Below are 227,753 nucleotides of genomic sequence, written 5' to 3'. Positions count from 1 at the left end.
GACGAGGCGGGTCGCCCCAACCACACCATGGTGGCCGCCCACGCGGCCCTGGAAAAGGTCACCGTCAACATCCCCGATGCCTACGAGGTGGAGGCCTTCGACCTCTCGGGCACCCGGGCCTTCGATACCAAGACGGGCTATCGCTCCAAGTCCTTTCTCACCGTGCCCATGGTCAACCACGAGGGCCGGGTCATCGGCGTGCTGCAGCTCATCAACGCCCGCAGCGGCGGCACCGTGGTGCCCTTCTCCGCCGAGGACCAGCAACTGGTGGAGTCCCTGTCCTCCCAGGCGGCGGTGGCGCTGACCAACAAGAGGCTCATCGACGCCCAGCGGCGCCTGTTCGAGGCCTTCATCGAACTCATCGCCGGCGCCATCGACGACAAGTCCCCCTACACCGGGGGCCACTGCCGCCGGGTGCCGGAACTCACCATGATGCTGGCGGACGCCGCCTCCCGCGCCGCCAGCGGCCCCCTGGCGGACTTCGCCATGACCGAAGAAGACCGCTACGAGTTGAAGATCGCCGGCTGGCTCCACGACTGCGGCAAGGTCACCACGCCGGAGTACGTGGTGGACAAGTCCACCAAGCTGGAGACCATCCACGACCGCATCCACGAGGTGGACGCCCGTTTCGAGGTGTTGAAGCGGGACGCCGCCATCCGCATGCTGCAACGGGTGCTGGCGGCCCAGGCCCGGGGGGAGTGGGTGGACCACGACGCCGAGCAGGCGGGCCTGCAGACGGAGATGGCGGCGCTGCAGGACGACCGGGACTTCCTGCGCACCAGCAACGTCGGCGGCGAGTTCATGTCCGACGAGGACATCGAGCGCATCCGGCGCATCGCCCGCTACCGCTGGAAGAACGCCGCCGGAAGGGAGGTCAACCTGCTTACCGAGGATGAACTCCACAACCTGTGCATACGCAAGGGCACCCTCACCGAGAAGGAGCGGGGGATCATCAACCACCACATCGTGGCCACCATCAAGATGCTGGAGGCCCTGCCCTTCCCCTCCTACCTCAAGAACGTGCCCGAGTACGCCGGCGGCCACCACGAGCGCATGGACGGTAGGGGCTACCCCAAGGGGCTGACCCGGGAGCAGATGTCGGTACAGGCCCGGGTCATGGGCATCGCCGACATCTTCGAGGCTCTCACCGCCCGGGACCGCCCCTACAAGCCGGGCATGAAGCTGTCCCGGGCCCTGGAGATCCTCTGCTGCATGCGTGAGGACCACCATATCGACCCGGATATCTTCGAGGTCTTCGTGCGCGAAGGGGTCTACCTGGACTACGCCCGGCGCTTCTTGGAGCCCGAGCAGATCGACGAGGTGGATCACGACAGGCTCCTGGGCAAGGCGGCGCCCTGAGGCGGGGCGTCCGCCCATCATCCATCCTCCTGGTCCGGCAGCGCAGAGGTGCCTTCACCGTGGCACAATAGGGCGCTTCAGACCTTAGCTTTTCTCTGGAGTGAATCCCGTGTATCCCATGGCCAATTCCCGGCGCCCGTGAACGACGCCCTGTCCCTCAGCGATGCCGCCGCCCCCCGGGTGGGCTTCGTCAGCCTGGGCTGTGCCAAGGCCACGGTGGATTCCGAGCACATCCTCACCCGGTTGCGGGCCGAGGGCTACCGCATCGTGCCGAGCTACGAAGACGCCCAGTTGGTGATCGTCAACACCTGCGGCTTCATCGATGCGGCGGTGGAGGAGTCCCTGGAGGCCATCGGCGAGGCCCTGGAAGAGAACGGGCGGGTGGTGGTCACCGGTTGCCTGGGGGCCAAGGGGGACGTGGTCAGCCGCACCCATCCCGCGGTGCTGGCGGTCACCGGGCCCCACGCCCCCGGCGCCGTGATGGACGCCGTCCACCGCCACCTGCCGGCGCCCCACCATCCCTTCACCAGCCTGGTGCCGCCCCAGGGCGTGCGCCTCACGCCGGGCCATTATGCGTATCTCAAGATCAGCGAGGGCTGCAACCACCATTGCAGCTTCTGCATCATTCCCAGCATGCGCGGCCGCCTGGTGAGCCGCCCCGCCGGCGACGTCATGGCCGAGGCCGAGGGCCTGGTGCAGGCCGGCGTGGGGGAGTTGCTGGTGATCAGCCAGGACACCAGCGCCTACGGCGTGGATCGGCGTTACCGCAGCGACATCTGGGGTGGCCGGCCCCTCAAGACCCGCATCACCGAACTGGCCGCCGCCCTCGGGGGCCTCGGCGCGTGGGTCCGCCTGCACTACGTCTACCCCTATCCCCACGTGGACGAGCTGGTGGAACTCATGGCGGCGGGCGCCATCCTGCCCTACCTGGACGTCCCCCTGCAGCACGCCAGTCCCCGGGTCCTCAAGGCCATGTGCCGCCCCGCGGACGCCGAGGACATGGCCCGGCGCATCGCTGCCTGGCGGGCCCTGTGTCCGCGCATCGCCCTGCGCAGCACCTTCATCGTCGGCTTTCCCGGCGAGACCGAGGCGGAGTTTGGGGATTTGCTGGATTTCCTCGCCGCGGCCCGCCTCGACCGCGTGGGGGCCTTCACCTACTCAGCCGTGGAGGGCGCCGCGGCCAATGCCCTCGGAGACCCCGTGCCCGAGGAGCTCAAAGAGGAGCGTCTGGCCCGCCTCATGGAAGCCCAGGGCGCCATCAGCCGGGAGCGCCTGGCCGCCCGCCACGGCGAGGTCACCGAGGTGGTGGTGGACGAAGTGGCCCCCGAGGCCGCCCTGTGTCGCAGCGACCTGGAGGCCCCGGACGTGGACGGCGTGATCATCGTCGAGGCCCCCGGCGATATGGCCGTGGGCCGGCGCTATCCGGTGCGCATCGTGGACTCGGATGAGCATGATTTGTGGGGGGAAAGGATAGGATGGTGAATGGGTCATGAGGATGGTGAATAGTTCATGAGGATAGTGAATGGTGAATGGTGAATGGTAAAAACAGAAAACAGAACGCACAAAGCGGCCATAGTGGAGCCTGCCGACGGGTACGCAAAAAAGATCCACGATCGGTTACCCGTTACGACAGCGCGGGCCTAATGGACCGGCCCACGCGGCCCCCACGCTGTTGCCATTCACTATGGGTGCGGCTCTTTTAGAACGACTCATTCCGCCCAAACCATGGCTTGTGTTTCCGGCCCGTGGAAGCGCTGAAGGTGGTTTCTTTTCCACTCCTGCTTCTTGTGGAATGCCTGATACCTATCCCAGTCGCCACTGGCGCGGATCGCACGAAGCCGAAGGATGCCCTCCGCGGTTTTTAGCGACCAACGCGCCCCCGTTATTTCGAACCGATCAGCAATCAGATGGCGGCACGCGCCTTCGATCACGCCGGTTGCTATCGGGTAACCCTGTTGCATGAACTGGTCGTAACGCAACATCGCAGTATGGTTGGTCAAGTAATTCGCCACTGTCGCGATGACCTCTTGCTTCTTCGCTGACAGCGCGCAGCGCTTGGCCTTGATCCTTATCCCGGCCGCCACTGGGCCGGAACGTCCTTCAAGGATGGCTTGCGCCTTCTCCAACACCCAGTGCTCGGCCGCCTGCGCCTGCTCCTTATCTTTGCTGTCAAAGAAGCACCAGGTCGCGCGCCACAGGTATTCCAGGACATGGATGAAGTCCAGGATCAGCGGGACCTTAATGGCGTGTCGCTTGAACACCCGCTTGATTACCTTGATTTGGTCCTTGTGCCCGTCAACCAGCATCACCCAAGGCCGCTCGCGTTTCGGATCCCGGCGCAGGGATTCCTCCACAATTTGCTCCGTGACCCGCTCCATGTCTGCTTCGATCGAGGCCCATACTCGCTTGTTCTGCGCCTTCGGCGCGTCCTTGCGTGAAGGCTTACCGTCCTCCCCCTGTCTCCCTATCACGTCCACCGCTGAGCGAACGTGGGGCGCCACATCATAGACCGTGGCTACCGTCGCCATGCGCTTGCGGTTGCGTTTCTCCCCCGTGCTCAGACGCGTACACAGCGTATGGTGCTCCTGCTGTGCCGCTTTGCGTGTGGCCTCGCGCAGATCCTCATGACGTAGCGCGATCCCCTTGCCATCCTGGCTCATCACCAGCACGGTGCCCGGCAACTGTACCGGCGTGATGGCGCGCTGGGCGTAGAATGCCTCGAAATCCGTGCTCACCTCCGACACCAGCTCTTGTGCCTGACGCTTCGGTATCTTGCCCTCTATCAAAGTGGACAGTCCTTCAAGCGAGGCATCGAATGCGTTCTGACACACGGCCAGACTGATACATGCCCTCAGACCGTAGGTGTACTTCCTCTTCGGCATATTGAGGGCTTCATCCAGCGGAAAAAGACACTCACCCTGGGGGTGGCTGTAACCCTTTCTGCGATAGATGACTTCGCCAAACATACTCTCTATCTGGCGCTCGCAGCCTTCCCGGTAATAGGTGCGCACGACGTTGTCATGGCCCGTCACGGCTTCCCGCTTCACCTCTTCATTCGAGCGCACATCAAGCCCCGCCTGATACAGCAGCCGGCACAGCTCCTGCCCTTCCTGGTGGATCATGCTTTCCAGTTCGTCATGGCGCTGATTGGACGCTTCAGGCGACCGCAAACGGCTGATCACTCGCTCTAGCTGATCCCTCGTTGCGGTGAATTCATCGAATGTGGTCGGCTCGACTTTCGTATATGCTTTTTGCACAGGGTGTCTCCAATGGGGGGAGTTGGCCTCAAACTGCTTGTCTCCCCGTTGGTTACACCCTGTATTTTCTCCATGAAATATGCAACTACTTGTTTCTATTGGCCGATCAACTCGTTCTATAAGATCTGCACCCATTCACTATTCACTATTCACTGGTTTCTAAACTATTCACCGGTTTCTAAACCCTCACCCGTTTCTCGACCCCATTCCCTTGTCTCTAGACCCCCTTCACTCACTTCCAAGCCCCCCATGACCACCGACCCCTTCCACCTCCCCGAACCCTTTCAGTCCGCCGCCCGGGAGCTCGCCACCGTCGCCGACTTCATCCGCTGGGGGGCGAGCCGGCTCAACGAGGCGGGGGTGTTCTTCGGCCACGGCACGGACAATGCCCTGGACGAGGCGGCGGCCCTCGTGCTCCATGCCCTGCATCTCGATCCCGCACCCCCCGTGGAGGTGTTCGGCGCGCGGCTCACGGAGGCGGAGAAGGGCACGGTGCTGGGGCTGTTGCGACGGCGCGTGGAGGATCGGGTGCCGCTGCCCTATCTGACCCACGAGGCCTGGTTCGCGGGCCTGCCCTTTTACGTGGACGAGCGGGTGCTGGTGCCGCGTTCACCCATCGCCGAACTCATCGAGACGGGCTTCGAGCCCTGGGTCGCCGGCGATGAAGTGAAGGCGGTGCTGGAGATCGGTACCGGCAGTGGCTGCATCGCCATCGCCTGCGCCATGGCCTTTCCCCATGCCCGGGTGGATGCCACGGACATATCGGACCAGTCCCTCGACGTGGCCCTGGAGAACGTCAAGCGCCATGGCCTGGTGGAGCGGGTGCACCTGCATCGCGCGGATGTATTCCAGGGCTTGGAGCCCGCCGCGGGCTACGACATCATCGTCAGCAACCCGCCCTATGTGGACCGTCGCGAACTGCGCCGTATGCCGGCGGAGTACCGCCGCGAGCCCCTGCTGGGCCTGGAGGCGGGGGAGGACGGGTTGGATGTGGTGCGGCGCATCCTGGAGGGCGCCCCCCGTTTCCTGGCCCCCGGTGGGATCCTGGTGGTGGAGGTGGGGGCCAGCCGCCCCGCCCTGGAGGCCGCCTATCCCAACCTGCCTTTCTACTGGCCCGATTTCGAGCGCGGTGGCGAGGGCGTGTTCATCCTCGAGGCCGCCGCTATTTCGGGGACAGTATACTAATTTTCGTCGAGTGCCTGCCCCACATCGACGGTATCGATGACGAATTGGTCATTGGTCACGGTGGCACCGGCACCGGAGGGCATCGACGACGGGCCCGCCTGCCTGTGAGAGCGGAGAGTGATGATGACTTCGTGGAGAGGCCTTCCTGCGCGGGGCCTCCGCCGGGCTCGCAGGCCCTCGTGGAGCAATGGGAATGCCTCACGGGGTGGTCCCTTGGGCCGCGCAAACGGGGGCGTAAGGTTCGAGATGGGGTTTAATTAGTATACTGTCCGTATGCCGTAACACGCTGATTAACTAGCGGGTTAGAGTCCCGCCAAAGGAGTTGCTCGTACACCTTTGTAGTGTCGCGGAGCGGCGTCCGGGTAACCGGGGGTCGTAAGTTACGTAGATGCAAAACCGCAGGCCGCAGCGCAAGCGAACCGATATGTAGCCTCGTGAACAAAGTGAAGATGCCGACCCGGTGGACAGTCGGGGAAGGCCGCTGTTGGTGGGAGGAGACGACGAGAGCGTCCCGCTGAGTCTTCCGGGGTAGTACGGGTGGCATGTGGTGGAAGTTGATTGGTCCCAGTGCGGGAGGCCCGCGGCGGTGGCAGGTGAGAACTGCCGACGGTGGCGTATAAGGCCAGTCCGAAGTCGTCATCGACCGTCGTGGGAGTCGGAGGGGTTCATAGTACCGATTGAGGGTCTGGGACAACATAACCCGACCTGAGGGAAGGGACCCTACTTTGTGCACGCAACCGAAACGCAGAGGGTCAGGAGATTGCGGCGATGTCGCTAACAACTCCGGAAAAGATCAGGACGCTGCAGAGGAAGCTCTACGTCAAGGCCAAGCAAGAGCCGGCGTTTCGCTTCTACGCCTTGTATGACAAGGTCTATCGGGCAGACACTCTCGGTCACGCCTATGATCGTGTCAGGTCCAATCGGGGCGCGCCAGGAATCGATGGTGTGACCTGTGAGGCCATCGAGGCGGGGGTCGGAAGAGACGCCTACTTGGCGGAATTGCAACGGGAACTGGAGCAGAAGACGTACGGCGCGGACGGCGTGCGTCGGGTCTGGATACCCAAGCCGGATGGCAGTGAGCGCCCATTGGGGATCCCCACAATCCGGGATCGGATCGTACAGATGGCGCTCAAGCTGGTGGTGGAGCCGATCTTCGAGGCTGATTTCTGCGAGCACTCCTATGGATTTCGCCCGCAGCGCTCGGCCCATGATGCGGTGAAGGCCGTCACCGACGGTCTGTTTCAGGGAAAGACCCAAATCATCGATGCGGATCTATCGAAGTATTTCGATACGATCCCGCACGCCAAGCTCATGGCCGTGGTTGCCGAGCGCCTTGCCGATGGAGGCGTCCTCGCCCTCATTCAGCAATGGCTCAAGGCCCCGGTCATCGAAGAGGATGGGCGAGGCAAGCAACGCCCGAGTGGCGGTAAAGGGAATCGGAAAGGGACGCCGCAAGGCGGGGTTGTTTCCCCGCTGCTGGCCAATCTTTATCTACATCTGCTGGACCGGATTTGGGAACGGCACGACTTGGAACGGCGGTTAGGGGCGCGCCTCGTGCGTTACGCTGACGATGCCGTGATTCTGTGTCGTGGGGACACCGCGCCGGCCATGGCGGTGCTTGAGACGGTGCTGACACGCCTGGAGTTGACGCTCAACCGGGAGAAAACCCACGAGGTCGATGCCCGCCGACAGGCGTTCGACTTTCTTGGCTTCAGCATCAAATGGGCACGCAGCCGACGAACCGGCAACGGCTACCCTCACGTTGAGCCGAGCCGTCGCGCCGAACGAAGGATCAAGGCGCGCATCAAGGAACTCACCGCGCGGCGCCGCACCCCGGTGCCGATGCCGCGTATGATCACGGAAGTGAACCAAGTGCTACGCGGCTGGTCGGGCTACTTCCACTACGGCAACTGCACCAAGGCTTTCGGACGCGTCCGGTGGTTCACTGAGGAACGCGTGCGTACCCAACTGCGGCGGCGTCACAAAGTGCGCACTCGCACGCGCGGTTACGAACGCTTTCCCTACGCCCACCTCCACGACGCCCTTGGATTACTCAAGCTATCCCACAAAGCAGGCTGGCGCTCAGCGCATGCCTTGGCGTGAAGCACATCGGAAAGCCGTGTACGGGAGAACCGTATGCACGGTTTGATGAGGGAGGGCTGGCCCTGGTGGCTACGGCCCGGCTATTTAGGCACCGCCAAACGAAAGGGGCGGGAACCGCTAAGCCGGACCTACGGGCGTTAGGGCCTGCTCTCTACTCTACCCGAAATTCCGAAATTCATTCGTTTGACTTAGATCATGCGGGTGGGGGCGGCGCTGGATTACGCTCCGGGCCTATATGTTACAGGGAGAGGCGTCGGTCATATTCGATCCGGACCTGATACGGCGCTATGACAAATCCGGGCCGCGCTACACCTCCTATCCCACCGCCGTGCAGTTCACCGACGGCTTCGGGGAGGAGGAGTACGTCGCGTTCGCCCGCGATAGCAACGCCGAGCCCATCCCGCGGCCCCTGTCCCTTTATTTCCACCTGCCCTTCTGCGACACCATCTGTTTCTACTGTGCCTGCAACAAGGTGGTTACCAAGAATCGTAACCGGGCCACCGACTACCTGAGTCACCTGTACCGCGAGATCGCCATTCAGGCGGCCTTGTTCGATACTGACCGAGTGGTGGACCAGCTCCACTGGGGCGGCGGCACACCCACCTTCATCAGCCACCCGCAGATGCGGGAGCTGATGGAGATCACGAGCCGTTTCTTCCGCCTGCGGGACGATGACGAGGGGGAGTATTCAATCGAGATCGACCCGCGGGAGGCGGGGAGCGACACCGTGGCCCTGCTGCGGGAACTGGGTTTCAACCGCATGAGCCTCGGGATCCAGGACTTCGACCCGGCGGTCCAGCAGGCGGTGAACCGCATTCAGTCGGTGGACGAGACTGCCACAGTGCTGGATGCCGCCCGCGCCGAGGGCTTCAAGTCGGTGAGCGTGGACCTCATCTACGGCCTGCCGTTGCAGGACGTGGTCAGCTTCGGGCGCACCCTGGACACCATCATCGATATGGATCCGGACCGCCTGTCCCTGTTCAACTATGCTCATCTGCCGGAACTGTTCAAGACCCAGCGCCAGATCGATGCCGCCCAGTTGCCGCCGCCGGAGGAGAAGCTCGCCATCCTGGATATGGCCATCCAGCGCCTCACCGACGCCGGTTATGTGTTCATCGGCATGGACCATTTCGCCAAGCCGGGGGACGAGCTGGCGGTGGCCCAGCGCAACCGCACCCTCTACCGCAACTTCCAGGGCTATTCCACCCACGCGGAATGCGACCTGGTGGCCATGGGCGTGTCCGCCATCAGCATGGTGGGCGAGAGCTACAGCCAGAACATGAAGACCCTGGATGGCTACTACGAGCGCATCGGCGGCAGCCGCCTGCCGGTGTTCAGGGGTGTGGAGTTGGAGCCCGACGACGTGTTGCGCCGCCAGGTGATTTCCACCCTCATCTGCCACTTCGAACTGCTCTTCGCCCCCATAGAGACGCGCTGGAACATTCAGTTCAACCACTACTTCGCCAGCGAGTTGGCGGAACTCGAGGCTATGGCCGCCGACGGCCTGCTGGAGGTCTCGTCCTGGGGGATCCGCGTCTCCCTTCAGGGTAAGCTGCTCATTCGTAATATTTGCATGGTGTTCGACCGCTACCTGCGGGAGGCCCGGGAAGGCCATCGTTACTCCAAGGTCATCTGAGGGCACCCAGGGCATGCCGCCGTCGGGCGGGAAGGCCCGTGTGCCTGTGGGGGAAATCATGATCGCCAGACCTTCTCTGCGCGCCCTGTGTTGGGTGTTCCTGCTCTTCATGCTGGGCCCGGTCTCTGCCGGGGCCGAGGTGGTGGTGCTGGTGCATGGCTACCTGGGGGACCGGGACAGCTGGGCCGAGGCCGAGATCCCCAAGGCCCTGACGGGCGCCGGCTGGGTCCATGGCGGCCACGTGCTCACCACGCCCCAGGGTGCGCGGCTCCAGCCTTTCACCCGCCGACCGGTAACCCCCAGCTTCTTCGCGGTGGAGCTGCCCTCCGAGGCCCCCCTGGCCTTCCAGGCCGGGCGCCTGGCCGACGCCATGGCCGAGCTTACGCGCCATTTTCCAGATCAGGAGTTCATCCTCGTGGGCCACTCCGCCGGCGGCGTGGTGGCCCGGCTCTACGTGGTCACCCAGCCGGAGGCCCCCGTGGGTGGGCTCGTCACCATCGCCAGCCCCCACCTCGGCACCAGCAAGGCGGGTCTCGGCCTCATGGCCGGCCAGAGTCCCCTGGGCATGATGGCCCCCTTCGTAGGGCTCGGCGGCCTCAACCGCTCCCAGGGCCTGTTCGCCGATCTCCTGCCGGCCCGTCCCCGCAGCACGCTTTTCTGGCTCAACCACCAGGAGCATCCCGACATACCCTACGTCTCCATCGTGCGCCGCGAGGGCGGCTGGAAGGACGGTGACCTGGTGGTGCCGGAGGCCAGCCAGCACCTCGGCAACGTCCCCGCGTTGCAGGGCCGCGCCCGCTCCGTGATGAGCGACGGCGGCCACCTCCTGACCCCCCGGGACGGCCCCCTGCTGGTGCGCATCCTGGCCGGTCTGTGATGAACCGGGATGGGCGCCCCTGGCAGTTAAACCCGAGGTCGCGACCCGGCTCCGGAGAGCCCATCGAAACCTGCGCACGAATCTGCGCGTGATCAGGATGCGGGCAGTCCGGACAGAAGAATGCTGGCAGAAAGGTGTTGATGGATGGGGGTAGCGGCTGCATCGTTAATCGCAGGAGCAGGGAATGCTAAATAAAACAGATCGTTGCGTTTTTTCGGCACGTTGGGATACCGATGATGACAAAGACCAGCGGTTGACAAAGTGCCTTGGTGACACTAAATATGGTGTCAGATGAACGCTCGAGACCGCCTGTACGGTTTAGTCGCGGATCTTGAGCGCTCGAAGGCATCGGTCCGCTGTCAGCACATGATCGATTGCCTGCAGCGGCTGGGGTTCGAGGTGCGGGAAGGCAAGAAATCGGGGCACCGGGTGTTCGTTCACCATGGTATCCAGGCATTTCGTTCCGGCGCTTTCACCTGCGGCCACGGCAAGAACCCGGAGATTAAGCCCGCCTACGTCACCCAGATCATACGGTTGATTCGGCGCTATGAATCGGAGTTTATCGAACTCCTGGAGCAAGACCATGACCATTGACGCCCACACCTACAACATCACCGTTCGTCGCGGCGACTTCGACGGGGAGACGCTGTTCGAGGCTCGGGTGCGAGAGTTGCCCGACCTAGTGGAGTATGGGGAAAGCTACGACGAGGCCTATGAACTCGCCGTCGATGCCGTCGAAACCACCGCCGAGGCCTGGGCGGAGCAGGGCCGGACGCTGCCCCGGCCCATCGAGCCCGCCGATGACTACAGCGGCCGGGTGACCCTGCGTATTGCGAAGAGCTTCCATCGCGCCCTGGTGGAGGCGGCCGAGGCCGAGGGCGTCAGCCTCAATCAGCACCTGGTCAACGTCCTGACCTATTACTCCGGCTTCGCCGCCGGCCAGCGGCACGAGGGCGGATCTCCCTGGGAGAGCGTGGGTCGTCCCGCGATGGACAGGACGAAGTCTAGGCGGCACCTCAGGCTGGTTCGTGCCACCGAACTTTCAGAGGTGGTCTAGGCAGTGGAAGCCGCTCTGAAACGGGCCATCGAGAACCTCGAGATCCACGATGTCTACCTGCGCTCGGCCAGTATCGTCCTCGCGGAGGACTTCGAGCCCAAGTACGATTCCGATGCCGAATCTCTGCTGGTCCAGTTCAAACATCGCGTGCGGCGCTCGGAGGTGATGGAACTCGAAGACGAGAACGGCTCGATGCAGCTTCTCTTTCGTGTATATATCGACCTGGGTGCGCGCTGGGTGGATGCCGAGGAGGGCGCGTCGATGCCGGCCGCACCCTCGGCCGATGCGGCGCCAGAGAGGGCGCGCATCGACGGTACCATGGTCGCGGAATACCTGATGCGGGAATTTCTGGACGACGAGTCCCAGCGCTTGTTTGCCCACAGTAACGCCAGCTATCACGTGTGGCCTTACTGGCGCGAGTATCTCTCCGCCCAGTGCCTGCGTACGAACCTGCCCAAGATTACCCTCCCGGCCGTCCGGACTGCGGTAAATCTTGGTGACACAGGTTGAGCCCCGGCATCGCCGTACTGGCGGGGGGAGGGGCGAGGCCATAGCTACGCCATCCTGCGTGGGGGCAGAACGAGTATGTCCATGCCTCCAGGAGTTCTTTGCCTTCCTGCCGGTGCGCCTCCTGGCCCTGAGTTCTGCGGGGTGTTACCCGGGCACTGAACCCTCGGGCCGCGTCGGCCTCAAAGATCCCATGAGGCTCGTCCCGGTGTACGGATCGCCTGGCGCGACGGGTCTTGTTGTCATCACATCCCATGAGGTCCCAGACCATGAAAAGATGGTGGATTACGGTGCTGGCGGTCGTCGCCGCCGCGGCCGTGTATGCCCTCGGTGATGGCGGATCCGGGGACGCGGACCGCCCCGGGGTGTCCGCGGACCTGGCCGTGGCCACCTTCGCCGGCGGTTGTTTCTGGTGCGTGGAGGCCGACTTCGAGAAGCTGCCCGGCGTGGCGGAGGCGGTGTCGGGCTACAGCGGCGGGCAGGTCAAGGACCCCACCTACAAGCAGGTGTCGGGTGGCGGCACCGGGCACGTGGAGGCGGTGCAGGTGCACTACGACCCGGAGCGGCTGGCCTACGACGAGTTGCTGGATTACTTGTGGCGCCATATCGATCCCACCGACGGCGGCGGGCAGTTCGTGGATCGGGGCCCCCAGTACCGGCCGGTGGTGTTCTACGCCGACGAGGCCCAACGGCAGGCCGCCGAGGCCTCGCGCCGCCGGCTGGAGGCATCCGGGGTGCTGGAAGAGCCCGTGGCCACGGAGATCCTGCCCCTGGAGAATTTCTACCGGGCCGAGGAGTACCATCAGGACTACTACAAGAAAAACCCCCTGAAATACCGCTTCTACCGTTTCGGATCCGGGCGCGATGATTTCCTCGACGCCACCTGGGGAGAGGACAGAGAGATGACCAGCGAAAAGACTATTGGCGACGCCCATCCTGCCTACGGCAAACCCGCGGACGAGGTGTTGCGGGAACGTCTCACGCCCCTGCAGTACGACGTCACCCAGAAAGACGCCACCGAGCGTCCCTTCGCCAACGAGTACTGGGACACCAAGGAGGAGGGGATCTACGTGGACGTGGTGTCGGGGGAGCCCCTGTTCTCGTCCCGCGACAAGTACGACTCGGGCACCGGCTGGCCCAGCTTCACCCGGCCCCTGGAGGCCGACCACGTCGTCGAGGAGAAGGACTTCAAGCTGGTGCTGCCCCGCACCGAGGTGCGCAGCCGCCACGGCGATTCCCATCTCGGCCATCTCTTCGATGACGGTCCGCGGCCCACCGGGTTGCGCTACTGCATCAACTCCGCCTCCCTGCGTTTCATTCCCAGGGACCGCCTGGAGGCGGAGGGCTACGGGGAGTATGCGGCCCTGTTCGAGTGAGGGCCTCGTAGCCGCTACCTATTCCCGCGCCCGGAACACCGGCAGGCTGAGGCCCCAGCGGATGGCGGCCATGCGGGTGGCGAAGATCCCGAGGCCCGCCACGATGGCCGCCACGGCCGCATCCATGCCGTAGCGGATGAGCAGGATGAACAGGATCCCGCCGCCCCAGGAGACGGTGGCGTAGATGGTGCTGCGGAACACGATGGGGGTCTCGTTACACATCATGTCCCGCAGGATCCCCCCCACCACCCCTGTGATCACCCCCATGAAGCTCGCCACCAGCCACGGCGCGCCGAAGGACAGGGCCTTCAGGGTGCCGGCGATGGAGAAGGTGGCCAGCCCGATGGCGTCGGGGATGAGGAACAGGCTGACGGAAAAGCGAAAGGCCCGGGCCGCGAAGAAGGTGGCGGCCCCGGCGGCCAGGGCCACCACCAGGAAGGTCTGGTTCTCCACCCAGAACACCGGCCGGTCCAGCAACAGGTCCCGGGCGGAGCCGCCCCCCAGGGCCGTGGCCAGGGCGATCATGCTCATGCCGAAGAGGTCGAAGCCGTGACGTCCCGCGATGAGCACCGCCGACGTGGCGGTCACCGCCACCGCCACCAGCATGAGCCAGAACAGGATGTCCTGGAGCTGGGTGAGGGAGTGGCCGTCCATGAGCATGGGTGCAGGGCTCCGGACGTCAGTCCGCCAGGGGGAAACGGGCCTGGAGGTAGGCGATGATGTCGTCCGACTCGTACATCCAGCGGCTGCTGCCGTCCTCCTGTTCTATGCGCAGGCAGGGCACCTTGAACTGGCCACCCTGTTCCAGGAGATCCCGGCGATGGGGCCCCGCCGCGCGGGCGTCGCGCAACTCCATGGGCAGGTTGAGGCGCCGCATCTCCCGGCGCACCTTGACGCAGAACGGGCAGGCATTGAACTGGTAGAGGGCATGACCCTTCAGCTCCTGCTCCACCCGGGCCTGCTCCTCCGGTGGACGCCTGCCCTCGGGCGGCCAGGTGACCCGGTTGACGAACAGCACGGTCCGTCCCAGCAGCCAGCGTATGATTTCCATGGGTGAATTCTCCGTCGGTCAGTGTTTCCCGCTGCGGGGGCCGCCCGTGGTGGGCCATGCCTCCGTCAGGCGGCGCCGGTGGGCGCGGTGGGTCTGGAGCGCGTCCCGGAACACAGCCAGGGCCGAGTGCAGGAACAGCAGGGCGATGGCCAGGCCGATCACCACGTCCGGCCACTGGCTGTGGAGCAGCCATACCCCCGCCGCCGCAGCCAGCACCCCGAGGTTGGCGATGATGTCGTTGCGCGAGCACAACCACACCGAGCGCATATTGACGTCGGCGGCCCGATGGCGCCATAGCAATGCGAAGCAGACAGTATTGGCGGCCAGGGCCAGCAGGCCCATGGCGCCGATGATCCCGGCCTCGGGTAGCGCCGGGTGCAGGACCTTGTACACCGCCTGACCCAGCACGAACAGGCCGAAGGCGGCCATGATGCCACTCTTCACGAAGGCGGACCCCGCCTTCCAGCCGTCGCTGCGCGCCACCACGTAGAGGCTGAAGCCGTAGACCAGGGTATCCCCCAGCATGTCGAGGGAGTCGGCCAGCAGGGCCGTGGAGCCGGCCACCAGGCCGGCCGTCAACTCCGCGGCGAACATGGCCGCGTTGATCAGGAGCACGGCCTTGAGGGTGCCGGCCTGGCTCTCCCTCAGCTTGGCCGTCTCGCAGCCGGCATTGGAGCAACAATCGGACACGGGGGTATTGGGGAATAGGGAATAGGGAATAGGGAATAGTAAAGGCGATGCCGTGCCGGCGGCCACCCCCCTGTTATGCCCCCGGGCTCTGGAAACTGTAGGTCGGATTGTAGGGCGGACTGTAGGTCGGACTTCAGTCCGACACTCCAACATAAGGAATTGCCAGCCGGCGCAGGGTGCCTGCAGCGGGGTCGGATGTCGGGATGAATCCCGACCCACAAATGGATCACGCCAGCCACGCTCCGTCATTCGCTATTCCCTATTCCCTATTCCCTTTATCCTTCGATCCCGACCGTTAACCATTCCACCGCACAAGGACCTCCCCATGACATCCATCGGCACCTCCCTTTCTCCATCGGCGACCCGCGTCATGCTGCTGGGAGGCGGCGAGCTGGGCAAGGAGGTGGTCATCGAACTCCAGCGACTGGGGGTGGAGGTCATCGTCGTGGACCGTTACCGGAATGCCCCGGCCATGCAGGTGGCCCATCGCAGCCACACCATTTCCATGCTGGACGGCGATGCCCTGCGCGGGATCGTGGAACGGGAACGACCCCACTATATCGTCCCCGAGATCGAGGCCATCGCCACGGGGACCCTGATGGAGCTGGAGGCCGAGGGGTATAACGTCATCCCCAGCGCCCGCGCTGCCCATCTGACCATGAACCGCGAGGGTATACGCCGCCTGGCGGCCGAGGAGCTGGGGCTGCCCACCTCTTCCTATCGCTTCGCCGGGGACAAGGCGGAATATCTGGCCGCGGTGGAGGCCATCGGCCTGCCTTGCGTGGTGAAGCCCGTCATGAGTTCCTCGGGCAAGGGTCAGAGCATGGTGCGCGACGCTGGCGGTGTCGCCGCGGCTTGGGAATATGCCCAGGTGGGGGGGCGGGCCGGCCAGGGGCGGGTCATCGTGGAGGGCCTGGTGGTCTTCGATTACGAGATCACCCTGCTCACCGTGCGCCACGGGGAGGACACCAGCTTCTGCGCCCCCATCGGCCACGTCCAGCAGGAGGGCGACTATCGCCAGTCCTGGCAGCCCCAGCCCATGTCCGAGGCCGCCCTGGCCGCGGCCCGGGACATGGCGGGCCGGGTGACGGCGGCCCTCGGTGGCCATGGCCTGTTCGGCGTGGAGTTTTTCGTCCGCGGCGACGAGGTGTGGTTCAGCGAGGTGTCGCCGCGGCCCCACGACACCGGCATGGTGACCCTGATCTCCCAGGACCTGTCGGAGTTCGCCCTCCACGCCCGCGCCATCCTCGGCCTGCCCATCCCCGATATCCGTTTCCACGGACCTTCCGCTTCCAGCGTCATCCTGGTGGAGGGTCAGTCCCGCAGCACCACCTTCGGCAACCTCGAGGCCGCGCTTGCGGAACCCGACACCCAGCTCAGGCTGTTCGGCAAGCCCGAGGTGGCCGGGCGTCGCCGCATGGGGGTGGTGCTGGCCCGGGCCGACTCGGTGGAGGCCGCCCGGGAACGGGCCCTGCGGGCCTCCGAGGCGGTGGATATTCGCCTCTAATTACCCAGGCCATGGTGCACCACCTTCACCGTGTGGACGGCTTCGGGCCGAACCGCCATCGTCCGTGCGAAGTATGCTTGGCCGGACTTCGCCCGTCGCCTGTGGTAGGGCACGAGCGCGGTGCTGAGGACAGCACCATCCGCAGCCATGGCCTCCAGGTGCAGATGCCCCGGGATCCAGCCGCGGAGCAGGAATGCCTTGCGAAGCTCTCCAGAGACTCGAAGCCCCTCGGGTACGGCGCCCACCCGCACTGCGCCGATATGGGCATCCCGTGAATCCACGCACTCGACCTGCACGTCGCCGTCTGCCGCCAGATTTGCGGGCAGGCTGCTGCAACCGGCGCCGGCCAGGAACGCCAATGCCGCTGCCAGCGCGCCCCTCCTCATGCCCTGACGTACCCGTCGATGGCCCTGTAGACGCTTGCAGAAACAGTGTTTCATGACGGTTCTCCCGCGTTGTTTGAAGGATCACTTCCGAGCCCAGGTCGGGGAGAAAACCAGCGGTACATGGCCGGGATGACCAGCAGAGTGAGGATCGTCGAGGTGACCAGGCCACCTATCACCACCGCCGCCAGGGGGCGTTGCACCTCGCTGCCCGTACCCGTGGCGAGCAGCAGGGGAATGAGGCCGAGGGCGGTAGTCACCGCGGTCATCAGCACCGGCCGCAGGCGCAGGGATGCGCCATCGAGGCTGGCCTCGTCGACGGGCCGCCCCTCGCGCACCAGCTGGTTGAGGTAGGTGACCAGCACCATGCCGTTTCCGAGGGCGATGCCGAACAGGGCGATGAAGCCCACCGAGGCCGGTACCGACAGGTTCTCGCCCAGCAGCCACAGGCCGAGCACGCCGCCCACCAGGGCCAGGGGAATGTTGAGCAGGATCAGCGCCGTACTCCTGACGGAGCCGAAGCTGGAGTACAGCAGCAGGAAGAGCAAACCGAGGGTGACTGGCACCACCAGGGCCAGGCGCCGGTTGGCCTGCTGTGCCAGCTCGAACTGTCCGCCCCAGGTGACGACATAGCCGGGTGGCAGCTCCACCTCGTCCTCGATGGCCGCCTGGGCCTCGGCCACGAAACCAACGATATCCCGCCCCACCACGTTGGCCTGTACGGTGATGAAACGCTGGTTGTCTTCGCGGGTTATCTGGCGTGGACCGACGAGGGTCTCGATGGCGGCCAATTCTCCAAGGGGGATGCGCTGGCCATCCGGCGCCTTGACCAGCAGCCGGCCGATGTCCTCCGGCGTGTCGCGGTAGGGCTCCTGGTAGCGGACGTTGATGTCGAAGCGGCGCACGCCGTCGAATACCTGTCCCGCGCTGACTCCACCGATGGCCGCGCGGATGGTCTCCTGCACCTCGCCCAGATTGATGCCGTAGCGCGCCAGGGCCCCGCGGTCGGGGCGGATCAGCAACTGCGGCGAGCCGATGATCTGCTCCGTCTGGACATCCGCGGCCCCGCGCAGGCCGCCGATGACGGCCGCGATCTCGTCGGCATGGCTCTTCAGTACGTCCAGGTCGTCGCCGAATAGTTTGACGGCGAGTTCCGCCTTGACACCGCCCACCAGTTCGTCGACGGTGAGCTGGATGGGCTGGGTCAGATTTACCAGAATGCCGGGCATGCCACTCAGTCTCCGGCGCAGTTCGGACTCGATGGCTACCTGGTCGACACCGGCACGCCAGGATTCCACGGGTTTGAGCACCACCAGCGAGTGGACGCTGTTGACGGGATCCGCGTGGGCGCCCACCTCACCACGGCCGATACGGCTGACCACGGATTTGATCTCGGGGATCTCCATCATGCGCTCCTCGGCGATCAGCGTCAGGCGCTTTGTCTGGGCCAGCGAGATGGACGGCGCCATGGTCATGTTGACGATGAGGTCACCCTCGTTGAGGCGCGGCGTGAATTCGCTGCCCAGGAGGGGAAAGACGCCGGCACCGGCAGCTACCATGCCTCCCGCCAGCACCACCGCCGCCCAGCGCCGCCGGATGAAGAAACGTACCAGGGGCCGGTACGCCAGCAGCAGGCCGCGGACGATGATGGGCTCGCGGGCCAGCGGTCCGCCCTCTCCTGCGGAGCCCTGCCTGCGCCACGCCCGGCGCCGGCGCATCACCAGGTCGGCGAACACCGGCGCGGCCATCACGGCGAACAGCAGCGAGCCCAGCATCGCCAAAGCCACCGTGTAGGCCAGGGGGCGGAACGTCTTGCCCTCCACGCCCTCGAGCGTGAACAGCGGCAGGAACACGATGATGACGATGGCGATGGCGAAGACGATGGGCCGGGCCACCTCGCGGCAGGCACGGGCGACGACGCGGTGCCGCGGCTCGTCCGGGCCTGCCTCGTGCAGCAGGCGGTCGACGTTCTCGGCCATCACGATGGATCCGTCCACCATCATGCCGATGGCGATGGCCAGCCCGCCGAGGGACATCAGGTTGGCCGAGATGCCGAAATACCCCATGGCCAGGGTCGCGAACAGCACCGAGAAGGGGATGGACAGGGCGACGACCATGGAGGGCCGCAGCCCTCCCATGAAGGCCAGGAGCACGATGACCACCAGGCCGATGCCCTGGAGCAGGGCGTTGCGCACGGTGGTGACCGAGGCCTGCACCAGCTCCCGTTGCTGGTAGTAGGGCACGATGCGCACGCCCTCGGGCAGGGCCTTCTGCACCTTGGCCAGCCTGGCCTCGACCCGCTCGATCACCGTGGAGGCGTTGGTGCCGTAGAGCTGCACCACCATGCCCGCCACCACCTCCTTCTCGCCGTCGAGGGTCTGGAGGCCTCGCCGTATGGCGCCGCCCGCCTCGATGTCCGCCACGTCATGGAGGTACACCGGCCGCCCATCCACGGTCTTGACCACGATGTCCGCCAGGTCATCGACGCCGCGGGCGAGGCCCTCGGAGCGCACCACGTACTCCTCGTCGTTCAGGGTCAGGAACTGGGCCCCCACACTGACGTTGTTTTCCTCGATGCGTCGGATCACGTCATGGAGCGTCAGGTCGAAACGCAGGAGGGTCGCCGGGTCGACCCGTACCTGGAACTGCTTCTCGAAGCCGCCGATGCCCAGCACCTCCGTGACCCCGGGCACGGTCTGGAGCTGGTACTTGACGATCCAATCCTGGAGGGTACGCAACTCCGTAAGGTCGTAGTGGCCGGCGGTGTCCTCCAGGTAGTAGTAGAGGATGAGCCCCATGCCGGTGGAGATAGGTCCCAGCCGGGGCTCGCCGAAGCCCGCGGGGATCTGCTCCCGGGCCTCCTGGAGTCGCTCGCCCACCAGCCGCCGGGTGAAATAGATGTCCATGGCGTCGTCGAAGTAGACGTTGACCACCGACAACCCGAAGTTGGAGATGCTGCGGATGCGCTCGATCCCCGGCAGCCCCGTCATGGCCGCCTCCACGGGATAGGTGACGTAACGCTCCACCTCCTCCGGCGCCAGGCCCTCGGTGACGGTGAACACCTGCACCAGGTTCGGCGACACGTCGGGGAAGGCGTCCACGGGGAGCTGGGTGTAGGCACGGTAGCCGGCTGCCATCACCAGCAACACTAGCACCACCACCAGCAGCCGGTTGCCCAGGGCGAAGTCGATAAGCTTCTCAATCATGGTAAGGGGCCCCCAAACCGGCTCAGTGGGCGTGGCCGGCGTGCTCGAGGGCCGCACGGTTCAGCTCGGCCTTCACGGCCAGGACATTCGTCGCCACGTAGCGCTCGCCCGCGGTAAGACCGCCGGCCACCTCCACGGTGTTCGGGCTCACCTGCCCCAGGCGGATCTCCCGCGGCTCGAGGCCGGACTCGCCCGCAACGAACACCACCGTTCTGCCGTCGAGGCGGGTAAGGGCAGATCGCGGCAGCACCACGGCCGCCGGTTTCTCACCCGTCTCGACGAGGCCGGAGACGAACAGGCCGGGCCGCCACTCCCCCCGCGGGTTGGCTAGTACCACCCGCGCCGTGGCCGTGCGGGTGGCCGCGTCAAGGGCGGGGCTGACGAAGGCGATGGTGCCGTGGGCATCGGGGATGCCGTGGCCGAAGGTGATGGTCACCGGCTGGCCCGCTTGCACCCGCACCAGGTCGCGCTGATAGACGGTGAGGTTGACCCACACCGACGACAGGTCGGCCACCACGAAGGGCGCATCGCTCACTTCCGGCCCGATGATCTCCCCGATGACGGCGTGACGGCGGGTCACGATGCCTTTGAGGGGCGCCAGCAGGTCGTAGGTGTTGAAGGCGTGTTCATCCAGATCGCCAAGCCGGCCGATCTTCCCCTTGGAATAGCCGAGGGCCTGCAGTGCACTGCGGGCCTGGTTGCGGTCGATCTGCGCTTCCCGGAAGGCCTGCTCCGCGGCCAGCACCGCCCGCTCCGTTCCCACCTTCTGCGTGAACAGCCGGCGGTCCCGCTCCAGGTTCTCCCGGGCCAGCTCGAGCCGCGCCGTGGCGGCCAGGTACGCGCTGCGCGTGGCCGCCAACTCACGGCTGTTCAGCACCGCGAGCCGTTGACCGGGCGCCACCCGGTCGCCCACAGAGGCCTCGACGCGCTGCACGATGCCGGACACCATGGGCCGGACATGGGCGATGCCATCGGCGTTGTAGACCACCTCGCCGGGGAGCGTGACGGTTTGGGCAACGGTGCCGCCCGTGGCGACCCGGACCTCGATGCCGAACTCGTCCATGACGTCAGGTGACAGGCGGATCTGACTGCCCTCATTCTCCTCCTCCTCGTGGCCCTCGTTATGGCCATGGGCGTCACCCTCGGCGGCATGAGCATCGGGTGGCCCCAGTGGCCCCGGCAGGGCGGCTACCAGCCCGAGGACGCCCACCAGGAGCGGCGTGGCGAGTCTGTGTAATGATTTCATGGTTGCTCCGGGTTGCTGCGGGTGTTCGCCCCGTGGGGCGCTGCGTCGAGCCCGGTCAGGGGCCGGCCGATGAGGCCCTCGATGTCCGCGACCGCGAGGTGATGGCTCGTCAGGGCGTCGAGGTAGGCAGAATGCAGCTCGACGAGGGTACGTTCGGCGTCGAGGAGGTCGATGAGGGCCACGTCCCCCTGTTCGAATGCCCGCCGGGTGAGTTCGAAGGCCTCGGTGGCGGGTGGCAGGGCCTCGTCGTGGATGGCCGATGCCTCGTCGTAGCCCGCAGCCAAGCGCATATAGGCATCGGACAGCGCCACCTCCACCCGCCGCTCGGCATTGCGCCGACGGTCGGCGGCGGCGGCCTCGCCCAGGCGGGCGGCCAGCACGTCGCCCTGGCGCCGGTCGATGATGGCCAGGGGCAGGGAGATACCGGCCACCAGCGCGCCGGCGTCGCCGGCGCGGTCATATCTGTAACCGGCGCGCACCGTGACATCCGGTATCGCCTCGGCCTGGGCCAGGGCGGCCTCGGCGCGCCGGGCACTGATCTCCACCGCCCAGCGTGCCACCTGCGGGTTCTCACTAACCAGCGCCACCAGCCGCTCCGGCGCGGGGGGCGGCAGCAAGCGTTCCAGCGCGCCCTCCACCCCCTGGAAGGTGACTGCCCGCGCCGCCCACGTCAGGGCCAGCCGCCGGCGGGCAGCCTCCTGCTGGCGCTCGGCGCGGCGCAGGTCGAGCCGGGCGGTGGCCATCGGCACGGCGGCGCGGGCGGCGGCGATGGGCGGCGCGTCCCCCGCCGCGATGCGCTTCTCTGTGGCGTCGCGTACCCGCTCGGCCAGGGTCAGGGCGTCGCCGGACAATGCCACCCGCCGCTGGGCCGCCAGCAGTTCCACGTAGCGGCGGGTCACCTCGGTCAACACCTCCAGCCGCGCCGCCTCGTAGTCCCAGCCGGCCTGCTGCGACCGCAGGTCCGCCAGCGCCCGCCGCCGTTCGATATCGCCGCCCAGGGGAAAAGTCTGGGCCAGGCTGAGGGTGGTCTCCAGGGACCGGGTGCCCGCCAGATCGCCGCCGCCGGCGAAGTTCTCGAACTCCGCCTCGAGTTCGGGGTTGGGGCCGAGCCCGGCCTGGAGCGCGCGGGCCCCGGCCTCGCGCACCTCCCAGGCGAAGGCCTGCAGATCCGGGTGATGGGCCAGTGCCAGCGCCATGGCCTGGCGCAGGGTAATGGTGCCTTGGGGTCGAGGGGACGGCCGGCCCTCGATGGACGCCGCGGCCGCAGGTGACGGCGGCGGCCGGTAGGACTCCACGCCTTCACCGAGGGCTCGTGGTGGAGCCCAGCGGGTATTGTTCAAGCCACGGTTCAAGCCACGGTCCAAGCCAGGGTCCAAGCCAGGGTCGAGGGTCGGGTCGAGGCCCTGCGCGGTGCAGCCGGCCAGGCCCAGCACCACGATGACCACGGCATGACGGCGGCCGCGGGACGGGGGCAACCCCGACGTGGCGCCGGGGCGACGACGGCTCAGCGGCGCGCCCATCCGGGGGCGCCGGGTACCGTCACGAGATAAGACACGGGCACGGCGCCCGTGACGACGGAAAAGCAACATGGAGACAGTCCTGTGGGTCGATTCAGGAGCGCCGCGCGCCGAGGCCCACGGCGGCCGTTCGAACGGGGATCAGGACTGGGGAGGCTTCAGGGGTGGGGCGGTGGTTCTGCTGACCAGGAGTATGGCGGATGTCGCCGGGCGCGGGACGGCCCGGGCGACCATGGAGAAGTGGCCTGGAGCGGAATCCAATCCGAACAGATGGGCACCGGCGTGGCAGACATGACCACAGCCGGAGCCGTCGTCATTCAGCGGGTTCCCGGACTCATGGGCCTCGTGGCAGTGTGCGGCATCTCCCACCCCATGCCCGTCGAACGCCCAGGCCGTCGACAATCCGAACAGCGACAGCATGACTGCGACAGCTATGAGACGTTTGAAAGCCAAGGGCGGCCGACTCCAACAGGGTACAGACGGTTGGCAGGATAGCCAGTCGACCCAGTGGGCGCAATGAGCCGATTCCAATCGAATCAGCTATTCAATATAGGCAAGGGCATATCCCCAGCGTTTGCCGAGTTGCTCCCGGTCAAGGTCTGGCCGGAGCAGGCCGGGCGCCTCAGGCCTCGAGCAGCAGGTTGCGCCCGCCCAGGAACAGCACCCAGGCCACTACCGTCGTCCAGTGGATGAGGATGGGGGCCCACAGGGAGCGGGTGCGGATATAGGCCACGGCACAGGTGATGCCGAGGAGGGCGGTGATGGCGAGAAACCCGGGATCGAAGAAGAGACCCGCGGCGCCGGGGTTGATGGTGGCCGCGTTGAGGGGATGCCAGGACACGAACAGGGTGGTGCTGAGGACAGCGTAGGCCGCCGCGGTGCCGCGACCACGGGCGAGGACATCCCGGGGGATCACCAGGCCGCGGAACAGGGCCTCCTCCAGCAGGGACGGGAATACCAGCAGAGTGAAGGGCAGGATGGCGGCGCGCCGATCATCCAGCAGCCCGAACTCCAGCAGGCCGATACCGAGGCCTAGGCCCACCGCCGCGACGGCGTAGCCCGCGATTAGCAGCCACAGCCAGGGAGGAATGTCGCGGGGCGGGGTCTTGAGGCCCGCCCATAGGTTCCTGCGCAGATAATCGCCTGGATAGGCCATGGCCATAAGGGATCCCGCCGGCTGAAAGACGATGCAATGATGCTTTCGGAGAGCGCCGGAGGGTCCTGTTCCGGACGCCGTAAAAATTGTAGTGGCGGAAGCCTTCTGCTTGGCCTATAGTAATTCACGCGACAAGGCTATTGTTAACGGCACTTCCAGTAGTTCCTACCGGTTACTTCTCGAAATCCATCTTCAGTACCTGCACGCACCAACCCCAACGATCAATATTTGAAAAGGTAACATTTTCATGGCTACAGGAACCGTCAAGTGGTTTAACGAGTCGAAAGGCTTTGGATTCATCACCCAGGACGATGGCGGCGCGGACGTCTTCGTGCATTTCAGCGCCATCCAGGGTAGCGGCTTCAAGTCCCTGGCCGATGGCCAGCCCGTCAGCTTCGACGTGGAGAACGGCCCCAAGGGTCTTCAGGCGACCAACGTCACCCCGCGTTAAACCAGCTGAAACGCCCCTTCGACCCATCCCTTCGACCCATCTAAGAGTCGAAGGGGCGAAGCCCGGCACGGCTCAAGCCGTGCCGGGACCTCCTTCCGGTCACCCGCGTCACCTACCCGGGTCGCTGGCGGGGCCAAGCCCTCCCACGGCTCTCCCGTGCCGCGTATCCGAGGCTTACAGAGCCGGCTCGCCGGCGCGATTCTCCCACTGATATACCCGCATGGGCGGGATATTGCGCAGCTCCATGGCGGCCTCGCCGCGGCCCAACCTCGGCTCGCACAGGGTCCCCACCCGCCCGCTCCACTGGTAGGCCACGAAGCGCCCCCCGGGTGCAAGGACGGAGGATACGGCCTCGATGACGCCTGTGCCGGCCTCGGCGCTCATGGTGGAGAAGGGGATCCCCGACACCACCGCATCCGGCGCCCCCAGACCATAAGAAGCGATGATCTCTTCCAGATCGCAGGCGCTGCCGAGGTGCGCGATGAGTCGTTCATCCTCGATGTGCTGCTGCAGGCGGTGCAGTCGTGGGTTCAGTTCGATGCTGAGGAGCCTGCCATCACCGGGCATGGCTCGCAACATGGCGCGGGTGGTGCCGCCGGTGCCGGGCCCGAGTTCCACCACCGTGCGGGCCATGGCAATGCCGGCGGCCGCCACGATGCGGCGCTCCAGGAATCGCGAACTGGGAATCACCGAGCCCACCTGCAGGGGGTGGCGCAGGAACTCGGTGAAAAACGCCATGCGGCCGTTCAGGCCCATAAAAGAAGAGTTGTTTTTGTCCATGCCCGGAATTTACCAGTTGGCCGCCCTGAGGTCGAAAAATTCTCCCTCCGGGGCGACGTCGCCCCGGACGAGGCCATCATAGCGGTAACGGGGCCGGTGCTCACCCGCCCTGCCGGCAGGGCGCCCGCCTCATGATGGCCCATCCTCCTCGTCCTCGTCTTCCCAGGCGTATCTCTTGCGCGGTGGTGGCGGGTCCATGCGGTACAGGGCCAGGGCCACGATGAACCCGGCGGCGAAGCCGAACAGGTGCATCTCGAAAGAAATACCTGGTTCCTGGGGAAAGATGCTGGCGATCATCCCGCCGTAGAGGAAGAAGGTGAGCATGGCCACCACGATGGAAGGCCGGTCGCGACGCAGGATGCCGGCCACGAACAGGAACATCATGAGGCCGTGGGTGAGGCCGCTGGCACCGAAGTGGTAGGCCGGCCGCGCCAGCAGCCAGGTGCCGAGACCCGAGCCCAGCACCACCAGCAGTACCACCCACGGGGCGGCGCGGGGATAGGCCCACAGCAGGGCACCCCCGAGGAGGAGGAGCGGCAGGGTATTGGCGAAGATGTGTGCGAAGTCGCCGTGGATGAAGGGGGCAGTGACCACCCCCAGCAAACCCGTGATCTCGCCGGGCCGCACGCCGAAGCGTGCCAGGTGCAGATCGAACAGTTGATCGGCCAGCCAGACGGCCCACAGCAGCGCCACCATCAGGGCCGTCTTGACGAAGGCGGGCCGCAAGGGGCGGGGGGCGTATTCCTCGTGCACGTTGGATCCTCGAGCGGGCGTCCATCAAAGGTGGCGGACCTTTGTGCCCTGTTCAACCCACCGATCCTGGATCTCTCGTCAAGGCGCAAAGCGCGCCAAGGTTCTGTGGGTCGGTACTCTTGCTACGCCACCCACCGGCGCGGTCGCCTGGCACCGTTCTTCCCATCGGGTCGGGATATTGGGGGTGCTGCTCTCCAGAAATCCTGGCGAACCTCGCGTCTTGGCGAGAGTAAAGAAATTCGGTGATGGGTTGGACAAAAACGGCCGGGGCATCCGGCCCCGGCCCCGGCCGTGGTGCTGCATCCCCTCTGGACTCAGGGACTGGGTACGCAATGAACGGAGTCTTTCCTGGCTTCGTTCGGTTGCGGTGGTGCGGCGGTCCATCCGTGGGCTCCTTGGGGAGCGCTGACTTTTCGGTGCTCCCCTTTAAATTCAGGGCGTGAAGGCCACCACGGCGGAGCCCGCCCCCCAGGTGGGCCCGTAGCCCAGGACTCGGGCGGATGCGTAGCCGTCGCCCAGGCCGCCCAGCAGCCAGGACATGTGCTTGAAACCCATGTCCGCCTTGGCGGCGCGGGCATAGGCGGGCAGGGCCGCCCGCACCGCAGCGGCGTCGCCGGCGGCTATGAGGTCCAGCATGCGCCGGTTCTCCTCGTCGTCCGCCGGCGAGGCCACGTGGTCTGCGCCGGGGTCGATGTCGTCCCGGAAGATGGTGCCGGACAGGCCCCCCACCCCCACCAGGGCGACGCGCCGGCCCAGGGCATCCGCCTGTTGGCGCACGGTGGCCGCCAGCCGTTCGGTGACGGCACCGTCGTGGTAGAGGTTGTTGGCGGCGATCACCAGGGGCAGCCGGCCTTGGGGATTGAGTTGGGGATTGAGGAAATGGGTGGCTGTGATGGTGCCGGAGTCCACCGGGAACTGGTCGTAGTCCACACCCTTGGAGCGTATGCCGAATTCATTGGTGCGTTCGATGCAGGCCGTGGTGAGTTCGGTGTCGATATGCATGTCGAAGGGCATGACGCCGTACTCGTGCCAGTTCTCGTCCACGTGCTCTCCCGCCACGCGGGGGCGGGTCTGCCACAGCTCGTCGAGCACCGCCATCCACTGGGTGGAGTAGATGGCGATGACGTCCGGTTTGGAGGCCGCCAGGATCTCGCCGGCTTCGCCATAGGCCGCCACCAGCTCCCGCCACGGGGGGTTGTCGGGTTTGAGCATCAGCAGCGGGCTGCCGGGTACCAGGAAAGCGGAGACGATGGGCATGGACTGCTCCTCAGGCCGCTGTCGGCCGGTCGCGCACCTCGAGTCGGCCGGGATGGTTGGCCAGGTTCCATTCCATCACCGCGTTGCCGGTGCCGATGACCGTGCCGTAGCCATGGAGCTCCCCCGGCATGCGGGGGTAGCCCATGGCGGCGAACATCCAGGTGAAGGCCCCGGACTTGATCTCGGCGAAGGACTCTTCGATGAACTGGGGCAGGATACCGAACACCTCGTCCGTCTCGCCCCGGCGCAGCATCTCGATGATGCGCATGTCCCACTTGTAGCCCTCGTAGTTCTGGGGGTGCTCCCGGGACATGTCCTCGGGGATGTCCGGCTCCGCCGAGAAGTGGTAGTGGCACAGGGTGTTGGAGGCCAGCAGCACGGCGCGCCGGCCCGTGCACTCGATGGCCCGGCGGGTGGCCTTGCCGAGGCGGTCCATCTCCTCCAGGCCCTCCTCCATCTGCAGGTAGTAGGGCGAATTGTTGGCCGAGATCCCCACGACCGGGATGTCCCACTGGGGCCGCATCATGTGCAGGGTGGTGATGGTGCCGTAGTCCACCCGGAACTTGGGGTTTCGCATCATCTTGGCCACCAGGCCCGCCTTTCCGGCCTCCTCGCAGCAGGCCTCGGCCAGTTCCACGTCCACATCGAGCTCGAAGCTGTAACGGAACAGGTTCGGGAAGATGGGGTCCACCGACTTGCCGGACAGGTGAGGCACTCCCAGGAAGTGGTGGCCCACCTGGGTGATCCAGTGGGGTGAGTGCACCAGCAGCACATCGGGTTTCAGGTCGTCCAGGGTCTTGCGGGCACGCTCGTAGGCCCAGCGCAGCTGTTCCCAGCCCCCCTCCGAGCGGGGCTCGTTCTGGGGCGGGTTCTCGCCGTAGACCAGGTGGGGCGGATGGGGGGCCAGATAGCCCGCGAGGATCTCACCTTTGCTCATGATTCGCTCCTCCCTATGGGTGGGCAGGTGCCGGGGGTTTGTAGGCGATGGCCTTCATCTCCACCAGCAGGTGGGGGTGGGGCAGCTGATGCACCGCCACCGTGGTGCGGGTGGGCCCGTCGACGTCGAAGAACTCGGCCCACACCTCGTTGAAGCCTCTGAAGTCGTTCATGTTCACCAGGAAGCAGGTGACCTCCGTGAGGTCCTCGAGGGTGGCGTCCATGGAGGCCAGGATATCGCCGATGTTTTGGATGACGGCCCGCGTCTGGACGCGGATGTTCAGCTCGGTGACGCCGAACTCGTCGGCGCTTGCGCCCTCGAAACCGTTGTCCGCTCGCCGGGAGCTGGTGCCGGAAATGAAGAGGAAATCCCCGGCCCGCTTCACGTGGGGAAAACGTCCCCGGGGCACGGCCTTGTGGGGCAATACCTTGGTCTGTGGGTTCTGCAACGTCTTCCGCCTCGTCGCGCCGGTTCACCCTGCCCATGGGGGCAGAGGCTTTTGGAGGAGTCTAGCGGGTAAAAATCTTATATATCAAGAAAAAAATCTAATTTATTGAGAATTTTTTCCATCCGGGCAAACCTCGGGTGTCACGGCACGGGCCGGGCCTGTGGTGTCATCCGTCATCACAGGGTCCCTCGGGAGGTGTGGGCGGGCTTGTAGGCCATGGCCTTCAACATCAGCAACTGATGGGGGTGGGGGAGTTCGCTCACCCCCACGGTGGTGCGGGTCGGGCCGCTCCGGTCGTAGAACTCGCCGTAGACCTCGTTGAAGGCATCGTAGTGCTTCATGCCCACCAGGAAGGCCTGGATTTCCACGATGTCCTCGCGGGCGGCGCCGAAACTGGCGACGATGTCGAAGAGATTGGTCAGGGTGGCTCGTGCCTGAATACGGAAGTCGAAGACAGGCACGCCGTCGGCCCCCGGAGAGACGCCGGGGAAGGTGTCGTCGGGCTGGCGGGCGCTGGTGCCGGATACCAGGATCAGGTCGCCGATGCGCTTGGCATGGGGGAAGTTTCCCCGCGGCCGGGCCTTGGTGGGCAGGACCTTGTTCTCCATGTAGAGTTCGCGGTGGATCTGGGCCGCGTGGTGGGCCAGATCTTCCCGGCAGCGCTCCATTTCCGCATCGCCCATCTCGTGCTGTGCCGCGGTCACCGCTAGTGCCGCCACCACCCGGTCATGGGCGTCCAGGATGGGCACCGCGAGGCCGCGGGTGTCGGCGGCGAACTCGGCGTCCTCCAGGGCCCAGCCGCGGGCCCTGACCGTCTCCAGTTCCGCCCGCAGGGCGACCCCGTCGGTTACCGTGCGGGGGGTGTAGGCGGTAAGCTCCAAGTCTTCGAGGATGGTCTCCAGCATGGCGGGCCGCAGGCCCGCCAGAAGCACCTTGCCGGCGGCCGTACAGTGCACCGGCAGGCGGGGGTCCGGGGGCTCCCCGGCGCCGGCCGCCGGACCGTGGCTCATGGCCATCTGGATGGCCTTGCGGCCGCTCAGGACCGCCGCCGCCACGGCCCCACCCAGGCGGGCCGTCAGGGTATCTACGTGGGACTGAGCGATGCGGGCCATGAGCTTGTCGTGCTCCACCCGGTCCCCCAGTTCCGCCAGCAGGGTGCCGAGCTGGAAGCGGTTGCCGCCGGCCCGGGACACCACTCCCAGGTGCTCCAGGGTGAGGAGGAAGCGGTGGGCGGTAGCCACCGTCATGGCGGTGCGGCTCGCCACCTCGGTGGCGGTGAGCTGACAACCGGCGGGGGCGAAGACTTCCAGGATCTGGAAGGCCTTCTGGACGGAGGCGTTCCTGGGGGTGGCCATGGCCGGGCCTCAGGCGGGTCCGGGCACCTCCGCCCCGAGCACCTCCGCGAGGAAGTCTTCCATGCTGCGCCACGAGCGGCGGTCGGCATCCGGCTGGTAGACGGTGCCGAAGTCCCGGTCATTGGCGGCGGGGTTGGTAAAGGCATGCATGGCGTGGCCATAGACATGGACCTGCCAGTCGGCGCCGGCCGCCGTGAGTTCCTGCTCCAGGGCCAGCACGTCCTGCGGCGGCGCCAGGGGGTCGTCGTGACCGTGCAGGGCCAGGACCTTGGCCTTGATGGCGGTGCCCGCCGTGTTGCCCGGGGCCTTGAGCAGGCCATGGAAACTCACTACGCCGCCGATCTCGGCCCCCGAGCGTGCCAGGTCCAGCACGCACATGCCGCCGAAGCAGAAGCCGATTGCGGCGGTGCGGGTGTCGTCCACCTGGTCCTGGGCGCGCATGACGTCGAGGGCTCTTTGCATACGCTGCTGGAGCAGGGCCCGATCATCCACGAACGGCTGCATCAGGCGGGCATTCTCGTCGATGCTGTTGCCCAGCACGCCCTTGCCATACATGTCGAGGGCGAAGCCCACATAGCCCAGGGCCGCCAGGGCCTCGGCCTTGTGGTCCGCCTGGGCGTTGCGGCCCGCCCACACCGGGGCCACCAGCACCCCGGGGCGGGGTGCGGCTGCGGCATCGTCCCAGGCCATGAGGCCCTCCAGCAGGGTGTCGTCGTGGTGGTATTCGATGGTGTGGGTCTTGATGGCCATGGTGGTCCTCCTGCGGCGGGGGAAAGGGATGACCCCACATGCTAACCCCCCGGTGCCCGTGCGGGGAACGGGCCTCGCTTGCAGGCCGGGTTGTAGGTCGGGCTGTAGGTCGGGCTTCAGCCCGACAGCCCGCGGGCGGTTCCGTCCCGGCCGAGGTGCGTGCGGCGGGGTTTAATGTCGGGATGAATCCCGACCTACAGTCGTGCCCCGGGAACGAGCGGTGGGGGGTGTTTGTAGGTCGGGCTGTAGGTCGGGCTTCAGCCCGACAGCCGACGGTGCGGATTCCGTCCCGGCCCGTGGTGCGCGCGGCGGGCTTTCATGTCGGGATGAATCCCGACCTACAGCCGTGCCACAGGAACGGACGCCTCCAGCCCGGAACCCTTGCAATTCCAATGCTGCCTTCCGGGCGCCGGGGCCGCTACAATAGCCCGATGTCTGGAAACACCACCGGTATCCTGTTCACTCTCACCACCTTTGGCGAGAGCCACGGTCCCGCCATCGGGGGCATCATCGACGGCTGCCCGCCCGGCCTCGAACTGTCGGAGGCGGACATCCAGCACGATCTCGAGCGGCGCCGGCCCGGCAAGACCCGTCATACTACCCAGCGCCGCGAGCCCGACGCGGTGCGCATCCTGTCCGGCGTGTTCGAGGGTCGTACCACCGGCACCCCCATCGGCCTCATCATCGACAACGTGGATCAGCGCTCCAAGGACTACGGCGACATCGCCGAGAAGTTCCGGCCCGGCCATGCGGATTACACTTACACCCAGAAGTATGGAGTGCGCGATTACCGCGGCGGCGGCCGCTCGTCGGCCCGTGAGACGGCCCTGCGGGTGGCGGCCGGCGCGGTGGCCAGGAAGTACTTGGCGGATCGCCACGGCATCCGCATCCGTGGCTACGTGGCCCAACTCGGCCCCATCCGCCCCCAAAGCTTCGATTGGGAGGTGGTGGAGGACAACCCCTTCTTCTTTCCCGACGCCGCCCGGGTACCCGAACTCGAGGCCTACATGGACGCCCTGCGCAAGGAGGGCAACTCCATCGGCGCCCGGGTCACGGTGGTGGCCACAGGGGTGTCGCCGGGTCTCGGCGAACCCATCTTCGACCGCCTGGATGCGGATCTCGCCAAGGCCCTCATGGCCATCAACGCCGTCAAGGGGGTGGAGATCGGTGCCGGCTTCGCGGCGGTCGAGCAGAAGGGCACGGAGCATCGCGACGAGATGACGCCCGCGGGTTTCCTGTCCAACCACGCCGGCGGCGTCCTCGGCGGCATCTCCAGTGGCCAGGATATCGTCGCCAGCATCGCCCTCAAACCCACCTCCAGTCTCCGCCTGCCGGGGCGCAGCGTGGATGTCCACGGCAACGCCGTGGAGGTGGTCACCAAGGGCCGTCACGACCCCTGCGTGGGGATCCGGGCGACCCCCATCGCCGAGGCCGCCATGGCCATGGTGATCATGGACCACCTGCTGCGCCAGCGCGGCCAGAACGCCGAGGTGCAATCGGCCACGCCGATCATCCCCGCCAGCGCCGGCTGACGGCCGCCGCACCGTGGTGTCCGGCAACGCCTTTCCGTACTGGCGGTTCTCCAATTTCTACCTGTTCTACTTCGCCGTCCTCGGCGCTCTGGTGCCCTATTGGGGCCTCTATCTGAAGTCCCTGGGGTACTCGTCGTCGGAGATCGGTGAACTGCTGGCCATCCTCATGGCCACCAAGATGGTGGCGCCCTTCATCTGGGGGTGGATTGCGGACCGCTGGGGCCGCGGCATGTTCATCGTGCGGGTGGCCTCGGCCCTGGCCGCGGTGTGCTTCGCCGGCATCTTCCTGGTGAGCGGCTACTGGCCCCTGGCCCTGGTGATGGCCACCTTCAGCTTCTTCTGGAACGCGGCCCTGCCCCAGTTCGAGGCTAACACCCTCAACCAGCTGGGTCAGGACACCCACCGCTATACCCACGTCCGGGTGTGGGGCTCGGTGGGCTTCATCGTCGCAGTGGTGTCCCTGGGGCCCCTGCTCGATCGGGTGGGCGTGGGCCTCATGCCCCAGGTGGTGCTGGGACTGCTGGTGGGGATCTGGGTGGCCGCCCTGGTGTCGCCGGAGCACCGGGCGACGGCGGAGCATCCCCCCCACGACGGCCTCTCCCGGGTGTTGCGCCGGCCCCGGGTACTGGCCCTGCTGGTGGCCTGTTTCCTCATCCAGGGCAGCCACGGGCCTTACTATTCCTTTTATTCCATCCACCTCGATGAGTTGGGATATCGCGGTGCCACCATCGGCCAGCTGTGGGCCCTGGGGGTTCTGGCGGAGGTGGTGCTGTTCATCTACATGCACCGCCTGGTGCGGCGTTACACCCTGCGCGCCCTGTTTCTGGTCACCTTCGTCCTCACCACCCTGCGCTGGGTCGTCATCGGCACCCTGGCCGCCCACTGGCCGTTCCTGGTGGCGGCCCAACTGCTCCATGCCGCCAGCTTCGGCCTCTATCACGCCGTCGGCATCCAGCTCATCCACCGCTATTTCGTGGGCCGCAACCAGGGCCGCGGCCAGGCCCTCTACAGCAGCGTCAGCTTCGGCGCCGGCGGCGCCGCGGGCAGCTATCTGGCTGGCCACGCCTGGGAGACCGTGGGCCCCACCGCCACCTACCTCACCGCCGCCGCCGCCTGCCTCATTGGCCTGCTGGTGGTGTGGGGGTGGATAGATAAAGAAGTGAGTGAATAGTGAACAGTTAACAGTGAATGGTGAATGGTTGGGCAGACACCCTGCCAACCTTTTCGCGCTCGAGTGTTAACCTTTTGCATGCCGATTGTCTCAAGGATCCACCACGGCCCCGCTTTTTCTATTCACTATTCACCATTCACTATTCACTTTATCTCATTCCCCCACCCCACCGCTGCTATAATCCCCCACCCATCCGTCTCCCCAACGCCAGCAGAGCCCCCATGCCCAAGACCCTCTACGACAAACTCTGGGACGCCCACGTGGTGCGGGAGAACGAGGACGGTACCAGCCTCATCTATATCGACCGCCAGCTCATCCACGAGGTCACCTCGCCCCAGGCCTTCGAGGGGCTGCGCCTGGCCGGTCGCCAGCCGTGGCGGGCCGCCGCCAACCTGGCCACGGCGGACCACAACGTACCCACTACCGATCGGGCCCGGGGCATCGCCGATCCGGTATCGCGCCTCCAGGTGGAGACTCTCGACGCCAACTGCCGCAGCTTTGGCATCACGGAATTCCTTATGGGGGACCCGCGCCAGGGCATCGTCCACGTCATCGGCCCCGAGCAGGGGGCGACCCTGCCGGGCATGACCGTGGTGTGCGGCGACTCCCATACCTCCACCCACGGCGCCCTGGGGGCCCTGGCCTTCGGCATCGGCACCTCGGAGGTGGAGCACGCCCTGGCCACCCAGTGCCTGGTGCAGTCCAAGTCGAAGAACATGCGGGTGGTGGTGGGCGGCCGCCTGGGGCCGGGGGTCTACGCCAAGGACATCATCCTCGCGATCATCGGCGAGATGGGCACGGCGGGCGGTACCGGCTATGCCATCGAGTTCGCCGGGACGGCCATCCAGGCCCTGTCCATGGAAGGCCGCATGACCATCTGCAACATGAGTATCGAGGCGGGGGCGCGGGCCGGCATGGTGGCGGTGGACGAGACCACCGTGGACTACGTGCGCGGGCGGCGCTATGCGCCCACGGGTGAGTCATGGGAGGCCGCCGTGGCCGCCTGGTCCAAGCTGCACAGCGACCCGGGGGCGGAGTTCGATCGCGAGATCCATCTCGACGCCACCGCCCTCAAGCCCTACGTGAGTTGGGGCACCTCGCCGGAGATGGTGCTGCCGGTGGATGGCCGTGTGCCCGATCCCGCCGCCGCGCCGGACCCGGTGAAGGCCGAGGGCTGGAGCCGGGCCCAGGCCTACATGGACCTGGCACCGGGCACGGCCCTGGCGGACATCCCCCTGGACAAGGTGTTCATCGGCTCCTGTACCAACTCCCGCATCGAGGACCTGAGGGAAGCGGCCGCGGTGATCCGGGGCCGGCGGGTGGCCCCCAACATCAAGCTGGCCATGGTGGTCCCGGGCTCCGGTCCCGTGAAGGCCGCGGCCGAGGCGGAGGGGCTGGACCAGGTATTCCTGGACGCGGGCTTCCAGTGGCGCGAGCCCGGCTGCTCCATGTGCCTGGCCATGAATGCCGATCGCCTGGAGCCCGGCGAGCGCTGCGCCTCCACCTCCAATCGCAACTTCGAGGGCCGCCAGGGCCAGGGCGGGCGCACTCACCTGGTGAGCCCCGCCATGGCCGCCGCCGCCGCCGTCGCCGGCCACTTCGTGGACGTGCGGGAACTGCTGGCGGAATAGGCCGGGAAAACCCAGAAGAATAACTACGAAAGACGCGAAATGTTTCTTGTTGCTCTCGCCAAGGCGCCAAGCTCGCCAAGAAAAGCATTGATTTCTTTCACAGGAGCACAGAGGCACGGTGTTTATCGCTAGGCTTGGCGGATCGGACCAGCGAATGGAGCCTTTACCGGTACCAGGGCGCCCTCACGGGGCCTGCGAGGTCTCCGGAACTGTGCATTCTTCTCGCCTTCTCTGAGTCTCCGTGCCGCCGTGAAAGATCCGCTTTTCCTTGGCGTTCTTGGCGCCTTGGCGAGAGAAAATTCTCCTCATCTACACCTACGAATTCTGTTGAAGCGCCTCTTTTTTCGCGTATTTCGCGCCTTTCGTAGTTGAAAAAAATGGCGGTGAACCGCAATCCGCGACCGTGGGTCAGGGAGGCCCGCACACGAAGCGCTGGTGTTGCAGGGCGGGGAAGCGCTGGCGGAGTTCGCGCAGGCGGTCCAGGTCGATGTCCGCGCTGACCACGCCGCGGCCGCGCTCCATCTCCGCCAGCACGGCGCCCCAGGGGTCCACCACCATGCTGTGGCCGTAGGTCTCGCGGCCACCCACATGGAAGCCGCCTTGGGCGGCCGCCACCACGTAGCACAGGTTCTCCACCGCCCGCGCCCGCAACAGCATGCCCCAGTGGGCCTTGCCGGTGGCCGCCGTGAAGGCCGCGGGCAGGGCGAGGATCTCCATGCCGCGGGCCACCAGGTAACGAAACAGCTCCGGGAAGCGCAGGTCGTAACACACGGCGAGGCCCAGGCGGCCGAAGGGGGTGTCCACCACCACCGCCCGCTCGCCGGGCTCGGTGGTCTCCGATTCCACGTAGACCTCGCCGCTGTCGGCATCCACCGTGACGTCGAACATGTGGATCTTGTCGTAGCGGGCCACCCGCGTGCCCTGATGGTTGTAGACCAAAGAGGCGGCGCGCACGCGCCCCGGCCTCGGGGTGGCCATGGGGATGGTGCCCCCCACCAGCCAGATGCCGTGGCGTGCCGCCTGCTCGGCGAGGAATGTCTGGATGGGGCCGTCGCCGTCGGTCTCCGCCACTGCCAGCTTGTCGGCCTCCTGCTCCCCCATGAGGGCGAAATTCTCCGGCAGCACCACCAGGCCGGCGCCGGCGGCCGCGGCCTCGGCGATGCGCCGCTTGGCCTCGTCCAGGTTGGCTGCCAGGATGGGGCCGGCGGCGATCTGTATGGCGGCGACACGAGGCATGGCTCAGGGTGTTTCCACTACCAGTTCCAGGACATCGGGGCGCCCGGCCCCGGGTACCAGGTGAATACGGGAGGAGCCGAGCCCCAGGGCCACCAGCCAGCCGCGCAGTTCCTCGGCCCACAGCAGTCCCTGCTCGCCCCCCGGGTGACGTATCCGCAGATGGCGGCCGGCGGGCCGGTCGACGGCCTGCATGGTGTCGCGCAATACCGGGATGCCGGTGACGAAGTCGCCGCTGCGGGGGCGGTCCCAGTCCGCGGCGGTGAGTTCGCGCACGGGCTCGGCGGCGCCGGCCGCGGCGGCGGCCAGGACGAAACAGATCGGCAGGGTTTTCATGTCCATCCAGAATATCACGGCAGAAGCGGGGCGCGTCCCGATTGACAGTCCGAATACCCCTTGGCTATGGTTCGACGTTTCCGGGTGTCCGCCCCGTTCCGGCCCCCTCCTCAGGATTGCTGCCTCGTGATTGAAGAATTCCCGCGTATCAAGCGTTTGCCGCCGTACGTCTTTGCGTCGGTCGATCAACTCAAGGCCGAGGCGCGGGCCCGGGGCGAGGACATCATCGATTTCGGCATGGGCAACCCCGACCGGCCCACGCCCCGCCACATCGTGGACAAGCTGGTGGAAGTGGCCCAGCGCAACGATACCCACCGTTACTCCATGTCCCGGGGGATCCCGCGCCTGCGCCGCGCCATCTGCAACTGGTACAAGGTTCGCTACGATGTGGACCTCGACATGGACGAGGAGGCCATCGTCACCATCGGCTCCAAGGAGGGGCTGGCCCACCTGGCCCTGGCTACCGTGGAGCCGGGGGATGCGGTACTGGTGCCCAACCCCTCCTATCCCATCCACCCCTGGGGCTTCGTCATCGCCGGGGCCGACATCCGCCACGTGCCCATCGGCGCCGACGTGGACTTCTTCGCCGAGATGGAGAAGGCCATCAAGGATTCCTGGCCCAAGCCCAAGCTGCTGGTGCTCAACTTCCCCAGCAACCCCACCACCCAGTGCGTGGACCTGGAGTTCTACGAAAAGGTGGTGGCCATCGCCCGCGAGCACGAGATCTGGGTGATCCAGGACCTCGCCTACGCCGACCTGGTGTTCGACGGTTACGAGGCCCCCTCCATCCTCCAGGTGCCCGGCGCCAAGGAGGTGGCGGTGGAGTTCTTCACCCTCTCCAAGAGCTACAACATGCCGGGCTGGCGGGTCGGTTTCATGGTGGGTAACCGCACCCTGGTGGGGGCCCTGCGGCGCATCAAGTCCTACCTGGACTACGGTATCTTCACCCCGGTGCAGGTGGCCGCCATCGCCGCCCTGGAGGGGCCCCAGGACTGCGTGGAGGAGATCCGCACCACCTATCGCAACCGCCGCGACGTGCTGTGCCAGGGGCTGAACGCCGCCGGCTGGCCGGTGGAGCCCCCCAAGGCCACTATGTTCGTGTGGGCTCCCATCCCGGAGCCCTACCGGGAGATGGGGTCCCTGGAGTTCTCCAAGAAGCTGCTGCGGGATGCCAAGGTGGCGGCCTCGCCGGGGGTGGGATTCGGGGCTTACGGCGACGCTCACGTGCGCTTCGCCCTCATCGAAAACGAGCACCGCACCCGCCAGGCGGTACGCGGTATCCGCAGCATGCTGCGCAAAGACGGCATTACGGGGGATTGATACCTTGGAACCGGTAAGAGTGGGTTTGATGGGGCTCGGCACCGTGGGCGGGGGCACCGCCACCGTGCTGCGCCGTAACGGTGCGGAGATCGCCCGGCGGGCCGGTCGCGGTATCGAGATCAGCCACGTGGCGGCCCTCAATCTCGATCGCGTCGCCGAGCTCGGCCTCGACGGGGTGCGCCAGAGCAGCGATGCCATGGCGGTGGTGGATGACCCCGCCGTGGAGGTGGTGGTGGAACTCATCGGCGGCTACGACCTGGCCCGCATCCTCATCCTCAAGGCCATCGAGAACGGCAAGCACGTGGTGACCGCCAACAAGGCCCTCATCGCCCACCACGGCAACGAGATTTTCCTGGCCGCCCAGCGTCGCGGCGTCATGGTGGCCTTCGAGGCGGCGGTCGCGGGGGGCATACCCATCATCAAGGCCATGCGCGAGGGGCTCGCCGCCAACCACATTCAGTGGGTGGCCGGCATTATCAACGGCACCGGCAACTTCATCCTCACCGAGATGCGGGACAAGGGCCGTGCCTTCGCCGACGTGCTGGCCGAGGCCCAGGCGCTGGGCTATGCCGAGGCCGACCCCACCTTCGACGTGGAGGGCATCGACGCCGCCCACAAGCTCACCATCCTGGCCTCCATCGCCTTCGGCGTGCCCCTGCAGTTCGACAAGTGCTATACCGAGGGTATCGCCGGCATCGCCCCGGAAGACGTGGCCTACGCCGAGGAGCTGGGCTACCGCATCAAGCACCTCGGCATCACCCGCCGTACCAACGGTGGCATCGAGCTCAGGGTGCATCCCACCCTCATTCCGGAGCGCCGCCTCATCGCCAACGTGGACGGCGTGATGAATGCCGTGCTGGTGATGGCCGATGCCGTGGGTCCCACCCTCTACTACGGCGCCGGTGCCGGGGCCGAACCCACGGCATCGGCGGTGGTGGCGGACCTGGTGGACGTCACCCGGGCCCTGACCACCGACCCCAACAACCGCGTGCCCCATCTGGCATTCCAGCCCGACGCCCTCAACACCGAGCTGGCCATGGTGGACATGGAGGAGGTGGAGACCGCCTACTATCTGCGCATGCAGGTGCGGGACCAGGCCGGCGTGCTGGCGGACATCACCCGTATCCTCGCCGACTCCGGCATCTCCATCGAGGCCGTCATCCAGAAGGAGCAGGCCATCGGCACCGAGCGGGTGCCCCTGGTGCTCCTGACCCACCGCGTGCGCGAATGCAGCATGAACGAGGCCCTGGTCCGCATCGAGGCCCTGGAGCCCGTGGCCGGCGGCGTGACGCGTATCCGGGTGGAGTATCTCAACAGCTAGTGAATAGTGATAAGGCAGTGAATAGTGAATAGTGAATGGTGAATAGTAGACACTCGCTCAGTGGTTGCTTTTACCATTCACTATTCACCATTCACTATTCACCTTCATCCATTCTCCATTCACCAAAGGGAACAAGTTCCTGCCATGACCTTCCGCCCCCGCTACACCGGCCTCATCGAGAAGTACCGCGACCGGCTGCCTATCCATGACGACACCCGCATCATCAGCCTCGGGGAGGGCAACACGCCCCTCATCCGCCTGAACAACATCCCCCGGGCCCTGGGCCGGGAGGTGGAGATATACCTCAAGTACGAGGGCCTCAATCCCACCGGCTCCTTCAAGGATCGGGGCATGACCATGGCGGTGACCAAGGCGGTGGAGGAGGGCAGCCGGGCCATCATCTGTGCCAGCACCGGCAACACCTCGGCGTCGGCGGCGGCCTACGCCGCCCGCGCCGGCATCACCGCCTTCGTGCTCATACCCGACGGCAAGATCGCCATGGGCAAGCTGGCCCAGGCCATGATGCACGGCGCCACCATCATCCAGATCAAAGGCAACTTCGATGCCGGCATGCAGCTGGTGAAGGACGTGGCGGAGGAGGCCCCGGTGACGATCGTCAACTCCATCAATCCCTATCGCCTGCAGGGCCAGAAGACGGCGGCCTTCGAGATCATCGAGGAACTGGAACGGGCCCCCGACTACCACTGCCTGCCCGTGGGCAATGCCGGCAACATCACGGCCCACTGGATCGGCTACTGCGAGGCCTCCTCCGGCTCCGGCGAGCACCTCACGGAGGCCTGCAGCTTCTGTCACGGCAACTGCACCTATGCCGGCGGCTCCCTGGTGGGTACGCGGCCCAAGATGGTGGGTTACCAGGCCGCCGGCTCCGCCCCCTTCATACGCGGCGCCATGGTGGACGATCCCGAGACCGTGGCCACCGCCATCCGCATCGGCCATCCCCAGTCCTGGGACTATGCCTGGAAGGTCTCCAAGGAGTCGGGGGGCTGGTTCGACGAGTGTACCGACGACGAGATCCTACTGGCCCAGAAGCTGCTGGCCGAGAAGGAGGGGGTGTTCTGCGAGCCGGCCTCCGCCGCCTCCGTGGCGGGCGCCCTGCGGGACTTGGAGAGCGGGCGCATCCCGGAGCACAGCACCGTCGTGTGCACCCTCACGGGACACGGCCTCAAGGATCCGGATACCGCCATCAGCCAAAGCAAGGCTCCCATGCTGGCCATCGACGCCGAGCTGGGTGCCGTGCGCCAGGCCATCCTTGATAACCTCGCCTGAGGAGACGGCGGTGTATGGTGGCCGCTGACGCGCCACGTATCACCCTGTTCCTGCCCGGACTCTTCACCCTGCCCCTGCGGGAGGCGCCCGCGGCCCTGCTTGCGGGGCTGGGGCTACCGGTACTGGCGCGCCTGCTGGGCCGTGGCGCCGCCGCCCCGGCACCGGCGCGGGGCATCGAGACGGCCCTGTTCCACCTCTTCGGTCATCCCACCCGGGAGCCACCATCGGCCGCCGCGGCCACGGCCGTGATGGACGGGGTGGCCGCGGATGGACACTGGGTGTTGCGGGCCGATCCGGTGCACCTGCACACCGACATCAGCAAGGCCATCCTCTTCGGACCCGACACCTTTCGCCTGGACGCCGCCGAGGCTACCGCGCTCGTCCGGGACATCGTGCCCCTGGCGGCGGCCCGGGATTGGCGGTTGGAGATGCCGGCCCCCGCACGCTGGTACCTGGTCGCCGACGAACCCCTGACCATCGAGGCGGGGAGCCCGAAGCGCTTGGCCGGGGCGGATGTGCGCCGGCACCTGCCGGGCGGGCCGGAGGGTGCCCAGTGGCGGGGGGTGTTGAACGAGATCCAGATGACCCTCCACGACCATCCGGTGAACCGGGCCCGGGAGGCCCGGGGGGAGCCCGTCGTGAACAGCCTGTGGATCTGGGGTGGCGGGGTGCCCGTGGCACCGGGCGCCCACCGCTGGACGGGGGTATGGGGCGGCGACGACCTGCTGCGCGCCCTCGCCGGAGAGGCTTGGCGCGGCCCCGCGCCCGCCGCCGCCCCGCCCCCCCGCGACATGGCGCCGGGGGTCCATCTCTTCATGGTGGAGGACGCCTGGCAGGCGGTCTGCTACGGCGACGTGGAGGCGTGGCGGGAGGCTCTGGGGACCGTGGAGCGGAACTGGCTCGCCCCCCTGGAGGAGGCCCTGCGCGGTGGCGCCATCGCCGAACTGGTACTCCATACGGAGAATCGCAGCCTGGCCCTCGATCGCCGCGCCGCCCGCCGCTGGTGGCGGCGGCCGGTGGCGCCCGTGGCGGTGGACCTGTGGCAAGTACTGGAACGATGACCCCGCGGCGCATCCTGCGGCGGGACCCCGGGCCGGTGCCCCCGGCCTTGGCCGGGAGCCTGCCGCCGCTGCTGGCGCGGATCTACGCCAGCCGCCGGGTGGCCTGCGGGGAAGAGCTGGACTATTCCCTCGCCCGCCTGCTGCCCTACAGCCGCCTCAAGGGCATCGAAGGGGCCGCGGCGCTGCTGGCCGAGGTGATGGCGGCGGGTGGCCGCATCCTGGTGGTGGGGGATTACGATGCCGACGGTGCCACCAGCACCGCCCTCATCATGGGGGTGTTGCAGGCCCTCGGCCACCGCAATCTGGCCTATCTGGTGCCCAACCGTTTCGAGTTCGGTTACGGCCTCAGCCCCGAGATCGTGGCGGTGGCGGCGGCCCAGGACCCGCCGCCGGACCTCATCATCACCGTGGACAACGGCATCTCCAGCGTCGCCGGCGTGGCGGCGGCCCGGCAGGCGGGGATGCGGGTCATCGTCACGGACCACCACCTGCCCGGCGCCGAGCTGCCGGCCGCCGATGCCATCGTCAACCCCAACCAGCCCGGCTGTGACTTTCCCAGCAAGGCCCTGGCCGGGGTGGGTGTCGCCTTCTACCTCATGGCGGCCCTGCGGGCGGTGCTCGCGGCCCGCGGCTGGTTCGAAGGCACGGGGGTGGCCCGACCCAACCTTGCGGACTGGCTCGACCTGGTGGCCCTCGGCACGGTGGCCGATGTGGTGGCCCTGGATGCCAACAACCGCCTCCTCGTGTCCCAGGGCCTGGCGCGCATCCGCGGCGGCCGCGGGCGCCCCGGCATCGCCGCCCTGTGCCGGGTGGGGAAGCGGGAGCCGGCGGAGCTGGTGGCCAAGGATCTCGGCTTCGCCGTCGGGCCGCGGCTCAATGCGGCGGGGCGCCTGACGGACATGGCCCTGGGCATCGAATGCCTGCTGGCCACGGATGAGGCGCAGGCCCTCGAGATGGCCCGGGAGCTGGACGCCCTCAACCAGGAGCGCCGCGCCGTGGAGGCGGACATGCAGGCCCAGGCGCTCGCCATCCTGCGGAGCATGAAGCTGGACAGCAGCCGGCTGCCTCCCGCCCTGTGCCTCTACGATCCGTCGTGGCACGAGGGGGTGGTGGGGATCCTCGCCTCCCGCATCAAGGAGCGCGTACACCGGCCGGTCATCGCCTTCGCGCCGTCGGCGCGGGGCAACGGGGAGATCAAGGGCTCGGCCCGCTCCATCCCCGGGTTGCACATCCGCGATGCCCTGGATGCCGTGGCCGCCGGCCATCCGGGGCTGGTGGATCGCTTCGGCGGCCACGCCATGGCGGCCGGCCTGTCCCTGGACACCGCTCGCCTGGAGGCCTTCACCGGCGCCTTCCAGGCCGTGGTGGGCGGGCTCGTGGACGGGGACATGCTGGAGGCGGTGGTCCATTCCGATGGCGCGGTGGGAGCGGAGGAGTTCTGCCTCGCCACCGCCGCCGCCCTGCGGGATGCGGGACCCTGGGGCCAGGGCTTCCCCGAGCCGGTATTCGATGGCGAGTTCGAGCTGCTGGACCGGCGGGTGCTGGGGGATCAGCACCTCAAGATGACGGTGCGTATACCCGGCACCGAACGGGTGGCCGATGCCATCGCCTTCAATCACACGGACGAGGAGTGGCCGGGGGGCGTGCGGCGGGTGGTGTTGGTCTACCGACTGGACGTCAACCACTACCGTGGCCGCCGCAGCCTGCAGCTCATGGTGGAGCACGTGGAGCCCGTGGCCGGCTGAGGTCCTGTCGGCGACTCATTACGGCGACACCCGCCTGAGGGCCCCGCACGCCACCAGGCGGTGGAGCAACCGCAGGGCCGCCGTGTGGCGCTCCCGTTTGCCGTCGCCCCCGCCAGGCTTTACTATTTACAAAAGGTAAAACTGCGTACGGCAGGGTCTATGCATAAAGTCAGCGCAAAGCGGCAAGTCACGCTGCCGAAGGAGTTATGTGATCTCGCGGGTATCAGCCCCGGCGACCTTGTAGAGATCTTCGAGGTTGACGGCAAGCTGACGGTGATAAAGAAGACTGCCGGCGCGAGCCGGGGCAGCCTCGAACATCTGAAGGCGTTGGAGCCGATCAGTGATGAGGCGTCACGGCAGGATGCCCTGCATGATCGCCGTTGACACCAATGTGCTGCTGCGACACGTATTGCAGGACGATCCGGACCAATCATCCCGGGCCTCTGCCGTGATGGCACGCCATTCATCCGTGCTGATCACGGACGTGGTGCTCGTGGAATGCCTGTGGACCCTCTGTGGCAGGAAATACCAGGCGAGCAGGGATGACATTGCCAAGCTGATCAATGACCTGTTGTGTGAACCCCGGGTGGTGTTCGAAAACCCTCAGGCCGTGTGGGCGGCGTTGAACGCATTCATGGCTGACTACCCACCCCAGGATGTCGATGGCCGTCGCCGCAAGTTGCCGTATTTCGCGGACGCCCTCATCGTCCATAAGTCCCGCGTGCTGGCCCACCAGGCGGGCGAAAGGCTGGATGGCGTCTATACCTTTGACAGCGGGGCGTTGCATATCGCCGGCACCGAACGACCCTGACTCTATGACAACCGGACGCGGGGCCGCGGCTGCCTGTGCCGGGCTGGCGTCCGCGCTCGGGCGCTATGTCAGGTCCTGTGCCTTGGTGTACCATGACTTGGTTTTGTCCAACCCGTTTCGGCAGGCGACTCATGTTCGAGCAAACCGCAATCCTACAGCACATCAAAGACCTCAAAGGGCGTACCGAGTCCCTGAGGGGGTATCTTTGACTACGCGGAGAAGAAGGCCCGGCTGGAGGAGGTAGAGCGGGAGCTGGAACAGCCCGACGTCTGGAGTGACCAGGAGCGCGCCCAGGCCCTGGGCCGGGAACGGGCCGCCCTCGAGAAGGTGGTGAGCACCATCGACGAGCTGGACGCCGGCATCGGCGATGCGGCGGGCCTGCTGGAGATGGCCATCGATGAGGGCGATGACGCCACCGCGTCCGCGGTGGTCGCCGATCTGGAGGCCTTCGAGGGCCGTCTGGCGGAACTCGAATTCCACCGCATGTTTTCCGGCGAGATGGACGCCGCCAATGCCTTCCTGGATATCCAGGCCGGCTCCGGCGGCACCGAGGCCCAGGACTGGGCCGAGATGCTGCTGCGCATGTATCTGCGGTGGACCGAGAAGCACGAGTTCGCCACGGAGATCATGGAAGTGACCGAGGGCGAGGTGGCGGGCATCAAATCGGCCACCGTCAAGGTCATGGGCGAATACGCCTTCGGCTGGCTGCGCACGGAAATCGGCGTCCACCGCCTGGTGCGCAAATCCCCCTTCGATTCCGGCAACCGGCGCCATACCTCCTTCGCGGCGGTGTTCGTCTCCCCCGAGGTGGACGACTCCGTGGAGGTGGAGATCAACCCCGCCGATCTGCGCATCGATGTCTACCGCGCCAGCGGCGCCGGCGGCCAGCACGTCAACCGCACCGAGTCCGCCGTGCGCATCACCCACGGCCCCTCCGGTATCGTGGTGCAGTGTCAGAACGACCGCTCCCAGCACAAGAACAAGGACCACGCCATGAACCAGCTCAAGGCCAAGCTCTACGAGCTGGAGATGCAGAAGCGCCGCGCCGCGGCCCAGCAGGTGGAGGACGACAAGTCGGACATCGGCTGGGGCAGCCAGATCCGCTCCTATGTCCTCGACCAGTCCCGCATCAAGGACCTGCGCACCGGCGTGGAGACGGGCAACACCCAGGCGGTGCTGGACGGCGGCCTGGACGAATTCATCGAGGCGAGCCTGAAGAGCGGTCTTTGACACCGCCGGCCCTGTCCGCCGCACCCGAGGGTATTCTTTAGAACCATGAGTGAAGACGAGAACCAACTCATCGCCCAGCGCCGCGACAAGCTGCGGGAGCTGCGCGAGGCGGGCAACGCCTTTCCCAACGACTTCCGCCGCGATGCCCTGGCCGGGGAAGTCCTGGCGGCCCACGGCGACAAAGACAACGAGGCCCTGGAGGCGGCGCCGGTACGGGTGGCGGTGGCCGGCCGCCTCATGAGCCGGCGGGTCATGGGCAAGGCCAGCTTCGCCCACATCCAGGACATGAGCGGACGCCTGCAGCTCTTCATTCAGCGCGACAGCCTGCCGGAAGGCGCCTACCAGTACTTCAAGAAGGACTGGGACGTGGGGGACATCGTGGCCGCCGAGGGCGTGCTGTTCCGCACCAAGACCGGGGAGTTGTCCGTCAAGGCCGACCACATCCGCCTGCTCACCAAGAGCCTGCGGCCCCTGCCCGAGAAGTTCCATGGCCTCCACGACCAGGAGACCCGCTACCGCCAGCGCTACCTGGACCTCATGGTGAACGCCGAGGTGCGGGACACCTTCCGCACCCGAACCCGCATCATCGACTACATCCGTGCTTTCCTCACGGGCCGCGGCTATCTGGAGGTGGAGACGCCCATGATGCAGGCCATCCCCGGCGGTGCCGCGGCGCGCCCCTTCGTTACCCACCACAACGCGCTGGACATGAAGCTCTACCTGCGCATCGCGCCGGAACTCTATCTTAAGCGGCTGGTGGTGGGGGGCTTCGAGAAGGTGTTCGAGATCAACCGCAATTTCCGCAACGAGGGGGTCTCCACCCAGCACAACCCCGAGTTCACCATGCTGGAGTTCTACGAGTCCTATGCCGACTACCGCGACCTCATGGACCTCACCGAGGCCATGCTGCGGGGCCTGGCCGAAGAGGTGCTGGGCACGAACCGCGTGGCCTACCAGGGGGAGACCTACGACTTCGGCCGTCCCTTCGAGCGCCTCACCCTCAAGGAGGCGGTGTTGCGCCACAACCCGCAGCTGACGGGGGCCGATGTGGAGGACCTGGCCGCGGCGCGGCGAGTGGCCGAGGGGCTCGGCGTGCCCCTGAAGGAGGGCTACGGCCTCGGCAAGATCCAGCTGGAGATCTTCGAGAAGACGGTGGAGCACCGCTTGCGGGAGCCCACCTTCATCACCGCCTATCCCACGGAGGTCTCGCCCCTGGCCCGCCGCAACGACGCCGAGCCCTTCGTTACCGACCGCTTCGAATTCTTCATCGGCGGCCGCGAGATTGCTAACGGGTTCTCAGAATTGAACGACGCCGAGGACCAGGCGGAACGCTTTCGCCAGCAGACGGCGGAGCGCGATGCCGGCGACCAGGAGGCCATGTACTACGACGCCGACTTCGTCACCGCCCTGGAATATGGATTACCGCCTACGGCGGGAGAGGGGATCGGCATCGACCGCCTGGTGATGCTGCTCACGGACTCCCCCTCCATCCGCGACGTGTTACTGTTCCCCTACATGCGCGTGAAGGGTGCCGAACCGGCCGACTGATCCTTGCTGATCCTTACTGATCCGGAACATCCTGCCCCGCGTAGGGTCTTATACTGTTCGGCGCCGGTTCCCCGTGGGGCCGCGGCCTGCCGAACTTGCGTAGCCGACGGATGAAACACAACAAGAATGAGTTATATTCAGTGAGCCCGGTGGTCTTGGCCCCCAATTATCGCTGAAATAATCGGACGGGGTGCCCGGTCTGATGCAGGGAACCGAACGCGACCATCCGAGGCCGTCGGCATCCCGTATATGTTTTTAGGTTTTAAATCACTTTCTTAGGAGAAGCACAATGAGCGACAACACCAGCAAGAAGCCCCTCGCCCTGGCCATCGGTACCGCCTTCGCGGCGTCTCTGGCGGCCGCCCCCATGGCCAACGCCGCGGAGAACCCCTTCGCCATGAACGAGCTTTCCGGCGGCTACATGCAGCTGGCCGATAGCCACGAGGGCAAGTGCGGCGAAGGCAAGTGTGGTGGCGAGAAGAAGGAGGCCAAGTCCGAGGGTAAGTGTGGCGAAGGCAAGTGTGGCGGCGAGAAGCCCGCCAAGGCCGAGGGCAAGTGCGGTGAAGGCAAGTGTGGCGGCGAGAAGCCCGCCAAGGCCGAGGGCAAGTGCGGCGAAGGCAAGTGTGGTGGCGAGAAGCCCGCCAAGGCCGAAGGTGAGGGCAAGTGCGGCGAAGGCAAGTGCGGCGGTAGCAAGTAAGACGACCGAGCCATGAACGACCCACGTTACCACGTTCATGGCGCCGGTCTGGGTCTGCGGCGGGCCCTCATGGACCCGCTCGCAGATCGCAACCCCGCCCAGGTGGGCTTCTACGAGGTGGCCCCCGACAACTGGGTGGGCGCGGGCGGGGCCCTGGGCCGCGGCCTGCGCAGATTCACCGAGCGTCATGACTTCGTGGCCCACGGTCTGTCCCTCAATCTGGGTGGCCCCGCGCCGCTCGACGAGGCCTATCTGCATCGTCTCAGGCATTTTTTGGACGACCACGGCTTCAAGGCCTTTACCGAACACCTCTCCTACTGCGCCGACGACGGCCACCTCTACGATCTGATGCCCATCCCCTTCACGGGTGATGCCGTCAGCCACGTGGTGTCCCGGATCCGTCGCACCCAGGATATCCTGGAGCGCCGCATCGCAGTGGAGAACGTCTCCTACTACGCCGCCCCCGGGCGCGAGATGGACGAGATAGAATTCATCAACGCGGTCCTCCAAGAGGCGGACTGCGACCTGCTGCTGGACGTCAACAACATCTACGTCAACAGCGTCAATCATGGTTACGATGCCGCCGCCTTTCTGGCGGCCCTGCCCGGGGAGCGGGTGTCCTACGTTCACGTGGCCGGTCACTACAAGGAGGCGGACGACCTCATCGTGGATACCCACGGCGCCGACGTCATCGACCCGGTATGGGCGCTGTTGCAGCGCGCCTACGAGTTCTTCGGCGTCATGCCCACCCTGCTGGAGCGGGACTTCAACATCCCCCCGGTGGACGAACTGCTGCGGGAGGTGGACACCATCACCCGCCTCCAGGAGGAGGCACCCCGGCTCCCCGCCGCCATCAGCCATGCCGGCTGAGCAACCCGACTTCATCCGCCGGCAGTACGCCTTCGCGGCCCACATCCGCGACCCCGAGGCCAACCCCGGCCCGGCGGACGTGGAAGACCGCCGCATGGGGATCTACCGCGAACTGTTCTTCAACAACGTGTCCGGTTTCCTGGCCGGCACCTTTCCGGTACTGCGCGACATCTACGGCGACGCGGCCTGGGCCCGGCTCATGCGCGAGTACTTCGCCACCCACCGCGCCCATACCCCCCTGTTCCTGCAGATGCCCCAGGAGTTCCTGAAATACGTGGAAGAGGAGCGCGGCGAGGTTCCCGGCGACCCGCCCTTCCTGGGGGAACTGGCGCACTACGAATGGGTGGAGCTGGCGCTGTCCGTGGACACCCGGGAGGTGGACGACACCCCAGCCCGGGCGGACGGCGACCTGCTGGACGGCCATCTTGTGCTGAGCCCCCTGGCCTGGCCCCTGGCCTATCGCTTCCCCGTGCATCGCCTCGGTACCGACTTCCAGCCCCAGGAACCCCCCGCCCAGCCCACCTACCTGGTGGTCTACCGCGACCGTGCCGACCACGTGGGTTTCCTGGAACTCAATGCCGTCACCGCCCGCCTCCTGGAACTCCTGAACGCCGATGCCCCCCCAACGGGCAGGGAGGCCCTGGCGCAGATCGCCGGAGAACTCAACCATCCCGACCCGCAGGTGGTGGTGGAGGGCGGGGTGCAGATCCTCACGGACCTCAAGGCCCGGGATATCGTCCTGGGGACGGCGCCCGCAGGGAGCCCACCGGCCGCGTGACGCGGCCCGCCCGCCGGCGGCCATCCATAGCCCCGGCCCTGATGGGTGTAATGCCGCGTTTATTCTGCCGGTCCTTGCTTTGACTTAACGTGAAAGTCGCGAAGCACGAACTCCCCCTCTCCCTCTGGGACAAATCCGTCGGGAACGGATTTGAACGCGCCTTGGCGCGGCCCGCAGGGCGAAGGGCAGGATGCCCGGAGTACAGGGATGGGGTGAGGAAACGAACATGGCGATACGCGCTCCTCTTTCATCATTTCGGGTGGCGCGTATCGCCATGAGAGTTAACATCGCACATAACGTCGGGAGCCCCCATGCAAATCATCGTCAATATGCTGAACCGCCTGCAGGATGTACTGGACGCCCTGCGGGCCGTGGATTTCCTCGGACCTCTGGCCCTGCGGCTCTATCTGGCTCCGGTGTTCTGGGTCGCGGGGACCAACAAGCTGGGGGCGGACTCCCTGGCGCCCAGCCCGGATATCGTCTCCTGGTTCGGCAACCCCGACTGGGGTCTGGGCCTGCCGGCGCCGGAATTGATGGCCTGGCTGGCCACCTACACCGAGATCATCGGCGCGGTCCTGCTGCTGCTGGGGCTGGCCGTGCGCTGGGTGAGCATCCCCCTCATGGTCCAGATGCTGGTGGCGACCTTCTCCGTGCACTGGGAGAACGGCTGGCAGGCGGTGGCCGATCCCATGAGCCCCTTTCCACCCGCCGATATCGACGGTGCCATGGAACGCCTGGATGCCGCCAAGTCCATCCTGCAGGAGCATGGCAACTACGACTGGCTGACGGGCAGCGGCAGCTTCGTCATCTCCAACAACGGCATCGAGTGGGCGGTCACCTACTTCGTCATGCTGCTGGCGTTGTTCTTCGTCGGCGCCGGCCGCTGGCTCAGCGTGGACCACTGGATCCACCGGGGCTTTCGGGACAATACCTGACCCGACGCGGGTAAAAGTTTCCTGCCATGTTGCTAGGGTGAGACTGTCGGCCGGGCCTCCGAAGCCTGGTCCGGCAACCTTTGCGGCCGTCGCCGTGTCCATGAATCCCCAGGAGCCCCCCTCATGAAAGCCGCCGAACTCTTCATCCGCTGTATCGAGAACGAAGGCACGGAATACGTCTTCGGCATCCCCGGGGAAGAGAACGTGGACGTGATGGACGCCCTGCTGGACAGCCCCCTGCGCTTCATCACCACCCGCCACGAGCAGGGGGCGGCCTTCATGGCCGATGTCTACGGCCGTCTCACCGGGCGCGCCGGGGTCTGCCTGTCCACCCTCGGGCCCGGGGCCACCAACCTCATCACGGGGGTGGCGGATGCCAACATGGATCGCGCGCCCCTGGTGGCTATCGCCGGCCAGGGGGCCACCACGCGCCTGCACAAGGAGAGCCACCAGATCCTGGACCTGGTGAACATGTTCGAGCCCATCACCAAGTACGCCACCCAGCTGCGGGAGCCGGAGATCATCCCCGAGGTGGTGCGCAAGGCCTTCAAGGTGGCCCAGGCGGAGAAGCCCGGCTGCGCCTTCATGGACTTCCCCGAGAACATCGCCAAGATGGACGTGGAGGGTGCGCCCCTCAAGGTGCAGAGCCCCGCCATGCCCCACCCGCCGCGCCAGAAGATCGCCCAGGCGGCGAGCCTCATCCGCGATGCCCGCTTCCCCATTATCATGGCCGGCAACGGCGTCATCCGCGCCGGCGCCAGCGAGCAGCTCGTGCAGTTCGCCGAGCACCTGCGCATCCCCATCGCCACCACCTTCATGGCCAAGGGAGTGATCCCCTTTTCCCATCCCCTGGCCCTGGGGGCGGTGGGGCTGGGCTCCAAGGACTACGTGAACTGCGGTTTCGACCGCGCCGACCTCATCCTGTGCGTGGGCTACGACATGGTGGAATATCATCCCAGCCGCTGGCATATGGGCAAGGACAAGCAGATCGTCCACATCGACACGGAGGCGGCGGAGGTGGACGAGCATTACATCGTCGCCAGCGGCCTGGTGGGCAGTATCTCCGCCGCCCTCACGGGGATCGTCGAGGAGATGGCGCCCCGCCCGGAACCTGCCATCAGCGGCCTGCGGCAGGTCATCGTGAGGGAGATGGAGGAGTTCGCCCATGACTCGGGCTTTCCCATCAAGCCCCAGAAGATCCTGTGGGACCTGCGCCAGGTGCTGGGGCCGCGGGACGTGCTCATCTCCGACGTCGGGGCCCACAAGATGTGGGTGGCCCGCAGCTACCAGGCCGAGGTCCCCAACACCTGCATCATCTCCAACGGCTTCGCCTCCATGGGCATCGCCGTGCCCGGCGCCCTGGCGGCCCGCCTTGCCGATCCGTCGCGGCGGGTGGTGGCCTTGACGGGCGACGCCGGCTTTCTCATGAACAGCCAGGAGATGGAGACCGCGCTGCGGGTGGGCGTCCCCTTCGTCATCCTCATCTGGAGCGACGCCAAATACGGCCTCATCGAGTGGCACCAGCTCAAGGCCTTCGGCCGCAGCAGCCACATCGACTTCGGCAATCCGGACTTCGTGAAGTACGCCGAGAGCTTCGGTGCCAAGGGCTACCGGGTGGGCTGCGTGGATGAACTCAAGCCCATCCTGGAGACGGCTCTGGCGGACGATACCGTGTCCGTCATCGACTGCCCGGTGGACTACCGCGAAAACATGAAGCTGACCCAGAGGCTGGGCGAGCTGGTGTGCCCCACCTGAGAGCCACTCGGCACCGTCAACCACATGATCCACAGGAACCTCCCATGAGTGAACACTTCGATATCCTCGTCCCCGGCGCCACCGGCAACGGCGGGCTGCTGGAAGTCACGGCGCCCTACGACGGCAGTCCCATCGGCAGCGTCACCACCGCCGGCGCCGCCGACGTGGAACGGGCCCTGGCCACCGCCCATGCCCGCTACCGGGACCGCGCCGGCTGGTTGTCCGGGGCCCGGCGCATGGCGGTGTTGGAAAAGACCGCGGCCCTCATGACCGCTGCCGCCGAGACCCTGGCCCTGGAGGCGGCCCGGGAGGGTGGCAAGCCCTTGGCGGATTCCCGGGTGGAGGTGGCGCGGGCCATCGACGGCATGAAGAACTGCACCGAGCTGTTGCGCCACGAGGGCGGCGGCGAGGTGCCCATGGGCATCGACGCCGCCTCGGCCGGGCGCCTCGCCTTCACCCATCGCGAGCCCATGGGCGTGGTGGTGGCCATCTCCGCCTTCAATCACCCCCTGAACCTCATCGTCCACCAGGTGGGGCCGGCCATCGCCGCCGGCTGCCCGGTGATCGTCAAACCCGCCGAGGACACGCCCCTGTCGTGCATGCGCCTCGTCACCCTGCTGCGGCAGGCGGGCCTGCCCGAGGCCTGGTGTCAGGCCCTGGTGGTGGACGACACCGCCCTGGCCGAGGGTCTGGCGACGGATCCGCGGGTCGGTTTCCTGTCCTTCATCGGCAGTGGCCGGGTGGGCTGGACCCTGCGCTCCCGGCTGGCCCCGGGCACCCGCTGCGCCCTCGAGCATGGCGGCGCCGCCCCCGTCATCATCGCCGCCGACGCCGATCTCGACGACGCCCTGCCCCTGGTGGCCAAGGCCGGCCTCTACCATGCCGGCCAGGTTTGCGTGTCGGTGCAGCGGGTGTATGCCCACGAGTCCATCTTCGATGGCGTCGTGGCTGGGCTGGCGGCCGAGGCGGCGGCCATGGTGGTGGGTGACCCCACCCGCGAGGACACCGATATCGGGCCCCTCATCCGTCCGGCGGAGGTGGACCGCGTGGAGGAGTGGGTCAGGGAGGCGGCGGCGGGCGGCGGTACCATCGCCACCGGCGGGGACCGATTGTCGGACACCTGCTTCGCGCCCACCATCGTCGCCGGCCCCGACCCCTCCGCCCGCCTGAGCCGCGAGGAGATCTTCGGGCCGGTGATCGCCATTTACCCCTACCGGGACCTGGAACAGGCCATGACCACGGCCAACGACCTGCCCTTCGCCTTCCAGGCTGCGGTGTTCACCCGGGACATCGATACCGCCATGGCGGCCTACGGGGGCCTCGACGCCAGCGCCGTGATGATCAACGACCATACCGCCTTCCGGGTGGACTGGATGCCCTTCGCCGGGCTGCGCCAGTCCGGCCTGGGGGTGGGCGGTATCCCCTATACCTACCGTGACATGACGGTGGAAAAGATGATGGTCATCCGGTCCCCTGCTCTTTAACGTGAAAGTCGCGAAGCACGAATGGCGAGAGGAAATCCTTCTCTCTACATTGCGTCGTTTCCATGCCCGCATCGTCCAGGACAACGGCCTCTCCCTGCCCCTGGACCAGCTCTTCCCGGAGCCCAACCCACGCTCCGCCACCACGCCGGCCGCAACCATTGCCCGGGGGGCATCCAACTGAAAGGTGCTGCCATGGGCGCCGTCCGATGCCTGGCGCGCCGCCTGGCCTTCTTTCTGCTCCTGCTGCTGGGACCCGCAAACAGCGGCGCCGCCTCCTGCTCCGCCCCCGCCGTGGCCTACGAGGTGGTGGCCCACCACGACCACGATCCCACCTTCTTCACCCAGGGCCTCGCCTTCACCGATGACGGGACCCTGCTGGAAGGCACGGGGCGCTACGGCCGCTCCCTGCTCACGGCCCGCACCTTCCCCGGGGACGAGGCGCTGGTGCGGATACCCCTCGCCCATCACCACTTCGGCGAGGGCGTCACGGCCCTGGGAGAACGGGTATACCAACTCACCTGGAAGGCGGGTGAGGCCCGGGTCTACCGCCTGCCGGAACTGGAGCCCATGGCCGTCCACGCCTACGAGGGGGAGGGCTGGGGCCTCAGCCACGACGGCGAGCACCTCATCACGAGCGACGGCTCCCACGAACTGGCCCTTCGCGACCCCGACGATTTTTCGCTGGTGCGCCGCCTGGCGGTGCACCTGGACGGCCGGCCCCTCCAGGGCCTGAACGAACTGGAATACGTCGCCGGCACCCTCTACGCCAACGTCTGGCCTACCGACTGCATCGCCCGCATCGACGCCACCAGCGGCCGCGTCACCGGGATGCTGGATCTGTCACTCCTGCGCCGTGCCATGCCGCCCCTGGCCACCGAGGCCGTGGCCAACGGTGTCGCCTTCCAACACCCCAGCGGCCACCTGCTGGTCACCGGCAAACTGTGGCCCCGCCTGTTCGAACTCCGCCTCCAAGACCCCTGAGCCCGCTATCGCCCGTATCTCCGCCCATCCCTGTTACCCCGGTCTTGTTTTTAACCACGAAACACGCGAAAGATACGAAAGTAAAAGAGACAATAGGCAAAACACCCCGGAGTCTTTCCGGGCGCCAACCCGGACCTCACCTACAATCAGCATCCTTTCGCGCCTTTCGTGGTTAATGGTTTTTTTTTACTACGAAATACGCGAAAGAAACGGAGGTCACTTTGGCCCGTCCAGGTCGACTACAAACGCCATGGAGCCCATCGGGCCTTGGTCACAACTCGTAATCAGCTGTTTTCGGTTTTTTCGTGTATTTCGTGGTTACCGCTTTTGATTTTCGCTGTCTGTTGTCATTCCGCCGCTCTGGACACCGGGTCGGGCCCGGGACGGGGGAGGGGTGGGCGCGGGGTCGGTGGGGCAGGGTGAAGACGGGAGGTCGGATCGGGTTTGCTGTGGGGGGTTGACATGGGCCAGACAGTCATATCAACTATTCAACATAGTTCTTGAATAACAATGACGGTTTGGAGGATGCCCGGCATGTCACCAGAGAGTACGGCGCCCCCCGGGGGCGTCATTGACGAGACCTTTCTCTACCTCGGGGAACTGTTGCGTTCCTGGGGCGATGTCTTCATACGTTCGGCCACGGCGGCCAGCGAGGGCGGTGTGACCCTGGATGGCCTGATCCTGGACTACGAGGTCGCCATCAGGCTGGTTTTTTTCTTCGGCATCTTCGCCGCCATCGCCCTGTGGGAGGTGTGGGCGCCGCGCCGGCCCCGGACCCTGAGCCGGGCCGTGCGCTGGACCAACAACCTGGGCCTGGTGGTGCTCAATACGGTGTTGCTGCGCCTGCTGTTCCCCGCGGCGGCGGTGGGCATGGCGGTGGCGGCCCAGGCCCAGGGCTGGGGGCTGCTGAACAGCTTCGAGATCCCCTACTGGCTGGCGGTGGTGGTGGCGGTGATCGCCCTCGATTTCGTCATCTACCTGCAGCATGTGCTGGTCCACGCAGTGCCCGCCCTGTGGCGGCTGCACCGGGTCCACCACGCGGATCCCGACTTCGACGTCACCACCGGCGCGCGCTTCCATCCCATCGAGATCATCCTCTCCATGCTCATCAAGTTCGCCACCATCGTGGTGCTGGGGCCGCCCGTGGTGGCGGTGGTGATCTTCGAGGTGCTGCTGAACGGCACGGCGATGTTCAACCACGGCAACATCCGCCTGCCCCTGGGCCTCGACCGGGCGCTGCGTTGGGTGGTGGTCACCCCCGACATGCACCGGGTCCACCACTCCACGGAGGACGACGAAACCAACTCCAACTTCGGCTTCAACCTGCCGTGGTGGGACCGCCTGTTCGGCACCTACCGTGACCAGCCCCGGGCCGGCCACCTGGACATGACCATCGGCATCCGCAGCTATCGCGAGCCCCGTCAGGTGAGCTGGCTGCCGGGTCTTTTGAGCCTGCCCTTCAAGGGCCACATCTCGGACTATGCCATCAACCGGCGCACCTGGGCCGACGGCTCGCACCAGGACGGGTCTACCCATGGGGTTTGATATCCGGAACAAGAGGCACCTGCGGTGGCTGGTGCTGGCGGTGCTGGCCCTCGGCATCGGCCTCGTCCTCACTTTCCGGGACAGCCTCAACGCGGCGGCCCTGACGGGCTTCATCGACGGCATGGGGGCCCTGGCGCCCGTGGTTTTCATCCTGGTCTACGTCCTGGCCACGGTGTTCTTCGCCCCCGGTTCCGTGCTCACCCTGGCGGGAGGGGCCCTGTTCGGCCCCGTGTTGGGCACCGTGTACAACATCACGGGGGCCACCCTGGGGGCGGCCGTGGCCTTCTACGTGGCCCGCTACCTGGCCTCGGACTGGGTGGAGCAGAAAACCGGCGGGCGCCTGAAGCAGCTCAAGGACGGCGTGGAGCAGGAGGGCTGGCGCTTCGTGGCCTTCGTGCGCCTGGTGCCGCTGTTTCCCTTCAACCTCCTGAACTACGCCCTCGGTCTCACCCGTATCGATTTCATCGCCTTCCTGTGGGCCACCTACGTGTTCATGCTGCCCGGGGCCATCGCCTACACCTATCTCGGCTATGCCGGCAAGGAGGCCATCGCCGGCGGCGAGGGGCTGATCCAGAAGGGCCTGCTGGCCCTCGCCCTGCTGGCCCTGGTGGCCTTCATTCCGCGCATCGTCGCCCATATCCGCCAGGGGCGCATGGTGGACGTGGAGACTCTCAGGCACAGCCTGGAGGCGGAGGAGGGCACGGTGCTGGACGTGCGCACGGCTGCCGACTTTGACGGCGAGCAGGGCCACATCGAGGGGGCCCTCAACCTGCCCCTGGAGGAGCTGCCGTCACGCCTCGATGAGCTGGGGGACTACAAGGGCGCGCCCCTGTTCCTCGTCTGCCGCACCGACCGCCGCTCGGCCAAGGCGGCGACCATTCTTGCCGGCAACGGCTTCACCGACGTCCACGTGGTGCGGGGGGGCATGACCGCCTGGCACCGGCAGGGCTGGCCGGTGGAGGAAGCCGCGACGGCCTGAACCATGGAGAACGCACCGATGAAGACCCTGCTGATACTCAACGACCCGCCCTACGGCACGGAGCGTAGCTACAACGCGCTGCGCCTGGCCAAGGCCCTGGCGGGCAAGGAGGCCACCGTCCATGTCTTCCTGATGGCGGACGCCGTGGCCTGCGCCAAGGCCGGCCAGAAGGTGCCCCAGGGCTTCTACAACATGGAGCTGATGGCGAAGGCGGTGGCCCGCAAGGGCGAGTTGATGTTGTGCGGCACCTGCATGGACGCCCGCGGCCTGACCGATGAGGAACTGGTGGCAGGGGCGCGGCGCAGCACCATGGCCGAGCTGGCGGACCATACCCTGGCGGCGGACCGGGTGCTGGTGTTTTGACTTCGCTGCCACCGGCCTGGAAGCGGGGGACACTGGGATGAACGTGCTTATCCTGGGGGCGTCCTTCGGCGGTCTCACGGCGGCCTACCGGTTGCGCCGGCTCCTCACCCCGGCCCAGTGTCGCATCACCGTCATCGACCGCCAGCCCCGCTTCACCTTCATCCCGTCCCTGCCGTGGGTGGCTACGGGCACCCGGGCGCTGGCGGATATCGGCTTCGACCTGGCGCCGGCCCTGGCGCGGCGCGACATCGATTTCGTGCATGCCGACGTCAGCGCCGTCGATGCGGTGGCGCGACGGGTGGAGACCACCGCCGGGCCCCATGCTGGCGACGCCCTTGTCATCGCCACCGGCCACCGCAGTGCCAACGAGGCGGTGCCGGGCCTCGGGCCCTTCGACGGCCCCGGCCATTCGGTGATGTCGCCGCCGGAGACGGAGGAGGCGCGGGATGCGCTGCGGGCCTTCCTGGCGGAGCCGGGGCCGCTGGTGGTGGGCTGTGCCCCGGGGGCGAGCTGCATCGGCCCCGCCTACGAGTTCGCCTTCCAGGTGGACCATCTGCTGCGGCGCCGCCGCCAGCGCCACCGCGTGCCCATGACGCTGGTGACCCCCGAGCCCTTCCTCGGTCACTTCGGCGTCGGTGGGGTGGGGCGGGCGCGCCAGTTCCTGGAAGGGGAGCTGGAGGCCCGGGACATCCATTACCTCACCTCGGCGGCGGTGGCGGATATCACCGATTCGGAGGTGGCCCTGGCCGACGGCACCCGCCTGGAGTCGGCCTATTCCCTCATCATCCCACCCCTGGCCGGAGTGAGTGCGGTGGCGGCCGCCCCGGGCCTTGCCAACCCCAAGGGTTTCATCCCCGTGGACGAGCACTATCGTCATGCCGATTTCCCCGGCGTCTACGCCATAGGTGTGGCGGTGGCGCTGCCGCCGGTGGGGGAGACGCCGGTGCCCGTCAACTTCCCCAAGACCGCCCACATGACCGAACAGATGGCCGTCATCGCCGCTCAGGCAATCGCCGCCGGGGTGACCGGCCGGGCCGCAAGGGGCCACCCGCTGCGCGCCGAGTGCATCCTGGACATGGGCGACGGCGCCGTGAGGATGGCCGCCGATCCCTTCCGGCCGCCGCGCAACCACGTCCACTTCAGCGCCGGCCGTCACTGGGCGTGGGCGAAGCAGGCCTTCGAGCGCTATTACCTGTGGCGGGCCCGTCACGGTCGCGAGGTGGCGGGCCAGTGGGGCTGGTAGCCGCGGTCACGGGGCGGGGCGACTGGGGCCGGCGAATAGGGCCGGAGAATGGGGCCGCCGCACGGGCCGTGGAGATAAACAGGGCGTCATGCGGCTGCCGGCCGGGGCCGTCATCGGGGGGATAGCGGTATGTTGAAACGACTCATCGGCATTTCCATGGACTACCCGCGGACGGTGCTCACCGTGGCGTTTATCGTCACCGTGCTGTTCGGCCTCCAGATCCCGAAGATCCACATCGACACCGATCCGGAGAACATGCTGCCGGAGGACCAGGCCGACCGGGTGCTTTACAACCAGGCCAAGGCGGACTTCGGCATCCACGACCTCATCGTGCTGGGTATCGCCGACGACGCGGGCATGTTCACGCCCGACGCCCTGGCCCGGGTGGATCGGGTGATAGGACGGTTGCTCGGGATCCGCGGCGTCATCACCGCCGACGTCATCAGCCTCACCACCAGCGACGACGTCCAGGCGCAGGATGGACTGCTGGACGTGCGGCCCTTGATGTCGCGGGTGCCGGAAACGGTGGCCGAGGCCGAGGCCCTGCGGGCGGCCATCGCCGATAACCCGCTTTTCACGGACAAGCTGGCCTCCCGGGACGGCACCCTGGTGGCGATCTATATCCCCATCGAGGCCAAGGACCAGGCGGCGCGCATCGGCGACGAGCTGCGGGCCATCCTGGCGGAGGAACTCGCTCCCTCCCAGCGCCATCACCTGGCGGGCCTGCCCATCGTCGAGGACAGCTTCGGCATCGAGATGTTCCGCCAGATGGCCATCGTATCGCCGGCCAGCGGCGCCATGCTGTGCGTGCTGTTGTGGCTCATCTTTCGCAAGGTGACCCTGGTGGTGCCGGTGATGGTGGTGGCCATGTTCACGGTGGTGTGGGGCATGGGGCTCATGATCGGCCTTGGTCACACGGTGCACATCATGTCCAGCATGATCCCGGTGTTCCTCATGCCCATCGCGGTGCTGGACTCGGTCCACGTGCTGAGCGACTTCCACGACCGCTATCCCGCGACGGGCGACCGGCGCCGGGCCCTGCGGGAGAGCATGGACGCCCTCTACACCCCCATGCTCTACACCTCCCTCACCTCCGCCGCCGGCTTCGCCTCCCTGATGCTGGCGGACATCCCGCCGGTGCAGGTGTTCGGGGCCTTCGTCGCCTTCGGCATCCTGGCCGCCTTCGTGCTCACCCTGGCGGTGGTGCCGGCGTCCATCGTGCTCATGAGGGAGGAGCGGCTGCAGGCGGCCATCGCCGGAGGTGACGCGGCGGCCGGACGCCTCGGCACGGGGCTGCGCCGCTTCGGCGGGTTCGCCCATGCCCGCGCGGTGCCGGTGGCCATGGCGGCGGCGGTCATCCTCGGCGCCGGACTGTGGGGGGTGTCCACCACCGTGGTCAACGACAACCCGGTGGCCTGGTTTCCCGCCGACCACCAACTCAGGGTGGCGGATCGGGTGATGAACCGCCACCTCGGCGGCACCTACATGGCCTACCTGCTGTTGCAGGGTGACGCCGACGGGGCCATCAAACGCCCGCAGGTCATGGCCTGGATGGCGCGCCTGCAGGAGGTGCTGGAGGCCGACCCCGAGGTGGGCAAGACCTCGTCCCTGGCGGATGTCGTGAAGCAGGTGAGCTACGTGGTGCACGACGCCGACGCGGCCTGGCGCCGCCTCCCCGACCGTGCCGACGAGCTGGCCCAGTATCTGTTCTTCTACCAGATGGCCGGCGACGCCGGGGATCTGGATGACTTCGTGGACTACGACTACCGCACCGCCAACATCTGGGTGCAGATGCGTGCCGGCGACAACCTGGAGATGGCACGGGTGGTGGACCGGGTGGCCGCCCACGTGGCGGCCGAGCCGCCGCCCGCCGGCATCCGTCTCCGCTGGTCCGGCCTCACCTATATCAACAAGGTATGGCAGGACGAGATGGTGACGGGGATGATGAAGGCGGTGCTGGGGGGCTTCCTGGCAGTGTTCGCCATGATGCTGCTGCTGTTCCGTTCCCCGGTCCTGGCCGCGCTCTCCATGCTGCCTTTGATATTCGCCATTACCCTCTCCTACGGCCTGGCGGCCCTGGTGGGCAAGGAGTACGACATGCCCATGGCGGTGTGCTCGGCCCTCACCCTGGGGCTGTCCATCGACTTCGCCATCCACTTCATCCAGCGTTACCGCCATGCCCTGGGGCGCATGGGCGGTGAGCCCGCCACGGCCAACGCCGCGGTGTTCGGCGAGCCGGCCCGGGCCATCGCGCGCAACGCCGTGGTCATCGCCGTGGGCTTTTCGCCCATGGTGCTGTCGCCCCTGGGCCCCTACAAGACGGTGGGGGTGTTCTTCGCCCTGCTGATGCTCTTCTCCGCCCTTACCGCCCTCGGCCTGCTGCCGGGGCTGCTCAGGCTCACCCACGGCAGGCTGTGGGGGGGCACCGCACCCATGAAGGAGATGCCGTCATGAGATTCACTCCCCTCGCCCTGGTGGCCCTGGTGGCCTTGGCGTCGAGCGGCGGGGCCGGCGCCGCGCCTGCCGCCGAGGACATCGTGGCCCGCTCCCTGGAGGCCTTCTACTACCCCGGGGATGACCAGGTCACCCGGACCACCATGCGTCTGATCAACCATCAGGGCAAGGAGCGCCGGCGGGTGATGACCCTGCTGCGCAAGGACATCGGGAGCGCCGGGGAGCAGCGCTATTACATCTATTTCCACGAACCCGCTGACATCAAAGGGACGGCCTTCATGGTGTGGAAATATCCGGCCGCCGAGGATGATCGCTGGATCTTCATCCCCGCCCTGCGCCTGGTGCGCCGCATCGCCGCCGACGACAAGCGCTCGTCCTTCGTGGGCTCCGACTTCACCTACGAGGATGTCTCGGGCCGGGAACTGGAGGACGAGACCCATACCCTGGTGGGCGAAGAGACCCTGGAGGGCCGCCCGGTCTACCGGGTGGAGAGCGTGCCCAAGGCCGATGTGGACTATGCCCGCCGCCTGTCCTGGATCGACGTGGAAAGGGGCCTGCCCCTCAAGGAGGAATACTACGACGGCCGTGGCGAACTCATGCGCACCTTTACCGCCGGCGAAGTGCGCGAGGTGGAAGGCCACTGGACCGTGACCCGGCGCACCATGCAGGACGAGCAGAGCGGCCACCGTACCGAAGTGGTCTACCACGAGGTGAAGTACGGAGTGGGGCTCGAGGAGGACCTGTTCAGCGAGCGCTATCTGCAACGGCCGCCGCGCCCCTGGGTCCGGTGACCGTGGGACCCTGGCTTCTGCTGATGGCCCTGGGGTGGCTGGCGGCTGCGCCGGCGGGTGCCGAGCCGCCGCCGATCCACGGCTTCGTGCAGGGCCACGGGGCGGCCCGCGTGGACGGCGTGGATTGCCCGCGGCCCACGGCCTGCGACCGGCCCTATAACGAGCAGCGCCTGCAGCTCAAGACGGAGGGCGCCACGAGGGGCTTCGGCTACGGCGGCAAGCTAGAGTTCATCAACGATGTTGCCGTGGACGATTTCGACTTCGACGTGCGCGAACTCTACGCTGATTACGACGCCCGCGACGTTACGGTGCGGGCCGGTCGCCAGGTGATCACCTGGGGGGTGACCGATCTGCTGTTCATCAACGATACCTTTCCCAAGGACTGGGTGGCCTTCTTCGGCGGCCTGCCCCTGGAGTACCTGAAGCGGGGCAGCGACGCCCTCAAGCTGGATTACTATGGCGCCACTGCGGATCTGGAGCTGGTGGTGGCCGATTTCCGCCGTGACCGGTTGCCCGACGGCCGGCGTTTCGTCCCCGCGCCCCCGGCGGCCGACGTAGGGGATCCGGGCACCCCCGAGGTCAGCCTGCGCCTGTCGCGCTATTTCAGCAGTTGGAACGGCGCCCTCTATCTGTCCCGCACCCATCACCGCGCCCCGGCCCTGGTGCCGGGTGGCGGCCGGGATGCCCACCGTTTTCCCCGCCTCGATGCCTACGGGATCAGCTTCTCCGGACCCCTCGGGAGTGGCGTTCTCCATGTCGAGGCGGGACTTTATCGGTCGCCGGAAGACCATGCCGGCGACGACCCCGCCGTGCCCAACGACGAGACTCGCGTATTGGTGGGCTATAGCCGCCAGATCGCCGAGGAGACCACCCTCGGCCTCCAGGCCTACGGGGAATGGATGCATGACCACGGCGCCTACCGGCGCACCCTGGCGGCCGGGCGCCCGGCGCGGGATCAGCTGCGCACCGTGGCCACCCTGCGCCTCACGCGCTTCCTGCGCCACCAGACCCTGCGCCTCGGCCTGTTCACCTTCTGGAGCCCCAGCGACGGCGACGCCTATTTCATTCCCTCGGTGCGTTACGCCTTCAGTGACGCGCTGTGGGGCGAGATGGGTGCCAACCTGTTCACCGGGGATCCCCGGGGCCGTTTCGGGGCCCTGAGGGACAACGACAACCTCTACCTGACCCTGCGCTATGCTTTCTGATGGACGACCACGGAGGCCCCCCGGGATGACGACAGATCGCTCCTGCGCCACCGCCCGCCGGGCCGTCACCCGCGAGCGCGGCCGGGAAATCGTCGCCGCGGCGCCCATCGGTGACTTCCTCGCCGCGCTGCGCGATCGTACAAACTGAGAAGGAGGACGACATGTGCGACATCGTGGTCATATCCAAGCAGTCCCCCGGTGGGCGCTGCCAGCTTTACATGCGCTATGGCGAGGCCCTGGGTTCGCGACTCGGCTGCTACTCGGCGGTGCGTGCCGACCGCGCCGGCACGCCGGTGGCCGCGCCGGCCCTGCTGGTGGACGGCGAGGCCGTCGTGCCCGCCGATGGCCGGATCCTGGCGCCGGAGGACATCGCCGGCCACCTGCAGCGGCAAGGCTTCGGAGACGCCGAGGTGGCGGCCATCGCCAAGCTGCTGCAGGAGATCCTGGACCGCTGGAGGGACGAATGGGGGGGCGGGTCGTGAGGGCCTTCGCGGAGGCCATGACCCCCCGGCCCCGGCGGTCTTGGGTACCATGGGCCTTCTCAATCCGTCTCTTCGAGGTCCTTCATGTCTGATTTTCCTGAGGGCGGTCTCGCCACCCGCTGCATCCATGCCGGCGAGGCCGCCGACCCCCACGGCAGCCCCCATACCCCCGTCTACACCACCACCACCTTCGCCTTTCCCGACACCGCGGCCATCCTGGACGTGGTGGAGGGCCGGGCCGCGGGCAGCCTCTATACCCGCTACGGCCTCAACCCCACCATCCAGGCCCTGGAGGCCAAGCTGGCCAGCCTGGAGGGGGCCGGGGCGGCGCTCGCCTTCGCCTCGGGCATGGCGGCGGAGGCGGCGGCCTTCATGGCCCACGGGCGGGGCGGCGTGGTGTGCATCGGCGATGCCTACGGCGGCAGCCTGGAACTCATCGGCGACCAGTTACCCCAGCTCGGCATCCCCACCCACCTGTTGCTGGGGGGCGAGCTGGAGCGCCTCGACCCCCTGCTGGCCGCCGGTGCCGGCCTGGTGTTCCTGGAGACCCCCACCAACCCGGCCCTGGAGGTCTTCGACATCGCGGCCCTGGCCGCGCGTGCCCATGCCCACGGGGCGTTGCTGATGGTGGACAACACCTTCGCCTCGCCGGTGAACCAGCAGCCCCTGGCCCTGGGCGCCGACCTGGTGGTGCACAGCGCCACCAAGTACCTGGGCGGCCACAGCGACCTCACCGCCGGTGCCCTCATGGGGTCCCCGGAGCTGATGGAAGGGGTATGGCCGTGGCGCAAGAACCTGGGCCAGACCCCGGCCCCCGAGACCGCGGCCCTGCTGGCCCGCAGCCTGCGCACCCTGGTGGTACGGGTGCGGGCCCAGAACGCCTCGGCCCGGGCCATCGCCCGGGCCCTGGAGGGCCACCCCGGCGTGACCCGGGTGCTCTACCCGGGGCTGGCATCCTTCCCCGGCCACGAGTTGGCGGCGCGCCAGATGACGGGCTTCGGCGGTATGCTCACCATCGAGGTGGCGGGCGACGGCGCCGCCGCCGCCGCGGTGGCGGACCGCCTGCGCCTGTTCGCCATCGCGCCGAGCCTCGGCGGGGTGGAGAGCCTGGTCACCCAGCCGGTGACCACCACCCATCATGGCCTCGGCCCGGAAGAGCGCCGGCGGCGCGGCATCAGCGACGCCATGCTGCGGCTGTCGGTGGGCCTCGAAGACGTGGAGGACCTCATCGCCGATCTCGAACAGGCGTTAGGATAGCGGCAAGGAGCCCCCCCATGAGCCGACCCATGAGCCGACCCATCTACCTCGATTACAACGCCACCACGCCCGTGGCCCTGGAAGTGGCGGACGCCATGGCGCCCTACCTCCGTTACCACTTCGGCAACCCGTCATCGGGCCATGAGTACGGCCGCTGGGCCCACGAGGCCGTGGCCCGGGCCCGCGACCAGGTGGCCGCCCTCCTGGGCGCGCGGCCGGCGGAGGTGGTGTTCACGGGCTGCGCCACCGAGGCCAACAACCTGGCCATCCTGGGGGTGGCGCGGGCCCTGGCGGGGCGGGGCAGGCATCTCGTCACCAGCGCCGTGGAGCACCCGGCGGTGGCCGCACCCATGGCCCATCTGGCGGCGGAGGGCTGGGAGGTCACGGTGTTGCCGGTGGACGGCGCCGGCCGGGTGGCCCCCGCGGCCCTGACGGCCGCGCTGCGGGACGACACGGTGCTGGTGTCGGTGATGCACGCCAACAACGAGGTCGGCACCCTCCAGCCCGTCGCCGAGCTGGCGGCCCTGGCCCGCGCCCGGGGGGTGTTGTTCCATACCGACGCCGCCCAGTCCGCCGGCAAGGTGGTGGTGGATGTGGACGGGCTGGGGGTGGACCTGCTGACCCTGGCGGGCCACAAGTTCTACGCCCCCAAGGGGGTGGGGGCCCTCTACCTGCGGGCGGGCACCCCCCTGGCCCCCATCATGTTCGGCGCCGGCCACGAGGGCGGCCTGCGGCCAGGCACCGAGAACGTCCCCCATGTCGCGGGCCTGGGGGCGGCGGCGGCCCTGGCCGCGGGCCGCCTGCCGGCCATCACCGAATCCCTCGCCGCACGCCGCGATGAACTCCACCGGCGTCTCACCGCCGCCGTCCCCGGCCTGGTACTCAATGGCCATCCCGGGGAACGCCTGCCCAACACCCTGCACCTCTCCTTCCCGGGGGTGGCGGGCCGCGAGCTGCTGGCCCGCGCCCCGCAGGTGGCGGCCTCCGTGGGCTCCGCCTGCCACGAAGAGGGCGAGGGCGTGAGCGGCGTGCTGGGGGCCATGGGGGTGGGCCCGGAGCAAGCCCTGGGGGCGGTGCGCCTGAGCATCGGCGAGCCCACTACGGAAGACGAGATCGGGGCGGCGGCGGACCACCTGGCGGCGGCGTGGCGTGCCCTGCAACCACGCCCCTGAAGGCCGCCGCCACCGCGCCCCGGGGGCACCATGACAATCATCAAGCGGGCCCTGCCGCAATCGCCGGATCGCTGATTTCGTTGACCTGAGTCAACGAGGGGGCATTCCACATCTTGTAGCTATCGACGGACTCTACTACAAGATATAGTGTTTGCTCGTCACAGCATCAGGGGGAATCCATGACCGTATCCACCGCCGCCGTGGCGCGGCTGCCGGCCCGTGTGCGGCGCCGCGACGGCACCATCGCCGCCTTCGACCAGGAGCGCATCTACTCGGCCATCGCCCGCGCCGGCGAGGCCACCGCCGAGTTCGACCACCACGAGGCCCGGCTGCTCACGGCCCAGGTGATCAAGGTGCTGGTGCACGGCCGTTTTCCGGACGGCACCCCGGACATCGAGCGCATCCAGGACGTGGTGGAGCAGACCCTCATCACCGCCAACCACCTGGAGACCGCTCGCGCCTACATCGCCTACCGCGCCCAGCACCAGCGCCTGCGCGCCGACAGCCGCACCCTCATGGACGTGGGGGCCTCGGTGAACGAGTACCTGGACCAGCTCGACTGGCGGGTCAACGCCAACGCCAACCAGGGCTATTCCCTGGGAGGGCTCATCCTCAACACCTCCGGCAAGGTCATCGCCAACTACTGGCTGAATCACGTCTACCCGCCCGAGATCGGCCAGGCCCACCGCGAGGGCGACATCCATATCCACGACCTCGACATGCTCGCCGGCTACTGCGCCGGCTGGTCCCTGCGCACCCTGCTCCACGAGGGCCTGAACGGCGTCCCCGGCAAGGTGGAGGCGGGCCCGCCCCGGCACATGTCCAGCGCCGTGGGCCAGATCGTCAACTTCCTCGGCACCCTCCAGAACGAATGGGCCGGGGCCCAGGCCTTCAGCTCCTTCGACACCTACATGGCCCCCTTCGTGCGCAAGGACGGCCTCGACTACCGCCAGGTGAAGCAGTACATCCAGGAACTCATCTACAACCTCAACGTGCCGTCGCGGTGGGGGACCCAGACGCCGTTTACCAATCTCACCTTCGACTGGGTGTGCCCGGAGGATCTCAGGGACCAGGTGCCGGTGGTGGGGGGCGAGACCATGCCCTTCACCTACGGCGACCTCCAGCCCGAGATGGACCTCATCAACCGTGCCTACATCGAGGTGATGACCGCCGGCGACGCCCGGGGGCGGGTGTTCACCTTCCCCATCCCCACCTACAACATCACGCCGGACTTCCCCTGGCACAGCGACAACGCCGAGCGCCTGTTCGCCATGACCGCCCGCTACGGCCTGCCCTACTTCCAAAACTTCCTCAACTCCGAGCTCAAGCCCAACATGATCCGCAGCATGTGCTGCCGCCTGCAGCTCGACCTCACGGAACTCCTGAAGCGCGGCAACGGCCTCTTCGGCTCCGCCGAGCAGACCGGCTCCCTGGGGGTGGTGACGCTGAACTGCGCGCGCCTGGGGTATCTCTACAAGGGCGACGAGGCGGGCCTCTTCGCCCGCGTGGACCGGCTGCTGGACCTGGCGCGCGCCAGCCTGGAGCTCAAGCGCAAGGTGATCCAGCGCCACATGGATGCCGGCCTCTTCCCCTACACTCGGCGCTACCTCGGCACCCTGCGCAACCACTTCTCCACCATCGGCGTCAACGGCATCAACGAGATGGTGCGCAACTTCAGCGGTGACGCCCACGACCTCACCACCGACTCGGGCCACGCCCTGGCCGTGCGTCTGCTGGACCATGTGCGGGCCCGCATGGTGGAGTTCCAGGAGGCCACCGGCCACATGTACAACCTGGAGGCCACCCCCGCCGAGGGCACCACCTACCGCTTCGCCAAAGAGGACAGGAAGCGCTGGCCGGACATCCTCCAGGCCGGCGGGCCCGAGGCTCCCTATTACACCAACTCGTCCCAGCTGCCCGTGGGTCTCACGGACGACCCCTTCGAGGCCCTGGAGCGTCAGGACGAACTGCAATGCAAATACACCGGCGGCACCGTGCTGCACCTGTACCTGGGGGAGCCCGTGTCCAGCACCGAGGCCTGCCGCCGTCTGGTGAAGCGGGCCCTGGAGAACTTCCGGCTGCCCTACATCACCGTCACCCCCACCTTTTCCATATGTCCCACCCACGGCTACCTCGCCGGTGAGCACGAGTTCTGCCCGCGCTGCGACGAGGAATTGATGGCCAGGAAGCGAGAGGAGTTCGAGCATGCATGACGAAACCGTTGAGCCGAGAGAAGAAGAGCGTACCCGCCGCGAGGTCCGGGTGAGCCAGGACCGTTCGTCCAGTGGACGAACGCAGCCTGATGAACGCCCGGCAGGGACGCCGGGCCGGATCGGCGCCACAGGGATGTGTAATACCCCCTCCTTGGACGACTCCGAAAGAACCCGCTGCGAGGTCTGGACGAGGGTCATGGGCTACCACCGCCCCGTGTCCTCCTGGAACCCCGGCAAGCAGTCCGAGCACCGCGAGCGCCAGTACTTCAGCGAGCCGGGCGCCGGCGCCCGCTGAACCATGGCCCCGGGCCTGCGGGTGGGCGGCCTCACGCCCCTCACCACCATCGACTACCCCGGGGAGCTGGCCGCCGTGGTGTTCTGCCAGGGCTGCCCCTGGCGCTGCCGCTACTGCCACAACAGCCACCTGCTGGAGGCCACCGGGGCAGGACGGATGGCCGGACGGATGGCCTGGCCCACAGTGATGGCCTTCCTGGAGCGCCGCCGCGGCCTGCTGGACGCCGTGGTCTTCTCCGGCGGCGAGCCCCTGGCCCAGGGCGACCTGCCCGCGGCGATGGCCTCGGTCCGCGCCCTGGGTTTCAAGGTGGGCCTGCACACCGCCGGCTGCTACCCCGCGCGCCTGGAAAGAGTCCTGCCCCTCGCGGACTGGGTGGGCCTCGACATCAAGGCCCTGCCCGAAGACTACCCCGCCACCACCGGCGTCCCCGACAGCGGCCGCCACGCCTGGCAGAGCCTCAACCACCTGGTGGCCTCCCATACCCCCCACGAGGTACGCGTCACCGTCCACAGCACCCTCCTGCCTCCCAAGCGCCTCGAGGCCCTCACCGACCGCCTCATCCAGGCCGGCGCCGCCACCGTGGTCCACCAGAAATGCAACCCCACCAATGCCCTGGATCCCGACCTCGGTACCCCAGATGAGGCCTGGGTCACCCGCCAGGCCCGGCGGCCCGAGGGGGCGGTGGTGGTGCGCGGGTGAGGGCGCCGGCGCGGGGATGCCACGACCTCAAGGCGCATATATACTCGCCTCAGACCCTTCTCCAGGTCCTTCTCCAGGTCACGGCTATGGACAGTACGCACCTCTTCAAGATCCTTCCCGAAGTCACGGCAATGCCGCCGGTGGCGCAATCGAATGAAACACTGCATTCAATGAACACAGGGCCGCTCCGTCTGTGGGCTGCAATGCCCGCGACGGAGCCGCTGCCGGACGACGGCCGGCAGCATGGACTTGTCCGACACGGTCATGTGTCCCGTTCCCGCCCTGCCGGAAAGTGGGTGGGCTCTGAAGAGAGACGGCGTCTTGTGCGGAACCGCATAAAAAACCATGAACCAAGGCCGGCTCAACAAGTCACTGGAGCAGAGCCCGATTTTCATGGCCGAATCGAAGAAATGCCGGCGGCATATGCGGACCCGCCACCGATTTCGGCCGCTTATACGGGTCCGTCGATGCATTGTTGAAAGCCATGACAGCAGATACTGACTTTCAGGTTAGCGTACAGGCGGCAGACAGCCTGTTGTCGATGTACGCCGAGTTGCGACGAGCAAGAGGGCTCGGTGCTCGTGGCAGACTGGACGCACAGAATGAAGATCTTCTCTGGCTCCCTCGGTCGGCAGTAGTAGCCGCTATCTCGGCGTTGGATTCGTACATTCACGCGGTTCTAAATGAAAAGATCCCGCATGCCTTGCAGGCGAATCCAGTTCCGGAGCCATTGTGTAAAACAATGGCCGACTTAATCCCAATCAAAAACGCTAATACGTTTTCTCTGGCTTTGCCGGTTATCGCTGGCGGAAACGTTATTCCGTATTTGAGCAACAAATACAAAGAAGAGACACTTTCGTTCTTATCCTATCAGTCCCCCGATAAGATCATCGCCGGGTATGCGCTGATTGGATATGAAGACATTTTTACCCGCGTTTCCGCAATCTGGCCAGGCCCGAATTCGACCAGTAACGATATAAAGCGGCAGCTAGCGAACTACGTCAAGCGCCGAAACCAGATAGCCCATGAAGGAGACCGAGATCAACATGGGCAGGCTCGTCACATGCAGCCGCGATATGCGCGGGACTGCAAGGAGTTCGTTGCAAATCTAGTTAGTCGGTTGAACAGGGTTGTATATGGCATTTGACACTACGCTCCCGCCGACATCGGGTCGCTGCGCGGCCCTCTGCGGCTGAGTTCGGCGTTATGTCACCAAAGATTAATCAAGCCCAATAAGGAAAAATAGTAATGGTTGATTTTAAAAAAAGATTAAAAAATAAAACGCTTCCAAAGAAAATCAATCCGCTGGAAATTTATGCTTCACTTGATCGAAGCAGTGAAACTGGCCCACTCCGCCCCTCACAGGAACGTGTGCTGTCAGAATGGTTCTCTTCCCGGAAAGATGAAAAAAATAATATTATCAAGCTGCATACTGGCGAAGGGAAAACTCTGATTGGGTTATTGCTGTTATACTCGAAAATAAATTCTAACGATGGACCTTGTTTGTATATTTGTCCGAACATATACCTCGCCGAACAGGTTCGACAGGAAGCTGTAAAATTTGGGATACCAATTTGCGAAATTGACCAAGGCAACAATCTCCCAGAAGAATTTCTTAGTGGGTCTAAAATATTAATAACTCATGTGCAAAAAGTTTTTAACGGGAAAACCATTTTTGGTTTAGGAAATCAGTCTGTCAATATCGGAGCAATTATTCTTGATGATTCTCACGCATGTATTGATTCGATAAAAGATTCGCTAACAATCAAAGTTGGAGAGGATCATGAGCTATACAAGAAGGTTATTTCTATTTTTGAGGAAGACATAAAAGGGCAAGGAGAAGGAAGTTTCCTGGAAATCGAAACCGGCGATTATAATACTATGCTTCCAATTCCTTATTGGAGCTGGTACGAAAAGCGTGACGAAATCACAAAATCAATAATTAATTGCAAAAATGATGTAGAAGTTAAATTTGTATGGCCTGTAATTAAAGATCAAGTAGCCAATTGTCAGGCTTTCATTTCAGGCCAATCACTAGAAATCTCACCTACATTAATGCCGATAGATAGTTTCGGGACATTCTCAAGGGCAAGATGTCGAGTGCTAATGTCTGCAACCACCCAAGATGATTCGTTCTTTATAAAAGGGTTGGGGTTTGACATCAAATCTGTTGAAGACCCTCTGACCAATAAGGAACTCAAATGGTCGGGTGAAAAAATGATATTAATCCCTTCTTTGATTAGTGAGGATCTTGATCGAGATTCAGTTATCCATTGGTTGGCAAAGACCAATTCCTCACGTCAATTTGGTATAGTTTCCCTCGTGCCAAGCTTCAAAAAAAAGGTTCAATATGAAAAAATCGGTGCCAGAGTTGCGACTAGTAGTAATATTTTTCAAGTAGTTAAGGCGCTAAAAGAAGGGCATTATCGCCAAACTGTCGTATTCGTGAATAGATATGATGGATTGGATTTGCCTGATAATGCATGTCGCATCTTGATTATAGATTCCAAACCATACTTTGATTCGCTTGCGGACAGATATGAGGAAGATTGTCGCCCTGATAGCGATATCGTAAACATCCGTATTGCCCAAAAGGTTGAACAAGGATTGGGGCGTAGCGTAAGAGGTGAAAAAGATTACAGTATAATTGTATTAGTGGGGGGCGACCTAGTCAAATTTGTCAAAAGCCCTCTAAGCAACAAGTATTTTTCAGATCAAACTCGAAATCAACTTGAAATTGGGATTCAAGTGGCGTCATTTGCGACTGAAGAAGCCGATGATGAAGAACCATATAAGGTGTTAGTAAATCTAATGAACCAAGTAATAGGGAGAGATGAGGGTTGGAAAGAATATTATGCAGAGTTAATGGGCAATATCTCGACAACAGAGGAACGGAAGGACATCTATGAAATATTGCAAATAGAATATGATGCTGAAAGACAATTCATTGGTGGAAACTCTGATAAAGCTTGCGAATTAATGCAGGAATTGTGTGACAAGTTTAGTGTCAATGATTTGGAGCGAGCGTGGTACCTACAGCAACTTGCTAGGTACAAGTATCGAACTAGCAAAGTTGATTCAATAAAAATACAAAAAACTGCATTTATGAATAACCTTCAACTCCTTAAACCCACTGAGGGAATCAATTACAAAAAGATTGAATTCGTTAATGAAAATAGGGTTAAGAGAATAAAAGAGTGGATGAGACAATATCAAAACTACCAGGAAATGATGATATCATTGGAGGGAATTCTTCAGAATTTATCCTTCGGTATGCCATCTGAGAAGTTCGAAGCCGCATTAAGAGAATTAGGGAAGTCTATTGGCTTTATGAGCCAGCGACCCGATAAAGAAATAAAAAAAGGGCCTGATAATCTTTGGTGCGGAGTGGAAAATCAATATATTCTGATGGAATGTAAAAACGAAGTGGAGGACACTAGATCTGAAATCTCGAAACACGAAGCAGGGCAAATGAATACCCATGCGGCGTGGTTCGAAAGTATTTATGGTGATGCGAAGTGCAAGCGAATTATTATTATCCCGACTATTAAGCTCTCGTACCATGCCGATTTCACACATCCTGTTGAGGTAATGCGAAAGAATGCTTTGAATAAACTAAAGAATAATGTGAAGAGCTTCTTCAAAGAGTTTGCTCAATATGTTTGGTTGGATGTAAGCGATCATAAAATTCAAGAACTAATAACTGCACATGAATTGGACGTGCGCAGTATAACTAACAAATATTCAGAAGCTTATAAAAAAAATTTTAAATGATATAACCGGCAGCTCAATCAGGCGCCGAACACAATGCGATTTTTTAATTGGTGCTCTTAGCGGCGCTGGATAGCCGGAACGTTAGCGAGGTAGGCTGATCCGGATGGGCAATCCCCAAGGCTCAGGCGTGATTTATAAAAGAGGGGACGACATGGAGAACATGGAATCCAATGACCACTAACACCTGGCAATCAACGACGCGCGCCATCACCTCCCTTCACCTGGACCACAAGAATCCTCGCTTGGGGCGCGAGAGCAGCGGGAAGGCTCCGCGGGAGCTGATGCAGTTTCTATTTGACCATGATAAGGCCATTGAAGTGGCACGGAGCATTGCCAAACACGGCTTCTTCGTGACCGAGCCGCTTTTGGTTGTCAGAGAGGAAGATCGGCTGATCGTGGTCGAGGGCAACCGGCGTTTGGCCGCACTAAAAGCCCTCCGAGAGCCGGGCCTTTTGGAAGGAACCCCACACCGTCAAGTTGACCGCTTGCGCCGGCAAATCGACGACATAAACACATTGGTCAAGGTCCCGGTCGTAATTGCGCCTAGCCGCCGCGCTACAGATCGGCAAGTGGCTGCCAGGCACGCGGAAACAGCAGTTCTGAGCTGGACCAAGGAGAACCGATCCAGCTTTATCCTAGACAAATTGCAGGAAGGGTACACAAACGGGCAGATCCGGGACAGACTTGGATTCACGACTGCGGATATTCAGGAGGCCCGGCAATTTCGAGCCATTGCTGATATGGCACGATCGGTTCAACTGGAAGACGAAGTTAAGGCCAAGGTGGAAAATCCACGAGCCAAGATCTTCACTACGATCGAACGGGTGTTCAATTCAAAGGCCGGTCGGGAGGCTCTTTGTATCAGGGCTGATGAAGAACACGGAGTCAAAATCAATGCCTCCAAAGCTCGTTTCGAGAAGGCGTACGCAAAGCTCGTTTCTGACATCGCATTGAGCAAGCAGTCGTCGCGCTCACTCAACAAGGACGATGAAATCAAGAGCTATTTTGATACCTGGGCCAGCGAGGAACTCCCAAAGCGGACAACGAAAACAATAGTTCCTGCCGACGTTGTCGGAAAGAGGACTGTTGCATCCAATAAGGGTGGCTCGCAGGTACAAGCTGCGCCCAAGGCGAGGTCAACAAGCAAGAAGGTGATTCCACCAGGCTTCAAGGTGCGCCATGGATCTGAACGCCTAGTCGACCTGCGAAAGGAACTCGGGAAGATTAACCGCGAGGACCTTCCGAATTCCGGTGCTCTTGGACTCCGTGTATTCCTGGAGCTTGCCATGATTGATTACCTGAAACGCAAAAATTTGTTCGAGCCACTTTGTAAGCGACTCAAGGCATCCAATAAGCTCCGTGGCACCCAGCCGGAAATGCGGCAACTGGCGTCTGAGTTCAAGCAGATTGCCGAAGCTCAACTGGCGGTGGACGAAACCCGCCAGGTTAACAAGGCGTTGTCATATGACAGAGCTGCGCCATTCAATGTGACCGATCTCCATGGATTCATTCACAGCCACGACATGCCGACCGGTCGTGACATTGAGCAGTTCTGGCTTCGCATGGAACCATTGTTTCGTCTAATGTTGACGGAGGACTGAGATAATGGCGACGCTTGCGAGTCCGCTTCGCTATCCGGGTGGTAAGGCGGCAATGGCTCCGCTTCTTCGGAAGGTTCGGTCACTCAACGGCCTCGGTCAACACTCGATCGCGGAGCCCTTCGCCGGTGGAGCGGGGGCCGCGCTCGAAATGCTGATGGGCGAAGATACTCATTATATCGTCATCAATGATTTGGACCCGTCCATTGGTGATTTTTGGTGGGCTTTGACCAATCAGTCCACGCGCTTCCTGCGCCTAATCGATGACGCGCCACTAAACATTGAGGAATGGAAGCGCCAGCGGGCGATTCTAAAAAAACCGTGGCAATATTCTCGGCTCCGAAGGGGATTTGCGACTTTTTATCTGAACCGCTGCAACCGTTCAGGCATCATCTTGAATGGAGGTCCAATCGGAGGTTATGATCAAAAGGGGCGCTGGAAAATTGATGCGCGATTCAATCGTAAGCGCTTGCGGGAACGATGTAGCCGCATTATTGAATACCGAGACCGAATCCAGCTGTCAAACCTCGATGGCATCCAACTCGTGGAAGATCACGCCGACGACAAAACATTCCTTTTCATCGATCCTCCATATTACAACAAGGGGCCCAAACTCTACCTCAACGCGTTGGACCACGAATACCACAAACGCCTGGCGGGGATACTTGGATCAAAACAGGATGCGTCTTGGGTTGTTACCTATGATGATTGCCCGGAGATTAGAGCACTATACGAAAACTGGGCTCAGGTCATATCTTTCGGGCTCCGATATTCCGCATCGGGTGCGGCGCAGGGAAAGGAGGTTTGCATCGCGCCTCAATGGCTGCAGCTTCCCGACGACCTTGAATCCCGCAGGATTTCTTGGATCAAAAATCACGGCGCCTAATGGCGTCAGATACTGGGGCATCCCCACGAATTGTTGATGTTTCGAGCAAATATTTGAGAATAATGAATAATAGTAAATAATAAGGGACAACAGCAGCGGCTTGTCAATGCCGCACATTCTAGCGGGTGGGAATCCCGCCCGGGTAACCGCTAACCCCGGGCCCGGTATCGAGCCTTGCAGTCAGTCCGATAACGGACTGGTTGATGCGTGCACAGCCGGGGTCAGGTCTTGCACAGCCGCGTGCACAGCCGGGGTCAGGTCTTGACCTTTGCATGTCTGTCCTGCCCAAGGGGCTGATGCGGATCCGCCACTACGGATTTCTGCCGAACCGGGCACCAATAGGGGACGGACCACGGTTTTTTTGTCCTATCCTTTATTCAATAAAGCCAGGATGACGAGGGACCATGCCACGGCGACCCAGAGTAGGGCGATTAATGGGGTCACGATTAATGGGGTCAGCCACCATATTGTGTTAGCCATCTAGCACCAGGTCTTCAGGTGAGAGCCACCCATGGCGCGTCTTGCCCGCTACGTCATTCTCGGTCAGCCGCAGCACATTATTCAGCGGGGGGGGAACAACCGCCAGGTGATTTGTGCGGCGGATGCGGACTACCGGTTTTTCCGGGACGCGCTGGTGGCGGCGGCCGCCAGGCACGGTCTGGCCATTCATGCCTATGTTTGGATGACCAATAACGTCCACGTCCTGGCGATGGCGGAGTTCAGTCACGGCATCAGGAGTGAGGCGCTGGCCACCCATCCCCGCCCAACACAGGCGATGCCGCTGCGCACCACGACGGTGTCGACTATCCCTGCCCGCAGTGCCGGACCGGACGGCTTACGTAATAGCGCAGATTGCGCCCCGTCGTGCATCCTGGAGGCCGCCCGACACGCGACACTAAGGCCGTAGAACAGGATAAAGACTCGCTGTCTTGACCGAGGGGGGACGGCCCCGCAGCGCGGCAGCGGTCACGCTCGTCCGGACATTGGATTTTGTGCAGAAATGGCGAGAGAATGACCACCCATCGCACGTCGCAGGGACCGAAGACATGGACGAAGAGGCCTCGCCGGCCACGACCACCGCCCCGATCAGCGCCACCCCCGGCGCACTGCGCCCACCCTGCGCGATACATTTCCCTATAGATCAGACCGCGCCGGTCGGATGAGCGGCTTAGTCCAACAGACATTTATTCGCCATGCTGCGTACGGCGGATAAATGCTTATTAGTTCGGCCAGAATAGGACAATCGTAGATGGATATTGAGGACGTTGTTGTGGCCATCCGTAACAGTCAGGTCCGCATCACAGACCATGCGGATGAAGAGGCTGTGGACGATGATCTGACATTCGACGAGATATATTTTTCAGTGATGCATGGCGAAATCATTTAAGAGTATCTGAATGATAAGCCATACCCTAGTTGTCTCGTCATGGGTATGAATTTTGCGAGCGAACCAATTCATAGCGTCTGGGCCTATAATTCAGACAATGGATGGGCTGTGATAATTACAGTGTATCGGCCAGATCCCGCGCGCTGGATTGACTGGAAAGTGAGGATGAAGAAATGATTCCATTTGAAAAATGTCCTGTATGCGGTGGCGAGCTTGAGACCAAGCAAGTAGAAAAGTTGTTACGCGGTGGGGGTAACACTGTGGCAGTGAAAGTTACTGCAGAGGTCTGTCAGCATTGCGGGGAACGGCTTTACGCGGAGGACGTTGTCAGATCGTTTGAAGAGATTCGCACCAAGCTCAAGAAGCAGGAGTTTGCCCAACTAAGACCGGTTGGTCGGTCTTTTACTGTTGACAACGATTGGCCAAACAAGGCCATCCAGCCGGCCGCTTAACCCGCCGCTTCGCATTGGGTTAAGCGCCGGCTGACTGCTGGTGGTTAGCCACAAATCCAAATCGCCAACATGAAACCAGGAAAAAAAGATATAAAGACAAATCTTCTCATCCAGGGGGATGAGTTAGATGCGTTACATGATGTTTGCTACGTATTTACAGAATGTTTTGGATTGGATTCAAGAGTCGCTAATTATAAAGGGAGGCGACCGCTTGGTTTATATCAGTGGGATTATGAGTGTCTTATATCTGGGTTAGATTACGTGGTGAATAATGAAAGAGGGCAGCAAGGAACATCAAGCGATAATCTTGAGCTTTTGAAAGAACTGCTAGAACGAATCAATAAAATATATAAAAATGCATATGACTAAGGCGCATAATACGCGGCTAACGAATAAGGATGGAGTGTAGATCTCGGAGGATAAGGGGGCAGACACGATATGGTAATAGGCTTATTACGGACCCAGTGATCCATTGGTAGCCGCTTAATTCAAAGGGTGCGGCTCTTTTGGAGCGACATCCACCAGCCCCTATGCGGCCAGGCAGCACGGCTGGCCATACCCGGTCGGATAGTTGCGCCGCCGCTCTTGGCTGCGATGGAATGCAAAGTAGTCCTGTAAGTCTCCGCTGGCATGCAGGGCGCGCAGCTTGAGGATGGCCTCAGCACCCTTCAAACTCCATCGGGCGCCGGTGATTTCCAGGCGGTCCTTGACCAGGTAGCGACAGGCACCCTCGATGACGCCGGTGGCGATGGGCCATCCGTGGGCCAGTGCCTCGGCATAATCCAGGCGCGCCTTGTTCTTGAGCAGGTAGCGGGCACAGGTGTCCACGGCCTTGCGCCGCGCTGGCGTCAATCCCTGGCGTGTCGCGCTGCGGCGCATGCCGGCAGCCACGCTGCTGGCCTCGCTGTGCAGGACGCGCAGAGCCCGCTCCATGACCCACTGCTCGGCGCCCTGCGAGCCCGCGGGATGGAAGCAGTAAGCGGCCTTCCACAGATACTCCAGCACATGGATGAAGTCCTGGATGACCACCACGTCGCCCCCGTAACGCGCGATGCACCCGTTCACGATGTCCAGCTGCTTCTCGTGCCCGTCTACGAGCACCAGCCAGCGCCGCCGGCGCTCTGTATCACGCCGGGCAGCCTCCTGAAACAGGCGCTCGATGACCATCTCCGGGGGCTCCTCCAGGCTGGCCCATACCCGTTTCCCTTCAGGCCGGGGCCGGGCATCGCTCGAGCGCTCCTCCACACCCATGATCTGCTCGGCACTGCGCCAGTGCGGCGCCACGTCGTAGATAGCCGCCACGGTGGCCATCCGCTTGCGGTTGCGCTTCTCACCCTGGCTCAGCCGGGTCTTGAGCTTGTGACACGTGCTCTGGGCCGCCTTGCGGGTCGCCGGACGCAAGTCCTCGGTCCGCACCACGATACCCTTGCCGTCCGCGCTCATCACCAACAGATCGGTGTCCTCGGCCTGTGTGCCCGCGCGGGACTGATAATAGGCATCAAAGTCCTCCACCACGACCGTGGACAGCTGCTCGGCTTGGCGCTTGGGCACATGGCCTCCTGTGTTCTGGCGCACCGCGCTGACCGTCTCGTCGAAGGACTCCTTCACCACGGCCTTGACCACCCGCTCACGCAGACCGTGCGAGTACTTCTCCCGCGGCAGGTTCAGCGACTCATCCAGCGGAAAGACGCTCGCCAATCCCCGCTCGCTGTAGCCCTTGCGCCGGACCTCGACGGTCCCGAACACGGTCTCAAGCTGCCGGCTACGGTCGCCGCGACACTGCTCCCGCTCCTGGCCATCGGCACCTGTCACCGCGCTCACACGCACCTCGTTATGCGTGCGCAAATCCACGTAACCCTGCATCAAGCGCCGCAGAACTTCCCGTCCTTCCTCCTCAATGAGTCGTTCCACCTGGCCGTGCTCCAATGCCTCGTTGTCCGCGCTGCAAAGCGCACCCACCAAGTGCTCAAACCCCTCTCGGGCCGCCGTAAACTCGTCAAATCCATCCACCTTGGTATACGCTGTCATCGTCGGAAGGGCCTCCCAGTGGTACATAACGGTTTCGTAGCTTGTTACATACCATCGGCTGGCCCTTTCGGCTACCCCCAATCACGCTATCTCATTGATTTCATTGCGTCCTAAAAGATCTGCACCCTAATTCAAACCGCAGCAGAAAACTTGTCGCACTACGAGCATTCCCTTGACGGCATGATTCCATCTGTGGAATCATACTCGCATGAGCTGGGATGTTGAATTCACGGACGAGTTCGCGGAATGGTGGCGGACCTTGTCCGAGGAAGAACAGATCTCCGTCGATGCGACGGTCCGTTTGCTTGAGGAGCGTGGGCCGCAACTTCCGTTTCCTTATAGCAGTGGGATCAACGGATCAAGGCACAGCCACATGCGCGAGCTTCGCACCCCGCATGACGGAAGGCCTTACAGAACACTGTATGCCTTCGATCCACGACGCACCGCGATCCTGCTCATTGGTGGCGAAAAAACCGGCGATGATCAGTGGTACGAGCGGACAGTGCCAGTGGCCGATCGGCTTTACGACCAGCACTTGGACGAGTTGAAACGAGAGGGTTTGATAGGTGGCTAAGAAATTTTCCAATCTTCGAGCCGGCATGTCGACTGAAGCCCAGGCAAAATCTCAGGCCAAAGCGGATGCTTTGCTGAAGGGCATGCCTTTACACGAACTTCGAAAAGCCCGTGGTCTGTCGCAACAGACTCTCGCTGAAGTACTTCACGTTCAACAGCCCGCCGTGGCCAAGTTGGAACGCCGCACCGACATGTACCTGTCCACGCTGCGTAACCATATTCGGGCAATGGGCGGCGAACTCGATGTCATTGCACGATTCCCGGACGGAGAGGTTCGCATTGAGAGCTTTGCCGGCCCAGATGAAGAGTCAGTGGTACGTTCCGCTTGAAGGCAGAGCGCCTAATGGAACAATTGCTAATAGCTAATCGGGTCAAGCTAATGGCGGCAGACACGATATTGTAGCAACCGAGGCCGGTTTCTGACCTTTGCACTCCAATCGCGTTGGGCATTTTTGTCCTAATCAGAACAGGAGGGCCCCCTCCTGATACTGCGCCAGCACGGGGTCATGGGTCACCAGCCGGAGCGGCTCTGTTAGGGCCTGGGCGGCGAGCAGTCGGTCGAAGGGGTCGCGGTGGTGGTCCGGCAGCCCCTCTACCGCGGCGGCGTGGCCCGGACCCACGGACAGCAACATATAGCCGGATTCCTGGAAGTACCGCAGCGCTGTCTCACCCGAAAGGGGCATGTCCCTGCGGCGCAGGCTGTGCTTGATGGCAATTTCCCATACAGATGCGGCACTTACCACCAGCGTGTTCTCCGATGCCAGCAGGAGCGACCGGATGGATTGTGGTAGGCGCGGGCTGTCCACAATGGCCCATAGGGCCACGTGGGTGTCGAGTAACAGCCTCATTGACTGAATAACGCCGCGATCTCTTCGTTGCCGGCATCGATGTCGTCGGGGATCTCCACCCGCCCCTTGGCAACCCCGAGACGCCGTTGGGCGGGCGCCCTCTCGTACCGCACCAGCCTGGCCACCGGACGCCCGTTGCGAGCAATGATGATCTCCGTTTCCTCGCCGCTCTCCACTTCGGCGACCAGGCGTGACAGCGAACTCTTTGCCTGAAGCATGTTGACGGTGGTCACTTAAAAATCTCCGCAAGTGAGGTCTGGTCTAGTCTAGCTAGCGTCATGGATAAGGACAAGCTCAGACGGGGTAGTTTTTCAGAATAAGGGTAGAAAAAGGGGACGAGAAAAAGGGGACGCGAGAAAAAGGGGACTGAGCCATCCAGACCATAGGACTTGGCCGGGTGACATGGAATGCGCGCTCGATTTCCATATCGCGTTTTATGTCGGTTAACCAATCTTCTCCATGGTTAACGAAACTGCAGCTTTTGTCGAAACCGTCGCGACGCGCGCCGAATGCGTCGGGATAAGATGAGGAAGACTTTTGCCCACCAGGGATCGTAGTCTGCCTCAGGGTATTCGGCGAAATAACGGCTGAAATTCTCCTCCAGAAAGAGGTTGTATAGCTCGAAATCAGCCAGGCAGCTTTCGTAGACGCCCCGCAACTCGATAAGGGCCCTGTCATAGTCGGCCTGCCTTTGGCGTATATCGGAAAAGCTGTCCAACAACTGGCGCGGTTCGGTGTCATTCAAGAGCTTTTTCTGCAAAGACAGATCAATCTGCAGAGCGACACGTACAGCACGTAAATCCCCAAGATCTTGCACGACGACCTTGTCGGGATCGTTTGTGGCGAGGAATTCCAACAGTCGGCCGGTTAAAGTCCGTGCGTCATTGGCTCTATGGTGGAGATCGTCAAAGTCGATCCGGCATTTTTTTTCGACCGGGCCGTATTTATCCACCAGGTCGGTCAATTCCGAAATCATGCCACCGAAGACGCGCGTAGAGGCAAACTGGCCCTGTTCATCCACAATGAAAAACTCGCCGGTAAGATACATGGGATCAGCCAGTACGATCTCCTTGACGACGTTGCCCAGCCCGTCCTCCAGCACGCGCCAGACGGCATCCCTTGGATTTCCAGTGCGTGGAAGGATCTTGCGTGCGGTAAATGCGCGAATCTTGTCTCGATCCACCTGGCATTCTTCGCCAATGAAATCGGGGCGGGACGTGCCCAGTACGTCTTCAAGACGCACGTCGGAGGCGGACTTCTTCAGTCCCCGGGAAATCATGGTGACCATGTCTCGGCGAAAACCGATCAGCAGGTAATTCTCGAACGGAGAGGATTGTGTGAGGTCCATCAGGTATCGCCGGGGGCCAAGATGGCGGTCCCGTATATCCCTGTACCATGAAAACCGCAGGTCGTTGACGGAATTCTTGTGCGTACTGAACGGTGGTGACGCAAACAGTTTCTGCGCCTGACGAAAAGGAATGCGGGAAGGCTGCCCTGCGGCGTTGTGGTCTTCCAGTAGTGGCAGGTCGGCCTCCAGTGCGTGTCGGGCCAGGCGCAGAAACGATTCCCGGTCGTCGTACGGGGGCTTGATATCCCTGGCGCTGAGAGCAAGCTCGTAAGGGCGCCAGAACCGGTCCCTAAGTATGCGCTCCTGAATTTCAGGTTGCCGTTTCCAGGCCCGTCCCGCCGTGTCGTAATTGGTGTCGACGAAGGAATAGGCGCGTTGCGCTCTGGCCTTCAGTTTGTCGTAGATGACTGACAACAGCAGGATCAGGCCCATGCCCACAAAGGCGCCGCCCATACTGAGATGGCGCAGATTGCGGGACTGCCTGAAGGCATTGCGGGTGGTGGCTTGAGAAAACTGCGATAGTTTGCGAACGACGAGGCTTTTTAGTTTTCCACCGCGGAATTTCAGCACCACTTTTGTTAGCGTCTTTCCTATGTCCATAAGAGCGATTCCGGCTTAACAGGTGGGTTGAGAGCGATATAATGGTTGCAGATATCCTAATTGTGCTAGGTTTCTGGCGCCAAGTCGTCCGATGGGAGCCACCCGTGGCCCGTGCTGCTCGCTGCGTCATTCCCGGCCAGCGGCGGCACATTATTTAGCGGGGTAACTCCCAGTGATCGTGAGAAGTCGAACATTAATGCTCAGATCAGTAGGTTGCAGGTCATTGTTGGTACTGCAAATGAGCGGATAGCTGAGTGTCTGGTCCCTTTTGTGTGGCCCCGTTTCGGTGCAGGCGAAACGTCATGTGCTTTGACACCTGATACGTTACGGGGCACACTCAAGGAGTGATTCGAAGCTTCAAACACAAGGGCTTAGCCAAATTCTTCAAGTCCGGCAGCACCGCAGGGATTCGGGCCGCTCATGCAAAGAGGCTTCGGCTTATTCTCGGTAGATTGAATGCAGCATCAGACACCAAAGATATGGACTTGCCGGGACTTCGGCTGCACGAACTCTCAGGGAATCGCGCCGGAATCTGGTCCGTGACGGTCGGCGGTAACTGGCGAGTGACGTTCAGATTTGAGGACGGGGATGCCGTGATAGTGAATTACGAAGATTACCACTGAGGTGCCGCTCATGTTGATGCACAACCCTCCCCACCCTGGTGAAGTATTGCGAGAGCTTTGCTTGGAACCCCTTGGCCTCTCTGTAACGGCAGCGGCAGAAGCGTTGGGCGTCAGCCGCAAGACTCTGAGCGCTGTGTTGAACGGCAAGGCCGGCATTAGTCCCGAAATGGCTATCCGTCTTTCGATCGCCTTTGATACCTCGGCAGAAAGCTGGCTGAACCAGCAGTCCCAGTATGAGCTTTGGCGTGCTGAACGACATCGCAAAGAACTCAAGGTAAAAAGGCTTGTTGCGGTCTAAAGCCTGTGGAGTCACTACGAATGATGCGCGAAGAACGTTTCGTTGCATAATCAACAACGGTGAAAACCAAATACTTGGAGGAATGATGGATCCTGAGAAAATAATGGACGGAATTTCAAAGGAAATCGAAGCCGCTCTGAGGGCAATGGCAAAGGCCAAGACGCCGGAGGAAAAACTGACGCATAGCGAAACAGTAAAAAATCTGTGCGAGTCACTCGGGGTGTTTCTTAACTTGGCCAGGGATATCGCGCCATATGACGATGATGATCCAATCCCGTTCTAGAGAGGAAATGGCGCACGGAATCGAGGGTGTTAAAGTCTCGTCCGGCAGGGGGCCAATGAGGCCGGCGCCCGTCTCCCTCGGGGTGTATCGCCCATGACCTATTCCATCGTCGCCTTCGATCTGGACAGTGGGGACCTGGGCGTGGCCGTGCAGTCCAAGTTCCCCAACGCCGGGGTGACCATCCCGTTCGCCCGGGCCGGGGTGGGGGCCATCGCCTCCCAGGCCTACCTGAACCCGGGCTTCGGCCATCGCGGTCTGGCCCTGCTGGAGCAGGGGGCGAGCCCCGAGCAGGCCCTGGACATCCTGGTGGGGGGCGACCCCGAGCGGGCCGTGCGCCAGGTGGGCATCGTGGACGCCCGCGGACGCAGCGCGGCCTACACCGGGGCGGAGTGCTTTCCCTGGTGCGGCGCGCTCCAGGGGGAGCACTTCACCGCCCAGGGCAACGTGCTCGCCGGCCCGGCGGTGGTGGAGGCCATGGCCGAGACCTTCGCCGGCACACGCGGCCCCCTGGCCGAGCGCCTGCTGGCGGCCCTGGCCGCGGGCCAAGGCGCGGGGGGGGAGGTGCGCGGCCAGCAGTCCGCGGGCCTGCTGGTGGTGCGGGCCGGGGGCGGTTACGGGGGCCATGACGATCGCCTGGTGCCCATTTCCGTGTACGACCACCCCACGCCCATCGCCGAACTCGAGCGCCTCTATGCCATCCACCGCCTGACCTACTTCCGCAGCCATCCCGATGACCTGGTGCCCGTTGCCGGAGCAACGGCCCGGGAACTCCAGGCCCTGTTGCGGGAGCGCGGGTTCTACCGGGGCGCGATGGACGGGGAGTGCGGCCCGCTCATGCGCCGGGCCCTGCACGACTTCATGGGCTGGGAGAACTACGACGAACGCATTCGCGACGACGGCCTCATCGACCGGGAAGTGTTGGAGGACATCCGCCGCAAACACGGTGTGGCAGGGGCACAAAGTGAAGCGCCTTGATTGCCTATTGGCATCCGCCTTTCTTCGTCATGCCGGGCCCGACCCGGCATCCAGGGCGGCGCGTACCGGCGCTGCGAGGAGCCACGGCCTCAACGATTGAATGCCGGGACCCATCCCGGGCTGCGGGCGGGCCGATGGCACGGGCGGCCGGTTGAATCCGCGGACAGATGCGCCTAATGGGGTCACGCCTAATGGGGTCAGACACGATATTGTGCTTGGCTTCAGCACCAAGTCTTCAGGTGAGAGCCACCCATGGCCCGTCTTGCCCGCTACGTGATTCCCGGTCAGCCGCAGCACATTATTCAGCGGGGGAACAACCGCCAGGTGATTTGTGCGGCGGATGCGGACTACCGGTTTTTCCGGGACGCGCTGGTGGCGGCGGCCGCCAGGCACGGTCTGGCCATTCATGCGTATGTTTGGATGACCAATAACGTCCACGTCCTGGTGATGGCGGAGTTCAGTCACGGCATCAGGAGTGAGGCGCTGGCCAGCCATCCCCGCCCAACACAGGCGATGCCGCTGCGCACCACGACGGTGTCGACTATCCCTGCCCGCAGTGCCGGACCGGACGGCTGTACATCATCGCGCAGATTGCGCCCCGTCGTGCATCCTGGAGGCCGCCCGACACGCGACACTAAGTCCGTAGAACAGGATAAAGACTCGCTGTCTTGACCGAGGGGGGACGGCCCCGCAGCGCGGCAGCGGTCACGCTCGTCCGGACATTGGATTTTGCGCAGAAATGGCGAGAGAATGACCACCCATCGCACGTCGCAGGGACCGAAGACATGGACGAAGAGGCCTCGCCGGCCACGACCACCGCCCCGATCAGCGCCACCCCCGGCGCACTGCGCCCACCCTGCGCGATACATTTCCCTATAAATCAGGGTTCGTCAGCAGAATTCGTGGGTGTAGAAAGAAGAATATTCTCTCGCTGAGACCAAGGAAATCGGGTTGTAGGTCGGGTTGTAGGTCGGGCTTCAGCCCGACACCCCACGCTGGCGGGTGGTACCGACCCGGCACGCGGTATGCGCGGGGGTTGAATGTCGGGATGAATCCCGACATTCGTGCCAAAGGAATGGGCGGTGGGGGTGCTGTGTAGGTCGGGCTTCAGCCCGACAGGCGGGGCCTATAGTTGGGTGAGCTTGCGAACCCCGACGAGTTAATGAATTTGCACCGTAGTATCAACCATCGGCCTCCCCATCGCGTCTTCCGTCATCTCCCCCTATCCCTTGTCTTGGCGAGAACCTATGGTTCGTTGCGGAAAAACCAACCCGAAGGTGCGCCGCGCCGCTACTATTTGTCCATGGACATCATCTACTTGGCGTTCGCCGTAGGGGCAACATTTACCCACAGATTCTGCGGACGAACCAAAAAGATCTTGGGTGCGGAAGGTCGCGGGTCCAACCCGGCATGGGTGCATGAAGCGAGGCCGGGACGTCGGGAGGAAGCAAGACCTTGTGTCTATGGAACGGGTAGTGTTTCGTCCGGAAGTCAGGTCCCAAGGGATGCGTATGTTTTGGTGGGCATCGGGTGGCTCATAACAGCCCCAGGGGGGTGACGATATGGCCGGGTAGGATGGCGTCGAGGCCGGTGGCGCCGAGGTGGGCGGCCAGCAATTCCCCGTAGACGTCACGGTAGTCGATGGTGCCGGCCAGGTAGCGGCCGCCCTCCAGGTAAGCCGGGTCGAGCCCCGGCCAGCCGCTGTTGAGGTAGAGGCCACCACGCACGCCGCCCCCCACCACCATCCAGGTGGCGGCGCGGCCGTGATCGGTACCGCCGCTGGCGTTTTCCTCCACGGTACGTCCGAACTCGGTTTGAACCAGCACGGCCACATCGTTGCGGCGCGGGCCCAGATGGGCGAGGAAGGCGTCCAGACCCGTTGCCAGGACTGCCATCCGGCGCGCCTGGGTTCCTTCGTCGCCCCCCTGGTGGCGGTGGGTGTCCCAGCCCCCGAGATCCAGGGTGATGACGGCGAGGTCGGGATCCGTCAGCAGCAGTTCGGCGGCACCCGACAGGCCGACTCCGAAGGGGCCCGCCGGATAGGCGCCGGCTACCGGCGCAGGGGCGCGGGCACGATTGCGGTCCGCGAGCAGTACCGTGGCGGCCTCGTACCAGGGGGCATGACGATGGCCGGGGATGTCGCCGTCCGGGTAGGCCTCCTCGAGCACCCGCTGGAGCAACGTGTCTTTGGCCTCGTTGGCGGCCAGGGTCAGGTCGAAGGGATCCGCGTAGGCGGCCACGGGTCGCGGGCCACGCAGGGATAGGGGGGGCGCCGGCGCCAAGGCCAGGGCGGCCGTCGCCACAGGCGTGGTCGCCAGGTAGCGGCCCAGCCAGCCTTCGCCGCCGCCGCCATACTCCATATCGGCCTGACTCTCGAAATGGGACAGCGCGCCTCCGGGCAGGTGCACGGTGGGCAACAGGGCCACCTGTCCTTCCTGATAGTGCCGGTGCAGCGGCTGCAGCGCCGGGTGGAGGCCGAAGAAGCCGTCGATGTCCAGCGCCGAGGCGGGATCGCCAGGGCTGGGCGGGGCGATGCGCAGGGTGGGGCGGGCGTTGTGGTAGGCATCCTCGCCATAGGGCACCACCATGTTGAGGCCGTCACAGCCCCCGCGCAGGAAGACCACCACCAGGGCGCGGCCGTTGCGGGTGGCAGGACTGCCCCAGGCCAGGCGCATGCCGGCGGCGGGCGCCAGGGCTGCCACCAGGCCTGTGCCCAAGCCGCGCAGGAGGGTTCTTCTGTGCATGTGGCGGCTCCTATTGGAAATGAAAGGCGGGTAGCGCCAGGGCGACGAGGAGCAGTTCCCGCAGCCGGCGCCCTGCCTGGGGTCCGCTCGGTTCGAAGGGGCGGGCGCCGTCGTTGGTGAGGATGGCCCGTCCCAGTTCCCAGTCGGCGCGGGTGAAGTCGGGCCCGTGGACCCAGGCGAGCACGGTGCCCACGATACCGTCCGTAGTAGTGATGCCTTCCCACTGGAGTTCGGGTCCAGGATCGGCAATGGCGCCCTGGAATGGGCCGCGGTCCGAGGCCACGCGGTCGAGGAAACTCAACCGCGCCCGCAGGCCGTGGGTGGAGACCCAATGCTCGCCCGCCTCGGGGTAGCCGGTGGGGATGGGGTTGTGGAACAAGGGCATTCCGAGTTTATGCAACCACCAGCGCGGCATGGTCGCCTCGGGGGCGGGCCCCAGCACCCGCAGTGCCGCAAGGACATACTCCAGCGGCGTGCGCACACTCGAGCGCTCCTGAGCGGCCGCCAACATGGCCGGTGAGCGTACGATCACGCCCACCACCCGGGCCATCTGGTCGGGGGCATTCACGCCGGCCATGAAGGCGGCGACACAGTCGGCGTGCAGGGCGGCATCATCGGCCCTGCCCAGCAACAGGACGAGCAGCTTGCCGCAGATATGGTCCGCCGTCGCCGGGTGGGCTGCCAGGATGTCGAGCACCTGCTCGCCATCCTCCATGCCGCGACCCGCTGCCAGATGGGTGCCCAGCACGGTCTTTGGGCCCGTGTCATGGATGTCGTCGTTAAAGTGGAACGCATCGTCGTCGATGGTCCAGCCGGTGAATGCCCGGGCCACCGCCGCCACGTCGGCCTCGGTGTAGCCGCCATCCAGGCCGAGGGTATGCAACTCCAGCAGTTCTCGGGCGTAGTTCTCATTGGGTTTGCGGGCGCGGTTGGCAACGCCGTCGAGGAAACGGAGCATCGCCGGGCTGCGCGCACTCACCTCCAGCAGATCCCGGAACCGGCCGAGGGCGTTGGCGCGGAAGGCGTCGTTCTCGGCAATCTCCCACTGGGGATGGCCATGGCCCTGGAGGGCGGTATTGAAGTGGTTGTCCCAAAACCACGTCATCACCTCGCGCAACTGGCGGCGACTGTGGAGGGCGTGGGCCAGCAGGTGATCGGCAGGGTGCTCGAAGGTTTGGGTTGCTCGCCAAGCCTCGAAGGTAGTGTCGTCGATGCGGGCGGGGTCCAGTTGATTATCCAGGTAAGCGGCGATGCCCAAACGCTCGACTTCGGCGAGGCCCGCGGGCGTCGCGCCGAAGCCGATGCGGTCGAGCAGGCCTCGCCGTTGCCGCGCCGCCGGGTTAGTGTGGAGGGCCAGCTCGCGGGCCGTGGTATTGCCGGCGGTATCGGTGGCGATGAGGCGCAGGGTTAAATCCCCTGCGGCGCCGGCTGCCCCGGCGAAGGCGGTATAGGCCCAGGCCCCGGTTGCCGCTACTTCCGTGGCACGCCCATCCATGAGCTGGCCGTCTCCGTTCAGAAGCTCCGCGGCCATGGATGCGGGCCCGGTATCGTCCCTGACCGTGCCCGTTACCACGAACGCGCCGTCGGGCACGTGCTCGCCTGAGCGGTGCGTGCCCACATCAATGATGGGCGGGGTAACATCACGTACGAGCAGGACGTCCACCGCCGCCGTGGCGGAGTTGAAAGCCTGGTCCTGGGCGGTGGCGGTGATGGTGAGTTGGGTCGGGGTGGCGACGGTCACGGGCCCGATGGCGGCGCGCCACGTGCCGCGGTGGCGGTCCAGCTCGGCGGGCAGGACGCGCAGCAGGCCGCCGCCGTCGGTGAGGACGAGGCTCACGCTGCGTACCCGCTCGTTGTCCGTGACCATGCCTTCCACGACGAAGCCGTGGTCCCCCACCGCGGCGGCAGGTGCCGGTGCGGCGATCAGCAACTGTGGGGGCTCCTGATCGGGACGGTGGGGATCGTCCGGATCGGTGGCCACGGTCACTGGGCCGCGGTGGCGCACCAGGGGACCGAAATGGTTGGCGCCGTCGCCGTAGGGGTCGATGGCCTTCAGCACGTAGACCTTGCCGTTACCGAGTTCGGGCAGGTCGAGCCGGACCTCGCCATGGGCATCCGTGGCGGCGGCCTTCACCCGGGCCAGGGTGCCGTCCGCGGCCTTCTGCAGGGCCACCACCTCGATGCCGGCCAGGGGCTGGCCGGTGGTGGAATCCACCAGGCTGACTGGTACCGTGCCCACCCGCCAGCCGTGCCAGCCGGTCTCGGTGATGGGGGCGCTGGTGAGCCAGTGGGCATGGGGCCTGGCCTTCAGCACGTAGGTCCGGCCCTCGCCCAGCCCCGCCAAGTCGAAGCGCGCCTTGCCCTCGCCGTCCGTGTCCCGGGCCGCCGCCCACACCAGGCTGCCGTCCGGGAGTTGCTCATGGGCCGCCACCCGCACCCTCGCCAGGCCCGCACCGCTCACGTGGTCGATGAGGCGTACCGTGAGGGCCGCGTTGCCGACCACGAAACGGAACCGGCCCGGGCCCTCATAGGGCTCGCTGAGCTTCCAGCTCCCGTCCGACGGGCTCGCGGCCTGAAGCACGTAGGGCCGGCTGCCCAGGGCCGGCGGGTCCAGCCGCACCACTCCGTCGCCGTCCGTACGTACCTGGCGCACACTCCGGCGGCTGCCATCGGGCTGCACCTCCAGCACCCTCACGTCTTTCCACCGATAGGGCTGGCCGTTGGCGCCGTTCTCCAGCACCACCTCCAGGCGCCCCGCCTCCAGCCGATGCACCCCCGCCACGCCGATGTCCCCACTCGTCAGCCGCCGCCCGTAGGGCTCGGCCCGTACCACGTACTCCGTGCCGGCACCCAGGCCGTCCACGTCGAAATCCACCCGCCCCGCGGCGTCCGTCCGGCGCCGGTCCTGGAGGCTCAGGCGACCATCGTCCCGGCGCCGGTACAGCTCCACCCATTCATCGGACAGACCCGCGCCGCTGACGCCGTTGACCAGTTCCACCTCCAGGGGCATGTTGCCCACCACGAAGCGCTTCTCGCCACCGCCCCAGTAGGGGGCACTGTACTTCCACTCGCCGTCCGTCGGGCTCAGAGCCCGCAGCACCAGCGGCACCTCCCCGAGGACGTCTGGATCGAGGCGCAACCAGCCCGCTCCGTCCGTCTCCACGTTCATCACGTGGGGATAACGCCCATCCACGCCCCGCTCCCGCAGGGTCAGGGCCAGGCCCGCCAGGGGCGCGCCCGTCCGCCCGTCCAGCACCTGCACCGCCAGCCGCCCCACCCGCCAGCCGTGCCAGCCGGTCTCGGTGATGGGGGCGCTGGTCAGCCAGTGGGCATGGGGCCTGGCCTTCAGCACGTAGGTCCGGCCCTCGCCCAGCCCCGCCAGGTCGAAGCGCGCCTTGCCCTCGCCGTCCGTGTCCCGGGCCGCCGCCCACACCAGGCTGCCGTCCGGGAGTTGCTCATGGGCCGCCACCCGTACCCCCGCCAGGCCCGTACCGCTCACGTGGTCGATGAGGCGTACCGTGAGGGCCGCGTTGCCGACCACGAAACGGAACCGGCCCGGGCCCTCATAGGGCTCGCTGAGCTTCCAGCTCCCGTCCGACGGGCTCGCGGCCTGAAGCACGTAGGGCCGGCTGCCCAGGGCCGGCGGGTCCAGCCGCACCACTCCGTCGCCGTCCGTACGTACCTGGCGCACACCCCGGCGGCTGCCATCGGGCTGCACCTCCAGCACCCTCACGTCTTTCCACCGATAGGGCTGGCCGTTGGCGCCGTTCTCCAGCACCACCTCCAGGCGCCCCGCCTCCAGCCGATGCACCCCCGCCACGCCGATGTCCCCACTCGTCAGCCGCCGCCCGTAGGGCTCGGCCCGTACCACGTACTCCGTGCCGGCACCCAGGCCGTCCACGTCGAAATCCACCCGCCCCGCGGCGTCCGTCCGGCGCCGGTCCTGGAGGCTCAGGCGACCATCGTCCCGGCGCCGGTACAGCTCCACCCATTCATCGGACAGACCCGCGCCGCTGACGCCGTTGACCAGTTCCACCTCCAGGGGCATGTTGCCCACCACGAAGCGCTTCTCGCCACCGCCCCAGTAGGGGGCGCTGTACTTCCACTCGCCGTCCGTCGGGCTCAGAGCCCGCAGCACCAGCGGCACCTCCCCGAGGATGTCTGGATCGAGGCGCAACCAGCCCGCTCCGTCCGTCTCCACGTTCATCACGTGGGGATAACGCCCATCCACGCCCCGCTCCCGCAGGGTCAGGGCCAGGCCCGCCAGGGGCGCGCCCGTCCGCCCGTCCAGCACCTGCACCGCCAGCCGCCCCACCCGCCAGCCGTGCCAGCCGGTCTCGGTGATGGGGGCGCTGGTGAGCCAGTGGGCATGGGGCCTGGCCTTCAGCACGTAGGTCCGGCCCTCGCCCAGCCCCGCCAAGTCGAAGCGCGCCTTGCCCTCGCCGTCCGTGTCCCGGGCCGCCGCCCACACCAGGCTGCCGTCCGGGAGTTGCTCATGGGCCGCCACCCGTACCCCCGCCAGGCCCGCACCGCTCACGTGGTCGATGAGGCGTACCGTGAGTTGCCCCGCCGCCGCGGCGGGTGGAAGCAGAAAGAGGATCAGCAGCGCGAGAAGATATGGCATGCGGGCCTTGGGGCATACCTGCCCCCTCGATCCCGCGCATTGGCGCGCGGACATGAACGATCTCCTGGTTTGAACTGGCCCTTGGTAGGAAATGGTACGTCTGGCTTGTGAGGGTTAGCGGCAGCCTCGGAGCGCGAGCTTAACCCCGATAGGCTGCCAGAATGTGAACGGCCGCACGGTTATCGACGGCTGACATAAAAAAGGACGGGTAGTGGATGACGGGATGAATCCCGACCTTCGGCTGTGCCGATTGAATGGGCGATGTCCTGTCTTCGCAGGTCGCATTTGTGGGTGCTGTTTGTAGGTCGGGCTTCAGCCCGACGGCCAGCGGTGGTTTCCGGGCCGGCGCGGGGCATGTACGGCAGGCCGGCTTGTCGGGATGAATCCCGATCTTCATTCTGTGCCCATGGGACAGGCGGTCGGTTGCATCGACGGGTAAATGAGCTATAAAAAGAGATTCATGGAAGCGAAAAGGAGGAACGCATCATGTCTAGTGCCGATTTCACCCCACCCGACATCCACCGCAGGCGGTTTCTCAAGGCAGCAGGCGTCACCGTGGCCGCCGGCAGCATGTGGCGCCTCACGCCACTCGCCCATGCGGCAGAGGCGGGAACACCCTCCGCGGATCAGGTGGCAATGGGTAAGGACAGCCGTCTCATCGTCCATAATTCCCGCACCGTTGTCCTCGAGACCCCCACCCCGCTGCTGCGCGGCCAGGACCTGACCCCCAAGGACCGTTTCTTCGTCCGCAACAACCAGCTCCTCGATGGCGCCGCCACGGTGGAACCGCGGTCTCTGGAGGGCTGGAAGGTGCAGATCGGCGGGCTGGTGGAGCGGCCGGCGGTGATCGACGCCGCCGATCTTCGGGACATGCCACAGCACGAAGTGAAGATGGTGATGCAGTGTTCCGGCAACGGCCGGAGCTACTACGGCAAGTATTCCGTGAAGACCAAAGGTACCCAGTGGCAGAACGGTGGCATGGGCCAGGCGGTATACCGGGGGGTACCCCTGAGCGCCGTGATGGACAAGTTCGGTATCAACCCCGGGGCCAAGGCCACGTACCTCACGGCCAACGGCGTCGACGAGCCCTCCGCCACCGCCAAGCGCCCGGACTTCGAGCACTCGGTGCCCGTGGACGACGCCCTGGAGTATGGCATCCTGGCATTGGAGATGAATGGTGAGCCGTTGCCCGCCATCCACGGCGGCCCCGTGCGCTTTATCCTGCCGGGCTACTACGGCACCATGAACGTCAAGTGGATCGGCTCCCTGCGCTTCGACGCCCACGAGACCTACAACTACAACCAGATCCCCCGTTATCGCACTCCCAGCCGCCCCATCGAGGCGGGGACCCGCATCGAGTACACCTTCGAGAACAGCGTCCCCAATTGGCGCCAGAAGGTTAAAAGCATGTTCTTCGGTCCCTTGGATGGCGACAAGGTGCGCGCGGGCGAGGTGAAGGTGCACGGCGTGGCATGGAACGACGGCGTGGTGCCGGTGGAGGCCGTGCTGGTGTCCGCCGACAAGGGAGCCACCTGGCAGCAGGCCATGCTGTCCCGGCCCGACAGCCCCTATGCCTGGTATGAATGGCAGGGTACCGTCAAGCTGCCCGCGGGTAGCCACGAGCTGTGGGTGCGTGCCGTGGACACCCTGGGGCGAAGCCAGCCCATCGACGGCTCCATCCACTGGAACCCTTCGGGCTATGAGTGGTTCGGGGTGGAACGTATCGGCGTCACGGCGGCCTAGAGCGCGGGGGGCACCGCACCGTGCTGTGGCGAGGCCCGGTGGCCGGCATCCTGGCCGCCGTGTATATCATCGCGGGTATTGCGTCGGCCTGGGCCCAGGATCTGCCCCGGGGCCCGGGCCGGGATTTGGCGTACGCCAAGTGCCAGACCTGCCACGATCTGACCTATCTCCACGACTCGGCCGGCATCCCCGAGTGGATGTGGCATGACGTGATGGACAGCATGGTGGAGTACGGGCTCGAGGTGACGCCGGAGCAGCGGGAGACCCTGCTGGCGTACCTTACCACCTACCTCGGGCCGGATCCGCCACCCCCCGGCCCGCCGGAGGAGCAGTCTATGACAACGGCCGATGGCGGTGCCCTCTACCAGCGCCACTGTGTCGCCTGCCATGGTGCCGGCGGTGCCGGCAGCCCCGGCACGTTCCCACCCCTGGCCGACAACCCGGCCCTGGATGATGCCCGCTACGTGGTACAGGTGTTGCTGCACGGCCTGAGGGGCGAGATCGAGGTGGCGGGCGAGACCTACCGGGGCGTCATGCCTTCTTTCGGTCACCTCGAAGACGCCGAACTCGCCGTTCTGGCCACGCATGTGCTGGGCCGTTTCTCGGCCCTGGAATGCAGCATCGGTGCGAACGATGTGGAAGAGTTGCGCGCGCAGCCCGTGGACGCCGTCGAGATCCGCCCCCATCCGCCCGCCGCGGAGTTAAGCCCCCCTTAGTAACGCCCTTGGGCGCGCACCGCTTCGATAGCTCCCTTGATGGCTTGCCTCACAGGCATTCGTCCCTGGCGGCTTATCCGCGAGTGGGTTCCTGCCCCCTTCTGTATGGGGATGACAAATCGACCCCAAAAAGGACATCACCGGGTCAGTCCAGAGACCCAGTTCGCTTTCGGTTTTTTCGTGTTTTTCTTGGTTCCAATGATTACGGTCGCGCCGCCGGATCGAGGAGTTCGATCCAGTGCCTCACCGGCACCGCCAGGCGGCGGCCGATATCGGCCAGCCGGGCATAGCGTATGCCCGAGGGGCAGGTGGTCTCGCAGGAGCGGCAGCTGAGGCAGCGGTCCAGGTGATAGCGCATGTGCCGGCCCGAGGTCTCGCCCTCGAGGTACTGCTTCACCAAATAGATGCGGCCCCGCGGACCGTCCAGTTCGTCACCGGTGAGGCGGTAGGTGGGGCAGGTGGCGGTGCAGAAGCCGCAATGGACGCAGTTGCGCAGGATGGCCTCGGCCTCGCGGCCGTCGGGCGTACCCTGGAAACGGGGGGCGATATGGGTCTCCACTAGAAGCGGTCCAGTTCGGGGAAGGGCAACTGGCCCTTGTGGACGTGCATCGCCCCCAACTCGGCGCAACGGTGGAGGGTGGGTACGGCCTTGGGCCGTCGGGGACAGACCCCGGTTTTCCCATTGTTAAGTTCACCGACGGGGTACTCGACCTTGATCTTGGAGATGGGCCCGTTTCCCGGCTGGAGGCGTGTGCGAGCGGCATAGCGGTGCGGGCCGGGGGAGGGCAGGGTCCGGTGGGCTGTGCATTGCCGTAGTGCAGCGGGCGGCCGGTTCAGTACCTCTCGCGAGTATGAAAAGTTCATACCGTCTGCTACGCTGTACGGTGAAGGAGACCTGTGATGTCCACCACCGAAAAACGCACCGTCAGCCTGCCGGAGGAGCACGCCGCCTTCATCGACCGGATGGTGGCCTCGGGCGCCTATGCCTCCGGCAGCGAGGTTGTCCGCGCCGGACTGCGGGCGCTTCAGGAGCGCGACGCCGCGATCGACCGCTGGCTCCGGGAGAAGGTCGCCCCCGCCTACGATGCCATGCAGGCCGATCCCGAACGGGCGCGCAGCGTGGAGGACGTCTTCGCGGAGGTCCGCGAGCATCACGCGAAAAGGCGTTCGTAATTGAAAGCGCTGCCAGGGTTAAAGTCTAAAGAGGAGCATAAGACGACACTCGGGTACACCCGGGTCAGTCCTGAGACCTAGTTTCGCTTTCGGTTTTTTTGTGTTTTTCTTGGTTCCAATGACTACGGTCGCGCCGCCGGATCGAGGAGTTCGATCCAGTGCCTCACGGGTACCGTGGAGCCGCTGGCCAGGTGCAGCTGGCAGCCCACGTTGGCGGTGACGATGAGGTCGGGCTCGGGGCCCTCCAGGGCCGCGAGCTTGTCCCGTTTGAGGCGCTCGGCCATGGCGGGCTGGAGGATGGAAAAGGTGCCGGCCGAGCCGCAGCAGATGTGGCCGTCCTTGACCGCCGTGAGGCGGTAGCCGGCGGCCTCCAGGATCCTCTCCACCACGCCGCCCAGTCCCAGGCCGTGTTGCAGGCTGCAGGGGCAGTGCACCGCGACGGCACGGCCCGCACCCAGGCCGGGGTCCGCCGGGCACGCCTCATCCACCACCTCGGAGAGGTCTCGCACCCGTCCCGCCACCTCGCGGGCGCGCTCGGCGTAGTCGGGATCCCCCGCCAGTAGATCGCCGTATTCCCGCAGCACCGGGCAGCAGCCGCTGGCGGAGGCCACCACCCCTTCGGCGCCCGCCTCGAGGGCCGGCCACCAGGCGTCGATGTTGCGACGCGCGAAGGCCCTGGCCTCCGCCATGTGGCCGAGGTGCAGGCTCAGGGCCCCGCAGCAGCCCGCCCCCGGCGTGGGCTCGAGGCTGATCCCCAAGCCGTCGAGGACGCGGGCGGCGGCGGCATTGGTGGCGGGGGTGGCGGCCTCCTGGACGCAGCCCGTGAGGGCCACCATGCGGCGGGGGTGGCGGGGCACGGGCCAGGGTTCCCGGGCCTGGACCGGCGGCATCTTGCGGCGCAGCCCCGGCGGCAGTAGGGCACCGAAAAGGCGTGCCGTGCCCAGCAGGGCGCCGAAGCGCCGGGGGTGGGGGATGACGGCCCGTATGGCGGTCTCCACCAGGCGTCGCAGGGGCGGTGCGGGCAGTTCCTCCACCGCCAGGCGGCGGCCGATATCGGCCAGTCGGGCATAGCGCACACCCGAGGGGCAGGTAGTCTCGCAGGAGCGGCAGCTGAGGCAGCGGTCCAGGTGATAGCGCATGTGCCGGCCCGAGGTCTCGCCCTCGAGGTACTGCTTCACCAGGTAGATGCGGCCCCGCGGACCGTCCAGTTCGTCACCGGTGAGGCGGTAGGTGGGGCAGGTGGCGGTGCAGAAGCCGCAATGGACGCAGTTGCGCAGGATGGCCTCGGCCTCGCGGCCGTCGGGCGTACCCTGGAAACGGGGGGCGATATGGGTCTCCACTAGAAGCGGTCCAACTCGGGGAAGGGCAACTGGCCCTTGTGGACGTGCATCGCCCCCAGCTCGGCGCAACGGTGGAGGGTGGGTACGGCCTTGCCGGGATTCAGCAGCCCGTCGGGGTCGAAGGCCGCCTTGATGGCGTGGAACTGGGTCAGCTCGTCTTTCTGGAACTGGGTGCACATCTGGTCCAGCTTCTCGAAGCCCACGCCGTGCTCGCCGGTGATGGTGCCGCCCACCGCCACGCACAGCTCCAGGATGCGCCCGCCGAAGGCCTCGGCCCGCGCCAGTTCGCCCGGCTGGTTGGCGTCGTAGAGGATCAGGGGGTGGAGGTTGCCGTCACCGGCATGGAAGACGTTGGCCACGGCCAGCCCGAATTCGCCCGACAGCACGGCGATCTCCGCCAGCACCCGGGACAGGTGCTTGCGGGGTATGGTGCCGTCCATGCAGTAGTAGTCCGGCGAGATGCGGCCTACCGCCGGGAAGGCCGCCTTGCGGCCTCGCCACAGGGTCTCGGCGTCGGCCTCGTCGGCGGCCACCCGCACCTCGCTGGCGCCGCAGTCCTCGAGCAGGGCCACGGTGCGGGCGGTGAGTTCGGCCACCTCGTCTTCGGCGCCGTCCAGTTCGCACAGCAGGATGGCGGCGGCATCCACGGGATAGCCGGCGTGGACGAAATCCTCGGCGGCGCGGATGGCGGGGTTGTCCATCATCTCGAGCCCGGCGGGGATGATGCCGTCGCCGATGATGCGGGCCACGGCGGTACCGGCGTCCCCTACCCTGGCGAAGGCCCCCATGAGCACCTGGCGGGCGGTGGGCCGTGGCAGCAGTCGCACGGTGGCCTCCACCACGATAGCCAGCAGGCCCTCGGAGCCGGTCATGAGGGCCAGCAGGTCGTAACCCGGGCTGTCGGGACCCGGGCTGCCGATGGTGAGGAGGTCGCCGTCGGCGGTGACCACCTTGACCTCCAGGATGTTGTGGACCGTGAGGCCGTACTTCAGGCAGTGCACGCCGCCGGCGTTCTCCGCCACGTTGCCGCCGATGGTGCAGGCGATCTGGGAGGAGGGATCGGGGGCGTAGTAGAGGCCGTGGGGGGCCCCGGCCTCCGAGATGGCCAGGTTGCGCACTCCGGGCTGGACCCGGGCGGTGCGGTTCAGGGGATCCACCTCGAGCACCTCATCGAGGCGCGCCAGGGACAGCAGCACGGCGCCCGGGTGGGGCAGGGCGCCGCCCGACAGGCCGGTGCCGGCGCCCCGGGCCACCACGGGCACGCCGTGGCGCCGGCAGATGCGCATCACCTCCCGCACCTGGTCGGTATCCGCGGGGCGTGCCACCACCGGCGGCACCTGGCGGTAGGCCGACAGGCCGTCGCATTCGTAGGGGGCACGCGCCTCCTGTTCGGTGATGAGGGCGCCCGCGTCGAGGACGGCCGCCAGCTCCCGCAACAGGCCGCTGGCGGCGAAGTCCGGGGAGGGTTCAGGAGGAGGGGAGGTCATGGGGTGCATTCTAACCGGCCGCGCCACCGAAAAGGCCGACCGACTGCGGGCTTATTCGTGCAGGGGAACTATAAATGGATACTACGAAAGGCGCGAAAGACGCGAAAAAGACAAAGCCCTCACAGGGGCATGGCGGCGCCGGGAAGTTGGCGGGTCCTTACTCCCCATGGTAGGCGAGCACTAAAGATCATGGTGAGGGGATATCAGGGCGTCGTGATTGCGAATACCCTCTCAGCCGATTCTGTGCCTCCATGAGGGCCGTGCCGGGCGTGTCTTAAGCGTAGACGGTTATCCCGGGATGGCCTTGGATCTCCAGTCATGACCTTTTCGCGCTTTTCGCGTCTTTCGTAGTTTCCATTTTGGGCCTCAGTCGAGATCGGCGGCCAGGGCGTCTCGCACCGCGGTCGGGAGCCGGGTCTCGTGGCGGTAGTTGTCGTGGTCGATGCCCGCCATGACCCCGGTCCCGGCCTTCACCGCCGCCGCCATCTCGGGGGCCAGCTCGAAGCGCATGAAATGGACCGCCGAGGTCTTCTCCTCCCTGTCCCGCTCCAGGTCCTCGTCGGCGATGGCGTAGACGCGGTCGAAGTCCGCCACCTGCACCCAGGTGTGGTCCTCGATGCCGACGAGACGACCCAGGGCCACGCGTCGCTCCTCCGCGTCGTCGAACTCGATCATGAAGGTGGCCTTCCAGTTGCGGCCGTCGGGGATCAGGGGGTTGTAGGCGGCGAGTTCGTCCTCGATGTCCTTGACCTCGAACAGGCGCTCGATGCGCAGCATCTCCTGGACCTGGTACTGGATGGTCAGGCGGTCCTCGAAGTACAGGGTGGCGTTGGGCCCGATGGGCACCTGGCGGTTTTTCTTGTGGGCCATGACCTCGGTCCGGAACGCGGCACGCGTCTCGGCGTACTGCTCCAGGTTATAGAGGTCGTCGCGACTTAAGGCCTTCATGGGAATCTCCTTCGTTGCGTTATTCGTGGGCGATGGGCTTGTCGGTAAACAGGTAGTCCTTCAACTCGCCATCGAGCTTGGAATCGCGGCGCCGGATCCATTCCAGAACCATGGCGGCATGCTCCTTTTCCTCGTCGCGGTTGTGGGCGAGGATGGCGCGCAGCGCTGGGTCGCTGCAGGCGTCCACGCGCTGGTTGTACCAGTCCACGGCCTCCAGTTCCTCCATCAGGGAGACGAGGGCGCGATGCATGTCCTTGGTCTCTTCGGACAGTTTGTCAGCGGGTTCGTGATAGCCTTCGTTCGACATTGTTCTTCTCCGTAGTGATTTGGTAAGGCCTGAGGGCCTCGGTGCGAGTCCCGTCAGTTCGTCGTGGCCGGAAAATGCGATTCCGGCCGTGGTGTCGTCCAGCCAAGCCGGCGGCCGGGATGGCGCGGCCATGTGGCCGTTCGATCACCGTATACCGTCCCCTGCCCCTTCAGATCCCGTAGGCCTGGCGCAGCAGGCTCAGGGGATGGCGCGGTTCACTGCCGTCCTTCATGCCGTTGGCGATCTGCTGGCCCGCCATGGGGCAGTCGCTGCCGTAATGGTCGGCCTCGGCCTGTTTGACGCGGTTGACCACGGGCCTCGCGATTTTCATGGAAATCTCATGGAACTCGCTCTTCACGGCGTAGGTGCCGTCGTGCCCCGAGCAACGCTCGATGGCCTGGACGGTGGTGTCGGGCACCAGCTCCAGCACGTCCTTGGTCTTGAGGCCGAAGTTCTGCACCCGCTGGTGGCAGGCGACATGGTAGGCCACGGTGCCGAGGCCGCTCTTGAAGTCGGTGCTCAGCTTGCCTTCCTTGTGCCGCAGCATGAGGTATTCGAAGGGGTCGAAGATGGCCGCCTTCACCTTCTGTACCGCGTCGTCGTCCGGGAACATCAGGGGCAGCTCCTGCTTGAACATGAGGACGCAGGACGGCACCGGGGCGACGATGTCCCAGCCGGCATCCACCAGGGCGGCCAGTACCGGGATGTTGTCGTCCTTGGCCCGTTCCACGGCCTCCAGATCCCCCAGTTCCAGCTTGGGCATGCCGCAGCAGCGCTCGCGCTCGGCGATGGTGACGGGAATGCCGTTGTGCTCGAACACCGCCAGCAGATCCTCGCCCAGATGGGGCTCGTTGTAGTTGCCGTAGCAGGTGGCGAACAGGGCCACGCGGCCACGGGTGCGTCCGGCACTCTCGCCCTCGGCGTCGTTGTTCCGCCGGTCCGCGAGACGCTTGCGCAAGGTGTTGCTGTGGTATTCCGGCACCTTGGCGTCCGGGTGCACGCCGAGGGCGCTGTCCAGGAGCTTGCGCATGGCGGGGGAGCGGTTGGCGGCATTCACCACGCCGGAGATCACGGGGATCCCCGCCAGGCTGCCCACGCGGTCGGTGCTGGTGAGGACCTTGTCGCGAGTCTTGTAATCACCCTTGCGGAACTTGACCGCTTTGCCTCGCAGCATGAGATGGGGGAAGTCCACGTTCCACTCGTGGGGTGGCACGTAGGGACACTTGGTCATGTAGCACAGGTCGCACAGGTAGCAGTGGTCTACCACCTTGTAGTAGTCGGCCTTGGCGACGCCGTCCACTTCCATGGTGTCCGACTCGTCCACCAGGTCGAAGAGGGTGGGGAAGGCGTGACACAGGCTCACGCAGCGCCGGCAGCCATGACAGATGTCGTAGACCCGTTCCAACTCCTTGAACAAAGCCTCTTCGTCATAGAACTCCGGGTTTTTCCAGTCCAGTGCATGACGGGTCGGTGCCTGCAGGCTGCCTTCGCGGGTGGTGGATGACGCGGTCACGGCGTGTTCCCCTTGGTGGTGACGTGGATTCGAAATGCCCGATTCGAAATGGGCGATGCCATGGGCCCCGGCCGCAGCCGGGGCTCGTGAGGTGGCTCAGGCGTCCAGGGAATCCAGGGCCTTCTTGAAGCGGTTGGCGTGGGAGCGCTCCGCCTTGGCCAGGGTCTCGAACCAGTCGGCGATCTCGTCGAAGCCCTCGTCCCGGGCAGCCTTGGCCATGCCGGGGTACATGTCGGTGTACTCGTGGGTCTCGCCGGCGATGGCCGCCTTCAGGTTGAGATCGGTGCCGCCGATGGGCTCGCCGGTAGCCGGGTCACCCACGGCCTCCAGGTATTCCAGATGCCCGTGGGCATGGCCGGTCTCGCCCTCGGCGGTGGAACGGAACACCGCGGCCACGTCGTTGTAGCCTTCCACGTCTGCCTTGGCGGCGAAGTAGAGATAACGGCGGTTGGCCTGGGATTCCCCGGAGAATGCGTCTTTGAGGTTGTTCTCGGTCTTGCTGCCTTTGAGTTCCATGATGGTCTCGGTCTCCGTCGGTTGAAATGAAGGGCCGCGATATTGCGGACAAGGACAATATAGGGCTCGACATTCGATATATCCAATTGAAAGAAATGAACGAAACGATAGGCTGTCGCTATTGGCCTCCCTTCACCGCGAATTCTTCCACGTCTGCCGGCCCGAAGGGCCAGTTCAGCTCTTCTCCGCCGCGGCCCAACACCGGGATGCGGGTGCCGTAGCGGGCCTCGAGGCCCGCATCCCCGGAGATGTCCAGGGCTCGATAGGACAGCCCCTGGAGCCACAGGATCTCCATGGCATCGTCGCACAGGTGGCAGCCTTCCCGAATGTACAGGATCAGCTCGGGGTCATTCATGGCCGGCGGCATAGGTGGCGAGGCGCCGGCGCCAGCCGGGCAGCCAGCGCTCCTCGTGGCGGGAGGGGTCGGCGTTGGCCACCCGCCGGGTCAGAACCCGGTCGGCGGCGGCGGCGAAATCCGCCGCCGGTGTGGACGGGGCGCCGGTCATGGCGCCCAGCACCTGCAACAGGCCCCAGCCCTGGCCCTGGTAACGCTCGGTGGGGCTCAGCCCCTCGCCCTTGAAGTTCACATAGTCCACCAGGGCGTAGCGGCCCGCGGGGGTGGCCAGCAGGGACTCCAGGCGCCGGCGGATGGTGGCCCGCTGCTCCCCGGGAACCGCCGCCAGTAGCAGCGGCAGGGCCTGTTGCAGCCGCTGCACCAGGAAGCGGGACTGTGCGGCCAGGGTGCCTTCCAGCAGAGCCTGGAGGTCCAGCCTGCGGGCATCGCCGGTGGCGGCCAGGAAGGCCTCGCGAGTGGACCAGGGACAGGGCGGGGGAGGGGATTTGTCGAGCCATGAGGGCAGGGCGGTACCGCCGGCCCTCAGGTGCTCCACCAGGGCGGGGAAGGTCTCCCGGAAGGGCCCGTCGTAATGGCGCGGATACCAGATGAAGTGTCCGATGCCGAGGGAGGCGAACTCCTCGCCCCGATTCCACCACAGCAGGCGATCCATGCGCCCCCCGGTCTCGTTGTGCCAGATCCGCCGTCCCAGCTCCTCGGCCTCTTCGTCGGTCATGGGCTGCGCGCCGAGCCCCAGCGCCGGGACCGTGGCGGGCAGGCCGAGCATCAGCAACAGCAGCCATGAGGCTGGTTGGGTCATGGATAACACTCTAAGATGCGGGGTCTTCATATGGCCCATTCTGCATATCATCTGTCGTGAAATCACCGCTGAAGCCCAAACCGAAGGTCACCCCATGCGACCCGCCCACCTGTTTTCCATTCTAGACCGGGAGTTTCAGAGTACCGAACAGGGCCACCATACGCCCGTCATGTTGTGGGGCCCACCGGGGGTGGGCAAGTCCCAGATCGTCGCCGAGGTGGCCGGGCGCCACGGCGTGCCCGTCATCGATGTGCGGCTGTCCCAGATGGAGCCCAGCGATCTGCGGGGCATTCCGTTCCGCACCGGCGATCTGGTGGAGTGGGCCGTGCCTGCCATGCTGCCGGATGTCACGCGTCATGGCCGCCGGGGAGTCCTGTTCCTCGACGAGATCACCTCGGCTGCTCCCACCGTCTCGGCCGCCGCCTACCAGCTGATCCTGGACCGCCGCCTGGGGGCTTACGAGGTGCCCGCGGGCTGGGCCATCTTCGCCGCCGGCAACCGCCAGGGCGACCGCGGTGTCACCTACACCATGCCCGCCCCCCTGGCCAACCGCTTTTCCCACTTCGAGTTTGAGGTGAACCTGGACGACTGGGTGGCCTGGGCCTATGCCAACGGCATCGACGAGCGGGTCATCGCCTTCCTGCGTTTCCGTCCGGAGCTGCTGTTCGATTTCGACCCCGCCCACAATCCCGTGGCCTTCCCGTCCCCGCGCTCGTGGGAGTTCGCCCACCGCGCCCTGCAGAAGTTCGGCGCGCGCCCCGACCTGCTGGTGGGCAGCCTCCAGGCCTGCGTGGGGCCGGCCGCCGGCATCGAACTCCACGCCTTCGTGGAGAACCTGGATAACCTCCCCGACCTCGACGCCATCCTGCGGGGCGACGAGGTGCCGGTGCCCGAGCCCATCGATCTCCAGTACGCCGTGGCGTCCTCCCTGGTGGGCCGCGCCATTCGGGCCCGGGAGACCGCCGACGGCAACGCCGTGATGGGCTGTATCCTCGACTACGCCCGGCGTTTTCCCCAGCGCGAGATGGGTGTGATGCTGGTGTCGGATATGCACCGCGCCGTGGGCGAGGAACTGTTCGCCGTGCCCCAGTTCTCCGACTGGGCCAACCAGGTGGCGGACGTCATGCTCTACGACGGCTGAGCCATGGCCGGCGGCGTGGAGGACAAGCTGGCGGCGGCACGCACCCGCCTGATTCTGGACAAGCCCTTCCTGGGGGCCCTGGCGCTGCGCCTGCCCATGGTGCAGGCCAAGGCGTCGTGGTGTCCCACCACCGCCACCGACGCCCGGAAATTCTATTTCAACCACGACTACATCGATGCCCTGAGCCTGTCCCAGGTGCAGTTCGTGCTGGCCCACGAGGCCCTGCACTGCGCCCTGTCTCACTTCCGCCGCCGCGAGCATCGCGACAAGCGGCGCTGGGACGTGGCCTGCGACTACGCGGTGAGTCCGCTGTTGATGGGGGACGGCCTGGAGGCGCCCCCCGGCACCCTGTACGAGCGCAAGTTCGAGGGCATGACGGCGGAGGAGATCTATCCCTGCATCCGCGATACGGACTCCGAGGAGCCCATGGACCGGCATATCTATGACGAGCCAGCGGATGATAACCCGCCACCACCGCCGGCCGACGAGCCCCCCGCCGAGCCGCCGCCGGCGGGGGACGGCGAGGAGGGGGGTGCCGGCGACGGCCAGGGCGAGGGCGGGGAGTCCCGCGAGGAGGAGCAGGGGGCGGGCGGCGGCGGTGCCCCTCAGCCGCCGCCCCTGGATGCCCAGGAGCGGGACGCCCTCGCCGTCCAGTGGCAGCAGCGCCTGGCCGGCGCCGCTCAGCAGGCCATGCAGGCGGGCAAGCTGGGGGGCGACATGGCCCGCCTGGTGGACCATCTGCTGCAGCCCCAACTGCCCTGGCGCATGCTGCTGGCGCGCTATGTCACGGCCTCGGCGCGGGACGATTACAGCTATTCCCGGCCGTCGAGCCGGCGCGGCGGCGATGCCATCATGCCCAGCCTGCGCAGTGCCCAGGTGGACATGGTGGTGGCGGTGGATACCAGCGGCTCCATCAGCGACGAGGAGATCGCCCAGTTCATGTCGGAGGTGGATGCCATCAAGGGCCAAGTGCGCGCGCGGCTGACCCTGCTGCCCTGTGATACGGTCCTCGCCGAGGGGGCGCCGTGGTGCTTCGAGCCCTGGGAACCGGCCGACATGCCGGAGTCGGTGAGCGGCCGCGGCGGCACGGACTTCAAGCCGGTATTCGAGTGGGTGGAACAGGCCGGCCGCCGGCCCGACCTGCTGGTGTACTTCACCGACGCCAGGGGCCTGTTCCCCCGCGCGGCCCCCGATTATCCGACCATCTGGCTGGTCAAGGGGCGCGAGAAGGTGCCGTGGGGGCAGAGGGTGCAGTTGAACTAGAGGCGAGTGAATAGGAAATAGGAAAAAGTGAATAGTAGAAGCGAGTGAATAGTGAATAGTGAATGGTGAATAGTAAAAGCGGTGCTTTCGAACGGCGCCTTCGTATACTGGGGGGCTTCCAAACCATTCACCATTCACCATTCACCATTCACTAAAACCCCCATGGACCTCTCCACCGAAGACACCCTCAAACTCAATGTCCTGCTGGCCAGCAGGCCCCTGGCGGTGCGTATCGACGAGTCCGCCATGACGGTTCATGGGCTGTCGTCCCAGGGGGAGACCCGGGTGGCGCTCAACCCCAATTGTCGTGATGATCTCTACATCCGGCGGGTCAAGGAACTCATTTCGGGTCATGTGCTGGGGTCCCCGGGGGGGTACCCGATCTACCTGCGGCGCTGGACCCGCATGGGCCAGACCCGGGACGAGAGCCTGGCGCAGTTGCTGTTGCTGGGGGAGCCCGAGGCGGTGGTGGCGGTGGTCCATGCCCCGGGGCTCACCCACGAGTTCGCGCGCCGTGCCTGGTGGGCCATGCCGACGGCGGAAAACGCCCGCCGTATGCTGGAGCGGGACGTGGTGGTGCAGAGCCCCCTGGGGCCGGAACTCGCCGCCTACCTGCTGGAATACCTGCCCTTCGAAACCGAGCCGGCGGACATGATCGATACCGTGCGGTTGGTGCTCCAGCCCGGCCTCATCGACGAGAAGACCCGCCTCTCCCTGTGGCAGCGTTCGCGCCAGAAGACCGCGTTCATCGTGGGCTTCCTCCTGGGGGCCCCCCATGATCTGCCCGAACCCGTGGCCGAGCGGGCCGATCGGGGGCTCCACGGTCCCGCCCTGGAGGCCCTTGCGGGGCAGGGTAACCCCGTGGCCGGCTTGCTCCTCAGGGTCCTGGGGGCGGCGGGTCAGAGCTATCTTCAAGCCTGCCTGCAGGTAATGAAGAAGCCCCCGAACCAGGATGTGGTGAACCTCTTTCTCGATGCCGTGGCCTGGTATTTCGGGGCGCTGCGGCCGGCCGGCGAGGTGGAGGGTGATCTCGAGGTCTTTCAGGCCCGGGCCGCCGAACTGGTGGGGGAACCAGGCGCGGATCCTCACCTGGCGGCGGTGCTGGAGCGGGTGCCGGCACTCAGGGACGACCTACAGGCGGCCCTGGTGTTGGGCCGGTTGGGATATCCCGTGGTGCGCCCCGTGTTCTCCCGTACCACGGCCATCGGCTCCCTCATGCGCCGCAAGCTGGAGCCCGTCTTCGCGCCCCTGGCGCGAGAGTTCGAGCAACTGATGCGCCCCAACGGATCCTGACGGGCGTCACAGTCGGGCCCGGGGCGGTTCAAGGATCGTCCCCCCTCTCCGCTAATCATCATTGAAGGAGGCACCGTCGTACCCGGTGCCCCCGGCGCGGTCCGGGGAGGGCTTGCCCCTCCCCGATGGCCCCATGGGATGGTTGACAGGGGAACGCACGATGGCGGAATCGCAGGTGGTGAGTGTGGCCGTAGGGGTGGTGCTGACGGTGCCCATGGAGGTGCTGGAGCGCCACACGGCGGCCTCTCCCGAGGTCGTGGGGGAAGAACTCGCCTGGGCCGTGGACGCCTTCGCCCGGCGACAGCGCCTCGGCTACTATCCGCCCCTGGATTTCTGTGAGGACATGGAGGCCGTATCCGAGGATCTGGTGGACGCCGCCCATAATATCGCCTGGCTGTCTCGGGAACTGGTGCGCGAAGAGGTCCAGCAGCGACTGTCCCAGGTATTCACCCGGGTCGGGCTCGAGATGATGCAATGTACGGCCTTCACCATGCCCGCGGTCCGCTGGAACGCCCCCAACGCCATGACCGCCCTGGCCCGTCATTTCACCCCCGACAGCGTACGAGTCGGTCTCACGGTGGGGCTCAAGGCCGAGGCGCCACCGCCGGCGGAGTTGCGGGATCATATCCGGCAGCTGCTGTGGCGCTGGCTCGGTGACAGCTTCGCCACGGTGGACGTCACCAGTTCCCAGGTAGTTTGAGCCGCCACCACATAACCGAGGCGGAAAACCCTTGCCATCCACCGGTCGCCGGAGACGCGGGGGACTGGTAGATTAGGTCCATGCCCTATCCTCATCCCGTATTTCGTCCCGTCCCGTGAGCCACGACGTCCGCCTGCTGCCCAGCGGCAAGACCTTCACGGCGCAAGCCCGGGAGACCCTGTTGGAGGCCGGCCTGCGCGCCGGGGCCTCCCTGCCCTATCGCTGCGACAACGGCAGTTGCGGCGAGTGCCGGGGGCGCATCGTCGCAGGGCAGATCCGCGAAGTGCGCCCCCACGACTACGTGGTGAGTGAGGCGGAACGGGCTCAGGGGGTGCAACTGCTGTGCTGTGTCGCCGCCGCCAGCGACGTGGAGGTGGAGGTGAGGGAGATCGGGAGCGTGGAGGAGATCCCGCGCCAGACCATCGCCACCAAGGTATTCAAGCTCCAGCTGCTGGACGGGGAGGTGATGGAGGTGCATCTGCGCACCCCGCGCAGCCAGGCCATGCAGTTCCTGCCCGGGCAACACGCCCTGCTCACCCTGCCGGGGTTGCTGCCCCGCTATCGTTCCCTGGCCAACTGCCCGTGCAACGGCACCCACCTGCTGTTCTACGTGCGTCGGGCCCCGGGGGACGCCTTTTCGGAGTATGTGTTCGCCAGCCTGGCACGTGGCGACCAGGTGATGGTGGAGGGCCCCGAGGGACGTTTCACCTTGGACGAGGCCTCCACTCGTCCCATCATCTTCTTTGCCTACGACGTGGGGTTCGCGCCCTTGAGGAGCCTCATCGAGCACACCATGGCCCTCGACGAACTGCGCGTCATGTGGTGTTACTGGATGACCCTGCGGCCGCAGGACCATTTCCTCGACAACCTCTGTCGCTCCTGGGCCGATGCCCTCGAGGAGTTCCACTACGTGCCGCTTGCCAGCCTTCGAACGGAGGCGGAGGGAGGCCCGGAGTGGCGGGAACTCACGGCGGTGGAACGCATCGTGGAGGACCATCCGGACCTGTCGGGCTGCGATGTCTACATGACCGGGCCCCGGGGCATGGTGGACTTCGCGCGCCGCCGTTTCATGGCCGCCGGCCTGCCCCCGGAGCGGTTCTTCCAGGAGGTGCTGCGGACGTTTTAGCGGCCTTTAGGCCATGACGTTGGGCAGGTTCTTCTGGAGGTGCTTGAAGGCATCCGGTGCGGCCTGTTCCATAATCTGGTCGATGACCCACTTGTTGGTCTGGTCGCTGCCGAGGATGCGCAGGACGCGGTCGCCGAAGAAGCGCAGCATGTCGTAGCCCGGCTCGCCGGCCCGGAAGGTCAGGCTGGCGTAGCTCGTCAGACGCTCGTTCAGGGTGGCGATGAAGGAGGGGCGGTAATCCCCCGGGCCGAACAGGTCCACCAGATTGTCCTGCATGTGGTCGGCCAGGCGGCGGCCCAGCAGGTTCATGAATATTTCGCGTTCCTCATTGTCCACCATGTCATAGACCAGGCGGTCCGCGCAGTGGATGAGGAAGGCCACGAACTCGGCGATGACCGCGGCCCGCTGGGGGTCACTGGCGTAGTTGTAACGCTCGCGGTGCAGATCCTTGGCGCTCTCCAGGGCGATACGCCAGACGATGAAGGCCAGGGCGCTGGCGCGGTCGTCGAAGTCCTTCTCCCTGGCGGCATTGCGTTCCGTGTGATGCCAGTTACTCTTGATGCGTTTTACAGGCACGTTGGGTGGTACTCCGTGGCAGTGGGGCCCGCGGCGCGATAGCGGGGGGCGGGGGAGGCCGGAAGGGGCGGCGCATTGTGGTCGGCCGGCGCGGAATGCCTCCGGGCGGGCCTTGTATAAAGTCGGAGCATTCTGCTAAGGATTAATCCGTTAATCAAGAATACCCAACCGGGGTGACGACATGCTCGATCAGGCACGAATCAGGGAGGTGGTGCAGCACAACTGCGATATCTCCGATGCGCGCTACGCGCGCCAGCACACCATGTGTATCTACCTCCTCAAGATGCGCGAATACTATCGCTGGGAAAAGGGTTTGTCCGAGGACGCGCCTCTGCCCATGGGGCAGGTGAGTGAGTGGGTCACGGCCCGCGAGCAGTTGTGGGACGACCTCGAGGTGAGGGATTTCGATTGTCTCCCCATGAGCGACGAGGAGTGCCTCGACCCCTTCGCATCCGCGGACATCAACCACATGCTGGCGCCGTTGGGCCTTATCTACAGCGCCGGCTACGGGCGTTTCGTCAAGCCCCATTTCTTCCTGGCGCGCCTGCATCGGCGGGACCGTGAGGAGGGTTTCGAGGTCCTGGTGAGCGATGAGGAACTGGCGCGGGACCTGTCCGCCCCTCCTGCGATGTTCCTGAATGAGACCGTGTACGTGCGGCGGGATGCCATGCGGCGGCTCATCTGGGAGCGTATCGAGGAATGGCAGTGGCAGAAGACCCCCGACGGGCCCCTGGCCCGCGCCCTCGCCCTCCATGACTATCACGGTGACCGGGATCGGGCCCTGGAGCGCATGACCGAGGCCGAGGTGGATACTGCGGTGTGGCATGAACTCGGGGAAGGCCTGGTGGGGCGGGAACTCGGTGAGGCCTGGGAGCACATGGTGCTCGACCTGGCGGGCAGCCGGGCCGAGCTGCACCTGCGGGCGGTACGGGACATGTGGGCGGACGCCCTGGTCACCCTGCCGCGGCTGCTGGCCGAGGGGCGTGACGGTTCCCTGCACTTCTACTTCGCCAATCTCCGGGGCCTGCGCCGGGCCCTGGTACCCGGCTGGTTCGCGGCCTATGGTGCATGGACGGACGGGCAGGGCGCCGAGGACTTGCGGGACTGCGTGGGGCGCGGTCAGGAGCGTTGGTCCCGGGCCTGTGGGGAGATACTCGCGAGGTACCGCGAGCAGGGTACCGGCGCCGTGGATGCCATCGCCGAGACGGTGGAATCGGCCCTCGTCTGAGCCGTCTCGCGGGGTTTTGCAAAGACGGGCCAGATAGCTGTTACAAGCTGTCGATCACCGAAGGTCCAGGCGGTGTTCGCAGGTAACCGGTACTCCCTTCCGGGACATCGCTGTGAATACCTGCGGCGCTTCGCAGTCCTGCTTCGCTTGCAGGCCCGGCCCACGGCATCCCTGCCGTGGGCGCGCGCCGGGCTGCGAAAGTTCACTGGACTTTCGGTCCCGGCTTGCCCCTGTACGCTCGTTCAAATTCGTCCTTGAATTTGACGGTCCCTCCACGGAGCACCGGTTACCTGCTGCCAGCGTTTTGCGGAATTCGAAATGGCTCTATCCTTGCAATCCCGCCGGCCTTGCGTGAAGCTCACAGGCTTTGCCGCGGCACGGCCGCGTCGCCCCTTCAGGGGCATACGGGGTGCGCGCCAATCGAATTGGGGGTCGGTGTTTTATGAATGTTTTACGGTGGGTGGCAGGGGCGTTGCTGGTGGCCACGGCGGCGGGCGCGGCGGCGCTGGAGGTGGTCCGGGAACGCAATCCCGAGACCGGGCTGTGGGTCTACAAGGCGAAGGGCGAGGGTTTCAGTATCGAACTCATCCAGCTCCATGCCCGCTTCATCAGGGCCACCTACGGTTCCAAGGGCTTCACCCCCGAGATGCTGGACCAGGCGGCATCCTATTGCACCTTCGGCACCATCGCCCGGAACCTCTCGGATCACCCGGTCAGCTACCGGGTGGCGGATTGGCGGGCCATCACCCCGGACGGGACCCGTCATCCGCTGAAGACCAAGACCGAGTGGTTGCAGGACTGGCAGGCCGCCGGCGTGCCCTTCAACTGGTCCATCCTGCCGGACAGCCCCACCTTCCAGGCGGGCGATTGGGCCCAGGGCTTCACCACCGTTAAACTGCCCCGCGACAGTTCCTTCGATCTCGAAATTTCCTGGACAGTGGGAGACCAACAGCATGTGGGAGTCATCGAAGATATGGAGTGCCCGCCGGAACTCCTCGCCCGTGATTGAGCGAGTGTGCAAGACCGGACTCCAGGTTCTGGCCATGGTCCTGGCCATGGTCCTCGCCCTGGTCGTGGGACCCGCCGTCGCCGCAGGCCTCGGCCATTCCCTGTCGCCGGTGGATCCGCCGGTGGTGGCACCCGAGTTCACGCTGCCCGACATGGACGGCGAGCCCCACAGCCTTGCGGATTACCGCGGCCAAGTGGTGCTGCTCAACTTCTGGGCCACCTGGTGCCCGCCGTGTCGCGAGGAGATGCCGTCCATGGAGCGCCTCTACCAGGCCCTCGAGGACGACGGCTTCGCGGTGGTGGCGGTCAACCAGTTCGAGACCCCGGACCATGTGTTCGCCTATACCGGCCAGCTGGAGGTGGATCCCACCTTCCCCCTGTTGTTCGACTCCGACAGCAGCGTGGCCAACAGCTTCCGCGTGGTGGGGCTGCCCTCCACCTATGTCATCGACAAGCAGGGCCGCGTCCGCTATCGGGCCATCGGCGGGCGTGAGTTCGACCACCCCGATGTCGAGGCCCTGATCCGGGACCTCATGAACGAGCCTGCCGGTACGGCCGCGACGGGAGGTTGAGCCTGCGTATCGTGGGCGGTGCCCCCGATCCATGCCCCGGAACGTTTTCCAACCATGACATCCCCAAGCCCCTTCCCCCGCCTCGAGGAGGTCAAGCCCGACACCTTCATCCACGAGATCCACGGTGCCCTGGACGGGGCCTTCTGCCGTGACGTGATCCGCCGTTTCGAGGACAGTCCCCACCACCAGCGTGCGGGGCGTATCGGCCAGGTGGGGACCGAGGACGGACGTGTCAAGAAGACCACGGACCTGACGGTCAGCGACAAGCCGGATTGGAAAGACGTGGACCAGGCCTTGTTCCATTCCCTGGCGGCGACCATGAAGATCGTGCGGGAGGTCTATCCGTTCTTTGGTGGTTCCTTCAAGGATATGGGCTACGGCATCCAGCGCTACCATGCCGGCGAGTACTACCACTGGCACATCGACGGCGGCAGCCATGACTTCAGCTATCGCCAGCTGGTGGCCCTGTGGTATCTCAACGACGTGCCGGGTCCGGGGGGCGAGACCGAGTTCCGTTTCCAGGGCGTGCGCGTGCGCCCGGAGGAGGGCAAGCTGGTGATCTTCCCCCCCTTCTGGACCCATGAACACCGCAGCGTGACCCTGGAGCAGGGCGTCAAGTACATCGCCACCACCTGGGTGGTGTTCGCCTGACATGCCGTTGCTGCTTGCCATCATGGAACTCGGCGGTTACCCCAACCTCATGGATGTCTATCGGCAGGCCGGCTACGAGGTGGTCACCGCCAATTCCATGCGCAAGGCCATCGCCTTGATGAAAAAACGCCAACCCGCGGTCATCGTCGCCGAGTTCAACTACCAGTCGGATTTCCGCGACCGTACCAGCAGCCTGGAATCCCTGCTGGCCACCCGCCAGACTCGCTGTCCGGCCGCCAGGGTGGTGGTGTTTTACGAGACGGAGCAGGCCGGCCATCTGGACAAGGTGCTGGGCCGCTTCCCCGTGGATCGCACCCTGGCGTTCCCCATCGTTCCCGCGGCGGTGGCCGCGGCCCTGGAAGGCCTGGCGGCGGACTGATGCTGCTGGAGATCCTCGGCATTCTCGATGCCCGCACCCTGGCGCGGGTGCAGGAACTGCTGGAAGGGGCGCGCTTCGTGGACGGCCGGTTGTCGGCCGGCCTCGCGGCGCGGCGCGTCAAGCACAACCAGGAGGTGGATGGCGGCGCCCCCGAACTCGCGGAGTTGAACCGCCTGGTGATGGGGGCGCTGGTGCGCCATCCCCGCTTCAAGAGTGCGGTGCTGCCCCTGCGGGTGGCCACCCCTTTCTATGCCCGCTACGGGTCCGACATGACCTACGGGGATCACGTGGATGATCCCGTCATGGGGGCACCGGGCAGCCAGTACCGATCCGATGTCTCCGCCACGGTATTCCTGTCCGCTCCCGAGACCTACGAGGGCGGCGAGCTGGTGATCAACACCGCCTTCGGCCCGCGCGGCGTCAAGCTGGCGGCCGGCGCCGCCGTGGCCTACCCCTCGTCCAGCCTCCACCACGTGGCGCCCGTGACCGCCGGCGAGCGCCGGGTGGCGGTGACCTGGATCCAGAGCATGATCAGAAGCCCCGAGCAACGGGAACTGCTGGACGGTCTCAACCTGGCCCGAGAGCAGATGCTCCGGGATGCCCCCGATGCCGAGGAAACCAAACGGGTGGACGTGGCCTACGTCAACCTCGTGCGCATGTGGTCGGAGGTTTGACCACCACGAAAAACTTCAACAGCGAAAAGATTTTTTTAACTACGAAATACGCGAAAGGCGCGAAAGAAGCGAAAGTTATGGCCGCCCGGGTTTCCAACGACCACCGACAGGCCGGAATGGCTGAGGTCCTTCCCTGCCCATTATTCCTGCGACTGCAGTCGTGCGCGGTACGCGGATGGCTCGGTAACGAAAGGCGTGGACAGAGAAAAGCGGTAACCACGAAATACCCGAAGAATGCGAAAAAGTCTTGAGTGCTGGGGTTCTCGATCTCATTCGTGGGAGTGGCAAGGGCTGTGGGCGACGAAAGGCAGCCCATACCCAATGGCCAGCATCTGGCCAATACACAGGCCCACTCCAAGAGCTGTTTTTTTCGCGCCTTTCGCGTATTTCGTAGTTTAATCGCTTTTTCAGGTCTTTCGCGGTTAAGTCGCTTTTAATAGCCGCCCTTGCGGCGGCTCTCGGGGAGGCCGGCGACCTTGCCGCCCTGCTTGCTGGGCATGAGGGGGAAGAGTTCGTACATCTCCTTGCTGCTGGTCTTGCGTCCCCACTTGTCCGACATGGCCTTGATGATGGAGCGCTCGTTGGGCTGGCTGCCGTTGTTGTTGAAGTACTCGTCGCGCAGGTAGTGGATAATGTCCCAGTGGCGTTCCGTGAGTTCCCCCACCGCTTCCTCACTGGCGATATGCTGGGCGAGGGCCTCGCTCCAGTCGTTATGGTCCTCGAGATAGCCGTGGTCGTTGGTGGCGATGGTCTTACCATCAAACGCATAGCTCATGGATAGGCTCCTTAAACATGAAACAAGGTTGGTTTATTGGTACGGCAGCGCCCCAGGATCAGGCACCCCGCGGGGTAAGCCAGGTCAATCGAATCGACGGCGGAGAATTCTATACCATTTAACGTGAAAGTCGCGAAGCACGAACTCCCCCTCTCCCGCTGGGAGAGGGATGGGGTGAGGGAACGAACATGGCGATACGCGCTCCTCTTTCATCATCTTGGGCGGCGCGTATCGCCATGAGAGTTATTCTGAAGTCATGATTCCTTGTCGGAGCCTTGGGACATGGAGACGATGCCCTTGTGGGGAATGAACAGTCCGCACCCCATGTGGCGCAATGGGCCGATGCCGTGGCGCTGGAGTTTGAGGGACGCGTCCTTGTCCAGGTCCGCCACCATGACGCTGCGCACGAACAGGCCGCCATCCGGGGTCTTGAGGGTGTGGCTGCGCCCGCACATGAGCTTGCGGACACGGATGTCCGACTCGGCCAGCCGTGACTTCACCCAGGACAGGAACGCCATCTCGTCGCCGTGCTCCATCTCCTCGCTCCCCACCACGTAACGGGCGAACAGGGTGGGCAGAGGATCGAGTTCCTTGATGGAGGGGGTACCCACTTCGATGGCATGCCCGTCGATGTCCAGGGTCTGGCCCTCGAGGGTCCGCGCGGCGTCCAGCCGCGTGGCCGGTACCCGCAGCTGCAGGCGGGCACGCTTGGAGAGATGAAGAACCGCGTCGGCCGCCTCATCGTCGGGACGAATCCAGCCGTTGCCCGTGGGGGCGCCATGGATGGTATGGACGCCGGCCCGGGCATCGTCCCGCAGCCAGGGCAACAATCCGGTGAGGGCGGCGCCGAGCGCGTGGGCATGGTCCGCCGGGATGGTGGGGCAGCGGATACGGAACACCAGGTCGACTACATCGTCGGTCTCGGCTTTGTTCCGCTGGCCTTCGTTGTCCTCCCAGAACATGTCAGCTCTCCGGAATCGCGGCCTGCAGGGCCTCGCGGTCGAACCACCACTCGTCCTGCACCAGCACGTCCACCACGTTGCGCAGCCGCACCAGGAACTTGTCGGGCTGGTCCAGTTCCAGACGGGACATCCAGGCATCGAACTGGGCCTGATCCTTGACATCACTGTGACGGCGCGCCACCGACGACAGCAGTTGGGCGGTGTAGAACAAAAGGTCCTCGCGGGCCTTGGCATCATCGGGCGCCCGCAGATCGGCCACGTAGTGGGCGGCGGCCGCGGCCACGGCGGCGCCATCCGAGTCCTCGGGCGTCTCTTCCACCACGCGCCGCAGCAGTTCCACGGTGACCTCGGGATTGATGGGGAAGGTGACGGCGAGCCAGATCCCCTGACCGAGGGCCGCCAGGGAATCGTCCTGCTCGGCCAGGAACAGGGCTTCGGCGGCGCCCGCTGCGTTCTCCCAGTCCCGTTCGGCGATGAAGCGGTCGAAGGCCTCGCGCGCGGGGGGCCAGGCCTCCGGCTGGCGGGCCATGCGCAGCAACAGGTGGGCCTCCTCGAGCTGGATGTGGGCGCGCCGGGTGCTGCCCTCGGGCGCCTGGGGCAGCTGTCGGCGCAGGGCCTGCAGCTGGGTCTCCAACTGGGCGCGCTCGCTGGCGGCGTCCTGGGCCGCCGCGTGAATGTCGTGCTCGTTGCCGCTGTAAAATTTCATATGCCGTACGTGTCCCCGTTGAGGCTCAGTCGTCCCGATGGTCTTCAGACCACGCCGCTGAATGCCCCTTCCAGGACATCCTCCCAGTTCTCCGGCGTATCGGCGTAGGGTGGCTTGACGTCCATCTTGAAAAAACGATGCGAGCGTGCCGCCTCCTTCACCAGGAGCATGAGTTCCTCGAAACTGGTGATGTCGTTGTTCCGGAGCATCAACTCGCTGAGATAGAGCATCGGTCTGTCCTGCCACGTGGGTTTCAAAGCACAAGTATCGGGCCACGCGGCAGGGATTCCAAGGCAGCCGCCATGGGGAAATGCCGATTCATCGCGGCGGGCAGTGAAAGAAATACATCCCTGATCCTGGCTTCTATGGGATTTACTCGCCCGGGGGACGGGGCTGACGCTTCACGGTTCTCCCGGCGGCATCTCAGCCGCCGCACAGGGCCGCGAAGTCCGCGACCCCGGTGCCGGCCGCGCGTTCGTGGAAGCGCGCGCGATAGAACAGCCGTATCCGGCCCGTAGCGGGGTCGTCCGTGAAGGCGTCCCGGCCGTGGAGCACATTGCTGGTGAGGACCCCTTCCTGGGATTGCAGGCGTAGTGCGACGACCCGGTGGGAGAGCCCTTGCAAGACCTCCACCAGGCAGGCCACCGCCTCCTGTGTGAGGGTGTCGTCCTTCCATTGGATGGAACGCGTGCGGGCCGTGTAGCGCAGGTGGAGGCTGCCGAGGCCGGGATCCACGCTGAATACCGGGCCGGCCTGGCGCGGGCGTATCACCTCACCGTCCTCGACGTTCTCGGGGATGGTCATGGCGTCGTCCGCCATCAGGGCCTCGACATACTCGGGATGGTGGTCCCGTATGGCTATATATGCCAGCTCGTGATCCAGCAGCCGACTGCCGCCGCCTATTGCGGCGTCGCGGGAGCAATGGAGCGCGAAGGCCCTGACCAGCTGGTGAGGCGCATTGTAATAGCCGTCCGTATGCCAGTTGATGGCGCGACTGGTATAGGGGATGTATTCGCCGCGGCGCCCGCCGGCTACCACCTTGAGGGCGGCGATGCCGTCGTCGTCGGCGTAGAGGTTGCGGTCCAGATCCACCAGCCCGAGCCGGCGGCAGAAGGCGCGCAGGGCCTCTTTCTCATCCTCCGGTGGAACGGCCGGCCAGCGGTAGTGCACCATGTTGTGGACGGTGAGGGCATAGCGCAGCGCCGTCAGCTCGCCGGCCGTGGGCGACCATGGGTCGGCCACCTCCACGGTGTCCGCCGGTCCGGCGTCGGCACAGGCAAGCTTATGCCTGCGCCAGTGTTCATAGGCCGTAAGACGGTGGGTGAGGAAGGGATTGTCCATGGTCTCCAGGGGCTGGGTGGACAGGCACGCCGCTGGCATCGCTACGGCCGGGAATGACACCGGGTTGACACATTCAGACTATAATCGAATAATCATTCACTTACGAATGCCCTGTCTTGGGGCGGCGCCCGCCCGGCCGGCCTCTTGGTGGACCATTCCGATGAAGCCATTTGACGATTCGGGTTCTCCACGGGCCTTATCCATATCCCAAAGGGGATAGATAACCCTCATCCAAGCACCCCTTTGGGGCGGTGTTTATGGTCGGTGCGCCCCATTAGACTTTGGCGTCCAAAGCCGGGCCCCGGGGCAGCGACCCTGGAAAGCATGTTGGGAAGCACGTTGGCAGGCCGCCGCCCGGAGCAGGTGAAGTTTGTAAGTAACGCTATTGAGTCGGGCCGTTGTGCAACGAGGCCCTGACCCTCTCGGAACTCGAAGGAGGCACTTATGGCAATCGAGAAGCATGATACCCCGATGATCGATCAGCTCGAGGATGGGCCCTGGCCCAGCTTCATCTCCGGAATCAAGCGCATGCGGGATCAGCATCCCGAAGAGCGCATCAACGCGATGGCCAATGACCTGCTGGGTCAGCTGGAGCACTCCTACGAGACCCGCAAGGGCTACTGGAAGGGCGGCACGGTCAGTGTTTATGGCTATGGTGGAGGCATCATTCCGCGCTTCTCCGAGGTAGGTAAGCAATTCCCTGCCTCCAAGGAGTTCCACACCCTGCGCGTGCAGCCGCCGGCTGGCAACATGTATACCACCGAGATGCTGCGCCAGCTCGCCGACAGCTGGGAAAAGTACGGCTCGGGCATGGTGACCTTCCACGGCCAGACCGGGAACATCATGTTCATCGGTACCGACACCCCCGGCACCCAGCACTTCTTCGATGAGATCAACGATTACGGCTGGGACCTCGGCGGTGCCGGGCCCTGCGTCCGTACCGCCATGTGCTGTGTCGGCGCCGCGCGCTGCGAGCAGTCCAACTGCAACGAGCAGTCCATCATGCGCCACCTGGTGAACAACTTCACCGATGACGTGCATCGCCCGGCCCTGCCCTACAAGTTCAAGTTCAAGGTGTCGGGCTGCCCCAACGACTGTGTCAACGCCATCGAGCGCGCGGACATGGCCGTTATCGGCACTTGGCGTGATGACATGAAGATCGATCAGGACGAGGTCAAGGCCTTCGTCGCGAAGAAGGGTCGCAAGTACGTCGTCGACAACGTGGTGTCGCGTTGCCCCACCAACTGCATGTCCCTCAATGACGACGACACCCTGGACGTGGACAATCGCAACTGTGTGCGCTGCATGCACTGCCTCAACGTCATGAACAAGGCCCTGTCCCCCGGTGACGACAAGGGCGTGACCATCCTCATCGGCGGTAAGCGCACTCTGAAGATCGGTGACCTCATGGGTACCGTCGTGGTGCCCTTCATGAAGATGGACACCGCCGAGGACTATGAGCGCATCGTCGAGATCGCCGAGGAGAGCATCGACTTCTTCGCCGAGAACGCCCTGGAGCACGAGCGCACCGGTGAGATGATCGAGCGTATCGGCCTGGTGAATTTCCTCGAGGGTATCGGCATCGAGGTGGATCCCAACATGGTGTCTTCCCCCCGTCAGGTGTCCTATGTGCGCATGGACGACTGGGACGACGAGGCTGCCAAGTGGTTCAACCGCCAGGCCGAGGCTGCCGCCGCGGGTTGAGCCGGTTGTTGAATAAGGACCCCGGAAAGGGGCGCAGGGTGTCAATCTCTGCGCCCCTTCCTTCAAGACAGGTTTATTGAGCGAGTAGCGGAGGTAAGCAATGGCTCAACAGCATCGTACGCCCATCGAGAGTGGATGCCCGGATGGCTTCCAGTATATGCATCCCGTGATGCGCAAGAACTACGGGCAGTGGAAATACCACGAGCACACCCGCCCCGGTGTCCTCATGCATGCCGCCCACAGCGGTGACCAGGTATGGACCGTCAAGGCCGGCACCCAGCGCATTCTGGATGTCTATTCTTTGCGCAAACTGTGCGAGATCGGCGAGACCTACGGCGACGGCTATGTGCGTTTCACCCTGCGCAGCAACATCGAGTACATGGTGACGGACGAGGCCAAGGTTCAGCCCCTCATCGATGCCCTGGAAGGTGCCGGATTCGTGGTGGGCGGCACCGGCAACTCGGTGGCCATGATCTCCCACACGCAGGGCTGGCTCCATTGCGACATCCCCGGTACCGACGCCTCGGGCGTGGTGAAGGCGATGATGGATGAACTCATCGATGAGTTCAAAAATCACAACATGCCCAACCGCGTGCATCTCACCACGTCGTGCTGCCAGATCAACTGCGGTGGCCAGGGCGATATCGCCATCAACGTCCAGCACACCAAGCCGCCGAAGATCCGCCACGACCTGGTGGCCAACGTCTGCGAACGGCCGTCGGTGGTGGCCCGTTGTCCGGTGGCGGCCATCCGGCCTGCGCTGGTGAACGGCAAGCCCTCCCTCGAGGTGGACGAGAAGAAGTGTATCTGCTGCGGTGCCTGCTTCCCGCCCTGCCCGCCCATGCAGATCAACGACCCCGAGCACACCAAGCTCGCCATCTGGGTAGGCGGCAACCACTCCAATGCGCGCAGCAAGCCGAGCTTCCAGAAGCTCGTGGCCGCCGGCATCCCCAACAACCCGCCGCGCTGGCCCGAGGCGACCGCCATCGTCAAGAATATTCTTAAGGTCTACAAGGAAGACGCCCGGGATTGGGAGCGTATCAATGACTGGATCGACCGTATCGGCTGGCCGCGTTTCTTCGAGATGACCGGTCTGCCGTTCACCAAGTTCCACATCGATAACTGGCGTGGTGCCCGCGAGCGCCTGAACGCTTCGACCCACATCCGCTTCTAAATCGGGGCAGGATCACCGGAAGAGATCGCATGAAGTTTGCAATCCAGATCAACGAAGGACCCTACCAACATCAGGCGGTGGACAGCGCCTATCAGTTCGCCAAGGCGGCCCTGGACAAGGGACACGAGATATTTCGCGTGTTCTTCTACCACGACGGGGTCAACACCGCGACGCGTCTGGCGGTGCCGCCCCAGGACGACCGCAACCTCACCAAGCTGTGGGCGGATCTTGCCGAGCAGCACAATCTGGACATGGTGGTGTGCGTGGCCGCGGCCCAGCGTCGCGGCGTGGCGGACGAAGACGAGATGAAACGAAACGGCAAGGACGCTCACAACATCCATCCGGCATTCCGCATCTCCGGTCTCGGCCAGTTGGTCGAGGCCGGTGTCGCGGCGGATCGGCTGATGGTGTTCGGGGACTGAGGGCATAGCGATGTCGGAAATCAAGAAATTCATGTATGTGAACCGTAAGGCCCCCTATGGGACCGTGTATGCCCTCGAGTCGCTGGAGGTGGTGCTCATCGGTGCGGCATTCGACCAGAATGTCAGCCTGGCCTTTCTGGACGACGGCGTTTTTCAGCTGTTGAAGGGGCAGGACACCAAGGGCATCGGGATGAAGAACTTTTCACCCACCTACAGCGCCCTCGGGGATTATGACGTCACTCAGATCTACGTGGAGAGAGAGTCCCTGGAAGAACGTGGCCTGACGCTCGATGATCTCCTGCCCCTCAAGTACGAGGACGAGGATGATGACTGGGCCGAGAAGGATTCCATTCGCCTCGTCAACCGTGAAGAGTTGGCCGGTCTGATGGAAGACCAAGACGTCATGCTCAATTTCTAAGGGAGTCCGCCGATGGCAACGCTTCACACAGTCAACAAATCCCCTTTCGAGAAGAATTCCCTGGCGTCCTGCCTGTCTCATCTGCAGAGCGGGTACGCGGTGCTTCTCTTCGAGGACGGCGTCTACGGTGCTCTGCGGGGGACCACTATAGCATCCCAGGTCGAGGGTGCCGCGAGATCAGGCCGGGTCTACGTGCTCGGAGAGGATTTCAAGGCCCGCGGTCTGGATGAAGGAAAGATAATCGAAGGGATCAACGTCGTGGACTACGCGGGGTTCGTTGACCTCGCTGCGGAATGCGACAGGGTTCAATCCTGGCTTTAACACCCGGGCCATGCGGCCCGACAGATTAAGGAGTACTGATTATGACACTCGAAGTTAACGGTAAGACGTTTGAGACCGACGAAGAAGGCTACCTGGCCGACCTCAACGATTGGGAGCCGGACGTGGCCGAGGCCATGGCCAAGGCCGAGGACGTGGAACTCGGCAGCGATCACTGGGAGATCATCAATTTCCTGCGCGAGTACTACGAGGAATACCAGATCGCCCCGGCCGTGCGCGTCCTGACCAAGGCCGTCGGCAAGAAACTGGGCAAGGACAAGGGCAACAGCAAGTACCTCTACGAGCTCTTCCCCTACGGCCCCGGCAAGCAGGCCTGTAAGTACGCCGGACTGCCGAAGCCCACCGGCTGCGTCTAAGACCGCATCCGTATACGTCCGTGGACCGGCCTCGGCCGCGTCCACGGGCCGCCAACGAGATTCCTGGAGGAAGATGCCGTGGCCCTTACGGGTATCTACGCGTTCCTGTTCTATTTCGCTTTCGTGGTACTGGTGGGCGGAGTGGGGTACAAGATCGTGCAATACGCACGGACACCCGCGCCCCTCAAGATCCCCACCACGCCGGCCCCCACCACCCGTAGCGGGGTGGTGTTGCGGATGGGTCGCGAGGTGGTGTTATTCGAAAGCCTCTTTCGCTCGAACAAGTGGATCTGGATCTTCGGCTGGCTGTTCCACGCGGGGCTTTTCATCGTGCTGGCCCGGCACCTGCGATACTTCACGGAACCCGTGTGGTGGTGGGTGGATCTGATACAGCCTTTCGGCAAGTACGGTGCCTTCGCCATGATCATCGGCCTGGTGGGGCTGTGGGCCAGACGCCTGCTGGTGGACCGGGTGCGTTACATCACCGCACCCTCGGATCACCTGATGCTCCTGCTACTGACCGCCATCGGCGTCAGCGGTGCCTTGATGACCTTCGTCAACCACACGGACATCATCGCGGTGAAGGCCTTTTTCCTCGGTATCATGGGCTTCGAGTTCGGCAGCATGCAGCCCCTGCCGGGTGACCTGCTGCTGCTCCTGCACCTCGGCATGGTGGCGCTGCTGATGCTGATTTTTCCGTTCAGTAAGCTGCTGCATGCCCCGGGCGTGTTCTTCAGCCCATCACGTAATCAGGTGGACAACCCCCGCGCCGAGCCCGGCCTGCGCGCCCACGACAGCCGGCATGTGGCGCCATGGGCCGTCGAACTCGAGACCGATCGCAAGGCCTGAGAGCCGATGATGCGGTCATACGGCACCTCGGCAACGTAAAACTAACTGGATAGCGCACATGGCGGACTTTGAAACCCCGGAACTCGATGACATCCCGACCATCCCCACGGTCAAACCGGGAACCATGGAACACAGTGCCCCCTACGTGGCGAAGCCCGTCATACAGGCGCCATTGGGTTTCCCCGGCGAGTTGGTGGACGACTGGGAGACGGTGGCGGTCGCGAAGCTCGGTGAGCTCTCGAACAAGTACCGGGCCCTGCGGGTCTATCTCGATTCCTGCGTGAAATGTGGGGCCTGTACCGACAAGTGTCACTATTATCTCGGTACCTCCGACCCCAAGAACATGCCGGTGGCGCGCCAGGATCTGCTGCGCAAGGTCTATCGTCGCTACTACACCCTGGCAGGCAAGTGGTTCCCGAAACTGGTGGGGGCCACGGATATGACCAAGGAGGTGCTGGACGACTGGTACAGCTACTATCACCAGTGCTCCCAGTGCCGCCGCTGCTCCGTGTTCTGCCCCTATGGTATCGATACGGCGGAGATATCCATGGCGGCCCGCGAGATCATGGATGCCGTGGGTAAGGGGCAGAAGTACTGTAACGAGATCATCGGCAAGGTCTTCAAGATCGGCAACAATCTCGGTCTGCCGGAGCCGGCCCTCAGGGACACCCTGGAGGACCTCGAGGAAGAGGTGGAAGAGGAGTGCGGGGTACCCGTCAAATTCCCCCTGGATGTGAAGGGCGCCGATGTCCTTTTGGTGACGCCGTCGGCGGACTTCTTCGCCGAGCCCCACATCGACGGCCTCATCGGCTACGGCAAGGTGTTCCACCAGGCGGGCATCAGCTGGACGGTTTCTTCCCACGCATCGGAGGCGGCCAACTTCGGCATGTTCATCGGCAGCTACGAGAACATGCGCAGGGTGTCCATGCGCATTCGCGAGGCGGCCCTGGATCTCGGCGTCAAGCGCATCGTGTTCGGTGAGTGCGGCCATGCGTGGCGCGTCGCCTACAGCTTCCTGAACACCCTGGCGGGCCCCTTCGATTTCCTCGACCCGAACTATCCCGTGCCCCAGCATATCTGCGAGGTGACCCACGACCTCATCCAGAAGGGGGTATTGAAATTCGACAAGTCCCAGAACGACCACATGGTGTTGACCTACCACGATTCGTGCAACGTGGCCCGGGCCAGTCGCATGGGCAGCAAGCCGGGGGGGCAGTTCACCATTCCCCGGGAGATCCTCAAGGCCGTGTGCAACAACTATGTGGACATGGCCCAGGATTCCATCCACGACGCCACCTACTGCTGCGGCGGCGGCGGCGGCCTGCTCACCGACGACCTGATGGAACTCCGGGTACGCGGCGCCAAGCCGCGCATGGAGGCGGTCAAACAGGTGGTGGATGCCCACGGAGTCACGAACATGGCGGCCATCTGCGCCATCTGCAAGAGTCAGTTCACCAAGGTCTTTCCCTACTACGGTTACGGGATGGACATGATCGTGAGCCTTCACCAGTTGGTGAGCAACGCCATCATCATGGATGGCGCACAGGACGGCGCCGGCGACGCGCAAGAGACGGCGGAAGATGCGCCCCAGAATGCATAATCACAAACCCTTTTACCTGGGCCACTCGGCATAGGAGAAAATCATGGCAACCAGTGCTGATGACATGAACACCAAGCTGACCTTCCGCAAGTTCGAGGACGGCGACCACGATTGGGATCGATGGGAAGAGCAGATCTTCGTTGGCGACGAGAGCCACAAGTGTCCCACCTATGTCCATCAGACGCCGCCCTGCCAGGGCAGTTGTCCGGCCGGCGAGGACATCAGGGGCTGGCTGCAGATCGTGCGCGGCATCGAGAAGCCCGGTGCGGACATGTCCATGGCCGAGTACGCCTTCCGGCGCTCCACGGATGCCAACCCCTTCCCTTCCATCATGGGGCGGGTATGCCCTGCGCCCTGCGAGGACGGCTGCAATCGCAATGCCGTGGAGGACCACGTTGGCATCAACGCCGTGGAGCAGTGGATCGGCGACACCGCCCTGCAGAACGGTTTCACCTTCAGTGCCGCCGCCGAGGAGACGGGCAAGAAGGTGGCCATCATCGGTGGCGGTCCGGCCGGCCTTGCGGCGGCCTTTCAGCTGCGTCGTCGAGGTCATGGCGCCACGGTGTTCGACGACCACGACAAGCTCGGCGGCATGATGGCCTATGGTATTCCCGGTTACCGCACGCCCCGGGACGTGCTGGACGGCGAGATCCAGCGCATCCTGGACATGGGCGTGGAGGTTCGCCTGAACACCAAGGTCGGTCGCGACGTGCCCATGGATGAGTTGGAAAAGGAATACGACGCCATCCTGTGGGCCATCGGTACCCACAGCGGTAAGCACATCCCCGTGGATGGGGCCGATGCCCCCAACTGCCTGACCGGCGTGGATTTTCTGCGTGCCTTCAACGACGGACGCCTGCAACTGGCCGCCGAGCGAGTGGTGGTGATCGGCGGTGGTGATACCTCCATCGACGTAGCCTCCGTGGCCCGGCGTCTCGGTCATATCGCCGACAGCCATGAGAAAGAGGCCCCGGAAGCGGTGGTGATGGGCTACACCGCCCATGATGTCTCATCCGCGGCCACCCGCGAGGGGGCCACCGTGACCCTGACCTCTCTGTTCCCGGTGGAGAGCATGACCGCCGCCGAGCACGAGGTCCAGGACGCCCTGCGCGAGGGCGTGGACATCAAGGGCAGCGTGATGCCGCTGGAGGTTGTCAAGGACGGGGATGGCCGCGCCGTGGCCCTCAAGTTCGCGGAATGCGAGATGGACGGCAACCGGCCGGTGAAGAAAGAGGGTACCGAGTTCACCCTCGATTGTGACCTGATTGTCTCGGCCATCGGCCAGAAGGGCGATCTCAGCGCCGGCCTGGAGGACTTCGACAACGGCTACGGCTTCATCGACTGTGACGCCCACTACCAGGTGAAGGACAAGCCCGGACATTTCATCGCCGGCGACATCGTGCGCCCCCACCTGCTGACCACCGCCATCGGCCAAGCGGCGGTGGCGGTGGAGAGCATCGAGCACTTCTTCAAGAACGAAGAACTGAAGAAGCGCCCCAAGGTGGACGTGCATCACTTCGACCTGTTGGCCAAGCTTCATGAGGCCCACCTGGACCCCGAGGGCTACGACACCAGCGCGGCGGGCGACTTCCGTGGCACCGATGACGCCAACTACGCGGTGCACAACTTCGAGGACCGCTCCCCCAATAGCGTCATCCCTCACGAGAAACTGTTTCTCGGCCACTTCAAGTTCACCCCCCGCAACCGCCGCGACGAGATCCACATCAGCGCCGACGAGGTGTTGGGTAACTTCCAGGAACGCCTGGTGTGCTACCCCGAGGAGCAGGCTGTGGCCGAGGCCGGTCGCTGCATGAGCTGCGGTATGTGCTTCGAGTGCGACAACTGTGTGATCTACTGTCCTCAGGACGCGGTGTTCCGGGTCAAGAAAGGCAAGAACACCATGGGTCGTTACGTGGATACGGATTACGATCGTTGCATCGGTTGCCATATCTGCGCCGATGTCTGCCCCACCGGTTACATCCAGATGGGGCTCGGCGAGTGACGGCACGGTTCCTTTCCCGACTGGGTATCGGTTTCGCAGGGCTTCTGCTCGTGGCCGCCGCACCCCCGGGTGTGGCGGCGGGTGATAATCCGCTGCTGCCCACCATCGTGCCCGGCAAGGGCGATAAATGCGTGGAGCCCACGGATGTGATGCGGCGGGATCACATGGAGTTCATCCTGCATCAGCGGGATGAGACCATGCATCGGGGGATCCGCACCTCGCGTCACTCTCTCAAGGAGTGTATCGAGTGTCACGTGCAAACCGATGATCAGGGTAAGTACATCCCCATCAACGATCCTCAGCAGTTCTGCAGCAGCTGCCACAGTTACGCCAGCGTCAAGATGGATTGCTTTCAATGTCACGCCACCACGCCGGAACAAAAATGAGCGAGTTCGACGAAGCCAGGCAGGACCCTGAGGACGCCAAGCCCGATCTGGCGCGGCGCCGATTCTTCGGTACCGCCGCGGCGGCCGCGGCCGTCGCCACGATGGTGCCCGGTCTGTCCATCCTCCCGGCCAGCGCCCGCTCGCCCGACGAGCCGGTGACCGAGGACCAGCGCTGGGGCATGCTGGTGGATGTCAACAAGTGTGCCGATGGTTGCACGGCCTGCGTGGATGCCTGTCACGAAGAGAATGGCGTGACGCATCACGGCCGGCCCACCACCGATCCCTATTGGATCCGCAAGGTGAAGCTGCGGGACCGCATGACGGGTCGTGAGTACGGCATGCCCCTGCTGTGCCAGCATTGCGAGAAGCCACCCTGTGTCGACGTCTGTCCCACCGGCGCATCCTTCCGCCGTGCCGATGGTATCGTGCTGGTGGACAAGCATATCTGCATCGGCTGTCGCTATTGCATGATGGCCTGTCCCTACAAGGCCCGCTCCTTCATCCATGAGGTCACCACCGATCAGAAGCCCCATGCACCGCGGGGCAAGGGCACCGTGGAGAGCTGCACCTTCTGTGTTCACCGGGTGGACGCCGGCGGCGACCAGCAGCCGGCGTGTGCCGAGGCCTGTCAGGCCGAGGGGCACGAGGCCCTGGTGTTCGGTGATCTGCGGGATCCCGAGAGCCGGTTATACCGCCTGCTCACCGAGATATCGTCCCGCCAGCTGCGTGAGGACTTGGCCCTCAACACCGGGGTTCGCTACCACGGCATCTGAAGGCCACGGCATCTGCAGGAATAAACCGCCCGCCCCGGCAGGCGCGGGCCTCAGCACGGATTAAGTAGATCATGAAGACTGTTCAGTACACCGAGGTGAAGGGCTGGTCCACGGGCTATCTCGCCATCCTGGGGGTGCTCGGGGCGATCATCGTCGTGGGGCTCGGCGCGGCCTATTACATGGAGCACCAGGGGCACTGGGTCACCGGCATGAGCAACCAGGTGGTGTGGGGCATGCCCCACGTCTTCGCCATCTTCCTCATCGTCGCGGCCTCCGGGGCCCTCAACGTGGCCTCCATCGGCACCGTTTTCGGTAAGCCGATGTACAAGCCCCTGGCGCGCCTGTCGGGCCTGCTGGCCTTGGCTTTGCTGGCCGGCGGCCTGGCGGTCCTGGTGCTGGACCTGGGGCGGCCGGACCGCCTCATCGTGGCCATGACCAAGTACAACTTCCGTTCCATCTTCGCGTGGAACATCTTTCTCTACACCGGCTTCATGGTCATCGTCGCCGTCTACCTGTGGTTCATGATGGAGGCCAGGATGAACCGCTATTACAAGACCGCGGGATACGCCGCCTTCATCTGGCGACTCATCCTCACCACCGGTACCGGCTCCATCTTCGGCTTCCTCGTGGCCCGGCCGGGCTATGACGCGGCGGTCATGGCGCCCATGTTCATCGTCATGTCCTTCTCCTTCGGTCTCGCGATATTCATGCTGGTGCTGATGGCGTCGTACAAATGGCTGGCAAGGCCCCTGGGTGACGCCGTGCTCGGCCGTCTCAAGAACCTCCTCGGGGTGTTCGTCGCCGCGGCCCTGTACTTCGTCGCGGTGCAGCACCTCACCAATCTCTATGCGGCGGAGCACCATGCCTTCGAGGCCTTCATGCTGCTGGATGGGGGTATCTATCCCCTGCTGTTCTGGGGAGGTTTCGTGGTCGTGGGAAGTATCCTGCCCATGGTGCTGGTATGGCATCCGGCCTTCTCTGCGTCGCGCACCTGGCTGGGGGTGGCCAGCGCCCTGGTCATCCTCGGCGGGCTGACCCAGATCTACGTGATTCTCATCGGCGGTCAGGCCTATCCCATGGAGATGCTGCCGGGCCATGAGATCATCAGCAGCGCCTTCTTCGACGGTGTCGTGGCCGGGTACTCCCCCAGCCTGCCCGAGTTCCTGCTGGGCATGGCCGGCGTGGGTGTCGCCCTGATCATGGTGGTCATCGGCGTGAAAGTGCTGCGCTTCCTGCCCGTCACCCTGGCCGACGAGGCCGTCGATCCCCACGCCACCGCCAAGGCCTGAGATGGCCTTAACCTGAAAGTCGCGAAGCACGAACTCCCCCTCTCCCTCTGGGAGAGGGATGGGGTGAGGGAACGAACATGGCGATACGCGCTCCTCTTTCATCATCTCGGGCGGCGCGTATCGCCATGAGAGTTACCCCCGCCCCCGGGCAACGACATGCCGGGGGTTGGGGCTGATTGCCATACCGCGCCGTGTCCCATCTCTATATATCGGCCGCTCATAAATCTTCCGGTAAGACGACCGTCTCCATCGGCCTGTGCGCGGCGCTGGCGGCCCGCGGCCTCAGCGTCCAGCCCTTCAAGAAGGGGCCCGATTACATCGATCCCATCTGGCTCGGCCGGGCGGCGGGGCGGGTGGCGTACAACCTCGATTTCAATGTCCATTCGCCGGCCGAGGTGTCAGCCCTGTTCGCGAGCCGCAGCAGGGATGCTCATATCGGTATCATCGAGGGCAACAAGGGGCTCTACGACGGCTTGTCCCTGGACGGTTCCGACAGTAACGCCGCCCTCGCCCGACAACTCGGCAGTCCGGTGGTGCTGGTGGTGGATACACGGGGCATCACGCGGGGCATCGCGCCCCTGCTCCAGGGTTACAGGGTCTTCGATCGCCAGGTCGACATCGCCGGGGTGATACTGAATTTCGTCGGCGGCGCCCGCCACGAGGACAAGCTGCGCCGGGCGGTTGAGCACTATACCGATATCCCGGTCCTCGGCGCCGTGCAGCGCAACGCCGCCATCTCCATCGAGGAACGCCACCTCGGCCTGGTGCCGGGAAACGAGGCCGGGGGCGCAGACGCCACCATCGCGGCCCTGGCACGACTGATGGAGCAGCAGTTGGACGTGGATGCCCTCTTGGAGGTGGCACGCACCGCTCCCGCCCCGGTCGCGGGAGAGGAGCCGGCGCCGCCCGCCGTCGTCGGCGCGCGCGGATTGCGTCTGGGGGTGTTGCGGGATGCCGCCTTCGGTTTCTATTACGCGGACGATCTGGAGGACCTCGCCGCGGGCGGTGCGGAACTGGTCTACATCGACGCCATCCAGGATCGGCAACTCCCAGCCATCGATGCACTGGTGCTGGGCGGGGGGTTCCCCGAGACTCATCTCGAGCCGCTGGAGGCCAATGAGGGGCTGCGGCGGCAGATGGGCGAAGCCATAAGGGACGGCATGCCGGCCTATGCCGAGTGCGGTGGCCTCATGTATCTGTGTGATGCCATCACCTGGGGCGGCGAACGGCGCGCCATGGTCGGGGTACTGCCCCTGGAAGTGGAAATGGGTGAAAGGCCCCAGGGTCGCGGCTACGCCAAGGTGCGGGAGACGCCGCGCCATCCCTGGCCCGGTGGCGGCGCCGGGACCGTCATTCCGTGCCACGAGTTCCACTATTCCATGCTGGTTAAACCCGGCGCCGGCCATGCCTATGCTTACGCTGTGGATCGCGGTCACGGCATCGACGGGCGCCATGACGGTATCGTTCGCCATCGCCTCCTGGCCAGCTACGTGCACATGCGGAACTGTGCCGAAAGCCGCTGGACCGAGCGGTTCCTTGCTTACGTCGCCGATTTTTGTTGAGCTTGTCGGCGGCCGCGGGCCTTTTTTCAAAACCAGGGGTATTCATCATGATCACGCTGACCACGGCGGCTGCCGAGCAGATCAGGAAATCGGCGCAGGAAAGCAATCTGGAGGGATTGTCCCTGCGCCTCGCGGTGAAGCGCATGGAGGACGGCAGCTTCGATTACGGTATGGGCTTCGATTCGGAGACGGAGGACGACCTGCGTTTCAAGAGCGAAGGCGTAAATGTGGTGGTGTCACCGGCCTACATGGAGATGCTCAACGGGCTGACCCTGGACTACGTGGAACTGGAACCCGGGAGCTTCAATTTCATCTTCCTCAATCCCAACGATCCCAACTACACGCCGCCCGCCGGCGGATGACGAAGTGACGAGCCGGTGGCTGTCTCCCCAGCACTCCCAGGGTGCGACAACCTGAAGTGAACCGGGCCGCCGGCGGGCGCACGCGGGTGACACCGCATGGGGGCAACCGGAAGGAGCCACCGGAGCGATTCCACAGCGGTATTCTCACCGCCATTCGAGTGTTGGTGGGGGTCTCCGTAGCCGGCGTGCTGGCGGTGGCCGGCGCTATGGCGGCCGGGGTGCTGCCCGTCTACGCGACCCTCTCCCTGATCTGCCTCGGGGTGATGGGCGCCGGCGCCGTGTACCTGGACATGCGCATCCGCCGGGATCTGCTGAGTCCCCTGGGGGAACTGCGCCACTGGGCGCACCAGCTGCGTTCCGAGCGACTCGATGCCCGTATACCCCTGGCCAGAGCCGGCGAACTCGCGGACATCGTAGGTCATATCAACAGGCTGAGTGACGAGTTCCAGCGCCTCAACGAGCGCATGGACGACGAGATCTCCCGTCATACCGAACGCCTGTCCCAGAAGACCCGCCTGCTCCAGGTGCTCTACGACGTGGCGGCGAGTATCAATATCTTCAATGATCTCGACGATCTGCTGACCCGCTATCTGCATACCCTCATCGATGTCGTGAGCGCCAGGGCCGCCACGGTGCGCCTGCTGGACGCCGAGACGGGGGAGATGCGCCTGGTGGCCGCGGTGGGTATGAGTGACGAAGAACTGGCGACTCAGCGCGCCCGCGCCGCCGAGGACCTGATGGATGGTTGGGTGATCACGGAGGAGGGGATGCGCGAGCCCCTTCATCAGGCTGGTGGAAACGATGCCCCCCCGGATGGGGCACAGCAGTGTGTCGCCGTACCCCTTCGGCATCACGGCGCCACCCTCGGTGCGTACGAACTGTTCCTCGATGATAGTGAACTGTTGTCCCGCCCGGATCTCCAGGAGCTCCTGAAAAGCGTCGGCCGCCACCTCGGCATGGCCATCGAGAAGGTGCGTATCGACCGCCAGGCCCAGCGCCTGTCCATCATGCAGGAGCGTAACCTGCTGGCCCACGAACTCCATGATTCCCTGGCCCAGACTCTGGCCAGCCTGCGTTTTCAGGTGCGTATGCTGGAGGATACCCTGGAACACCATGAGAGCGACGTGGCCCGTGCCGAGCTCGCCCGCATCCGCGGTGGCCTGGACGAAGCCAACACCGAACTCAGGGGGCTGCTGGCCCACTTCCGGGCGCCCATGGACAAGCGCGGGTTGTTGCCGGCGCTGGAGGACATCGTCGACCGCTTCAGGCGCGAGGCCGGCATCGTCGCCCTGTTCCAGCTCGAGTGCGCCCATCCCGATCTGCCCGCGGGCATGGAGATGCAGGTGATCCGCATCCTCCAGGAGACCCTTTCCAACATCCGCAGACATGCGCAGGCGCGTGCCGTGCGTATCCTCTTACGTTGCGACGACAAAGGGTCCTATTATCTGATGGTGGAAGACGACGGCGTGGGGATCCGCACCAGCGACATCGGCAGCCGGCCCGGCGAGCACCTCGGGTTGCAGATCCTCCAGGAGCGGGCGCGCCGCCTGGGGGGGGCGTTGCACGTGGACAGCGAGCCCGGCGAGGGCACGCGCATCGAACTCCACTTTTCCAACCCCGGCAACTGAGACCATCCGAGGTGACGCCTTGAAGGTATTGCTGATCGACGATCACACCCTGTTCCGCAGCGGCCTGCGGGAACTGCTTACGCGCCGGGGCATCGAGGTGCTCGCGGCCGAGGGCAGCGGGGAGGAGGGCATACTGGGCGCCCGGAGCCTCCAGCCCGACGTCATTCTGTTGGACCTGCGCATGCCTGAACTGGACGGTCTCACGGTACTGCGCCGTATCGTCGCCATGGAGTTGGGGATCCCCGTGGTCATTCTCACCACCTCCCGGGAAGAGACTGACCTGGTGGAGAGTCTGCGCAACGGGGCCCAGGGCTACCTCCTGAAGGACATGGAGCCCGATGAACTGGTGGGCGCCCTGGGCGACGTCATCGCCGGCAAGACCGTGGTGGCGCCCGACATGGCGGGCCTGCTGGCGCGCATGGTCAAAGGCGACGAAGCCGAGGAGCCGGGGCGTTCACCCTTTTCCATCCTGACCCATCGTGAGATGGAGATCCTGTGTCACCTCGCGGCGGGCCAGAGCAACAAGGTCATTGCCAAAGAACTGGAGATTTCCGATGGCACCGTGAAGCTCCATGTGAAGTCCATATTGCGCAAACTCGAGGTGCATTCCCGGGTGGAGGCTGCGGTGCTCGCCGTGGAGCACGGCCTGTGCCACAGGATCGCTGGCCAGTAACACCACCCACCATCAACGAAGACGAAGACCCGTAGTCATGAAGAGTTTCAACGATCTGGTTCGGGAGGTGGAGGGCCAGGTGCAGGAGATTTTCCCCTGGGACCTGGAGGAGCACATCACGGCGGGCCGCGAGCCCCTCATCGTCGACGTGCGCGAGCCTTACGAGTTCGACACCATGCATATACCGGATTCCATCAACGTACCGCGGGGGGTGCTGGAGACCGCCGCCGAGTGGGATTACGAGGAGACGGAACCGGAACTGGTGGAGGCGCGGGATAGATACGTGGTGGTGGCCTGCCGCTCCGGCAACCGCAGCATCTTCGCCGCCAGGGTCCTCGCGGAGATGGGATTCGGGAACGTGGTCAGCCTCAAGACCGGCCTGCGGGGCTGGAACGAGTATGAGCAGCCCCTGGTGGACGAAGGGGGTGATCCGGTCACCGTGGAGGAGGGCGATGCCTACTTCGCCACCAAGCTGATGCCGGATCAGCGCCGGCCCCGGGAGTGATCGACGTCAGATGCCGCGTTCCTCGCTGGAATACTGCTCCACGCTTTCCGTGGGATGGGGCTCGAACCAGGCCAGCTTGGCGCTCAGGCTCACCACCTCGCCCACGATGAACAGGGTGGGTGCCTTGGGCTTTCTGACCGCTATCATACCGGGCAGGGAGGACAGGGTGCCGATGAGGGTCTGTTGGCGCTGGGTGGTGCCCTGCTGGACCAGGGCGGCGGGCATGTCCGGCGGCATGCCGTGCTCCATGAGCTTGGCGCAGATGTCCTCGAGGCCCTTGAGACCCATGTAGAACACCACCGTCTGCTGGGGTTGGGCCAGGGCAGGCCAGTTGAGGTTGATGGTACCGTCCTTGAGATGGCCGGTGACGAAGACGCAGGATTGGGCGAAGTCACGGTGGGTCAGGGGGATCCCCGCATAGGCCGCACAACCGGAGGCGGCGGTGATGCCGGGCACCACCTGGAAGGGCACGCCCTCGGCCGCCAGGGTATCGATCTCCTCACCGCCGCGCCCGAATATGAAGGGGTCGCCGCCCTTCAGTCTGACCACCCGTTTGCCCTCCTTGGCCAGCCGTGCCAGGAGCTTGTTGATCTCCTCCTGGGGCATGGCGTGGTTGTCCCGTTCCTTGCCGACGTAGATGCGGTCGGCGTCGCGGCGGGTGAGGTCGAGGACCGCCTTGGCCACCAGGCGGTCGTAGACCACCACATCTGCCTGCTGCATGAGACGCAGCGCGCGGAAGGTGAGGAGATCCGGGTCCCCGGGGCCCCCGCCCACCAGATAGACCTCGCCGACGCGTTCGGGCTCGTCACGGCTCTCCTCGAGCTTCTTCTCCAGGGCCGCCCGTGCCTCCTTCTCCTGCCCCGCGAAGAACATCTCCGCGATGCTCCCCTGGAGCACCTGCTCCCAGAAGATGCGGCGGTGGGGAGGGTGGGAGAAGCGGGCCTTGACGCGGTCGCGATATTCCTCCGCCAGGGCGGCTATGCGGCCGAAAGTGGCCGGGATGAGAGTCTCCAGCCGGGCCCGGATGAGACGCGCGAGTACGGGTGACGCACCGCCGGACGACACCGCGGCCACGATGGGAGAACGGTCGATGATGGAGGGCACCACGAAGGTGCAGGCGTCGGTCTGATCCACCACGTTGACGGGGATGCCACGTTCCCTGGCATCGTTGGCGACGCGACCGTTGACGGCCGGATCATCCGTGGCGGCGATGACGAGGTGCATGCCCGTCAGGCGGTTCGCCTCGTATATCCCCTCCTGCCAAAGCACTTCCCCCTCGTGATAAAGGGTTTCCAGCGCCCTGCCGAGGCGTGGCGAGACGATATGCACCTCGGCCCCGGCACGCAGCAGCAGGGATGCCTTGCGAGAGGCCACGTCACCACCTCCCACCACCAGGCAGGGTTGGGCACGCACCTTGAGAAAAATGGGTAGGAATTCCATGGCTTCGGCATCCGAATCAGAGACAACCTCCTATATTCCCTCAATTGCGGGAGCAAGCCCACCTCCTGATGGGGATAACTGCCCCCATGCCTTTGAGGGGATTTACTTTATTAACGAATTCTTATATATTTGCTGACTATTTCACTGGATTATTTTCATCGAGGAGCGCTCCATGTTCGTTAAAGAGATCGAGGCAGCTGAGCTGGCCCAACTGCTGGCCGGCGACGAGTCCGTGGAACTCATCGACGTTCGTACACCGGGAGAGGCCGCCCGCGGGGTGATAGCCGGGGGGCAGAATCTGCCCCTGCACCTGCTGCCCCTCCATGCCGACCAGATAGCCCAACGGGGCCGCAAGGTGGTGTTCTACTGCCGCAGCGGGGCCCGCTCGGGCCAGGCCTGCATGTTCATGGCCCAGCGTGGTTTCGATGAGGCCTATAATCTGCGCGGTGGCATCATCTCGTGGGTCCGCAACGGAGAGGAGTTGGTGGACCTGCGTCAGAGCGCTTGAAGAGTGCCAGATCCTGGCGGTGGAATCGGTCCTCAGGTTGCAAGAATTAGAGAATTCAAATATAAATGGAAAATTGCGAGATTTTTCCAACCCACTATTGCTAAAAGGAGACATCCATGGCTGATTTTGATCAGGAACTCGACGCTAGCGGACTCAATTGTCCTCTACCCATCCTGCGCGCCAAGAAGGCATTGGCGGCCCTCGACAGCGGCAAGATTCTGCGGGTCGTGTCCACGGACCCGGGCTCGGTCAAGGACTTCGAGGCATTTTCCAAGCAGACGGGTAACGAGCTGATGGAGTCCGGGGAAGAAGCGGGCAAGTTCGTCTTCATGATCAAGAAGGCGTAAGGAAACGGACCTCAGTCAGGTCTACCCAATATTACATTCAGACCCACCAGACCACAGGAGGAGGCAGTCATGTCAGACGACAAGAAACTCGCCATCATCGCCACGAAAGGCACTCTCGATTGGGGATACCCTCCCTTTATTCTTGCCTCCACCGCAGCTGCTCTGGGATACGAGACTCAGATCTTCTTCACCTTCTACGGCCTGCAACTGCTCAAGAAGGACCTGGATCTGAAGGTCTCTCCCCTCGGCAACCCCGGCATGCCCATGCCCATGGGGATGGACAAGTGGTTCCCCGTCCTCGGTACTGCGTTGCCGGGCATGGAGTCCATGATGTCCTCCATGATGAAAAAGAAAATGGCATCCAAGGGCGTCGCCAGTCTTGAAGAGCTGAGGGAGCTCTGTACAGAAGCGGAGGTCAAGATGATCGCCTGTCAGATGACCGTCGACCTGTTCGACTTCTCGACGTCGGATTTCGTGGATGACATCGAGTACGGCGGCGCCGCCACCTTCTTCGAGTTCGCCGGCGAATCCGATATCTGCCTGTTCATCTAGTCCCACCACCAGTATCGCAACACCCGCAAAGCCGGCTTATGCCGGCTTTTTCGTTTCGTGCGCCATAGCCGAAACCGGCCCCTGTAAAAGGTGGCCCTAAAGAGAGCAGTACCCTTAGGCCCCCGGCCCCCGGCCCCCGGCCCCCGACTCTGACCCCGACCCCCGGCTCGACCCCCGACCCCCGGCTCGACCCCCGACCCCTTCGCAGTCCCTAACTTGGCGCTCTTGGCCTTGGCGAGAGGATTTTCTTCTCTTTACACTCTCGAATCCTGCTGGCGAGCCGTAAATAAACCGAGGTTGTGAATTAGTTTATTAACAGCGACTTATTTGCGCCGAATAAAAAAAGAACCTACCATCTGTTCCGTAATCTACACGCTGTGTGTAATAAATGTAACATAGTGTTACGATCCGCATTATGAATAAAATATCAGTACGTTACGGAGGAGATGTAATGCGCATACTGAAGGCCTGTACCGGTCTCGTTTCAGCCGCTTCCCTGCTTGCCCTCGCCCCCTTAAGCGCCAATGCCGGAGTCCCCAAGGACCTCCCCTATCCCTCCGGGGGCGATCTGACCGCCGAGCAGATCATCGAGCAGGTCTATTTCGTCAACCATTTCTACTCCTTCGACAACTATGGCATCTCCGAGAAGGACGGCGACATCACCGTGCTGGTGAACAAGGCCGAGGGAGCGAGGCCCATCAACGTCACCCTGGAACGTTACCTCAACAACACTTACGACGACGGCAACATCAAGGCCAAGGACATCGCGATCTTCCGCTCCGGCAAGCTGCGGGGCACCGGCATGCTCATCGTGGACTACGTGGACGACGCCCAAAACCAGTCCTATTCCATCTGGCTGCCGGCCCTGCGCAAGATCCGCCGCTTCGCCGAACCCGCCCACGACGATGCCTGGGGCGGCTCCGATTTCACCTTCGGTGACGTCACCCTGCGCAAACCCTTCCACGAGACCCACGAACTGCTGGGTACGGAGACCTTCGATGACTGCCTAGGCACCATCGACGACGTGCGCAGCCGTTACCTGAAGGAGCCCCCGGAGCCCGCCTGCAATCACAAGGGCAAAGAGGTCTACAAGGTCAAGAGCACCACCAAGTTCGAGAACTGGTGGTACGACCACCGCATCAGTTACATCGATACGACGACCTTCGCCGACTACCGCACCGACTACTTCAAGGATGGCGAGAAGGTCAAGGTCATCGACCGTGACTGGATGAGCCTGGGCCTCGACGATCCGCGGGCCCTGTCCTGGCGCTCCTGGTACGGCAAGACCTTCTCCAACGGCCACGAGACCTGGGCCGTGATCCCGGATTCCGTGGTGATATACAACTCCGATGAGCGGGACGAGGATTTCTGGTCCGAGAGGACCCTGCGCCGTATCAAGCGCTGATGGGCCGCATCACACTAAACAAGCAATCTTAAAATTCGGTTTTTCGGGGGAACCAACTAATGGCCATGAAACCTTCACCTTTGGCCCTCGCGGTGGCCCTGGGCATCGCCCTGCCCGGCGCCGCGGTTGCGGAGATCAGCACCTTTGGCTTCATCAAGAACGAGACCTCCATATTCGTCCAGGACGGTCAGCCCACCGGCAGCGCGCGTAGCGCCATCGACGACAGCGACACCCGCAAAGCGGGCGAGGCGTTGAAGTTCGAGAACTCGGCCCGGTTGTTCCTCAACGGCGATGTCACCGACGACATCGTATGGCACGGTGACATCAACATCATCTACGACTCCAAGGCCATCGACGATGGCGGCGTGGAGTACGAGGGCCACCGTCTCTACAGCCAGCACGACTGGCTGCGGGAACTCTACCTGGACATCTACGCCGGCGACTGGGACGTCCGCGTCGGCAAGCAGCAGATCGTGTGGGGCACTGCCGATGGCATCAAGCTGCTCGACATCGTCAACCCCACGGACTTCCGCGAGGTGGTGCAGAACCAGTTCGAGGACTCCCGCATCCCCATCTGGATGGTCAAGGCCGAGCGCAACGTGGGCGACGCCTCCAACATCCAGTTCATCGTCTCCCAGGTGGAGGAGAACAAGTTCGCCGGCTTGAACGGCGACGGCGACGCCGGCCATCCCTTCATCTTCAAGGGCGTGGATACCATTACGGGGCAGGTGAATGGGTTCCTCAACATCGCACCCAACCTGGCCGGGGTAGCCACCAGCTTTACTAGCGGTGCCTTCGGGGGGCTTATCGGCGGTGCCGCGAGCCCATTGGGCCTTGCCCCCTTTACCGGCACCACCGTTGACGGCTTCGCTGGCCAGGGCTGGACCGTAAACGCGGGCTTCATTACCCCTACCTTCGTACCCAATGGCACCGATTCCGATACGGCTTCGCCCTGTTTCACATCGACCCCCCCGGGCAGCACGTGCACCGGATTCAGGTTGCTAGACAATATCGCCCAGGGAGGGGTCCTGGGGCCGAACGACCCGAATGCCAACAACAGCCAAACAAACCTGATGACGGAAGAAGGAGAGGGTGGCGTTCCTAGCACTGTGATATGGCGGCCGGGAGACCCGCGCTCGGCGTTCGAGCACATGCCCAACGCCACTTTTGCGACCTTTAATACTTTTGCCGGCAATAGTGGTTTGGGCGGCCCTCATGGACCGGTCGAGACATCCTATGTCAGAGACTATCCGGACAAGCAGGAGAATGCCAACGCGGGCTTACGGTTCCGCCAGCGTCTACCCAACGGTTTCAACTATTCCCTCAACTATTTCTACCACTATGACGCCAACCCGTCGGTGGATATCAGTTGGCATGATGCGAAGACAAAGACGAAGCTTGTAACGGAATTGCGCAAAGCAGATACCAACCTGGGTGGTGGAGCAGTATTGCCAGACGGTGACCCGGTTCTTCGGAGCCAAGCTCCCCGTGACTTGACCACGGAAGCACCCGTGACAGTCCTCCTGAAGAACCTCAATCCTAATGATCCAAATTTCAACACCTATTACGGCGCCTTCAACCCCGACCTAATGGGAAAGTTGGGATCCAACGGCCTCAGCCCCAATGGCGCCGAACTGCGCTTTACTGAAAGCCTCAACCGCATCCACAGCTTCGGCGCCTCTTTCGATTACGGTGTGAGTGGATGGAAGTTTCCCACGGTGATCAGGGGCGAATTCCTCTACGACAAGGATACCCTGCAGCCGGTGGTGGACAAGCGGCTTCTCTCCATCGGTGATTTGGAAGGCGCCCTGCAGCCTGAGGAGCAGGACATATTCAAGTACGTCATCGGTGTAGATGTGACGGTGTTTACCAACCTGCTGGTGAGTGGCCAGTTCATCCAGTTCCGCAACCTGGATTTCGAGGACAAGAAACGCACCTGTTTCACTCAGACGGGAGCCCAGTTCGACTGCTCCAAATACACCGCCGATTTCGCCTCCATGTCCCTCGAGAACAGCCTGAAGAAAGACAATAAGAATCAGGAGTTCTACTCCCTGTTCCTGTCCAAGCCCTTCGGGCCGTCGGACGAGCATCGCTGGAACAACATCTTCATCTACGAGGAAGACGGCGGCAAATGGAACCGTTTGGACGTGCAGTACCAGTTCTCCGATTTCCTCATCGGTACCGCGGAGTGGAACCACTACTGGGGTGACGAGGACACGCAGTTCGGGCAGTTCAAGGACTCGTCCAGTCTCCAGGTGGGTCTGCGTTACATCTTCGAGTGAGGCCATGCCGGGCCGCCGGCCGATTCTCCTATCGGCCGGCGGTGACCGGCCATGACTTTGCCCTGGAAGCGTCCCGGCCCGTCGCGGGTCCCCCTTTGTTGATGCTGTCGCCCGCCGGCGGGCATCGAACCGTGTTTATTCCGAGGAGAACCTTCAATGGCGCAGTCGGCGAATAATCACCTCCAGAAAGAACAGCGGATGGCGGATCGTTACGCCGACTTCGTCATCCGCTTCCGCTGGCCCTTCATCGCCATCCTGTTGGTTTTTACCATCCTGGCCGGCACCCAGGTGCCGAACCTCGATATCCGCAACGACCCCGATACCCTGCTGCCGCCCAGCAACCGCTACGTGGCGACCAACCTCTATGCCGAGGAGAAGTTCGGCATGGGCAACCTCATGGTGTTCGCCCTGCGCGTCAAAGAAGGCGACATCTACCAGGCGTGGTTCGTCAACAAGCTCCAGGAGCTTCACCGCCGGCTGGTGGAACTGCCCACTTCCCGCCCCGCTAATTTCATCGACATCGCCGCCCAGAAGATCAAATACATGGGGGCCGACGAGACGGGACTGGTGTTCAAACGCCTCATCCCGACCGCCGGCATCAGCGATGACCCGGCGAAGGCGGCGCAGCAGCTCGCCTTCCTGAAGGAGGGCGTGGAGAGCAACCCGGTGATGGCGCCCATGCTCATCTCCATGGAGGATGCGGCAGGCAACCTGTGCGAATTCGACGATTACGAGACCAGGAACTGCACCGCCAAGGCGGCCTACATCATCGGCGACTACACCGACGAGGTGAAGGAGATCTACCTGCCCTGGGTGCGCGATGTGCGCGCCATGATGGACGAGTTCGCCGAGGACGAGCGACTCGAGGTCCTGGTGGCGGGGGAACCCTATTTCCTCGCCTGGATGCTCGCCGACCTGGTCAACAAGTGGTGGCTGTTCGCCATTTCCTTCCTCATCGTGCTGGCGGTGCTGTGGTATGAGTTCCGGGACTGGCGCGGTGCCGTGTTCCCCCTGCTGGGAGTCACCGCCACCATCATCATGACCCTGGGCCTGATGGGGTTGTCCGCCTTCAAGCTCACCACCATGATGGTGCTCACACCCATGCTGCTGCTGGCCATCGGCATCGGCCACTCGGTGCAGGTGACTCGCCGCTTCCTCCAGGAACAGGCCTCCAGGGGTGATTGCAACGATGCGGCGCGCACCGCCATCGCTCGCACCATCATCCCGGCCACCCTGGCCATCATCACCGACATGGTGGGTTTCGCCACCCTGGGCCTGGTGGACATCTCCTTTTACAAGGCCTACGCCTATTTCGGCATGTTCGGCATGCTGACCCTGCTGTTCACCACCACCACCCTCATTCCGTTGCTGATGATCCAGTTCCCGCCGCCGGCGGCCTGTTATCAGGAGGAACGGGCCTGGGAGAAGAAGATCGGCGGGGTCATCACCCGCATGCTGGCGGGGCCCGGCAAGTGGCTGCCCATCGGCTTCGTGGTGCTCGTGGTCGGCGTGTCCGGTTACTACACCAACATCATGAACTGGAAGGGCGACCCCCTGGCGGCGGAACGCCTCGCCGAGGAGGGAGACATCATGCCGGGGGTGGAGAAGGGCATCAACTACGCCCGTGCCGCCTTCAAGGAGAAGTCCATCACCATCCAGCACATCGAGCGCCTGAACGAGATCATGCCGGGGGTGATCTCCGTCTCCATCCCCATCCGCGGCAAGGAGCCCACGGCGCCCCTGTGCATAGACAAGTATTTCCCCGAGGAACTCTTCGACATCGAGGACCCGGAGGAGAAGACGGCGGCGTGTCTCGCCAGCAAACGCGAACTCGGCTGTTGGGACCCGGAGGTGTGCGGGGCCCAGGGCATCTACAACGATGCCGAGGTGCTGGCGGATATCGAGGCCATGGAGAACTGGATGCGGGACCACAAGTTCATCGGCTTCACCGGTTCCTACGCCCAGTACGTGCGGCTGGTGAACATGCTGCTGGCGGTGGACCCGGGGGAACAACCGCAAATGACGGACCTGCGGATCCCCACCCGGGAATACCTCGAGTCGATCGATCCCAATGACACTCGGGTGCCGGATGATCTGGTGCAGCTCTACAACGGTCTGCTGGAGACCATGACCAGCGCCGGGGACATGGATTCCTTCGTCTCCAGGGACTGGAACGAGGGCGCCATCATGGGCTTCATCAATACCATGCATCCGCGGGAGACCCACGAGGTGACCGTGGACATCATGGACTACGTGGAGGCCCACAAGAACGACCCCGGTTTCAGCAAGGCGAACTTCGGTCTGCGTTGCTGCTGGACGCCCGACGACCCGGACTTCTCGGGGGACGTCAACGCCCTGTCCAAGGAGGGGCCGGACTACGTGCGTCCCGGGGTGGGCGGCTTCCTGGGGGCCACCGAGGCCACCCGCGAGGTGGCCATGGAGGAGTGGCTGAAGAGCCCGCTCATCACCGCCCTGGCGGTGTTCCTCATCGCTGCGGTGATCTTCCGGTCCGTCGTGGTGTCCATCATCCTCATGGTGATCCTGTTCATCACCCTGTTCGCCCAATACGGCCTCGGCGGCTACATGTCCGCTACCGGCAACTGGTCGGGCAACCTCGCCTTCCATCTGCTCACGGCCTTGTCCATCTCCATGGGGCTGGGCATCGACTACGGCATCTACATGATGTCGAGGTTGCGGGAGGAGATGCAGGCCACCGGCGGCCAGTGGACCGACGCCCTGCGTAATACCCTCAATACCACGGGTTCGGCGGTCATCATGTCGGTGGTGGTGTTGCTGGCCTGTTTCATTCCCCTCATGAACACGGATCTGGCCAACACCTGGGGCCTCGGGATCTACATCTCCGAGGCGCTGCTCATCGATGTGGTGACCACCCTGACCCTGCTGCCGCTGTTGGTCTACTGGCTCAAACCGCGCTTCGTGTTCGGCGACACCCGGGCCGCCTGACGCCGGCGCATCCCACCCCGGGGCGGGCGACGGCCGCCCGGGGTGGGTGCCCCGGACAGGCGCGGGCCCGCGAGACTGTGGCGCCGTGGCAAGAACCGTTTAGGGGTTCCGCATGATCCGCTCCTACTCCAAGCGTCTGCTCTCGCCTTTTTCGGGGCAGATGCAGATCGTCGAGGGCCACAGGGTGCGGGCGCTCACCCTGGACGGGGAGCATTGGGAAATGCAGTATCGGCTCCCGCCCGACGCCGAGCAGGAGCGTGAGAACAAGCTCTACGGCAAGCCGATACGCCAGCGTTATGTGCCCATCGCCAGCATCCAGAACGGCCGTACCGAGCGCATGGGGTTGCCCGCCTTCTTCGACCGCGCCCAGGTCGATGGGCAAATCGACGAGCTGGCGGACTACCTGGCCGATGTCGCCCTGCCGTTCCCGGCCGCCGATAACTATGAGTACTGGCTGCTGGACGGCCGCGACGAGGCGCCCCTGGCCCTGATCTTCTCCTGTACCCAGGCCGATGAGATGGCCCTTTACCCGGAGCGGCCGGAGTGGACCGCCTTACCGGCGGCAAGGATGAACATCCCGGCCACCGTCGAGGAACAGCAAGGCGGCATCCCACCGGTGAACTACCGCCTGGAGGGCCTCGTCAACGAACGGGCCGGGCGCCATCCATGTGCCACCTGGTTTCAGCGGCGGGCCGGCGAGACGACGCCGTTTCCGCCGTTACTGGTGTCCGAGGACTGGGACGACGAGGCCGACCGCCAGCTCTGCCAGCGCTATGTGCGGCGCCAGGCACCGCTCTTGCTCATGTTGCATGGCCTGGCTGAAGCCGACCGCTTGCGGTTGGAACAGGCGGCCCGCGACAATGTCATGGAAGTCGAGCGCTTCTATCCGCTGTATCCGGGAGTCGCCGATGAGCAGCTCATGGCGGCCATGCGCGTGGAGGCACGCCTGCGGGGCTCACAACACCACGAACCGCCCATTCATTTGGCACGGATGTAGGTCGGGATTCATCCCGACAATCAAACAGGTTCCTTGGCGTTCTTGGCGAGAGGAAATTCTTCTCTCAACACCCATGAATTCTGCTGACGAGCCTTCTTTTGATGGATGGTGACGATTCAGGAATCGCCGAAGGGGTCATCGGATAGGAGGATGCCGATATAGGGTGCATAGGTCAAAACGGCACCTTGCAGGAGACCGAGGTCATTGAACGCCTCGGCCAGTTGCGCCATACGGGATGGGTTTTGCGGTTCCGACTTGAGTGCTTCCAGCGCCGCGACCAGGGGCCTGATGTCTTCCGCCCCGAGATACTGGTCCAGCATCTGGATCGAGGTCTCCACCCTGTCCACATTGACGTCCTTTCTATGGGTTGCCTTGCGGTCCTGTCCGAAGTCAACAAACTCCGGTGGCTCGTCGACGCTGTTCCCGCCAGGCGCCTGCGGCCTTGTGGCCTGGCCGTCCCCCAAAAAGACGCTATAGGCCTGTGCCCGCCGCTTGAGTTCCTCCACAAAGGCATTGAACTCCGCGGGGTTCGGCTTGTTCAGATACAGCGACAGCAGCGGCCCGCATTTGACGCGGCTATGGAAATGCAGAAAGCCATCCTCGATGACGGGTTCGGGGTTCAGTATCGTGAACACCACGCTCAGCTCCTTTTCCTTGAACGGGGTCTTGATGCGGACAGTCACCGTATCGTCGATGATTTCGAATTCCCGCGTTTCCTTGAAGAGTCGCTTTTGAACGAGTCGGCTGGTCATGGTGGTAAGGGTCCGGGAATGGATAGAATAGCGGCGTTTGGCCGCTTGTCGCCTGCAAAGTGATGAGCCTCCGCAGGAGGCTTGGCATGTGGGCTATGAGGAAAAAATGCTAAAGCCTTCTTGGCGTTCTTGGCGAGAGCAACAAGAAAAAATGGCGTCCCCTAGGGGAATCGAACCCCTGTTACCGGCGTGAGAGGCCGATGTCCTGACCGCTAGACGAAGGGGACGTGGACCTTCGTTACTGCAACGACTCGGGCTTTCCCCTATGCCCATGGTGCCAGGACATGGGCCGTCGAGGCGGTTGTCTCATGGGGAGTCCGAGCAATGTCGATGCGAAGCATCGCGTATTGGCTCGGTACCGCAGCACCCGGTTGCCATGGTGGCGGGGCCGCGGGGTAACGCTTTATTTAAGCGCTGCCCTGAGGGCGTGGTATTATACGCGTCCTGAGTGCCTTCACAAGGTTTCCGTCTGGGCCTGATCTCTGCGCCGACCTTCCGGTTCCGTATGTGCCCCCGCCCGCCTTGACTGAAGGAGGAGTCCTCATCAACTCCGTTTTGAAATCACCCGAGGCCAAGTGAAGAATATCGTTTGTGAACCAGCAAACCCCTAATGCCGCCGACGGCGCCACCGGCGCCCCGCCACGTATCATCCCCCGCGAGGCCCACAACATCTCGCGCAGCAACATCAGCGAGGCTGCCCTCAAGGTGCTCTATCGGCTGAAGAAGGCCGGTTACGAGGGCTTCCTGGTGGGCGGCAGCGTCCGTGACCTGCTGCTCGGCCGTGAGCCCAAGGATTTCGATGTGGCCACCGATGCCGAGCCCGAGGAGGTCAAGGCGCAATTCCGCAACAGCCGGCTCATCGGCCGGCGTTTTCGCCTGGTGCACGTGCGTTTCGGTCAGGAGATTGTCGAAGTCGCCACTTTCCGGGCTCACCACAGCCAGGGGGATGAGGGCGAGTGTGTGGATGGGCGCATCCTGCGGGACAATGTCTACGGTACCCTGGATGAAGATGCCCTGCGCCGGGATTTCACGGTCAACGCCCTCTACTACAACATTCGCGACTTCTCCGTGGTGGACCACACCACGGGTATGGAGGACTTGGAGAACGGTCTGCTGCGCTTCATCGGCGATGCCGAGACGCGCTTACGGGAGGACCCGGTACGCATGTTGCGGGTGGTGAGGTTCGCCGCCAAGCTGGGCTTCCGGGTGGATGGCGAGATCGAGCGACTGATGCCAACGCTGGGGGAACTGCTGGTGGACATTCCGCCGGCCCGGCTGTTCGATGAGGTGCTGAAGCTGTTCCATTACGGCTACGCCCTCGAGACTTTCGAACTGCTGCGCCACTACGACCTCTACCGCCGCCTGTTCCCGGCCAGTGAATCCCTGTTGGCCGAGGAGCAGGAGGGGTTTCCACGACTGCTCATCGCCCATGCCCTGGAGAACACGGACCAGCGGGTACAGGAGGGCAAGGCCGTGAATCCTGCCTTCCTGTTCGCTGCCTTCCTGTGGGAGCCGCTGCGCGAGCGTATGCAACGGCTGGCCGGGGACCTGGGCGAGCAGGAGGCCATGCAGGAGGCGGCGGACGAGGTGCTGGCGGCCCAGGTGAGTCGGGTGGCGTTGCCGCGGCGCTTCAGCGTCATGGTGCGGGAGATCTGGACCCTGCAGCTCCGCCTCACCCGTACCACGGGCAAGCGTCCGAACCTGTTGCTCGGCCACCCGCGCTTTCGCGCGGCCTACGATTTCCTGCTCATTCGCGCCCGGGCGGGGGAGCCGGTGGCGGAGCTGGCGGAGTGGTGGACCCAGTTCCAGGCGTCGGATCCGTCGGCCCAGGAGGCCATGATCGGCAATGCCCCGAAGAAGAACCGCCGCCGCCGCAAGCGCCCGCGCCGGCCCCGTGAAGCCCCCGCGACGTGAGGGACGGGGTCACCGCCTACATCGGCATCGGCGCCAATCTCGAGGGCCCTGCCGGGCGGGTCGCCCAGGCCATTCATGACTTGGACGCCGTGCCTCACACCCGCCTCGAGGCGGCCTCCCGCCGTTACATCGGCCCGCCCATGGGGCCCCCGGACCAGCCCGATTACGTCAACGCCGTGGCCCGCCTGGCCACCGGCCTCGAACCCCACGCCCTGCTCGACGCGCTGCAGGCCCTTGAGCGCGCCAGTGGTCGCCGGCGGGGCGAGGGCGAGCGCTGGGGGCCGCGCCCGCTGGACCTGGATATCCTGCTCTTCGGTGATCGCACCCTGGCGGACGACCGCCTTACCGTGCCCCATCCCGGCGTTCACCTGCGACCCTTCGTCTACGTGCCCCTGCTGGAGATCGCTCCCGCCCTCGTGGTGCCCGGTCTGGGGCCCCTGGCGGCCCTGGTGGGCGACCTCGGGGCCCATGGCCTGACGGCCCTGGACTGAGGCGAGGGGCACCCCGGGAATGCTCATGATCGTCGCCGCGGCTGCCGACTCCGCCTACGTGGCGGAGAACAATGATCGCCGGCCGGAGGCTATACTGGCGCGCCCCAGCACCCGCCATCACTTCAATCCCGGAGTCCTGCCATGACCATCGCCGAGGCCCGGAAGATCACCCTCAGCCACCTGCAACGCGCCCGTGACGCCGGCGAGCGCTTCACTTGTCTCACGGCCTACGACGCGGGGTTCGCGCGCATCCTGGATGATGCCGGGGTGGAGGTGATCCTGGTGGGGGACTCCCTCGGCATGGTGGTGCAGGGATGGGACAGCACCCTGCCGGTGTCCATGGACCATATGGTCTACCACGCCGCCATGGTGTCACGGGCCACCCGCCGGGCCCTGGTGATGGTGGACATGCCCTTCATGAGCTTCGCCACCCCGGAGCAGGCCCTCACCAACGCGGCCCGCCTGATGGCCGAGGGTGGGGCACAGATGGTCAAGCTGGAGGGCACCGCCCGCCAGGCCGAGGTGGTGGCCCGCCTCACGGACAACGGTGTCCCCGTGTGTGCTCATCTGGGGCTGCGGCCCCAGTTCGTCCACAAGCTCGGGGGTTACCGGGTTCAAGGGAGGAATGACGAGACCGCCGCCGCCATGATCGAGGACGCCCGCGCCCTCGAACAGGCGGGTGCCGATGTGCTGCTGGTGGAGAGCGTGCCGTCGTCCCTCGCCGTAGCGCTGCGGGGGGCAGTGAGCGCGCCGGTCATCGGCATCGGTGCCGGGCCTTCCTGCGACGCCCAGGTCCTGGTGCTCTACGATCTACTGGGCATCACCCCGGGCCGTATTCCGCGTTTCGCGAAGGACTACCTGGCCGACGGTGGCACCATTCGCCAGGCGGTGGCCCGCTACGTCGCCGACGTGCGGGGCGGGCGCTTTCCCGACGCCGATCACAGCTTCGATTGACGGACGGCAGGGGCCAGTGGAAATCCTGACCGCGCCGGCGGCGGTACGTGATGACGTGGCCCATGCCCGCGGCCGCGGGGCGTCCGTCGCCCTGGTGCCCACCATGGGGGACCTCCACGACGGTCACCTCTCTCTGGTGACGGCGGGGCGCCGGCGCGCCGATGTCCTGGTGGCGAGCATCTTCGTCAATCCCCTCCAGTTCGGTCCCGGCGAGGATTTTCAGAGTTATCCGCGGGCCCTGGAGCGGGATGCCGGCACCCTCGAGGCCGCCGGGGTGGACCTGCTGTTCGCGCCAACCGCCGAGGCCATCTATCCCCGGGGGCTCGCCGCCACCACCCGGGTCGAGGTGCCGGAACTCACCTCCATCCTGTGTGGCGCGGCGCGTCCCGGCCATTTCACCGGCGTGGCCACCGTGGTGAACATCCTGTTCAACATCGTGCGTCCTGATTTGGCCCTGTTCGGGGAAAAGGATTACCAGCAGTTGCGGATCATCCGGCGCATGGTCGCGGATCTGCAGATGGACGTGGAGGTGGTGGGTCTGCCCACCCGGCGGGCCCCCGACGGCCTGGCGTTGAGTTCCCGCAACCGTTACCTGTCCGTGGCCGAACGTGTCCGGGCCCCGCAACTCTATTACACCCTCAGGGACATCGCCCTGGCCCTGGAACGGGGGGCGCGGGACACCGGCGCCCTGGAGCGGGATGCCGCGGCGCGGCTGGCCGCCGCCGGATTCACGGTGGACTACGTGAGCATCCGCGAGGCCGAGACCCTGGCGTCTCCTGGCCCCGGCACCCGCGCCTTCGTCGTGCTGGGGGCGGCCCGCCTGGGCGCGGCGCGACTCATCGACAACGTCGCCGCCACCGCGGCGAATACGCCTTAGCAAAAACGGAGAAGGCACAATGAACGCCGGCCGTTCTTTAACCTCTCGTAGGTTGGGGTGAGCTTGCGAACCCCAACGGGTATTCACCAGAGTCATCGTTATGTTGGGGTTCGTTCCTCACCCCAACCTACAAGTTACCCATCGATCTACAGAGTTCAGACCGCGGGGCGGGCGCCGTTGACGTTGGTGATGCCCAGTTCCTGGAGCCGCTCGATGATGACCCGGGCGCAACCCGGCGGGTCCATCTGGTCGGCGCGGATGACGATCTCGGGCTCCAGGGGTGGCTCGTAGGGGTCGTCGATGCCGGTGAACATCTTGATCTCCCCGGCCCGGGCGCGCTGATAGAGGCCCTTGGGATCGCGGTCCTCACACACCGCGATGGGGGTGTCCACGAAGATCTCCACGAAGGGCACGTTGGCCTCGTCATGGAGGTCCCGCACCCGGTCGCGGTCCATACGATAGGGCGAGATGAAGCTGGTCATGGTGATGACCCCGGCATCCGCGAACAGGCGTGCCACCTCACCGATGCGGCGGATGTTCTCGGCACGGTCGTCGGCGGAAAAGCCGAGGTTCTTGTTGAGGCCATGGCGCACGTTGTCGCCGTCCAGCACGTAGGGCAGGTAGCCCTGTTCGATGAGCAGGTGCTCCAGGGTGAAGGCGATGGTGCTCTTGCCCGAGGCCGACAACCCGGTAAACCACAGGGTGGCCCCCTTCTGGTTGAGCAGTTGCTCGCGGCTCTCCCTTCCGACGTGGCTGAAGTGCCACGTCACATTGGTGGCCTTCATCTGGCTGGCCGCCTGCCACGCCTGTTCATTATCACTCATGGGATTTCCTTAGGTATCGTCGAGAATCGTCTGCGCATGCCAATCTTGAAGGACGCACGCCCCGTTTCAGGGGCTTTGCGGCAGAACCCCCGCCCACTTGAGGGCCCCTGCCCCCCGCCCCTGTCCCAGGCGGCCCGCACCCAATTCAAAATTCAGAATTAAAAATTGCCCTTTCCCGGCACCCCTGGCCAGGGCCTTTGGCCTGGCCAGGGGTGCCGGGAAAGGGCTGAATGGTACCGAGGGCGGGACTCGAACCCGCAAGGTGTCACCACCGGTGGATTTTGAGTCCACTGCGTCTACCAGTTCCGCCACCTCGGCGCTAACTCTCATGGCGATACGCGCCGCCCAAGATGATGACAGAGGAGCGCGTATCGCCATGTTCGTTCCCTCACCCCATCCCTCTCCCAGAGGGAGAGGGGGAGTTCGTGCTTCGCGACTTTCACGTTACGCGCGAGTATAGGGGGTGCCGGGCCCGCGGGCAAAGCCTGCACCCGACCGGCTTCTGGTACCATCGCGCGCCATGTTGACCTCCGATTTCACTTTCCACCTGCCGCCCGAGCTCATCGCCCAGCGCCCCCTGGCGCAGCGGGCGGCCAGCCGCCTGCTGGTGCTTGAGCCGGCGCCGGCCGGTCCGCGGCACCGCTTGTTCACGGATCTGCCCGAGATTCTGGGCCGCGACGACCTGCTGGTGTTGAACGATACCCGGGTGATCCCCGCGCGCCTGCTGGGGGTCAAGGACAGCGGTGGCCGGGTGGAAGTGCTGGTGGAGCGCATCCTCGACGAGGACCGCGTGCTGGCCCATGTGCGTGCCAGCAAGCCACCCCGGCCCGGCAGCCTGCTGCGTCTCGAGGGCGCCATCGACCTGCGGGTCACGGGGCGCCGTGACGACCTCTTCGAGCTCGCCCATGAGGGCCCCGGGGCCATGGCGGATCTGCTGCAACGCCACGGCCGTATCCCCCTGCCGCCCTACATCGAGCGCGCCGCCGAGGCGGCGGACAGGGAACGCTATCAGACCGTCTATGCCAGCCGGGACGGCGCGGTGGCCGCCCCCACCGCAGGCCTACACTTCACCACAGACATGTTGCGGCAGCTCCGCGAGGCGGGGGTGGAGACCGCCACCGTGACCCTGCACGTGGGGGCGGGCACCTTCCAGCCGGTGCGCGTTTCGGACATCGGTGCCCATCGCATGCATACGGAGCGCCTGGAGGTGGGACCCGAGGTGGTGGCGGCGGTGGCCCGCGCCCGGTCCCGGGGTGGGCGGGTGGTGGCCGTGGGGACCACGGTGGTGCGGGCCCTGGAGGCGGCGGCTCAGGGGGGGGCACTGGTCCCCCGCAGCGGGGAGACGGACATATTCATCTACCCGGGCTTCGATTTCCGGGTGGTGGATGCCCTGGTGACCAACTTCCATCTGCCGGAGTCCACCCTGCTCATGCTGGTGTGCGCCTTCGCCGGCCGCCGGCGGGTGCTGGAGGCCTACCGGGCGGCGGTGGCGGAGCGCTACCGATTCTTCAGCTACGGCGATGCCATGTTCCTGGCACGCAGCGCCGACGCCGCCTGAAGACCATGGATTTCACCGTCACCGCCACCGATGGCGCCGCCCGCCACGGCCGTCTCGTGTTCGGCCGCGGCGTGGTGGAGACCCCCGCCTTCATGCCCGTGGGCACCTACGGCACCGTGAAGTCCGTCACCCCGGAGGAAGTGCGGGAGACCGGGGCGCAGATCCTGCTGGGCAACACCTTTCATCTCATGTTGCGGCCTGGCACCAGCGTGATCCGGGCCCATGGCGGCCTCCATGGGTTCATGCACTGGGACGGCCCCATCCTCACCGATTCCGGCGGTTTTCAGGTGTGGAGCCTGGCCGGGCGGCGCCGGCTCACGGAGGCGGGGGTGCATTTCCAGTCGCCGGTGGACGGCAGCCCGGTGTTCCTGGGGCCGGAGGAGTCCATGGCGGTGCAGCGGGCCCTGGGCGCGGACGTGGTGATGGCCTTCGACGAGTGCACCCCCTATCCCGCCAGTCGTGACGAGGCGGCGGCGTCCATGGAGCTGTCCCTGGGGTGGGCGGCGCGTTGCCGCAGCACCCACGGCGACGGCCCGGGGGCATTGTTCGGCATCGTCCAGGGGGGCATGTATGCGGACCTACGGGCGGCCTGCCTGGAGGGACTGATGGACATGGGTTTCGACGGTTACGCCCTCGGCGGCCTGTCGGTGGGGGAGCCCAAGGAGGAGATGCTGCGGGTGGTGGCGGAAACGGCCCCCCTGATGCCCGCGACCCGGCCCCGCTACCTGATGGGGGTGGGCACCCCCGCGGATCTGGTGGCGGCGGTGAGCCGCGGCATGGACATGTTCGACTGTGTCATGCCCACCCGCAACGCCCGCAATGGCCACCTGTTCACCCGCCACGGCGTCGTCCGGCTGCGCAATGCCCGCTACCGCGACGACACGGGGCCCGTGGAAGAAGGCTGCCGCTGCTACACCTGCCGTCACTACAGCCGCGCCTACCTGCATCACCTGGACCGCAGCCGCGAGATCCTCGGGTCCCGCCTCAACACCATTCATAATCTTCATTACTATCAGGGGCTCATGGCCGGTCTGCGGGATGCCATCGCCACCGGGACCCTGGCCTCCTTCGCCGCGGAATTCCACCGTGACCAGGCGTCCGGGGGGCCATGATCAATCCCCCGTTCACCGGATCATCCATCAATGTATAATCGCGGGTTTTCAATCCTCGTCAACCGCAGTGGGAGAGGTTTATGGATTTTCTGATCAACGACGCGTATGCCCAGGGTTCGGGGGCGGGTGCACCCGGCATGGGGGACTTCGTGTTCCTCATCCTGCTGTTCGTCATTTTCTATTTTCTGCTGCTAAGGCCCCAGATGAAGAAGGCCAAGCAGCACAGGCAACTGGTGTCAGAACTCTCGAAGGGTGACGAGGTGGTGACGGTGGGCGGGATGCTGGGGCGCATCACCAACGTCGGTGACGATTTCATCACCCTGGAGATTGCCGAGGGCCTGGAGGTGAAGGTACAGCGCCAGTCGGTGGCCTCGGCCATGCCCAAGGGCACCATCAAGGCCGCTTAAGGCCAGGGTCCCTCATGCTCAACCACTACCCCCTGTGGAAGTACCTGCTCATCCTGGCGGTGGCCCTCATCGGCCTGTTGTTCGCCCTGCCGAACCTTTATGGCGAGGACCCGGCCCTCCAGGTCTCGGGGGGGCGGGGCGCCCCCATGGACGAGACCGTCCGGGAGCGGGTGGTTTCCATGGTGACCGCCGCGGGCCTCGAACCCACGGAAGTGACATTGGAAGAGGCTAGATTACAGCTACGGTTCCGCAACGCCGATGAGCAGCTCGCGGCCCAGGCGGCGGTGGAGGCAGGCCTGGGGAACGACTACGTGGTGGCCCTCAATCTGGCGCCCTCCGCGCCGGAGTGGCTGACTTCCATGGGTGCCCTGCCCATGTACCTGGGCCTCGACCTGCGGGGAGGCGTCCATTTCCTCATGGAGGTGGACATGGAGGCGGCCGTGACCCAGGCGGAAGAGCGCTTCGTGGGGGACCTGCGCACCCTGATGCGCAAGGACAAGGTGCGCTACAAGACCGTCACCCTGCAGGAGGAGGGTGGCATCCTGGTGCGTTTCAGGAAGGAGGACGAACGGGACGTCGCCGCCACCCTCATCGGTCGTGAGATGGATGACCTGGTGGTGACCGAGGATGAGGAGGGGGCCGAGTTCAATCTCCGCCTCGCCCTCTCGGAGACGGCCACCCGGGAGCTCAAGCGCTTCGCCCTGCAGCAGAACATCACCACCCTGCGCAACCGCGTCAACGAACTCGGGGTGGCGGAGCCGGTGATCCAGCAGCAGGGCCTCGAGCGCATCGTGGTGCAGCTGCCCGGCGTCCAGGACCCCGCCCGCGCCAAGGATATCCTCGGGGCCACGGCCACCCTGGAGTTCCGCGCCGTCGATATGGAGGGCAACGTCCAGGATGCCCTCGATGGCCGGGTGCCGGTGGGGTCCAAGCTCTACCGTCACCGTGACGGATCGCCGATCCTGCTCGAGAAGCGCGTGATCCTCACCGGCGATCACATCACCTTCGCCAAATCCGGCATCGACAGCCGCGACGGCAGCCCCATGGTGAACATCCGCCTCGACGGTCGCGGCGGGCGCATCATGAACGACTTCACCAAGAACAACATCGGCAACCTCATGGCGGTGGTGTTCATCGAGAACAAGGTCACCACCCGCATGCGGGACGGCGAGCCGGTGAAGATCAAGCAGACCATCGAGGAGGTGATCAACGCCGCGCGCATCCGCGAGCAGTTCGCCGCCAATTTCCAGATTACGGGCCTCGACAGCACCGAGGAGGCCCGGGACCTGTCCCTGCTGCTGCGCGCCGGTGCGCTGGCCGCCCCCATCGAGATCATCGAGGAGCGCACGGTGGGCCCGAGCCTGGGTCAGGAGAACATCGAACAGGGCTTCCGCTCGGTGATGGTGGGATTCGTGCTGGTGCTGGTGTTCATGGCCGTCTACTACCGGGTGTTCGGGCTGGTGGCCAACCTGGCCCTGGCCATGAACCTGGTGCTCATCGTCGCCGTGCTGTCCATGCTCCAGGCCACCCTGACGTTGCCGGGCATCGCCGGCATCGTCCTCACCGTGGGCATGGCGGTGGACGCCAACGTGCTGATATTCCAGCGTATCCGTGAGGAAATCCACAACGGCAACACGCCCCAGGCGGCCATCCACTCGGGCTACCAGAAGGCGGTATCCACCATCGCCGATGCCAACATCACCACCCTCATCGCGGCGGTGGTGCTGTTCGGTTTCGGCACCGGCCCCATCAAGGGCTTCGCCATCACCCTGTCCATCGGCATCATCACTTCCATGTTTACGGCCATCATGGGCACGCGGGCGGTGATCAACCTCATCTATGGCGGGCGCCGTGTGGCCCGCCTGTCCATCTAGGCCATCCGCCATGCGATTGTTCAAGACCACCCCCACTTTCGACTTCATGGGCAGGCGCCGAACGGCCTTCTTGGTCTCGGGGGTCTTGCTGCTGGTGAGCGTGGCCTCCCTGGCGGTGCAGACCCTCAACTTCGGCATCGATTTCACCGGCGGCACCCTGGTGGAGGTGGGATACGAGCGGCCGGTGGAACTGGAGCCCGTGCGTGAGCGGTTGGCCGAGGCCGGCTTCACCGATGCTGTGGTGCAGCATTTCGGCACCGCCCGGGACGTGCTCATCCGTCTGGCACCGCGGGAGGCCCTGTCCCAAGCGGAGCTCAGCGACCAGGTGATCGGCATCCTCAGACGGGACGCCTCCAACCCGGTGGAGTTGCGACGGGTGGCGTTCGTGGGCCCCCAGGTGGGCGATGAACTCACGGAGCAGGGCGGGCTGGCCATGCTCGCGGCCCTGGGAGGCATCCTCATCTACGTCATGGTGCGCTTCGAGTACCGTTTCGCCCTGGGGGCGGTGGCCGCCCTGGCCCACGACGTGCTGATCGTCCTGGGCCTGTTCTCGGTATTCCAGCTGGAGTTCGATCTCACGGTGCTGGCGGCGGTGCTGGCGGTCATCGGCTATTCCCTCAACGATACCATCGTGGTGTTCGACCGCGTGCGGGAGAACTTCCGCAAGATGCGCAAGGGCAGTCCGGCCGAGGTCATCAACCGCTCCCTCAACGAGACCCTGTCCCGCACCATCATGACGTCCCTGACCACGCTACTGGTGTTGGTGGCGCTGTTCTTCCTGGGGGGAGAGCTGATTCACAGTTTCGCCACGGCCCTCATCATGGGCGTCATCATCGGCACCTACTCCTCCCTGTACGTGGCGAGCCCCGTGACCCTGGCTTTGGGGGTGAGCAAGGCCGATCTCATGCCGCCCAAGAAGGAAGGCGCCGAGGCGGTGGACGACCGTCCCTGAGGGAGGACGGTGCAGGGACCCGTCGCTTGAGCCCGTGACCATCGTCGTCGGCAGCATCGGCTGGGATCACGACCACTGGGCGGGGTCCTTCTATCCCCCGGACCTGCCCCGGGAATGGCGTCTCGGCTACTATGCCAACGAGTTCCGCGCCGTCCTGGTGCCCGGCCATCGCTTCGCCGCGACCGATGTGGGGCAGGTGGAGAGTTGGCTGCAGGACGTCCCCCCCGGGTTCGCCTTCTGGGTGGAGGTGGCTCCGGCGGCCCTGGTCCGGGTCGGGCCCGGGCTGCGCGCCCTCGGGCCCTGCCTCGGCGGCGTGGTGGCGTCGTCTCCGCCCGCGCCGGGCTGGCTTGACGCCCTGGGGGCCTGGGCGGCACCCCGGGCGGTGTGCGCAATGCCTTATACCGGGGGCGATGGCCTACCCGCGGGTGGGCCCGATGCGCCCGCGGCGGCCTTCATCTGCGACGCCGGTGGTGAGGTTCACCAACCCTGCGCGGTCCTGAGGTTCCCGGAGGCGCCGTCCGATAACCGGCATCTCGCCGCCCATCTGCAGGCCTTCGCGGCGGCCACGGAGGGCAGACCTGCGCTGGCATGCTTCCCGGCGTCGTCGCGGGCGCCCCAATCCATGGCGCAGGTCCAGATCATCATCGACCTGTTGGGGGCCTGAAAGCGTCGATGAAAGCCGGAGAGATCGTGACCACCAGTGACCCGACAACCCCCGAGGCCGACCCGACCGCCGCCGGCGGCGCCCTGGTGGTGATCCGTGGCCTGTGTTTCTCCCGTGGTCCACGGGTCATTTTCGATAACGTGGATCTGGCCATTCCCGAGGGCCGGGTGACGGCTATCATGGGCCCCAGCGGCACCGGCAAGACCACCCTGCTCAAGCTCATCGGCGGCCAGCTGCGCCCCGATGCAGGCACCATCGAGGTGGACGGCCAGGACGTCCACCGCCTGTCCCGGGACGGCCTCTATGCCCTGCGCAAGCGCATGGGGATGCTGTTCCAGAGCGGCGCGCTGCTCACGGATCTCGACGTGTTCGACAACGTCGCCTATCCCCTGCGCGAGCATACCGGCCTGCCTGAGTCCATCATCCGCGACATCGTGCTCATGAAGCTGGAAGCGGTGGGCCTGCGCGGGGCGCGAAACCTCGAGACCCGCGAGTTGTCCGGCGGCATGGCACGCCGGGTGGCCCTGGCCCGCGCCATCGCCCTGGATCCCATGATGATCATGTATGACGAGCCCTTCACCGGACAGGACCCCATCTCCCTGGCCACCCTGGTGAAGCTCATCCGGGAATTGAACGACATCATCGGGCTCACCAGCGTGGTGGTCTCCCACGATGTGGAGGAGACGGCGGCCATTGCCGATTACGTCTACGTGCTGTCGGGCGGTCGGGTGGTGGGGGAGGGCACGCCCGAAGCCTTGGCCCGCACCGATTCACGCTGGGTGCGCCAGTTCCTCGAGGGCCTGCCGGACGGACCGGTGCCTTTTCACTATCCGGCGCGCGACTACGTGGAAGACCTGATGGCCGGGGAAGAGGGTTGATAGAACTGCTACGGCGCTTGGGACGCGGCGGGCTCGGGTTCTTCGAGCGCCTCGGGCGGGCCCATCTGTTCCTCGCCCGAGTGTTGTGGGGACTGGGAGAATTGTATCCCCGCGCCGGTCTGGTGGTGGCCCAGCTGTGGTCCGTGGGGGTGTTGTCCCTGCTCATCATCGTGGTCTCCGGGCTGTTCGTGGGCATGGTGCTGGGGCTCCAGGGCTACAACACCCTGGTGGACTTCGGAGCCGAGGAGTCCCTGGGGGTGGTGGTGGCCCTGTCCCTGGTGCGGGAACTGGGTCCGGTGGTGTCGGCGCTGCTGTTCGCGGGGCGGGCGGGCTCGGCGCTCACGGCCGAGATCGGGCTGATGAAGGCCACCGAGCAGCTAGCGGGTATGGAGATGATGGCGGTGGACCCCCTGCGGCGGGTGGTGGGTCCCCGTTTCTTGGCGGGGTGGCTGTCCCTGCCCCTGCTGGCGGCCATCTTCAGCGCCACGGGCGTACTCGGTGGCTACTTCGTCGGGGTGGGTCTGCTGGGTGTGGACGACGGCGCCTTCTGGTCCCAGATGCAGTCCAAGGTGGATTTGCGTGATGACGTGTTCAATGGTGTGATAAAGAGCATCGTTTTCGGCTTCGTGGTGACTTGGATAGCGGTCTTCGAGGGGTATGATTGTGTGCCCACGTCGGAGGGTGTCGGGCGCGCCACCACGCGTACGGTGGTCCACTCGGCGCTGGCGGTGCTGGGGCTGGATTTCGTGCTCACGGCGCTGATGTTCAACGAGGTTTAACGTGAAAGTCGGGAGAGTTAGGACAGGCGGATGGTGAATACCAAGATGGTCGAGGTGGGCGTAGGGGTGTTCGTGGCCCTGGGACTGGCGGCTCTGTTCATGCTCGCCATGCACGTGAGCAACCTGGCCCTGTCGGACGGCAGCGGTGATGGCTACGAGGTCGTCGCCTATTTCGATAACGTCGGCGGGCTCAAGGTGCGTTCGCCGGTCACCATGGCGGGGGTCAACGTGGGACGCGTGCGGGCCATTGAGTTCGATGACCGCACCTACCAGGCGCGGGTGACCATGGGTATCGGCGCCCGCTATGACAAGATCCCCGCCGACACCATGGCAAACATATTCACCGCCGGTCTGCTGGGCGAGCAATACGTCGCCCTGGACGCCGGCGGTGACGACAACTATATGAAGGACGGCGATGAGATCCTGATCACCCAGTCCGCTTTGGTGCTCGAACAGATCGTGGGGCAGTTCCTCTACAGCCAGGCCGCCGACGGGCCGGCCGCACCACCGGCCGGGACGGGTGATTTCGACCCCCAGGATCCCTTCGCACCCTGAGGCCGGCCCGACTGCGCCCGCTATGCGATGGCCCGGGTGGCAGCGGTCCGGCATCCATGTACCTTTGGCAGAAAAACATTATGAGCATGTCCCGATTGATTGCAGGCGTTTCCCTCTTCCTGTTGCTATGGGGGGGCTCCGCGGTCGCCGGCCCGCCCGTGCACGAGGCGGCGCGCCTGGTGAAAGAGACCGCGGACCGGGTGATAAGCCAGGTCAGGGCGGATCGCGAGGCCCTGGTGAAGAACGAGGCCCTGATCCACGAACTCGTAAACGAGGTGGTGCTACCTCACTTCGATTTCGAGCGCATGTCCAAGTGGGTACTCGGCCGTTACTGGCGTGAGGCGTCGCCGGAGCAACGGGAGCGCTTCGAGCAGGAGTTCAGGCAACTGCTGGTGAAGACCTATGCCACGGCCCTCACCGAGTATTCCGATCAGGAGATCGAATACCTGCCGGTGCGGGTGCGTACCGAGGGCGAAGACGTGCTGGTACGCACGGAGGTCCGGCAGGGTGGCGGCTACACCATCCCCATCAGTTACAACATGCATCGCAACGATGGCAGATGGATGGTCTACGATGTCACCATTGAGGGGGTGAGCCTGGTGAGCAACTATCGGTCGTCCTTCGCCGGCCAGATCCGATCCCACGGCATCGACAGGCTCATCGCCATGCTGGCCGAGCGCAATCAAAGTCTGGATCGGTGAGCGTGGTGGAGGTGCGGGATGCCGAAGGCGACTGGTTCGAGGTCAAGGGCCCGCTGCAGTTCGCCACCGTGCCCGATGTGTGGCGCTCGTCCCTGGCCTTGTTCTCGGGGCGTCACCGGCGGCTGGTGTTCGATCTGGCGGGCGTGACCCGCGCCGACAGTGCTGGGCTTGCCCTGCTGGTGGAGTGGATGCGCGAGGCGCACAAGCGGGATATGGAGGTCCATTTCACCAACATTCCCGCCCAGATGGAGGCCATCGCCCGGGCCAGCAACCTGCGCGAACTCCTGCCCTGAGGTTACAATCCGCGCCGTTGACCTCATGAATCCGTCCCGTCATGCCGTTGGCGAGTCACGGCGGCACCCTACTCAACCCGGTTGGAAGTACTATGAATGAAGAACAGATCAAGGCCCTCCTCGAGCAGGGTCTCCCCGGCTGTCAGGTCACCGTGGGCGGCGACGGCCGCCACTTCGAGGCGGTGATCGTGAGCGAGCAGTTCGCGGGCAAGTCCGTGCTCCAGCAACACCGCATGGTCTATGATGCCCTCGGGGACAGCTTCCAGACAGACGCCATCCATGCCCTGTCCTTCAAGACCCTGACGCCCGCAGAGGCGGCAGCCAGGGACTGAATTCGCCCGCGACGAATCCCATGGACAAACTGATCATCAGTGGTGGTGTGCCCCTGGCGGGACAGATCCGCATATCCGGTGCCAAGAACGCGGCGCTGCCCATCCTCGCGGCCACCCTGCTGGCCGATGGCCCCATGCGCGTGGCCAACGTGCCCCATCTCCACGACATCACCACTACCATGGAGTTGCTCGGACGTATGGGGGTGCAGTTGGTGGTGGACGAGCGCATGGTGATCGAGGCCGATAGCTCCACCATCACGGACTTTTTCGCTCCCTACGAACTGGTCAAGACCATGCGGGCCTCCATCCTCGTGCTCGGTCCCCTGCTGGCCCGCTTCGGCAAGGCCGTGGTATCCCTGCCCGGCGGTTGCGCCATCGGTACGCGCCCGGTCAATCTTCATCTGGACGGGCTGGCGAAGATGGGTGCCGACATCTCCGTCGACCAGGGCTATATCCACGCCTCGGCCAAGCGCCTGAAGGGGGCCCACCTGTTCCTCGATCAAGTGACGGTGACGGGCACCGAGAACCTCATGATGGCGGCCACCCTGGCCGCGGGGACCACGGTCATCGAGAACGCCGCCAAGGAGCCGGAGGTGGTGGACCTGGCCAACTGTCTCAATGCCATGGGGGCCGACGTCGAGGGAGCCGGCACCGATACCGTCACCATCCATGGCGTGGACGTGCTCAACGGCACCGCCTATGACATCCTGCCTGATCGGATAGAGAGCGGCACCTATCTGGTGGCGGCGGCCATTACCCGGGGTTCCATTCGCATCCTCGATACGCGGCCCGCTACGCTGGATGCGGTGCTGGAGAAGGTCGATGAGGCCGGCGCCCGTCTCAACGTCGGTGCGGACTGGGTTGAACTGGACATGGAGGGCCGGCGGCCGCGGGCGGTGGACATACGTACGGCCCCCTATCCCGCCTTTCCCACGGACATGCAGGCTCAGTTCACGGCCATGAATGCCGTGGCGGCGGGCACGGGCCTCATCTCCGAGACCGTATTCGAGAACCGTTTCATGCACGTCCAGGAACTGCAACGCATGGGGGCCGACATTCGCGTGCAGGGCAACACCGCCGTCACCCAGGGGGTGGAGAAACTCACGGGGGCGCCGGTGATGGCCACCGATCTACGGGCTTCGGCCTCCCTGGTGCTGGCCGGCCTGGTGGCCAGGGGGGACACGGTGGTGGACCGCATCTATCACATCGACCGGGGGTATGAATGCATCGAAGAGAAACTGGCCCAACTCGGTGCCCGCATTCGCCGGGTGCCCGGCTGGGGGGACGGGGATGACTGATCCGCGGTCTTTGACCATCGCTCTGTCCAAGGGGCGGATCTTCGAGGAGACCCTGCCGCTGCTGGAGCGGGTGGGTATCAGGCCCACCGACGATCCGGAGACCAGCCGCAAGCTCATCCTCGACACCAATGAGCCCCATATCAAGCTGGTGATCATCCGCGCCTCCGACGTCCCCACCTACGTGGAGTACGGCGCTGCCGATCTCGGGGTGGCCGGCAAGGACGTGCTCATGGAGCACTCGGGGGAGGGGCTCTACGAGCCTCTGGACCTCAATATCGCGCGCTGCCGCCTCATGGTGGCGGGGCGGCCCGGTGCCGCCGACGGCCCCGGCAGGCTGCGGGTGGCGACCAAGTATGTGCACTCCGCCCGTGCCTTCTTTGCCGCCAAGGGGATGCAGGCGGAGGTGATCAAGCTTTATGGGTCCATGGAACTGGCCCCCATCGTGGGCCTGGCGGATTGCATCGTGGACGTGGTGGATACCGGCAACACCCTCAGGGCCAACGGCCTGGTGCCCCTGGAGCATATCGCCGATATCAGCTCCCGGCTGGTGGTGAACCGCGCATCCATGAAGATGAAACATGAGGCCGTCAAAAGCTTCATCGCCGCCATGCGTGCGGCGGTGGCCGGCGGCCCGGGAGCGGGCTAGACCAATGCAGCGACTCGATATCGCGGAGGTGGATTTCTGGGACCGTCTCGACGGCTTGTTGAGCTGGGACGGCGAGGCGGACCGGTCGGTGAACCGTCGGGTGGCGGACATCCTGGCGGACGTGCGCCACCGCGGCGACGCTGCGGTGATGGAGTACACCAACCGCTTCGACCGCCGTGACGTGACCGCCATGGCCGACCTGGTCATCGGTCCCGAGCGGTTGGCGGCGGCCCTCGAGGCCATTCCCGCGGATCTCCGGGAGGCCCTGGAGACGGCCGCGGCCCGGGTGCGGGCCTACCACGAGCACCAGCGCCTGGAATCCTGGCGCTACGAGGAGGCCGATGGCACCGTGCTGGGCCAGCAGGTGACCCCTTTGGACCGGGTGGGACTCTACGTTCCCGGCGGCAAGGCCGCCTATCCCTCGTCGGTGCTGATGAACGCCATCCCCGCCCAGGTGGCGGGGGTGGAGGAGATCCTCATGGTGGTGCCGGCTCCCGACGGCGAGCTCAGCGAACTGGTGCTGGCGGCGGCGGCGGTGGCCGGCGTCGACCGTGCGGTGACGGTGGGCGGCGCCCAGGCGGTGGCGGCCCTGGCCTACGGCACCGCCACTATCCCGGCGGTGGACAAGATCGTGGGCCCCGGCAACATCTACGTGGCCACCGCCAAGCGCATGGTCTTCGGCACCGTGGGCATCGACATGGTGGCGGGACCCTCGGAGATCCTGGTGGTGTGCGACGGCGCCACCGATGCCGACTGGATCGCCATGGATCTGTTCTCCCAGGCGGAACACGACGAGGACGCCCAGGCCATCCTGGTGTCCCCGGACGGTGCCTTCCTCGATGCCGTCGAGGAGGCGGTGGCGCGTCTCATGCCCGGCATGGAGCGGGCCGCCATCATCGGGGCCTCCATGGCGGCCCGGGGCGCCCTCATCCGGGTGGCGGACATGGCGGATGCGGTACGGGTGGCCAACCATATCGCCCCCGAGCACCTGGAGCTGTCGGTGGCCGATCCCGAGGCCATGCTGCTCTCCATCCGCCATGCCGGGGCCATCTTCATGGGGCGCTACACCGCCGAGGCCCTGGGGGATTACTGTGCGGGTCCCAACCATGTGCTGCCCACCTCCCGCACGGCACGCTTCTCCTCGCCCCTGGGGGTCTACGACTTCCAGAAACGCTCCAGCATCATCATGTGCTCGGCGGCTGGCGCCGACGTCCTCGGACGGGTGGCTTCACGGCTGGCCCGGGGCGAGGGGCTCACTGCCCATGCCCGCTCAGCCGAGTACCGGGTGCGGGATGACTGAGGCCGAGCGCCTGGTCCGCAACCTGGTACAGCCGCGGTTGCGGGAACGGGACGCCTACCACGTCCCCGACGCCGGCGGCCTGATCAAGCTGGACGCCATGGAGAACCCCTGGCCGTGGCCCGGGGAACTGGCCGGGGCCTGGCTAAAAGAACTCAAGGCGGCGCCGGTGAATCGCTATCCCGACGCCACCGCCCGCCGCCTGGTGGCGCGCCTGCGCGCCACCATGAAGGTGCCACCGGCGGCCGCCCTGCTGCTGGGCAATGGCTCCGATGAACTCATCCAGATCATCCTCATGGCGGTGGCGGGCAGCGGGCGCGCGGTGATGTCGCCCGAGCCCTCCTTCGTCATGTACCGGCTGTTGGCCGAGACGTTGGGTTTCCGCTATGTGCCCGTGGCCCTGGCCGCCGATGACTTCGGCCTCGACATGGACGCCATGCTGGCGGCCATACGCATCGAGCAGCCGGCGGTCATCTTCCTGGCCTATCCCAACAACCCCACGGGCAACCTGTTCCCCCGGGAACAGGTGGAGCGCATCCTGGCGGCCGCGCCGGGGCTGGTGGTGGTGGATGAGGCCTATACGCCGTTTGCCGGCGCCTCTTTCCTGGAGGACGTGGCCCATCACCCCAACCTGCTGGTGATGCGCACCGTATCCAAGCTCGGCCTCGCCGGCCTGCGCCTGGGCTGGCTGGCGGGACCAGGGGCCTGGGTGACGCAACTGGACAAGGTGCGCCTGCCCTACAACATCAACGTCTTGACCCAGCTGAGCGCCGACTTCGCCCTGCGCCACTACGATGTGCTGGAGGCCCAGGTGGCCGGCCTGCGGCAGCAGCGGGAGTTGCTCACGACGGAACTGGAGGCCCTCTCGGGGCTGTGGGTGTGGCCGAGCCGGGCCAATTTCCTGCTCTTCCGTACGCCCCCCGGGAGGGCACGATCGATATTCGAAGGACTCAAGGCCCGCGGCGTGCTGGTGAAGTGTCTGGATGGCGCGGGCCCGATGTTGGCCGACTGCCTGCGGGTGACCGTGTCCACCCCGGCAGAGAACCGCGCCTTCCTCACCGCCCTCGAGGATGCCCTGGCCGGGGGCTGAGGTGGTTGCCATCGCCTGGCCGAAGGGGCGGGGGCGTGATCCGGAAGGGGAACGGTGTCGTAACCGGCGCTTGACGAAAATGGCAACTTCGACCATCCTATTTGGCTATTTTAAGAATGGTTATTTAAATATATTCTGATTAATTTAATCAGGATTCGTGTATCGACGCCCTGTGGGGATTTGCGAATGAGTGAGCAGAGTACAGACAAGGATCGCCGCCGTTTTCTGACGGCCGCGACCTCCGTCGTCGGTGGCGTGGGGGTGGCCTTCGCGGCCGTGCCCTTCATTATGTCCTGGCGCCCCAGCGCCCGCGCCGAGGCCATCGGCGCGCCGGTCGAGGCGGATATCGGCAAGCTGGAACCGGGCCAGATGTTGACGGTCAAATGGCGCGGCAAGCCGGTGTGGATTGTGCGCCGCTCCGACGACACCCTGGAGGCCATGGATACGCTGGAGGACAAGCTGCGCGACCCCCACTCCGAGGAGCCCCAGCAGCCCGATTACGCCGCCAATCCCACGCGCTCCATCAAGCCCCAGTACGCCATTCTGGTGGGCCTGTGCACCCATCTCGGCTGCTCCCCCACCTATCGCCCCGAACTGGCACCGGCGGATCTGGGCCCGGAATGGAAAGGCGGCTTCTTCTGCCCCTGCCACGGTTCCTCCTTCGATCTCGCCGGGCGCGTATACGCCGGCGTTCCCGCGCCCCTCAATCTCGAGGTGCCGCCCCACTCCTATCTCAGCGACACCAAGCTCATTATTGGTGTGGATCAAGGAGCCGCCTGATGAAAAATGCCATGAACTCCATGCTCGTGTGGGTGGACGAGCGGTTCCCCCTGACGCAGCTGTGGAACGACCATCTGGCCCGGTATTACGCCCCCAAGAACTTCAATTTCTGGTACTACTTCGGCTCCCTCGCCCTGCTGGTGCTGGTCAATCAGATCGTCACCGGCATCTGGCTCACCATGAACTACAAGCCCAACGCGGAACTTGCCTTCGCCTCGGTCGAGTACATCATGCGTGACGTCAACTGGGGCTGGCTGCTGCGTTATATGCATTCCACGGGTGCCTCGCTGTTCTTCGTGGTGGTGTACCTGCACATGTTCCGCGGCGTGCTCTACGGGTCCTACAAGAAACCCCGCGAACTCATCTGGCTGCTGGGCATGGGCATCTATATCGCCCTCATGGCCGAAGCCTTCATGGGTTACCTGCTGCCCTGGGGACAGATGTCCTACTGGGGCGCCCAGGTGATCATCTCCCTGTTCGGAGCCATCCCGGTGATAGGCGAGGAACTCGCCCTGTGGATCCGTGGCGACTACGTGGTGTCCGACGCCACCCTTAACCGCTTCTTCGCCCTCCACGTCATCGCCCTGCCGTTGGTGCTGCTGGGACTGGTGGTGGCCCATATCATCGCGCTGCACGAGGTCGGTTCCAACAACCCCGACGGCGTGGACATCAAGAAGAACAAGGACGAGAACGGCATCCCCAAGGACGGCATTCCGTTCCATCCCTACTATACGGTGAAGGACCTCATCGGCGTGGGCGTGTTCCTCATCATCGCCTCCCTCATCATCTTCTTCTCGCCGGAGCTGGGTGGCTACTTTATCGAGCACGCCAACTTCGTGCCGGCGGATCCCCTGAAGACCCCCGAGCACATCGCGCCCCTGTGGTACTTCACACCCTTCTACGCCATCCTGCGCGCGGTGCCGGACAAGTTCCTGGGGGTGGTGGCCATGGGAGCGGCCATCGTGATGTTCGTGCTGTTGCCATGGCTCGATCGCAGCCCCGTGCGCTCCATGCGCTACAAGGGCATCATCTCCAAGGTGGCCCTGGGGCTCTTCGTGGTGGCCTTCCTGGTACTGTGCTGGCTTGGCATGCAGGCCCCGACCCCGACCAAGACCATTCTGGCGCGAGTCTTTTCCATCATCTATTTCGCATACTTCCTGCTCATGCCGTTCTACACCAGGATGGAACGAACCAAGCCGGTACCGGAGAGGGTGATATGACCATGATCAACAGAACCCTGGCCGCCGTGCTGCTGTGCGCGGCCCCCCTGTTTGGCCACGCCGCCGGTGGCGGTGCCTGCGGCCAGGTGCCCTGCCAGCATCCGGACATTGACCTCGGCGACGAGCAGTCCCTGCAACGGGGCGCCAAGTTGTTCGTGGACTATTGCCTGTCCTGTCACAGCGCTTCCTACCAGCGCTACAACCGCACCGGGCGCGACATCGGCCTCAGTGAAGAGGAACTCCTGTCCGACTACATGCACATTACGGACAAGCCGGGCCAGCTCATGAAGGTGGCCATGGCCGCCGAGGATGCGGAACGCTGGTTCGGCATCAACGTGCCGGACCTGTCCCTGGTGACGCGCTCCCGGGGGCCGGAGTGGGTCTATACTTACCTCCTGTCCTTCTACAAGGACGAGTCCCGCCCCTTCGGCGTGAACAACGGGGTCTTCAAGGACGTGGGCATGCCCCACGTGCTGTGGGAGTTGCAGGGGCTGAAGGCGGCAAAGAAGACCACGGCGGGTGAAGGCGACGATGCCGGCAAGGTCATCGAGGACTTCGATACCCTGCGGGCCGGTTCCATGAGCGATGAGGAGTTCCAGGCCGCCATGTCAGACCTGACCAACTTCCTCGTCTATCTGGGGGAGCCCGCCAAGATGGTGCGTACCCAGGTGGGCACGTTCGTGATATTGTTCCTAATCGTGTTCACCGTACTGGCCTATCTCCTCAAAAAGGAGTATTGGAAGGACATACACTGAGGTCTCGCGGGGGCTTCAATGGCTCCTGCGAGCGGCTCATGTCCTGGCGTGGGCGCCGGGGTGCGGGGTATCTCGCCGCTTCGTCCCGTTCCCGGCCGCGCTTTTTACGCCTGATCCGTTACACGCCCGGGCCGGGCATCTGCGCACCGGCGCCTGGGCATTCGGCAGGACGGCCCTCCCACGGGTCGCGCCGGACACGCCGAGGATTCTGGCGTCCCACTTGGTGGCCCGGCGCATTATTCCGTTTTCGAGGGTTAAATATCCAATCATGGCTCAGCTTGCAAATCGCCGTTCGACGATGACCTTCTACTCCGATCCCAAGGATCCCGCCTGTCACGCCGTGCGCTACGTGTTGTCCGAAAAGGCCATCAACGTCGATGTCCTCAGCGTCGATGAGGACAGCCGGCCGGAGGAACTGAACGACCTCAATCCCTACGGCACGGTACTCACCCTGGTGGACCGGGACCTGGTGCTCTACGACGAGCACATCATCATGGAGTACCTGGATGAGCGTTTTCCCCATCCACCCCTGATGCCGGTGGATCCGGTGTCGCGGGCCAACAACCGGCTGTTCCGTTTCCGTATCCGCTGGGACATCTATGCCCTGCTGGAGGAGATGGATGCCACCACCTCCAAGAAGGATGCGGATGAATACCGTCGAGGAGTAAGGGATACCCTGACGGCCATCGCCGGGGTATTCGCCCAGAAGCCGTTTTTCATGTCCGACGAATTCTCCCTGGTGGATGCGTATCTGGCGCCGGTGTTGTGGCGCCTGGACCATTACGGCATCAAGCTGCCGGCCCAGGCGAAACCGCTGCTGGCCTACGGCGAGCGTCTCTTCGCCCGGGAGTCCTTCCCGGGCAGCCTGTCGGAATTCGAGCAGGAACTGAAGGGCTGATCCCTGATGCCGCCGGCCCCGGCGGCATCAGGGATGGCGCGGCGGGGCAGGGCCCCACCCCCTGATCCGCTCGCATCTTCCTGCTAGGATATTTCCCGTGACCTCCACCAGACCTTACATGATCCGGGCCATGTTCGACTGGATAGTCGACAACGACATGACCCCCCATATCATCGTGGATGCCGAGCGCGAGGATGTCATGGTGCCCCGCCAGCATGTCCAGGATGGCAAGATCGTTCTCAATATCGGTCCCACGGCGGTTCAGGGCCTGGTGCTGCAGAATGACTACATCTCCTTCGGCGCACGTTTCTCCGGACGTTCCGAGACGGTGAGCGTCACACCTGCCGCGGTGGTCGCCATCTATGCCCGGGAAAACGGCAGGGGCATGGCCTTCGAGGACGAAGAGGAGCCGGCCGGCACCCCGCCACCGAACGACGACCCGCCGGGCGGCGGCGGCAAGCCGAGCCTGCGGGTGGTGAAGTAGCTCCGCCCCATGCCATAGGCCCTTTTTCAACCACGAAATACGCGAAAGACGCGAAAAAGGGGAAGGTTCTGAAAGGGGGATCGGTGACGTTTGGGGTCAGAGTAAAAACTCGGCTGACTCCTCGAGATACCCGTATCCACCTGACATTATTACTCTGACCCCAAATGGTCCATGTCTGTAGATACTCCGTTTCCTGTCAAGCGGTCGGGATTCATCCCCGCATTACGGTGACATCTTACGATTTACACCATTTTTTGTTGCCTCGGGTCCTTCTTCTCGGAAGGGGGCCGGCCCCGCTTGCCTGGGCGCAAAGGTCGACCAAGTCGCTTCTCGAGTTCGCCCAGCTCTCGGTCACCCATTAATGGTCGCCCTATGCTCTGACCCCGAGTAAGAGCGGCAACCCGTTCAGGATCCTCTGGTGTATCGAGAAATTCCGCGAAGCTATCGACGCGATCGAGCAGGGGTTGAACGGTAACCAAGCCGTCGTCTTGGCGCCGGAGATGTGCTGGCGCGCTTGACCAAGACCAATCGACCACCGTCGCCGCCAGCTTCGCTTTGACGGGATTCAGAGCCACGTAGCGGAAAGCGGCCATCAAGTGCGCTTCATCCATTGCCACGCAGCCAAACCGCCCTTGAAACAAATGGCCAGTGACCCGCAATCTTGCGTTGATGTACCCGCTGTACCGACGATGCGTTTCGCCGACTGCGCGCGACAGCCCGGTGTCGTCAATGGGTACGAGAATCAAGTGAACATGGTTCGGCATCAGGCAGTAGGACCAGACTTCCACCCCGTTCGATCGACATCCTTGGGATAGCCAATCTCGATAAAGCCCATAGTCGTCATTCTGCATGAAGATCCGTTGCCGCCTGTTCCCTCTTTGCGTCACGTGGTGGAGAAGGCCGGGTACGATGATCCGTGGGAGCCGAGACATGCGTGTAGCATAAGCCGACGGAAGTGATGTAAATAGTAAAGCGTCACCGTAATTTAATAGTAAAGCGTCACCGTAATTTCACCGTAATTTCGTAATTTGTAATTTAATTTGAGGGCTATCCCACGACAAGCCGCCACGCCGGCGCTGGCGGCACCGCGGGCAGCCAACATCAGACACCGGGCGGCATTTTCTCCCGCATCGACGGGCTGATCTCGACGTCGTGCACCACCATCACCGGCACGTGCGCGTGCCGAATCAGCCATTCCGTGGCCGACCCCGACAGCATGCTCATCAACTGACTGCGTCCACGTGTCCCCATCACAATCAGGTCAGCACCCCACTCCCGTGCATGGCGGGAGATCTCCTCCGGTGGGCTGCCGAACACCACGGCGCATTCTTCGCCGTCCAGGGCCCAGGCGCGAAGTCGTTCCAGTCCTTTCTCCTCGGCGATCTGGCGCATGTCCTTCGAGTGCAGCGGTGAGTCGCCGGCCGAGAACCCACCCGAGGCGCCCGAGGCCACCTCCGAGGGCTTCACGACGGTTACCAGGCGCCTCAATGCACCCGGGCAATGCTCGCGCGCGACCGCCAGGCCCTCGGCGGATGGATTGGAAAAGTCGATCGCGATGATGACGCGTTGCAGCATTCTGGCCCCCTTTTGTTCTGCTTTGAATTGGCTGTGAGGCATCCGGCCCCGAGATTGGACTCCTCCAGCCGACCACCTTCAGGATAGTCGACGGTAATGGTACCATTCCAGCCATCCGCAATTGCGCGGCCTGAGCCGCCTCACTGGCAAATGCGACTCCGGGCCGATCGATCTGCGCGGATGCTGCGTCGCCAGAGTACTACACCGGGGCGCGCCTCAGGCCATCCAATCGGAATGTTCCAGAAGTGAAAGACACCCTTATCAAGCTATGGCGTCGCCAGCGCGACGTTTGGTTCTTCAATATCCGCGGTGACCTGATCGCCGGTATCGTCGTCGCCTTGGCCCTGATACCGGAGGCGATCGCGTTCTCGATCATTGCCGGCCTGGATCCGCAGGTCGGCCTCTACGCCTCGTTCACGATGGCTGTCGTGATTGCATTCGCCGGTGGGCGACCCGGCATGATCTCCGCTGCGACCGGCGCGATGGCGCTGTTGATGGTCACGCTGGTGGCAGACCATGGACTGCAGTACCTGCTGGCGGCGACCATCCTGACCGGGTTGATCCAGCTGTTCTTCGCCTGGGCCAAGCTCGCCCGTTACATGATGTTCATACCGCGGACTGTGCTGGTGGGCTTCGTCAATGCGCTGGCGGTCCTGATCTTCCTGTCGCAACTGCCCTACCTGATAGAGGGTGACCCGACCATGTGGCTGCTGGTGGCCGGCGGCCTGGCCATCATCTACGGGATGCCGTTGCTGCCGTTCATTCCACGCATGCTGCCGCCGCCCCTGGTCGCGATCGTAGTGCTGACCCTGGCGGTTCACTTCAGCGACTTGTCGACGCTGTCGGTCGGGGACATGGGCAGACTGCCCGACGGGCTGCCGGTGTTTCTGCTGCCGGATGTTCCGCTGAGTCTCGAGACTCTCTCGATCATCTTCCCAACCGCGCTGGCCCTGGCCATTGTCGGGTTGCTCGAGTCGCTGCTGACGGCGTCGATCATCGACGATCTGACAGACACGCCGAGTGGCAAGAACGCCGAGGCCCAAGGGCAGGGAATCGCCAACATAGTGGTCGGCTTCTTCGGTGGCATGGCCAGTTGCGCGATGATCGGGCAGTCGGTGATCAACATCAAATCGGGTGGCCTGGGGCGCTTGTCCAGTTTCGCGGCCGGTCTTTACCTGCTTTTCTTTATCCTGGTGCTCGGAGACCTGGTCTCCCTCATCCCGATGGCCGCACTGGTGGCGGTCATGCTGATGGTCGCCCTCGCCACCTTCGACTGGCACTCGCTGAAGACGCTGCATCGTTTGCCGCGAACCGACGCCGTGGTGCTGGTGGTCACGGTCGTGACCGTGGTTATAACTCACGACCTGGCCAAGGGCGTCCTGGCAGGCGTGCTGCTCAGCGCGGTGTTCTTCGCGCGCAAGATCGCCAGATCCATCCACGTGGACAGCGAGCGGCCCGCGGACAGCCCGACCCGCACCTACGTCGTTCACGGTCAGTTGTTCTTCGTCGCCGTGGACAAGTTCATCGACAGCTTCGACTACCGTGAACCGGTACACTATGTGCTGATCGATCTGCGCCACGTCGCGCTGTGGGACAGCTCCGCCGTTGCCGCCATCGACAAGGTCGTGGGCAAGTTCCGGCGCAATGGCATGGAGGTCGAGGTCATGGCCCCGCTCGGTGCCGGCCGCGAACTGCACGACAAGCTGGCGCTGCACGACAAGGGCGTGGAGCTGGGCACCGGAGGGCATTGAACGGGCATTACGGTGACACCTTAACATTACGACATTACGGTGACACCTTACGATTTACACCGTTTTTTGTTGCCTCGGGTCCTTCTTCTCGGAAGGGGGCCGGCCCCGCTTGCCTGGGCGCAAAGGTCGACCAAGTCGCTTCTCGAGTTCGCCCAGCTCTCGGTCACCCATTAATGGTCGCCCTATGCTCTGACCCCGAGTAAGAGCGGCAACCCGTTCAGGATCCTCTGGTGTATCCAGAAACTCCACGAAGCTATCGACGCGATCGAGCAGGGGTTGAACGGTAACCAAGCCGTCGTCTTGGCGCCGGAGATGTGCTGGCGCGCTTGACCAAGGCCAATCGACCGCCGTCGCCGCCAGCTTCGCTTTGACGGGATTCAGAGCCACGTAGCGGAAAGCGGCCATCAAGTGCGCTTCATCCATTGCCACGCAGCCAAACCGCCCTTGAAACAAATGGCCAGTGACCCGCAATCTTGCGTTGATGTAGCCGCTGTACCGACGATGCGTTTCGCCGACTGCGCGCGACAGCCCGGTGTCGTCAATGGGTACGAGAATCAAGTGAACATGGTTCGGCATCAGGCAGTAGGACCAGACTTCCACCCCGTTCGATCGACATCCTTGGGATAGCCAATCTCGATAAAGCCCATAGTCGTCATCCTGCATGAAGATCCGTTGCCGCCTGTTCCCTCGTTGCGTCACGTGGTGGGGAACGCCGGGTACGATGATCCGTGCGGAGCCGAGACATGCGCGTAGCGTAAGCCGACAGGGAAGTGGTGTAAATCAGTAAAGTGTCACCGTAATGCCCGGTAATGCCCGTGCCGTTTCGCCGACTGCGCGCGACAGCCCGGTGTCGTCAATGGGTACGAGAATCAAGTGAACATGGTTCGGCATCAGGCAGTAGGACCAGACTTCCACCCCGTTCGATCGACATCCTTGGGATAGCCAATCTCGATAAAGCCCATAGTCGTCATCCTGCATGAAGATCCGTTGCCGCCTGTTCCCTCGTTGCGTCACGTGGTGGGGAACGCCGGGTACGATGATCCGTGGGAGCCGAGACATGCGCGTAGCGTAAGCCGACAGGGAAGTGGTGTAAATAGTAAAGTGTCACCGTAATGCCCCTGTTCCCTCGTTGCGTCACGTGGTGGGGAACGCCGGGTACGATGATCCGCAAAGTGGTGTAAATAGTAAAGTGTCACCGTAATGCCCGCAAAGTGGTGTAAATAGTAAAGTGTCACCGTAATGCCGTAATGCGATGTCACTTTACTGTGTGCGTTTTTGGGATCTTGATTATAGTATCAATAATGATATCATTCCCAAATGAGTGGCATAGGCAAGATCTTGAAGGAAATGAGATCTAATCCCAAAGGGGTTCGATTCTCTGATCTCGAAAAAGTCTGTGAGCATTACTTTGGCACCCCTCGGCAGTAAGGCACAAGTCATTGTATTTTTAAGACGCCTTGGCCCGGCGATCCCCGAGTAAACATCCAGAATCAAAAAGGAAAAGCTAAGCCATACCAGGTAAGGCACGTACTGCTTGCCATTGAGAAGTTAGAGGTAGGCCATGGTTCCTGAAATTGACAAATTCACTTATCGAGTAATGTGGTCGGAAGAAGACCAGGAATATGTTGGCACTTGTGCCGAATTCCCCGGCTTGAGTTGGCTTAAATCTACTCCAGAGGCGGCTTTAAAGGGCATTCGAACTTTGGTTAAATCCGTCGTAAAGGATATGACTAAAAATGGGGAAAAGATTCCAGAGCCAATTTCATCCCGGAAATACAGTGGGAAATTCATGGTTCGGGTCCCACCAGAAGTGCATAGACACCTTGCAGTAGAAGCGGCGGAGTCTGGTGTGAGCCTTAATCGGCTGGCGAGCACAAAACTTGCCCACTAATGCACATAAGTCGCTTCAGCGCGACGGCCAAAAGTGCCGATTTGCTCTGCTTTCGGCCGCAGCTGAGCTCAGCCGTTAAGGGTTTCGCTTCTGCCAATAGCGAAATCATTAAGGAACTTCGTTACTGATTTTCGGTTCGGTGTATTCAGACTTGGTTCACACCCCGGCTACGCAGTAAGCAGGGATCGCGGATCTGGGCCGCCGCGTCGCTGGGAGGGTACAGCGTTCCGATGCCTGTGATGAGGGCGGCGGTCGCGGCCGTCTCGGTCAGGGATGTGCTTGGGGTGGAAACATCTTGCCCGGATTGAGGATGCCGTTGGGGTCGAACTGGCGTTTGATGGCGCGCATCAGTCCGAGGGCCACGGGGTCCAGCTCGCGGTCGACGAAGTCCCGCTTTTCCAATCCCACACCGTGTTCTCCCGACAGGGTGCCGCCGAGGCCGAGGACTAGGTCGAAGACTGCGCTCAGGCAGCGGGGGGCGGCGGCCGTCTGGGCCGGGTCCTGGTGGTCCACCAGCAGGTTCACGTGGATGTTGCCGTTGCCGGCATGGCCGAAGTTGACGATGCGGATGCCGTGCTGCGCAGACAGGGCGGAGAGACCGTCGATGAGTTCCGGCAGGCGTGAGACCGGTACTACTACGTCTTCGTTGATCTTCTTGGGTGCCAGGGTCCGCAGGGCGGGGGACAGGGCTTTGCGGGCCGCCCAGATGTCGGCGGCACCGCCATCCGCACCCTCCGCCTTCAGGTCCAGAAGGCCATCCACGGTGGCGGCCCGGCCGATGGCCTCCACCGCCCTCTCGACGCCCCCCGCATTGCCGTCCACTTCCAGCAGCAGCAGCGCCCCCGTATGAGCCGGCAGCTGCAGATCGCGATGGCCGTTGGCCAGTCCGACGGCGGCGCCGTCCATGAACTCCAGGGCCGCCGGCACGTCGGGCTGGGACATGATGCGGGTGATGGCCAGGGTGGCGCTGGCCACGTCCCGATAGGCGGCACGCAGGGCCCGGCGGGTGCGGGGCAGGGGCGTGAGCCGGAGGGTGGCCTCGGTGATGATGGCCAGGGTACCCTCGGAACCGATGAGCAGACGCGTCAGGTCATAGCCCACCACCCCCTTGGTGGTGAATACGCCGGTGCGCAGGACCTCCCCGGCGCCCGTGACGGCCCGCAGCCCCAGGGTATTCTCCCGCGGCGTCCCGTACTTGACGGCGTGAGGACCCGCCGAGTTGTAGGCCAGGTTGCCCCCCACGGTGCAGTAGGCGGCGCTGGTGGGATCGGGGGGCCAAAAGAAGCCCGCCGCGGCGGCGGCATCCTGGACGGCCTGGTTGGTGATGCCGGGCTCCACCACCAGGTAGCGATCGGCGGTGTTGAGATGGATGATACGGTCCATGCGCTCCAGGGACATCACCACGCCGCCGCTCGTGGGCACCGTGGCGCCGGTGGTGCCGGTGCCACGTCCGCGGGGTACCAGGGGCACTCGGAGTTCGTTGCACAGGGCCACGATGGCCCGCACCTGGCGGGCATCGGTGGGGAGCACCACGGCGTCCGGCTGCCCCTGCCGCCGGCTGTTGTCGTAGCCGTAGGTCCAGCGCTCCGCACTCTCCGTCAGCAGGCCATCGTCGCCGGCGATGGCGGCGAGTTCGCCGAGCAGCTGTGGGGGGACCGTATGGGACACGGGCCAGGGACCCTCAGCCTTCCTGCCGGGCCGGGTCGATATACTCGAACAACCGAATCACCTTCTGCACGCCATCGACGCGGCGCACCACTTCGGTGGCGGCATGGGCCTCGGCGTCGGTGACCAGGCCCATGAGATAGACCCGTCCCTGTTCGACGATCACCTTGGTGCGTGTCGGGTCCACGCCCTCGGTGGCCAGCATGGTGCCCTTGATCTTGCCCAGCAGCAGGGTGTCGCTGGTGCGGGTGAGGAGGGAACTGGGGGCGGCCACCACGAGCTCGTTGTAGACCTTGCGCACCTTTTCCACCTGGCGCGCATGTTTTTCCGCGCGGGCCCGCAAGGCGGCGGAGGGCGTCTCGCCCGTGAGCACCACCACGCCGTTGTAGCTGTTGACGTTGATATGGCTCTGATTGTCCAGCTCCTCGTCGTCGCTGATGCGACCGGCCACCTTCAGGATGATCGCCCTGTCCTCCACCACCGTCCCGGTGGTCCGGCGGTCATGGGCGATCATGGCCCCGGTGGCCGCGCCGCCCGCCACGATGGCGGGAGCGCAACCCTGCAGGGCCACCGCCAGCACGGCCAGGACCAGCAGGGCCGCGGGGATGATCCCGGGGTGTGAACCGGCACGCACGACAGGGGCTGTCATGCCCGGGTTTTGCGATGGCGTGGGCCGGCGATGGCAATGGTGCATGGTCTAGTCCTCCAGTCCGAAAAGCTGTCTGTCCACGAGGTCGCATAGACAGTGAATGATGAGCAGGTGCACCTCCTGGATGCGCGCCGTGTTGTCGTCCCGCACCCTCACCTCCACGTCGTCGTCCGCCAGCACCGCGGCGGCCGGACCTCCTTCGCGGCCACTGAGCAATATGACGTGCATGTCCCGCTCGTGGGCGGAGGATATGGCCTCGACGATGTTCTCCGACTCGCCACTGGTGGAGATGGCCAGCAGGATGTCGCCGGGCTGGCCGAGGGCCCGGATCTGACGGGCGAAGACCTCCGAGTAGTCATAGTCGTTGGCGATGGAGGTGATGGTGGAACTGTCCGTGGTGAGGGCGAGGGCGGGCAGGCCGCTGCGTTGCATCTCGAAGCGGTTCAGCATCTCGGAGGAGAAGTGCTGGGCGTCTCCCGCGGAGCCGCCATTGCCACAGGCCAACACCTTCCCGTCCTGGAGCAGGCCCGCCTTGATGAGTTCAGCCGCCCGCGCGATGAAGGGCGCCAACTCCTCGGCGACGCGCAGCTTGAGTTCGGCGCTGTCGGAGAAATTCTTCAGTACGCGGGAGACCAGGTCCATAGAGGGGTTCGGGCTTCAAGGGGGCGACGGGCGGGTGGATTCAAAGGGTGAAGGCGGCGCGGATCCAGTTGACGTCATACTGTTCGCCCGCCGGGTAAAGCGCAACCACATCGAAGCGGCAGGGTGCCTCCCGGGGCCCATGGCCCTTCTGTAGATAATGGGCGGCGCAGCGGGCGATACGGGCCCGCTTGCGGGCATCCACCGAGGCCTCCGCACCGCCGAAGCCCCGGGTGGTCCGCATACGCACCTCCACGAACACCAGGGTGACGCCGTCCCTCATCACCAGATCGAGTTCGCCGCCGGGACACCGGTAGTTGCGGGCCAGGGTGGCGAGCCCGTGGGCCTTCAGGTGGGCCTCGGCGAAGCGCTCGGCGGCTGCGCCGCGCTGGGATGTGGCCGGTCTCACCGGGGCTCATAGGGGATGTCGAGCAGCCTTATCCCGCCGTCATGAAATTGCGCCCACGTGAGCCCGCGGTGGACCCGGCGCCGGCCATCCAACCCGAGGCGCCCGGTCACGCCCTCCAGGCGGGTGGCCGGACGATCGTAGAGGCGCGGCAGCTCGGTGGCGAGGGCGTAGGCATCCACGCCGAGGGCGAACAGCCGGCCATAGCGGCGGGCGCGGTCGGGCCAGTAACGCTCGATGGCATCCTGCAGGGCCGCCCCGGGATGGTCGTCGCGCACCATCCACGGCATGTCGGCGAAGCGGATATCCTCCAGGTCCCGTGCCGCTGTCGGGTCTACGGTGCCGGAAAAGACATGGGAGGTACTGTAGACGGGCAACTGGCCCGCCCGATGGAAGCGCAACTGGGGGCGTAACTGGCGGGCATCATCGGTGGTGGCGGCCAGGAACACGAAGTGGGCGTCCCGGCGCGGGCGCGGCTCGGTTTCCAGGTCCCGGGCCAGGATCCCCCGCAGGGTGCGCGCCCGCTGATCACTGGCGTCCACGTTCACCAGGGCCGCCACCGCCCGGGACATCGCGTCGGGGTTGCTGTCGTAGGCGCCAGACTCCGCTACGACGCCCCCCAGATCCGCCCATTCCCTGGTGAAGGCGGTGGCCACACGGTCGCCCCAGGGGCTGTCCGGAGCGAGCACCAGGGCCTGCTGGTGGCCGTCGAACCAGGCCCGCAGGGCCACCTCCCGGGCCTCCGCCTCCGGCGACAGGCCGAACTGGAACAGCTGGTCCGGTAACGGAGCGGGGGCCTCCCCGTCGGCCGCTGTCTCGAGGTGGTTGAGGGCCAGGGTCGGCAGGGGCATGGCGTCGCCACGACCCAGCGCCGCCAGGGCGTCTTTCGTGAGGGGGCCGATGATGAACTCCGCTCCCGTATCTACGGCCGCACCATAGCCGTCCCAGGGCGCGGCGGTGGATTCGTCGAGAAAGCTCAGGCGTGGCCGGGCATCGGGAGTGTCCTGCAACCAGGCTGCCACGAGGCCATCCCGCACCGCCGCACCGGCCCTGGCGAAGCCGCCGTGCTCCGGCAGCAGTACGGCGATGTGGTCCGGCCGGGTGCCCAGCGTGAGGGCGGTCTCCCGGAGCCGGGGCAGGTATGTGACCTCCGCCGGGTGGTCGGGGAAACGCGCGCTCCAGGTCCCGAGGGCGGTCATCAGGGCCCCGCCGTTGGTGGCGTAGCGGCGGGCGAGGGCGGCGAGTGCCGTCCAGCCTTCGAAGCGCGCATCGCCGTTGGCCGGTGCCGCCTCCAGGGCCGCCACGTCCAACCGCTCCAGCGCTGCCCACAGGGCGGCCCGGTTGGCCGCGGCCTGTTCGCCCTCCAGGTAGGTGTCGAGGCGACTGCGGTCACGAGCGGCCGCCAGATGATCCTGCCGGTCCTCCAGCAGCCGGGCCCGCAGCGCCAACCAGCGCCGCTGCAGGGGACCGTCCTCGGGCACGGTCACCGACTCCAGCAGCGCGAGGGCGTCCCCGGGCCGGCCATCCTCGGCAGCCAGGGTGGCCCGCGCCACCGCCCGATGCCCCCGGGCTTGCCCATCGTCGGCCTTTTCAGGCAGGCTCGCCAGCAGCTTCGCCGCCTCCGTAGGGGCGCCGGCGTCCAGCAACATGCCCACGGCTCGCAGCCGCAACAGGTGGGCCGGCCCCTCATCGGCGCGGGCGGCGGCCTCGCGATAGCGGGCGGCCGCGCCGGCATAGTCACCCTGGGCGGCCAGGGATCGGGCCTGTTGCGCCAGTTCCTGGGCCTGGGCCCGGGCCTGCTCCCGGGGCAGGGTGGGGGCACAGGCGGTGACCACCAGGGCCATGGCCAGGATGGGAATTGCGAGGAAACGCTGAGTGGAAACCATCTTTACCTATAATACCGACGCTGAACTGGGGGCTGGGGCGGCGGCGGTACCCACGGGGGCCGTCCTACCGGGCGTTATTCTAGCAGGCCTCGGCGCGGGTGGCGGGGATCCCGACCGTTGACCACGCCGCCCGGGACCCTTTACGTGGTGGCCACCCCCATCGGCAATCTCGATGATATGACGCCGCGGGCGGTGGAGGTGCTGCGTACCGTGGCCCTGGTGGCGGCCGAGGACACCCGGGTGAGCCGCCCCCTGTTGCAGCGTTTCGGCATCACCACCCCCCTGGTGTCCCTCCATGAGCACAACGAACGCCACCGGGCCCCCGGGATCATCGCCCGCCTGCAGGCCGGGGAGCAGGTGGCGCTGATCTCCGATGCGGGCACGCCCCTGGTGAGCGATCCCGGCTACCACCTGGTGGCGGCGGCCCATGAGGCTGGTGTCACCGTCCTCTCTCTGCCGGGGGCGAACGCCGTGGTGACCCTGCTGGCGGCGGCGGGTCTGCCCGGCGGGTCGTTCTGTTTCGCGGGTTTCCCGCCGGTGCGCGAAGCCGAACGCCGGCGATTTTTCCGGCAGGCCGCGGGGCGTTCGGAGACCCTGGTTTACTTCGAGGCACCCCATCGCATCGCGGCGACCCTGGCGGACATGGCCCGGGAGTTCGGTGATGGACGCCTGGCGGCGGTGGGTCGCGAACTCACCAAGCGTTTCGAAGAGGTCAAGCGGGCGCCCCTGGAAGAACTGGTGACCTGGGTGCAGGCGGAGGATGGGCGGCGCCTGCGGGGCGAGTTCGTGGTGGCCGTGGCGGGCAATCCGATCCCTGTCCATGCCGTGGATGGTATAGAGCCCACCCGCCTGCTGGAGGCACTCCTGAGCGAGTTGCCGCCGGCCCGGGCGGCGGCCCTGGCGGCCAAGGTGTTGCATCGGCCGAAGAAGGAACTCTACCGGCTGGCCCTGACCCTGGCGGGTCGCGACGACCGGCAGTGACGGATTAGATGCGGCTTGCCCTCCGGCGCCCGGTGCCCGACACTGGAGGTGCGGGAGCCGGCCAGACAGTCGCTGCAAGCAGTTGGTGCGGAGGAAAGTCCGGGCTCCACAGGGCAGGGTGCCAGGTAACGCCTGGGGGGTGAGAACCTACGGAAAGTGCCACAGAAAATATACCGCCCAAGCATCGTTCGCGATGCCGGTAAGGGTGAAATGGTGCGGTAAGAGCGCACCGCGCCGGTGGCAACACCGGTGGCAGGGTAAACCCCACCCGGAGCAAGACCAAATAGGGGAACCCGCCGCCCCCGGGCGGCGAGACGCGGCCCGCGTCGTTCCCGGGTAGGTCGCTCGAGGTGTGCGGCGACGCACATCCCAGATGAATGACTGTCCCCGACAGAACCCGGCTTATCGGCCGACTCCCGCCTTTCATCTCCTCCCCGGTCCCGGGGGCGGCGTTTCCGACGCGCCGCATATCTTAAAGCAGTTTCTTAGGTGTCCACCTTAACCCATTGGCTTGATGGAACTGTCTCGTGCCCGTCTCCGAGGGGTTTCGTCCTGTCTCAGGGGTGTCATCTAAGTTACTGTCTTTAAAGGAAGATCTCCTTCCGTTTTCTTGACTTGTCCGCCAGGCACACACCATACTTAGCTCTCGAGTGGGAGAAAGTGGGATAAAAGGGATCTAACAAGGATCGATAGGGATCGTCGGGCCTGGAGGGGGAATGGGTGTTTCGGGGCGACTTTCAAGTCAGTCTGGATCTAAAGGGGCGGATGGCCGTGCCCAGCCGTTACCGCGAGCGCATCCTCGAGGAGTGCGGCGGTTCCCTCATGGTCACGGTCAGCGTCACCCACCGCTGCCTCACTGTCTATCCAGCCACCGAGTGGCAGCGCATCGAGGACGAGATCCAGAGCCTGCCCACCTTCGACCGGCAGGCCCAGGCCCTGCGTCATCTGCTCATCGGCCATGCCCACGAAAGCGACATGGACGGCCATGGTCGCATTCTGCTGTCGTCCCAGTTGCGCGAGTGGGCGGGGCTCGACCGGAAGTTACGGGTGGTGGGACAGGTACGAAAATTCGAGTTGTGGGACGAGGCGGCCTGGGCGGCACGCATCGAAGAGCTCCACGGGCCGTCGGGTGCGCTGCTGTCGGAGCCCTCGGAGGCCCTGCGTTCCATCGTCCTGTAGGCGCGCCGGTGGCCCATGAACCGGTGCTGTTGGGGGCTGTCCTGGACGGGCTGGCCCCGGCCCCCGATCACTGGTGCATGGATTGCACCTTCGGTCGCGGCGGCCACAGCCGGGCGCTGCTGGCGGCCCTGGGCCCCGCTGGCCGGCTGGTGGCCATGGATCGCGACCCGGAGGCGGTGGCGGCGGGTCGTGGTCTCATGGATGAAGACGGGCGGTTCAAGTTGGTCAGGGCGCCGTTCTCGGCGCTGGCGCAAGTGGCGGAGGAGTTCGGCATGACGGGCAGGGTGAACAGTATGCTTTTCGATCTGGGCGTGTCCTCCCCTCAGCTGGACCGCGCCGAGCGGGGTTTCAGTTTCCTGCGGGACGGCCCCCTGGACATGCGCATGGACCCTGACCACGGCGAGAGCGCCGCGGCCTACCTGGCTCGCGTCGAGGTCCCGGAACTGGCCCACGTCCTGCGCCGCTACGGCGAGGAGCGCTTCGCCGGCCCGGTGGCGCGGGCCATCGTGGCGGCGCGGGCCGAGGCCCCCATCGAGACCACCGGCCGGCTGGCCGCCATCATCGAGGGCGCGGTGGGGCGCCGCGAACCGGGCCGCCATCCTGCCACCCGGACCTTCCAGGCCCTGCGCATCGTCGTCAATCGGGAACTGGAGGAACTCGAGGCGGCGCTGGCCGCCGTGGTTCCCATCCTGGCGCCCGGAGGCCGGCTCGCCATCATCAGTTTTCACTCCCTGGAGGACCGCCCGGTGAAGCGCTTCATGCGCGACGAGGCCCGCGGGGTGGAGCACCCGCCGGGCGTACCCATGACCGGTTACCTGCGCCCGCCGCGCCTGTGCCTGGTGGGTAAACCGCGGCGCGCCGATGCCCGCGAGGTGGCGGCCAATCCCCGGGCACGCAGCGCCATCCTGCGCATCGCGGAGAAATTGCCATGAATACGAGAATCGCCGTGGCCTGGTTGTTCGCCGTGGTGGCCTTCCTCACGGCGCTCGCCGTGGTGGTCACCAAACACGACTCGCGGCGCCTGTTCGTGGAACTCCAGACCCTGGAAGACGACCGCGACGTGCTCAACGTGGAATGGAATCAGCTGCAACTGGAGGAGAGCGCCTGGTCCACCCAGGCCCGCATCGAGACGGCGGCGCGGCGGCGCCTGGACATGCAGTTGCCGCCGGGGGATGCGTTCAAGGTGATCGTACAGTGACGGATACTCCACCCAGCCCCGTGATCCCCTGGCGCCATCACCTCGCCCTGGCGGTGCTGTTGGGCGGTGCCCTGCTGATGGCGGCGCGCGCCGCGGATCTCACCATGAACCACCGCGAGTTCCTCCAGCAGGAGGGGGATGCCCGCATGCTGCGGGTGGTGGAGATCCCCGCCACCCGCGGCACCCTGCGGGACCGCCACGGTGCCCTGCTGGCCGTCAGTACGCCGGTGAAATCCGTGTGGGCGCGGCCCGCCGAGCTGGCCGCCGCGCGGGACCGCTGGCCGGAGCTGGGCCGGGAACTCGGCGTCGGCGTGGAGCACATTCGGGATCGCGTGGCGGGCGCCCGGGGCCGCGAGTTCGTCTATCTGCGCCGCCATGTGGAACCCGACGTCGCCACCCGGGTGGCCGCCCTCGGGGTCCCGGGGGTCGCCATGGAACGCGAATACCGGCGCTTCTATCCCGCCGGCGAGGTGGCGGCCCACGTGGTGGGGTTCACGGATGTGGACGGCGTGGGCCGCGAGGGCATGGAGCTGGCCCTCGACGAACGCCTGCAGGGCCGGGTGGGCAGCAAACGGGTGATCCGTGATCGCCTCGGGCGCACCGTGGAAAACGTGGAGTCCGTGCGCGCCCCGGTGCCGGGGGAAGACGTGCGCCTCAGCATCGACCTGCGCATCCAGTATCTCGCCTACCGCGCTCTCAAGGCGGCGAAGCAGCGTTACCGCGCCCAGGGGGGCTCCGTGGTGGTGTTGGATGTGGCGAGCGGCGAGGTGCTGGCGATGGTGAACCAGCCCTTCTACAACCCCAACAAGGGCAGCGATCGGGTGGGCGCCCGGGTGCGCAACCGGGCGGTGACGGACCTCTTCGAGCCCGGCTCCACCATCAAGCCCTTCACCGTGCTGGCCGGTCTCGCCAGCGGCGAGTTCGAGCCCCGTTCCACCGTGGACACCTCACCGGGCCTGTTGCGGGTGGGACGCCACACGGTGCGGGACCACCGGGACTACGGTGTCATCGACCTCGAGACCTTGATGGCCAAGTCGAGCAACGTGGGGGCCAGCCGCATCGCCCTGACGGTGGCACCGGAGACCCTGTGGCGGGTGTTCGACGGCCTGGGATTCGGTCTCGCCACCGGCAGCGGTTTCCCCGGCGAGGCCAATGGCATCCTCACGGACTACATGCGCTGGGGGGATATCCACCGGGTCACCCTGTCTTACGGCTACGGGCTGTCGGTGTCGGCCCTGCAGCTGGCCCGGGCCTACGCGGTGCTGGGTGCCGATGGCATGTTGCCCCCGGTGACCTTCGAGCGGGTGGATGGTGACACCCCCGGGCGGCGGGTGGCGGACGCCCGTTATGTCCGTCAGGTGCGCGCCATGATGGAGTCGGTGCTGGATGAAGGCGGCACTGGAGGACGGGGGCGCGTCCCGGGCTACCGGGTGGCGGGCAAGACCGGCACCGTCAAGAAAAGCGTGGCGGGCGGCTATGCCGAGGACCGTTACATGGCCCTGTTCGCCGGCATGGCGCCGGCCTCTCTGCCCCGCATCGTGGTCCTCGCGGTGATGGACGAACCTCGTTCCGAGGACTACTACGGCGGGCAGGTGGCGGCGCCCCTGTTCGCCGAGGTCATGGGCGGGGCTCTGCGCACCCTGGGGGTGGCGCCGGACGATCTGGCACCGACATCCCGGCAAGTCATCGCCCACCTGGAACCCCCGCGTCATGGGGCCCGGTGAGGTGACCGCCATGCCGGCCATCGCCCCGGACATGACTCTCGCCAGCCTCCTGGCCGGGCTCGCGTCCGTGTCCCGTGCCCATGACCGCTTCGTCACCGGGCTGTGCCTGGACAGCCGGCGCGTGGTCCCCGGCGACCTGTTCCTGGCGGTCCAGGGCAGCCGCGACCACGGCGCCGACCACGTGGCCGAGGCCCTGGGGCGGGGCGCCGTGGCGGTGGTGCAGGGGGCCGTGAGGGCCGAGTCCATGCTGGACGGCGATGTGCCCGTGATCTATCTGCCGGGCCTGGAGCATCGCCTCGGCGAGCTGGCGGACCGCTTCCATGGCCGGCCGTCGCGGCATCTGCATCTCACGGGAGTCACGGGCACCAACGGCAAGACCTCGGTGTGTCATTTCGTGGCCGAGGCCCTGTCCGCGGGCGGCACCCCCTGCGGCACCATGGGCACCCTGGGGCGGGGCGTCCACGGCCGCCTGGAGCCCACCGCCAACACCACCCCCGATGTCCTGACCGTCCATCGCACCTTCGCCGAGTGGCGCAACCAGGGGCTGACGGCGGGCATCATGGAAGTCTCCTCCCATGGCCTGGTGCAGGGCCGGGTGGATGCCGTGGCCTTCGACGTGGCGGTGTTCACCAACCTCGGCCGGGACCACCTCGACTACCACGGTGACCTCGGCGCCTACGCCGCCGCCAAACGGCGCCTCTTCCAAATGCCCGGCCTGGGCACGGCGGTAATCAATGTGGATGATGCCGAGGGGCGGCGGCTGGCGGCCCTCCTGGCACCCCGTCTCGACATCCTCACCTACAGCCTCGAAGGGCGCCCCGACGCCGGGCTGCGGGTCACCCGGGGCGACTTCGATGCCGCCGGCATGACGCTCCATATCGAGACCCCGGCCGGTGCGGCGACCCTGTCCAGCGGCCTCGCCGGGCGTTTCCAGGGGGCCAATCTGCTCGCTGCCATGGGGGTGCTGCTGGCCACCGGTCTGACGGCGGAGGATGCGGCGCGGCGTCTCGCGGGCGTCCATGCCCTGCCGGGGCGTTTCGAACGCTTCGGGGACCCCTCGGGGCCCGTGGTCATCGTGGATTACGCCCATACCCCCGATGCCCTGGAGCAGGTCCTGGGGGCGGCGCGGGCCCTGGGCCGCGGTCGCCTGACCTGCGTTTTCGGTTGTGGCGGCGAGCGCGATCCCGGCAAGCGCCCGGCCATGGGGGCCATCGCCGCCCGCCTCGCCGACCACGTGGTGGTCAGCGACGACAACCCGCGGCATGAGGACCCCGATGACATCGTGGCGGATATTCTGGCCGGCATGCTCGCGGGACGGCTGGTCACGGTCGAGCGCGACCGTGAGCGGGCCATCGCCGCGGCGGTGGCCGCCGCCGCCCCCGGCGACCTGGTGGTGGTGGCCGGCAAGGGCCACGAGGACTATCAGGAGGTGGCGGGGGTGCGCCATCCCTTCAGCGACCGTGAGGTGGCGCGGCGCCTGGTCGGAGGGACGGCACCGTGATGTCCCTGAGCCTGTCGGAGGCCGCCGCCATCACCGGCGGGCGGGTGCACGGCGCCGATGGCCTGTTCACGGGCATGGCCATCGATACCCGCTGGCTGCTGCCCGAACAGTTGTTCGTGGCCCTGGCAGGCGAGCACACCGACGGCCACGGTTTCCTGCCCGAGGCGCGGGCCCGCGGTGCCGCGGCCGCCCTCGTGGAGCGGCCCGTGGATGACCACCTGCGCCAGCTCGAGGTGGCAGATTGCCGTGCCGCCATGGGACGTCTGGCGGCCCACTGGCGGGCGCGCTTCGACGTGCCGGTGGTGGCGATCACCGGCTCCAACGGCAAGACCACGGTGCGCGCCATGATGGCCGCCATCCTCGGCGAGGCGGGGCGGGTGCTGGCCACCGAGGGTAATCTCAACAACGACCTGGGTGTGCCCCTGACCCTGGCGCGTCTGGCGCCGGACCACGACTATGCCGTGGTGGAGATGGGGGCCAATCACCGCGGCGAGATCGCCGCCCTGGCCGCCCTGGCCTGCCCCACCGTGGCGTTGATCACTCAATGCGCCCCGGCCCATCTCGAGGGCTTCGGCAGTATCCAGGGCGTGGCCGAGGCCAAGGGCGAGATCTACGGCGCCCTGGGGGACGACGGCTTCGCCGTCATCAATGCCGACGACGACTTCGCGCCCCTGTGGCGGGGGCTGGCCGGCAACCGCCATCGCCTCACCTTCGGCCTCGCCGCCCCCGCCGACGTCACCGCCACCTGGCAGGCGGGGGCGGGGGGCAGCGAGCTGCGCATCGCCTCGCCCGTGGGTTCCTTCGGTGTCCATCTGCCCCTGCCCGGCCGCCACAACGTCTGCAACGCCCTGGCGGCCACCGCCGCCGCCCTCGCCCTGGGACTGGGGCCGGAGACCATCGCCGCGGGTCTCGCCCGGGTGGCAGGCGTGGGCGGGCGGCTGCAGCTGCGGCCCGGCATGCGCGGTGCCCGGGTGGTGGATGACAGTTACAACGCCAACCCCGGCTCCCTGCTCGCCGCCATCGATTTCCTGCGGGAGCTGGATGCCGAGGGCTGGCTGGTGCTGGGGGAGATGGCGGAGTTGGGGGAGGAGGCGCCGCGGCTCCACCGCGAGGCTGGGGAGTACGCCCGCCGGGCCGGCGTCGAGCGGCTCTATGCCGTCGGGGCCCTGGGGGCCGAGGCGGTGGCCGGCTTCGGCGCCGGGGGACGGCACTACGACGGCCGGGCATCGCTCATAGCCGATCTCGAGGATGCCCTCCACGACGGCGTGGCGGTGCTGGTGAAGGGCTCGCGCTCCGCCCGCATGGACGAGGTGGTGGCGGCCCTGGTGCGGGAGAACGGCTGATGCTGCTCATGCTCACCGACTACCTGGCCCAGTACCACAGCGGCTTCAAGGTGTTCCAGTACCTCACCCTGCGCGCCATCCTCGGGGTGCTCACCGCGCTCGCCATCTCCCTGCTGGTGGGGCCGGCCGTGATCCGCCGCCTGTCCCGCTACCAGATCGGCCAGATGGTGCGCAGCGATGGGCCCGAAAGCCACCTTATCAAGGCGGGCACCCCCACCATGGGGGGCGCCCTGCTGCTGGTGGCTATCGGTGTCACCACCCTGTTGTGGGCCGACCCCGGTAACCGCTTCGTGTGGGTGGTGCTGGTGGTGACCCTGCTGTTCGGTGCGGTGGGTTGGATGGATGACTACAAGAAACTGGTGGAGAAGAACCCCACGGGCCTGTCGGCGCGCTACAAGTACCTGTTCCAGTCCCTCATCGCGGCGGGTTGTGCGGTCTACATCTACCTCACCGCCACCACCGCCGCCGAGACGGCCCTGCTGGTGCCCTTCTTCAAGGACGTGGCACCCCAGCTCGGCCTGCTCTTCCTGGTGGTGGCCTATTTCGTCATCGTCGGCTCCAGCAACGCGGTAAACCTCACCGACGGCCTGGATGGCCTCGCCATCCTGCCCACGGTGATGGTGGCCGGCGCCCTGGGGGTGTTCGCCTACGTGTCGGGCCACGTGAACTTTTCCGCTTATCTCAACTTTCCCTACATCGCCGGGGTGGGGGAACTGGTGGTGCTGTGCGGCGCCATCGTCGGCGCCGGTCTTGGCTTCCTGTGGTTCAACACCTATCCGGCCCAGGTATTCATGGGGGATATCGGTGCCCTGGCCTTGGGGGCGGCCCTCGGTACCATCGCGGTGCTGGTGCGCCAGGAGCTGGTGTTGTTCGTGATGGGAGGCGTGTTCGTGATGGAGACGGTGTCGGTGATCCTGCAGGTGACCTCCTTCAAGCTCACCGGCCGGCGTTTGTTCCGCATGGCGCCCCTGCATCATCACTTCGAGTTGAAGGGCTGGCCGGAGCCCCGGGTCATCGTGCGCTTCTGGATCGTCACGGTGGTGCTCGTGCTGGTGGGTCTGGCGACCCTCAAGATCAGGTAGGGGGCCATGCAAACAGCGCCAATCACGCAGGGTGACAAGGGGGAGGGCATCACGGTGGTGGTGGGCCTGGGACGTACCGGGCTGTCCTGCGCCCGATATCTGGCCGCCCGGGGGGTGCCCCTGATGGTGGTGGACAGCCGCCCGGAGCCCCCGGGTCTGGCGGCCCTGCGGGCGGAGCTGCCCGAGGTCCCGGTGCGCCTCGGGCCCTTCGAGGCGGCCCACTTCAGGGACGCCGCGCGGCTGGTGGTGAGCCCCGGGGTGGCCCTGTCCGAGCCCGCCATCCACGATGCCGCGTCCATGGGGGTGGAGGTCACCGGCGACATCGACCTGTTCGCCGGGGCCGCCCGCGCCCCGGTGGTGGCCATCACCGGATCCAACGGCAAGAGCACGGTTACGACCCTGGTGGGGGAGATGGCGGCGGATCAGGACCTCGACGTGCGGGTGGGGGGCAACCTCGGGACCCCGGCCCTGGAACTGCTGGCGGGCGGAATGCCCGACCTCTACGTACTGGAACTCTCCAGCTTCCAGCTGGAGACCACCCGGCAGCTGCGGCCGGCCACGGCGGTGGTCCTCAACATCAGCGCCGACCACATGGACCGCTACCCCAGCCTGGCGGTTTACGTGCGGGCCAAGTCCCACATCTATGAGGGCGACGGCGTCAAGGTGGTGAACCGGGATGATGCCATCGTCATGTCCATGCTCCATTCGGGACGCCGGGTCATCGGCTTTCGCCGCGGCGCCCCCGCCCAGGGGGATTACGGCCTGGTGCAGCGCGCCGACGAGGCCTGGCTGGCGCGCGGCGACACCGTGCTGATGGCGGAGTCGGAACTGGCCATGGACGGCCGCCACAATACGTTGAACGCCCTCGCGGCCCTCGCCCTCGGCGAGGGCGTCGGGCTGCACATCCAACCCATGCTCGACACCCTGCGCCGCTTTCGCGGCCTGCCTCACCGCTGTTATCCCATCGCCGAGGCCGGCGGCGTGAGGTGGATAGACGATTCCAAGGCCACCAACGTGGGGGCCGCCCTGGCGGCCCTGGAAGGCCTCGGCCGCGGCCGTCCCCTGGTGTGGATCGGCGGCGGCGAGGGCAAGGGGCAGGACTTCGCGCCCCTGGGCGATGCCCTGGCGACCCATGCCAAGGCGGTGGTGCTGCTCGGCCGTGACGCCGGCCTCATCGAGACGGCCATCGCCGGCCGGGTGCCGGTGGCCCGTGCCGGCGACATGGCCCGGGCGGTGGCCCTGGCCCGGCAGGGGGCCGCGGCCGGGGACGTGGTACTGCTGTCGCCCGCCTGTGCCAGCTTCGACATGTTCCGGGACTATAGCCACCGCGGCGAGTGCTTCGCGGCGGCCGTGGCCGGGGAGGTCGGTTCATGAGCGAGGCCCAAGCCGTCCGTCTGGAACAGCTGCGGTCCCGCGCCCCCGCGGCTGCACCGTGGCTGGATACCTGGCTGCTGGGGGCCGCCCTGCTCCTCATGGCCCTCGGCCTGCTCATGGTGGCCTCCTCCTCCGTGGCCCTGGCGGAGCGCCAGACGGGGACACCGCTGTATTTCTTCTACCGCCAGCTGGCCTACGTCGCGGTGGGGCTGACGGTGGGGGCCGTGGCCCTGGCCGTGCCCCTCAAGGTGTGGCGCCACACCAGTGGTTTCCTGCTCCTCGGCGGCATCGCCGTGCTCGGCCTGGTGCTCATCCCGGGCGTCGGCCGGGAGGTCAACGGCAGCATGCGCTGGATCGACCTCGGGCTGTTCAACCTTCAGCCTTCGGAGTTCGTGAAGGTGCTCATGTGGCTCTACATGGCGGGTTATCTGGTGCGCCGCGGGGGCGAATTGCGTATGGCCCTGAGCGGTTTCCTGAAACCCATGGTGCTGACGGTGGTGATCGCGGTGCTGTTGTTGCTGGAGCCCGATTACGGGGCCGCGGCAGTGCTGTTCACCACCGTCCTCGGCATGCTGTTCCTGGGGGGCGTGCCCCTGTCCCGTTTCCTCGTGTGGCTGTTGGTGGCCGCCGGCCTGCTGGTGGGCGGGGCCCTCTACGCGCCCTATCGCATCCAGCGCCTCACGGCCTTCCTGGACCCTTGGTCCGACCCCTTCAATTCCGGCTTTCAGCTCACCCAGGCCCTCATCGCCGTGGGTCGCGGCGAGTGGCTGGGGGTGGGCCTCGGCAGCGGTGTTCAGAAGCTCTTCTACCTGCCCGAGGCCCATACCGATTTCCTGTTCGCGGTGATGGGCGAGGAACTTGGCCTCGCCGGCATGCTGCTGGTGATTGTGCTGTTCGGTTTCATGGTGTGGCGCGCCTTCGCCATCGCCGCCCGCGCCGGTGCCCGGGGCGAAGCCTACGGGGCCTATCTGGCCTATGGCATCGGCCTCGGCGTGGGCCTCCAGGCGGTCATCAACATCGGCGTCAATCTGGGGGTGCTGCCCACCAAGGGGCTCACCCTGCCCCTCATGAGCTACGGCGGTTCCAGCATGGTGGCCAACTGTCTCGCCATCGGCCTGCTGCTGCGGGTGGACCTGGAGTTGCGCCGGCGGGAGCGCCAGTCATGACGGCGAGTCCGGTCTCCTCTCGGGCCATCCTCATCGTCGCCGGCGGTACCGGTGGCCACGTCTATCCCGCCCTGGCGGTGGCCACCTATCTGCGGGCCCTGGGGGCGCGGGTGAGCTGGCTGGGCACCCCGCGGGGACTGGAGGCGCGGGTGGTGCCGGCGGCCGGCTTCCCCTTCTTTTCCATCGCCGTGGGCGGCGTGCGGGGCAAGGGTCTGATCACCCTGGCGGCGGCCCCCCTGGGGGTGTTGCGGGCCCTGGTTCAGAGCGTGCGCGTGCTGCGCCGGGTACGGCCCGACGCGGTGCTGGGCATGGGCGGTTTCGCCGCGGGTCCCGGTGGTCTCGCGGCCTGGCTCCTCGGCCGGCCCTTGCTGATCCACGAGCAGAACGCCATACCCGGGCTCACCAATCGCCTGCTGGCCCCTCTGGCGCGGGTGGTGATGGAGGCGTTCCCTGGCAGCTTCGGGCCTCGGGCCGGCGCCCTGCTCACGGGCAACCCCCTGCGGGCCGAGCTGGCGGCGGCCGGCCCTCGCCCGGCGCCCCGGGACCCGCTGCGTATCCTGGTGGTGGGGGGCAGCCTGGGGGCCCGGGCCCTCAACGAGGTGGTGCCCGCGGCCCTGGCCAGTCTGGCCGCCGTCCGGCCCCTGGCCATCCGCCACCAGAGCGGGCCCGATCACCACGCTGCCGCCGCCGCTCGCTATCGGGAGCTGGGCCTGGCGGCCGAGGTGGTGCCCTACCTGGAGGACATGGCCGCCGCCTACGCGTGGGCCGACCTCGCCATTTGTCGCGCCGGTGCCATGACCGTGGCCGAACTGGCGATGAGCGGCCTGCCGGCGGTGCTGGTGCCCTATCCCCATGCGGTGGACGACCACCAGACCGCCAACGCCCGTTATCTCACGGCGGCCGGGGCGGCGCTGCTCCTGCCTCAGTCGGAACTCGACGCCGCCACCCTCGCGGCGCGCCTCGAGGCCCTGCTGGCGGAGGACCAGGGGTTGGCGCGGATGGCGGCGGCGGCGCGTTCCCGGGCCTTCCCCGAGGCCACCCGGCGGGTGGCGGAACAGTGCCTGGAGGCCGCCCGTGGCTGATACCCGGACCCTGAACGGCGCCCCCGGCATCCACGGCCCCGGCCGCATGGGGCGTATCCGTCACATCCATTTCGTGGGGGTCGGCGGGGCCGGCATGAGCGGTATCGCCGAGGTCATGAACAACCTCGGCTACACGGTGTCAGGCACCGACCTGGCCGCCAATGCGACCACCCGGCGGCTGGCCTCCCTGGGGGTGGCCGTGCAGCAGGGCCACGCCCCAGCGGCGGTGATGGCGGCGGACGTGGTGGTCACCTCCTCGGCGGTGGACGAGGCCAACGCGGAGGTGATGTGGGCCCGCGAGCACCGCATCCCCGTCGTGCCCCGGGCCCAGATGCTGGCGGAGCTCATGCGCTTCCGCCAGGGCATCGCCGTGGCCGGCACCCACGGCAAGACCACCACAACCAGCCTGGTGGCCTGCGTGCTGGGGGAGGGGGGAATGGACCCCACCTTCGTCATCGGTGGCCAGTTGAACAGCGCCGGCGCCAACGCCCGCCTCGGCAGCGGCCAGTACCTGGTGGCCGAGGCCGATGAGAGCGACGCCTCGTTCCTGCATCTGCAGCCGGTGATGTCGGTGGTCACCAACATCGACGCCGACCACATGGCCACCTACGGCAGCGATTTCGAGCATCTGCGCCATGCCTTCGAGGAGTTCCTGCAGCAGTTGCCCTTCTACGGCCTGGCGGTGATGTGCATCGATGATCCTGTGGTGCGGGAGATGGTGCCGGACCTCACGCGACCGGCCCTCACCTACGGTTTCGCGGCTGGCGCCGATGTGCGTGCGGTGGACGTGGTCCAGGAGGGTGTCAGGACCCGTTTCATGGTCGAGACGGCGGATCGAGAGCCCTTCGCCGTGACCTTGAACCTGCCGGGCCGCCACAACGTGCAGAATGCCCTCGCGGCCATCGCGGTGGGCCTCGAACTGGGGGTGTCGCCGACCCTCGCGGGCCGGGCCCTGGAAGGCTTCGAGGGCATCGGCCGGCGCTTCCAGGTGCACCACGACGTGCCTTTCGCAGGGGGTACCGTGACCCTGGTGGACGACTATGCCCACCACCCCACGGAGATCGCCGCCACCCTGGCGGCGGTACGCGGCGGTTGGCCGGGGCGGCGGATCACGACCGTGTTCCAGCCCCACCGTTTCACCCGCACCCACGATCTGCTGGACGACTTCGCCCAGGTGCTGTGCGAGACGGACCGACTGATCCTGCTGGAGGTCTATGCCGCCGGGGAGGAACCCATCGGCGGTGCCGACGGTCGCGGCCTGAGTCGCGCGGTACGGGCCCGGGGCTTGGTGGACCCGGTATTCGTGGCCGATCTGGATCTACTGGACGAGGCCCTTAGCGGCGTCATCGAGGACGGCGACGTCTTGCTGGTGCTGGGAGCGGGCAACATCGGCGCCGTGGCTCGCCGCCTGGCCGAGGCCGGCATAGGCATGGGGAGGGACACGCCATGAGTGCCGCCCCCCGCACTCCGACACCCGCCCTGCGAGGCATCCTGCGCACCAACGAGCCCCTGGCCCGCCATACCACTTGGCGGGTGGGGGGACCGGCGGAACGCTTCTACGAGCCTGCGGATGTGGATGATCTCGCGGCATTCCTGGCCCGCACTCCACCGGAGGAGCCCCTGTTCTGGTTGGGCCTCGGCAGCAACCTGCTGATCCGTGACGGCGGCATACCCGGCACCGTGATCTCCACCGGTGGCCTGCTCGCCGGACTGGACCGGGTGAACGAGTACACGGTACGTGCCGAGGCCGGCGTCGCCTGCCCCAAGCTGGCCCGTTTCTGCGGCCGCGCGGGGCTCACGGGGGCGGAATTCATGGCGGGGATCCCCGGTACCGTGGGCGGGGCCCTGGCGATGAACGCCGGTGCCTTCGGCGCCGAGACCTGGGACGTGGTGGCGACGGTGGAGGTGATCGATCGCAGCGGTGCCCGCCATATGCGGCGTCCCGGCAGCTATCAGGTGGGCTACCGCGAGGTGCACCGGCCCGGAGAGGAGTGGTTCATCGCCGGTCATTTCATGCTCACGGCCGGCGATGCCGGCGAGTCCCGGACGCGGGTCCGCGGCCTGCTGCGCCGCCGCGGCGAGACCCAGCCCCTCGGGGTGCCCAGCTGTGGTTCGGTGTTCCGCAACCCGCGGGGGGATTTCGCCGCCCGCCTCATCGAGCAGGCCGGCCTCAAGGGGCGGCGCATCGGCGGCGCGGTGGTGTCCGAGAAGCACGCCAACTTCATCGTCAACGACGGCGGTGCCACCGCCACCGATATCGAGGCCCTGATGGTACTGGTGGAGCGCGAGGTCAAGGCTTGCTGCGGCGTCGAGCTGCGCCGCGAGGTCCAGGTGATGGGCCTGTTGCCGGAGGAGGTATCCCTGTGATCGGGGCGGCGACATACGGTCCCGTCGCGGTGCTCATGGGCGGGCGCTCGGCGGAGCGGGCCATCTCGCTGCTGTCCGGCCGGGCTGTGCTGGAGAGCCTGCGCCGCAGCGGCGTGGACGCCCACGGCATCGACGTGGATGGAGACCTGTTCCCGCGCCTGGCCGAGCGGCCGTGGGGACGGGTGTTCAACGCCCTCCACGGGCGCGGCGGCGAGGACGGTACGGTGCAGGGAGTCCTGGAACTCATGGGGATCCCCTACACCGGCAGCGGCGTGCTGGCCTCCGCCCTGGCCATGGACAAGTTGCGCACCAAGCAGATCTGGCAGGCGATCGGTATTGCCACGCCCGCCTGGCGGGTGCTGGGGGATGTCGCGGACCTCGCGGCGGTGGCCGCCGATCCGGGCTTCCCGGTGATGGTCAAGCCGGTGCGTGAGGGGTCCAGCATCGGCATGGCGCGGGCGGACGACCCGGCGGGGCTGGAGCGGGCCTGGCGGGAGGCGCGCCGCTACGACGACGTGGTGCTGGCGGAGCAATGGGTGGATGGACCGGAATACACGGCGGCGGTGCTGGGCGAGCGGGTGCTGCCCTTCATTCGCCTCGAGACCCCGCGGGGTTTCTATGACTACCAGGCCAAGTACGAGGCGGACACCACCCGCTACCACTGCCCCTGCGGCCTCGCCCCGGCCGCGGAAGAGGCCGTGGCCGGGGAGGTGATGGCGGCGTTTTGCGCCATCGACGGCCGCGGCTGGGGACGGGTGGACATGATGCGGGACCGCGCCGGGCGCTTCCTGTTCATCGAGGTGAACACCATCCCCGGCATGACCGACCACAGCCTGGTGCCCATGGCGGCGCGGGCCGCGGGTTTGTCCTTCGATGCGCTGGTACTCGACATCCTCGAAGGGGCGCACACCGAGATGGGAGCGCAATGAAGCGATGGTGGACCGCAATCCTCTTTGTGCTCCTGGTGACCGCCGCGGCATGGCTGGTGGCAATGGCGCGTCAGGGCGACCTCACGCCTCTGAAGCGGGTCACGGTGGAGGGCGAGCTGCGCTACCTGTCCCGGGAACGCCTCCAAGAAGAAGTCGTGGCCCACATGGAGGGCGGTTTCTTCGCCATCGATCTGGAGCGGGTGCGCCGGGCGGTGGAGGGCCTGCCCTGGGTGGCACGGGTGACCGTGCGCCGGCACTGGCCCGACCGGCTGGAGGTACGGGTGCAGGAGCGGCGGGCGGTGGCGCGTTGGGGCGGTGGTGGCCTGGTGGATGCGCAGGGGGTGTTGTTCCGGCCGCCCGCGGACGGCGATATGAAGGACCTGCCCCTATTGCGCGGTCGGGCCGAGGATGCGCCGCAGTTGCTGGCCTTCATGCGGCGCCTGAACGGCTGGTTGCTGCCCACCGGGCGGGTGGTGACCGGCCTGACGGCGGAACGCCGCGGCGCCTTCAGCGTGGAGTTGGACGGCGGTACCGAGCTGGTGCTGGGCAGGCTGCCGGAGGCGGTGGTGCGGGAACGCCTAATACGGGCGCTGCCGCCGCTGCTGGGCGAGGCGCGGCGCCGCGCCGGGAACATCATCAGGGTGGATATGCGCTATCCCAACGGCTTTGCCGTCACCTGGGGGGACAGGGGGGCCGGGATGACCGGAATCACGCGAAAAACAGAGGGTACGCCTGACGGCGGCATGAACAATCCATGAGCAAGAAGTCGGACAGAAACCTCATCGTCGGCCTCGACATCGGCACCTCCAAGGTGGTGGCCATCGTCGGCGAGGTGGGCGTGGACGGCACCATCGAGATCGTGGGCCTCGGTTCCCACCCGTCGCGGGGCCTGAAGAAGGGTGTGGTGGTGAACATCGAGTCCACAGTCCAGTCCATCCAGCGCGCCGTGGAGGAGGCCGAGCTGATGGCGGGTTGCCAGATCAATGCGGTCTTCGCCGGCATCGCGGGCAGCCACATCCGCAGCCTCAACTCCCACGGCATCGTGGCCATTCGTGACAAGGAGGTGCTGTCCACCGACATCGATCGGGTCATCGACGCGGCGCGGGCGGTGGCCATCCCGGCGGATCAGAAGATCCTCCATGTGTTGCCCCAGGAATTCATCATCGACAACCAGGAAGGGATCCGCGAACCGGTGGGCATGTCGGGGGTGCGCCTGGAGGCCAAGGTGCATCTGGTGACGGGGGCCGTGAGCGCCGCTCAGAACATCATCAAGTGCGTGCGTCGCTGCGGCCTCGAGGTGGACGACATCATCCTGGAGCAGCTGGCATCGAGCTATTCGGTGCTCACCGAGGACGAGAAGGAACTGGGCGTGTGTCTGGTGGACATCGGCGGTGGTACCACCGACATCGCGGTGTTCACGGATGGCGCCATCCGTCATACGGCGGTGATCCCCATCGCCGGCGACCAGGTGACCAACGACATCGCCGTGGCCCTGCGCACCCCCACCCAGTATGCAGAGGAGATCAAGATCAAATACGCCTGCGCCTTGGCCCAGCTGGCCAACGCCGACGAGACCATCGAGGTGCCGAGTGTGGGTGAGCGGCCGCCGCGACGGCTGGCCCGCCAGACCCTGGCGGAGGTGGTGGAGCCGCGCTACGAGGAACTTCTCACCCTGGTGCAGGCGGAGCTGCGGCGCAGTGGTTTCGAGGATCTCATCGCCGCCGGCATGGTGCTGACCGGCGGCAGCGCCAAGATGGAGGGGTTGATGGACTTGGCCGAGGAGGTCTTCCACATGCCCGTCAGGGTGGGCAAGCCCCAGGGGGTGGCGGGCCTTTCAGAGGTGGTGCGCAATCCCATCTACGCCACCGGCGTCGGCCTGTTGCTGTTCGGCCAGCAGCATACCCGCGACCATTCCGCGGATACGCGGGTGGAGGGCATGCGGGGGGTCTGGGAGCGCATGAGGAGCTGGTTTCAAGGGAATTTTTAGGTAAACGCAGATTATTGGCCATTCGTGGCCACAGAACGTCAGTGGCCAGGGGCCATTGCTTGGGGCGGCACGGCGGCGTGCCGCAGGGCCCTCACACGGGGTGTGGGGACCGTCGGTACGGAGGGCGGCAGGGTTAATTCGTCAACTTGATTGAGTGCGGACTTTAGAGAGGTTATGAGCATGTTTGAATTAATGGATAGCTACAATCAGAGCAGCGCGGTGATCAAGGTCATCGGCATCGGCGGCGGCGGCGGCAACGCCGTGGAACACATGGTGGTGAGGAGTATGGAAGGCGTGGAGTTCGTGTGCACCAACACCGACGCCCAGGCCCTGCGCAACTCCTCGGCTCGCACCACCCTGCAGTTGGGCAGCCACGTCACCAAGGGGCTCGGCGCCGGGGCCAATCCGGAGGTGGGGCGTCAGGCCGCCCTCGAGGACCGGGACCGTATCGTGGATATCCTCGAGGGCGCCGATATGGTGTTCCTCACCGCCGGCATGGGCGGCGGCACCGGCACCGGCGCCACTCCGGTGGTGGCCCAGATGGCGCGGGAGATGGGCATCCTCACGGTGGCCGTGGTGACCAAGCCCTTCCCCTTCGAGATGCGCCGGCGCATGACCATCGCCGAAGACGGTATCCAGGAACTGGCGGAGCATGTGGACTCTCTGATCACGGTGCCCAACGAGAAGCTGCTGGCGGTGCTCGGGCCGGGGATATCCTTGAACGAGGCCTTCCGGGCCGCCAACGACGTGCTGTTCGGCGCCGTCCAGGGTATCGCCGAACTCATCACTCACCCGGGCGTGATCAACGTCGATTTCGCCGATGTGCGCACGGTCATGTCCGAGAAGGGCCGCGCCATGATGGGCACTGGCAAGGCCATGGGCGAGGACCGCGCCCGCAAGGCCGCCGAGGCGGCCATCGCCTGCCCCCTGCTGGAGGACGTCAACCTCCACGGTGCCCGGGGCATTCTGGTCAACGTCTCGGCCGGCGAGAACCTGGGGTTGGACGAGTTTCACCAAGTGGGCGAGGCCATCAACGCCTTCGCGTCGGACGATGCCCTGGTGGTCATGGGTACGGCGCTGGAGAAGGATGCCGGCGACGAACTGCGGGTGACGGTGGTGGCCACCGGCCTCGACCAGGCGTCCCTGCGCAAGGAGGAGCCCAACATGCGCCTGGTGAAGCCGAAGAGCGATGGGGAGATCGATTACCGCAGCCTGGAGCGGCCCACGGTGATTCGCAATCAGACGGCGAACGGCTCGCCGGCGAAGGCCCTGGAGTCGGACCCGGACTATCTGGATATCCCGGCATTTCTGCGCCGCCAGGCGGATTGAGGACCCGGCTCCGGGGAAAGGGTGAAAGGACCAGTATGTGGAAGAGTCATCGGGGCGGCGCCTGCCTGGAGCACCCATGGTGGGACGGGACGCAGGAACGGGAATATTGCCCGCCGGGTAAAGCCATGCTCCCAATATATGAAAAGGATGTGATATGGTTCACAAATCATTGGCTATAAAAGGGTCTTCCGCAGGGGGGTGGGGGCACCGTGATTAATCAACGTACGTTAAAGAACGTCATCAGGGCCACCGGGGTGGGGCTCCACACGGGGGAAAAGGTGTACCTCACCCTGCGCCCCGCACCGGTCGACACCGGCGTGGTGTTTCGGCGCGTGGATCTGCCAAAGCCGGTGGATATCCGCGCCCGGGTGGAGAACGTGGGCGACACCCGCCTGTCCTCCACCCTGGTGGGCGGGGGTACTCGTATTTCCACCGTAGAACATCTACTTTCGGCCCTGGCAGGCTTGGGTATAGACAACGTCTACATCGACCTCAGCGCCCCGGAAGTGCCCATCATGGACGGCAGCGCGGGACCCTTCGTGTTTCTCATCCAGTCCGCAGGGGTGGAGGAGCAGAACGCCGCCAAGAGGTTCATACGCATCCGCAAGACCGTGGAAGTGGAAGAAGGTGACAAATGGGCCCGCTTCCAACCTTTCGACGGATTCAAGGTGAGTTTCACCATCGACTTCGACCACCCCGTGTTCAAGGACCGCACCCAGACCGCTACGATGGATTTCTCCACCACCTCCTTCGTCAAGGAGGTGAGCCGCGCCCGTACCTTCGGCTTCATGCGGGACGTGGAAGCCCTGCGGGCCCGCAACCTGGCCCTCGGGGGCAGCCTGGACAATGCGGTGGTGGTGGATGACTACCGTATCGTCAATGACGATGGCCTGCGTTACGAGGATGAGTTCGTGCGCCACAAGGTGCTGGATGCCATCGGCGACCTTTATCTCCTGGGCTACAGCCTCGTGGGGGCCTTCGAGGGCCATAAATCCGGCCATGCCCTCAACAACAAGCTGCTCAAGGCCTTGTTGGCGGATAGAACGGCCTGGGAGATGATCACCTTCGATGACGGTGCCCTGGCACCCATTCGTTATATGCAACCTGTGGCGGCAGGGGCCTTCTAGGCGGCTCGGAAAAACCCCCGCGTTGCCACGGGACGGTGTTCCACGCGCCCTGTTTACTCCCCGGCCCCGCCGCGGGTGGCTCTCTTGGCCCGGGAAGCGAGGCGGCGCAGGGCGCGGGCCAGGGTATCGTCGGCATCGCCGGCCAGGGAGCGGATAAGCCGGGCGCTGTCCGGGGATATGGCGGTGCAGCGGCGCGGTGGTGGGGTACTGCGGTGGGGCGAGAAGTCGGCCCGTGCCACGCGCACCTTGACCCGTTTGACCATGGCCCCGGGCTGACCGGCCATGGCCTTGACAATAGTGGGGCCGAGGAGCCGGGCCCGCGTGGCCCGCGAGGCGTCGGTCACCGACAGGGTGACGGTGCCCTGGCTGAGGCCCGTCACCTGGACGTACGGTCGCAGGGTATCGGGAATCAGGGGCTGAATGCGCCCCTGCAGTTCCTGCAGTTCGAGGGTGCGGGTCTCGAGCTGCTTGAGGGGGGAGCCCTCTCTGAACAACAGGCCTTTGATGGATGAGAAGCTCATCGGGGTCGGCAGATTCCTCAGGTCCCCGGTCTGCATGGCAGGTCGGGATGGTCCCAGGCGACATATAACGAAGGCTATCGATCATACACCGATGGAGATCATCGTACTGTCCAAGCTTGCAGGTTCAAGCAACCGGGTCTGTATGGGCCGCGGCAGCACCCTCCTGATGGGCGTCCTCATGGCGGTTGCCCTGGGGGCTGCCGCTTTCACGGGTTACCGGGCGGGTTTGGAACAGGCCCCTGCGGTGGCCGGCGGTGCCCTGTATACGCAGCTACGCCACGAACTCGCAGAACAGCAGCGCACGGTCCGGGAGGCCCGCCTCCAGGCCCAGCGTAATCTGGATGCCCTGGCGTTGCAGATGGGGGCCATGGAGGCGCGGCTCATTCGTCTCGACGTTTTGGGACAGCGACTGGTGGAGAAAGGCCAGCTGGATGCCGGCGAATTCGGCTTTGGCACCGGCTCCCCGGCCATGGGGGGGCCGTACGCGGCGGCGCCGGATGTCGGCAACACGGTGCCGGATTTCGTCGCCGAACTCGAAGCCCTGGCCGGCATGCTCGATGACCGTGAGCAGCGTCTCGGTGCCCTCGAGGGGCTGCTGCGGGACCGCCGCCTGCTGGAGCGGGTGAGTCCCACGGGCAAACCGGTGGAGAAGGGCTGGATATCATCATATTTCGGGTTGCGCAACGACCCCATCACGGGCCGCAAGAGTCGCCATGAAGGTCTGGATTTCGCCGGCAAGCGGGGCTCCAACGTGATCGCCGTGGCCTCCGGGGTGGTGGTGTTCTCCGGCCGCCGTTCGGGCTACGGCAGGATCGTGGAGATAGACCACGGCAACGGTCTGGTCACCCGCTATGGCCACAATGCCGATAATCTGGTGGCCGTGGGTGATGTGGTCGCCAAGGGCCAGCCCATCGCCCTGGTGGGCGCCAGCGGCCGGGCCACCGGCCCCCATGTCCATTTCGAGGTGTTGCGGGACGACCGCCCCGTGAACCCCATGAATTTCATCCGCTCCGGCAAGGGCTGATGTCCCGCCGGCAGGCCGCCCCGGATACAGCTGCGTTTCCTTAGAGCTGGACTCCATTCCCTGATATCCTTTGCACCCCTTTAATTCGAGGGATGCAGCGTCGGCGGCTTACAGGCCGCCGGGGAACTCCTGATCCGATTCTCATCGGGCACCGGCGTGGCCCACGAAGGCCGGATGAAAACCCGGCTTATCCTCAGTCCGCCGGTGGTCGGGATCGCTGGCATAAAACGACTCTATAACGGGGGTTCGCCGGGGCCAACCGGCAGATCCCGAATTCCCCGCCCGCGGGGGATCATGCGAGGAACCTTAGGCACTCATGGTCAGCAAGTTGCTTAGCAAAGTATTCGGCAGTCGCAATGAACGCGTCATCAAGCGGCTGCAAAAGTCCGTCGGCCGCATCAATGCCCTGGAGGAGGGGCTGCAGGGACGCAGCGACGGGGAGCTGCGCGAGGCCACCGCCGATCTGCGGCGGCGGGTGGCCGAGGGTGAGAGCACCGAGGCCCTGCTGCCGGAGGCCTTCGCCCTGGTGCGGGAAGCCGGCCAACGCACCCTCGGCATGCGCCACTTCGACGTCCAGATGGTGGGCGGCATGGTACTCAACGACGGCAAGATCGCGGAGATGCGCACCGGCGAGGGCAAGACCCTGGTGGCCACCCTGGCGGCCTGCCTCAACGCCCTCGGCGGCAAGGGTGTCCATGTGGTGACGGTGAACGACTACCTGGCCCGCCGCGACGCCGCCTGGATGGGGCGCATCTACGATTTCCTCGGCCTTTCGGTGGGGGTCATCAATTCCTCTGGCGGGCGTGGGCCCGACAGCAGCTCCTACCGCTACGACCCCGAGTTCCTGCCCGAGGGCGATCAGGGCTACGCGCACCTGCGGCCCTGCGGGCGCCGCGAGGCCTATGCCGCGGATATCACCTACGGCACCAACAACGAGTTCGGCTTCGACTATCTGCGGGACAACATGGCTTTCTCCGTGGAAGAGAAGGTCCAGCGTGACCTCAACTTCGCCATCGTGGACGAAGTGGACTCCATCCTCATCGACGAGGCCCGCACACCCCTCATCATCTCGGGGCCCACCGACGACACCTCGGAACTCTATGTTCAGGTGAATAAGGTCATTCCCAACCTCAGACGCCAGGAACGCGAGGAGAGCACCGAAGACCCGGGGGACGGCGACTACTACGTGGACGAGAAGGCCAAGCAGGTCTACTTCACGGAGCAGGGCCACGGCCGGGTCGAGGAACTGATGGTCCGGGAGGGTTTGCTGGGCGAGGAAGAGAGCCTCTACGACTCCGCCAACATCGTCCTCATGCACCATCTCACGGCGGCCCTGCGCGCCCACGCCCTGTTCCAGAAGGATGTGGACTACATCGTGCGTGACAACGAGGTGGTCATCGTGGACGAGTTCACCGGTCGTACCATGCCCGGCCGGCGCTGGTCCGATGGCCTGCACCAGGCGGTGGAGGCCAAGGAGGGCGTGCCCATCCAGCACGAGAACCAGACTCTGGCCTCCATCACCTTCCAGAACTACTTCCGCCTCTACGACAAACTGTCGGGTATGACCGGCACGGCGGATACCGAGGCCTTCGAATTCCAGCAGATCTATGGCCTCGAGGTGGTGGTGATCCCCACCCACAAGCCCATGGTACGTGACGACCGGCCGGACCTCGTCTACCTCACCCAGCGCGAGAAGTTCGACGCCATCATCGAGGACATCAAGGACTGCCGCTCCCGCGGCCAGCCGGTGCTGGTGGGCACGGCCTCCATCGAGACCTCCGAATACGTGGCCAAGCTGTTGAACGATGCCGGCTTCGAGCATGCGGTACTGAACGCCAAGCAGCACGAGCGGGAGGCCCAGGTGGTGGCCCAGGCGGGGCAGCCGGGAGTAGTGACCATCGCCACCAACATGGCGGGGCGCGGCACGGATATCGTGCTCGGCGGCAACCTCCAGGCGGAACTGGACGCCCTGCCGGAGGACGCCACGGAGGAGCAGCGGGAGGTGGTGCGCCAGGACTGGCAGCAGCGCCACGACCAGGTGATCGCGGCCGGCGGCCTGCACATCATCGGCACCGAGCGCCACGAATCCCGGCGCATCGACAACCAGCTGCGGGGCCGCTCCGGACGCCAGGGTGATGCCGGGTCGAGCCGCTTCTACCTCTCCCTCGAAGACAATCTCATGCGCATCTTCGCCTCCGAGCGGGTGTCGGGGCTGATGCAGAAGCTCGGCATGGAGGAGGGCGAGGCCATCGAGCACCCGTGGGTCAACAAGGCCATCGAGAACGCCCAACGCAAGGTGGAGGGACGCAACTTCGACATCCGCAAGCAGTTGCTGGAATTCGACGACGTGGCCAACGACCAGCGCAAGGTGATCTACGAGCAGCGCAACGAGTTGATGGCGGCCGAGGACGTCAGCGAGACCATCAGGAACGTCCGTCACGACGTGGTGAATGGCGTCATCGACACCTACATCCCGCCCCACAGCCTCGACGAGATGTGGGACGTGCCCGGTCTCACCAAGGCCCTGGGAGAAGAGTTCGCCGTGGAACTGGACATCCAGAGCTGGCTGGATGCCGACCACGAACTCCACGAAGAGACCCTGCGGGAACGCATCATCGGGACCATCGAGGACATCTATGCCGCCAAGGAGACCTCCGTCGGGGTGCGAGTGATGCGTCACTTCGAGAAGGCGGTGATGCTCCAGACCCTGGACTCCATGTGGAAGGAGCACCTTGCCGCCATGGACTACCTGCGCCAGGGCATCTACCTGCGGGGCTACGCCCAGAAGAAGCCGCAGCAGGAGTACAAGCGCGAGGCCTTCGAGATGTTCTCCGCCCTCCTCGATCGCATCAAGCACGAGGTGGTGCGCATCCTGTCGCGGGTGCGAGTGCAGGACGAGTCCGACGTAGACGCCATCGAGGCCCAGCGCCGCCAGCAGGCCGCCATGGAGTTCTCCCATCCCAACATGGGCACCTATGCCGCGGCACCGGGAGTCGCCGCCGCCGCCATGGCGTCCCCGGAGGGCGCCACGCCCCCGCCCCCGGCTGCTGCCGGCGAGCCCCAGCCGACCGGTGACGAGCACCAGCCCTTCGTGCGCGAGGGCCGCAAGGTGGGGCGCAACGAGCCCTGTCCCTGCGGCTCGGGCAAGAAGTACAAGCATTGTCATGGGAAGTTGTCGTGAGGGAATGGTGAGATGGGAGAAGGGAATAGTGAATAGAGATAAAGTGAATAGAGATAAAGAAAGTGAATAGTGAAAAGTGAATAGTGAATGGTGAAAAGCAAAAAAAGCAGCTGCCAGTCCGGATGTCGGGATGAATTCCGACCTACACATCCCCCAATCGGGCTACACTCCTGCCATTCACCATTCACCATTCACCATTCACCATTCACCATTCACCATTCACCATTCACCATTCACCATTCACCATTCACCATTCACCATTCACCATTCACCATTCCCTGTTCCAGCCTCAAAGGATCCCCCCACCATGCCCGTAGGGCTGTCCGCACCGACCGACATCAGACCCGTCCCCGGGGTGCGCCTGGCGGCCACCGCGGCCGGGATCCGTTACCGGGGGCGGGATGATCTGGCGTTGCTGGAACTGGCCCCGGGTGGCAGCTGCGCGGCAGTGTTCACCCGCAATGCCTTTCGCGCCGCGCCGGTGACGGTGGCGGCGGAGCACCTGGCGGCGGGCGCGCCGCGCTATCTGCTCATCAATGCCGGCAACGCCAACGCCGGTACCGGGGCCCGGGGATTGGCCGATGCCCGCGCCTGCTGCGCGGCCCTCGCCGCGGAGGCCGATTGTATCCCGCAACAAGTGTTGCCCTTCTCTACCGGGGTCATCGGTGAGCCCCTGCCGGTGGAGCGTCTCGCCGGGGCCTTGGGCGAGCTGCTGAAGGGCCTGACGGAACAGGGTTGGCTGGCGGCGGCGCGCGCCATCATGACCACCGACACCCTGCCCAAGGTGGTGTCGCGGCGCTGTCAGGTGGACGGCAGGGCCGTCACCGTCACCGGCATGGCCAAGGGCTCGGGCATGATCCGCCCGGACATGGCCACCATGCTGGCCTTCGTGGCCACCGACGCGGCGGTAGAGAAGACCTTGCTCGACGCCTGTCTGCGGGCGGCCGTGGAGCGGTCCTTCAACCGCATCACGGTGGATGGCGATACCTCCACCAACGACGCCTGCGTGCTGGCGGCCAGCGGCGCGGCCGGTAACGAGCCCCTGGCCTTCCCGGAGGACCCGGGCTTTGCCGAACTCCAGCAGGCGGTGGACGGGGTATGCCTGGAACTGGCCCAGGCCGTGGTGCGGGACGGCGAGGGCGCCACCCGCTTCGTCACCCTGGACATACGGGGGGGCGCCACCGGCGGAGAGTGCCTGGCCGTGGCCTACACCATCGCCCACTCGCCCCTGGTGAAGACCGCGTGGTTCGCCGGTGATCCCAACTGGGGCCGTATCCTGGCGGCGGTGGGGCGGGCCGGGTTGACGGCCCTGGACCTGGCGGGGGTGTCTATCCATCTGGACGATGTCTGCATCGTCGAGGCCGGCGGCCGCGCCGCCGCCTACACCGAGGCGGCGGGGGCGGCGGTGTTCGCCCGCCCCGAGTTCACGGTGCGGGTGGAACTGGGCAGGGGCGATGCCGGGGCCGTGGTATGGACCACCGATCTCTCCTACGACTACGTCAAGATCAACGCCGAGTATCGCAGTTGAGCCTGCCCGCCGTGCCGTCATGGCGGCCCTGATCCCCGTGGCGGCGGCGGTGGTGACCCGGGACGACGGCCGGATCCTCATCGCCCGCCGCCCCGACGATGCCCACCAGGGTGGGTTGTGGGAGTTCCCCGGCGGCAAGGTGGAGGCCGGGGAGACCGCCCGCCGGGCCCTCGTCCGGGAGCTCGCCGAGGAACTCGCCATCACCGTCACCGCCTGCCGGCCCCAGTTGCGGGTGCGCCATGCCTATGCCGATCGCTCGGTGCTGCTGGATGTGTGGCGGGTGACGGAGTGGCGGGGCGAGGCCCGCGGCCGGGAGGGCCAGGCCGTGGCCTGGGTGACCCCGGCCCAGTTGGCCGATTTTGCCTTCCCCGCCGCCAACCGCCCCATCGTCGCCGCCGCCCACCTGCCGGAGCGCTGTCTGGTGACGCCGCCCCCCGGGGACCCGGAGGCCTTCCTCGCCGGCCTGGAGCAGAGCCTCGCCGCCGGCGTGGGGCTGGTACAGTTGCGGGCAGGAGGGCTGCCCGAAGAACGCCTGGCGGCCCTGGCCGAGGCGGTCACCGCCCTTTGTCATCGCTACGGCGCCCTGGCGGTGCTCAACGGCCCGCCGGATCAGGCCTTACGTTGGCGCATGGACGGAGTCCACCTCACCAGCCCCCGCCTCATGGCCCTGGTGGAGCGCCCGGCCCCGGCCGAACTATGGTGTTCCGCCTCCTGCCACACCCCACGCGAGGTGGCCCGGGCCAACGACTTGGGTCTCGATTTCATCCTCTGCTCGCCGGTGAAGCCCACCGCCAGCCACCCCGGCGCCGCCACCCTGGGTTGGGCGGGCCTGCACGCCCTCACCGAACTGGCGGCCATGCCCGTCTACGCCCTCGGCGGCATGGTCGCGGCCGATCTCCCCGCCGCCTGGAACGCAGGCGCCCAGGGCATCGCCGCCATCGGCGGCCTGTGGCAGGGCGGGGACGCCGCCGGCCGCCGCTCCCCACACGCCTGATTTCGGAGGTCAGACGCCATGTTCAGCCACCCCACCGTGATCCAGCTCCATCACACCGACGCCGCCGGGATCCTCTTCTTCGGCCGTCTCTTCATGCTGGCCCACGATGCCTACCAAGCCTTCATGGCCGCTGTGGGCCTGGATCTGCGCCGCATTCTCGAGGAGGGTGAGTACCTGTTGCCCATCGTCCACGCCGAGGCGGACTTCAAGGCCCCCTTGCGGGTGGGGGATACCGTGGACATCCGGGTCACCGTGGAGCGCTTGGGCCAGGGCTCCTTTACCCTCGCCTACGAGTTCGTCGGCGAGGCCGGAGTCGTGGTCGCCACCGCCCGTACGGTCCACGCGGCCATGGCCCCCGGCGGCAGCCCCATGCCCCTGCCCGCCGTAATTCGCGTAATTCGGGGACAGTTTACTTAATTCGAGCTGGTTTGAGAGGCGCTGCTCGATGCAGTGGCGAATTAAGTAAACTGTTCGTATGCCGTAACACGCTGATTAACTAGCGGGTTAGAGTCCCGCCAAAGGAGTTGCTCGTACACCTTTGTAGTGTCGCGGAGCGGCGTCCGGGTAACCGGGGGTCGTAAGTTACGTAGATGCAAAACCGCAGGCCGCAGCGCAAGCGAACCGAGATGTAGCCTCGTGAACAAAGTGAAGATGCCGACCCGGTGGACAGTCGGGGAAGGCCGCTGTTGGTGGGAGGAGACAACGAGAGCGTCCCACTGAGTCTTCCGGGGTAGTACGGGTGACATGTGGTGGAAGTTGATTGGTCCCAGTGCGGGAGGCCCGCGGCGGTGGCAGGTGAGAACTGCCGACGGTGGCGTATAAGGCCAGTCCGAAGTCGTCATCGACCGTCGTGGGAGTCGGAGGGGTTCATAGTACCGATTGAGGGTCTGGGACAACATAACCCGACCTGAGGGAAGGGACCCTACTTTGTGCACGCAACCGAAACGCAGAGGGTCAGGAGATTGCGGCGATGTCGCTAACAACTCCGGAAAAGATCAGGACGCTGCAGAGGAAGCTCTACGTCAAGGCCAAGCAAGAGCCGGCGTTTCGCTTCTACGCCTTGTATGACGAGGTCTATCGGGCAGACACTCTCGGTCACGCCTATGATCGTGTCAGGTCCAATCGGGGCGCGCCAGGAATCGATGGTGTGACCTGTGAGGCCATCGAGGCGGGGGTCGGAAGAGACGCCTACTTGGCGGAATTGCAACGGGAACTGGAGCAGAAGACGTACGGCGCGGACGGCGTGCGTCGGGTCTGGATACCCAAGCCGGATGGCAGTGAGCGCCCATTGGGGATCCCCACAATCCGGGATCGGATCGTACAGATGGCGCTCAAGCTGGTGGTGGAGCCGATCTTCGAGGCTGATTTCTGCGAGCACTCCTATGGATTTCGCCCGCAGCGTTCGGCCCATGATGCGGTGAAGGCCGTCACCGACGGCCTGTTTCAGGGAAAGACCCAAATCATCGATGCGGATCTATCGAAGTATTTCGATACGATCCCGCACGCCAAGCTCATGGCCGTGGTTGCCGAGCGCCTTGCCGATGGGGGCGTCCTCGCCCTCATTCAGCAATGGCTCAAGGCCCCGGTCATCGAAGAGGATGGGCGAGGCAAGCAACGCCCGAGTGGCGGTAAAGGGAATCGGAAAGGGACGCCGCAAGGCGGGGTTGTTTCCCCGCTGCTGGCCAATCTTTATCTACATCTGCTGGACCGGATTTGGGAACGGCACGACTTGGAACGGCGGTTAGGGGCGCGCCTCGTGCGTTACGCTGACGATGCCGTGATTCTGTGTCGTGGGGACACCGCGCCGGCCATGGCGGTGCTTGAGACGGTGCTGACACGCCTGGAGTTGACGCTCAACCGGGAGAAAACCCACGAGGTCGATGCCCGCCGACAGGCGTTCGACTTTCTTGGCTTCAGCATCAAATGGGCCCGCAGCCGACGAACCGGCAACGGCTACCCTCACGTTGAGCCGAGCCGCCGCGCCGAACGAAGGATCAAGGCGCGCATCAAGGAACTCACCGCGCGGCGCCGCACCCCGGTGCCGATGCCGCGTATGATCACGGAAGTGAACCAAGTGCTACGCGGCTGGTCGGGCTACTTCCACTACGGCAACTGCACCAAGGCTTTCGGACGCGTCCGGTGGTTCACTGAGGAACGCGTGCGTACCCAACTGCGGCGGCGTCACAAAGTGCGCACTCGCACGCGCGGTTACGAACGCTTTCCCTACGCCCACCTCCACGACGCCCTTGGATTACTCAAGCTATCCCACAAAGCAGGCTGGCGCTCAGCGCATGCCTTGGCGTGAAGCACATCGGAAAGCCGTGTACGGGAGAACCGTATGCACGGTTTGATGAGGGAGGGCTGGCCCTGGTGGCTACGGCCCGGCTATTTAGGCACCGCCAAACGAAAGGGGCGGGAACCGCTAAGCCGGACCTACGGGCGTTAGGGCCTGCTCTCTACTCTACCCGAATTACCCCCGAATTACCCGGCGGTCGGGTTTGATACCGGTCTGGGGGGTCTCCGGTGGCCACGGTAGCACCCGCACGGGCCACATGAAGCGGGCCAGGCGTCCTGCTGCCCTAAGCAGGGCGTGGATATCCGCGATGTCGGCCGGGGTGCCGTCTGCCATCTCCACGAAGGCCGCCGGGCGGTGGCCGAACTCCTCGTCCGGCACCCCCACCACGATGCTGCGGGCCACGCCGGGCAGGTCGTTGAGGGCGGCCTCGATGGCCTCGGGGTGGATGTTCTCGCCCCCGGATATGAACATGTTGTCCCGCCGGCCCGCCACCCGTAGTCGTCCATTCTCGTCCACGGTCCCCACGTCGCCGGTATGGAACCAGCCTGCAGCGTCCGTCAGGGGCTGGAGCCCCCGGTCCGTGATGTAGCCCCGGGCCAGGGTCCGACCGCCCACCAGGATCTCACCGTCTGCGGCGATGGCGATTCGTCGATGGGGCAGCACCCGACCACTGGTGGCCAGGGCAGGGGCGGGGTTGCCAAGGGCCGTGGCGGTGACCTGGGATGCGGCCTCGGTGCAGCCGTAGGTGGTGAGCAGCGGCAGGCCCCGGGCGCGGGCCTCGGCCACCAGGCCCGGGGGGGCGGCGTCGCCCCCCACCAGGACGGCCTTGATGCCCGCCATGGTGAGCCGGGCGGCAGGTTCCCTCAGCAGCCGCCACAATTGGGTGGGTACCAGGGAAAGATGAGTGGGAGCGAGGCGCTCCAGGGTGGCCTCCAGTGTGGTCTCCGGCGCATCCACCACCACGGCGGCGCCGGCCAGGGCGGCCCGCCACAGGATGGCCAGGCCGCCGGCATGGAACAAGGGCAGGGCCAGCAGCCAGCGGTCGCCCGGGGCGAGGGGCAGGTTGGCGTTGGCCCCCAGGGCGCTGTACCAGTGGTTGGCCACCTCGTGGAGCACGGCCTTGGGTCGCCCGCTGCTGCCCGAGGTGAACAGCACCGTGGCCGGCTGCGCCATCCCCAGGCGGATGTTCCCGGCCGCCCCATCAGGATATAAGCCGGCCGCCGCGGTCACGAGGTCGGCCAGAGGCAGGGCCGCCACCCTCCGGCCCTGCCAGGGCCGGTCTGTCACCACCAGTTCCACCTCCAGGTCGCCCAGTAACTCATCCGTCAGCGCAGGCGGCAGGCGATGGCTCACGGGGCAGGCCACGGTGCCCCGGCGTCCCAGGGCCCACAGCAGGGCGATGGCGTCGGCGCCCGGCGCGGCCAGCACACCCACCCGCGTTCCCGGGACGATGCCGTGGTGTTCCAGGGTGGCCGCCAGGGCCGCGCAGCGGCGATGCAGGCCGCCGTAGTCGAGGCTGCCCTGGGGTGTGATGATGGCCGCGTCCCCAGGCGCGCGCGCCGCCGCCGCGGCCACCGGACAGGGGATGACCGCGGGCGCGGGCTCAGGACGGGGTGGGGCTGCCATGAAGGGGACTCAATAGAGTGGTATCCAGCTCCGGGGGCGCCGCCTGGGCGGGATCCACCGGCATGAAGCCGGGGGATGTCTCCACGGGGCTCGCGGGCAGGTCGCGCCCGAACCACCCCAGGGTGCCGAGACCGGCGGCGCAGCCGGCCTCGGCCCAGGCCGCCGCCAGATGGGCGAGGATGCCGACACCGACGCCCGATTCGAAGGTGGATCCCACCACCACCCCCAGCCGCAGGCGGCGCGCCTCGCGGGCGAAGGCGGCGGCGTGCTCCAGGCCGAGCAGGGTGGGCTTGAGGACCACCGCGCCCAGCCCGGCGACTGCGGCCAGGGCCTCCGGCGCCATTTCCCTGAGCCCCTCGTCCAGGGCCAGGGGGGCCAGCCCCAGGGCGCCAAGGGCGCGGAAGCCCTCGAGGTCGCTGGCCGGCTCCTCCACGTACTCGATGGTTGCGCCGGCCCCGACGGGCTGCCGGACGAGGTCTTCGAGCAGGCCCCGGGCCACGGCCACGGGCCAGGCGCGGTTGGCATCCAGGCGCAGTCGGGTGCCGGGACCCATGGCCTCGCGCACCGTCGTGATGCGGGCGATTTCCGGATCCGGCTCCAGGCCGCCCACCTTGAGCTTGAGGGTGTGATGGCCGGCCGCCACCAGCCGCCTGGCGCCGGCCGCCGCGTCATCCGGCGCGCCGCTCACCAGGCCGTTCACCGCCACCTCCGTGGGCGCGGCAGGATTCAGCAGGCGGGCCAGCCCCAGGCCGCGGCGGGCCGCCACCAGGCCAAGGATCGCGGCCTCCACGGCGCAGCGCGCCGCCGGGCCATAGCCGCTGGTGCCCAGCCATGCCTCGAAGCCACCGTCCAGGGCCTCGAGACCCTCCGGAATCCGGTGCTCCACCGCTGTGTGACAGAAGTGCTCCAGGTCCCGGCGGGTGGTGGCCAGGGTGTCGGGGCTGAAGCCCGCCAGGGGGGTGGCCTCCCCCAGGGCCTCGTGGCCGACTTCGTCCGCAAGGCGCAGCAGCAGGCCCTCGCGGTTAGCCGCCGGGGCCTGGGGGGCCGGCAGGAGGCGGGCGAGGGGCAGGGCGAAACCGAACAGGGAGGCCGCCCGGATCCTCACAGCAGCCAGCCGACCGAAAACAGTACGGTGTGGAGCATCAGCAGCCCGCCGGTGGCCCCCAGGCTGCGGTTGAGGGCGGCGGCGTCGCGGCTGGTGAACACGGTGCGCAGGGAGGGTACGGCAGCCACCAGCACCAGGGTGGTGAGGGCGATAGTCATGCCGGCGGCGCCGGTGACGAGGAACACCAGGGGCAGCAGGGAGGCCGCCGCCAGGGAGCCCGCGTATTCCCAGCGCGCGAAAGCGGGCCCGAAGCGCACCGCCAGGGTGCGTTTACCCGCCACCGCGTCGGTGTGGATGTCCCGCAGGTTGTTGACGGTGAGGATGGCAACGGACACCAGCCCGGGCCCGAGGCCGGCCACCAGCACCCAGGGGTCGAGGGTCAGGGCCTGGACATAGTAGGTGCCGCCCACCGCCACGGGACCGAAGAACAGCAGCACGAACACCTCGCCGAGACCGCGGTAACCGAGGGGATAGGGGCCGCCGGTGTAGAGCACTCCAGAGAGGATCGACACCAGGCCCACCGCCAGGATGGGCCAGCCACCCCGCCACACCAGGTAGCTTCCCACCATGAGCGCCGCGGCGAACACCAGCACCGCCGCCCGGCGCATGGCGGGTGGGGTCACCAGGCCGGCCTGCACCATGCGCCGGGGGCCGGTACGGGCGGCAGTGTCGGCGCCCTTGACGTAATCGAAGTAGTCGTTGGCGAGGTTGGTGCCGATCTGGATCAGCAGCGCCGCCACCAGGGCCACAGCGGCCGCCGGCCAGTGGGCGGCCCCCTCGGCGGCGGCCATCACCGTGCCCATCATCACCGGCGCCACCGAGGCCGCCAGGGTGCGGGGCCGGGCCGCCTGCAGCCAAACACCAAGGCGTTGGGACGACATGACTGCCCTCAGGGCTGGCGCTTGTACTTGCTGAAGTCGGGTGGGCGCTTCTCCAGGAAGGCATTGCGCCCCTCCTGACCCTCCTCGGTCATGTAGAACAGCATGGTGGCGTTGCCTGCCAGTTCCTGGAGGCCGGCCTGGCCGTCACAGTCGGCGTTCAGCGCCGCCTTGAGGCAGCGCAGGGCCATGGGCGAGTTGGCCAAGATTTCGCGGCACCACTGCACGGTTTCCTGTTCCAGGCGGGCCAGGGGCACCACGGTGTTCACCAGCCCCATGTCCAGGGCCTTGGCGGCGTCGTACTGGCGGCACAGGAACCAGATCTCCCGGGCCTTTTTCTGGCCCACCACCCGCGCCAGGTAGCTGGCGCCATAGCCACCGTCGAAGGAGCCCACCCGCGGCCCGGTCTGGCCGAACACGGCGTTATCGGCGGCGATGGTGAGGTCGCACATCAGGTGCAGCACATGGCCGCCGCCGATGGCGTAGCCGGCTACCATGGCGATGACGGGCTTGGGGCAGGTGCGGATCTGGCGCTGCAGGTCGAGGACGTTGAGACGCATGACGTCGCCATCGTCGCGATAGCCGGCCTCGCCCCGCACCTTCTGATCGCCGCCGGAGCAGAAGGCCTCGGGGCCCTCGCCGGTGAGGATCACCACGCCGATGTCGCCGTCCTCGCGGGCGTCGGCGAGGGCGTGGCCCATCTCGTTGACGGTCTGCGGCCTGAAGGCGTTGCGGACCTGGGGGCGGTTGATGGTGATGCGGGCGATGCCGGTGGCCAAGCCCTCGCCCTTGTGGTAGCGGATGTCCTCGTAATCGCGGGCGGGGGACCAGGAAATGTCGCTCATGTCGCTCCTTAGGATGGGGATCGCGGTGCTTGGGGCATCGGGGTGCCGCGCTGCGCGGGGTTGCGGTCCGGGTCGGGTTCGGATGGGCCATTATGCCCGTCCGCGCGCACCAAGCGTAGCCGGCGTGGGTCCGGAGGTTTAAAAAAGGCGCAGCGGGTCCACCGTTTCGGCGTCAGCAGAGCGGACGCACGGGTGGTAATCTTTTCCCCTTTCCCATTTCCCCTTTCCCATCTCCCCGGGGAGAAGGACAGAGGCGTAGGTCTGCTGCTCCCGGCAGCCGGCGGGCGTTCGACCTCCGCCGCCGTGAATGCCCGGGGACTTTTCTCTTTCGCGTCCTTTAGCGCTTTTCGTGGTTAACTCTCATGGTGATACGCGCCGCCCGAGATGATGAAAGAGGAGCGCGTATCGCCATGTTCGTTCCCTCACCCCATCCCTGTACTCCGGGCATCCTGCCCTTCGCCCTGCGGGCCGCGCCAAGGCGCGTTCAAATCCGTTCCCGACGGATTTGTCCCAGAGGGAGAGGGGGAGTTCGTGCTTCGCGACTTTCACGTTAAGAGGGTTCATGGGGTTCCAAGGCCTGGCTGAGGAGCGTGATGATGTGACGGTGGCGCTCGCGGTTGGCGGTGCGCTCGGTGCGCACCTCGATGAGCGTGGGACCGGGACTGCGGGCCGCGTCACCGTAGACGGCGGCGAATTCTGCGATCGATCCGGGGCGCTGGTAGTGCAGTCCGAAGCCCCGAGCGAAGGAGGCGAAGCCGAGGCCGTGAGGGGTGGCGAAGAAGGTCTCGAAGTGGTCCTCCTCGGCCGTCACCGGCAGGAACGAGAAGATGCCGCCGCCGTCGTTGTTGATCACCACCAGGGTGATGGGTACCGGCGATCGGGCCACCAGGGCGAGGGCGTTGAGGTCGTGGAGCAGGGCAAGGTCGCCGCACACCAGGGTGAGGCGGCGCCCGAGCCCGGCGGCGTAGCCGCAGGCGGTGGCCACGGTACCGTCGATGCCGCTGGCGCCGCGGTTGCACGCCACAGGCACCGCGGGACCGCAGGGGTCGGCGAAGCTGTCCATGTCCCGCACCGGCATGCTGGAGGCGAGGAACAGGGCCCCGTCCCGCGGTGTCAGCCGTGACACCAGGCGGCATACCGCGGGTTCGTCCAAGCCCGGCGTGTCATCCATCAGGCGGTCCAGGGTCTGGTGGATGCGGGCCTCGGGCTCGCGGAAGGCGGCCAACCAGGGTGCCGGGGGCGGCTCCAGGTCCAGGGTTGCCGCGGCGTCGGCGAAGGCCGCGACTCCACCGTCCACCCGGTGGTTCACCTGGTGGCTGGGGTCGTGGCGCCGGGGATCGGCGTAGACGCGGATATAGCGGGGTGGGCGGGCGGCTTCCAGGTACTGCATCAGGACCTTGGATACCACCTCGCCCCCCAGGTGCAGCACGGTATCCGGCGGCGGCGGCGGGGCCACCTTGAGCAGTAGGTCGTAATGGGGAACGAAGGGCGTGGTGGCGTGGCCGAGGCGCAGGCCGGAACCGATATCCGCCAGCGTGGGCCAACCCAGCCGGGTGGCCAGGGTACGTACCGCCGCGGCCTCGGCGGGGCCCGCCAGGCGGCCCACCACCAGCAGGCCCCGATGGGCGGCCCCCAGGGCTTCGGCCACCCCGTGATTCGCCGGCAGCGGCACCGGCCCGTCCGGGCGGTGATAGCGGGTAAAGGGTGCCCCGCCGCGACGCCAGGTCTCGACCGGCGCGCACCAGCTGCCGCAGTCGGTTTCGGCCTCGGGGTCGTTCAGGGGCTCCCGGAAGGGCATGTTGAGATGCACTGGCCCGGCGGGCGCGGCGCGGCTGCGGTGCACCGCCTGGTCCAAGGTGGTGAGCAGGGCCGCGACGGGTACCGCCGTGGTGGGGGTGGGCAGGTCCGCCTGCCAGCGCGGGTAGGCGCCGAACAGCCCGGTCTGGGGGATGGTCTGGTTGGCGGCGGTGTCCCTGAGTTCCGGTGGCCGATCGGCCGTGAGCAGGATCAGCGGTACATTGTCCATGGTCGCCTCCACCACCGCCGGGTAGAGGTTGGCGGCGGCCGTGCCGGAGGTGCAGATGATGGCCGCCGGAGCGCCGCGGGCCCGGGCCAGGCCGATGGCGTGGAAACCGCAGCCGCGCTCATCGAAGTGTACGGTGCAGCGCAAGCGCGGATGGCGGGCCGCCGCCAGGGTGAGGGGGGTGGAGCGGGAGCCCGGGGCGATGCAGATGTCCTGCACCCCGAGGCGCCACAACTCCTCCATGGTGAATTCGGCCCACAAACCATTGAGCCATGCGGTGCGGGCGCGCGACGCGCCTTCAGTCATGGTGCCAGGCCGACTGCATGCCGTTCATCTTGCTTTCCAGCTCAAGCCACTCGCCGGCGGGCCTTGAGCCCGCCAGGATACCGGCGCCCACATAGAGGTCCAGATGGTGCCCGCGCACCAGTCCTGAGCGGATGGCGACGGCAAACTGGGTGTCGTCGGCCCCCACGTAGCCCACCGGCCCCGCATACCAGCCGCGGTCGAAGGGCTCGAGTTCGCCGATGCGGGCCAGGGCCGCCGCCGGCGGGTCTCCCGCCACCGCCGGCGTGGGGTGCAGGGCGGCCAGTAGGGCGCCATCCGTGACCCCGGGCCTGAGGTACCCCCTCATGTGCACATTGAGATGCTGCACATGGGCCAGTTCCACCACCGAGATGTCGCGGTCGCGGTCCAGGCTGTCCGTGAGTTCGGCCAGGCCGTTTTCGATGTGCCGAACCACGCAGGCGTGTTCGCGGCCCTCCTTGGCGCAGGCCAGCAGCTGCTCCCTGAGCAGGGTGTCCTCATGGACGGTGGCGCCACGGGGGCGGGTGCCGGCCAGGGCCTCGCTGCAGATGTGGCGGTCACGGCGATGAAAAAGACGCTCCGGGCTGGCACCCATGAAGGCCGTTCCATCTCCGGGATCGAAAAAGAAGAGGAAGCAGTTGGACTCCGTCGCGCGCTGATAGGCCTGGAGCAGGGCCAGGCCCTCTACGTCGGTATCGAAGGTGAAAGAGGTACGTCGCGCCAGCACCACCTTCGCGGGTTCCCCGCGCCGGCGGGCCGCCGTGCTGATGCGTTCCACCAGGGCCAGCCAGTCCGCACGCGTAGGCGTGTCCTCGCGCCAGCGCGGCGGGCCGGGTGGGGCAAGGGCCACGGGTACGTGGGCCAGCCGGTCGAGTTCGGCGAGCACGGATTGCACGCCATCGCGCCCCGGCAAGACATTGCAGGCGAGGAGCCGCTGCTCGCCCTCCTGTATCCACTCGACCCGTGGCAACATCAGCCAGCCGCGACCGAAGGCCTGCCAGCGCCGGGAAATGGTGGCCTCGGTGTCGAAGCGGCAGCCGCCGTAGTAGCGGATGCCGGGCGCGGCGTCTACCAGGCGCCCGGCTGCCGCTGTCAGCAGCTGGGCGGGTGCCATGGTGGCCTGGAGGTCGAGGCGTTCGGCGATCCCCGCCGCAGCCACCACGCGGTGACGGCCGCGATCGGCCCAGTAGAGCCGTGGCCGACCCGCCTGGGCTGCCAACCAGGCCAGGGGTTCGACGTCCGGAGCCTCCACCTCGACACGCTGCGGCGGACCCGTGGGTCCGCCGGGCCTCGAGAGTGCCGCCGCCACCCGCTCCGACAGGTGGGCATAGGCCTCGCGGATGGGGTTGCGCGCCAGGGTTAGGGCCGCCGTCTGGCGGTCAGAACTGCCACTCACGCATCGATGCTCCATTGATTGTCAGGCCGTCCAGGAACCGCGGGCACGGAAACCCCATGGCGAGGAGCCACCCGGGCCCATGCGGGCTACCACGAAAACATGCCACGGCGGCGGGAATTAAGGAACCAGTTAACTCCGGGATTAATGGGTAAGCGCCCGTTTGACTGACATGGCGCAATTACCAGACTCTCGGCCCGGGCTGGGCAGCGGTGGAACGGTCGCGCGCAGCCCCTACGGCGCCGGCGTACCCCTAACTAAGGTCCCCTCAGGTATCGGGATCGCGTACCCGGGACAACAGCAGGGCGCCGAGGCCGAATAGTACCAGCAGGGAGAGGAGGGAGGTGCGGTTGTCGCCCGTGGCCACTGCCACCCAGCCCATCAGGGCCGGACCGATGATGGCCGCGAACTTGCCCACCAGGTTATAGAAGCCGAAATACTCGGCCGCCTCGCCGTCGGGGATGAGGCGGGCGAACAGGGAGCGGGAGAGGGCCTGTACGCCCCCCTGCACCAGGCCGATGACGACGGCGATGCCGTAGAACTCCCAGGTGGAATCCATGTAATAGCCCCACACCGTGATGCCCATGTACACGAATATGCCGATGAAGATCCCGCGCTGGGGACCGATGCGGGATCCCAGCCAGCCGAAAGCCAGGGCCGCGGGAAAGCCGACGAACTGGGTGAGCAGCAGAGCCGCGATGAGGTCGCCGGTGTCGAAGCCCAGCGCCATGCCGTAGTCCACCGCCATGCGGATGATGGTGTCCACGGCGTCGATGTAGAGCCAGTAGGCCAGCAGGAACAGGAAGGCATCCCGATGGTGGCGCAGCTTGCGCAGGGTGTTCATCACCCGCCGGAGACCGGAGCCGATGCGCCCCGCCAGGGGGGGGCGCGCGGCCCGCGACTCGGGCACCATGACCAGCAGGGGCAGGGTGAACAGGGCCCACCAGGCGGCGGTGATGAGGAAAGAGAACTGCACCGCCGCCGTCTTGCCCGCGAGGCCGAAGGTGGCGGGCCACAGGGTCATGGCCACGCACAGGGCGAACACCAGGCCGCCCCCCAGGTAACCCAGGGAGAAGCCGAAGGCCGATATCACGTCCAGGCGGCCGCGGTCGCTGACGTCGAATATCAGGGCGTCATAGAAGATATTGCCGGCTGCGAAGCCGATGCCGGCGCCCACATAGCACACCACCGCCAGCTCCCAGTGGCCCTGGCCGACGAAGTACAGGGCGGCGGTGCAGGTGATGCCCAGCAGGGCGAAGGCGCGCAGGAAGGTCTTCTTGAAGCCGTCGCGATCCGCGATGGCACCCAGCACCGGCGCCACCAGGAGCACTAGCAGGCTGGCCACCGAGTTGGCCACCCCCAGGCGGAAGGTGCTCACGGTGGCGTCCACGCCCTCGCTCCAGTAGGCCTTGAAGAACAGGGGAAAGAAGCCGGCGATCACCACCGTCGCGAAGGCCGAATTGGCCCAGTCATAGAGGGCCCACGCGAAGACCTCGCGCGGGCGGCCCAATCGATCGGTCAGCCAGATTTTCACCGCCGCAAGCTTACGACAGCCGGGCCGCGAGGTCATGGCGGATGTCGTGGCGAAAGGCCTCTTGCACGGTGGCGGCGGCCATCTTTTCCCCCGTTGATCTTTGTCCCATAATCCGCCTTCCCGCCACCTCGGACAGCCGCCGTGCCCTCGACCCTTCCAAGTGCCTCCGCGCGCCGCGTCGGTGCCGGGGAGATGCCGTGCGCGTGACCCTCACGGCCCTGCTGGGGGGACAGGGGGTGCTGCTGGTGGGCGTCGGTCTGCTGGGCACCCTGGTGGGCGTCAGGGCAGCCATGGAGTCCTTCGGCAACCTGGAGATCGGCCTGGTGATGGCGGCCTACTACGTGGGCTACATCCTGGGGGCCCATTACGGGCCCGGCATCATCAGCAGCGTGGGTCATATCCGATCCTTCGCCGCCTTCGCCGCCCTGACGGCGGTGTCCGTGCTGGCCTTCGGGCTGTGGGTCAACCCGTGGGCCTGGTTCGTGTTCCGCCTCATCAACGGCGCCGCCGTGGTGGGGGTCTATATGGTGGTGGAGTCCTGGCTCATCGAGCAGACGCCGGGGCCGTTGCGGGCCCGTATCTTCTCGGCCTACATGGCCATAACCCTGGTGGCCCTGGCCGCGGGCCAGGCCCTGCTGGTGACCTACCCTGTCGAGGGCAGCCAGCTGTTCGCCCTGGCCACCATCCTCGTCATGCTCGGCCTCATCCCCATCGCCGTCACGCGGGTCCAGGAGCCCCTGGTGCAGATCCCCACGCCCCTGGCCCTGGGGCGGCTGGTCGGCCTGTCACCCCTGGGCGTCGCCGGGGCCGTGGTGGCCGGTGTAGTGCAAGGGATCTTCTGGGGCCTGACGCCGGTGTTCGCCCAACGCCTCGCCATGGCACCGGGAGAGATCGCCCTGCTGATGGGGGCCACCATCATCGGCGGCGCTGTGCTGCAATACCCCATCGGCCACCTCTCTGACTCCCATGATCGGCGCCGCGTGCTGGTGGCCACGAGCCTCGGTGGCGCCGCGGCGGCCTTCGCCGCGGGCTGGATCGTCATGAAAGGCGCCGGCGGGCTGCCGGCGATGGCCTTTCTCTACGGCGGGCTCATGTTCTCCCTCTACGGCTTGAGCGTCGCCCATACCAATGACCACCTGGATGCCGGCCACACCCTGTCGGCCACCCGCGGCCTGCTCATGGTCTACGGCGTGGGCGCGTTCCTCGGCCCATTGCTGGGCGGCGCGGCCATGAAGGTGGCGGGCCCCCTCGGCCTGCCTGTCATCTCCGGTAGCATGCTGGTAATCCTGGCGGTCTTCGGCCTCGCCCGCATGCTCCTCAGGGCAGCCCCCGCCATCGCCGACCAGGCCCCCTACGTGCCCATGGTGCGTACCACGCCCATGGTCCTGGAGATGCACCCCGAGGCCGAGGTGGAACCCGAACTCGACCTCACCGGGGGCGGCAGCGCCGGGCCCCACGACCACGGCGACGGGGATATCGACGCGCGTTGATCAACGGCGATCAACCACGAAATACGCGAAAGGCGCGAAAAGGCAGAGCGCCGGGGTCCGCAAGGGGCCGGAGAACAGATGCCTGTCCGGATGCCCGCTCAGGGGCATAATAAACATGGGGCTCGTCACCGGAATTCATGGATGTAGAGGGAAGAACTTTCTCTCGCCAAGGGGTCAGCAAGCAGTCGCCATTATAGCTATCAAATGATGTTGCGCTTTCTTGAAGGGGGCGTAGATATACGCAGTTAACTTGATAAAACCACTGCAACAAAATGGGGTCTCAGCGTGAAGGCGACAACAAGGCTTTCTCTGGGTGCTCGGGGCGCTGGGAAGCAAGGTTGGCGTGGGACAGGTCAGGGTTTAAGAATTCGCTGGCTTAACTGGAGACATCTTCGTTTCGATTTTGCTGGTCTTAGTACATTCGAGCATCAGCCGAAATACAGTAGGCCCGACCCATCTGGCGAAGGGCATTAGAGGGTTAAGGATCGTGTCCGAACAAGCAGATTTGGATCGAGACAAAGAAAAGCAGGCCGATGAATACGAAAACGTCCCCTCGTCGGTCATCTTCGAGGCGATCCGGCGGGAGGGCGAGCACGAACTGTCGCGACCGATCAGTGCACTCTGGTGGTCGGGGGTCGCAGCCGGGCTGGCGATTAGCACCTCGGTGCTGTGCAAGGGCTTTCTCGCGTCGATCCTGCCGCATGCCGACTGGGCCGCGGGCATTTCGAACCTGGGTTACACGGTGGGTTTCCTGATCGTGATCCTCGGGCGGATGCAGCTGTTCACCGAGAACACCATCACACCGATCCTGCCGCTATTCCTCGCGCCGACACGGGCGAATTTTTACCAAACCGCACGCCTCTGGGGCATCGTCTTTGTCGCCAATCTCGTGGGGTGCGTAGCGGCGGCATTGGTGCTCGTCCATGGACACATCCTGCCGGAGGCCCGTTTCGAGGGTATTCTTACCGTCTCGCGCCATTACGCCGAGGCTACGGCCTTCGATCATTTCGCCTGGGGCATCCCGGCGGGGTTTTTGATCGCCGCGCTGGTGTGGATTCTGCCCCGCATGGAAAGCGCGGGCGAGGTGCTGTTGATCGTCATAGTGACTTACGTGATCGGGCTCGGTGGTATGTCTCACGTTGTGGCGGGCTCGACCGAACTTTTCATTCTTGTCGTTCGAGGCGAACTCGGCATTGCCGCCGCGGCCTTCGAGGGTATCCTGCCCGCCTTCGCCGGCAACGTATTGGGCGGTACGGGCATCTTCGCCGCCCTGACCTATGCTCAGGTGCGCGAGGAAATTTGAGGCGCTGGCGCGGGCTCGCTTCGGCTGCAGGTCGCCAAGGACGTTTCTAAAAGTGCCCCGAGCACGGCAAGGACGGCGAAGACCGGCGATAGCGGAGCGTTACCGAACCGGTCCGGCGCCGGCCCAAGGTGTCCGCCCGGGAGCGCCGTGAGGCCGGTCGGTGGGGCGAAAAGCGCGGTATGGCGGGCCTGGCTGGCCACGTCGCGGTGACCGTTTTCAATGGGCGAGGACAAGCATCGTGAGCGCGGGAGGAGCCATGAACTCGACCTGCACCAAGCCGCAGGCAAGGGCATGACATCGCCGCGCAGCCATGGCGAATCCGTCGCCTCGCCGTTTTTCCTCCCGGCTGTTCAGTGTCCAGGAGGCTGGTTACCACCTTCGAGCCTCAGTGTCTGCCCTGACAAGACCGCCACGGCTTTTAGCGCGCCAAGGTCAGCGGCATTCGCACCTGCTTCCGCCGTGCTTTCGAGCGCATAGGCTGAAAGCTCTGCGGCTGTCTCCCCGAAAGCCACCGGCGCGATACGTTGCAGCGCATCAAGGGCCTTGTGCAAGCGCATCTGTACTTCAATGACTGCCGCACCGTCCCGCGCGATCGGCCGGAAGGCATCGTAAATCATGTCGGCGGGTAGCACGGGAGGCACATGTACCGCGGGGTAATCGACCGCAGGGTCGGCACGCTCGACCCGGCACGACAATACTCGAACGAGCCGTCCGATGACGCTGATCGCCGTACCCGGATCGTTCACCGCGGGCGACAGTGCTCTCGAGGCAATCTCGGAAAGAACGATCAAACCGAATCTCGGATCCTGATCGAATGTGCGCTCATTGCCGAGCGTGAATGCCCGCCGCAGCCTATCTGCCTGATCATCAGAGGGCGCAGAACCATGGATCCGGAGAATCTGCGCGGCTTGGTGGACGAAGCTGCCGGGCAGTGCGGCGAGGTAGATCTCCGCGTCGAACTCCTGGGCAAATTCGGCAAGCGCATTGACGTCGATATGCTGGACATAGCCTGTATGGACCGATGCTATCGGCACTGCGTCCCCAGGGATCGCCTGGTGCAGTGGCTTGCCGCCGAGATAGGGATTGGCGAGACGTCGTTTGAGAGCGCGCACAGCAGCTTCCTCAACACGGTCTAGCGTATCGTTCATCCTGCCGAAGGTCAGGAGGTGGCTGATCCATCGCAGCAGAGCAGTCACGACAAGGGCGACCACAACCAGAGTGGCCAGGAACAAAAATATCTGCGCGGACCGGTCATAAAACGGAGTACGCACCGCAATCAGTCCGACCAGACTGAAAAGGAAGGCGCCAAGAAAGGTCGCAAGCACGTTCTGGGTCGTGGAGTCCTCCTGTAGAAGCGCGGTGGCGCGGGGCGTAGCATTGCTCGCGGCGGCTGTGAGCGCGGATACCGCGATCGAGAGCGAGAATGTAGTCACGGCCAGCATGGACGAAGCCAGGATCGTGAGAATTTTATCTACCGGTATATTCGCCAGACCCGCGGCGAACGCCGTCGGCACATATCTTTCTAAAAAGGGTGCGATGCCAACGGTTATGACGGCGAACAAGGCGAAACTGACGGCCCGCACCCAGACTTTTCTGAGCGACTGCCGAATGATCCAGAAAAGCTTCGAATCCACCTGTGTCTCCAAATGCTTCGCCGTCGGCTTCGATTATGCGGCGTCGCGCCTCACGACCACGGCGACGGGGATATCGACACGCGTTGATCAACGGCGATCAACCACGAAATACGCGAAAGGCGCGAAAAGGTAGAGCGCCGGGGTTCGCCAGGGAGCCGGAGAACAGATGCCTGTCCGGATGCTCGCTCAGGGGCATAAAGAACACAGGACAGGTGTTGGGCAGGGCACGTCACCAGTGAGGATCGGACGAGGGCGGTCGGTTGACCGTTGCTTTCCAGCCACGGAAACAACAACGAACGTCCAGTCCCCCTCTCCAACGTCGGGACATGGCGGGAGCCTGGGTATCCCTTTCGCATTTTTCGAGTCTTTCGTGGTTCCCCGCTTTTGAATCCCTACTTCATGGTCACCAGTTCCTCGGCACTGGTGGGGTGGATGGCCACGGTGTCGTCGAAGTCTCGCTTGGTGGCCCCCATGCGGATGGCCACGGCGAAGCCCTGGAGCATCTCGTCGGCGCCGAGGCCGATGACGTGGCAGCCCACGATGCGCTCCCGGGCGCCCACCGTCACCAGCTTCATGGCGGTGGCCTCGCGGTGGCGGGTGAAGGCGTAGAACATGGGCGTGAAGTGAGTGGTGTAGGTCTTTACCGCGTCGCCGTGAATGCGCCGGGCATCTTCCTCGGTGAGACCCACGGTGCCGATGGGGGGGTGGGAGAATACTACGGACGGGATGTTCTCGTAGACGAGGTGGCGGTCGGTCCTGCCGTCGAACAGGCGGTCGGCGAGGCGCCGTCCGGCGGCGATGGCCACGGGGGTCAGCGGCGTGCGGCCGGTGACATCGCCGAGGGCGTAGATGCCCTCCACGTTGGTGTTCTGGAACTCATCGGTGGGGATGAAACCGCGCTCGTCCGTCTTCACACAGGCGGCCTCGAGGTTGAGATCGTCGGTATTGGGGCGGCGCCCTACTGCCCACAAGAGCTGGTCGAAATCGTCAATGTGCTGGCCCCGGGTAGTGGTGATGCGCAGCATACCGCCATCCTGCCGTTCGATGGCTGCCACCGAGGTGTTGCCGTGGAAGCTGATGCCGCTTTTCACCATCTCGGTCATGAGGGTCTCCCGCAGCATGGAGTCGAAGCCGGGCAGGAAGTCCTCCTCGGCCCGCAGCAGGATGTTCACCTCGCAACCCACGGCGTGGAAGACGCCCGCGAGTTCCACGCCGATGTAGCCGCCTCCGACGATGGCGACGCGTCCCGGGCAATCCTCCAGGTCGAAGAAGTCGTCCGAGGTGATGCCGATCTCGGCGCCGGGGACGTCGAGCACCATGGGCAGGCCACCGGGGGCGATGGCGATGTGGTCGGCGGTGTACTGCTCGCCGTCTACCTCGATGGTGCGCTGGTCCACGAAGCGGGCGAAGCCTGTGATGTGCTCGATGCTGGAATCGACGAGGTAGGTCTCGTACCACTCGTTGATGCCGGCGATATGGTTGTCCCGCTTGACCTTGAGGCGCTTCCAGTCCAGTTCGCCGCGCTCCACCTCGAAGCCGTAATCCTTGGCGTATTCCATGGCCTGGGCCAGGTTGGCGGCGTTCCACATCACCTTCTTCGGTACGCAGCCGAGGTTGACGCAGGTGCCGCCCAGCTCCTTGGTTTCCACCACCGCCGCACTGGCGCCATAGCGGGCCGCCCGCTCGGCGACCGACAGGCCACCACTGCCGCCACCGATGGCGATGAGATCGAAATGCTTGGACATGGATGCGTCTCCCGTGAGTTCTGTGTGTCCTAATGTAGCCGATGGCGGGGGGGCGGTAATACCTTGCCTGAGGGTGACAAAGGGGCTAGCTTCCCATGCCGTCATGACTGCACTCCCGTTTCCTGGGCCCCGCCAACTGGAGGCCATTCTGCGGCTTCTCGAACTACTCGCGGACGGTCGTTTCCATTCCGGCGAGGACCTCGGCGCCGCCCTGGGGGTGGGGCGGGGCGGTGTATGGCGTCTGATGCGCAGTCTCGCGGCCCTGGGCTTCGAGGTCCACGGCGTCACCGGCAAGGGCTATCGGCTGGCCGAGTCCGTGGACCTGCTGGCCGAGGAACGTATCCGGGCGGCCATGGGTCCCCATGACGGTCCTGCCCTGAGACAACTCGATGTGCTGCCCAGCGTGGATTCCACCAACCGCTGGCTCATCGGCCGGGCCGTGTCGGGCGGTACGGCGCCCGCGGCGGTGGTAAGCGAACATCAGAGCGGCGGCCGCGGGCGGCGGGGCCGCGTCTGGGTATCCCCCTTTGGCCAGAACCTGTATCTGTCGCTGCTGTGGTATTTCGAGGACATCGCCCATGCCCTGCCGGCCTGCAGCCTGGCGGTGGCGGTCGCGGTGGCGCGCGCCCTGCGGTCCATGGGGGCCGGCGATATCGGCTTGAAATGGCCCAACGACGTCTATTGGCGGGGGCGCAAGCTGGCGGGGATGCTGCTGGAACTGGTGGGAGAGGCCGCCGGCCCCTACAAGGTGGTCATCGGCGTGGGGGTGAACGTGAACATGATGGCGGCGGACATCGACCAACCGTGGACCAGCCTGCGCATGGTGACGGGACAGCCCTGGGACCGCAATCGCGTGGCGGGCCGTCTGTTGGAGGAGATGCTGGCCGGGGTGGCCCGTTTCGAGCGCCAGGGCATGGCCGCCTGCCAGGCCGATTGGGATGCCCTGGACCTGACCCGCGGGCGCCGAGTCACCCTCCACCTGGCCGATGGCAGGGTGGAGGGCACGGCCCTCGGCACCGACGGCGACGGCGCCCTGCGGATCCGCACCGGTCAGGGTGTCAGGCATTTTCACGCCGGCGAGGTGAGTCTGAGGGTGGCCCCGTGAGACTGCTGCTGGACGTGGGCAACACCTTTATCGGCTGGGCCCTCCAGGAGGGGGCGGACCTCGGAGCATCCGGGCGCGCGCATCACGGTGGCAGTGGCCTCGCAAGCGTTCTGGATACCCTGCTGGCCGGCCTGCCGGCGCCCGAGGCGGTGGTGGTGAGCAACGTGGCGGGGGCCGCCGGGAGCCGGGCCGTGGCAGAGGCGGTGGCGCGGCGGTTCAAGCTCCGCCCCCGCTTCATCACCGCCCCGGCCGCGGGATGCGGTGTGCGCAATGCCTATGCCCGGCCCGAGGCCCTGGGCTGTGACCGTTGGGCGGCCATGGTGGCGGCCCATGCCCGCTGGCCCGGAGACGTGCTGGTGGCCGATTGCGGCACCGCGGTGACGGTGGACGGGGTGAGGGCGGACGGCGGCCACCTGGGCGGGGTCATCATGCCCGGCCTCGGACTGATGCGCCGGGCCCTCGGCACGGGCACCAGCGCCCTAGTCGACGCCCCGGCCGACGTCACCGGTGAGGTCGCGCCGGGGCTCGCCCGGGATACCGCCGACGGCGTCCGCGCCGGCACCCTGCTCATGCTGGCGGCCGCCCTGGACGCGCTGGAGGCCGATGCCCGTGGCGGGGCCCAAGGCGCCTTGACCGCCATCATCACCGGCGGCGATGCCCCCCACGTGCTCGCCCGCTTGTCCGGGCAATGGCATCATGAACCCCGGCTGGTCCTGCAGGGCCTGGCGATTATCGGGGGAGACTGAAGTGCGCGCCGTACTGTGGCTGTTGCTGCTTGCCAACCTGGGTTACCTGGGATGGAACGTCTACCAGTTGAAGGCAGTGGCGCCCGAGCCGGTCACGGCCTCCAGCCGGGGTGCCGTGGAGCGCCTGCACCTGGTGGAGGAGGGCCCGGGCCGCGATCCGGCAACGCCCGCGGCCCCAGAGAAGGCACCCAAGGCCACTCCAGGGGCCACCCCGGAGGCAGCCACGGCAGCAGGGGCCACCCCCGAGCCACCCGCCCCCGCCGTCGTGCAGGACGGGACACAGCCCCCGTCAGCCACTGCGACCGCCGGAGAGGAGCCCCCCGACGGGGCACCGTCGGCACCGCTATCGGCACCACCCGAGGCCGCGGCCGAGGCGGATGACGAGTCCGGCGAAGAGCCGGCGCCGGCGCTCGTCGCGACCCGCTGTGTGCTGCTCGGGCCCTTCCCCGAGGAGGCCGACACCGACGCCATGGTGGCCCTGCTGGAAGAGCAGGGCATGACCGTGGAGACCGAGACCCGCCAGGACCGCCGGCCCAATCGCTACTGGATCTACCTGCCCCAGTTCGCCGACATCACCGCGGCCCGGGAGGCCCTCGACCGCCTGCGGGACGCCGGCGTGACCGATTTCATTCGTGTCATGAGAGGCCCCAACGTCAACGCGGTATCCCTCGGCCTCTACAGCCGCGAGAACTCCGCCAGGGCCCGCATGGACGAACTGGAATCCAAGGGCTTCGAGCCCGCCATGGAGGTCCGCTACGAGCAGTTTGACCAGACCTGGCTGCGCATCACCCTGGCCATAGACGCCCGCCTCCCCCGCGCCGAGCTGGCGGCGCTGGTGCCCGAGCTGTCCCCGGCCCGCTCCTGTCCCTGACATTGCCCCGTGGTGCCGTGAGGCCTAGAATTCCGCAGGCCTGAAGGCCAGGCCCGCACCTTGAACTTCTCGCCGGGTTAGCTCAGCTGGCAGAGCGGCTGATTTGTAATCAGTAGGTCAACGGTTCGAATCCGTTACCCGGCTCCAGTAAAAACAGTCATTTACGTGATGCGCTCAGCCCTTTTTTCGATAAGTGGGTAACAACATGGGTAACAGAAGCCGGAAATAGGGGGGTGCCGTGGCGAGTGGCGTAA

215 protein-coding genes, 3 tRNA genes, 1 other RNA gene and 3 pseudogenes (1 of these 222 cut by a window edge) are annotated in these 227,753 nt (G+C 65.5%); 159 read left to right on the top strand and 63 right to left on the bottom strand.

The annotated features are described in order from the left end of the window. Nucleotides 1-1,359: the 3' portion of an HD domain-containing phosphohydrolase gene (locus U5S82_04740; protein MDZ7750966.1), read on the top strand. 267 nt of this gene lie to the left of the window's left edge; the window shows 1,359 of its 1,626 coding nt (coding positions 268-1,626); the start codon falls outside the window, past its left edge; it ends in the stop codon at nucleotides 1,357-1,359. A gap of 138 nt (nucleotides 1,360-1,497) precedes the next feature. Next, nucleotides 1,498-2,841, top strand: coding sequence for a 30S ribosomal protein S12 methylthiotransferase RimO (rimO, locus tag U5S82_04735; GenBank protein MDZ7750965.1), 1,344 nt, complete (start codon nucleotides 1,498-1,500; stop codon nucleotides 2,839-2,841). Nucleotides 2,842-3,068: 227 nt separating this feature from the next. Here the strand turns inward: rimO and U5S82_04730 are convergent, their stop codons facing one another. After that, entirely contained in the window at nucleotides 3,069-4,616 is a 1,548-nt protein-coding gene (locus U5S82_04730; GenBank protein ID MDZ7750964.1) for an ISKra4 family transposase, read from the bottom strand. A gap of 249 nt (nucleotides 4,617-4,865) precedes the next feature. Here U5S82_04730 and prmB point away from each other — a divergent pair, with 249 nt between their 5' ends. The 8 genes from prmB (at nucleotide 4,866) to msrA (ending at nucleotide 13,357) form a co-directional block, all read left to right on the top strand. Then, nucleotides 4,866-5,801, top strand: coding sequence for a 50S ribosomal protein L3 N(5)-glutamine methyltransferase (gene prmB, locus U5S82_04725; protein MDZ7750963.1), 936 nt, complete (start codon nucleotides 4,866-4,868; stop codon nucleotides 5,799-5,801). A 768-nt stretch (nucleotides 5,802-6,569) separates the two neighbouring features. Next, nucleotides 6,570-7,904, top strand: coding sequence for a group II intron reverse transcriptase/maturase (gene ltrA / locus U5S82_04720; GenBank protein MDZ7750962.1), 1,335 nt, complete (start codon nucleotides 6,570-6,572; stop codon nucleotides 7,902-7,904). Nucleotides 7,905-8,139: 235 nt separating this feature from the next. Continuing rightward, a complete protein-coding gene (gene hemN, locus U5S82_04715; protein ID MDZ7750961.1) occupies nucleotides 8,140-9,540 on the top strand; it encodes an oxygen-independent coproporphyrinogen III oxidase in 1,401 nt (466 codons plus the stop codon). A gap of 58 nt (nucleotides 9,541-9,598) precedes the next feature. Then, entirely contained in the window at nucleotides 9,599-10,417 is an 819-nt protein-coding gene (locus tag U5S82_04710) for an alpha/beta fold hydrolase (GenBank protein MDZ7750960.1), read from the top strand. A 366-nt stretch (nucleotides 10,418-10,783) separates the two neighbouring features. Beyond that, nucleotides 10,784-11,011, top strand: coding sequence for a type II toxin-antitoxin system HicA family toxin (locus U5S82_04705; protein ID MDZ7750959.1), 228 nt, complete (start codon nucleotides 10,784-10,786; stop codon nucleotides 11,009-11,011). After that, nucleotides 11,001-11,474, top strand: coding sequence for a toxin-antitoxin system HicB family antitoxin (locus U5S82_04700; protein MDZ7750958.1), 474 nt, complete (start codon nucleotides 11,001-11,003; stop codon nucleotides 11,472-11,474). The genes U5S82_04705 and U5S82_04700 overlap by 11 nt, the downstream gene beginning before the upstream one ends. A gap of 3 nt (nucleotides 11,475-11,477) precedes the next feature. Continuing rightward, on the top strand, nucleotides 11,478-11,984 hold the full coding sequence (locus U5S82_04695; GenBank protein MDZ7750957.1) for a preprotein translocase subunit SecB: 507 nt from the start codon (nucleotides 11,478-11,480) through the stop codon (nucleotides 11,982-11,984). A 266-nt stretch (nucleotides 11,985-12,250) separates the two neighbouring features. Beyond that, nucleotides 12,251-13,357, top strand: coding sequence for a peptide-methionine (S)-S-oxide reductase MsrA (msrA, locus tag U5S82_04690; GenBank protein ID MDZ7750956.1), 1,107 nt, complete (start codon nucleotides 12,251-12,253; stop codon nucleotides 13,355-13,357). An 18-nt stretch (nucleotides 13,358-13,375) separates the two neighbouring features. Here msrA and U5S82_04685 read toward each other — a convergent pair whose 3' ends face one another. Genes U5S82_04685 through U5S82_04675 form a run of 3 tightly spaced genes read right to left on the bottom strand, consistent with a single transcriptional unit; the run spans nucleotide 13,376 to nucleotide 15,098 of the window. Then, nucleotides 13,376-14,017, bottom strand: a complete 642-nt coding sequence (locus U5S82_04685; protein ID MDZ7750955.1) for a trimeric intracellular cation channel family protein — start codon at nucleotides 14,015-14,017, stop codon at nucleotides 13,376-13,378. 19 nt (nucleotides 14,018-14,036) lie between these two features. After that, nucleotides 14,037-14,408 carry a glutathione S-transferase N-terminal domain-containing protein gene (locus U5S82_04680; protein MDZ7750954.1) on the bottom strand — a complete coding sequence of 124 codons (372 nt, stop codon included), beginning with the start codon at nucleotides 14,406-14,408 and terminating at the stop codon, nucleotides 14,037-14,039. 18 nt (nucleotides 14,409-14,426) lie between these two features. Beyond that, nucleotides 14,427-15,098, bottom strand: a complete 672-nt coding sequence (locus tag U5S82_04675; GenBank protein MDZ7750953.1) for a cation transporter — start codon at nucleotides 15,096-15,098, stop codon at nucleotides 14,427-14,429. Between the two features lie 325 nt (nucleotides 15,099-15,423). On the opposite strand from U5S82_04675, the gene purT reads away from it, so the two are divergent. Further along, nucleotides 15,424-16,605, top strand: coding sequence for a formate-dependent phosphoribosylglycinamide formyltransferase (purT, locus tag U5S82_04670; protein MDZ7750952.1), 1,182 nt, complete (start codon nucleotides 15,424-15,426; stop codon nucleotides 16,603-16,605). Here purT and U5S82_04665 read toward each other — a convergent pair. The 5 genes from U5S82_04665 to U5S82_04645 all read right to left on the bottom strand — a co-directional run bounded on the left by U5S82_04665 (nucleotide 16,602) and on the right by U5S82_04645 (nucleotide 24,113). Next, complete coding sequence (locus U5S82_04665; protein ID MDZ7750951.1) at nucleotides 16,602-17,045, bottom strand: hypothetical protein; 444 nt, start codon at nucleotides 17,043-17,045, stop codon at nucleotides 16,602-16,604. The genes purT and U5S82_04665 overlap by 4 nt on opposite strands. Further along, nucleotides 17,042-20,194 (bottom strand): CusA/CzcA family heavy metal efflux RND transporter, encoded by a 3,153-nt coding sequence (locus U5S82_04660; GenBank protein MDZ7750950.1) that lies wholly within the window; start codon nucleotides 20,192-20,194, stop codon nucleotides 17,042-17,044. Before U5S82_04660 ends, U5S82_04665 begins: the two co-directional genes overlap by 4 nt. Before the next feature lie 22 nt (nucleotides 20,195-20,216). Beyond that, nucleotides 20,217-21,440, bottom strand: a complete 1,224-nt coding sequence (locus U5S82_04655) for an efflux RND transporter periplasmic adaptor subunit (GenBank protein MDZ7750949.1) — start codon at nucleotides 21,438-21,440, stop codon at nucleotides 20,217-20,219. Beyond that, the gene (locus U5S82_04650) at nucleotides 21,437-22,960 is read right to left on the bottom strand and encodes a TolC family protein (GenBank protein ID MDZ7750948.1); all 1,524 of its coding nucleotides are present in this window, start codon (nucleotides 22,958-22,960) and stop codon (nucleotides 21,437-21,439) included. Before U5S82_04650 ends, U5S82_04655 begins: the two co-directional genes overlap by 4 nt. 619 nt (nucleotides 22,961-23,579) lie before the next feature. Beyond that, on the bottom strand, nucleotides 23,580-24,113 hold the full coding sequence (locus U5S82_04645; GenBank protein MDZ7750947.1) for a CPBP family glutamic-type intramembrane protease: 534 nt from the start codon (nucleotides 24,111-24,113) through the stop codon (nucleotides 23,580-23,582). A 247-nt stretch (nucleotides 24,114-24,360) separates the two neighbouring features. On the opposite strand from U5S82_04645, the gene U5S82_04640 reads away from it, so the two are divergent. Further along, nucleotides 24,361-24,564, top strand: coding sequence for a cold-shock protein (locus U5S82_04640; protein MDZ7750946.1), 204 nt, complete (start codon nucleotides 24,361-24,363; stop codon nucleotides 24,562-24,564). A 174-nt stretch (nucleotides 24,565-24,738) separates the two neighbouring features. Here U5S82_04640 and U5S82_04635 read toward each other — a convergent pair whose 3' ends face one another. The 7 genes from U5S82_04635 to U5S82_04605 all read right to left on the bottom strand — a co-directional run bounded on the left by U5S82_04635 (nucleotide 24,739) and on the right by U5S82_04605 (nucleotide 30,844). Next, on the bottom strand, nucleotides 24,739-25,344 hold the full coding sequence (locus tag U5S82_04635; protein MDZ7750945.1) for a methyltransferase type 12: 606 nt from the start codon (nucleotides 25,342-25,344) through the stop codon (nucleotides 24,739-24,741). 129 nt (nucleotides 25,345-25,473) lie between these two features. Further along, the gene (locus U5S82_04630) at nucleotides 25,474-26,097 is read right to left on the bottom strand and encodes a rhomboid family intramembrane serine protease (protein MDZ7750944.1); all 624 of its coding nucleotides are present in this window, start codon (nucleotides 26,095-26,097) and stop codon (nucleotides 25,474-25,476) included. 432 nt (nucleotides 26,098-26,529) lie between these two features. Further along, nucleotides 26,530-27,354, bottom strand: a complete 825-nt coding sequence (locus U5S82_04625) for a tRNA U-34 5-methylaminomethyl-2-thiouridine biosynthesis protein (GenBank protein MDZ7750943.1) — start codon at nucleotides 27,352-27,354, stop codon at nucleotides 26,530-26,532. Between the two features lie 10 nt (nucleotides 27,355-27,364). Continuing rightward, entirely contained in the window at nucleotides 27,365-28,291 is a 927-nt protein-coding gene (locus U5S82_04620) for a tRNA U-34 5-methylaminomethyl-2-thiouridine biosynthesis protein (protein ID MDZ7750942.1), read from the bottom strand. A gap of 13 nt (nucleotides 28,292-28,304) precedes the next feature. After that, nucleotides 28,305-28,739 (bottom strand): RidA family protein, encoded by a 435-nt coding sequence (locus tag U5S82_04615; protein ID MDZ7750941.1) that lies wholly within the window; start codon nucleotides 28,737-28,739, stop codon nucleotides 28,305-28,307. 176 nt (nucleotides 28,740-28,915) lie between these two features. After that, nucleotides 28,916-30,094 (bottom strand): IclR family transcriptional regulator C-terminal domain-containing protein, encoded by a 1,179-nt coding sequence (locus tag U5S82_04610; protein ID MDZ7750940.1) that lies wholly within the window; start codon nucleotides 30,092-30,094, stop codon nucleotides 28,916-28,918. Nucleotides 30,095-30,103: 9 nt separating this feature from the next. Continuing rightward, a complete protein-coding gene (locus tag U5S82_04605) occupies nucleotides 30,104-30,844 on the bottom strand; it encodes a dienelactone hydrolase family protein (GenBank protein MDZ7750939.1) in 741 nt (246 codons plus the stop codon). A gap of 431 nt (nucleotides 30,845-31,275) precedes the next feature. On the opposite strand from U5S82_04605, the gene aroC reads away from it, so the two are divergent. The 3 genes from aroC to leuC all read left to right on the top strand — a co-directional run bounded on the left by aroC (nucleotide 31,276) and on the right by leuC (nucleotide 35,178). Beyond that, nucleotides 31,276-32,376 carry a chorismate synthase gene (aroC, locus tag U5S82_04600; GenBank protein MDZ7750938.1) on the top strand — a complete coding sequence of 367 codons (1,101 nt, stop codon included), beginning with the start codon at nucleotides 31,276-31,278 and terminating at the stop codon, nucleotides 32,374-32,376. A 13-nt stretch (nucleotides 32,377-32,389) separates the two neighbouring features. Beyond that, nucleotides 32,390-33,547: an MFS transporter gene (locus tag U5S82_04595; protein MDZ7750937.1), complete on the top strand. Its 1,158-nt coding sequence runs from the start codon at nucleotides 32,390-32,392 to the stop codon at nucleotides 33,545-33,547. Between the two features lie 221 nt (nucleotides 33,548-33,768). Next, nucleotides 33,769-35,178 carry a 3-isopropylmalate dehydratase large subunit gene (gene leuC, locus U5S82_04590; GenBank protein ID MDZ7750936.1) on the top strand — a complete coding sequence of 470 codons (1,410 nt, stop codon included), beginning with the start codon at nucleotides 33,769-33,771 and terminating at the stop codon, nucleotides 35,176-35,178. Nucleotides 35,179-35,586: 408 nt separating this feature from the next. On the opposite strand, the gene U5S82_04585 is transcribed toward leuC, so the two are convergent. Both U5S82_04585 and U5S82_04580 read right to left on the bottom strand, forming a co-directional pair. After that, nucleotides 35,587-36,414 (bottom strand): carbon-nitrogen hydrolase family protein, encoded by an 828-nt coding sequence (locus tag U5S82_04585; GenBank protein ID MDZ7750935.1) that lies wholly within the window; start codon nucleotides 36,412-36,414, stop codon nucleotides 35,587-35,589. Between the two features lie 3 nt (nucleotides 36,415-36,417). After that, nucleotides 36,418-36,753, bottom strand: coding sequence for a hypothetical protein (locus U5S82_04580; protein MDZ7750934.1), 336 nt, complete (start codon nucleotides 36,751-36,753; stop codon nucleotides 36,418-36,420). A 120-nt stretch (nucleotides 36,754-36,873) separates the two neighbouring features. Between U5S82_04580 and alaC the strand changes: the two genes are divergently transcribed. From alaC to U5S82_04385, 39 genes are all read left to right on the top strand, one after another. Continuing rightward, nucleotides 36,874-38,067 carry an alanine transaminase gene (gene alaC, locus U5S82_04575; GenBank protein ID MDZ7750933.1) on the top strand — a complete coding sequence of 398 codons (1,194 nt, stop codon included), beginning with the start codon at nucleotides 36,874-36,876 and terminating at the stop codon, nucleotides 38,065-38,067. A 4-nt stretch (nucleotides 38,068-38,071) separates the two neighbouring features. After that, complete coding sequence (locus U5S82_04570; protein ID MDZ7750932.1) at nucleotides 38,072-39,388, top strand: homoserine dehydrogenase; 1,317 nt, start codon at nucleotides 38,072-38,074, stop codon at nucleotides 39,386-39,388. Between the two features lie 144 nt (nucleotides 39,389-39,532). After that, nucleotides 39,533-40,675 (top strand): threonine synthase, encoded by a 1,143-nt coding sequence (gene thrC / locus U5S82_04565; protein MDZ7750931.1) that lies wholly within the window; start codon nucleotides 39,533-39,535, stop codon nucleotides 40,673-40,675. 14 nt (nucleotides 40,676-40,689) lie between these two features. Further along, nucleotides 40,690-41,736 carry a hypothetical protein gene (locus U5S82_04560; GenBank protein ID MDZ7750930.1) on the top strand — a complete coding sequence of 349 codons (1,047 nt, stop codon included), beginning with the start codon at nucleotides 40,690-40,692 and terminating at the stop codon, nucleotides 41,734-41,736. A gap of 14 nt (nucleotides 41,737-41,750) precedes the next feature. After that, nucleotides 41,751-43,481, top strand: a complete 1,731-nt coding sequence (recJ, locus tag U5S82_04555; protein MDZ7750929.1) for a single-stranded-DNA-specific exonuclease RecJ — start codon at nucleotides 41,751-41,753, stop codon at nucleotides 43,479-43,481. 159 nt (nucleotides 43,482-43,640) lie between these two features. Further along, nucleotides 43,641-43,865, top strand: coding sequence for an AbrB/MazE/SpoVT family DNA-binding domain-containing protein (locus U5S82_04550; GenBank protein ID MDZ7750928.1), 225 nt, complete (start codon nucleotides 43,641-43,643; stop codon nucleotides 43,863-43,865). Continuing rightward, nucleotides 43,852-44,292 (top strand): type II toxin-antitoxin system VapC family toxin, encoded by a 441-nt coding sequence (locus U5S82_04545; GenBank protein ID MDZ7750927.1) that lies wholly within the window; start codon nucleotides 43,852-43,854, stop codon nucleotides 44,290-44,292. Before U5S82_04550 ends, U5S82_04545 begins: the two co-directional genes overlap by 14 nt. 131 nt (nucleotides 44,293-44,423) lie before the next feature. Further along, nucleotides 44,424-45,522, top strand: a protein-coding gene (gene prfB / locus U5S82_04540; protein MDZ7750926.1) for a peptide chain release factor 2 whose coding sequence is annotated in 2 segments (ribosomal slippage) — nucleotides 44,424-44,498 and nucleotides 44,500-45,522 — 1,098 coding nt in all. Because the reading frame shifts where the segments join, the coding sequence is not laid out codon by codon here. Nucleotides 45,523-45,567: 45 nt separating this feature from the next. Next, the gene (lysS, locus tag U5S82_04535; GenBank protein ID MDZ7750925.1) at nucleotides 45,568-47,070 is read left to right on the top strand and encodes a lysine--tRNA ligase; all 1,503 of its coding nucleotides are present in this window, start codon (nucleotides 45,568-45,570) and stop codon (nucleotides 47,068-47,070) included. Nucleotides 47,071-47,359: 289 nt separating this feature from the next. Continuing rightward, a complete protein-coding gene (locus U5S82_04530; protein MDZ7750924.1) occupies nucleotides 47,360-47,767 on the top strand; it encodes a hypothetical protein in 408 nt (135 codons plus the stop codon). A gap of 12 nt (nucleotides 47,768-47,779) precedes the next feature. Then, on the top strand, nucleotides 47,780-48,637 hold the full coding sequence (locus U5S82_04525; protein MDZ7750923.1) for a DUF692 domain-containing protein: 858 nt from the start codon (nucleotides 47,780-47,782) through the stop codon (nucleotides 48,635-48,637). After that, nucleotides 48,627-49,415: a putative DNA-binding domain-containing protein gene (locus tag U5S82_04520; GenBank protein MDZ7750922.1), complete on the top strand. Its 789-nt coding sequence runs from the start codon at nucleotides 48,627-48,629 to the stop codon at nucleotides 49,413-49,415. Before U5S82_04525 ends, U5S82_04520 begins: the two co-directional genes overlap by 11 nt. Nucleotides 49,416-49,726: 311 nt before the next feature. Beyond that, a complete protein-coding gene (locus U5S82_04515) occupies nucleotides 49,727-50,350 on the top strand; it encodes a DoxX family protein (GenBank protein ID MDZ7750921.1) in 624 nt (207 codons plus the stop codon). 123 nt (nucleotides 50,351-50,473) lie between these two features. Further along, a complete protein-coding gene (locus U5S82_04510) occupies nucleotides 50,474-52,105 on the top strand; it encodes an acetolactate synthase large subunit (GenBank protein MDZ7750920.1) in 1,632 nt (543 codons plus the stop codon). Nucleotides 52,106-52,149: 44 nt separating this feature from the next. Further along, nucleotides 52,150-53,589 carry an aldehyde dehydrogenase family protein gene (locus tag U5S82_04505; protein ID MDZ7750919.1) on the top strand — a complete coding sequence of 480 codons (1,440 nt, stop codon included), beginning with the start codon at nucleotides 52,150-52,152 and terminating at the stop codon, nucleotides 53,587-53,589. Between the two features lie 49 nt (nucleotides 53,590-53,638). After that, nucleotides 53,639-53,770: a hypothetical protein gene (locus U5S82_04500; protein MDZ7750918.1), complete on the top strand. Its 132-nt coding sequence runs from the start codon at nucleotides 53,639-53,641 to the stop codon at nucleotides 53,768-53,770. Nucleotides 53,771-53,781: 11 nt separating this feature from the next. Then, on the top strand, nucleotides 53,782-54,570 hold the full coding sequence (locus U5S82_04495; protein MDZ7750917.1) for a glutaminyl-peptide cyclotransferase: 789 nt from the start codon (nucleotides 53,782-53,784) through the stop codon (nucleotides 54,568-54,570). Nucleotides 54,571-55,236: 666 nt separating this feature from the next. After that, nucleotides 55,237-56,115, top strand: coding sequence for a sterol desaturase family protein (locus tag U5S82_04490; protein MDZ7750916.1), 879 nt, complete (start codon nucleotides 55,237-55,239; stop codon nucleotides 56,113-56,115). Then, nucleotides 56,105-57,094: a VTT domain-containing protein gene (locus tag U5S82_04485; protein ID MDZ7750915.1), complete on the top strand. Its 990-nt coding sequence runs from the start codon at nucleotides 56,105-56,107 to the stop codon at nucleotides 57,092-57,094. The genes U5S82_04490 and U5S82_04485 overlap by 11 nt, the downstream gene beginning before the upstream one ends. 18 nt (nucleotides 57,095-57,112) lie before the next feature. Continuing rightward, on the top strand, nucleotides 57,113-57,457 hold the full coding sequence (locus U5S82_04480) for a DsrE family protein (protein MDZ7750914.1): 345 nt from the start codon (nucleotides 57,113-57,115) through the stop codon (nucleotides 57,455-57,457). A 37-nt stretch (nucleotides 57,458-57,494) separates the two neighbouring features. Then, on the top strand, nucleotides 57,495-58,700 hold the full coding sequence (locus U5S82_04475) for an FAD-dependent oxidoreductase (GenBank protein ID MDZ7750913.1): 1,206 nt from the start codon (nucleotides 57,495-57,497) through the stop codon (nucleotides 58,698-58,700). A 129-nt stretch (nucleotides 58,701-58,829) separates the two neighbouring features. Then, nucleotides 58,830-61,154, top strand: coding sequence for an MMPL family transporter (locus tag U5S82_04470; protein MDZ7750912.1), 2,325 nt, complete (start codon nucleotides 58,830-58,832; stop codon nucleotides 61,152-61,154). Then, nucleotides 61,151-61,945, top strand: coding sequence for an outer membrane lipoprotein-sorting protein (locus U5S82_04465; GenBank protein ID MDZ7750911.1), 795 nt, complete (start codon nucleotides 61,151-61,153; stop codon nucleotides 61,943-61,945). Before U5S82_04470 ends, U5S82_04465 begins: the two co-directional genes overlap by 4 nt. Nucleotides 61,946-61,947: 2 nt before the next feature. After that, nucleotides 61,948-63,150: a hypothetical protein gene (locus U5S82_04460; GenBank protein MDZ7750910.1), complete on the top strand. Its 1,203-nt coding sequence runs from the start codon at nucleotides 61,948-61,950 to the stop codon at nucleotides 63,148-63,150. 25 nt (nucleotides 63,151-63,175) lie between these two features. Continuing rightward, entirely contained in the window at nucleotides 63,176-63,298 is a 123-nt protein-coding gene (locus U5S82_04455; protein MDZ7750909.1) for a hypothetical protein, read from the top strand. 13 nt (nucleotides 63,299-63,311) lie between these two features. After that, nucleotides 63,312-63,632, top strand: a complete 321-nt coding sequence (locus U5S82_04450) for a hypothetical protein (GenBank protein ID MDZ7750908.1) — start codon at nucleotides 63,312-63,314, stop codon at nucleotides 63,630-63,632. Between the two features lie 84 nt (nucleotides 63,633-63,716). Further along, entirely contained in the window at nucleotides 63,717-64,889 is a 1,173-nt protein-coding gene (locus tag U5S82_04445) for an aminotransferase class I/II-fold pyridoxal phosphate-dependent enzyme (protein ID MDZ7750907.1), read from the top strand. Nucleotides 64,890-64,906: 17 nt separating this feature from the next. Next, nucleotides 64,907-66,061, top strand: a complete 1,155-nt coding sequence (locus U5S82_04440) for a cysteine desulfurase family protein (protein MDZ7750906.1) — start codon at nucleotides 64,907-64,909, stop codon at nucleotides 66,059-66,061. Between the two features lie 179 nt (nucleotides 66,062-66,240). After that, a complete protein-coding gene (locus U5S82_04435; GenBank protein ID MDZ7750905.1) occupies nucleotides 66,241-68,274 on the top strand; it encodes a ribonucleoside triphosphate reductase in 2,034 nt (677 codons plus the stop codon). A gap of 133 nt (nucleotides 68,275-68,407) precedes the next feature. Further along, on the top strand, nucleotides 68,408-68,569 hold the full coding sequence (gene nrdD, locus U5S82_04430; protein MDZ7750904.1) for an anaerobic ribonucleoside-triphosphate reductase: 162 nt from the start codon (nucleotides 68,408-68,410) through the stop codon (nucleotides 68,567-68,569). Nucleotides 68,570-68,572: 3 nt separating this feature from the next. Continuing rightward, nucleotides 68,573-69,268 (top strand): anaerobic ribonucleoside-triphosphate reductase activating protein, encoded by a 696-nt coding sequence (locus tag U5S82_04425; GenBank protein MDZ7750903.1) that lies wholly within the window; start codon nucleotides 68,573-68,575, stop codon nucleotides 69,266-69,268. Between the two features lie 484 nt (nucleotides 69,269-69,752). Next, nucleotides 69,753-70,415, top strand: a complete 663-nt coding sequence (locus U5S82_04420) for a HEPN domain-containing protein (GenBank protein ID MDZ7750902.1) — start codon at nucleotides 69,753-69,755, stop codon at nucleotides 70,413-70,415. A 101-nt stretch (nucleotides 70,416-70,516) separates the two neighbouring features. Further along, nucleotides 70,517-73,042: a DEAD/DEAH box helicase family protein gene (locus U5S82_04415; GenBank protein ID MDZ7750901.1), complete on the top strand. Its 2,526-nt coding sequence runs from the start codon at nucleotides 70,517-70,519 to the stop codon at nucleotides 73,040-73,042. Between the two features lie 170 nt (nucleotides 73,043-73,212). Then, nucleotides 73,213-74,643, top strand: coding sequence for a hypothetical protein (locus U5S82_04410; protein ID MDZ7750900.1), 1,431 nt, complete (start codon nucleotides 73,213-73,215; stop codon nucleotides 74,641-74,643). 4 nt (nucleotides 74,644-74,647) lie between these two features. After that, a complete protein-coding gene (locus U5S82_04405; protein MDZ7750899.1) occupies nucleotides 74,648-75,526 on the top strand; it encodes a DNA adenine methylase in 879 nt (292 codons plus the stop codon). A 511-nt stretch (nucleotides 75,527-76,037) separates the two neighbouring features. Then, on the top strand, nucleotides 76,038-76,433 hold the full coding sequence (locus U5S82_04400) for a hypothetical protein (GenBank protein MDZ7750898.1): 396 nt from the start codon (nucleotides 76,038-76,040) through the stop codon (nucleotides 76,431-76,433). Between the two features lie 342 nt (nucleotides 76,434-76,775). Further along, the gene (locus U5S82_04395; GenBank protein ID MDZ7750897.1) at nucleotides 76,776-76,913 is read left to right on the top strand and encodes a hypothetical protein; all 138 of its coding nucleotides are present in this window, start codon (nucleotides 76,776-76,778) and stop codon (nucleotides 76,911-76,913) included. Between the two features lie 173 nt (nucleotides 76,914-77,086). Then, nucleotides 77,087-77,365, top strand: coding sequence for a YgiT-type zinc finger protein (locus U5S82_04390; protein ID MDZ7750896.1), 279 nt, complete (start codon nucleotides 77,087-77,089; stop codon nucleotides 77,363-77,365). 69 nt (nucleotides 77,366-77,434) lie between these two features. Next, complete coding sequence (locus U5S82_04385) at nucleotides 77,435-77,734, top strand: hypothetical protein (GenBank protein MDZ7750895.1); 300 nt, start codon at nucleotides 77,435-77,437, stop codon at nucleotides 77,732-77,734. A gap of 159 nt (nucleotides 77,735-77,893) precedes the next feature. Here the strand turns inward: U5S82_04385 and U5S82_04380 are convergent, their stop codons facing one another. Further along, a complete protein-coding gene (locus U5S82_04380; protein MDZ7750894.1) occupies nucleotides 77,894-79,393 on the bottom strand; it encodes an ISKra4 family transposase in 1,500 nt (499 codons plus the stop codon). A gap of 208 nt (nucleotides 79,394-79,601) precedes the next feature. On the opposite strand from U5S82_04380, the gene U5S82_04375 reads away from it, so the two are divergent. Next, on the top strand, nucleotides 79,602-79,967 hold the full coding sequence (locus U5S82_04375) for a type II toxin-antitoxin system RelE/ParE family toxin (protein ID MDZ7750893.1): 366 nt from the start codon (nucleotides 79,602-79,604) through the stop codon (nucleotides 79,965-79,967). Then, nucleotides 79,960-80,295, top strand: a complete 336-nt coding sequence (locus tag U5S82_04370; GenBank protein ID MDZ7750892.1) for an XRE family transcriptional regulator — start codon at nucleotides 79,960-79,962, stop codon at nucleotides 80,293-80,295. The genes U5S82_04375 and U5S82_04370 overlap by 8 nt, the downstream gene beginning before the upstream one ends. A gap of 132 nt (nucleotides 80,296-80,427) precedes the next feature. Here U5S82_04370 and U5S82_04365 read toward each other — a convergent pair whose 3' ends face one another. From U5S82_04365 to U5S82_04355, 3 genes are all read right to left on the bottom strand, one after another. Continuing rightward, complete coding sequence (locus tag U5S82_04365) at nucleotides 80,428-80,814, bottom strand: type II toxin-antitoxin system VapC family toxin (protein ID MDZ7750891.1); 387 nt, start codon at nucleotides 80,812-80,814, stop codon at nucleotides 80,428-80,430. Beyond that, entirely contained in the window at nucleotides 80,811-81,047 is a 237-nt protein-coding gene (locus U5S82_04360; GenBank protein ID MDZ7750890.1) for a type II toxin-antitoxin system prevent-host-death family antitoxin, read from the bottom strand. Before U5S82_04360 ends, U5S82_04365 begins: the two co-directional genes overlap by 4 nt. Before the next feature lie 230 nt (nucleotides 81,048-81,277). Continuing rightward, nucleotides 81,278-82,735 (bottom strand): hypothetical protein, encoded by a 1,458-nt coding sequence (locus U5S82_04355; GenBank protein MDZ7750889.1) that lies wholly within the window; start codon nucleotides 82,733-82,735, stop codon nucleotides 81,278-81,280. Between the two features lie 371 nt (nucleotides 82,736-83,106). On the opposite strand from U5S82_04355, the gene U5S82_04350 reads away from it, so the two are divergent. The 5 genes from U5S82_04350 to U5S82_04330 all read left to right on the top strand — a co-directional run bounded on the left by U5S82_04350 (nucleotide 83,107) and on the right by U5S82_04330 (nucleotide 85,613). Then, nucleotides 83,107-83,385 carry a type II toxin-antitoxin system RelE/ParE family toxin gene (locus U5S82_04350; GenBank protein MDZ7750888.1) on the top strand — a complete coding sequence of 93 codons (279 nt, stop codon included), beginning with the start codon at nucleotides 83,107-83,109 and terminating at the stop codon, nucleotides 83,383-83,385. 10 nt (nucleotides 83,386-83,395) lie between these two features. Next, nucleotides 83,396-83,683, top strand: a complete 288-nt coding sequence (locus tag U5S82_04345; protein ID MDZ7750887.1) for a HigA family addiction module antitoxin — start codon at nucleotides 83,396-83,398, stop codon at nucleotides 83,681-83,683. An 82-nt stretch (nucleotides 83,684-83,765) separates the two neighbouring features. Further along, nucleotides 83,766-83,966, top strand: coding sequence for a hypothetical protein (locus U5S82_04340; protein ID MDZ7750886.1), 201 nt, complete (start codon nucleotides 83,766-83,768; stop codon nucleotides 83,964-83,966). A 93-nt stretch (nucleotides 83,967-84,059) separates the two neighbouring features. After that, the gene (locus U5S82_04335) at nucleotides 84,060-84,941 is read left to right on the top strand and encodes a DUF1028 domain-containing protein (GenBank protein ID MDZ7750885.1); all 882 of its coding nucleotides are present in this window, start codon (nucleotides 84,060-84,062) and stop codon (nucleotides 84,939-84,941) included. Nucleotides 84,942-85,193: 252 nt separating this feature from the next. After that, nucleotides 85,194-85,613: a hypothetical protein gene (locus U5S82_04330; protein ID MDZ7750884.1), complete on the top strand. Its 420-nt coding sequence runs from the start codon at nucleotides 85,194-85,196 to the stop codon at nucleotides 85,611-85,613. Between the two features lie 863 nt (nucleotides 85,614-86,476). Here the strand turns inward: U5S82_04330 and U5S82_04325 are convergent. Together U5S82_04325 and U5S82_04320 are read right to left on the bottom strand one after the other, a co-directional pair. Continuing rightward, the gene (locus tag U5S82_04325) at nucleotides 86,477-87,685 is read right to left on the bottom strand and encodes a DUF1501 domain-containing protein (GenBank protein ID MDZ7750883.1); all 1,209 of its coding nucleotides are present in this window, start codon (nucleotides 87,683-87,685) and stop codon (nucleotides 86,477-86,479) included. Between the two features lie 10 nt (nucleotides 87,686-87,695). After that, the gene (locus tag U5S82_04320; protein MDZ7750882.1) at nucleotides 87,696-92,309 is read right to left on the bottom strand and encodes a DUF1800 domain-containing protein; all 4,614 of its coding nucleotides are present in this window, start codon (nucleotides 92,307-92,309) and stop codon (nucleotides 87,696-87,698) included. A 486-nt stretch (nucleotides 92,310-92,795) separates the two neighbouring features. On the opposite strand from U5S82_04320, the gene U5S82_04315 reads away from it, so the two are divergent. Both U5S82_04315 and U5S82_04310 read left to right on the top strand, forming a co-directional pair. Further along, nucleotides 92,796-94,052, top strand: coding sequence for a sulfite oxidase (locus U5S82_04315; protein ID MDZ7750881.1), 1,257 nt, complete (start codon nucleotides 92,796-92,798; stop codon nucleotides 94,050-94,052). Between the two features lie 20 nt (nucleotides 94,053-94,072). After that, a complete protein-coding gene (locus U5S82_04310) occupies nucleotides 94,073-94,768 on the top strand; it encodes a cytochrome c (GenBank protein ID MDZ7750880.1) in 696 nt (231 codons plus the stop codon). Nucleotides 94,769-95,024: 256 nt separating this feature from the next. Here the strand turns inward: U5S82_04310 and U5S82_04305 are convergent. Beyond that, nucleotides 95,025-95,327, bottom strand: a pseudogene (locus U5S82_04305) (4Fe-4S dicluster domain-containing protein). Nucleotides 95,328-95,668: 341 nt separating this feature from the next. Here U5S82_04305 and U5S82_04300 point away from each other — a divergent pair. Then, complete coding sequence (locus U5S82_04300) at nucleotides 95,669-95,941, top strand: type II toxin-antitoxin system ParD family antitoxin (GenBank protein MDZ7750879.1); 273 nt, start codon at nucleotides 95,669-95,671, stop codon at nucleotides 95,939-95,941. A gap of 122 nt (nucleotides 95,942-96,063) precedes the next feature. Here U5S82_04300 and glcF read toward each other — a convergent pair whose 3' ends face one another. The 8 genes from glcF to U5S82_04260 all read right to left on the bottom strand — a co-directional run bounded on the left by glcF (nucleotide 96,064) and on the right by U5S82_04260 (nucleotide 103,206). Next, nucleotides 96,064-97,281 (bottom strand): glycolate oxidase subunit GlcF, encoded by a 1,218-nt coding sequence (gene glcF, locus U5S82_04295; protein ID MDZ7750878.1) that lies wholly within the window; start codon nucleotides 97,279-97,281, stop codon nucleotides 96,064-96,066. Then, complete coding sequence (locus tag U5S82_04290; protein ID MDZ7750877.1) at nucleotides 97,281-98,768, bottom strand: FAD-linked oxidase C-terminal domain-containing protein; 1,488 nt, start codon at nucleotides 98,766-98,768, stop codon at nucleotides 97,281-97,283. The genes glcF and U5S82_04290 overlap by 1 nt, the downstream gene beginning before the upstream one ends. A gap of 366 nt (nucleotides 98,769-99,134) precedes the next feature. Next, nucleotides 99,135-99,716, bottom strand: a complete 582-nt coding sequence (locus tag U5S82_04285) for a DUF3501 family protein (protein MDZ7750876.1) — start codon at nucleotides 99,714-99,716, stop codon at nucleotides 99,135-99,137. 19 nt (nucleotides 99,717-99,735) lie between these two features. Further along, nucleotides 99,736-100,023, bottom strand: a complete 288-nt coding sequence (locus tag U5S82_04280) for a ferritin-like domain-containing protein (GenBank protein MDZ7750875.1) — start codon at nucleotides 100,021-100,023, stop codon at nucleotides 99,736-99,738. Between the two features lie 169 nt (nucleotides 100,024-100,192). Continuing rightward, nucleotides 100,193-101,536: a heterodisulfide reductase-related iron-sulfur binding cluster gene (locus tag U5S82_04275; GenBank protein MDZ7750874.1), complete on the bottom strand. Its 1,344-nt coding sequence runs from the start codon at nucleotides 101,534-101,536 to the stop codon at nucleotides 100,193-100,195. Between the two features lie 96 nt (nucleotides 101,537-101,632). After that, complete coding sequence (locus U5S82_04270) at nucleotides 101,633-102,052, bottom strand: rubrerythrin family protein (protein MDZ7750873.1); 420 nt, start codon at nucleotides 102,050-102,052, stop codon at nucleotides 101,633-101,635. A gap of 118 nt (nucleotides 102,053-102,170) precedes the next feature. Beyond that, entirely contained in the window at nucleotides 102,171-102,407 is a 237-nt protein-coding gene (locus tag U5S82_04265; protein MDZ7750872.1) for a glutaredoxin family protein, read from the bottom strand. After that, complete coding sequence (locus U5S82_04260; protein ID MDZ7750871.1) at nucleotides 102,400-103,206, bottom strand: hypothetical protein; 807 nt, start codon at nucleotides 103,204-103,206, stop codon at nucleotides 102,400-102,402. The genes U5S82_04265 and U5S82_04260 overlap by 8 nt, the downstream gene beginning before the upstream one ends. A 94-nt stretch (nucleotides 103,207-103,300) precedes the next feature. Here U5S82_04260 and U5S82_04255 point away from each other — a divergent pair, with 94 nt between their 5' ends. From U5S82_04255 to U5S82_04235, 5 genes are all read left to right on the top strand, one after another. Then, nucleotides 103,301-104,347: a MoxR family ATPase gene (locus U5S82_04255; GenBank protein ID MDZ7750870.1), complete on the top strand. Its 1,047-nt coding sequence runs from the start codon at nucleotides 103,301-103,303 to the stop codon at nucleotides 104,345-104,347. A 3-nt stretch (nucleotides 104,348-104,350) separates the two neighbouring features. Beyond that, the gene (locus U5S82_04250) at nucleotides 104,351-105,610 is read left to right on the top strand and encodes a VWA-like domain-containing protein (protein ID MDZ7750869.1); all 1,260 of its coding nucleotides are present in this window, start codon (nucleotides 104,351-104,353) and stop codon (nucleotides 105,608-105,610) included. Nucleotides 105,611-105,772: 162 nt separating this feature from the next. Continuing rightward, entirely contained in the window at nucleotides 105,773-106,903 is a 1,131-nt protein-coding gene (locus U5S82_04245) for a sulfur reduction protein DsrS (protein ID MDZ7750868.1), read from the top strand. A 160-nt stretch (nucleotides 106,904-107,063) separates the two neighbouring features. After that, nucleotides 107,064-107,603: a hypothetical protein gene (locus U5S82_04240; protein MDZ7750867.1), complete on the top strand. Its 540-nt coding sequence runs from the start codon at nucleotides 107,064-107,066 to the stop codon at nucleotides 107,601-107,603. Between the two features lie 115 nt (nucleotides 107,604-107,718). Further along, nucleotides 107,719-108,729 (top strand): 2Fe-2S iron-sulfur cluster-binding protein, encoded by a 1,011-nt coding sequence (locus tag U5S82_04235; protein ID MDZ7750866.1) that lies wholly within the window; start codon nucleotides 107,719-107,721, stop codon nucleotides 108,727-108,729. A 6-nt stretch (nucleotides 108,730-108,735) separates the two neighbouring features. Here the strand turns inward: U5S82_04235 and U5S82_04230 are convergent, their stop codons facing one another. Next, nucleotides 108,736-109,305, bottom strand: a complete 570-nt coding sequence (locus tag U5S82_04230) for a hypothetical protein (protein ID MDZ7750865.1) — start codon at nucleotides 109,303-109,305, stop codon at nucleotides 108,736-108,738. A 181-nt stretch (nucleotides 109,306-109,486) separates the two neighbouring features. On the opposite strand from U5S82_04230, the gene U5S82_04225 reads away from it, so the two are divergent. The 6 genes from U5S82_04225 (at nucleotide 109,487) to U5S82_04200 (ending at nucleotide 113,817) form a co-directional block, all read left to right on the top strand. After that, entirely contained in the window at nucleotides 109,487-110,533 is a 1,047-nt protein-coding gene (locus tag U5S82_04225; GenBank protein MDZ7750864.1) for a hypothetical protein, read from the top strand. A gap of 442 nt (nucleotides 110,534-110,975) precedes the next feature. Then, complete coding sequence (locus U5S82_04220) at nucleotides 110,976-111,542, top strand: hypothetical protein (GenBank protein MDZ7750863.1); 567 nt, start codon at nucleotides 110,976-110,978, stop codon at nucleotides 111,540-111,542. Beyond that, nucleotides 111,535-112,113, top strand: a complete 579-nt coding sequence (locus tag U5S82_04215) for a TlpA disulfide reductase family protein (GenBank protein MDZ7750862.1) — start codon at nucleotides 111,535-111,537, stop codon at nucleotides 112,111-112,113. The genes U5S82_04220 and U5S82_04215 overlap by 8 nt, the downstream gene beginning before the upstream one ends. A 54-nt stretch (nucleotides 112,114-112,167) precedes the next feature. Further along, nucleotides 112,168-112,764 carry a 2OG-Fe(II) oxygenase gene (locus U5S82_04210; GenBank protein MDZ7750861.1) on the top strand — a complete coding sequence of 199 codons (597 nt, stop codon included), beginning with the start codon at nucleotides 112,168-112,170 and terminating at the stop codon, nucleotides 112,762-112,764. Nucleotide 112,765: 1 nt separating this feature from the next. Beyond that, entirely contained in the window at nucleotides 112,766-113,143 is a 378-nt protein-coding gene (locus U5S82_04205; GenBank protein ID MDZ7750860.1) for a hypothetical protein, read from the top strand. After that, nucleotides 113,143-113,817 carry a Fe2+-dependent dioxygenase gene (locus U5S82_04200; GenBank protein ID MDZ7750859.1) on the top strand — a complete coding sequence of 225 codons (675 nt, stop codon included), beginning with the start codon at nucleotides 113,143-113,145 and terminating at the stop codon, nucleotides 113,815-113,817. Before U5S82_04205 ends, U5S82_04200 begins: the two co-directional genes overlap by 1 nt. 433 nt (nucleotides 113,818-114,250) lie before the next feature. Here U5S82_04200 and U5S82_04195 read toward each other — a convergent pair whose 3' ends face one another. From U5S82_04195 to U5S82_04175, 5 genes are all read right to left on the bottom strand, one after another. Beyond that, on the bottom strand, nucleotides 114,251-114,592 hold the full coding sequence (locus U5S82_04195) for a TusE/DsrC/DsvC family sulfur relay protein (GenBank protein MDZ7750858.1): 342 nt from the start codon (nucleotides 114,590-114,592) through the stop codon (nucleotides 114,251-114,253). 254 nt (nucleotides 114,593-114,846) lie between these two features. Next, nucleotides 114,847-115,554 carry a type I-MYXAN CRISPR-associated protein Cas6/Cmx6 gene (gene cas6 / locus U5S82_04190; protein ID MDZ7750857.1) on the bottom strand — a complete coding sequence of 236 codons (708 nt, stop codon included), beginning with the start codon at nucleotides 115,552-115,554 and terminating at the stop codon, nucleotides 114,847-114,849. A 1-nt stretch (nucleotide 115,555) separates the two neighbouring features. Next, a complete protein-coding gene (locus U5S82_04185; GenBank protein ID MDZ7750856.1) occupies nucleotides 115,556-116,260 on the bottom strand; it encodes a hypothetical protein in 705 nt (234 codons plus the stop codon). Between the two features lie 44 nt (nucleotides 116,261-116,304). Then, nucleotides 116,305-116,490, bottom strand: coding sequence for a sulfur relay protein DsrC (locus U5S82_04180; GenBank protein ID MDZ7750855.1), 186 nt, complete (start codon nucleotides 116,488-116,490; stop codon nucleotides 116,305-116,307). A 193-nt stretch (nucleotides 116,491-116,683) separates the two neighbouring features. Then, complete coding sequence (locus U5S82_04175) at nucleotides 116,684-117,640, bottom strand: TauD/TfdA family dioxygenase (GenBank protein ID MDZ7750854.1); 957 nt, start codon at nucleotides 117,638-117,640, stop codon at nucleotides 116,684-116,686. 405 nt (nucleotides 117,641-118,045) lie between these two features. Here U5S82_04175 and dsrA point away from each other — a divergent pair, with 405 nt between their 5' ends. From dsrA to U5S82_04090, 17 genes are all read left to right on the top strand, one after another. Beyond that, nucleotides 118,046-119,305, top strand: a complete 1,260-nt coding sequence (gene dsrA / locus U5S82_04170; GenBank protein ID MDZ7750853.1) for a dissimilatory-type sulfite reductase subunit alpha — start codon at nucleotides 118,046-118,048, stop codon at nucleotides 119,303-119,305. 100 nt (nucleotides 119,306-119,405) lie between these two features. Then, on the top strand, nucleotides 119,406-120,479 hold the full coding sequence (dsrB, locus tag U5S82_04165) for a dissimilatory-type sulfite reductase subunit beta (GenBank protein MDZ7750852.1): 1,074 nt from the start codon (nucleotides 119,406-119,408) through the stop codon (nucleotides 120,477-120,479). Between the two features lie 29 nt (nucleotides 120,480-120,508). Beyond that, nucleotides 120,509-120,901, top strand: coding sequence for a sulfurtransferase complex subunit TusD (gene tusD, locus U5S82_04160; protein MDZ7750851.1), 393 nt, complete (start codon nucleotides 120,509-120,511; stop codon nucleotides 120,899-120,901). Between the two features lie 10 nt (nucleotides 120,902-120,911). Then, a complete protein-coding gene (gene tusC / locus U5S82_04155; protein MDZ7750850.1) occupies nucleotides 120,912-121,319 on the top strand; it encodes a sulfurtransferase complex subunit TusC in 408 nt (135 codons plus the stop codon). Between the two features lie 12 nt (nucleotides 121,320-121,331). Next, a complete protein-coding gene (gene tusB / locus U5S82_04150; protein ID MDZ7750849.1) occupies nucleotides 121,332-121,640 on the top strand; it encodes a sulfurtransferase complex subunit TusB in 309 nt (102 codons plus the stop codon). A gap of 41 nt (nucleotides 121,641-121,681) precedes the next feature. After that, nucleotides 121,682-122,014: a TusE/DsrC/DsvC family sulfur relay protein gene (locus U5S82_04145; protein MDZ7750848.1), complete on the top strand. Its 333-nt coding sequence runs from the start codon at nucleotides 121,682-121,684 to the stop codon at nucleotides 122,012-122,014. A gap of 78 nt (nucleotides 122,015-122,092) precedes the next feature. Then, on the top strand, nucleotides 122,093-122,863 hold the full coding sequence (locus tag U5S82_04140) for a respiratory nitrate reductase subunit gamma (protein ID MDZ7750847.1): 771 nt from the start codon (nucleotides 122,093-122,095) through the stop codon (nucleotides 122,861-122,863). 58 nt (nucleotides 122,864-122,921) lie between these two features. After that, nucleotides 122,922-124,463: a (Fe-S)-binding protein gene (locus U5S82_04135; GenBank protein ID MDZ7750846.1), complete on the top strand. Its 1,542-nt coding sequence runs from the start codon at nucleotides 122,922-122,924 to the stop codon at nucleotides 124,461-124,463. A gap of 43 nt (nucleotides 124,464-124,506) precedes the next feature. Then, entirely contained in the window at nucleotides 124,507-126,465 is a 1,959-nt protein-coding gene (locus U5S82_04130) for an NAD(P)-binding protein (GenBank protein MDZ7750845.1), read from the top strand. Beyond that, nucleotides 126,462-126,851 carry an Hdr-like menaquinol oxidoreductase cytochrome c subunit gene (locus U5S82_04125; protein MDZ7750844.1) on the top strand — a complete coding sequence of 130 codons (390 nt, stop codon included), beginning with the start codon at nucleotides 126,462-126,464 and terminating at the stop codon, nucleotides 126,849-126,851. The genes U5S82_04130 and U5S82_04125 overlap by 4 nt, the downstream gene beginning before the upstream one ends. Further along, the gene (locus U5S82_04120; protein MDZ7750843.1) at nucleotides 126,848-127,624 is read left to right on the top strand and encodes a 4Fe-4S dicluster domain-containing protein; all 777 of its coding nucleotides are present in this window, start codon (nucleotides 126,848-126,850) and stop codon (nucleotides 127,622-127,624) included. Before U5S82_04125 ends, U5S82_04120 begins: the two co-directional genes overlap by 4 nt. A 71-nt stretch (nucleotides 127,625-127,695) precedes the next feature. Next, complete coding sequence (gene nrfD / locus U5S82_04115) at nucleotides 127,696-128,913, top strand: NrfD/PsrC family molybdoenzyme membrane anchor subunit (protein MDZ7750842.1); 1,218 nt, start codon at nucleotides 127,696-127,698, stop codon at nucleotides 128,911-128,913. Between the two features lie 191 nt (nucleotides 128,914-129,104). Beyond that, nucleotides 129,105-130,475, top strand: a complete 1,371-nt coding sequence (locus tag U5S82_04110) for a cobyrinate a,c-diamide synthase (GenBank protein ID MDZ7750841.1) — start codon at nucleotides 129,105-129,107, stop codon at nucleotides 130,473-130,475. Nucleotides 130,476-130,522: 47 nt separating this feature from the next. Further along, nucleotides 130,523-130,837 carry an iron-sulfur cluster assembly accessory protein gene (locus U5S82_04105; protein ID MDZ7750840.1) on the top strand — a complete coding sequence of 105 codons (315 nt, stop codon included), beginning with the start codon at nucleotides 130,523-130,525 and terminating at the stop codon, nucleotides 130,835-130,837. 41 nt (nucleotides 130,838-130,878) lie between these two features. Then, complete coding sequence (locus tag U5S82_04100; protein MDZ7750839.1) at nucleotides 130,879-132,465, top strand: histidine kinase; 1,587 nt, start codon at nucleotides 130,879-130,881, stop codon at nucleotides 132,463-132,465. Nucleotides 132,466-132,484: 19 nt separating this feature from the next. Then, the gene (locus U5S82_04095; protein ID MDZ7750838.1) at nucleotides 132,485-133,138 is read left to right on the top strand and encodes a response regulator; all 654 of its coding nucleotides are present in this window, start codon (nucleotides 132,485-132,487) and stop codon (nucleotides 133,136-133,138) included. 37 nt (nucleotides 133,139-133,175) lie between these two features. After that, nucleotides 133,176-133,643, top strand: coding sequence for a rhodanese-like domain-containing protein (locus U5S82_04090; protein MDZ7750837.1), 468 nt, complete (start codon nucleotides 133,176-133,178; stop codon nucleotides 133,641-133,643). 6 nt (nucleotides 133,644-133,649) lie between these two features. Here U5S82_04090 and cysG read toward each other — a convergent pair whose 3' ends face one another. Then, on the bottom strand, nucleotides 133,650-135,083 hold the full coding sequence (gene cysG / locus U5S82_04085) for a siroheme synthase CysG (GenBank protein ID MDZ7750836.1): 1,434 nt from the start codon (nucleotides 135,081-135,083) through the stop codon (nucleotides 133,650-133,652). A gap of 172 nt (nucleotides 135,084-135,255) precedes the next feature. On the opposite strand from cysG, the gene U5S82_04080 reads away from it, so the two are divergent. The 7 genes from U5S82_04080 to U5S82_04050 all read left to right on the top strand — a co-directional run bounded on the left by U5S82_04080 (nucleotide 135,256) and on the right by U5S82_04050 (nucleotide 144,138). After that, nucleotides 135,256-135,591 (top strand): rhodanese-like domain-containing protein, encoded by a 336-nt coding sequence (locus U5S82_04080; protein MDZ7750835.1) that lies wholly within the window; start codon nucleotides 135,256-135,258, stop codon nucleotides 135,589-135,591. A gap of 116 nt (nucleotides 135,592-135,707) precedes the next feature. Next, a complete protein-coding gene (locus U5S82_04075) occupies nucleotides 135,708-135,938 on the top strand; it encodes a sulfurtransferase TusA family protein (protein ID MDZ7750834.1) in 231 nt (76 codons plus the stop codon). Nucleotides 135,939-136,007: 69 nt separating this feature from the next. Next, nucleotides 136,008-136,490 (top strand): DsrE/DsrF/DrsH-like family protein, encoded by a 483-nt coding sequence (locus U5S82_04070; GenBank protein MDZ7750833.1) that lies wholly within the window; start codon nucleotides 136,008-136,010, stop codon nucleotides 136,488-136,490. A 451-nt stretch (nucleotides 136,491-136,941) separates the two neighbouring features. Further along, entirely contained in the window at nucleotides 136,942-137,895 is a 954-nt protein-coding gene (locus tag U5S82_04065; GenBank protein ID MDZ7750832.1) for an outer membrane lipoprotein-sorting protein, read from the top strand. A 59-nt stretch (nucleotides 137,896-137,954) separates the two neighbouring features. Continuing rightward, nucleotides 137,955-140,177 (top strand): DUF1302 family protein, encoded by a 2,223-nt coding sequence (locus tag U5S82_04060; protein ID MDZ7750831.1) that lies wholly within the window; start codon nucleotides 137,955-137,957, stop codon nucleotides 140,175-140,177. A gap of 156 nt (nucleotides 140,178-140,333) precedes the next feature. After that, entirely contained in the window at nucleotides 140,334-143,141 is a 2,808-nt protein-coding gene (locus U5S82_04055; protein MDZ7750830.1) for an MMPL family transporter, read from the top strand. Between the two features lie 112 nt (nucleotides 143,142-143,253). Continuing rightward, a complete protein-coding gene (locus U5S82_04050; GenBank protein ID MDZ7750829.1) occupies nucleotides 143,254-144,138 on the top strand; it encodes a hypothetical protein in 885 nt (294 codons plus the stop codon). A gap of 116 nt (nucleotides 144,139-144,254) precedes the next feature. Here the strand turns inward: U5S82_04050 and U5S82_04045 are convergent, their stop codons facing one another. Beyond that, nucleotides 144,255-144,890 carry a hypothetical protein gene (locus U5S82_04045; protein MDZ7750828.1) on the bottom strand — a complete coding sequence of 212 codons (636 nt, stop codon included), beginning with the start codon at nucleotides 144,888-144,890 and terminating at the stop codon, nucleotides 144,255-144,257. A gap of 152 nt (nucleotides 144,891-145,042) precedes the next feature. After that, nucleotides 145,043-145,117: transfer RNA gene (locus tag U5S82_04040), tRNA-Glu, on the bottom strand. A gap of 364 nt (nucleotides 145,118-145,481) precedes the next feature. On the opposite strand from U5S82_04040, the gene pcnB reads away from it, so the two are divergent. Genes pcnB through panC form a run of 5 tightly spaced genes read left to right on the top strand, consistent with a single transcriptional unit; the run spans nucleotide 145,482 to nucleotide 149,126 of the window. Further along, nucleotides 145,482-146,804: a polynucleotide adenylyltransferase PcnB gene (gene pcnB / locus U5S82_04035; GenBank protein MDZ7750827.1), complete on the top strand. Its 1,323-nt coding sequence runs from the start codon at nucleotides 145,482-145,484 to the stop codon at nucleotides 146,802-146,804. Further along, nucleotides 146,801-147,295 (top strand): 2-amino-4-hydroxy-6-hydroxymethyldihydropteridine diphosphokinase, encoded by a 495-nt coding sequence (gene folK, locus U5S82_04030; protein ID MDZ7750826.1) that lies wholly within the window; start codon nucleotides 146,801-146,803, stop codon nucleotides 147,293-147,295. Before pcnB ends, folK begins: the two co-directional genes overlap by 4 nt. 19 nt (nucleotides 147,296-147,314) lie before the next feature. Continuing rightward, nucleotides 147,315-147,440, top strand: coding sequence for a hypothetical protein (locus U5S82_04025; GenBank protein MDZ7750825.1), 126 nt, complete (start codon nucleotides 147,315-147,317; stop codon nucleotides 147,438-147,440). Then, nucleotides 147,437-148,249, top strand: coding sequence for a 3-methyl-2-oxobutanoate hydroxymethyltransferase (panB, locus tag U5S82_04020; protein ID MDZ7750824.1), 813 nt, complete (start codon nucleotides 147,437-147,439; stop codon nucleotides 148,247-148,249). The genes U5S82_04025 and panB overlap by 4 nt, the downstream gene beginning before the upstream one ends. Before the next feature lie 16 nt (nucleotides 148,250-148,265). Beyond that, nucleotides 148,266-149,126, top strand: coding sequence for a pantoate--beta-alanine ligase (gene panC / locus U5S82_04015; GenBank protein ID MDZ7750823.1), 861 nt, complete (start codon nucleotides 148,266-148,268; stop codon nucleotides 149,124-149,126). 155 nt (nucleotides 149,127-149,281) lie between these two features. Here the strand turns inward: panC and cysC are convergent, their stop codons facing one another. Beyond that, nucleotides 149,282-149,950, bottom strand: coding sequence for an adenylyl-sulfate kinase (cysC, locus tag U5S82_04010; GenBank protein ID MDZ7750822.1), 669 nt, complete (start codon nucleotides 149,948-149,950; stop codon nucleotides 149,282-149,284). A 231-nt stretch (nucleotides 149,951-150,181) separates the two neighbouring features. Next, nucleotides 150,182-150,268: transfer RNA gene (locus U5S82_04005), tRNA-Leu, on the bottom strand. 202 nt (nucleotides 150,269-150,470) lie between these two features. Between U5S82_04005 and queA the strand changes: the two genes are divergently transcribed. From queA to U5S82_03900, 21 genes are all read left to right on the top strand, one after another. After that, entirely contained in the window at nucleotides 150,471-151,508 is a 1,038-nt protein-coding gene (gene queA / locus U5S82_04000) for a tRNA preQ1(34) S-adenosylmethionine ribosyltransferase-isomerase QueA (protein MDZ7750821.1), read from the top strand. A gap of 5 nt (nucleotides 151,509-151,513) precedes the next feature. Then, nucleotides 151,514-152,620: a tRNA guanosine(34) transglycosylase Tgt gene (tgt, locus tag U5S82_03995; GenBank protein MDZ7750820.1), complete on the top strand. Its 1,107-nt coding sequence runs from the start codon at nucleotides 151,514-151,516 to the stop codon at nucleotides 152,618-152,620. 80 nt (nucleotides 152,621-152,700) lie between these two features. After that, nucleotides 152,701-153,027 (top strand): preprotein translocase subunit YajC, encoded by a 327-nt coding sequence (gene yajC / locus U5S82_03990; GenBank protein MDZ7750819.1) that lies wholly within the window; start codon nucleotides 152,701-152,703, stop codon nucleotides 153,025-153,027. 14 nt (nucleotides 153,028-153,041) lie between these two features. After that, on the top strand, nucleotides 153,042-154,901 hold the full coding sequence (gene secD / locus U5S82_03985) for a protein translocase subunit SecD (GenBank protein MDZ7750818.1): 1,860 nt from the start codon (nucleotides 153,042-153,044) through the stop codon (nucleotides 154,899-154,901). Nucleotides 154,902-154,911: 10 nt separating this feature from the next. After that, complete coding sequence (gene secF / locus U5S82_03980) at nucleotides 154,912-155,853, top strand: protein translocase subunit SecF (GenBank protein ID MDZ7750817.1); 942 nt, start codon at nucleotides 154,912-154,914, stop codon at nucleotides 155,851-155,853. 34 nt (nucleotides 155,854-155,887) lie between these two features. Beyond that, nucleotides 155,888-156,517 carry a hypothetical protein gene (locus U5S82_03975; protein MDZ7750816.1) on the top strand — a complete coding sequence of 210 codons (630 nt, stop codon included), beginning with the start codon at nucleotides 155,888-155,890 and terminating at the stop codon, nucleotides 156,515-156,517. 8 nt (nucleotides 156,518-156,525) lie between these two features. Further along, nucleotides 156,526-157,395: an ATP-binding cassette domain-containing protein gene (locus U5S82_03970; protein MDZ7750815.1), complete on the top strand. Its 870-nt coding sequence runs from the start codon at nucleotides 156,526-156,528 to the stop codon at nucleotides 157,393-157,395. Beyond that, entirely contained in the window at nucleotides 157,392-158,174 is a 783-nt protein-coding gene (mlaE, locus tag U5S82_03965; protein MDZ7750814.1) for a lipid asymmetry maintenance ABC transporter permease subunit MlaE, read from the top strand. Before U5S82_03970 ends, mlaE begins: the two co-directional genes overlap by 4 nt. Before the next feature lie 30 nt (nucleotides 158,175-158,204). Then, entirely contained in the window at nucleotides 158,205-158,729 is a 525-nt protein-coding gene (gene mlaD, locus U5S82_03960) for an outer membrane lipid asymmetry maintenance protein MlaD (GenBank protein MDZ7750813.1), read from the top strand. Between the two features lie 80 nt (nucleotides 158,730-158,809). Continuing rightward, nucleotides 158,810-159,430: an ABC transporter substrate-binding protein gene (locus U5S82_03955; GenBank protein MDZ7750812.1), complete on the top strand. Its 621-nt coding sequence runs from the start codon at nucleotides 158,810-158,812 to the stop codon at nucleotides 159,428-159,430. After that, the gene (locus U5S82_03950; protein ID MDZ7750811.1) at nucleotides 159,427-159,723 is read left to right on the top strand and encodes an STAS domain-containing protein; all 297 of its coding nucleotides are present in this window, start codon (nucleotides 159,427-159,429) and stop codon (nucleotides 159,721-159,723) included. Before U5S82_03955 ends, U5S82_03950 begins: the two co-directional genes overlap by 4 nt. Nucleotides 159,724-159,815: 92 nt before the next feature. Continuing rightward, on the top strand, nucleotides 159,816-160,055 hold the full coding sequence (locus U5S82_03945) for a BolA family protein (protein MDZ7750810.1): 240 nt from the start codon (nucleotides 159,816-159,818) through the stop codon (nucleotides 160,053-160,055). 20 nt (nucleotides 160,056-160,075) lie between these two features. Further along, complete coding sequence (murA, locus tag U5S82_03940) at nucleotides 160,076-161,353, top strand: UDP-N-acetylglucosamine 1-carboxyvinyltransferase (protein ID MDZ7750809.1); 1,278 nt, start codon at nucleotides 160,076-160,078, stop codon at nucleotides 161,351-161,353. After that, nucleotides 161,346-161,999 (top strand): ATP phosphoribosyltransferase, encoded by a 654-nt coding sequence (gene hisG, locus U5S82_03935; protein MDZ7750808.1) that lies wholly within the window; start codon nucleotides 161,346-161,348, stop codon nucleotides 161,997-161,999. Before murA ends, hisG begins: the two co-directional genes overlap by 8 nt. Before the next feature lie 4 nt (nucleotides 162,000-162,003). Beyond that, a complete protein-coding gene (gene hisD / locus U5S82_03930; GenBank protein ID MDZ7750807.1) occupies nucleotides 162,004-163,299 on the top strand; it encodes a histidinol dehydrogenase in 1,296 nt (431 codons plus the stop codon). Further along, nucleotides 163,292-164,386, top strand: coding sequence for a histidinol-phosphate transaminase (gene hisC / locus U5S82_03925; protein MDZ7750806.1), 1,095 nt, complete (start codon nucleotides 163,292-163,294; stop codon nucleotides 164,384-164,386). Before hisD ends, hisC begins: the two co-directional genes overlap by 8 nt. A gap of 186 nt (nucleotides 164,387-164,572) precedes the next feature. Further along, nucleotides 164,573-165,166, top strand: a complete 594-nt coding sequence (gene petA / locus U5S82_03920) for a ubiquinol-cytochrome c reductase iron-sulfur subunit (protein MDZ7750805.1) — start codon at nucleotides 164,573-164,575, stop codon at nucleotides 165,164-165,166. Nucleotides 165,167-165,177: 11 nt separating this feature from the next. After that, entirely contained in the window at nucleotides 165,178-166,386 is a 1,209-nt protein-coding gene (locus U5S82_03915) for a cytochrome b N-terminal domain-containing protein (protein MDZ7750804.1), read from the top strand. Then, nucleotides 166,383-167,141: a cytochrome c1 gene (locus U5S82_03910; GenBank protein MDZ7750803.1), complete on the top strand. Its 759-nt coding sequence runs from the start codon at nucleotides 166,383-166,385 to the stop codon at nucleotides 167,139-167,141. The genes U5S82_03915 and U5S82_03910 overlap by 4 nt, the downstream gene beginning before the upstream one ends. Before the next feature lie 268 nt (nucleotides 167,142-167,409). Continuing rightward, nucleotides 167,410-168,039, top strand: coding sequence for a glutathione binding-like protein (locus tag U5S82_03905; GenBank protein ID MDZ7750802.1), 630 nt, complete (start codon nucleotides 167,410-167,412; stop codon nucleotides 168,037-168,039). Nucleotides 168,040-168,136: 97 nt separating this feature from the next. Beyond that, nucleotides 168,137-168,523: a ClpXP protease specificity-enhancing factor gene (locus U5S82_03900; protein ID MDZ7750801.1), complete on the top strand. Its 387-nt coding sequence runs from the start codon at nucleotides 168,137-168,139 to the stop codon at nucleotides 168,521-168,523. 242 nt (nucleotides 168,524-168,765) lie between these two features. Here U5S82_03900 and U5S82_03895 read toward each other — a convergent pair whose 3' ends face one another. Both U5S82_03895 and U5S82_03890 read right to left on the bottom strand, forming a co-directional pair. Continuing rightward, nucleotides 168,766-169,455, bottom strand: a complete 690-nt coding sequence (locus tag U5S82_03895) for a transposase (GenBank protein MDZ7750800.1) — start codon at nucleotides 169,453-169,455, stop codon at nucleotides 168,766-168,768. 169 nt (nucleotides 169,456-169,624) lie between these two features. Further along, nucleotides 169,625-170,098 (bottom strand): universal stress protein, encoded by a 474-nt coding sequence (locus tag U5S82_03890; GenBank protein MDZ7750799.1) that lies wholly within the window; start codon nucleotides 170,096-170,098, stop codon nucleotides 169,625-169,627. Nucleotides 170,099-170,343: 245 nt separating this feature from the next. On the opposite strand from U5S82_03890, the gene U5S82_03885 reads away from it, so the two are divergent. After that, on the top strand, nucleotides 170,344-171,849 hold the full coding sequence (locus U5S82_03885) for a SulP family inorganic anion transporter (GenBank protein MDZ7750798.1): 1,506 nt from the start codon (nucleotides 170,344-170,346) through the stop codon (nucleotides 171,847-171,849). Nucleotides 171,850-171,903: 54 nt separating this feature from the next. Here the strand turns inward: U5S82_03885 and U5S82_03880 are convergent, their stop codons facing one another. Together U5S82_03880 and U5S82_03875 are read right to left on the bottom strand one after the other, a co-directional pair. Then, nucleotides 171,904-172,548, bottom strand: a complete 645-nt coding sequence (locus U5S82_03880) for a transposase (GenBank protein ID MDZ7750797.1) — start codon at nucleotides 172,546-172,548, stop codon at nucleotides 171,904-171,906. Between the two features lie 123 nt (nucleotides 172,549-172,671). Further along, nucleotides 172,672-172,908: pseudogene (locus U5S82_03875) on the bottom strand (transposase). A gap of 258 nt (nucleotides 172,909-173,166) precedes the next feature. On the opposite strand from U5S82_03875, the pseudogene U5S82_03870 reads away from it, so the two are divergent. Together U5S82_03870 and U5S82_03865 are read left to right on the top strand one after the other, a co-directional pair. Then, nucleotides 173,167-173,421, top strand: a pseudogene (locus U5S82_03870) (toxin HicA). Continuing rightward, nucleotides 173,411-173,740 carry a toxin-antitoxin system HicB family antitoxin gene (locus U5S82_03865; GenBank protein ID MDZ7750796.1) on the top strand — a complete coding sequence of 110 codons (330 nt, stop codon included), beginning with the start codon at nucleotides 173,411-173,413 and terminating at the stop codon, nucleotides 173,738-173,740. The pseudogene U5S82_03870 and the gene U5S82_03865 overlap by 11 nt, the downstream one beginning before the upstream one ends. 267 nt (nucleotides 173,741-174,007) lie before the next feature. Here the strand turns inward: U5S82_03865 and U5S82_03860 are convergent, their stop codons facing one another. From U5S82_03860 to U5S82_03840, 5 genes are read right to left on the bottom strand one after another with little or no spacing between them, the layout of a single operon-like run. Beyond that, nucleotides 174,008-175,408, bottom strand: coding sequence for an FAD-linked oxidase C-terminal domain-containing protein (locus U5S82_03860; protein MDZ7750795.1), 1,401 nt, complete (start codon nucleotides 175,406-175,408; stop codon nucleotides 174,008-174,010). A gap of 13 nt (nucleotides 175,409-175,421) precedes the next feature. Next, entirely contained in the window at nucleotides 175,422-176,054 is a 633-nt protein-coding gene (locus U5S82_03855; protein MDZ7750794.1) for a BON domain-containing protein, read from the bottom strand. Between the two features lie 48 nt (nucleotides 176,055-176,102). Beyond that, nucleotides 176,103-176,696, bottom strand: a complete 594-nt coding sequence (locus U5S82_03850) for a phosphoheptose isomerase (protein MDZ7750793.1) — start codon at nucleotides 176,694-176,696, stop codon at nucleotides 176,103-176,105. Nucleotides 176,697-176,736: 40 nt separating this feature from the next. Continuing rightward, nucleotides 176,737-177,102, bottom strand: coding sequence for a YraN family protein (locus U5S82_03845; GenBank protein MDZ7750792.1), 366 nt, complete (start codon nucleotides 177,100-177,102; stop codon nucleotides 176,737-176,739). Further along, nucleotides 177,099-178,985 (bottom strand): penicillin-binding protein activator, encoded by a 1,887-nt coding sequence (locus U5S82_03840; protein MDZ7750791.1) that lies wholly within the window; start codon nucleotides 178,983-178,985, stop codon nucleotides 177,099-177,101. The genes U5S82_03845 and U5S82_03840 overlap by 4 nt, the downstream gene beginning before the upstream one ends. Before the next feature lie 117 nt (nucleotides 178,986-179,102). Between U5S82_03840 and rsmI the strand changes: the two genes are divergently transcribed. The 19 genes from rsmI to lpxC all read left to right on the top strand — a co-directional run bounded on the left by rsmI (nucleotide 179,103) and on the right by lpxC (nucleotide 199,354). Further along, on the top strand, nucleotides 179,103-179,966 hold the full coding sequence (rsmI, locus tag U5S82_03835; GenBank protein MDZ7750790.1) for a 16S rRNA (cytidine(1402)-2'-O)-methyltransferase: 864 nt from the start codon (nucleotides 179,103-179,105) through the stop codon (nucleotides 179,964-179,966). A gap of 53 nt (nucleotides 179,967-180,019) precedes the next feature. Further along, an RNA gene (gene rnpB, locus U5S82_03830) (RNase P RNA component class A) lies at nucleotides 180,020-180,387 on the top strand. A gap of 299 nt (nucleotides 180,388-180,686) precedes the next feature. Then, complete coding sequence (gene mraZ, locus U5S82_03825; protein ID MDZ7750789.1) at nucleotides 180,687-181,145, top strand: division/cell wall cluster transcriptional repressor MraZ; 459 nt, start codon at nucleotides 180,687-180,689, stop codon at nucleotides 181,143-181,145. A gap of 8 nt (nucleotides 181,146-181,153) precedes the next feature. Continuing rightward, a complete protein-coding gene (gene rsmH, locus U5S82_03820; GenBank protein ID MDZ7750788.1) occupies nucleotides 181,154-182,077 on the top strand; it encodes a 16S rRNA (cytosine(1402)-N(4))-methyltransferase RsmH in 924 nt (307 codons plus the stop codon). Further along, nucleotides 182,074-182,343, top strand: a complete 270-nt coding sequence (gene ftsL, locus U5S82_03815; protein MDZ7750787.1) for a cell division protein FtsL — start codon at nucleotides 182,074-182,076, stop codon at nucleotides 182,341-182,343. Before rsmH ends, ftsL begins: the two co-directional genes overlap by 4 nt. Further along, complete coding sequence (locus tag U5S82_03810) at nucleotides 182,340-184,067, top strand: penicillin-binding transpeptidase domain-containing protein (GenBank protein MDZ7750786.1); 1,728 nt, start codon at nucleotides 182,340-182,342, stop codon at nucleotides 184,065-184,067. Before ftsL ends, U5S82_03810 begins: the two co-directional genes overlap by 4 nt. A gap of 10 nt (nucleotides 184,068-184,077) precedes the next feature. Further along, nucleotides 184,078-185,568 carry a UDP-N-acetylmuramoyl-L-alanyl-D-glutamate--2,6-diaminopimelate ligase gene (locus U5S82_03805; protein MDZ7750785.1) on the top strand — a complete coding sequence of 497 codons (1,491 nt, stop codon included), beginning with the start codon at nucleotides 184,078-184,080 and terminating at the stop codon, nucleotides 185,566-185,568. Next, entirely contained in the window at nucleotides 185,568-186,911 is a 1,344-nt protein-coding gene (murF, locus tag U5S82_03800; protein MDZ7750784.1) for a UDP-N-acetylmuramoyl-tripeptide--D-alanyl-D-alanine ligase, read from the top strand. The genes U5S82_03805 and murF overlap by 1 nt, the downstream gene beginning before the upstream one ends. Further along, nucleotides 186,911-187,993, top strand: a complete 1,083-nt coding sequence (gene mraY, locus U5S82_03795) for a phospho-N-acetylmuramoyl-pentapeptide-transferase (protein MDZ7750783.1) — start codon at nucleotides 186,911-186,913, stop codon at nucleotides 187,991-187,993. The genes murF and mraY overlap by 1 nt, the downstream gene beginning before the upstream one ends. A gap of 6 nt (nucleotides 187,994-187,999) precedes the next feature. After that, entirely contained in the window at nucleotides 188,000-189,367 is a 1,368-nt protein-coding gene (murD, locus tag U5S82_03790) for a UDP-N-acetylmuramoyl-L-alanine--D-glutamate ligase (GenBank protein MDZ7750782.1), read from the top strand. Next, nucleotides 189,364-190,533: a putative lipid II flippase FtsW gene (gene ftsW, locus U5S82_03785; protein MDZ7750781.1), complete on the top strand. Its 1,170-nt coding sequence runs from the start codon at nucleotides 189,364-189,366 to the stop codon at nucleotides 190,531-190,533. The genes murD and ftsW overlap by 4 nt, the downstream gene beginning before the upstream one ends. Then, nucleotides 190,530-191,615 carry an undecaprenyldiphospho-muramoylpentapeptide beta-N-acetylglucosaminyltransferase gene (murG, locus tag U5S82_03780; protein MDZ7750780.1) on the top strand — a complete coding sequence of 362 codons (1,086 nt, stop codon included), beginning with the start codon at nucleotides 190,530-190,532 and terminating at the stop codon, nucleotides 191,613-191,615. Before ftsW ends, murG begins: the two co-directional genes overlap by 4 nt. A 46-nt stretch (nucleotides 191,616-191,661) precedes the next feature. Next, nucleotides 191,662-193,065 (top strand): UDP-N-acetylmuramate--L-alanine ligase, encoded by a 1,404-nt coding sequence (gene murC / locus U5S82_03775; protein MDZ7750779.1) that lies wholly within the window; start codon nucleotides 191,662-191,664, stop codon nucleotides 193,063-193,065. Then, complete coding sequence (gene murB, locus U5S82_03770) at nucleotides 193,062-193,982, top strand: UDP-N-acetylmuramate dehydrogenase (protein ID MDZ7750778.1); 921 nt, start codon at nucleotides 193,062-193,064, stop codon at nucleotides 193,980-193,982. Before murC ends, murB begins: the two co-directional genes overlap by 4 nt. Then, nucleotides 193,979-194,911 (top strand): D-alanine--D-alanine ligase, encoded by a 933-nt coding sequence (locus U5S82_03765; protein MDZ7750777.1) that lies wholly within the window; start codon nucleotides 193,979-193,981, stop codon nucleotides 194,909-194,911. The genes murB and U5S82_03765 overlap by 4 nt, the downstream gene beginning before the upstream one ends. Further along, nucleotides 194,908-195,669 carry an FtsQ-type POTRA domain-containing protein gene (locus U5S82_03760; GenBank protein MDZ7750776.1) on the top strand — a complete coding sequence of 254 codons (762 nt, stop codon included), beginning with the start codon at nucleotides 194,908-194,910 and terminating at the stop codon, nucleotides 195,667-195,669. The genes U5S82_03765 and U5S82_03760 overlap by 4 nt, the downstream gene beginning before the upstream one ends. Then, a complete protein-coding gene (gene ftsA / locus U5S82_03755; protein MDZ7750775.1) occupies nucleotides 195,666-196,898 on the top strand; it encodes a cell division protein FtsA in 1,233 nt (410 codons plus the stop codon). Before U5S82_03760 ends, ftsA begins: the two co-directional genes overlap by 4 nt. A gap of 180 nt (nucleotides 196,899-197,078) precedes the next feature. Continuing rightward, nucleotides 197,079-198,227 (top strand): cell division protein FtsZ, encoded by a 1,149-nt coding sequence (ftsZ, locus tag U5S82_03750; GenBank protein MDZ7750774.1) that lies wholly within the window; start codon nucleotides 197,079-197,081, stop codon nucleotides 198,225-198,227. A gap of 209 nt (nucleotides 198,228-198,436) precedes the next feature. Further along, nucleotides 198,437-199,354 (top strand): UDP-3-O-acyl-N-acetylglucosamine deacetylase, encoded by a 918-nt coding sequence (gene lpxC, locus U5S82_03745; GenBank protein MDZ7750773.1) that lies wholly within the window; start codon nucleotides 198,437-198,439, stop codon nucleotides 199,352-199,354. A gap of 53 nt (nucleotides 199,355-199,407) precedes the next feature. On the opposite strand, the gene U5S82_03740 is transcribed toward lpxC, so the two are convergent. Then, nucleotides 199,408-199,875 (bottom strand): DciA family protein, encoded by a 468-nt coding sequence (locus U5S82_03740; GenBank protein MDZ7750772.1) that lies wholly within the window; start codon nucleotides 199,873-199,875, stop codon nucleotides 199,408-199,410. 91 nt (nucleotides 199,876-199,966) lie between these two features. On the opposite strand from U5S82_03740, the gene U5S82_03735 reads away from it, so the two are divergent. From U5S82_03735 to ltrA (U5S82_03710), 6 genes are all read left to right on the top strand, one after another. After that, nucleotides 199,967-200,899, top strand: coding sequence for a peptidoglycan DD-metalloendopeptidase family protein (locus tag U5S82_03735; protein MDZ7750771.1), 933 nt, complete (start codon nucleotides 199,967-199,969; stop codon nucleotides 200,897-200,899). A gap of 316 nt (nucleotides 200,900-201,215) precedes the next feature. After that, complete coding sequence (gene secA / locus U5S82_03730) at nucleotides 201,216-204,080, top strand: preprotein translocase subunit SecA (GenBank protein ID MDZ7750770.1); 2,865 nt, start codon at nucleotides 201,216-201,218, stop codon at nucleotides 204,078-204,080. Nucleotides 204,081-204,387: 307 nt separating this feature from the next. Then, nucleotides 204,388-205,608 carry a bifunctional glutamate N-acetyltransferase/amino-acid acetyltransferase ArgJ gene (argJ, locus tag U5S82_03725; GenBank protein ID MDZ7750769.1) on the top strand — a complete coding sequence of 407 codons (1,221 nt, stop codon included), beginning with the start codon at nucleotides 204,388-204,390 and terminating at the stop codon, nucleotides 205,606-205,608. Nucleotides 205,609-205,627: 19 nt separating this feature from the next. After that, nucleotides 205,628-206,602, top strand: coding sequence for a Nudix family hydrolase (locus tag U5S82_03720; GenBank protein MDZ7750768.1), 975 nt, complete (start codon nucleotides 205,628-205,630; stop codon nucleotides 206,600-206,602). Between the two features lie 18 nt (nucleotides 206,603-206,620). Next, nucleotides 206,621-207,019 (top strand): thioesterase family protein, encoded by a 399-nt coding sequence (locus tag U5S82_03715; GenBank protein ID MDZ7750767.1) that lies wholly within the window; start codon nucleotides 206,621-206,623, stop codon nucleotides 207,017-207,019. 553 nt (nucleotides 207,020-207,572) lie between these two features. Further along, nucleotides 207,573-208,907 carry a group II intron reverse transcriptase/maturase gene (gene ltrA / locus U5S82_03710; GenBank protein ID MDZ7750766.1) on the top strand — a complete coding sequence of 445 codons (1,335 nt, stop codon included), beginning with the start codon at nucleotides 207,573-207,575 and terminating at the stop codon, nucleotides 208,905-208,907. Between the two features lie 165 nt (nucleotides 208,908-209,072). Here ltrA (U5S82_03710) and menE read toward each other — a convergent pair whose 3' ends face one another. From menE to U5S82_03675, 7 genes are all read right to left on the bottom strand, one after another. Continuing rightward, nucleotides 209,073-210,524, bottom strand: a complete 1,452-nt coding sequence (gene menE, locus U5S82_03705; GenBank protein MDZ7750765.1) for an o-succinylbenzoate--CoA ligase — start codon at nucleotides 210,522-210,524, stop codon at nucleotides 209,073-209,075. Next, nucleotides 210,502-211,629 carry an o-succinylbenzoate synthase gene (gene menC / locus U5S82_03700; protein ID MDZ7750764.1) on the bottom strand — a complete coding sequence of 376 codons (1,128 nt, stop codon included), beginning with the start codon at nucleotides 211,627-211,629 and terminating at the stop codon, nucleotides 210,502-210,504. Before menC ends, menE begins: the two co-directional genes overlap by 23 nt. Beyond that, the gene (locus tag U5S82_03695) at nucleotides 211,626-212,510 is read right to left on the bottom strand and encodes a 1,4-dihydroxy-2-naphthoate polyprenyltransferase (protein ID MDZ7750763.1); all 885 of its coding nucleotides are present in this window, start codon (nucleotides 212,508-212,510) and stop codon (nucleotides 211,626-211,628) included. The genes menC and U5S82_03695 overlap by 4 nt, the downstream gene beginning before the upstream one ends. Before the next feature lie 8 nt (nucleotides 212,511-212,518). Then, nucleotides 212,519-213,352, bottom strand: coding sequence for a 1,4-dihydroxy-2-naphthoyl-CoA synthase (gene menB / locus U5S82_03690; GenBank protein MDZ7750762.1), 834 nt, complete (start codon nucleotides 213,350-213,352; stop codon nucleotides 212,519-212,521). 550 nt (nucleotides 213,353-213,902) lie between these two features. Then, on the bottom strand, nucleotides 213,903-215,681 hold the full coding sequence (menD, locus tag U5S82_03685) for a 2-succinyl-5-enolpyruvyl-6-hydroxy-3-cyclohexene-1-carboxylic-acid synthase (GenBank protein MDZ7750761.1): 1,779 nt from the start codon (nucleotides 215,679-215,681) through the stop codon (nucleotides 213,903-213,905). Then, nucleotides 215,674-217,074 (bottom strand): isochorismate synthase, encoded by a 1,401-nt coding sequence (locus U5S82_03680; protein ID MDZ7750760.1) that lies wholly within the window; start codon nucleotides 217,072-217,074, stop codon nucleotides 215,674-215,676. Before U5S82_03680 ends, menD begins: the two co-directional genes overlap by 8 nt. 265 nt (nucleotides 217,075-217,339) lie before the next feature. Continuing rightward, nucleotides 217,340-218,605 carry an MFS transporter gene (locus U5S82_03675; GenBank protein MDZ7750759.1) on the bottom strand — a complete coding sequence of 422 codons (1,266 nt, stop codon included), beginning with the start codon at nucleotides 218,603-218,605 and terminating at the stop codon, nucleotides 217,340-217,342. 197 nt (nucleotides 218,606-218,802) lie between these two features. Here U5S82_03675 and U5S82_03670 point away from each other — a divergent pair, with 197 nt between their 5' ends. Next, complete coding sequence (locus U5S82_03670; protein ID MDZ7750758.1) at nucleotides 218,803-220,095, top strand: MFS transporter; 1,293 nt, start codon at nucleotides 218,803-218,805, stop codon at nucleotides 220,093-220,095. A gap of 487 nt (nucleotides 220,096-220,582) precedes the next feature. Beyond that, on the top strand, nucleotides 220,583-221,398 hold the full coding sequence (locus tag U5S82_03665) for a formate/nitrite transporter family protein (protein ID MDZ7750757.1): 816 nt from the start codon (nucleotides 220,583-220,585) through the stop codon (nucleotides 221,396-221,398). Between the two features lie 350 nt (nucleotides 221,399-221,748). Here the strand turns inward: U5S82_03665 and U5S82_03660 are convergent, their stop codons facing one another. Both U5S82_03660 and gorA read right to left on the bottom strand, forming a co-directional pair. Further along, complete coding sequence (locus U5S82_03660) at nucleotides 221,749-223,032, bottom strand: DUF2254 domain-containing protein (GenBank protein ID MDZ7750756.1); 1,284 nt, start codon at nucleotides 223,030-223,032, stop codon at nucleotides 221,749-221,751. A gap of 392 nt (nucleotides 223,033-223,424) precedes the next feature. Next, entirely contained in the window at nucleotides 223,425-224,777 is a 1,353-nt protein-coding gene (gorA, locus tag U5S82_03655) for a glutathione-disulfide reductase (GenBank protein MDZ7750755.1), read from the bottom strand. Between the two features lie 103 nt (nucleotides 224,778-224,880). On the opposite strand from gorA, the gene U5S82_03650 reads away from it, so the two are divergent. The 4 genes from U5S82_03650 (at nucleotide 224,881) to U5S82_03635 (ending at nucleotide 227,646) form a co-directional block, all read left to right on the top strand. Then, the gene (locus U5S82_03650; GenBank protein ID MDZ7750754.1) at nucleotides 224,881-225,882 is read left to right on the top strand and encodes a biotin--[acetyl-CoA-carboxylase] ligase; all 1,002 of its coding nucleotides are present in this window, start codon (nucleotides 224,881-224,883) and stop codon (nucleotides 225,880-225,882) included. Next, a complete protein-coding gene (locus U5S82_03645; GenBank protein ID MDZ7750753.1) occupies nucleotides 225,879-226,628 on the top strand; it encodes a type III pantothenate kinase in 750 nt (249 codons plus the stop codon). The genes U5S82_03650 and U5S82_03645 overlap by 4 nt, the downstream gene beginning before the upstream one ends. Before the next feature lies 1 nt (nucleotide 226,629). Further along, a complete protein-coding gene (locus tag U5S82_03640) occupies nucleotides 226,630-227,499 on the top strand; it encodes an SPOR domain-containing protein (protein MDZ7750752.1) in 870 nt (289 codons plus the stop codon). A gap of 71 nt (nucleotides 227,500-227,570) precedes the next feature. After that, nucleotides 227,571-227,646: transfer RNA gene (locus tag U5S82_03635), tRNA-Thr, on the top strand. The last annotated feature ends 107 nt before the right edge of the window (nucleotides 227,647-227,753 follow it).

This window comes from Gammaproteobacteria bacterium, assembly GCA_034522055.1.
Taxonomy (GTDB): domain Bacteria; phylum Pseudomonadota; class Gammaproteobacteria; order JAABTG01; family JAABTG01; genus JAABTG01.
Note: the sequence above shows the minus strand (reverse complement) of the source record. Positions and strands in the feature narration are given on the sequence as shown.

What these genes read in the sequence shown, in the direction of transcription:
- msrA (MDZ7750956.1), top strand. Translation starts at nt 12,251, where the DNA reads ATGAAAAGATGGTGGATTACGGTGCTGGCGGTCGTCGCCGCCGCGGCC.
- tusB (MDZ7750849.1), top strand. Translation starts at nt 121,332, where the DNA reads ATGGCAACGCTTCACACAGTCAACAAATCCCCTTTCGAGAAGAATTCC.
- murD (MDZ7750782.1), top strand. Translation starts at nt 188,000, where the DNA reads ATGCAAACAGCGCCAATCACGCAGGGTGACAAGGGGGAGGGCATCACG.
- U5S82_04065 (MDZ7750832.1), top strand. Translation starts at nt 136,942, where the DNA reads ATGCGCATACTGAAGGCCTGTACCGGTCTCGTTTCAGCCGCTTCCCTG.
- U5S82_04655 (MDZ7750949.1), bottom strand. Translation starts at nt 21,440, where the DNA reads ATGAAATCATTACACAGACTCGCCACGCCGCTCCTGGTGGGCGTCCTC.
- U5S82_04425 (MDZ7750903.1), top strand. Translation starts at nt 68,573, where the DNA reads ATGGCCCCGGGCCTGCGGGTGGGCGGCCTCACGCCCCTCACCACCATC.
- U5S82_04660 (MDZ7750950.1), bottom strand. Translation starts at nt 20,194, where the DNA reads ATGATTGAGAAGCTTATCGACTTCGCCCTGGGCAACCGGCTGCTGGTG.
- lysS (MDZ7750925.1), top strand. Translation starts at nt 45,568, where the DNA reads ATGAGTGAAGACGAGAACCAACTCATCGCCCAGCGCCGCGACAAGCTG.
- U5S82_04445 (MDZ7750907.1), top strand. Translation starts at nt 63,717, where the DNA reads ATGTCTGATTTTCCTGAGGGCGGTCTCGCCACCCGCTGCATCCATGCC.
- U5S82_04205 (MDZ7750860.1), top strand. Translation starts at nt 112,766, where the DNA reads ATGCCGTTGCTGCTTGCCATCATGGAACTCGGCGGTTACCCCAACCTC.
- U5S82_04135 (MDZ7750846.1), top strand. Translation starts at nt 122,922, where the DNA reads ATGGCGGACTTTGAAACCCCGGAACTCGATGACATCCCGACCATCCCC.
- U5S82_04455 (MDZ7750909.1), top strand. Translation starts at nt 63,176, where the DNA reads ATGACGACAGATCGCTCCTGCGCCACCGCCCGCCGGGCCGTCACCCGC.
- argJ (MDZ7750769.1), top strand. Translation starts at nt 204,388, where the DNA reads ATGCCCGTAGGGCTGTCCGCACCGACCGACATCAGACCCGTCCCCGGG.
- U5S82_04375 (MDZ7750893.1), top strand. Translation starts at nt 79,602, where the DNA reads ATGAGCTGGGATGTTGAATTCACGGACGAGTTCGCGGAATGGTGGCGG.
- U5S82_04700 (MDZ7750958.1), top strand. Translation starts at nt 11,001, where the DNA reads ATGACCATTGACGCCCACACCTACAACATCACCGTTCGTCGCGGCGAC.
- hisG (MDZ7750808.1), top strand. Translation starts at nt 161,346, where the DNA reads ATGACTGATCCGCGGTCTTTGACCATCGCTCTGTCCAAGGGGCGGATC.
- U5S82_04395 (MDZ7750897.1), top strand. Translation starts at nt 76,776, where the DNA reads ATGGATATTGAGGACGTTGTTGTGGCCATCCGTAACAGTCAGGTCCGC.
- murC (MDZ7750779.1), top strand. Translation starts at nt 191,662, where the DNA reads ATGGGGCGTATCCGTCACATCCATTTCGTGGGGGTCGGCGGGGCCGGC.
- U5S82_04505 (MDZ7750919.1), top strand. Translation starts at nt 52,150, where the DNA reads ATGAGTGAACACTTCGATATCCTCGTCCCCGGCGCCACCGGCAACGGC.
- U5S82_04705 (MDZ7750959.1), top strand. Translation starts at nt 10,784, where the DNA reads ATGATCGATTGCCTGCAGCGGCTGGGGTTCGAGGTGCGGGAAGGCAAG.
- petA (MDZ7750805.1), top strand. Translation starts at nt 164,573, where the DNA reads ATGAGTGAGCAGAGTACAGACAAGGATCGCCGCCGTTTTCTGACGGCC.
- U5S82_04635 (MDZ7750945.1), bottom strand. Translation starts at nt 25,344, where the DNA reads ATGGACAAAAACAACTCTTCTTTTATGGGCCTGAACGGCCGCATGGCG.
- secF (MDZ7750817.1), top strand. Translation starts at nt 154,912, where the DNA reads ATGCGATTGTTCAAGACCACCCCCACTTTCGACTTCATGGGCAGGCGC.
- yajC (MDZ7750819.1), top strand. Translation starts at nt 152,701, where the DNA reads ATGGATTTTCTGATCAACGACGCGTATGCCCAGGGTTCGGGGGCGGGT.
- U5S82_04025 (MDZ7750825.1), top strand. Translation starts at nt 147,315, where the DNA reads ATGCTCATGATCGTCGCCGCGGCTGCCGACTCCGCCTACGTGGCGGAG.
- U5S82_04645 (MDZ7750947.1), bottom strand. Translation starts at nt 24,113, where the DNA reads ATGGCCTATCCAGGCGATTATCTGCGCAGGAACCTATGGGCGGGCCTC.
- ltrA (MDZ7750962.1), top strand. Translation starts at nt 6,570, where the DNA reads ATGTCGCTAACAACTCCGGAAAAGATCAGGACGCTGCAGAGGAAGCTC.
- U5S82_04545 (MDZ7750927.1), top strand. Translation starts at nt 43,852, where the DNA reads ATGATCGCCGTTGACACCAATGTGCTGCTGCGACACGTATTGCAGGAC.
- U5S82_04055 (MDZ7750830.1), top strand. Translation starts at nt 140,334, where the DNA reads ATGGCGCAGTCGGCGAATAATCACCTCCAGAAAGAACAGCGGATGGCG.
- U5S82_04175 (MDZ7750854.1), bottom strand. Translation starts at nt 117,640, where the DNA reads ATGCCAGCGGCGTGCCTGTCCACCCAGCCCCTGGAGACCATGGACAAT.
- U5S82_04470 (MDZ7750912.1), top strand. Translation starts at nt 58,830, where the DNA reads ATGTTGAAACGACTCATCGGCATTTCCATGGACTACCCGCGGACGGTG.
- U5S82_03850 (MDZ7750793.1), bottom strand. Translation starts at nt 176,696, where the DNA reads ATGGACCTGGTCTCCCGCGTACTGAAGAATTTCTCCGACAGCGCCGAA.
- U5S82_04285 (MDZ7750876.1), bottom strand. Translation starts at nt 99,716, where the DNA reads ATGAAGGCCTTAAGTCGCGACGACCTCTATAACCTGGAGCAGTACGCC.
- U5S82_04620 (MDZ7750942.1), bottom strand. Translation starts at nt 28,291, where the DNA reads ATGAGCAAAGGTGAGATCCTCGCGGGCTATCTGGCCCCCCATCCGCCC.
- U5S82_04185 (MDZ7750856.1), bottom strand. Translation starts at nt 116,260, where the DNA reads ATGAAATTTTACAGCGGCAACGAGCACGACATTCACGCGGCGGCCCAG.
- U5S82_03910 (MDZ7750803.1), top strand. Translation starts at nt 166,383, where the DNA reads ATGACCATGATCAACAGAACCCTGGCCGCCGTGCTGCTGTGCGCGGCC.
- U5S82_04510 (MDZ7750920.1), top strand. Translation starts at nt 50,474, where the DNA reads ATGAAAGCCGCCGAACTCTTCATCCGCTGTATCGAGAACGAAGGCACG.
- U5S82_04680 (MDZ7750954.1), bottom strand. Translation starts at nt 14,408, where the DNA reads ATGGAAATCATACGCTGGCTGCTGGGACGGACCGTGCTGTTCGTCAAC.
- U5S82_04255 (MDZ7750870.1), top strand. Translation starts at nt 103,301, where the DNA reads ATGCGACCCGCCCACCTGTTTTCCATTCTAGACCGGGAGTTTCAGAGT.
- U5S82_04550 (MDZ7750928.1), top strand. Translation starts at nt 43,641, where the DNA reads ATGCATAAAGTCAGCGCAAAGCGGCAAGTCACGCTGCCGAAGGAGTTA.
- U5S82_04060 (MDZ7750831.1), top strand. Translation starts at nt 137,955, where the DNA reads ATGGCCATGAAACCTTCACCTTTGGCCCTCGCGGTGGCCCTGGGCATC.
- aroC (MDZ7750938.1), top strand. Translation starts at nt 31,276, where the DNA reads ATGTCTGGAAACACCACCGGTATCCTGTTCACTCTCACCACCTTTGGC.
- hisD (MDZ7750807.1), top strand. Translation starts at nt 162,004, where the DNA reads ATGCAGCGACTCGATATCGCGGAGGTGGATTTCTGGGACCGTCTCGAC.
- U5S82_03840 (MDZ7750791.1), bottom strand. Translation starts at nt 178,985, where the DNA reads ATGGTTTCCACTCAGCGTTTCCTCGCAATTCCCATCCTGGCCATGGCC.
- U5S82_04090 (MDZ7750837.1), top strand. Translation starts at nt 133,176, where the DNA reads ATGAAGAGTTTCAACGATCTGGTTCGGGAGGTGGAGGGCCAGGTGCAG.
- U5S82_03905 (MDZ7750802.1), top strand. Translation starts at nt 167,410, where the DNA reads ATGGCTCAGCTTGCAAATCGCCGTTCGACGATGACCTTCTACTCCGAT.
- U5S82_04665 (MDZ7750951.1), bottom strand. Translation starts at nt 17,045, where the DNA reads ATGAAACACTGTTTCTGCAAGCGTCTACAGGGCCATCGACGGGTACGT.
- U5S82_03915 (MDZ7750804.1), top strand. Translation starts at nt 165,178, where the DNA reads ATGAACTCCATGCTCGTGTGGGTGGACGAGCGGTTCCCCCTGACGCAG.
- U5S82_04265 (MDZ7750872.1), bottom strand. Translation starts at nt 102,407, where the DNA reads ATGAATGACCCCGAGCTGATCCTGTACATTCGGGAAGGCTGCCACCTG.
- U5S82_03720 (MDZ7750768.1), top strand. Translation starts at nt 205,628, where the DNA reads ATGGCGGCCCTGATCCCCGTGGCGGCGGCGGTGGTGACCCGGGACGAC.
- gorA (MDZ7750755.1), bottom strand. Translation starts at nt 224,777, where the DNA reads ATGTCCAAGCATTTCGATCTCATCGCCATCGGTGGCGGCAGTGGTGGC.
- dsrA (MDZ7750853.1), top strand. Translation starts at nt 118,046, where the DNA reads ATGGCAATCGAGAAGCATGATACCCCGATGATCGATCAGCTCGAGGAT.
- U5S82_04605 (MDZ7750939.1), bottom strand. Translation starts at nt 30,844, where the DNA reads ATGGCCATCAAGACCCACACCATCGAATACCACCACGACGACACCCTG.
- U5S82_04320 (MDZ7750882.1), bottom strand. Translation starts at nt 92,309, where the DNA reads ATGCCATATCTTCTCGCGCTGCTGATCCTCTTTCTGCTTCCACCCGCC.
- thrC (MDZ7750931.1), top strand. Translation starts at nt 39,533, where the DNA reads ATGACCTTCCGCCCCCGCTACACCGGCCTCATCGAGAAGTACCGCGAC.
- U5S82_04560 (MDZ7750930.1), top strand. Translation starts at nt 40,690, where the DNA reads ATGGTGGCCGCTGACGCGCCACGTATCACCCTGTTCCTGCCCGGACTC.
- U5S82_04260 (MDZ7750871.1), bottom strand. Translation starts at nt 103,206, where the DNA reads ATGACCCAACCAGCCTCATGGCTGCTGTTGCTGATGCTCGGCCTGCCC.
- U5S82_04710 (MDZ7750960.1), top strand. Translation starts at nt 9,599, where the DNA reads ATGATCGCCAGACCTTCTCTGCGCGCCCTGTGTTGGGTGTTCCTGCTC.
- U5S82_04290 (MDZ7750877.1), bottom strand. Translation starts at nt 98,768, where the DNA reads ATGACCTCCCCTCCTCCTGAACCCTCCCCGGACTTCGCCGCCAGCGGC.
- U5S82_04520 (MDZ7750922.1), top strand. Translation starts at nt 48,627, where the DNA reads ATGCCGGCTGAGCAACCCGACTTCATCCGCCGGCAGTACGCCTTCGCG.
- U5S82_04070 (MDZ7750833.1), top strand. Translation starts at nt 136,008, where the DNA reads ATGTCAGACGACAAGAAACTCGCCATCATCGCCACGAAAGGCACTCTC.
- U5S82_04080 (MDZ7750835.1), top strand. Translation starts at nt 135,256, where the DNA reads ATGTTCGTTAAAGAGATCGAGGCAGCTGAGCTGGCCCAACTGCTGGCC.
- U5S82_04610 (MDZ7750940.1), bottom strand. Translation starts at nt 30,094, where the DNA reads ATGGCCACCCCCAGGAACGCCTCCGTCCAGAAGGCCTTCCAGATCCTG.
- U5S82_03760 (MDZ7750776.1), top strand. Translation starts at nt 194,908, where the DNA reads ATGAAGCGATGGTGGACCGCAATCCTCTTTGTGCTCCTGGTGACCGCC.
- purT (MDZ7750952.1), top strand. Translation starts at nt 15,424, where the DNA reads ATGACATCCATCGGCACCTCCCTTTCTCCATCGGCGACCCGCGTCATG.
- nrfD (MDZ7750842.1), top strand. Translation starts at nt 127,696, where the DNA reads ATGAAGACTGTTCAGTACACCGAGGTGAAGGGCTGGTCCACGGGCTAT.
- U5S82_04465 (MDZ7750911.1), top strand. Translation starts at nt 61,151, where the DNA reads ATGAGATTCACTCCCCTCGCCCTGGTGGCCCTGGTGGCCTTGGCGTCG.
- U5S82_03865 (MDZ7750796.1), top strand. Translation starts at nt 173,411, where the DNA reads ATGGTTCCTGAAATTGACAAATTCACTTATCGAGTAATGTGGTCGGAA.
- U5S82_04525 (MDZ7750923.1), top strand. Translation starts at nt 47,780, where the DNA reads ATGAACGACCCACGTTACCACGTTCATGGCGCCGGTCTGGGTCTGCGG.
- U5S82_03895 (MDZ7750800.1), bottom strand. Translation starts at nt 169,455, where the DNA reads ATGTCTCGGCTCCCACGGATCATCGTACCCGGCCTTCTCCACCACGTG.
- tgt (MDZ7750820.1), top strand. Translation starts at nt 151,514, where the DNA reads ATGGATTTCACCGTCACCGCCACCGATGGCGCCGCCCGCCACGGCCGT.
- leuC (MDZ7750936.1), top strand. Translation starts at nt 33,769, where the DNA reads ATGCCCAAGACCCTCTACGACAAACTCTGGGACGCCCACGTGGTGCGG.
- U5S82_04240 (MDZ7750867.1), top strand. Translation starts at nt 107,064, where the DNA reads ATGGCGGAATCGCAGGTGGTGAGTGTGGCCGTAGGGGTGGTGCTGACG.
- U5S82_04450 (MDZ7750908.1), top strand. Translation starts at nt 63,312, where the DNA reads ATGTGCGACATCGTGGTCATATCCAAGCAGTCCCCCGGTGGGCGCTGC.
- U5S82_04420 (MDZ7750902.1), top strand. Translation starts at nt 69,753, where the DNA reads ATGACAGCAGATACTGACTTTCAGGTTAGCGTACAGGCGGCAGACAGC.
- U5S82_04050 (MDZ7750829.1), top strand. Translation starts at nt 143,254, where the DNA reads ATGATCCGCTCCTACTCCAAGCGTCTGCTCTCGCCTTTTTCGGGGCAG.
- U5S82_04315 (MDZ7750881.1), top strand. Translation starts at nt 92,796, where the DNA reads ATGTCTAGTGCCGATTTCACCCCACCCGACATCCACCGCAGGCGGTTT.
- dsrB (MDZ7750852.1), top strand. Translation starts at nt 119,406, where the DNA reads ATGGCTCAACAGCATCGTACGCCCATCGAGAGTGGATGCCCGGATGGC.
- secD (MDZ7750818.1), top strand. Translation starts at nt 153,042, where the DNA reads ATGCTCAACCACTACCCCCTGTGGAAGTACCTGCTCATCCTGGCGGTG.
- U5S82_04515 (MDZ7750921.1), top strand. Translation starts at nt 49,727, where the DNA reads ATGCAAATCATCGTCAATATGCTGAACCGCCTGCAGGATGTACTGGAC.
- U5S82_04130 (MDZ7750845.1), top strand. Translation starts at nt 124,507, where the DNA reads ATGGCAACCAGTGCTGATGACATGAACACCAAGCTGACCTTCCGCAAG.
- U5S82_04245 (MDZ7750868.1), top strand. Translation starts at nt 105,773, where the DNA reads ATGGACCTCTCCACCGAAGACACCCTCAAACTCAATGTCCTGCTGGCC.
- U5S82_03695 (MDZ7750763.1), bottom strand. Translation starts at nt 212,510, where the DNA reads ATGTCGTCCCAACGCCTTGGTGTTTGGCTGCAGGCGGCCCGGCCCCGC.
- U5S82_04145 (MDZ7750848.1), top strand. Translation starts at nt 121,682, where the DNA reads ATGACACTCGAAGTTAACGGTAAGACGTTTGAGACCGACGAAGAAGGC.
- menB (MDZ7750762.1), bottom strand. Translation starts at nt 213,352, where the DNA reads ATGAGCGACATTTCCTGGTCCCCCGCCCGCGATTACGAGGACATCCGC.
- U5S82_04385 (MDZ7750895.1), top strand. Translation starts at nt 77,435, where the DNA reads ATGAAACCAGGAAAAAAAGATATAAAGACAAATCTTCTCATCCAGGGG.
- U5S82_04400 (MDZ7750898.1), top strand. Translation starts at nt 76,038, where the DNA reads ATGGCGCGTCTTGCCCGCTACGTCATTCTCGGTCAGCCGCAGCACATT.
- U5S82_03945 (MDZ7750810.1), top strand. Translation starts at nt 159,816, where the DNA reads ATGAATGAAGAACAGATCAAGGCCCTCCTCGAGCAGGGTCTCCCCGGC.
- U5S82_04390 (MDZ7750896.1), top strand. Translation starts at nt 77,087, where the DNA reads ATGATTCCATTTGAAAAATGTCCTGTATGCGGTGGCGAGCTTGAGACC.
- U5S82_04300 (MDZ7750879.1), top strand. Translation starts at nt 95,669, where the DNA reads ATGTCCACCACCGAAAAACGCACCGTCAGCCTGCCGGAGGAGCACGCC.
- nrdD (MDZ7750904.1), top strand. Translation starts at nt 68,408, where the DNA reads ATGTGTAATACCCCCTCCTTGGACGACTCCGAAAGAACCCGCTGCGAG.
- menE (MDZ7750765.1), bottom strand. Translation starts at nt 210,524, where the DNA reads ATGGCAGCCCCACCCCGTCCTGAGCCCGCGCCCGCGGTCATCCCCTGT.
- mlaD (MDZ7750813.1), top strand. Translation starts at nt 158,205, where the DNA reads ATGGTGAATACCAAGATGGTCGAGGTGGGCGTAGGGGTGTTCGTGGCC.
- U5S82_04220 (MDZ7750863.1), top strand. Translation starts at nt 110,976, where the DNA reads ATGAATGTTTTACGGTGGGTGGCAGGGGCGTTGCTGGTGGCCACGGCG.
- U5S82_04120 (MDZ7750843.1), top strand. Translation starts at nt 126,848, where the DNA reads ATGAGCGAGTTCGACGAAGCCAGGCAGGACCCTGAGGACGCCAAGCCC.
- cas6 (MDZ7750857.1), bottom strand. Translation starts at nt 115,554, where the DNA reads ATGTTCTGGGAGGACAACGAAGGCCAGCGGAACAAAGCCGAGACCGAC.
- secA (MDZ7750770.1), top strand. Translation starts at nt 201,216, where the DNA reads ATGGTCAGCAAGTTGCTTAGCAAAGTATTCGGCAGTCGCAATGAACGC.
- U5S82_04325 (MDZ7750883.1), bottom strand. Translation starts at nt 87,685, where the DNA reads ATGCACAGAAGAACCCTCCTGCGCGGCTTGGGCACAGGCCTGGTGGCA.
- U5S82_04410 (MDZ7750900.1), top strand. Translation starts at nt 73,213, where the DNA reads ATGACCACTAACACCTGGCAATCAACGACGCGCGCCATCACCTCCCTT.
- U5S82_03955 (MDZ7750812.1), top strand. Translation starts at nt 158,810, where the DNA reads ATGAGCATGTCCCGATTGATTGCAGGCGTTTCCCTCTTCCTGTTGCTA.
- U5S82_04585 (MDZ7750935.1), bottom strand. Translation starts at nt 36,414, where the DNA reads ATGCCTCGTGTCGCCGCCATACAGATCGCCGCCGGCCCCATCCTGGCA.
- U5S82_04580 (MDZ7750934.1), bottom strand. Translation starts at nt 36,753, where the DNA reads ATGGACATGAAAACCCTGCCGATCTGTTTCGTCCTGGCCGCCGCCGCG.
- menD (MDZ7750761.1), bottom strand. Translation starts at nt 215,681, where the DNA reads ATGACTGAAGGCGCGTCGCGCGCCCGCACCGCATGGCTCAATGGTTTG.
- murB (MDZ7750778.1), top strand. Translation starts at nt 193,062, where the DNA reads ATGAGTGCCGCCCCCCGCACTCCGACACCCGCCCTGCGAGGCATCCTG.
- U5S82_03970 (MDZ7750815.1), top strand. Translation starts at nt 156,526, where the DNA reads ATGAAAGCCGGAGAGATCGTGACCACCAGTGACCCGACAACCCCCGAG.
- U5S82_04485 (MDZ7750915.1), top strand. Translation starts at nt 56,105, where the DNA reads ATGGGGTTTGATATCCGGAACAAGAGGCACCTGCGGTGGCTGGTGCTG.
- tusC (MDZ7750850.1), top strand. Translation starts at nt 120,912, where the DNA reads ATGTCGGAAATCAAGAAATTCATGTATGTGAACCGTAAGGCCCCCTAT.
- U5S82_04530 (MDZ7750924.1), top strand. Translation starts at nt 47,360, where the DNA reads ATGAGCGACAACACCAGCAAGAAGCCCCTCGCCCTGGCCATCGGTACC.
- U5S82_04480 (MDZ7750914.1), top strand. Translation starts at nt 57,113, where the DNA reads ATGAAGACCCTGCTGATACTCAACGACCCGCCCTACGGCACGGAGCGT.
- ftsL (MDZ7750787.1), top strand. Translation starts at nt 182,074, where the DNA reads ATGAATACGAGAATCGCCGTGGCCTGGTTGTTCGCCGTGGTGGCCTTC.
- U5S82_03890 (MDZ7750799.1), bottom strand. Translation starts at nt 170,098, where the DNA reads ATGCTGCAACGCGTCATCATCGCGATCGACTTTTCCAATCCATCCGCC.
- murF (MDZ7750784.1), top strand. Translation starts at nt 185,568, where the DNA reads ATGTCCCTGAGCCTGTCGGAGGCCGCCGCCATCACCGGCGGGCGGGTG.
- U5S82_04440 (MDZ7750906.1), top strand. Translation starts at nt 64,907, where the DNA reads ATGAGCCGACCCATGAGCCGACCCATCTACCTCGATTACAACGCCACC.
- panB (MDZ7750824.1), top strand. Translation starts at nt 147,437, where the DNA reads ATGACCATCGCCGAGGCCCGGAAGATCACCCTCAGCCACCTGCAACGC.
- U5S82_04225 (MDZ7750864.1), top strand. Translation starts at nt 109,487, where the DNA reads ATGCTCGATCAGGCACGAATCAGGGAGGTGGTGCAGCACAACTGCGAT.
- U5S82_03805 (MDZ7750785.1), top strand. Translation starts at nt 184,078, where the DNA reads ATGCCGGCCATCGCCCCGGACATGACTCTCGCCAGCCTCCTGGCCGGG.
- U5S82_04435 (MDZ7750905.1), top strand. Translation starts at nt 66,241, where the DNA reads ATGACCGTATCCACCGCCGCCGTGGCGCGGCTGCCGGCCCGTGTGCGG.
- U5S82_04415 (MDZ7750901.1), top strand. Translation starts at nt 70,517, where the DNA reads ATGGTTGATTTTAAAAAAAGATTAAAAAATAAAACGCTTCCAAAGAAA.
- queA (MDZ7750821.1), top strand. Translation starts at nt 150,471, where the DNA reads ATGTTGACCTCCGATTTCACTTTCCACCTGCCGCCCGAGCTCATCGCC.
- hisC (MDZ7750806.1), top strand. Translation starts at nt 163,292, where the DNA reads ATGACTGAGGCCGAGCGCCTGGTCCGCAACCTGGTACAGCCGCGGTTG.
- U5S82_04330 (MDZ7750884.1), top strand. Translation starts at nt 85,194, where the DNA reads ATGGCCCGTCTTGCCCGCTACGTGATTCCCGGTCAGCCGCAGCACATT.
- U5S82_04075 (MDZ7750834.1), top strand. Translation starts at nt 135,708, where the DNA reads ATGGCTGATTTTGATCAGGAACTCGACGCTAGCGGACTCAATTGTCCT.
- ftsA (MDZ7750775.1), top strand. Translation starts at nt 195,666, where the DNA reads ATGAGCAAGAAGTCGGACAGAAACCTCATCGTCGGCCTCGACATCGGC.
- cysG (MDZ7750836.1), bottom strand. Translation starts at nt 135,083, where the DNA reads ATGGAATTCCTACCCATTTTTCTCAAGGTGCGTGCCCAACCCTGCCTG.
- U5S82_04365 (MDZ7750891.1), bottom strand. Translation starts at nt 80,814, where the DNA reads ATGAGGCTGTTACTCGACACCCACGTGGCCCTATGGGCCATTGTGGAC.
- U5S82_03650 (MDZ7750754.1), top strand. Translation starts at nt 224,881, where the DNA reads ATGACTGCACTCCCGTTTCCTGGGCCCCGCCAACTGGAGGCCATTCTG.
- U5S82_03740 (MDZ7750772.1), bottom strand. Translation starts at nt 199,875, where the DNA reads ATGAGCTTCTCATCCATCAAAGGCCTGTTGTTCAGAGAGGGCTCCCCC.
- U5S82_04475 (MDZ7750913.1), top strand. Translation starts at nt 57,495, where the DNA reads ATGAACGTGCTTATCCTGGGGGCGTCCTTCGGCGGTCTCACGGCGGCC.
- U5S82_04105 (MDZ7750840.1), top strand. Translation starts at nt 130,523, where the DNA reads ATGATCACGCTGACCACGGCGGCTGCCGAGCAGATCAGGAAATCGGCG.
- mraY (MDZ7750783.1), top strand. Translation starts at nt 186,911, where the DNA reads ATGCTGCTCATGCTCACCGACTACCTGGCCCAGTACCACAGCGGCTTC.
- U5S82_04045 (MDZ7750828.1), bottom strand. Translation starts at nt 144,890, where the DNA reads ATGACCAGCCGACTCGTTCAAAAGCGACTCTTCAAGGAAACGCGGGAA.
- U5S82_04180 (MDZ7750855.1), bottom strand. Translation starts at nt 116,490, where the DNA reads ATGCTCTATCTCAGCGAGTTGATGCTCCGGAACAACGACATCACCAGT.
- ftsW (MDZ7750781.1), top strand. Translation starts at nt 189,364, where the DNA reads ATGAGCGAGGCCCAAGCCGTCCGTCTGGAACAGCTGCGGTCCCGCGCC.
- prmB (MDZ7750963.1), top strand. Translation starts at nt 4,866, where the DNA reads ATGACCACCGACCCCTTCCACCTCCCCGAACCCTTTCAGTCCGCCGCC.
- U5S82_03855 (MDZ7750794.1), bottom strand. Translation starts at nt 176,054, where the DNA reads ATGACAGCCCCTGTCGTGCGTGCCGGTTCACACCCCGGGATCATCCCC.
- ltrA (MDZ7750766.1), top strand. Translation starts at nt 207,573, where the DNA reads ATGTCGCTAACAACTCCGGAAAAGATCAGGACGCTGCAGAGGAAGCTC.
- hemN (MDZ7750961.1), top strand. Translation starts at nt 8,140, where the DNA reads ATGTTACAGGGAGAGGCGTCGGTCATATTCGATCCGGACCTGATACGG.
- U5S82_04380 (MDZ7750894.1), bottom strand. Translation starts at nt 79,393, where the DNA reads ATGACAGCGTATACCAAGGTGGATGGATTTGACGAGTTTACGGCGGCC.
- U5S82_03715 (MDZ7750767.1), top strand. Translation starts at nt 206,621, where the DNA reads ATGTTCAGCCACCCCACCGTGATCCAGCTCCATCACACCGACGCCGCC.
- U5S82_04280 (MDZ7750875.1), bottom strand. Translation starts at nt 100,023, where the DNA reads ATGTCGAACGAAGGCTATCACGAACCCGCTGACAAACTGTCCGAAGAG.
- U5S82_04250 (MDZ7750869.1), top strand. Translation starts at nt 104,351, where the DNA reads ATGGCCGGCGGCGTGGAGGACAAGCTGGCGGCGGCACGCACCCGCCTG.
- U5S82_04685 (MDZ7750955.1), bottom strand. Translation starts at nt 14,017, where the DNA reads ATGCTCATGGACGGCCACTCCCTCACCCAGCTCCAGGACATCCTGTTC.
- ftsZ (MDZ7750774.1), top strand. Translation starts at nt 197,079, where the DNA reads ATGTTTGAATTAATGGATAGCTACAATCAGAGCAGCGCGGTGATCAAG.
- cysC (MDZ7750822.1), bottom strand. Translation starts at nt 149,950, where the DNA reads ATGAGTGATAATGAACAGGCGTGGCAGGCGGCCAGCCAGATGAAGGCC.
- U5S82_04495 (MDZ7750917.1), top strand. Translation starts at nt 53,782, where the DNA reads ATGGGCGCCGTCCGATGCCTGGCGCGCCGCCTGGCCTTCTTTCTGCTC.
- tusD (MDZ7750851.1), top strand. Translation starts at nt 120,509, where the DNA reads ATGAAGTTTGCAATCCAGATCAACGAAGGACCCTACCAACATCAGGCG.
- U5S82_04195 (MDZ7750858.1), bottom strand. Translation starts at nt 114,592, where the DNA reads ATGAGCTATGCGTTTGATGGTAAGACCATCGCCACCAACGACCACGGC.
- U5S82_04340 (MDZ7750886.1), top strand. Translation starts at nt 83,766, where the DNA reads ATGATGGATCCTGAGAAAATAATGGACGGAATTTCAAAGGAAATCGAA.
- murA (MDZ7750809.1), top strand. Translation starts at nt 160,076, where the DNA reads ATGGACAAACTGATCATCAGTGGTGGTGTGCCCCTGGCGGGACAGATC.
- U5S82_04210 (MDZ7750861.1), top strand. Translation starts at nt 112,168, where the DNA reads ATGACATCCCCAAGCCCCTTCCCCCGCCTCGAGGAGGTCAAGCCCGAC.
- U5S82_04335 (MDZ7750885.1), top strand. Translation starts at nt 84,060, where the DNA reads ATGACCTATTCCATCGTCGCCTTCGATCTGGACAGTGGGGACCTGGGC.
- U5S82_04200 (MDZ7750859.1), top strand. Translation starts at nt 113,143, where the DNA reads ATGCTGCTGGAGATCCTCGGCATTCTCGATGCCCGCACCCTGGCGCGG.
- murG (MDZ7750780.1), top strand. Translation starts at nt 190,530, where the DNA reads ATGACGGCGAGTCCGGTCTCCTCTCGGGCCATCCTCATCGTCGCCGGC.
- U5S82_04650 (MDZ7750948.1), bottom strand. Translation starts at nt 22,960, where the DNA reads ATGGGCGCGCCGCTGAGCCGTCGTCGCCCCGGCGCCACGTCGGGGTTG.
- U5S82_04345 (MDZ7750887.1), top strand. Translation starts at nt 83,396, where the DNA reads ATGTTGATGCACAACCCTCCCCACCCTGGTGAAGTATTGCGAGAGCTT.
- U5S82_03735 (MDZ7750771.1), top strand. Translation starts at nt 199,967, where the DNA reads ATGGAGATCATCGTACTGTCCAAGCTTGCAGGTTCAAGCAACCGGGTC.
- U5S82_04405 (MDZ7750899.1), top strand. Translation starts at nt 74,648, where the DNA reads ATGGCGACGCTTGCGAGTCCGCTTCGCTATCCGGGTGGTAAGGCGGCA.
- U5S82_04625 (MDZ7750943.1), bottom strand. Translation starts at nt 27,354, where the DNA reads ATGCCCATCGTCTCCGCTTTCCTGGTACCCGGCAGCCCGCTGCTGATG.
- U5S82_04270 (MDZ7750873.1), bottom strand. Translation starts at nt 102,052, where the DNA reads ATGGAACTCAAAGGCAGCAAGACCGAGAACAACCTCAAAGACGCATTC.
- U5S82_04640 (MDZ7750946.1), top strand. Translation starts at nt 24,361, where the DNA reads ATGGCTACAGGAACCGTCAAGTGGTTTAACGAGTCGAAAGGCTTTGGA.